The organism is Arthrobacter sp. N1 (assembly GCF_048288285.1).
GTDB lineage: Bacteria > Actinomycetota > Actinomycetes > Actinomycetales > Micrococcaceae > Arthrobacter_D.
In genome coordinates, this window is the sequence record NZ_CP102608.1 from 908,817 (window position 1) to 1,139,502 (window position 230,686).

180 protein-coding genes, 2 tRNA genes and 1 riboswitch (2 of these 183 only partly in view) are annotated in these 230,686 nt (G+C 70.2%); of the genes, 117 read left to right on the top strand and 65 right to left on the bottom strand.

Annotation, left to right across the window (positions count from 1 at the left end; all coding sequences use genetic code 11):
- Positions 1-238: the final stretch of a mycothiol conjugate amidase Mca gene (gene mca / locus NVV32_RS04230; RefSeq protein ID WP_422391492.1), read on the top strand. 686 nt of this gene lie to the left of the window's left edge; only the last 238 of its 924 coding nucleotides appear in the window; its start codon lies off the left edge, out of view; it ends in the stop codon at positions 236-238.
- A gap of 80 nt (positions 239-318) precedes the next feature.
- Positions 319-735: a hypothetical protein gene (locus tag NVV32_RS04235; protein WP_422391493.1), complete on the top strand. Its 417-nt coding sequence runs from the start codon at positions 319-321 to the stop codon at positions 733-735.
- A 6-nt stretch (positions 736-741) separates the two neighbouring features.
- Here NVV32_RS04235 and trhA read toward each other — a convergent pair whose 3' ends face one another.
- Positions 742-1,494 (bottom strand): PAQR family membrane homeostasis protein TrhA, encoded by a 753-nt coding sequence (gene trhA, locus NVV32_RS04240; protein WP_082471416.1) that lies wholly within the window; start codon positions 1,492-1,494, stop codon positions 742-744.
- 193 nt (positions 1,495-1,687) lie between these two features.
- Here trhA and NVV32_RS04245 point away from each other — a divergent pair, with 193 nt between their 5' ends.
- The 4 genes from NVV32_RS04245 to NVV32_RS04260 all read left to right on the top strand — a co-directional run bounded on the left by NVV32_RS04245 (position 1,688) and on the right by NVV32_RS04260 (position 5,126).
- Positions 1,688-2,455, top strand: coding sequence for an isoprenyl transferase (locus NVV32_RS04245; RefSeq protein WP_055770156.1), 768 nt, complete (start codon positions 1,688-1,690; stop codon positions 2,453-2,455).
- Between the two features lie 290 nt (positions 2,456-2,745).
- The gene (locus tag NVV32_RS04250; RefSeq protein WP_422391994.1) at positions 2,746-4,065 is read left to right on the top strand and encodes a PhoH family protein; all 1,320 of its coding nucleotides are present in this window, start codon (positions 2,746-2,748) and stop codon (positions 4,063-4,065) included.
- Between the two features lie 78 nt (positions 4,066-4,143).
- Positions 4,144-4,650 (top strand): prepilin peptidase, encoded by a 507-nt coding sequence (locus tag NVV32_RS04255; protein WP_422391494.1) that lies wholly within the window; start codon positions 4,144-4,146, stop codon positions 4,648-4,650.
- A 5-nt stretch (positions 4,651-4,655) separates the two neighbouring features.
- Entirely contained in the window at positions 4,656-5,126 is a 471-nt protein-coding gene (locus NVV32_RS04260; RefSeq protein WP_055770165.1) for an NUDIX hydrolase, read from the top strand.
- Positions 5,127-5,150: 24 nt separating this feature from the next.
- Here the strand turns inward: NVV32_RS04260 and NVV32_RS04265 are convergent, their stop codons facing one another.
- From NVV32_RS04265 to NVV32_RS04285, 5 genes are all read right to left on the bottom strand, one after another.
- The gene (locus NVV32_RS04265) at positions 5,151-6,851 is read right to left on the bottom strand and encodes an MDR family MFS transporter (protein WP_422391495.1); all 1,701 of its coding nucleotides are present in this window, start codon (positions 6,849-6,851) and stop codon (positions 5,151-5,153) included.
- Complete coding sequence (locus NVV32_RS04270) at positions 6,848-7,507, bottom strand: TetR family transcriptional regulator (protein WP_422391496.1); 660 nt, start codon at positions 7,505-7,507, stop codon at positions 6,848-6,850. The genes NVV32_RS04265 and NVV32_RS04270 overlap by 4 nt, the downstream gene beginning before the upstream one ends.
- A gap of 93 nt (positions 7,508-7,600) precedes the next feature.
- Positions 7,601-8,980: a class II fumarate hydratase gene (locus tag NVV32_RS04275; protein WP_422391995.1), complete on the bottom strand. Its 1,380-nt coding sequence runs from the start codon at positions 8,978-8,980 to the stop codon at positions 7,601-7,603.
- Positions 8,981-9,101: 121 nt separating this feature from the next.
- The gene (locus tag NVV32_RS04280; protein ID WP_055770173.1) at positions 9,102-9,716 is read right to left on the bottom strand and encodes a carbonic anhydrase; all 615 of its coding nucleotides are present in this window, start codon (positions 9,714-9,716) and stop codon (positions 9,102-9,104) included.
- 37 nt (positions 9,717-9,753) lie between these two features.
- Entirely contained in the window at positions 9,754-10,494 is a 741-nt protein-coding gene (locus NVV32_RS04285; protein WP_422391497.1) for a DUF4245 domain-containing protein, read from the bottom strand.
- Positions 10,495-10,647: 153 nt separating this feature from the next.
- Here NVV32_RS04285 and glpX point away from each other — a divergent pair, with 153 nt between their 5' ends.
- The 6 genes from glpX to NVV32_RS04315 all read left to right on the top strand — a co-directional run bounded on the left by glpX (position 10,648) and on the right by NVV32_RS04315 (position 19,052).
- Positions 10,648-11,700, top strand: coding sequence for a class II fructose-bisphosphatase (gene glpX / locus NVV32_RS04290; RefSeq protein WP_055770177.1), 1,053 nt, complete (start codon positions 10,648-10,650; stop codon positions 11,698-11,700).
- A 55-nt stretch (positions 11,701-11,755) separates the two neighbouring features.
- A complete protein-coding gene (locus tag NVV32_RS04295; RefSeq protein ID WP_422391498.1) occupies positions 11,756-12,796 on the top strand; it encodes a lipid II:glycine glycyltransferase FemX in 1,041 nt (346 codons plus the stop codon).
- A gap of 127 nt (positions 12,797-12,923) precedes the next feature.
- On the top strand, positions 12,924-14,186 hold the full coding sequence (locus NVV32_RS04300; RefSeq protein ID WP_422391499.1) for a hypothetical protein: 1,263 nt from the start codon (positions 12,924-12,926) through the stop codon (positions 14,184-14,186).
- A 152-nt stretch (positions 14,187-14,338) separates the two neighbouring features.
- A complete protein-coding gene (locus NVV32_RS04305; RefSeq protein ID WP_422391500.1) occupies positions 14,339-16,981 on the top strand; it encodes a WecB/TagA/CpsF family glycosyltransferase in 2,643 nt (880 codons plus the stop codon).
- The gene (locus NVV32_RS04310) at positions 16,948-18,327 is read left to right on the top strand and encodes an O-antigen ligase family protein (protein WP_422391501.1); all 1,380 of its coding nucleotides are present in this window, start codon (positions 16,948-16,950) and stop codon (positions 18,325-18,327) included. Before NVV32_RS04305 ends, NVV32_RS04310 begins: the two co-directional genes overlap by 34 nt.
- Complete coding sequence (locus tag NVV32_RS04315) at positions 18,315-19,052, top strand: chain-length determining protein (RefSeq protein ID WP_422391502.1); 738 nt, start codon at positions 18,315-18,317, stop codon at positions 19,050-19,052. Before NVV32_RS04310 ends, NVV32_RS04315 begins: the two co-directional genes overlap by 13 nt.
- On the opposite strand, the gene NVV32_RS04320 is transcribed toward NVV32_RS04315, so the two are convergent.
- The 10 genes from NVV32_RS04320 to NVV32_RS04365 all read right to left on the bottom strand — a co-directional run bounded on the left by NVV32_RS04320 (position 19,049) and on the right by NVV32_RS04365 (position 30,107).
- On the bottom strand, positions 19,049-19,966 hold the full coding sequence (locus NVV32_RS04320) for a DUF6492 family protein (RefSeq protein WP_422391503.1): 918 nt from the start codon (positions 19,964-19,966) through the stop codon (positions 19,049-19,051). The genes NVV32_RS04315 and NVV32_RS04320 overlap by 4 nt on opposite strands.
- Complete coding sequence (locus NVV32_RS04325; RefSeq protein WP_422391504.1) at positions 19,950-20,786, bottom strand: glycosyltransferase; 837 nt, start codon at positions 20,784-20,786, stop codon at positions 19,950-19,952. The genes NVV32_RS04320 and NVV32_RS04325 overlap by 17 nt, the downstream gene beginning before the upstream one ends.
- Positions 20,787-21,159: 373 nt before the next feature.
- The gene (locus tag NVV32_RS04330; RefSeq protein WP_422391505.1) at positions 21,160-22,416 is read right to left on the bottom strand and encodes a glycosyltransferase; all 1,257 of its coding nucleotides are present in this window, start codon (positions 22,414-22,416) and stop codon (positions 21,160-21,162) included.
- A complete protein-coding gene (locus tag NVV32_RS04335; RefSeq protein WP_422391506.1) occupies positions 22,413-23,834 on the bottom strand; it encodes an oligosaccharide flippase family protein in 1,422 nt (473 codons plus the stop codon). The genes NVV32_RS04330 and NVV32_RS04335 overlap by 4 nt, the downstream gene beginning before the upstream one ends.
- A gap of 62 nt (positions 23,835-23,896) precedes the next feature.
- A complete protein-coding gene (locus tag NVV32_RS04340) occupies positions 23,897-25,006 on the bottom strand; it encodes a DegT/DnrJ/EryC1/StrS family aminotransferase (protein WP_422391507.1) in 1,110 nt (369 codons plus the stop codon).
- A gap of 26 nt (positions 25,007-25,032) precedes the next feature.
- On the bottom strand, positions 25,033-26,235 hold the full coding sequence (locus NVV32_RS04345; protein ID WP_422391508.1) for a glycosyltransferase: 1,203 nt from the start codon (positions 26,233-26,235) through the stop codon (positions 25,033-25,035).
- Entirely contained in the window at positions 26,232-26,912 is a 681-nt protein-coding gene (locus NVV32_RS04350) for a NeuD/PglB/VioB family sugar acetyltransferase (RefSeq protein WP_422391509.1), read from the bottom strand. The genes NVV32_RS04345 and NVV32_RS04350 overlap by 4 nt, the downstream gene beginning before the upstream one ends.
- A complete protein-coding gene (locus NVV32_RS04355) occupies positions 26,909-28,045 on the bottom strand; it encodes a DegT/DnrJ/EryC1/StrS family aminotransferase (protein WP_422391510.1) in 1,137 nt (378 codons plus the stop codon). Before NVV32_RS04355 ends, NVV32_RS04350 begins: the two co-directional genes overlap by 4 nt.
- A complete protein-coding gene (locus tag NVV32_RS04360; protein ID WP_422391511.1) occupies positions 28,042-29,040 on the bottom strand; it encodes an NAD-dependent epimerase/dehydratase family protein in 999 nt (332 codons plus the stop codon). The genes NVV32_RS04355 and NVV32_RS04360 overlap by 4 nt, the downstream gene beginning before the upstream one ends.
- Positions 29,037-30,107 carry a Gfo/Idh/MocA family protein gene (locus tag NVV32_RS04365; protein ID WP_055770209.1) on the bottom strand — a complete coding sequence of 357 codons (1,071 nt, stop codon included), beginning with the start codon at positions 30,105-30,107 and terminating at the stop codon, positions 29,037-29,039. The genes NVV32_RS04360 and NVV32_RS04365 overlap by 4 nt, the downstream gene beginning before the upstream one ends.
- Positions 30,108-30,501: 394 nt before the next feature.
- Between NVV32_RS04365 and NVV32_RS04370 the strand changes: the two genes are divergently transcribed.
- Positions 30,502-31,125 carry an acyltransferase gene (locus NVV32_RS04370; RefSeq protein ID WP_055770212.1) on the top strand — a complete coding sequence of 208 codons (624 nt, stop codon included), beginning with the start codon at positions 30,502-30,504 and terminating at the stop codon, positions 31,123-31,125.
- A gap of 45 nt (positions 31,126-31,170) precedes the next feature.
- Here the strand turns inward: NVV32_RS04370 and manA are convergent, their stop codons facing one another.
- From manA to NVV32_RS04390, 4 genes are all read right to left on the bottom strand, one after another.
- The gene (gene manA / locus NVV32_RS04375; protein WP_422391512.1) at positions 31,171-32,532 is read right to left on the bottom strand and encodes a mannose-6-phosphate isomerase, class I; all 1,362 of its coding nucleotides are present in this window, start codon (positions 32,530-32,532) and stop codon (positions 31,171-31,173) included.
- Positions 32,533-32,663: 131 nt separating this feature from the next.
- Positions 32,664-34,247 carry an LCP family protein gene (locus NVV32_RS04380; protein WP_422391513.1) on the bottom strand — a complete coding sequence of 528 codons (1,584 nt, stop codon included), beginning with the start codon at positions 34,245-34,247 and terminating at the stop codon, positions 32,664-32,666.
- Positions 34,244-34,747 (bottom strand): 5-(carboxyamino)imidazole ribonucleotide mutase, encoded by a 504-nt coding sequence (purE, locus tag NVV32_RS04385; protein WP_422391996.1) that lies wholly within the window; start codon positions 34,745-34,747, stop codon positions 34,244-34,246. Before purE ends, NVV32_RS04380 begins: the two co-directional genes overlap by 4 nt.
- Positions 34,748-34,788: 41 nt before the next feature.
- A complete protein-coding gene (locus NVV32_RS04390; RefSeq protein ID WP_200914805.1) occupies positions 34,789-35,967 on the bottom strand; it encodes a 5-(carboxyamino)imidazole ribonucleotide synthase in 1,179 nt (392 codons plus the stop codon).
- Between the two features lie 307 nt (positions 35,968-36,274).
- Between NVV32_RS04390 and NVV32_RS04395 the strand changes: the two genes are divergently transcribed.
- Entirely contained in the window at positions 36,275-36,829 is a 555-nt protein-coding gene (locus tag NVV32_RS04395; protein WP_055770219.1) for a GtrA family protein, read from the top strand.
- Here NVV32_RS04395 and NVV32_RS04400 read toward each other — a convergent pair.
- On the bottom strand, positions 36,804-37,577 hold the full coding sequence (locus NVV32_RS04400; RefSeq protein ID WP_055770222.1) for a TIGR03089 family protein: 774 nt from the start codon (positions 37,575-37,577) through the stop codon (positions 36,804-36,806). The two genes, NVV32_RS04395 and NVV32_RS04400, sit on opposite strands and share 26 nt — an antisense overlap.
- A 265-nt stretch (positions 37,578-37,842) precedes the next feature.
- Between NVV32_RS04400 and NVV32_RS04405 the strand changes: the two genes are divergently transcribed.
- From NVV32_RS04405 to NVV32_RS04415, 3 genes are all read left to right on the top strand, one after another.
- Positions 37,843-38,436 carry a WhiB family transcriptional regulator gene (locus tag NVV32_RS04405; protein ID WP_422391514.1) on the top strand — a complete coding sequence of 198 codons (594 nt, stop codon included), beginning with the start codon at positions 37,843-37,845 and terminating at the stop codon, positions 38,434-38,436.
- Between the two features lie 68 nt (positions 38,437-38,504).
- Positions 38,505-41,921 carry a glycosyltransferase family 2 protein gene (locus NVV32_RS04410; protein ID WP_422391997.1) on the top strand — a complete coding sequence of 1,139 codons (3,417 nt, stop codon included), beginning with the start codon at positions 38,505-38,507 and terminating at the stop codon, positions 41,919-41,921.
- Between the two features lie 260 nt (positions 41,922-42,181).
- A complete protein-coding gene (locus NVV32_RS04415; RefSeq protein ID WP_422391515.1) occupies positions 42,182-43,966 on the top strand; it encodes a DUF5719 family protein in 1,785 nt (594 codons plus the stop codon).
- Between the two features lie 96 nt (positions 43,967-44,062).
- Here the strand turns inward: NVV32_RS04415 and NVV32_RS04420 are convergent, their stop codons facing one another.
- Positions 44,063-44,557, bottom strand: a complete 495-nt coding sequence (locus NVV32_RS04420; protein ID WP_422391516.1) for a metallopeptidase family protein — start codon at positions 44,555-44,557, stop codon at positions 44,063-44,065.
- A gap of 110 nt (positions 44,558-44,667) precedes the next feature.
- On the opposite strand from NVV32_RS04420, the gene NVV32_RS04425 reads away from it, so the two are divergent.
- The 4 genes from NVV32_RS04425 to NVV32_RS04440 all read left to right on the top strand — a co-directional run bounded on the left by NVV32_RS04425 (position 44,668) and on the right by NVV32_RS04440 (position 48,413).
- Positions 44,668-45,051, top strand: coding sequence for a DUF3499 domain-containing protein (locus NVV32_RS04425; protein WP_055770817.1), 384 nt, complete (start codon positions 44,668-44,670; stop codon positions 45,049-45,051).
- A 105-nt stretch (positions 45,052-45,156) separates the two neighbouring features.
- A complete protein-coding gene (locus NVV32_RS04430) occupies positions 45,157-45,348 on the top strand; it encodes a hypothetical protein (RefSeq protein ID WP_422391517.1) in 192 nt (63 codons plus the stop codon).
- 68 nt (positions 45,349-45,416) lie between these two features.
- Positions 45,417-46,916: an adenosylhomocysteinase gene (gene ahcY / locus NVV32_RS04435; RefSeq protein ID WP_422391518.1), complete on the top strand. Its 1,500-nt coding sequence runs from the start codon at positions 45,417-45,419 to the stop codon at positions 46,914-46,916.
- A 159-nt stretch (positions 46,917-47,075) separates the two neighbouring features.
- A complete protein-coding gene (locus tag NVV32_RS04440; protein ID WP_422391519.1) occupies positions 47,076-48,413 on the top strand; it encodes an Ig-like domain-containing protein in 1,338 nt (445 codons plus the stop codon).
- On the opposite strand, the gene NVV32_RS04445 is transcribed toward NVV32_RS04440, so the two are convergent.
- Positions 48,410-49,249: an RDD family protein gene (locus tag NVV32_RS04445; protein WP_055770235.1), complete on the bottom strand. Its 840-nt coding sequence runs from the start codon at positions 49,247-49,249 to the stop codon at positions 48,410-48,412. The genes NVV32_RS04440 and NVV32_RS04445 overlap by 4 nt on opposite strands.
- A 127-nt stretch (positions 49,250-49,376) precedes the next feature.
- On the opposite strand from NVV32_RS04445, the gene NVV32_RS04450 reads away from it, so the two are divergent.
- Positions 49,377-50,369, top strand: a complete 993-nt coding sequence (locus NVV32_RS04450; RefSeq protein WP_055770238.1) for a stage II sporulation protein M — start codon at positions 49,377-49,379, stop codon at positions 50,367-50,369.
- A gap of 110 nt (positions 50,370-50,479) precedes the next feature.
- Entirely contained in the window at positions 50,480-52,000 is a 1,521-nt protein-coding gene (locus NVV32_RS04455; RefSeq protein WP_422391520.1) for a TIGR01906 family membrane protein, read from the top strand.
- Positions 52,001-52,105: 105 nt separating this feature from the next.
- Here the strand turns inward: NVV32_RS04455 and NVV32_RS04460 are convergent, their stop codons facing one another.
- Both NVV32_RS04460 and NVV32_RS04465 read right to left on the bottom strand, forming a co-directional pair.
- The gene (locus tag NVV32_RS04460) at positions 52,106-53,977 is read right to left on the bottom strand and encodes an AMP-dependent synthetase/ligase (protein WP_422391521.1); all 1,872 of its coding nucleotides are present in this window, start codon (positions 53,975-53,977) and stop codon (positions 52,106-52,108) included.
- Positions 53,978-54,019: 42 nt separating this feature from the next.
- Positions 54,020-55,492: a dolichyl-phosphate-mannose--protein mannosyltransferase gene (locus tag NVV32_RS04465; protein ID WP_055770244.1), complete on the bottom strand. Its 1,473-nt coding sequence runs from the start codon at positions 55,490-55,492 to the stop codon at positions 54,020-54,022.
- 610 nt (positions 55,493-56,102) lie between these two features.
- Here NVV32_RS04465 and rsmI point away from each other — a divergent pair.
- On the top strand, positions 56,103-56,894 hold the full coding sequence (gene rsmI, locus NVV32_RS04470; protein WP_235498863.1) for a 16S rRNA (cytidine(1402)-2'-O)-methyltransferase: 792 nt from the start codon (positions 56,103-56,105) through the stop codon (positions 56,892-56,894).
- 134 nt (positions 56,895-57,028) lie between these two features.
- On the top strand, positions 57,029-58,510 hold the full coding sequence (locus tag NVV32_RS04475; protein WP_422391522.1) for an NAD-dependent succinate-semialdehyde dehydrogenase: 1,482 nt from the start codon (positions 57,029-57,031) through the stop codon (positions 58,508-58,510).
- Positions 58,511-58,633: 123 nt separating this feature from the next.
- Here the strand turns inward: NVV32_RS04475 and NVV32_RS04480 are convergent, their stop codons facing one another.
- From NVV32_RS04480 to NVV32_RS04490, 3 genes are read right to left on the bottom strand one after another with little or no spacing between them, the layout of a single operon-like run.
- Positions 58,634-61,072 (bottom strand): transglutaminase TgpA family protein, encoded by a 2,439-nt coding sequence (locus NVV32_RS04480; protein WP_422391523.1) that lies wholly within the window; start codon positions 61,070-61,072, stop codon positions 58,634-58,636.
- Complete coding sequence (locus NVV32_RS04485) at positions 61,069-62,589, bottom strand: DUF58 domain-containing protein (protein ID WP_422391524.1); 1,521 nt, start codon at positions 62,587-62,589, stop codon at positions 61,069-61,071. Before NVV32_RS04485 ends, NVV32_RS04480 begins: the two co-directional genes overlap by 4 nt.
- Before the next feature lie 48 nt (positions 62,590-62,637).
- A complete protein-coding gene (locus NVV32_RS04490; protein ID WP_055770257.1) occupies positions 62,638-63,654 on the bottom strand; it encodes an AAA family ATPase in 1,017 nt (338 codons plus the stop codon).
- A gap of 185 nt (positions 63,655-63,839) precedes the next feature.
- Here NVV32_RS04490 and NVV32_RS04495 point away from each other — a divergent pair, with 185 nt between their 5' ends.
- The 10 genes from NVV32_RS04495 (at position 63,840) to NVV32_RS04540 (ending at position 79,242) form a co-directional block, all read left to right on the top strand.
- On the top strand, positions 63,840-64,820 hold the full coding sequence (locus tag NVV32_RS04495) for a TatD family hydrolase (RefSeq protein ID WP_422391525.1): 981 nt from the start codon (positions 63,840-63,842) through the stop codon (positions 64,818-64,820).
- A 482-nt stretch (positions 64,821-65,302) separates the two neighbouring features.
- A complete protein-coding gene (gene rsmA, locus NVV32_RS04500) occupies positions 65,303-66,301 on the top strand; it encodes a 16S rRNA (adenine(1518)-N(6)/adenine(1519)-N(6))-dimethyltransferase RsmA (protein WP_422391526.1) in 999 nt (332 codons plus the stop codon).
- A 23-nt stretch (positions 66,302-66,324) separates the two neighbouring features.
- Entirely contained in the window at positions 66,325-67,305 is a 981-nt protein-coding gene (locus NVV32_RS04505; RefSeq protein WP_422391527.1) for a 4-(cytidine 5'-diphospho)-2-C-methyl-D-erythritol kinase, read from the top strand.
- Between the two features lie 56 nt (positions 67,306-67,361).
- The gene (locus tag NVV32_RS04510) at positions 67,362-69,182 is read left to right on the top strand and encodes an ABC-F family ATP-binding cassette domain-containing protein (protein ID WP_055770260.1); all 1,821 of its coding nucleotides are present in this window, start codon (positions 67,362-67,364) and stop codon (positions 69,180-69,182) included.
- 399 nt (positions 69,183-69,581) lie between these two features.
- Positions 69,582-70,718, top strand: a complete 1,137-nt coding sequence (locus NVV32_RS04515; protein WP_422391528.1) for an acyltransferase family protein — start codon at positions 69,582-69,584, stop codon at positions 70,716-70,718.
- Positions 70,719-70,800: 82 nt separating this feature from the next.
- Positions 70,801-70,872: transfer RNA gene (locus NVV32_RS04520), tRNA-Gln, on the top strand.
- A 75-nt stretch (positions 70,873-70,947) separates the two neighbouring features.
- Positions 70,948-72,480, top strand: a complete 1,533-nt coding sequence (glmU, locus tag NVV32_RS04525; protein ID WP_422391529.1) for a bifunctional UDP-N-acetylglucosamine diphosphorylase/glucosamine-1-phosphate N-acetyltransferase GlmU — start codon at positions 70,948-70,950, stop codon at positions 72,478-72,480.
- The gene (locus NVV32_RS04530) at positions 72,477-73,457 is read left to right on the top strand and encodes a ribose-phosphate diphosphokinase (protein ID WP_055770265.1); all 981 of its coding nucleotides are present in this window, start codon (positions 72,477-72,479) and stop codon (positions 73,455-73,457) included. Before glmU ends, NVV32_RS04530 begins: the two co-directional genes overlap by 4 nt.
- A 383-nt stretch (positions 73,458-73,840) precedes the next feature.
- The gene (locus tag NVV32_RS04535) at positions 73,841-76,489 is read left to right on the top strand and encodes a LuxR C-terminal-related transcriptional regulator (protein ID WP_422391530.1); all 2,649 of its coding nucleotides are present in this window, start codon (positions 73,841-73,843) and stop codon (positions 76,487-76,489) included.
- A complete protein-coding gene (locus NVV32_RS04540) occupies positions 76,489-79,242 on the top strand; it encodes a LuxR C-terminal-related transcriptional regulator (RefSeq protein ID WP_422391531.1) in 2,754 nt (917 codons plus the stop codon). The genes NVV32_RS04535 and NVV32_RS04540 overlap by 1 nt, the downstream gene beginning before the upstream one ends.
- A 795-nt stretch (positions 79,243-80,037) precedes the next feature.
- On the opposite strand, the gene NVV32_RS04545 is transcribed toward NVV32_RS04540, so the two are convergent.
- Complete coding sequence (locus NVV32_RS04545; protein WP_422391532.1) at positions 80,038-81,945, bottom strand: DUF4012 domain-containing protein; 1,908 nt, start codon at positions 81,943-81,945, stop codon at positions 80,038-80,040.
- Between the two features lie 309 nt (positions 81,946-82,254).
- Positions 82,255-82,674 (bottom strand): VanZ family protein, encoded by a 420-nt coding sequence (locus tag NVV32_RS04550; RefSeq protein WP_157365836.1) that lies wholly within the window; start codon positions 82,672-82,674, stop codon positions 82,255-82,257.
- Between the two features lie 416 nt (positions 82,675-83,090).
- Between NVV32_RS04550 and NVV32_RS04555 the strand changes: the two genes are divergently transcribed.
- From NVV32_RS04555 to NVV32_RS04610, 12 genes are all read left to right on the top strand, one after another.
- Entirely contained in the window at positions 83,091-83,741 is a 651-nt protein-coding gene (locus NVV32_RS04555) for a 50S ribosomal protein L25/general stress protein Ctc (protein ID WP_055770280.1), read from the top strand.
- 14 nt (positions 83,742-83,755) lie between these two features.
- Positions 83,756-84,340 carry an aminoacyl-tRNA hydrolase gene (pth, locus tag NVV32_RS04560; RefSeq protein ID WP_055770283.1) on the top strand — a complete coding sequence of 195 codons (585 nt, stop codon included), beginning with the start codon at positions 83,756-83,758 and terminating at the stop codon, positions 84,338-84,340.
- Between the two features lie 205 nt (positions 84,341-84,545).
- Positions 84,546-87,176 carry a LuxR C-terminal-related transcriptional regulator gene (locus NVV32_RS04565; protein ID WP_422391533.1) on the top strand — a complete coding sequence of 877 codons (2,631 nt, stop codon included), beginning with the start codon at positions 84,546-84,548 and terminating at the stop codon, positions 87,174-87,176.
- Between the two features lie 5 nt (positions 87,177-87,181).
- Entirely contained in the window at positions 87,182-89,848 is a 2,667-nt protein-coding gene (locus NVV32_RS04570; protein WP_422391534.1) for an AAA family ATPase, read from the top strand.
- 456 nt (positions 89,849-90,304) lie between these two features.
- Positions 90,305-91,795: a sugar transferase gene (locus NVV32_RS04575; protein WP_055770291.1), complete on the top strand. Its 1,491-nt coding sequence runs from the start codon at positions 90,305-90,307 to the stop codon at positions 91,793-91,795.
- A gap of 80 nt (positions 91,796-91,875) precedes the next feature.
- Positions 91,876-92,322 carry an adenylyltransferase/cytidyltransferase family protein gene (locus NVV32_RS04580; protein WP_152815831.1) on the top strand — a complete coding sequence of 149 codons (447 nt, stop codon included), beginning with the start codon at positions 91,876-91,878 and terminating at the stop codon, positions 92,320-92,322.
- Positions 92,323-92,383: 61 nt separating this feature from the next.
- Positions 92,384-93,583 carry a DUF1972 domain-containing protein gene (locus NVV32_RS04585; RefSeq protein WP_055770294.1) on the top strand — a complete coding sequence of 400 codons (1,200 nt, stop codon included), beginning with the start codon at positions 92,384-92,386 and terminating at the stop codon, positions 93,581-93,583.
- Entirely contained in the window at positions 93,580-94,377 is a 798-nt protein-coding gene (locus tag NVV32_RS04590; RefSeq protein ID WP_055770297.1) for a CDP-alcohol phosphatidyltransferase family protein, read from the top strand. The genes NVV32_RS04585 and NVV32_RS04590 overlap by 4 nt, the downstream gene beginning before the upstream one ends.
- Positions 94,374-95,153 carry a hypothetical protein gene (locus NVV32_RS04595; protein ID WP_422391535.1) on the top strand — a complete coding sequence of 260 codons (780 nt, stop codon included), beginning with the start codon at positions 94,374-94,376 and terminating at the stop codon, positions 95,151-95,153. The genes NVV32_RS04590 and NVV32_RS04595 overlap by 4 nt, the downstream gene beginning before the upstream one ends.
- Positions 95,150-99,946 (top strand): PKD domain-containing protein, encoded by a 4,797-nt coding sequence (locus NVV32_RS04600; protein WP_422391536.1) that lies wholly within the window; start codon positions 95,150-95,152, stop codon positions 99,944-99,946. Before NVV32_RS04595 ends, NVV32_RS04600 begins: the two co-directional genes overlap by 4 nt.
- 212 nt (positions 99,947-100,158) lie before the next feature.
- Positions 100,159-101,250, top strand: coding sequence for a glycosyltransferase family 4 protein (locus NVV32_RS04605; RefSeq protein WP_422391537.1), 1,092 nt, complete (start codon positions 100,159-100,161; stop codon positions 101,248-101,250).
- Complete coding sequence (locus tag NVV32_RS04610; protein WP_055770311.1) at positions 101,247-102,533, top strand: hypothetical protein; 1,287 nt, start codon at positions 101,247-101,249, stop codon at positions 102,531-102,533. The genes NVV32_RS04605 and NVV32_RS04610 overlap by 4 nt, the downstream gene beginning before the upstream one ends.
- 57 nt (positions 102,534-102,590) lie before the next feature.
- Here NVV32_RS04610 and NVV32_RS04615 read toward each other — a convergent pair whose 3' ends face one another.
- Positions 102,591-103,943 (bottom strand): polysaccharide biosynthesis tyrosine autokinase, encoded by a 1,353-nt coding sequence (locus NVV32_RS04615; protein WP_162237533.1) that lies wholly within the window; start codon positions 103,941-103,943, stop codon positions 102,591-102,593.
- Positions 103,944-103,998: 55 nt separating this feature from the next.
- On the opposite strand from NVV32_RS04615, the gene NVV32_RS04620 reads away from it, so the two are divergent.
- Positions 103,999-104,733 (top strand): hypothetical protein, encoded by a 735-nt coding sequence (locus NVV32_RS04620; RefSeq protein WP_162237534.1) that lies wholly within the window; start codon positions 103,999-104,001, stop codon positions 104,731-104,733.
- Between the two features lie 6 nt (positions 104,734-104,739).
- On the opposite strand, the gene NVV32_RS04625 is transcribed toward NVV32_RS04620, so the two are convergent.
- Both NVV32_RS04625 and NVV32_RS04630 read right to left on the bottom strand, forming a co-directional pair.
- On the bottom strand, positions 104,740-105,678 hold the full coding sequence (locus NVV32_RS04625; RefSeq protein WP_422391538.1) for a glycosyltransferase family 2 protein: 939 nt from the start codon (positions 105,676-105,678) through the stop codon (positions 104,740-104,742).
- Between the two features lie 52 nt (positions 105,679-105,730).
- Complete coding sequence (locus NVV32_RS04630) at positions 105,731-107,218, bottom strand: lipopolysaccharide biosynthesis protein (protein WP_422391539.1); 1,488 nt, start codon at positions 107,216-107,218, stop codon at positions 105,731-105,733.
- A 666-nt stretch (positions 107,219-107,884) separates the two neighbouring features.
- Here NVV32_RS04630 and NVV32_RS04635 point away from each other — a divergent pair.
- From NVV32_RS04635 to sufU, 3 genes are all read left to right on the top strand, one after another.
- Positions 107,885-109,417 carry a hypothetical protein gene (locus NVV32_RS04635; RefSeq protein WP_422391540.1) on the top strand — a complete coding sequence of 511 codons (1,533 nt, stop codon included), beginning with the start codon at positions 107,885-107,887 and terminating at the stop codon, positions 109,415-109,417.
- A gap of 179 nt (positions 109,418-109,596) precedes the next feature.
- Positions 109,597-110,913, top strand: coding sequence for a cysteine desulfurase (locus NVV32_RS04640; protein WP_422391541.1), 1,317 nt, complete (start codon positions 109,597-109,599; stop codon positions 110,911-110,913).
- A complete protein-coding gene (gene sufU / locus NVV32_RS04645) occupies positions 110,914-111,366 on the top strand; it encodes a Fe-S cluster assembly sulfur transfer protein SufU (protein WP_422391542.1) in 453 nt (150 codons plus the stop codon).
- Between the two features lie 43 nt (positions 111,367-111,409).
- Here the strand turns inward: sufU and NVV32_RS04650 are convergent, their stop codons facing one another.
- Genes NVV32_RS04650 through NVV32_RS04665 form a run of 4 tightly spaced genes read right to left on the bottom strand, consistent with a single transcriptional unit; the run spans position 111,410 to position 115,249 of the window.
- On the bottom strand, positions 111,410-113,086 hold the full coding sequence (locus NVV32_RS04650) for a sensor histidine kinase (protein WP_422391543.1): 1,677 nt from the start codon (positions 113,084-113,086) through the stop codon (positions 111,410-111,412).
- Between the two features lie 3 nt (positions 113,087-113,089).
- Positions 113,090-114,448: a Na+/H+ antiporter NhaA gene (nhaA, locus tag NVV32_RS04655; RefSeq protein ID WP_422391544.1), complete on the bottom strand. Its 1,359-nt coding sequence runs from the start codon at positions 114,446-114,448 to the stop codon at positions 113,090-113,092.
- A 41-nt stretch (positions 114,449-114,489) separates the two neighbouring features.
- Positions 114,490-114,711, bottom strand: coding sequence for an SCO4848 family membrane protein (locus NVV32_RS04660; RefSeq protein ID WP_055770337.1), 222 nt, complete (start codon positions 114,709-114,711; stop codon positions 114,490-114,492).
- 40 nt (positions 114,712-114,751) lie between these two features.
- Complete coding sequence (locus NVV32_RS04665) at positions 114,752-115,249, bottom strand: DUF2505 domain-containing protein (protein ID WP_055770339.1); 498 nt, start codon at positions 115,247-115,249, stop codon at positions 114,752-114,754.
- Between the two features lie 245 nt (positions 115,250-115,494).
- On the opposite strand from NVV32_RS04665, the gene mfd reads away from it, so the two are divergent.
- Positions 115,495-119,115: a transcription-repair coupling factor gene (gene mfd, locus NVV32_RS04670; protein WP_422391545.1), complete on the top strand. Its 3,621-nt coding sequence runs from the start codon at positions 115,495-115,497 to the stop codon at positions 119,113-119,115.
- Between the two features lie 98 nt (positions 119,116-119,213).
- Here mfd and NVV32_RS04675 read toward each other — a convergent pair whose 3' ends face one another.
- The 4 genes from NVV32_RS04675 to NVV32_RS04690 form a co-directional block, all read right to left on the bottom strand.
- On the bottom strand, positions 119,214-119,501 hold the full coding sequence (locus NVV32_RS04675; RefSeq protein WP_055770343.1) for a hypothetical protein: 288 nt from the start codon (positions 119,499-119,501) through the stop codon (positions 119,214-119,216).
- Positions 119,502-119,557: 56 nt separating this feature from the next.
- Complete coding sequence (gene deoC, locus NVV32_RS04680; protein WP_055770839.1) at positions 119,558-120,238, bottom strand: deoxyribose-phosphate aldolase; 681 nt, start codon at positions 120,236-120,238, stop codon at positions 119,558-119,560.
- A 65-nt stretch (positions 120,239-120,303) separates the two neighbouring features.
- Complete coding sequence (locus NVV32_RS04685) at positions 120,304-122,055, bottom strand: phospho-sugar mutase (protein WP_422391546.1); 1,752 nt, start codon at positions 122,053-122,055, stop codon at positions 120,304-120,306.
- A gap of 109 nt (positions 122,056-122,164) precedes the next feature.
- Positions 122,165-122,977 carry a purine-nucleoside phosphorylase gene (locus tag NVV32_RS04690; RefSeq protein ID WP_422391547.1) on the bottom strand — a complete coding sequence of 271 codons (813 nt, stop codon included), beginning with the start codon at positions 122,975-122,977 and terminating at the stop codon, positions 122,165-122,167.
- A gap of 95 nt (positions 122,978-123,072) precedes the next feature.
- Between NVV32_RS04690 and NVV32_RS04695 the strand changes: the two genes are divergently transcribed.
- From NVV32_RS04695 to NVV32_RS04710, 4 genes are all read left to right on the top strand, one after another.
- The gene (locus NVV32_RS04695) at positions 123,073-124,491 is read left to right on the top strand and encodes an NAD(P)H-quinone dehydrogenase (protein ID WP_422391548.1); all 1,419 of its coding nucleotides are present in this window, start codon (positions 123,073-123,075) and stop codon (positions 124,489-124,491) included.
- Positions 124,492-124,672: 181 nt separating this feature from the next.
- Positions 124,673-126,085: an MFS transporter gene (locus tag NVV32_RS04700; protein WP_055770354.1), complete on the top strand. Its 1,413-nt coding sequence runs from the start codon at positions 124,673-124,675 to the stop codon at positions 126,083-126,085.
- Between the two features lie 216 nt (positions 126,086-126,301).
- Positions 126,302-127,864 (top strand): protein kinase domain-containing protein, encoded by a 1,563-nt coding sequence (locus tag NVV32_RS04705; protein ID WP_422391549.1) that lies wholly within the window; start codon positions 126,302-126,304, stop codon positions 127,862-127,864.
- Positions 127,864-128,562 carry a hypothetical protein gene (locus NVV32_RS04710; RefSeq protein WP_422391550.1) on the top strand — a complete coding sequence of 233 codons (699 nt, stop codon included), beginning with the start codon at positions 127,864-127,866 and terminating at the stop codon, positions 128,560-128,562. The genes NVV32_RS04705 and NVV32_RS04710 overlap by 1 nt, the downstream gene beginning before the upstream one ends.
- 19 nt (positions 128,563-128,581) lie before the next feature.
- On the opposite strand, the gene NVV32_RS04715 is transcribed toward NVV32_RS04710, so the two are convergent.
- The 5 genes from NVV32_RS04715 to NVV32_RS04735 form a co-directional block, all read right to left on the bottom strand.
- Complete coding sequence (locus NVV32_RS04715; RefSeq protein WP_422391998.1) at positions 128,582-130,339, bottom strand: acetyl/propionyl/methylcrotonyl-CoA carboxylase subunit alpha; 1,758 nt, start codon at positions 130,337-130,339, stop codon at positions 128,582-128,584.
- A 195-nt stretch (positions 130,340-130,534) separates the two neighbouring features.
- The gene (locus NVV32_RS04720) at positions 130,535-131,167 is read right to left on the bottom strand and encodes a Maf family protein (protein ID WP_422391551.1); all 633 of its coding nucleotides are present in this window, start codon (positions 131,165-131,167) and stop codon (positions 130,535-130,537) included.
- 94 nt (positions 131,168-131,261) lie between these two features.
- On the bottom strand, positions 131,262-131,822 hold the full coding sequence (locus tag NVV32_RS04725; protein WP_422391552.1) for an AMIN-like domain-containing (lipo)protein: 561 nt from the start codon (positions 131,820-131,822) through the stop codon (positions 131,262-131,264).
- Positions 131,823-131,989: 167 nt separating this feature from the next.
- Positions 131,990-133,408 carry a dicarboxylate/amino acid:cation symporter gene (locus NVV32_RS04730; RefSeq protein ID WP_422391553.1) on the bottom strand — a complete coding sequence of 473 codons (1,419 nt, stop codon included), beginning with the start codon at positions 133,406-133,408 and terminating at the stop codon, positions 131,990-131,992.
- A gap of 155 nt (positions 133,409-133,563) precedes the next feature.
- On the bottom strand, positions 133,564-135,273 hold the full coding sequence (locus tag NVV32_RS04735) for a DUF885 domain-containing protein (RefSeq protein ID WP_422391554.1): 1,710 nt from the start codon (positions 135,271-135,273) through the stop codon (positions 133,564-133,566).
- A 254-nt stretch (positions 135,274-135,527) separates the two neighbouring features.
- Between NVV32_RS04735 and NVV32_RS04740 the strand changes: the two genes are divergently transcribed.
- From NVV32_RS04740 to NVV32_RS04755, 4 genes are read left to right on the top strand one after another with little or no spacing between them, the layout of a single operon-like run.
- A complete protein-coding gene (locus NVV32_RS04740) occupies positions 135,528-136,571 on the top strand; it encodes a glycosyltransferase (RefSeq protein ID WP_055770376.1) in 1,044 nt (347 codons plus the stop codon).
- Positions 136,568-137,551: a glycosyltransferase family 2 protein gene (locus NVV32_RS04745; RefSeq protein ID WP_055770379.1), complete on the top strand. Its 984-nt coding sequence runs from the start codon at positions 136,568-136,570 to the stop codon at positions 137,549-137,551. The genes NVV32_RS04740 and NVV32_RS04745 overlap by 4 nt, the downstream gene beginning before the upstream one ends.
- Entirely contained in the window at positions 137,548-138,285 is a 738-nt protein-coding gene (locus tag NVV32_RS04750; protein ID WP_162237535.1) for a polysaccharide deacetylase family protein, read from the top strand. The genes NVV32_RS04745 and NVV32_RS04750 overlap by 4 nt, the downstream gene beginning before the upstream one ends.
- A complete protein-coding gene (locus tag NVV32_RS04755; RefSeq protein WP_422391555.1) occupies positions 138,272-138,715 on the top strand; it encodes a hotdog fold thioesterase in 444 nt (147 codons plus the stop codon). Before NVV32_RS04750 ends, NVV32_RS04755 begins: the two co-directional genes overlap by 14 nt.
- Before the next feature lie 118 nt (positions 138,716-138,833).
- Here the strand turns inward: NVV32_RS04755 and NVV32_RS04760 are convergent, their stop codons facing one another.
- Together NVV32_RS04760 and NVV32_RS04765 are read right to left on the bottom strand one after the other, a co-directional pair.
- Entirely contained in the window at positions 138,834-139,097 is a 264-nt protein-coding gene (locus NVV32_RS04760; RefSeq protein ID WP_235498785.1) for an acyl-CoA carboxylase subunit epsilon, read from the bottom strand.
- Positions 139,094-140,677, bottom strand: coding sequence for an acyl-CoA carboxylase subunit beta (locus NVV32_RS04765; RefSeq protein WP_157365866.1), 1,584 nt, complete (start codon positions 140,675-140,677; stop codon positions 139,094-139,096). The genes NVV32_RS04760 and NVV32_RS04765 overlap by 4 nt, the downstream gene beginning before the upstream one ends.
- A gap of 236 nt (positions 140,678-140,913) precedes the next feature.
- Here NVV32_RS04765 and NVV32_RS04770 point away from each other — a divergent pair, with 236 nt between their 5' ends.
- The 13 genes from NVV32_RS04770 (at position 140,914) to NVV32_RS04830 (ending at position 162,496) form a co-directional block, all read left to right on the top strand.
- Positions 140,914-141,795, top strand: coding sequence for an SDR family oxidoreductase (locus NVV32_RS04770; protein WP_055770393.1), 882 nt, complete (start codon positions 140,914-140,916; stop codon positions 141,793-141,795).
- A 109-nt stretch (positions 141,796-141,904) separates the two neighbouring features.
- Positions 141,905-142,783, top strand: a complete 879-nt coding sequence (locus NVV32_RS04775) for a biotin--[acetyl-CoA-carboxylase] ligase (protein WP_055770396.1) — start codon at positions 141,905-141,907, stop codon at positions 142,781-142,783.
- Between the two features lie 2 nt (positions 142,784-142,785).
- On the top strand, positions 142,786-143,409 hold the full coding sequence (locus NVV32_RS04780) for a PH domain-containing protein (RefSeq protein ID WP_422391556.1): 624 nt from the start codon (positions 142,786-142,788) through the stop codon (positions 143,407-143,409).
- Positions 143,410-143,657: 248 nt separating this feature from the next.
- The gene (locus NVV32_RS04785) at positions 143,658-144,743 is read left to right on the top strand and encodes an adenylate/guanylate cyclase domain-containing protein (RefSeq protein WP_055770844.1); all 1,086 of its coding nucleotides are present in this window, start codon (positions 143,658-143,660) and stop codon (positions 144,741-144,743) included.
- 274 nt (positions 144,744-145,017) lie between these two features.
- Positions 145,018-151,113, top strand: coding sequence for an Ig-like domain-containing protein (locus NVV32_RS04790; RefSeq protein ID WP_422391557.1), 6,096 nt, complete (start codon positions 145,018-145,020; stop codon positions 151,111-151,113).
- Between the two features lie 86 nt (positions 151,114-151,199).
- On the top strand, positions 151,200-152,171 hold the full coding sequence (locus NVV32_RS04795; RefSeq protein ID WP_422391558.1) for an AAA family ATPase: 972 nt from the start codon (positions 151,200-151,202) through the stop codon (positions 152,169-152,171).
- A 27-nt stretch (positions 152,172-152,198) separates the two neighbouring features.
- Positions 152,199-153,599, top strand: a complete 1,401-nt coding sequence (locus tag NVV32_RS04800; RefSeq protein WP_422391559.1) for a DUF58 domain-containing protein — start codon at positions 152,199-152,201, stop codon at positions 153,597-153,599.
- Positions 153,596-156,094: a transglutaminaseTgpA domain-containing protein gene (locus NVV32_RS04805; RefSeq protein WP_422391560.1), complete on the top strand. Its 2,499-nt coding sequence runs from the start codon at positions 153,596-153,598 to the stop codon at positions 156,092-156,094. Before NVV32_RS04800 ends, NVV32_RS04805 begins: the two co-directional genes overlap by 4 nt.
- Before the next feature lie 66 nt (positions 156,095-156,160).
- Complete coding sequence (locus NVV32_RS04810; protein ID WP_422391561.1) at positions 156,161-157,156, top strand: PP2C family protein-serine/threonine phosphatase; 996 nt, start codon at positions 156,161-156,163, stop codon at positions 157,154-157,156.
- Positions 157,153-158,724: a hypothetical protein gene (locus NVV32_RS04815; protein ID WP_422391562.1), complete on the top strand. Its 1,572-nt coding sequence runs from the start codon at positions 157,153-157,155 to the stop codon at positions 158,722-158,724. Before NVV32_RS04810 ends, NVV32_RS04815 begins: the two co-directional genes overlap by 4 nt.
- Positions 158,721-160,376, top strand: coding sequence for a serine/threonine-protein kinase (locus tag NVV32_RS04820; RefSeq protein ID WP_422391563.1), 1,656 nt, complete (start codon positions 158,721-158,723; stop codon positions 160,374-160,376). The genes NVV32_RS04815 and NVV32_RS04820 overlap by 4 nt, the downstream gene beginning before the upstream one ends.
- A gap of 16 nt (positions 160,377-160,392) precedes the next feature.
- Positions 160,393-161,100 carry a hypothetical protein gene (locus NVV32_RS04825; RefSeq protein WP_422391564.1) on the top strand — a complete coding sequence of 236 codons (708 nt, stop codon included), beginning with the start codon at positions 160,393-160,395 and terminating at the stop codon, positions 161,098-161,100.
- A 118-nt stretch (positions 161,101-161,218) separates the two neighbouring features.
- Positions 161,219-162,496 (top strand): RDD family protein, encoded by a 1,278-nt coding sequence (locus NVV32_RS04830; RefSeq protein ID WP_422391565.1) that lies wholly within the window; start codon positions 161,219-161,221, stop codon positions 162,494-162,496.
- 935 nt (positions 162,497-163,431) lie between these two features.
- On the opposite strand, the gene eccCa is transcribed toward NVV32_RS04830, so the two are convergent.
- The 4 genes from eccCa to NVV32_RS04850 are packed head-to-tail and all read right to left on the bottom strand — an operon-like array spanning position 163,432 to position 170,075.
- Entirely contained in the window at positions 163,432-167,463 is a 4,032-nt protein-coding gene (gene eccCa, locus NVV32_RS04835; protein WP_422391566.1) for a type VII secretion protein EccCa, read from the bottom strand.
- Positions 167,460-168,416, bottom strand: a complete 957-nt coding sequence (locus NVV32_RS04840) for a hypothetical protein (RefSeq protein WP_422391567.1) — start codon at positions 168,414-168,416, stop codon at positions 167,460-167,462. The genes eccCa and NVV32_RS04840 overlap by 4 nt, the downstream gene beginning before the upstream one ends.
- Before the next feature lie 5 nt (positions 168,417-168,421).
- Positions 168,422-169,750, bottom strand: a complete 1,329-nt coding sequence (eccD, locus tag NVV32_RS04845) for a type VII secretion integral membrane protein EccD (protein ID WP_055770427.1) — start codon at positions 169,748-169,750, stop codon at positions 168,422-168,424.
- A gap of 4 nt (positions 169,751-169,754) precedes the next feature.
- Positions 169,755-170,075 (bottom strand): hypothetical protein, encoded by a 321-nt coding sequence (locus tag NVV32_RS04850; RefSeq protein ID WP_422391568.1) that lies wholly within the window; start codon positions 170,073-170,075, stop codon positions 169,755-169,757.
- 262 nt (positions 170,076-170,337) lie between these two features.
- Between NVV32_RS04850 and NVV32_RS04855 the strand changes: the two genes are divergently transcribed.
- The 9 genes from NVV32_RS04855 (at position 170,338) to NVV32_RS04895 (ending at position 178,265) form a co-directional block, all read left to right on the top strand.
- Complete coding sequence (locus tag NVV32_RS04855; protein ID WP_200914819.1) at positions 170,338-170,658, top strand: hypothetical protein; 321 nt, start codon at positions 170,338-170,340, stop codon at positions 170,656-170,658.
- Positions 170,659-170,754: 96 nt separating this feature from the next.
- Entirely contained in the window at positions 170,755-171,060 is a 306-nt protein-coding gene (locus NVV32_RS04860; protein ID WP_055770437.1) for a pore-forming ESAT-6 family protein, read from the top strand.
- A gap of 195 nt (positions 171,061-171,255) precedes the next feature.
- Positions 171,256-171,636, top strand: a complete 381-nt coding sequence (locus NVV32_RS04865; RefSeq protein WP_157365847.1) for a hypothetical protein — start codon at positions 171,256-171,258, stop codon at positions 171,634-171,636.
- Positions 171,596-172,507, top strand: a complete 912-nt coding sequence (locus NVV32_RS04870; protein ID WP_422391569.1) for a hypothetical protein — start codon at positions 171,596-171,598, stop codon at positions 172,505-172,507. Before NVV32_RS04865 ends, NVV32_RS04870 begins: the two co-directional genes overlap by 41 nt.
- A gap of 159 nt (positions 172,508-172,666) precedes the next feature.
- The gene (locus tag NVV32_RS04875; protein WP_422391570.1) at positions 172,667-173,230 is read left to right on the top strand and encodes a hypothetical protein; all 564 of its coding nucleotides are present in this window, start codon (positions 172,667-172,669) and stop codon (positions 173,228-173,230) included.
- Positions 173,231-173,353: 123 nt separating this feature from the next.
- Positions 173,354-174,472 (top strand): SseB family protein, encoded by a 1,119-nt coding sequence (locus NVV32_RS04880; protein ID WP_422391571.1) that lies wholly within the window; start codon positions 173,354-173,356, stop codon positions 174,470-174,472.
- 84 nt (positions 174,473-174,556) lie between these two features.
- Positions 174,557-176,923, top strand: a complete 2,367-nt coding sequence (ligA, locus tag NVV32_RS04885; protein WP_422391572.1) for an NAD-dependent DNA ligase LigA — start codon at positions 174,557-174,559, stop codon at positions 176,921-176,923.
- The gene (locus tag NVV32_RS04890) at positions 176,920-177,801 is read left to right on the top strand and encodes an inositol monophosphatase family protein (protein WP_422391573.1); all 882 of its coding nucleotides are present in this window, start codon (positions 176,920-176,922) and stop codon (positions 177,799-177,801) included. The genes ligA and NVV32_RS04890 overlap by 4 nt, the downstream gene beginning before the upstream one ends.
- The gene (locus NVV32_RS04895) at positions 177,798-178,265 is read left to right on the top strand and encodes a DUF2087 domain-containing protein (protein WP_422391574.1); all 468 of its coding nucleotides are present in this window, start codon (positions 177,798-177,800) and stop codon (positions 178,263-178,265) included. Before NVV32_RS04890 ends, NVV32_RS04895 begins: the two co-directional genes overlap by 4 nt.
- Before the next feature lie 122 nt (positions 178,266-178,387).
- On the opposite strand, the gene NVV32_RS04900 is transcribed toward NVV32_RS04895, so the two are convergent.
- The 3 genes from NVV32_RS04900 to NVV32_RS04910 all read right to left on the bottom strand — a co-directional run bounded on the left by NVV32_RS04900 (position 178,388) and on the right by NVV32_RS04910 (position 180,728).
- The gene (locus NVV32_RS04900; protein ID WP_422391575.1) at positions 178,388-179,101 is read right to left on the bottom strand and encodes a fasciclin domain-containing protein; all 714 of its coding nucleotides are present in this window, start codon (positions 179,099-179,101) and stop codon (positions 178,388-178,390) included.
- A gap of 527 nt (positions 179,102-179,628) precedes the next feature.
- The gene (locus tag NVV32_RS04905) at positions 179,629-180,345 is read right to left on the bottom strand and encodes a hypothetical protein (RefSeq protein ID WP_422391576.1); all 717 of its coding nucleotides are present in this window, start codon (positions 180,343-180,345) and stop codon (positions 179,629-179,631) included.
- Positions 180,342-180,728: a PadR family transcriptional regulator gene (locus NVV32_RS04910; RefSeq protein WP_422391577.1), complete on the bottom strand. Its 387-nt coding sequence runs from the start codon at positions 180,726-180,728 to the stop codon at positions 180,342-180,344. Before NVV32_RS04910 ends, NVV32_RS04905 begins: the two co-directional genes overlap by 4 nt.
- A 99-nt stretch (positions 180,729-180,827) precedes the next feature.
- Between NVV32_RS04910 and NVV32_RS04915 the strand changes: the two genes are divergently transcribed.
- The 11 genes from NVV32_RS04915 (at position 180,828) to NVV32_RS04965 (ending at position 192,215) form a co-directional block, all read left to right on the top strand.
- Positions 180,828-181,472 (top strand): GNAT family N-acetyltransferase, encoded by a 645-nt coding sequence (locus NVV32_RS04915; RefSeq protein WP_422391578.1) that lies wholly within the window; start codon positions 180,828-180,830, stop codon positions 181,470-181,472.
- On the top strand, positions 181,465-181,761 hold the full coding sequence (gene gatC, locus NVV32_RS04920) for an Asp-tRNA(Asn)/Glu-tRNA(Gln) amidotransferase subunit GatC (protein WP_152816623.1): 297 nt from the start codon (positions 181,465-181,467) through the stop codon (positions 181,759-181,761). Before NVV32_RS04915 ends, gatC begins: the two co-directional genes overlap by 8 nt.
- Before the next feature lie 3 nt (positions 181,762-181,764).
- Positions 181,765-183,279: an Asp-tRNA(Asn)/Glu-tRNA(Gln) amidotransferase subunit GatA gene (gatA, locus tag NVV32_RS04925; RefSeq protein ID WP_422391579.1), complete on the top strand. Its 1,515-nt coding sequence runs from the start codon at positions 181,765-181,767 to the stop codon at positions 183,277-183,279.
- Entirely contained in the window at positions 183,279-184,793 is a 1,515-nt protein-coding gene (gene gatB / locus NVV32_RS04930) for an Asp-tRNA(Asn)/Glu-tRNA(Gln) amidotransferase subunit GatB (RefSeq protein WP_422391580.1), read from the top strand. The genes gatA and gatB overlap by 1 nt, the downstream gene beginning before the upstream one ends.
- A gap of 36 nt (positions 184,794-184,829) precedes the next feature.
- Entirely contained in the window at positions 184,830-185,714 is an 885-nt protein-coding gene (locus NVV32_RS04935) for an aminoglycoside phosphotransferase family protein (RefSeq protein WP_422391581.1), read from the top strand.
- Positions 185,715-185,909: 195 nt separating this feature from the next.
- Positions 185,910-186,953 (top strand): L-threonine 3-dehydrogenase, encoded by a 1,044-nt coding sequence (gene tdh / locus NVV32_RS04940; protein ID WP_422391582.1) that lies wholly within the window; start codon positions 185,910-185,912, stop codon positions 186,951-186,953.
- A gap of 15 nt (positions 186,954-186,968) precedes the next feature.
- Complete coding sequence (locus NVV32_RS04945) at positions 186,969-188,219, top strand: glycine C-acetyltransferase (protein WP_422391583.1); 1,251 nt, start codon at positions 186,969-186,971, stop codon at positions 188,217-188,219.
- Positions 188,220-188,282: 63 nt separating this feature from the next.
- A complete protein-coding gene (locus tag NVV32_RS04950) occupies positions 188,283-189,380 on the top strand; it encodes an NAD(P)/FAD-dependent oxidoreductase (protein ID WP_422391584.1) in 1,098 nt (365 codons plus the stop codon).
- 155 nt (positions 189,381-189,535) lie between these two features.
- Entirely contained in the window at positions 189,536-190,525 is a 990-nt protein-coding gene (locus NVV32_RS04955; protein ID WP_422391585.1) for a cation diffusion facilitator family transporter, read from the top strand.
- A gap of 9 nt (positions 190,526-190,534) precedes the next feature.
- Entirely contained in the window at positions 190,535-191,017 is a 483-nt protein-coding gene (locus NVV32_RS04960; RefSeq protein ID WP_055772741.1) for a cation:proton antiporter regulatory subunit, read from the top strand.
- A 7-nt stretch (positions 191,018-191,024) separates the two neighbouring features.
- Entirely contained in the window at positions 191,025-192,215 is a 1,191-nt protein-coding gene (locus tag NVV32_RS04965; RefSeq protein WP_422391586.1) for a cation:proton antiporter, read from the top strand.
- Positions 192,216-192,290: 75 nt separating this feature from the next.
- Here NVV32_RS04965 and NVV32_RS04970 read toward each other — a convergent pair whose 3' ends face one another.
- Complete coding sequence (locus NVV32_RS04970; RefSeq protein ID WP_422391587.1) at positions 192,291-193,193, bottom strand: siderophore-interacting protein; 903 nt, start codon at positions 193,191-193,193, stop codon at positions 192,291-192,293.
- Between the two features lie 47 nt (positions 193,194-193,240).
- Positions 193,241-194,860 (bottom strand): histidine ammonia-lyase, encoded by a 1,620-nt coding sequence (gene hutH / locus NVV32_RS04975; RefSeq protein WP_422391588.1) that lies wholly within the window; start codon positions 194,858-194,860, stop codon positions 193,241-193,243.
- A gap of 98 nt (positions 194,861-194,958) precedes the next feature.
- Between hutH and NVV32_RS04980 the strand changes: the two genes are divergently transcribed.
- From NVV32_RS04980 to NVV32_RS05010, 7 genes are all read left to right on the top strand, one after another.
- Entirely contained in the window at positions 194,959-195,642 is a 684-nt protein-coding gene (locus NVV32_RS04980; protein ID WP_055772732.1) for an IclR family transcriptional regulator, read from the top strand.
- Positions 195,639-197,300 (top strand): urocanate hydratase, encoded by a 1,662-nt coding sequence (gene hutU, locus NVV32_RS04985; protein ID WP_055772730.1) that lies wholly within the window; start codon positions 195,639-195,641, stop codon positions 197,298-197,300. Before NVV32_RS04980 ends, hutU begins: the two co-directional genes overlap by 4 nt.
- 38 nt (positions 197,301-197,338) lie before the next feature.
- The gene (locus NVV32_RS04990; RefSeq protein ID WP_422391589.1) at positions 197,339-198,556 is read left to right on the top strand and encodes an allantoate amidohydrolase; all 1,218 of its coding nucleotides are present in this window, start codon (positions 197,339-197,341) and stop codon (positions 198,554-198,556) included.
- Complete coding sequence (locus NVV32_RS04995) at positions 198,553-200,118, top strand: formimidoylglutamate deiminase (protein ID WP_235499002.1); 1,566 nt, start codon at positions 198,553-198,555, stop codon at positions 200,116-200,118. Before NVV32_RS04990 ends, NVV32_RS04995 begins: the two co-directional genes overlap by 4 nt.
- On the top strand, positions 200,118-201,344 hold the full coding sequence (locus tag NVV32_RS05000) for an amidohydrolase family protein (protein ID WP_055772724.1): 1,227 nt from the start codon (positions 200,118-200,120) through the stop codon (positions 201,342-201,344). Before NVV32_RS04995 ends, NVV32_RS05000 begins: the two co-directional genes overlap by 1 nt.
- A gap of 113 nt (positions 201,345-201,457) precedes the next feature.
- Complete coding sequence (locus tag NVV32_RS05005; protein WP_422391590.1) at positions 201,458-202,321, top strand: CPBP family intramembrane glutamic endopeptidase; 864 nt, start codon at positions 201,458-201,460, stop codon at positions 202,319-202,321.
- A gap of 141 nt (positions 202,322-202,462) precedes the next feature.
- Positions 202,463-202,768, top strand: a complete 306-nt coding sequence (locus NVV32_RS05010; RefSeq protein WP_152816647.1) for a DUF1540 domain-containing protein — start codon at positions 202,463-202,465, stop codon at positions 202,766-202,768.
- A gap of 88 nt (positions 202,769-202,856) precedes the next feature.
- Here NVV32_RS05010 and NVV32_RS05015 read toward each other — a convergent pair whose 3' ends face one another.
- Positions 202,857-203,498, bottom strand: coding sequence for a VOC family protein (locus NVV32_RS05015; RefSeq protein ID WP_055772719.1), 642 nt, complete (start codon positions 203,496-203,498; stop codon positions 202,857-202,859).
- A gap of 241 nt (positions 203,499-203,739) precedes the next feature.
- Positions 203,740-203,856: riboswitch (SAM riboswitch) on the top strand.
- A gap of 81 nt (positions 203,857-203,937) precedes the next feature.
- Here NVV32_RS05015 and NVV32_RS05020 point away from each other — a divergent pair.
- From NVV32_RS05020 to NVV32_RS05030, 3 genes are all read left to right on the top strand, one after another.
- A complete protein-coding gene (locus NVV32_RS05020; RefSeq protein ID WP_055772716.1) occupies positions 203,938-205,254 on the top strand; it encodes a bifunctional o-acetylhomoserine/o-acetylserine sulfhydrylase in 1,317 nt (438 codons plus the stop codon).
- Between the two features lie 6 nt (positions 205,255-205,260).
- On the top strand, positions 205,261-206,400 hold the full coding sequence (gene metX, locus NVV32_RS05025; protein WP_082471602.1) for a homoserine O-acetyltransferase MetX: 1,140 nt from the start codon (positions 205,261-205,263) through the stop codon (positions 206,398-206,400).
- A gap of 138 nt (positions 206,401-206,538) precedes the next feature.
- Positions 206,539-206,781, top strand: coding sequence for a hypothetical protein (locus NVV32_RS05030; protein ID WP_055772713.1), 243 nt, complete (start codon positions 206,539-206,541; stop codon positions 206,779-206,781).
- Positions 206,782-207,010: 229 nt separating this feature from the next.
- Here NVV32_RS05030 and NVV32_RS05035 read toward each other — a convergent pair whose 3' ends face one another.
- Positions 207,011-207,829 carry an SGNH/GDSL hydrolase family protein gene (locus NVV32_RS05035; protein WP_055772850.1) on the bottom strand — a complete coding sequence of 273 codons (819 nt, stop codon included), beginning with the start codon at positions 207,827-207,829 and terminating at the stop codon, positions 207,011-207,013.
- Positions 207,830-207,975: 146 nt separating this feature from the next.
- On the opposite strand from NVV32_RS05035, the gene NVV32_RS05040 reads away from it, so the two are divergent.
- A complete protein-coding gene (locus tag NVV32_RS05040; protein ID WP_055772710.1) occupies positions 207,976-208,656 on the top strand; it encodes an alpha/beta hydrolase in 681 nt (226 codons plus the stop codon).
- Between the two features lie 98 nt (positions 208,657-208,754).
- On the opposite strand, the gene NVV32_RS05045 is transcribed toward NVV32_RS05040, so the two are convergent.
- Positions 208,755-208,982 carry an RNA-binding S4 domain-containing protein gene (locus tag NVV32_RS05045; protein ID WP_055772707.1) on the bottom strand — a complete coding sequence of 76 codons (228 nt, stop codon included), beginning with the start codon at positions 208,980-208,982 and terminating at the stop codon, positions 208,755-208,757.
- Between the two features lie 40 nt (positions 208,983-209,022).
- Here NVV32_RS05045 and NVV32_RS05050 point away from each other — a divergent pair, with 40 nt between their 5' ends.
- Positions 209,023-209,985 carry a DMT family transporter gene (locus tag NVV32_RS05050; protein WP_422391591.1) on the top strand — a complete coding sequence of 321 codons (963 nt, stop codon included), beginning with the start codon at positions 209,023-209,025 and terminating at the stop codon, positions 209,983-209,985.
- Positions 209,986-210,071: 86 nt separating this feature from the next.
- Here NVV32_RS05050 and NVV32_RS05055 read toward each other — a convergent pair whose 3' ends face one another.
- A complete protein-coding gene (locus NVV32_RS05055; protein ID WP_422391592.1) occupies positions 210,072-211,697 on the bottom strand; it encodes a M28 family peptidase in 1,626 nt (541 codons plus the stop codon).
- A 289-nt stretch (positions 211,698-211,986) separates the two neighbouring features.
- On the opposite strand from NVV32_RS05055, the gene NVV32_RS05060 reads away from it, so the two are divergent.
- Together NVV32_RS05060 and NVV32_RS05065 are read left to right on the top strand one after the other, a co-directional pair.
- Complete coding sequence (locus NVV32_RS05060; protein WP_422391593.1) at positions 211,987-213,375, top strand: glycine--tRNA ligase; 1,389 nt, start codon at positions 211,987-211,989, stop codon at positions 213,373-213,375.
- Entirely contained in the window at positions 213,375-214,286 is a 912-nt protein-coding gene (locus NVV32_RS05065; RefSeq protein WP_422391594.1) for a GNAT family N-acetyltransferase, read from the top strand. The genes NVV32_RS05060 and NVV32_RS05065 overlap by 1 nt, the downstream gene beginning before the upstream one ends.
- An 8-nt stretch (positions 214,287-214,294) precedes the next feature.
- Here the strand turns inward: NVV32_RS05065 and NVV32_RS05070 are convergent, their stop codons facing one another.
- From NVV32_RS05070 to NVV32_RS05080, 3 genes are all read right to left on the bottom strand, one after another.
- Positions 214,295-215,080, bottom strand: coding sequence for a lysophospholipid acyltransferase family protein (locus NVV32_RS05070; protein WP_422391595.1), 786 nt, complete (start codon positions 215,078-215,080; stop codon positions 214,295-214,297).
- Positions 215,081-215,112: 32 nt separating this feature from the next.
- A complete protein-coding gene (locus NVV32_RS05075; RefSeq protein WP_055772688.1) occupies positions 215,113-215,922 on the bottom strand; it encodes a DUF1295 domain-containing protein in 810 nt (269 codons plus the stop codon).
- Between the two features lie 152 nt (positions 215,923-216,074).
- Positions 216,075-216,809 carry an alpha/beta hydrolase gene (locus NVV32_RS05080; RefSeq protein ID WP_422391596.1) on the bottom strand — a complete coding sequence of 245 codons (735 nt, stop codon included), beginning with the start codon at positions 216,807-216,809 and terminating at the stop codon, positions 216,075-216,077.
- A gap of 213 nt (positions 216,810-217,022) precedes the next feature.
- On the opposite strand from NVV32_RS05080, the gene NVV32_RS05085 reads away from it, so the two are divergent.
- From NVV32_RS05085 to NVV32_RS05110, 6 genes are all read left to right on the top strand, one after another.
- A complete protein-coding gene (locus NVV32_RS05085; RefSeq protein WP_422391597.1) occupies positions 217,023-218,528 on the top strand; it encodes a YibE/F family protein in 1,506 nt (501 codons plus the stop codon).
- Positions 218,529-218,632: 104 nt separating this feature from the next.
- Positions 218,633-219,874, top strand: a complete 1,242-nt coding sequence (dusB, locus tag NVV32_RS05090; RefSeq protein WP_422391598.1) for a tRNA dihydrouridine synthase DusB — start codon at positions 218,633-218,635, stop codon at positions 219,872-219,874.
- Positions 219,875-219,936: 62 nt separating this feature from the next.
- A complete protein-coding gene (locus tag NVV32_RS05095) occupies positions 219,937-221,220 on the top strand; it encodes a deoxyguanosinetriphosphate triphosphohydrolase (protein ID WP_055772685.1) in 1,284 nt (427 codons plus the stop codon).
- Between the two features lie 43 nt (positions 221,221-221,263).
- Entirely contained in the window at positions 221,264-223,219 is a 1,956-nt protein-coding gene (gene dnaG, locus NVV32_RS05100; RefSeq protein ID WP_422391599.1) for a DNA primase, read from the top strand.
- Between the two features lie 54 nt (positions 223,220-223,273).
- A tRNA-Asn gene (locus NVV32_RS05105) sits at positions 223,274-223,346 on the top strand.
- 140 nt (positions 223,347-223,486) lie between these two features.
- On the top strand, positions 223,487-225,016 hold the full coding sequence (locus NVV32_RS05110) for an SDR family oxidoreductase (RefSeq protein ID WP_055772679.1): 1,530 nt from the start codon (positions 223,487-223,489) through the stop codon (positions 225,014-225,016).
- 171 nt (positions 225,017-225,187) lie between these two features.
- Here NVV32_RS05110 and NVV32_RS05115 read toward each other — a convergent pair whose 3' ends face one another.
- Entirely contained in the window at positions 225,188-226,417 is a 1,230-nt protein-coding gene (locus NVV32_RS05115; RefSeq protein WP_055772676.1) for a multidrug effflux MFS transporter, read from the bottom strand.
- A 308-nt stretch (positions 226,418-226,725) separates the two neighbouring features.
- Here NVV32_RS05115 and NVV32_RS05120 point away from each other — a divergent pair, with 308 nt between their 5' ends.
- The 4 genes from NVV32_RS05120 to NVV32_RS05135 form a co-directional block, all read left to right on the top strand.
- Complete coding sequence (locus NVV32_RS05120) at positions 226,726-228,162, top strand: sugar porter family MFS transporter (RefSeq protein WP_422391600.1); 1,437 nt, start codon at positions 226,726-226,728, stop codon at positions 228,160-228,162.
- Positions 228,163-228,295: 133 nt separating this feature from the next.
- On the top strand, positions 228,296-229,120 hold the full coding sequence (locus NVV32_RS05125; protein ID WP_422391601.1) for a phage holin family protein: 825 nt from the start codon (positions 228,296-228,298) through the stop codon (positions 229,118-229,120).
- Between the two features lie 124 nt (positions 229,121-229,244).
- Positions 229,245-229,868 (top strand): CDP-alcohol phosphatidyltransferase family protein, encoded by a 624-nt coding sequence (locus NVV32_RS05130; protein WP_422391999.1) that lies wholly within the window; start codon positions 229,245-229,247, stop codon positions 229,866-229,868.
- Positions 229,856-230,686, top strand: partial view of a DMT family transporter gene (locus NVV32_RS05135; protein ID WP_422391602.1) — the 5' portion only. 45 nt of this gene lie beyond the right edge of the window; 831 of the gene's 876 nt are visible here — the first part of the coding sequence; its start codon is at positions 229,856-229,858; the stop codon falls past the right edge of the window. The genes NVV32_RS05130 and NVV32_RS05135 overlap by 13 nt, the downstream gene beginning before the upstream one ends.

The window sequence follows — 230,686 nt, forward strand, 5'->3', positions numbered from 1 at the left end:
CCCCGTCCCCGTCCACCCCACCACCACGCAGATCGACTGCGGCGACTACTTCGGTCACCGGGAGCGGGCCCTGCTGGCCCATCGCACGCAGGTGGATCCTGAGGGCTTCTTCTTCGCCGTGTCGGTCGAGATGCAGCAGAAGGTGTGGCCCTGGGAGGACTATTCGCTGATCACCTCGAGGGTGGAGACGCAGCTGCCCGAGGACGACTTCTTCACCGGCATCACCGCCGGCTCCTAGGCCCCGCAGAATTTCTATCGAGCGTAGAATTGCAGGCGGCGGATCACCCCGGCCCGCTGCGAGCTCCGAAAGTGGTACCTGTGTTCCTTGATCTCCGCCTGGCCGCGACGACCACGCCCTCGGGCGACCCGACCCTGCGGCCGGGGCTCGACCCCGCGTCGGTGACCCCGGGTACCCTCGGCTTCCTCGCGACCCTGTTCATCGTGGTGCTGGTGATCTTCCTGATCCGGGACATGGTCAAGCGCATCCGCCGCGTGCGCTATGCCGCAGAGGTGGAGCAGGCGCGCGCGGAGCGCACCGGACGCACCGGACGCACCGGACGCACCGGACGCACCGGTGATCGTCCTGCAGAGCCGGGTCCGTCGTCGACCACCGACGGACCTGGCGACGGGCCCGCCGGTGGAGCTGCGGGACCTGCCGGCGGATCCTCGGAGCGCCGGGACGGGCCGGACCGGCCGATGCCCGGCGGGAAGCACGGCCCCGACCGCCAGGGGTAGTGGCGGTCAGCCCCCGACCGGCTGCAGGACGGCGCGCATGATCGCGATGAAGTGCGCCGCGAAGGCTGCGACGGTGAAGGCGTGGAACAGCTCGTGGAATCCGAAGACCCGCAACGAGAAGTTGGGTCGCTTGATGCCGTAGAACACCGCTCCTGCGATGTAGAGGGCACCGCCCACGCAGATCAGGATCCCGGCCGCGAGGTCGGCGGCGAAGAAATCCGGCATGTAGAAGACCGAGCCGAGCCCCAGTGCCACGTAGATCGGCACGTACAGCCAGCGGGGTGCGTCCACCCACAGATTCCTGAAGAGGACCCCGGCGATCGCCCCGCTCCAGATGATCCACAGCAGCATCTCGGCCTTGCCGCGTTCCAGCAGCGCCCACGCGAGCGGCGTGTAGGACCCGGCGATGACCAGCATGATGTTCGTGTGGTCCAGTCGCTTGAGGACCACCCTCACCCCGGGGCTCCAGTTGCCGCGGTGGTAGACAGCGCTCACGCCGAAGAGCAGGATGCCCGTCAGCGCGTAGATGCCGGATGCCACCTTCAGCCCTGGCGTCGGTGCGAGGGTGATCAGCACGATCCCGGCGGCGATCGCCAGCGGAGTGGCGACGGCGTGGATCCAGCCCCGCCACAGCGGCTTGGTCGCCAGGGCATCGGCGAGCGGACCGGTCACCGAGGCGACGGTGTCCTGCAGGGTCGAGGGACGCGCATCGACGGGTTCCGAGGGGCCTGGGGCAGGGACCGGAGGGCGCGGGGTCATCCCCGGATTCTAGCCCACCGCGCATGATGCCACCCGGCGGTAGCCCTGCCCGCGGCCCCCACGCTCGGCAGGAATGCAGCCCTTTGTCAGCCAACTGCCGGTACGGTAGGGACAGGTGCGCGGGGCGGATTCGTCCTGCGGGATGTGCAGCCTCCGGCCGGACCGGAGCGGGACCAGGGGAGGGCAGCCGGGCGTGACGTGGAACTTCCCCGAGGTCGGCTACAGCTTCTACGAGCGCAGGCTCCAGCGGAACCTCGCTCCCGAGCGGATCCCGCACCACATCGGCGTCATGGTGGACGGCAACCGGCGCTGGGCCAAGCTCGCGGGGGCTCCGACCAGTCACGGGCACCAGGCCGGGGCGGACAAGATCCACGAGTTCCTCGGCTGGTGCGAGGAACTCGGAGTCGACGTGGTGACGCTCTACATGCTGTCCACGGACAACATGGGCCGCCCCCAGGAGGAGATCGACCAGCTCCTGGACATCATCGCCAACACGCTGGACCGCCTCGGCGAGAGCAATCGTGTCCGCGTGCAGCCCGTGGGAGCGCTCGACCTCCTGCCCGAGGACCTCGGCGCGAAGCTGGTGAGCCTGGCGGCCTCCACCGCGACCATCGACGGCCTGCACGTGAACGTCGCCGTCGGCTATGGGGGGCGGCGTGAGATCGTGGATGCCGTCAAGGAACTCATGCGCGACGCCGCGGGCAAGGGGGCCTCGCTCGAGACCCTGGCCGAGGAACTGACCGACCAGCACATCTCCTCCTTCCTCTACACGCGCGGCCAGCAGGATCCGGACCTCGTGATCCGGACGTCGGGCGAGCAGCGCCTGTCCGGATTCCTGATGTGGCAGAGCGCCTACAGCGAGTTCTACTTCTGCGAGGCGCTGTGGCCGGATTTCCGGCGCGTCGACTTCCTCCGGGCCCTGCGGGATTTCGGTCGCCGGCAGCGCCGCTTCGGATCCTAGTGTTCACCGGGTCTTGACCTCCGACACGCTGGACAGGACCTGTGTCACGCGGCTCGACGGCGTAGGGTCGAGCCATCGACGGCAGCCCAGAACCGTCGACGGAAGGCCGCTGATGACGCCGACGATGCTGACAGGCATCTCGTACGAGTCGGGGAGGCCGCGTCCGGCCTCCGGGCCGGAACGCACCTCCTCAACCCTACGAATTCGGGGTGTGCCCACCCCGGAGCGGAGTCCACGTGGCCACACCGATCACCTCCCAGCAGGACCCCACCACCGGTACCGCCGCGCACGTGGCGCATGACACCGGCTCCGCTTCCACCTCACGCCGGAGCTACGTCATCGACACTTCTGTCCTGCTCTCGGATCCCCGCGCGGTCCTGCGGTTCGCCGAGCACGAGGTGATCCTGCCCGTCGTCGTCATCAGTGAGCTCGAGGGCAAGCGGCACGATCCGGAGCTGGGGTACTTCGCGCGGAAGGCGCTGCGCCTGCTCGACGATCTGCGCGTCGCGAACGGCGGTCTCGACCGGGACGTGCCCCTCGGCGACGAGGGCGGCACGCTGCGTGTCGAGCTGAACCATGTCTCGGCGGAGGTCCTGCCCGTGGGGTTCCGCAGCGGGGACAACGATGCCCGGATCCTCGCCGTGGCGAAGAACCTGTCCGTGGAGGGAAGGGCCGTCACCGTCGTCTCCAAGGATCTGCCGATGCGGGTCAAGGCGTCCGCGATGGGTCTGCAGGCCGACGAGTACCGCAACGAGTTCGTGAAGGACTCCGGCTGGACCGGCGTCGCCGATCTCGACGCGACCGTCGAGGAGGTCAATGCCCTGTACGACCACGAGGCCGTCTTCGTGCCGGCCGGCGCCGAGCAGCCGGTCAACACGGGTGTCATCATGCTCTCGCCGCGCGGCTCCGCACTGGGGCGCGTGGGTGCGGACAAGCAGATCCGGCTGGTCCGCGGCGACCGCGACGTCTTCGGGCTGCACGGACGGTCCGCGGAACAGCGCCTGGCGATCGACCTGCTCATGGATCCGGACGTGGGGATCGTCTCCCTCGGTGGCCGCGCGGGAACCGGAAAGTCCGCCCTGGCCCTGTGTGCAGGCCTCGAAGCGGTCCTGGAGCGTCGGGAACACCGCAAGGTGGTGGTCTTCCGGCCGCTCTACGCCGTGGGCGGCCAGGAACTCGGTCACCTGCCCGGGAGCGAGAACGAGAAGATGAACCCCTGGGCGCAGGCGGTCTTCGACACGCTCGGGGCCCTCGTGTCCCAGGAGGTCGTCGAGGAGGTCATGGACCGCGGGATGCTGGAGGTGCTGCCGCTCACGCACATCCGCGGACGCAGCCTGCACGACTCCTTCGTGATCGTCGACGAGGCGCAGTCACTCGAGAAGAACGTGCTGCTCACCGTCATGAGCCGCATCGGGCAGAACTCCAAAATCGTCCTGACGCACGACGTCGCCCAGCGGGACAACCTGCGCGTCGGCCGGCACGACGGCATCGCCGCCGTCGTGGAGACGCTCAAGGGGCACCCGCTCTTCGGCCATGTCACCCTGACGCGATCCGAGCGCTCGCCGATCGCGGCCCTCGTGACGGAACTCCTCGAGGGCGCCGAGATCTAGATGGTGGCGGGGCGGGCCTCTTGTCCACAAGGGTGCGGGCAGGGGGCGACGCCGTCTGGGGTCCCGTAGCGTGGGGGCGTGATCACCGCACTCGCCGCGTATCCGGGGGACGCGCCCGTCGCCTTCGGGCTGCTGGTCGCGGCGCTCACCGCCTTCGTGGTCGTCGGCGTGCGCCTGAGCGTGATCGACGGCCGCACGCACCGGCTCCCGAACGGCATCGTCCTGCCGTCCTACCCCGCGGCGGCCCTCCTGCTCTCAGCGGCCGGTGGGAGCGCGGGTGAGTGGCACCGGGTGCTCGGCATGCTCGGCGGGGCGGCCGTGCTCTGGCTGGCCTTCGGGGCGCTGCACCTGCTGTACCGGCAGGGACTGGGGTTCGGCGACGTCAAGCTGGCCGGGTTGCTCGGTCTCTACCTGGGTTTTGCGGGCTGGGCGGCGGTGTGGTGGGGTCCGTTCCTCGCGCTCCTCCTCGGGGGCGCGTGGAGCCTTGTCCTCGTGGTCACCCGGAGGGCCACGCTGCGCTCCTCGGTGGCCTTCGGTCCGTTCCTCGTCGCGGGTGCGGCGCTCGCGCTGGCTGTACTACCCTGACAGCCGTGCCCACTCCAGACTTCGTCCTCGCCCTCCGCAGCAAGATCGGCCATGATCCGCTCTGGCTCCCCGGCGTGGGCGGCGTGGTGTTCGACGGCGACGGCCGGGTCCTCCTCGGTCAGCGCGCCGACAACCGGGCGTGGACCATCATCACGGGCATGGTGGATCCGGGGGAGGAACCCGCCGTCGCCCTGCGCCGCGAGGTCGAGGAGGAGACGGGGGTCCTCGTGGAGGTGGAGCACCTGCTGGACACCGGCGTCGTCGGGCCCATCACGTTCCCGAACGGGGACGTCTGCACCTTCCTGAACCTCGACTTCCGGTGCCGAGCGATCGGCGGGGAGGCGCGCGTCAACGACGATGAGTCACTCGACGTGCGGTGGTTCCACCTCGACGACCTGCCGGACCTCAATCCGAGGCACAGGGCCCTCGTCCTGGGCGCCGGGGACTTCGATGGCCGAACCCGGTTCGTGTCCTGATGAGGCGGCGCCGCCTCATGCGTGTCAGGGGTCCGAGCGGTGGGGCGGGCCCGCCGGGTCCGTGAGCGGGGCAGGAGCATCCGGTACCTCCGGCCCGTGCGGTGCGGTGGTTCTCGACGCCGCCACCCCCGCCAGTCGCTCACGCTCGAGCCGGACGGCCTCCTCGCCGCCGATGGCCTCGCCGCGGGCCACCATGCCCGAGGTCGCGGACAGCGGGACCTCCCGCAGCAGGAGCGCCAGGACCAGGGCGATCACGAGGAACGGCACGAGGTAGAGGAACACCGGCGCCAGGGACTCCGCGTAGTCGCTGACCACCGCGTTGCGCACCTGGTCGGGCAGGGCGTTCAGGGCCGCGGGATCGAGGGTCGACGTCGCCTGGCCGGCCGCCTCCGGGCTCGCGCCGAACGCTGAGAACGTCCCGTTCAGGCGCTCGGACAGCCTGCTGGTGAAGATCGCGCCGAAGACGGCGACGCCGAGGGACGCGCCGACCTCGCGGAAGTAGTTGTTCGTGCTGGTCGCGACACCCACCATGGTGGGTGCCACCGAGTTCTGCACGACGAGGACGATCACCTGCATGATGAGGCCGAGTCCGGCGCCGAAGAAGAACAGCATGGTGCAGATGATCCAGATCGGTGTGCTCGCGGTCAGCGTGGACATCCAGAGCAGCGTGGCAAGGGTCACGGAGACGCCGATGATGGGGTACTTCCGGTACCGCCCGGAGCGCGAGATGGCGATGCCCGAGTAGATGGACGTGCCCATGAGGCCCACGATCATCGGCACGAGGAGCAGCCCCGAGACGGCGGCCGAGGTGCCGGACGCCATCTGCAGGAAGGTGGGCATGAACGCGAGGGCGGCGAACATCCCGAGACCGAGCGTCAGGCCGATGCCCGTGCTGGTCACGAAGGTACGGTTCCGGAAGAGTTCCAGCGGGATGATCGGGTCCTCGGCGCGGCGCTCCACCAGCACGAAGGCCACGACGGCGATGACCAGGCCGGCACCGAAGGTCCAGGTGAGCGGCGACGTCCAGCCCTCGGCGGCGTCGCCGCCGAAGTCGGTGAAGAAGATGAGGCACGTGGTGGCGAGGGACAGCAGGACGACGCCGGCGATGTCGATGCGCTTGGTGGCCTTCTTCGACGGCAGGCGCAGCGTGAACCAGGCGATCGCGAAGGCCGCGATCCCCACGGGGATGTTGATGTAGAAGGCCCAGTTCCACGTGAGGTGGTCCACGAAGTACCCGCCGAGCAGGGGGCCGGCGATGGCGCTGAGGCCGAAGATGCCGCCGAGGGGGCCCATGTACTTGCCGCGCTCGTTGGCCGGGACGATGTCCGCGATGATCGCCTGAGAGAGGATCATCAGTCCGCCGCCGCCGAGGCCCTGGATGGCGCGGAAGATCACGAAGGCCCAGAAATCGGTGGCGAAGGCGCACGCGATGGAGGCGACCGTGAACAGCGCGATGGCGAAGAGGAAGAGGTTCCGGCGACCGAGGATGTCGCCGAACTTGCCGTAGATGGGCATCACGATCGTGGTGGCGAGGAGATACGCCGTGGTGATCCACACCTGGTGTTCCACGCCGCCGAGCTGGCCGACGATGGTCGGCATGGCGGTGGAGACGATGGTCTGGTCGAGGCTGGAGAGCAGCATTCCGGCGATGAGCGCCGAGAAGATGATCCAGATGCGCTTCTGCGTCAGGAGGAGGGGGCCGTCCGGCGCCGTCGTCGTACTCATGCGGGGTCCTGGTTCTCGATCGGTTGGAGGGGGAAGAGATGGCGCAACGCATCGATGTTCCGGCGGAACACCGTCGCGTAGGTGTGGGTGTTGCCCTCGGCGAAGAACTCGTCGAGGGACCGGCGGGCGAGCCCGCCGAGGACGAAGGTGGCCACGCGGGGCATCGGATGGTCCGCGGGCAGGCCCTCCCGCTCGACGATGACATCGGTCAGGAGCTGGGCCTTGGCCTCGGCCCGGGCGAACATCCTCGCGAGGAGTTGCGGTTCGCGCTGCAGGACGGCGGACAGGGTGCGGTACTCCTCGCGGGAGATGGCCATCCTGTCCCCGAAGTCCGAGAAGAGGAGCGTCAGGGCCTCCAGCAACGGCACGGGCGGTTCGGCGCCGCCCGACGCCAGGAAGGATTCGAGGAGTGCCTCCTCCGGCCGGCCGTCCTCGGAATGACCGAGGACGGCGTCCTCCTTGGCGGGGAAGTAGTTGAAGAATGTGCGGCGCGAGATACCCACCCGCTCGCACAACTGGTCGACGGTGAATCCCGTGAGCCCGTTCTCGAGCGTCAGCGCCCTGGCCTCCGAGACCAGGGCGGACCGGGTCTGGAGGCGCTTGCGTTCACGCAGTCCCGGTTCCGTGGTTGTTGCACTGTCAGGCACGGAGTACATATTTGCACTATGTAGTTCAAGGTGCAAATCATTGCGGGACAGGGAAGGGGTGCACCGCAGCAGCGGCGCACCCCTTCGATGGAAGCTCCGGGATCAGCCCTGGGGCGGGCGGGTCATCGAGAGCACGTCGAGGGCGGAGTCGAGCTGCTCCTCCGTGAGCTCGCCCCGCTCGACGAAGCCGAGGGCGATGACCGCCTCGCGGACGGTCAGGCCCTCGGCCACGGCCTTCTTGGCGATCTTCGCTGCATTCTCGTAGCCGATGTACTTGTTCAGCGGCGTCACGATCGACGGTGAGGCCTCTGCGAGGAACCGGGCCCGTTCGACGTTCGCGGTGATGCCGTCGATCATGCGGTCGGCGGAGACCCGCGTGGAGTTGCTGAGCAGGCGGATCGACTCGAGGACGTTGCGGGCGATCACGGGGATGCCGACGTTGAGCTCGAAGGCGCCGTTGGTCCCCGACCACGCGACGGTGGCGTCGTTGCCGACCACCTGGGCGCAGACCATGATGACCGCTTCGGCGATGACGGGATTGACCTTGCCCGGCATGATCGAGGAACCGGGCTGCAGGTCGGGGAGGGCGATCTCACCGAGGCCCGTGTTCGGACCCGAGCCGAGCCAGCGGAGGTCGTTGTGGATCTTGGTCAGTGAGACCGCGATCGTCCGCAGCATCCCCGAGATCTCGACGAGGGAGTCGCGGTTCGCCTGGGCCTCGAAGTGGTCGCGGGCCTCGGTCAGGGGGAGACCGGTGTCCTCGGCGAGCAGGTCGATCACGCGGGCCGAGAAGCCTGCGGGGGTGTTGATGCCCGTGCCGACGGCTGTCCCGCCGAGCGGCACCTCGGCCACGCGCGCGAGCGAGGCGTGGATGCGCTCGATCCCGTAGCGGACCTGCGCGGCGTAGCCGCCGAACTCTTGCCCGAGCGTCACCGGGGTGGCGTCCATGAGGTGGGTCCGGCCGGACTTCACGACGGTGCTGAACTCGGCGGCCTTTCGCTCGAGCGCCTCGGCGAGATGCGTGAGCGCCGGGACCAGGTCCTTGACGAGTGCGGAGGTGGCGGCCACGTGGACCGAGGTGGGGAAGACGTCGTTGGAGGACTGGGACGCGTTGACGTGGTCGTTCGGGTGGACCGTCGTCGTGCTGCCCGCGGCCTCGAGCGCGCGGGTCGCGAGCGTCGCGATGACCTCGTTGGCGTTCATGTTCGAGGACGTGCCGGAGCCGGTCTGGTAGATGTCCACCGGGAAGTCGCCGTCGTACCGGCCCGACGCCACGTCCTCGGCGGCAGCCTCGATGGCCCTGGCGCGCTCCTCGTCGAGCACACCGAGCTCGGCGTTGGCCGTGGCGGCGGCCTTCTTGATACGGGCCAGCGCCTCGATGTGCGCACGCTCCAGGGTGGTGCCGGAGATGGGGAAGTTCTCGACGGCGCGCTGCGTCTGGGCGCGGTAGAGGGCATTGACCGGGACGCGCACCTCACCCATGGTGTCGTGCTCGATGCGGTACTCCACGGCATCCTCCGTACCCGGCGTCGCGCCGGTCGGGGAGCTGGGATCAGGACTGGCTGCAGGCGTTGGAGTCATGCCGCAATTCTCGCCGTTCGCGTTACGGTGCGCCAAATCCCGACACGAGCACGGCCTTGCCCTCGTCGAGGCGGTAGGAGACGCCGATGACGGCCACCTCTCCCCGCCCCACGGCATCGGCGATCACCCGGGAACTGTCCACGAGACGCTGTGTGGTCTGCTTCGTGTGCTCGATGACCGTCTCGTTGAGGTCCGTCACCCCGTCGCGCCGCGCGGTGAGCACCGAGGGTGTGATCCGCTCCACGAGGTCACGCAGGAACCCGGTGGGCATCTCTCCCGAGTCGACGGCCTGCATGGTGGCCGTCACCGCGCCGCAGCTGTCATGGCCCAGGACCACGATCAGCGGCACGCCGAGCACGCTCACGCTGTACTCGAGCGAGCCGAGGACGGCGTCGTCGATCACCTGGCCCGCGGTCCGCACCACGAAGACGTCACCGAGACCGAGGTCGAAGATGATCTCGGCGGCGAGGCGCGAATCGGAGCAGCCGAAGATCACCGCGAACGGGTTCTGCGTGTTCACCAGGGCCGTGCGGCGGGACGCGTCCTGGTTGGGATGCGAGACGTCCGAGGCGACGAAGCGGTCGTTGCCCGCCTGGAGGCGGGACCAGGCGGCGGCGGGGGTCAGTTGCTGGGTCACGCGCCCACTGTACTGTCCGCCCCTCGAGGCGGTGCGCTCAGGACCCGTCCGAGTCCGAAGATGACAGCCGTTCGGCCTCCTCGACGGCATTCCGCCGCACGTCGTCGATCACGGCCTCGCCCATGGTGTCGAACTCCGTGAGCGACGCCTCGCCGTTGAGGATGACGGTGGACCCGTCGATCTCCGAGGTCAGCACGCTGTCGCCGTTGGGGGCGTCGAGCAGCTCCCAGTCGAGTCCACCGATGGTCCGGGTGCCCGAGACCTGGGCGTCGCCGATCCGCTGGGCGGTCCATGTCGGGTTGGCATCGTCCGTCTGGGTGAGCTGGATGAACCCCGTGTCGGAGGTCAGGAAGCCGACCTCCCAGAAGTCGACGCCGTCGCTCCTGCCGGTGACCCAGCGCGCGTAGTTGGAGGACCAGCCCTCGGGGAGATCAGGAGAGGCCGGCAGATAGCCGGCGTCCCCGGCAGCCTGGCGGGCGATCGTGCTCACATCGATGTCCCGCTTGTAGGTCTCGGCCGTGTACGTCGGGTTGAGGAAGTAGACGGGGAGCACGACGGCGATGGTCGCGCCCGTGGCGATCAGCATCCCGCGCGCGGACGAGCTGGCACGCTTGGCCTGGTTCGGGGTGAGGGTGATGGGCGGTGCGTCGTCGTTCAGCTCCGCCTCGAGGCGCGCCTCGTCGGCCGCCCGCCGCGCACGGTCGGCGGCGCCGTCCTGTCCCTCGACCGGACCGTTCCCGGCCCCGGTGATGTCCCGTTCCCCGCCCTGAGTGCTCACCGATCCATTTTCGCTGATGCGGAGCGCCCCGCCTAACCGGCCGCCGCGTCCCGAGGTGCACGTATCCACCGTCACAGGGTGGGAGGCACGGGGCCCGCCTATGATGGCACCACGGAACAGGCACGCCTGCGCGCTGCCGAGCCACCTTCGACGATGAGGATAGACGTGTCCCAGAACGCGACCAATGCCCAGTATTCGACGCTGTCACCGGCCCTGGCGGTCGGGGACGACGAGCCTGACCGGAACCTCGCCCTCGAACTCGTCCGCGTCACGGAGGCCGCCGCCATCGCCGGTGGGCACTGGGTGGGCTTCGGCGACAAGAACCTGGCCGACGGCGCCGCCGTGGACGCCATGCGCTCCCTCCTGCAGACCGTGCACTTCAACGGGATCGTCGTCATCGGCGAGGGCGAGAAGGACGAGGCGCCGATGCTGTTCAACGGCGAACGCGTCGGGGACGGCAGCGGGCCGGAGTGCGACGTCGCCGTCGACCCGATCGACGGCACCCGCCTGACGGCGCTCGGCATCAACAACGCGCTCGCGGTCCTCGCCGTGGCCGAGCGGGGCTCCATGTTCGATCCCTCGGCGGTCTTCTACATGGAGAAGCTCGTGACGGGTCCGGAGGCGGCCGACATGGTGGACCTGCGCCTGCCGGTCAAGCAGAACCTGCATCTCATCGCGAAGGCGAACAACAAGAAGGTCAGCCAGCTCAACGTCATGATCCTGGACCGCGACCGGCACAAGCCTCTCGTCGAGGAGATCCGCGCTGCGGGGGCGCGGACGAAGTTCATCATGGACGGCGACGTCGCCGGCGCCATCGCTGCGGCCCGGGAGGGCACCGACGTCGACGCCCTGATGGGGATCGGCGGCACGCCCGAGGGTATCGTCGCGGCCTGCGCCATCAAGTCCCTGGGCGGCGTCATCCAGGGCCGGCTCTGGCCCACCAGCGATGACGAGAAGCAGAAGGCGCTCGACGCCGGCCACGACCTGGACCGTGTGCTGTCCACCAACGACCTCGTCACGAGCGACAACTGCTACTTCGCCGCCACGGGTATCACCGACGGCGACCTGCTGCGCGGGGTGCGCTACAGCAAGGACAAGGTGCTGACGCAGTCGATGGTCATGCGCTCGAAGTCCGGGACCATCCGCGTGGTGGACGGCGAGCACCAGGCGCACAAGTGGGAGACCTACGCCCGCGTCAGGGACTGAGGCGCGGCCCCCGGGCCGGGCCGACTACGCCGCCGCGCCGCTATAGGCTGATCGGATGAGCCTTTCCGTCACGCCCTGCTCCGACCCCGATCTCTGGGACGCCACCGTCGACCGCCTCGGGGGACACCCGCAGCAGCTGTGGGGATGGGGCCGGACCAAGGCGGCGCACGGGTGGAGCGCGGACCGCGTGCTCGTCGCCGAGGGCGGCGAGGTGATCGCTGCGGCGCAGCTGGTCCTGAAGAAGCTGCCCGTGCCGCTGCACAGCCTCGCGTACATCCCCCGCGGCCCAGCGACGGCCGAGGGGCGGGGTGTGGAGGTGCTCCAGGCCGTGGCGGGATACGTCCGTGCCGCGCACCGGTCCGTGGCGCTCTCCGTGGAACCGGACTGGGACGCCGACAGCGAGGTGATGCGTGGCCTGGCCGCCGCAGGGTGGAGGAGCAGCACCAACACCATCCTCATCGGGCGCACTCTGATCCTCGACCTGTCGCACACCGAGGACGAGCTGCTGGCCGGGATGTCCAAGAAGCACCGGCAGTACATCCGGAAGTCCGGGCGCGAGGGCCTCGACATCCGGCGGGTCGGCCGCGGCGAGCTCGGTGCCTGCCTCGACGTCTACCGGCTGACCGCACAGCGCGCCGGCTTCGGCATCCACGAGGACTCCTACTATCTGGACATCTTCGACAACCTCGGCGACGCCTCGCCGGTCTACGCCGCGTTCCGGGGCGAGGACGTCGTCGCGTTCCTCTGGATCTCCGCGAGCTCCACGACGAGCTTCGAGCTCTACGGCGGCATGACCGACGAGGGGGAGCGGCTCCGCGCCAACTATGCGCTCAAGTGGTTCGCCATCCAGGCGATGAAGGCCCGCGGCGTGACGCGCTACGACTTCAACGGGCTGCTCAACGACGGCGTATCGCGGTTCAAGATGGGCTGGGCGGGTCACGAGAACCAGCTCGCGGGCACCTGGGACCTGCCGCTCTCGCCCTTCTACCCCGTCTTCAGCCGCGCCCTGCCGCTCGCCAAGCGAGGCATGCAGGTGGGGCGGCGCCAGGCGTCTCGAGCGCTGGAAGCGGTCCGCAAGGTCCGGGCCGGGCGCTAGGAGCAGGGACCTCCGCGCCACCACGCGTGTCATCCATTGACGTCGCGGACACGCAGGAGCAGGATGCACCCAGAGAACTGGGCCTCATCCGGGAGGTGTCGTGCGTCGACGGGCCTGCATCGTGCTGGTGATCCTTCTGGCGTGCGCGGGATGCGGGTTGTTCACGCCGGCACCACCGGTGGTGGAGGGCCCCCGGCTGCGGTCGGTCGACGGGGGGCCGGGCTACTACGCCGGGTTCGCCCCGACCCTGCCGACGTCCCCCGAGTACTTCCCGGTCGCGGTGTGGCTGGAGAGCGTCGTCGAGCCGGGCGATGTGCAGCTCGACCGCCAGATGGGCATCAACACCTATGCAGGGCTCACCACCAACTCCGACCTGGGACAGGTGGAGCGGGAGGGTTCCTTCGCCCTGACCGGCTGGACGGCATCGGGGGCGTCCGGGTTCATGCTCACGGACGAAGCGGACATGTGGGCCGGGGCAGGATCAGCCCCGTGGAGCGGCATGTACCCGGGAGAGGGTGACATCTGCGTGCCTGCATCCTCGTCCTGCGGCTTCACGGTCCAGGAGTCCCTCGCCGGGACGGCGCCGCCCGGCATGCTGGTGTACACGAACTACGGCAAGGGCGTGACCTTCTGGCAGTCGGACAGCGACGCGGGACGGTTCGTCAACGAGTTCCAGGACGTGGTGTCGGCGGACAACTACTGGTTCACGGATCCGTTCATCTGCGGCCCGTCGGAAGGGGGCGCAGCGCTCAACGGTGGCCAGCCCCTTCCCGCCGAGGAGTGCCGCAGCGCAGCCAACTACGGCTGGACGATCGACCGGATGCGCGAGCTGGTGGAACCTGAAGGCAGCCGCCCGGTCTGGGCGCTGGTCGAGGTGGGGCATCCGTTCCAGGAGCCGGCCGGCGGTTCGATCGAGGGGCCGGAGATCAGGGCCGCAGTGTGGAGCAGCATCATCCATGGTGCCCGGGGGATCGTGTACTTCAACCACAGCTTCGGTGGCGACTGCACCACCCAACACGTGCTGAGGGGACCCTGCGGGGACACCGTCCGGCCCTGGGTCGAGGGCATCAACGCCCAGATCGCACTGCTCGCGCCCGTCCTCAACGCCCCGTTCGCCGACGGGGTCGCTGCAAGCAGCCAGGACGTCGACCTCGCGACGAAGCTCCATGACGGCGCCCTCTTCGTCCTGGCGGCCTCCACGGGGGACGGAGCCCAGGAGGTCACGATCGATGTCGCCTGCAGCGGTGCGCTCACCGCCGTGGTCATCGGTGAGGAACGGAGCGTCCCCGTGACGGACGGCGCGATCCGCGACGTCTTCACCGATGCCAACGCGGTACACCTCTACGAGCTCGTGGGCGGAGATACCTGCGGCCTCGGCGACGGATCATGACGACGCCGGGGCACCTAGTCAAGCCCTGCGTTCGGGTCTACATTTGGTTCCACTTCAGGTAGTAGATGACCGGACCGATTCTGGGGGTCTGTCCTCTTCACCAAGGAGCCGGAATGCAGTGTGTGACGTTGGGTGGCGTTCGGATCGACCTGTTGGACACGGAGGACGCCGTCCGGCGCATCGCCTCCCATGCGCACAGCACTCCCGCTGATCTGATCCAGGGGCCCCTGGCGGTCATCTCGGCCAATCTCGACCATATCGCCCATTTCGGGACGGAGGGGCGGTGGTTCGACACCCTCGATCTGTCCCGGGACGACGGACCCTCGAACACCCAGTGGCTGACACTCGTCGACGGCGCACCGCTCGCAGCCGAGGCCGAGCGCCTGACCGGACGGTCGTGGCCCCGCCTCGCCGGGAGTGACCTGATCGGTCCGCTGCTGGACCAGGCCGAGGCCGACGGGACGACCGTCGGTTTCCTCGGAGGGTCGGCACTGATCCAGCGACTCCTGTCCCGGACGCTCACCCGGACACGCCCCGATCTGGTCATCGCCGGCATGTGGTCGCCGGACCGCGCCGTCCTCGCCGACCCGGCCGCGTCACGCGATCTCGCGCAGTCGATCCGGGAGGCGCAGGTGCAGCTGCTCGTCGTCGGGCTGGGCAAGCCGCGCCAGGAACTGTGGATCGCGGAGTACGGACAGCTCACCGGCGCCAACGTCCTGCTGGCCTTCGGTGCCGTCGTGGACTTCCTGGCGGGCGGCATCAAACGGGCGCCGCGCTGGGCGAGCTCGAGGGGCCTGGAATGGGCGTGGAGGCTCGCCCTCGAACCCCGACGCCTCGCGCGTCGGTACCTCATCGACGATCCTCCCAGCTACTTCAGGATGCGCCGCGACAGCTTCGTGCCCGAGCCCACTCCCCATGCGGCAGTTGCCGCTGTCCCCGTGTCCCCGCTGATCGGCGGCACTCCGGACGGCTCCTTCGCGCCTGCCGGGGAGGCGGTCGACGTCGTCGTCCAGGTGGTGACCTACAACAGTGCGGAGCAGATCGAGGGCCTCATGGCGAGCCTTCGCCGCGAAGCGCGGCTCCTCCGGCTGCGGGTCGTGGTCGCCGACAACGACTCGACGGACGGGACCCTGGCCGTGCTCGCCGCGTACCCCGATGTCATCGCGCTCCCGACCGGTGGGAACCTCGGATACGCGACAGGCATCAACGCTGCGATGCGAGTGCCGGGCGACAGTGCGGCGGTCCTCGTCCTGAACCCGGACCTGACGGTGGGACCGGGAGCCATCAGCAGCCTGTATGCGCGGATGGTGCGGTCCGGGGCGGGCATCGTCGCACCCCTGCTGCTCGACGACGACGGAGAGATCTACCCGTCACTCCGCCGTGAACCATCGATCGCCCGCGCGCTGGGTGATGCTCTGTTGGGCAGCCGGGTCCGGGGCAGGCCGGGCCGGACCGCCGAGATCGACGCCGAGCCGGAGAGCTACCGTCACCCGCACCGCATCGACTGGGCGACCGGGGCGGCACTCCTCGTCCGGTCCGACCTGGCCTCGCAGCTCGGCGACTGGGACGATCGCTTCTTCCTCTACTCGGAAGAGGTGGACTACTGCAGGAGGGCCCGAGCCTCGGGAGCCGCAGTGTGGTTCGAACCTGCTGCCCGGATGACGCACTCCCGCGGCGGATCCGGGGCGTCGCCGGAATTGAATGCACTGCTGGCGGTCAACCGGATCAGGTACATCCGCAAGCACCACCCGCCGCTGTACGCGGCGGTGTTCAGGGCGGTGGTGGTGCTCTCGGAGATGGTGCGCGTCACCCTCCCGGCCCACCGCGGCGTCCTCGCGATCGTCATCGACGAACGAGGCTGGGATCTTCTGCCCGGACCGACGGGCTCGAGGCAGGACGCCCGGTCTGCTGACTTCCCCCGGGGGTCGGTCATCATCCCCGCCCACAACGAGGAAGCGGTCCTGGCCCGGACGCTGGCGCCGCTGGCGCCGCTCGCGGCCGCCGGTCGGATCGAGCTCATCGTGTCCTGCAACGGCTGCACGGACGGGACCGTGGGGATCGCGCGCAGCTTCGAGGGTGTGCGGGTGACGGAGGTCCCGGTCGCCTCCAAGACCGCTGCTCTGAATGCTGCCGACGAGGTGGCCGCGGTGTGGCCCCGCGTCTACCTCGACGCGGACATCGAGGTCACTCCGGCCGCTCTGGGCCTGGTCCTCGATCGATTGACGACCGGGGAGGCCCTGGCAGCCCGACCGACCTTCCGCTACGACCCCTCCGGCGCGAGCTTTCCCGTCAGGGCGTATTTCCGGGCCCGCCAGCGGATCCCGGCTTTCAGCAAGGCGCTGTGGGGAGCCGGTGTCTACGGGGTGAGCGAGACAGGTCATGCTCGCTTCGGGACCTTTCCGGCCGTGACGGCCGACGACCTCCTGATCGACAATCTCTTCGGCGCGTACGAGAAAGCAGTCGTCAACGGACCGCCGGTGCGGGTCAGGACGCCACGCACAGCCTCGACCCTGCTCGCCGTCCTGACGAGGGTGCACCGCGGTAACAGTGAACTCGCCCGTCAGGACCTCCACGACCGTGGCAAGCGGGCGGACGACGCCGTGTCCTCGCCAGGGCGCACCCTGTTCGCTCTCGTGACATCGGTCCGCGGACCCGTCAGCGCACTCGACACCGCAGCCTACGTCGCATTCACGACGGTAGCCCGGGCCCAGGTGCTGGCACGGAGCGCGGCCCGACCCGCACGAGGAGGAAGGCAGGGGGCATGGGAGCGGGACGAGAGCAGCAGGCGACGGTAGGACCAGCAACCGGTGACGCTGTCACACGACCGGGCGGTCCCGACCGCCCGGTCCCGCTGCTCCTGCGGATCTTCGCCTTCAGCGTCTTCTTCTTCCCCTCGAGCATGGTGATCGGCCCCCTTGGCGCTGTCGGCACCGTTCCGATGATCCTCGGCGGAGTCCTCCTCGCGCTCTGGTTCGCCTCCGCGGTGTTCGGTCTCCACGACCCCTTGGCCGCCCGACATCCGGCGCGCCTGGCCGTCGGGGTGCTCCTGCTGGCGACCTTCGCCTCCTACGTCGCCCTGTACTCGGGATGGTCCGGCACCAGTACCGTCGCCGGCCGGGCATCCGCCGATCGCTGGCTCATCCTGCTGCTGGTGAGCGCGGGGATCGTGATGGTCGTCGCGGAAACGGTCAGGACCCTCGACCACGCCCTCGTCCTCGTGCGGGCTGTCCTCGCGGGGGCCTACTTCTGCAGCCTGGTGGCGCTCGTGCAGTTCCAGTTCGGGATCGATCCCGTCCAGTGGCTGCAGCAGGCGATGCCGGGCTTCACCTACAACGGTGGTGACACGACCTTCCAGCTCCGAGGCGGGCTCGTCAGAGTTGCTGGAACAACGTTCTCACCGATCGAGCTGTCGGTCGTCTGCGCCGTGCTCCTCCCGCTCTCCATCTGGCGGGCGATCTACGACCACAGAGGGAGGATGTGGCTGCACTGGGTGGGAACCGGACTCCTGGTGTTTGCCATCGCCTCCACCGTGTCACGTTCCGGCATCCTCGGCCTTCTCATCGTGCTCCTGATATTCCTCCCGTTCCTGCCATCAGCAGCGCGCCGCTGGGCTATGATCGCCGTGCCGACAGGTTTGGCCGGTCTCTTCCTCGTGATGCCGGGGCTGGTCGGTACGCTGTTCGCGTCCTTCACGGCCGGTGCTGACGATCCGTCCATCAGCACGAGGACCAACAACTACCCACGTGTGGTTGCTCTCGTGGAGGAGCGTCCGCTCGTCGGTGCCGGGCCAGGGAACTATCTGCCGGACAACGCACTCCACATCCTCGACAACCAGTACCTCAACAGCCTCGTGACTATCGGGATACTCGGGCTGGTCGGCATCTCCTGTTATCTACTGGTCCCTGGCCTCAGTGCGCTCATGGTCGCTCGGACGGTAGGAAACCCTCAGCTGAAGGTACTCGCCGGGGCGGTCTCCGCCGGGACACTTGCTGCAGGTCTTTGCTCGCTGACCTTCGATTCGATGTCCTTTCCGGTCTTCGCGCTGATCTACCCCGTACTCGTCGGTCTCTCGGGAGTCGTCTGGCTCCTGGCAGGATCGACGTCCGCTTCCGATGTCGGAGGAGACGCATGGACCCGATAGCCGTTATCAGGACGTTCTGGCAGTTCAAACTTCTGGTGCTTCCCGTCATCCTGGTCACGCTCGGGGCAGGTGTCTTCGTGTATCAATTCGGTCCTCGCTCCTACGAGGCCACCGCGAGCTACGCCTTGGTGAATCCGGCGATTCCCACGGACGCGGAACTGGTGGCGGATCCCCGGCTTGCGGAACTCAATGACGACAACCCCTACCTGAGGTCAGCGGACCCTAGCCTGGTGACGAACGTCCTCATCACCCGATTGAGTGCCGATTCCGTGAGTGATGCCCTCGAGGACGCGCGACTGGGGACGGAATACCTGGTGGCCCGGGGAGTAGGCGGCAACGGCTTCATCGTCGACATCACGGGGGTCGGAGACAGCCCTCAACAGTCCCTGGACACCACCAACGCTCTGGGCACCATGCTCGAGGACGAGCTCTTCACCCTTCAGACGATCAACGGTGCCGACCAGCGATATCTCTTCACGGCTCTTGCCGTGGCACCACCGGACCGAGCTACCGAACGGTTCTCCAGCAGGTTGCGGGCGGTCATCGTGGTCGCCCTCGGTGGAGCGGTGCTGCTGGTCGGCGCGGTATCCGTCGGCCGGGGGATGGCCAGCGCGGCGATCAGGCGACGGTCCGAGAGGGCGGTCGATCGGACGCCGTACCTCGGCCCGACCGGCTCTGACACCGGTGACGACCAAGGAAGCGTCAAAGCGACGGGACGGCGTTAGCGGTCAGCAACGGAGAAACGCTGAAGGGCGCGGCGTCGGTCTGCCAGGAGGGTGCGAGACTTCGCGGAAATCATCACTGCAACGTCAGTTGGGCGCACGCCGACGAGCAGGTCGTCGAGTGCTGGTGCGTCGAGTGGGACCTCCTCGTAGTGATTGAGGCAACGCATGTCGGCCGTCACGTCGATGCCGTCGAGTCCAAAGACCTCCTCGATGAAGACGCCGTAAAGGATCATCTCCGAGAAGTGCAGTTCGGCGCCGACGGCTGTTGCCCAGTCCGTGCCGGTCTCCCGTTCGATCCGAGTGAGCATCGACCGCACGACGTCCGGTACCCAGACGCACGGACAGCAGATGTAGTCAGGGAGTACCGTCCTGTCGTCCGGCGGCAATCCGAGGAGACGTCTGGCTGTCTGGTGCCACAGGCGGTGTCGTGGAAGTGACCCGTCAATCCCTGCATCCACCCTGAAGAGGGAGGCCGAACCGGAAGGAGTGAAGGTCGAGCCGCTGAATGGTCGGATGAGGACGATGTCGGAGTCGACCAGCAGGACGACGTCCGCCCGCAGGCAAGAAGCCAGGGACAGCTTGATGATCTGCTGGGCGATCCAGCCTCGGACCGGCGGATAGGGGTGGCGGACATTGATCCAGGCATTGATCGGCGGCACGCGGAGCATCGACCGCGGCAAGAAGTGGTCGGCGCAGTGGATCGTCGTCCGGTCACCAGAGAGGGAGCTGAACAGTGCCAGGTCCTGCTTCGGAACGACGATGTGGTGGTGGACGTTCTCCTGCGAGAACTGCAGCACCGATCGAACGAGGTCGCCGCAGAGCTCCCTGTCCGGCGCATAGCTTGGGGTGACGATAGCGAGGCTGGTGCTGTCGGGCCGGTTGCCTGCCGGGTGGTGATCAAGCTTCTGGTCCATCGCGCCGCCCTCCTGTCTTCTTTGGTTGTCCCGAAGGTCTTCGGGGGATGATTCCACTGTCGGTTGCTGGCGCCTCGATCATCTCCATCAGCTCGGATGCCCGTGCTTCCCAGGTGTGTCGAGCGGCGAAGTTGCGTCTGCGCTGCTCCTGATGTCCGTCGTGCCGGTTCGCGACCGCCTTCGTGACGAGATCGGCGAACGTTGATGGATCTCGCCCCACGGCCACCAGATCCGAGGCGAGCCAACGGACGGAGGGCAGGTCGGTGGACACCACACCGAGGCCGGAGGCGAGGTATTCGAGGGTCTTCAGGGGGAAGCTCGCCCGGTTGAAGGGGGTGTCGGCATAGGGCGTGAGTCCGGCGCCGAGCCGATCGAGGTGCCACGCCACCTGTGAGGGTGGGAGGCGCCCGGACCAGGTCACATTCGACGAGCGGAGCAGGGCGTCCAGGCGCACCCGACAAACACGGGTGGCCTCTACTCGTGGCCCGATCAAGGTCATCTCCACGCCCGTGTCCCGCACGGCCTCGAGTGCATCCAGGTCCAGTCTTTCGTTGAGCTGGCCGACGACGCCGGCTGTGGCTGCGCGGTGCGCCGGCGACCCCGTCCGGTCCTGCCGAGGACAGCCGTTGGCGAGGACCCTGGTCCTCGGCGCATCCGGTCGTGCACCGCCTACCATCGCATCGAGGGTCGCTGCGAGAACGGGAGAGACAGCGGCGACGATGTCGGCCATCTGCATGTTGCGCGTCATCGTCGTGCGGACCGCGGTGAAGGAGAAGCCGAGCTGGCGGGAGCCTCCGAGCCAGTCGTCGGTGACGTACAAGACGCGTGTACCTGCGACGCCGCGAGGGAAGATTGCCAAGGGGAACGACGTGAGCACTGCCGTCGACGTTCTTCCGAGATCGATCAATGCACCGCGTACCGCTCGCGCCAGCAGCGCTGCGGTGACCCGTCGGACGCCCTGTCTCGTCAATCCGGGCGGTGCGACGACCACGAGCCGAGCCATGCCTTCCGTGATGCGGGACAGCCGATAGGTCCTCCTCCCATCTGCCGGTCGCCAGGGCCGAGGCGGATCGACCCACAGCACGGGGATCTCCCGAGCCACCTCGGTTGCGAGGCGGCGGTCCGTTCCGGGCACGGGCGCGTCCCAGGAGGTGCCCGCGATCCACACGACAAAGCCCTCGCCCGGCATCGCGTCAGCCCGCCACCGGGGACGGCGCAGCGTCCTCTCGGCCGGCCACGGGATGCGCGTTGAAGTCCTCGTCCGCCGCCCTCCCGACCATGCGGCGGGCATACCGCGCCGCCGTGTGGTGAAGGAAGCGCGCCCCGGCTGCGGCGTCGTCGTACCCTGATTGACCCGCGGGGCGGGCGAGTGCCTCCTCGTAGAAGCGGATCTGCGTGCGTGCCGCCTGCGTGAGGGAGAAGTGCTCCTGCACGGTGGACAGAGCGAAGGTACCCAGCCTCGTCCGGAGGGAGGGATCGATCAGGAGAGGCCCGAGGATCGCCCCCAGGTCATGCCCACGGCCCGGTGCGGACCCGACGCCGTACCAGCCCTGCCAGAGGAATTCCGGTAGTGAATCCTCCGAGAGGAGCTTCCAGTAGCCCTTCTCGCCCTGCACGATCAGCGGGGCGCCGAAGGCCATGGCGCGGAGTGCGGAGCCACCCATCCCCAGAGCGATGTCGGCCACAGCATACGCCGGCCTCGGGTCGTCGAGCGCCCCGGTGAGGATCACCGTCCGGCGGCCCGTGGAGCGGTTGATCAGGCCGGCATGACGGGCTACTTCCTCCTCCGCCGGCCCGTCGCCGACAATCACCAGCTGGAGCGGGACCATGGCGGAGAGCGCGGCGGCTGTGTCCATGGCGTTCAGGATCCCCTCGAGTTTCAGCTCCTGCGCGAGGCGGGTGACGAGGACGACCGTGGGCACCGAGGGCTGGATCGACCATCGGACGCGGAAGGCATCCTGGCCGACCTGCAGTCCGGGCCTGTTCAGGGCCAGGTCGACGGGGGGCTCCATGAGACCGACCGTCGAGCGTCCGAAGGCCGTTTCGGCGGCCGCGATCTGTCGGGTGCCGACGAGCAGAGGCACCTGCCGGGGGATGAAGGGAGCGACGGCCATGGACAGCACGGTGGCGACGGCCCGGGTCGCCGGCCGGAGGCGCGAGGCCAGGACGCACTCGAGGGCAGGGGGCCACTCGTACCCGTGGAGGACATCCATCCCCGCCCGATCGATCCGGTGCAGGAGGGCGTTGACCACGGCGGGTGAGGGACGCCGGCGGGGCTCGGGTGCCGGCAGGACCTCCAGGCCGAGGCTCGCGCATCGGCACACCAGCGGACCGTCCTGAGCGAACACCACCACCTCGTGACCGAGGTCCTGCACGGCCGCCGCGAGTTCCAGGGCGTTGAGCTGGCTTCCGCCCAGCGACATGCTGTGGGGGTAGACGAGGATCCTCATGACGGTCGGGACTCCTTCACATCACCGCGGGAAGCATCGGATCGGCCGATCGCCTGGAGCATCCGCAGGGTGTCCCACCGCCGGAGGAGAAGGGCCGCGGAGAGCGCGGCGGACACCAGTCCGCCGAGGGCGAGGGAGACGAGCGGTGGGAGGCCGGCGCCGACCAGGGCCGTCCCGGAGAGCCATGCAGCGCCGCCGGCCAGCATCGGTTGCCACGTGCAGGACAGGATGCCGAGGAGACTGACCCCGGTGAGCCGCAGACGCCAGAAATAGAGGGGCAGCAGTACCAGGGCGGAGACCGCTGCCTGTGCCCCGGCAAGCCCTGCGATGCCCCCGAACCGGGCTCCGAGCAGGAGAGCCGGCACAAGGGCCAGCAGGGAGGATGCCTGGATCCAGAACACCGTCCCTGACAGCCCGAGCACCACCAGATAGTCGTAGGCCAGCTCGTAGAACACCCTGCACACGGCAGAGGCGACGAGCCAGGACAGGGCGGCGGCGGCAGGGACCCAGGCGGTTCCGTAGACGAGATCCACCAGTGGCACCGCGGCGGCGGCCAGGAAGGCCACGAGGGGGACCGTCACGGCAGCGAGGGCACCGATAATCGCCAGCAGCGCGGCGCGCAGATGCACCGGATCGTCCTGGAGGGTCGCGAAGGCTGCCGGAGCCACCCTGCGGAGCGGCTGCGAGAAGAGACTCACGGGCCACCCGGACAGATTGAAGGCCATCACGTAGAAGGCGAGCGCGCTGGTACCGAGGACGGCACCGGCGGTCAGTTGGTCCGCGTATCCGACGAGGAACACGATGAGGCTGGTACCGGCCAGTGGAAGCCCGAAGCGCAGCAACCCTCCGACCCGCGTCCGGTCGAGACCGAACCGGTAGGGCAGGGGCGAGGCCCGGACGAACATCACCGCGGAGATGAGCGATCCGGCAAGCCGCCCTACCGCCAGGGACATGGCTCCGGCACCGAGCAGGGCAAGTGCCACCGAGATCGCGGCTCCTACCCAGACGTTGGTCTGGTCGATGGCCATGCGGGTGCGTTCACGGAAGTGACGCTGCAGGAGGGCCGCCGGTGTCGCGGCGGCTCCGTTGATGACGACACTGAGGATCAGCAGCCGCACCACACCGGTGGCCTCGGGATCACCCATTACGCGCGTGAAGGCGGGCGCCAGCAGGAAGGCCGCCGCGAAGAACGCCGTGCTGCCCGCAACGGAGATCGTATTCACCGTCGACGCGATGAGCACCGGGTCTCCCCGCCAGCGGACGATCGCGAGGCTCACGCCGAGCTCGTTGAAACTGAGGACCGCGAGGAGCGCCACGAGGGCGACTGCGAAGGTGCCGAAGGCCTCCGGGCCGAGCACGCGTGCGAGCACGATGCCGATGCCGAAGGTGCCGAAGCGGGACACCACGGTGTTGAGCATGCTCCATCCGAGGGCTCCTGAAGCACCTGTCCCGTCCGTGGCCGGTGGTGCCGTCCGGCTCGTCATGCCGAAGCCCGATACCCCTCGGCCAGTGCCGAGCCCAGGACGTGCACCACGTACTCCTGCTGCTCGCGGGTGATGTGGGGATGCATCGGCAGGGAGAGCATACGATCTGCCGAGGATTCCGACTCGGGGAAGGAACCTCGCACGTGATGCAGCTCCCGGTACGCCGCAGTGAGGTGGACCGGGACGGGGTAGTGGATGGCGGCGCCGACCCCCCTCGCCCTGAGACGGCGCGCCACCTCGTCGCGGTGGTTCACCCGGACGACGTAGAGGTGCCAGACGTGAACGTTCCCGGGGCTCGTCCGCGGCAGGACCAGCCCGGGGACATCGTGCAACAGTTCGGTGTAGTAGGCGGCTGCCGCTCCGCGCAGGGCGTTCCAGTACCGTAGGCGTCGCAGTTTGGCATTGAGCACCACGGCCTGGACCGTGTCGAGGCGGGAGTTCATGCCGATGACCTCGTGCACGTACTTCTCCCGGCTGCCATGGCTGGCCAGCAGGCGCACCAGGTCCGCCGTGGCTCTGCTGTCGGTGGTCACGCCTCCGGCATCGCCGGCCGCGCCGAGATTCTTGCCCGGGTAGAAGCTGGTCGCGGCCGCGAACGTGCCCGATCCGACACCCTGGCCGAAGCGCGTGGCACCCTGGGCCTGTGCCGCATCCTCGACGATGACGGCACCCCATCTCTCGGCGACGGGCGTCAGCCGTTCCACGGGTGCCATCTGGCCGAAGAGATGGACCGGGACGATGGCCTGGGTCCTGGTCCCGGCAGCCCGTTCCACGTGCGCCGGGTCCATCAGCTGATGCTGCGGATCGACGTCGACCAGCACCGGGACCGCGCCGATGCGGGACACGGCCTCCGCTGTGGCGATGAAGGTGTTGGCGGGCAGGATCACCTCACCGCCGCGTGTCACCCCGCCGGCTCGCAACGCCAATTCCAGCGCATCGGTCCCGTTGCCCACGCCGACGCAGTAGGCACTGCCCGAGAAAGCGGCATAGGCGGTCTCGAACTGCCTCACCGCGGGCCCGCCGATGAAGGACGTGGTCGCGAAGACCTCCTTCAGGCCGAGCTGGATCTCCTCGTCGACCTCCGCCTGCTGTGCTGCCAGATCCATCAGCGGGACCGGACCCTGGAACACCTTCACAGCTGCACCCCTGCCCTGCTCCACCGTTCACGGCGGACGACGTTCCCGGCCCGCATCACGTGCCGGAAGCGCATCATCTCCACGGCGCTGCGGGTCAGGGACGGCAGGGCGGCGCTCCGCGTCACATGCCGGTCCGCGACCTCCTCGTAGATGGAGGAGAGATTCCGACCCGCATCATCCAGTCCGTACCTGTCCTCCACCAGCATCCTGCCGAAGGATCCGAGCTGCCGTCGCCTGGTCGGGGAGTCGAGCAGGAGGAGCAGCGCGTCCTTCAGATCCCGGGCACCCCGCCCCCCGTCACCGAACCAGCCGTCCTGGACGAACCCGCGGGCGGAGCTCGGTGTCAGAACCTGCCAGAAGCCCGCTGCACCCTGCACGATCAGGGGCTTGCCGAAGGCCATGCCCCTGATCGCCGACCCACCCATCCCGATCACCACGTGGGCGGCGTCATAGACTTGGGCCGGATCCTCCTGGTAGCCGAGGATCTGCACGACCGTCCGCTGGTGATGTGTGTTGACGCGTTCCGCGCGCAGGCGCGCCTGGCGGTACCCCTCGCCGTCGCCGGCAATGAGCAGCCGGACGGGGTAGTGCTCCGCCAGCTGGTCCGCCAGGGCGATCACGGCGAGGACACCCTGCAGCTTCTCCAGCTCCGTGGTGAGCATGGACACCACGGAGATGACGAGCTCGCCCGGAATGACGCCCCACCGCGCACGGGCGGCGACGACATCCGACGACCGGTTGCGTTCCATGTCGACAGGCGGTTCGAGCAGGTGGACGCTGTGCCGTCGTCGCCCCTCCTCGGCGGCGAGGGCCGGTGTGCCGACGGTGATGGGGGTGTGTGTGGGCAGGAACTGCGGGACCTCCATCGACATCACGGACATGAGCACCGGTGTGTTGCGGCGCAGGCCCGCCCCGAAGGCGGCCTCGACGCAGGGCGCCCACTCGAAAGCATGCACCAGATCGATCCCGCGCTGCTTCACCACGTCTGCCAGCCGGGCGACTGCGTCGGAGCTGACGCGATCGGACCGAACGGCGCGGATGCGCTCGAGACCGGCGTCCTCGACGAGCTGCGCCAGGATACCGTCGGGCGCGTAGACGAGGACGTCGTGACCGTAACGACGCACGGCCGCTGCGAGTTCGACGGCGCTGAGCTGGCTCCCGCCCATGCCCAGCTGGTGGGGACACACGAGCACCCTCATGATGCACCGACCGGGAACGACGGAGCGGACTGTGCCACCGGCCGCGCGGTGCGTAGCGGCCTGGCCGGCACCCCCACCCAGGTCTCACCGGCGGGAAGGTCATCGAGGAGTGCGGCGGCCATGCCCAGAGTGCTTCCCGGTCCGACGCATACATGCTGGCGCACCGTCGAGCCCATCCCGAGGTACGCGGCGGCACCGACGTGCACGGCGCCCCCGAGGCGGACGCCCGCAGCAAGCGTCGCGTAGTCGCCGACGACGTCGTCGTGCGTGAGGACCACCTGCGGCATCGCGACCACGTGGTGTCCGACGGTCACCGAAGCCGTGAGAACCACCCCGGCGAGGAGGATGCTTCCGGCGCCGACGACCGAGCCTGAGCCGATTCGCGCGGTCGGATCGATGACGGTGGCGAACCGGTCGCCGGACACCCCCTGGGCGTGCAGACGTTCCACGGCGGATTCCCTGCCGCGACCCGAGCCGATGCAGACGAGGAACTGCACGGCAGGAAAGGAACCGGCGTCGTCGAGCGTGCCGAGGACGGGGACTCCCTGCAGGTGCGCGTGCTGCAGGTGGGGCGCGTCGTCCAGCAGTCCGATGACGGTATGCGAGCCGGTGGCGGTCACCACGGCGAGGACCTCCCGGGCGAGGCCACTCCCTGCGACGAGGACCAGGCGTGTCACCGGGTACTCCGGGATGCTGATCGGACGCAGTCGATGACGCGTGCCTGGTCGGATTCCGTCATCCCGTGGAACAGGGGGAGGATGAGCGTCGAATCGGTCAGGCGGTCCGTCACCGGGAGGTGGGCCCCGGAGCCTTCGAAGGCAGGCTGCCGGTGTGCGGCCATGATCCCGCGACGGGCCGAGATGTCCGCCCGGGCGAGATCCTCGAGGAGTCCGTCCCTGCCCCGAGGGAAACCGTCCAGCAGTTCGATCCAGAAGGACTGGAAATTGCCCGTACCCCAGGCCGGATCGCGGACGGCCCGGATCCCGTCGAGGTCGTCGAAGGCCTTGGTGTAGGTCGCAGCCAGCTCCCGGCGTCGGCGGACGATCTCGGGCAGGCGGCCGAGCTGGACGAGCCCGATGGCGGCCTGCACGTCGGTCATCCGGTAGTTGTAGCCGATCTCCCCGTACCGCTCGGCCGGCGCGAGGATGCTGGCGTGGCGATCAGCGGCCGAGACACTCATCGAGTGTTCCCGGAGTCTTGCCGCCCGCGTCGCCCAGTCCTCGCGGGACGAGGTGAGCATCCCCCCTTCGCCCGTCGTCAGGACCTTCCGGGGGTGGAAGGACCAGACAGCCAGTTCCGCCCCTGACCCGACGGGGCGGCCGCGGTACGTCGCGCCGGCTCCGCAGGCGGCGTCCTCGATGACGGTGATCCCCCGGGGGTCGCACAGTGCACGGATGGGACCGAGGTCGACCGGCACCCCGCCCTGGTCCACCACGATCACCGCCTTCGTGCGCTCCGTGAGGACTGCTTCGAGGGTCTCAGCGGTGACGTTGCCCGTCGTCGGGTCGACGTCGGCGAAGACCGAGCGCGCTCCCGCATACGTGGGGGCATTCGCCGTCGCGATGAAGGAGAAGGAGGGGACCACCACGTCGTCGCCGTCGCTGATCCCGGCGACCACCAGGGCGAGATGGAGTGCCGCCGTGCAGCTCGACGTGGCGACGGCGTGTCCCGCCTGCATCGTTCGCGCGAAGCTGCCCTCGAACGCTGCCACCCTCGGTCCCTGGGCGATCCACCCGGAGTGGAGAACCTCCGTGACGGCGTCTATTTCCTCCTGGCCCAGCCAGGGGGTCATGACGTTGATGCGGCTCATCGTGCCTCCACCAGGTTCCGCCCGGCAGCAATCTCCTCGCGCAGGGGACGCCACCATTCGACGAGTGCCGTGAGACCCTCGACGAGCTGCACCCTGGGGGTGAAGGTCAGGTCCGTCCGGGCTGCGGTCGTATCGGCGAGTCGCCGCGCCACGCCATTCACAGCCCTCTCCGGACCGTGCTCCACCCTCAGGTCCGAGCCCATGACGTGGAGGAGGCACTGTGCGAGTTCCAGGAGGCTGGTCTCGGTCCCGCTCGCGATGTTGTAGACGCCGTCCCGGACCTCTCCGGCGGCGGCGAGGAGGTTCGCCCGCGCGATGTCCGTGGTGAAGACGAAGTCCATGGTCTGATCGCCGCTCCCGAAGATCAACGGCGGCAATCCGTCGTCGATCCGTTCCATCCAGCGCACCAGCACCTCTGTGTACGCGCCGTGCACATCCATGCGCGGGCCGTAGACGTTGAAGTAGCGCAGGACGCAGTAGTCGAGGCCGTACATGGACCGGAAGCTCCGGAGAATCCCCTCGTTGAACGATTTGGCAGCCCCGTAGAACGTGTCGTTGTTGTGGTGGTGGTGCCGTTCCCCGGTGGGGAACTGCTCGGCCAGGCCGTAGACCGAGGCGCTCGAGGCGGCGACGAGCTTTCCGACGCCCGTGGACGCAGCGGCCTCGACGACGTTGAACGTGCCATTGACCAGGACGTCATTGGCCAGGCGGGGATCCTCCGCGCACTGGGTGATGCGCAGCGCCGCCTGATGGAATACCAGATCCTTGGCGGCCGTCAGGGCATGGACGAGATCCCGGTCCCGGATGTCCCCTTCGACCAGGCGGACGCGCCCGGTCGCGAGGGCGCCCTCGAGATTGCTCCGCCGGCCGCGGACGAGGTTGTCCAGGACGTCGACCTGATCCGCACCTGCTTCGAGCAGGTGGTCGACGATCGTGGAACCTATCGTTCCGGCACCCCCGGTCACCAGTGCCCTTGCTCCTTCGATCCTTGTCATGGCCGTCCTTCCACCAGTCCCATGTGCTCCGGGCGCTCGGTGCGACCGGCGTTCGCCAGGCTTCTGCTGGCGGCTTCCAGTACCGACAGGACACGGAGACCGGCGTGGCCGTCCGTGAGTGCCGGTCGGCGTCCCCGGATCGCCGCAGCGAACTCGGAGACCATGTCCGCGAGGGCCTCGCGTTCGGGAAGGGCGGGAGACCACGTGTCGCCGAGCCGGTAGGAGACCTGTGCCGCTACCCGCCGACTGCCACTGCCGGAGGCGTCGCGCCCCAGGTCGACACCGCGGTCGTAGACACTCAGCCGCTGCTGGGGGTTGAGGTCGTCCCACACCAGCGTCCGTTCGGAGCCGCCGATGACCACCTGCCTGATCTTGGTAGGGCTCAGCCAGTTCACCTGCACGTGCGCCATCACGGAGTTCGGGAGCGGCATCATGAGGTGACCGAGGCAGGACCTCCCCGTACCCAGGGGGTCGCCACCGAAGGCTGACACGTCGTCCGGGTGGAGACCTCCGGGGAGGATGAAGTCGAGGATGGAGAGATCGTGCGGAGCGAGATCCCAGAACACGTCGACGTCGGGTTGCACGAGCCCCAGGTTGATGCGGGTCGAGTCGATGAACAGCAGGTCGCCGAGCCGTCCGTCGGCGATGAGGTCCCGGATCTTCGAGACCGCAGGCGTGTAGCAGTACGTATGGTCCGTCATGAGCACGAGGGAGTTCATCGACGCGGCGTCCACCATCTCGCGCGCGCTCCGCACCGTGTCCGCCAGAGGCTTCTCGACCAGGACGTGCTTTCCCGCGAGGAGCGCCGCCATGGCGATCGGGTGATGCGTCCGTGCGGGCGTGGCGATGGCGATGGCATCGACGTCGGACGACAGCAGGTCGGGCAGGGACGAGAGTGCCCGGACCCCACCGAGAGGATCGGCGACGCGGTGGGCACGTGCCAGGTCGAGGTCGCAGACGGCGGCCAGGTCCCAGTCCACGCTCGATGCGAAGTTACGGGCAAGGTTGGGACCCCAGTAGCCTGCGCCGACCACGGCGACCCGCAGGGGCCTCCCGCCCGGGGTCACTGGTCCACCGTCCGGCCGTGGCTCGGCGCGACGCCCCGCGACCGGTCTACCCTGTGACGATCGATCTGCATACGACGATGTATGGCTTGACGCATACCAACCCCTCTTGGTACGGGCGAATGGTGCAGTGGGGCAAGCATATGAATGGGCCGAGGTGCTCACACGAGTAGTAACTACGCAGGGAGCGCCTCGACGGTACTCGACCTGCGGCGGTGCACCTGCGCCGCCCTGTCGATCCCGGGTAGCCGGTGGGAGGCCGGCCGCGCCCGCGGCGGTCCGCTGGTGCGGACGCATCCCGGGGACTAGGGTTCGGCACACCGGGAACCCAGGGGCGCTCCTGCAGGAGACGGGCCTCCTGCCAAGAGGTCCGGCCCGATACCACGAAGGAGTGGCCATGAACCGCATCGAGGACACCGCCGATGTCGCGGGTGACGCCGAGATCGGAGCCGGAAGCACCATCTGGCACCTGGCGCAGATCCGGGAACGCGCTCGACTGGGGGAGGGGTGCAGCGTGGGCAGGGGTGCCTACATAGGGCCGGGCGTGCGGGTGGGCAGGAACTCGAAGATCCAGAATTACGCCCTGGTGTACGAGCCGGCGGTGCTCGGCGACGGTGTCTTCATCGGTCCCGCCGTGGTCCTGACCAATGACACCTTCCCGAGGGCCGTCACCCCCGCAGGCGACCTCAAGGGCGCCGAGGACTGGGTGTCCGTCGGGGTCAGGATCGGAGACGGGGCCTCGATCGGAGCCCGGGCGGTGTGTATCGCCCCGATCTCGATCGGGGCATGGGCCACCGTCGCTGCCGGTGCCGTGGTGACGCGTGACGTCCCGGCACACGCGCTGGTCGCGGGAGTGCCCGCGCGCAGGATCGGGTGGGTCGGGAAGGCCGGGCGTCCGCTGACGACGTCGGACGGAAACCTCTGGACCTGCCCCGAGACAGGAGAGCGGTACACGGAATCCGACGGGGAACTGCATTCGGAGGCCTCCCTGGGCCGGATCCGCTCCGACGAGGGTGGCTGACGCCTCCGGTCCCGGTCGAGCGCCGCGGCCCGCCGCCGGCAGCTCCTACAGGGCCCGGCTGTCCCCGACCGTGACGGCGAAGGCGAGGACCGGGCCGTCCGTCGACCCGTGGGCGTCGGCGGCCGGCCGAACGATCAGGGGGGCCTCGCCGGCGGCAACGAAGGCGCTGGCGCCCCGGGGCACGAGGAGCGTCGCGTTCGGGGTGTCGAGCAGGACCGCCCCGCTGACCGCCAGGACCACCACGGGCCCGTTCTGCACGACCGGGACGTGCGCGGGGGTGAGGCTCTCGCCCGCCGGCAGCGCGCTGGTGGCGGAGCCGTCATCGGCGCCGTCGGCCGAGCGTCCTCCCGGACCTGCCGAGGGATCGGTCAGGAGGATCCGCTGGAGCTGGAACTCGTCGAACGGCGGGCGGTACAGCTCCTGATCGAGCAGCGTGAACTCGGCCACGAGCGACGGCGGCGCGAGCGGTTCGAAGACCACGGTGGCGAGGAGCTCGCCGGTGTCCACGTGCTTGGGGGTGAGCCCGCCGCGCAGGACGTTGTCCGACGACGCCATGACCTCGATCCCCAGGCCGCTGAGATAGGCGTGGATGTTCCCTGCCGGGAGGTAGAGGGCCTCGCCCGGATGGAGGGAGACGCGGTTGAGCAGCAGGGCGACGAGCACGCCCGGGTCACCGGGGTACTGCTCCGAGAGCTCTGCGATCGTCGCGAGGTCGCGGTCCACCGCGCCTGCAGGTTCCGCAGGGGATCCGGTGCCGGCCGCCCGGCGGGCGGATGCAGCGGCGACGTCCCGGACGATCTCCGCGGGCGCTTCGAGGAGTGTGGTGAACACCGAGCGGAGCGACGTCTCGCCGCCCGTGGCGAGGAGCGCCGAGACGGCGTCGAGGAGGTCGTGCGAGCGTGAGCCCGGCGCGACGGCGGCGGCGAGCACGGTGAAGATCCCGACGGACTCGGGCAGGGGCCGGAACCCGCAGAGCGCCTCGAACGGCGAGAGTGCGTAGATCATCTCCGGCTTGTGGTTGCGGTCGCGGTAGTTGCGGTGGGGCGCGTCGGCGGGGATCCCGGCGGCCTCCTCGGCGTCGAACCCTGCGCCTGCCTGCTCGAGGCTCGGGTGGACCTGCAGCGACAGCGCGGAGCCGGCGGCGAGCACCTTGAGCAGGAAGGGCAGCCTGCCGTCGTACCGGTCCGCCACGTCGTCGCCCAGCAGTGCACGGGGATCCTCGCCGATGAGGTGGTCGAGGCCGCGGCGCGAGCCGTCCGCGCCGACGACGGCCGAAGGGGAGTCGGGATGCGCGCCGATCCACAGTTCTGCCTCGGGGCCGCCCGACGGCTCACGGCCGAGCAGATCCGCGATGGCCCGCTCCGAGCCCCAGGCGTAGGGCCGGAGGGTGTTGTCGAGGAGGTGCATCGTCGGGGATCCTTCGGCTGGTGGGTCGGGCGGCGTCGTGCGGCGTCTCGGCGACGACGGCTGAGCTGGCTGGCTGCGGGCTGCGGCGGGTGGTCAGCCGCTCGGAAAGGGCATGCCGCGGTGGGCGGCCGTCATGCCGGGGAACACTGCCCGTTGTCCGAGAGCAGCTCGCCCAGCGTGAGGTCGTCGCCGATCGTCGCGAGTTCCTGCAGATACTCCTCGGTGATGCCGTCGTCGGTGCTCTGCGCGGGCACCTGAGCGGGTACCCGGGAGACGACGACGGCCCGTTCCAAGTGGAGTGGCGCCATGGCCGCGGAGTCGGCCCCCTGCGCGAACATGTCCTGCACGCGGCTGTGGATGGCGTCGAAGTCGGGGTAGGTCACGAAGTTCTCCGCGGGGGTGCCGAAGTCGGGCGGGCCTATGGTGAGGCGCCTCGTCTCCTGGCCCTGTGCTTTGAGTCCGAGGTCCACGAAGCTCGCCAGCTGGTCCTGGGGGATGTCGGTCTCGACGATCTGCGTCCCCGCGGCGGCGATCGACTGGAACCGCGTCAGGACGGTCGCGGGGTCGAGCTGCGCGATCATGGCCTGCTGGACGCACTGCTGGCGGGCGATGCGGTCGTAGTCCGTCACGAACTCCCGCGACCGCGCGTACCAGAGCGCGTGGTAGCCGTCGAGCGTCTGCACACCCGGCTTGATCCAGCCGTCCGGTGGATAGTGGCGGATCGGATCGGTGCCGGGGATCTCGCCCGCGGTGATCGGGACCCACCCGCCGGCATCGATCCGGATGCCGCCCATCGCGTCGACGAGTTGCTCGAAGCCGCCCATGTCGACCAGGAGGTACGCCTGGACGTCGATGCCCAGCACGCCGCTCGCGGCGTCCATCATGGCCTCGGCCCCGGGGTCCGCCGCGTCGGGGTAGAGGTCCGTGTAGTTCTGCGCCACCTCGGTGTAGAGGCTGTTGATGATGCAGGGGTCACCGCAGTTGTACCCGTCCGGGTAGACGTCCCACAGGGGGGAGTCGGCGGAGAACGGGGCGTTCTGGAAGTTGCGCGGGATGCTGAAGGTGACGGTCGATCCGCTCTCAGCGTCGACGCTGATCACGGAGATGCTATCGGGTCTGCGCCCCGTCCGGTCCTCCCCGGCGTCCCCGCCCATCAGCAGGAAGTTGTACCGGCCGTCCACCGGGTCGAAGGCCGGCCCGGACTGGAAGATGGAGCCCACCGTCGACCGGCCGACGGTGAGGACATAGGCGCCGTAGAGGAGTGAGCCGCTGGTCAGCAGCATCAGGAGCGCCAGGGTGGCGGCGACCAGCGGACGGACCCCGCGCTCGAGCAGGGGCAGGCGGATCAGCCGCAGCGTGTTGACGAACACGAGCGCCCAGCCCAGGGCGATGCCGAGCAGGACGACGATGAGGACGAGCGACCACCAGCGGTGGGTCACGATCCCGACGACGAGGGTCCGGTCCGTCACCGCGAGCACCAGTCCGAGGACGAGGAGTGCCCAGGCCGCGAAGGTGGTCCTCAGGGAGCGGCGTCCGAGCCGCCGGTCACCGGCGACGATCTGTGCCGAGCCCGGCAGGACGAGGGTCATGACGAGCAGGACGAACGCCCGCTTGGTGCGGACGGCCGGTGGCGCGGACTGCGGGTACCGCACCGGGTCGGTGAGCCCCCTCGTCCCCGTGCCGGGGGAGCCCTCGACCCGCGTCCCGGCGATCATGCGCCCTCCGCCGTCGAGCCGGCGACCCGGGTCCTGAGCGCGGCACCCTTTTCCTCCGCACTCACGCGCAGGGCGTCCGCGAAATTGACGAGGCGGTCGCGGAGCATCCGCGCCTCGGCGTCGGTCCCGGCCGCGAGCATCCGGACGGCGAGGAGGCCCGCATTGCGGGCCCCCCCGATGGATACCGTCGCCACGGGGACCCCTGCCGGCATCTGCACGATCGAGAGCAGTGAGTCCATGCCGTCGAGGTACCGCAGCGGGACGGGGACGCCGATCACGGGCAGGGGAGTCACGGAGGCGAGCATCCCGGGGAGGTGTGCCGCGCCGCCGGCGCCCGCGATGATGACGCGCAGGCCGCGCTCGTGGGCGGTCCGCCCGTACTCGATCATGGCCGTGGGCATGCGGTGCGCGGATACGACGTCTGCCTCGTAGGGGATGCCGAACTCGGCGAGGGCAGCCGCTGCGGCCTCCATGACCGGCCAGTCCGAGTCCGAGCCCATCACGAGTCCTACCTGGGCGTTCGTCACTGCGTTCCCTTCGGTCAATCCTGGTGGGTCGAGGGCGGCGCCGTGCCGTCGCGGAGGATCGCGGCGACCGTCGTGGCCCTCTGACGGACGGAGGCGAGCGGTTCCCCCGGGCTCGCCAGCGCGTTCACGTGGCCGATCTTGCGGCCCGGACGGACGCCCTTGCCATAGAAGTGCACTTTAGCGGATGGTCCTGAGGAGAGTGCCGAGGCGTAGGCGGCGTAGATGTCCGTGTTCTCCCCGCCCAGGACGTTCTTCATGACGGTGTGCTCCGCCACCGGATCGGTCGATCCGAGGGGGAGGTCGAGGACGGCGCGGAGGTGCTGCTCGAACTGGCCGGTCAGGGAGCCGTCCATGGTCCAGTGGCCCGAGTTGTGCGGACGCATGGCGAGCTCGTTGACCAGGAAACCGGGGTCCGTACCAGGCGTCTCGAACAGCTCGACCGCCATCACCCCGGTGACCCCCAGCTGTTCCGCGAGCTGGAGTGCCGCCCTGGTGACGGCGTCCGCGATGCCCTGGGGGAGGTGCGGCGCCGGGGCGAGCACCTCGTCGCACACGCTGTCCACCTGGATGGACTCGACGACGGGCCAGGTCACGGCCTCGCCGGAGGGTCGGCGGGCCACGAGGACGGACAGTTCACGGCTGAAGGGGACGAACTGCTCGACGAGCAGTTCCCCGCCCGTGAACCACGGCTCCGCCGCCGTCAGGGCTTCCTCGTCGCGGAGGACCAGCACGCCCTTGCCGTCGTAACCGCCCCGTGGGGTCTTGAGGACCACGGGCCAGCCGGACTCGGCGGCGAACGCCGCAAGCTCCGCAGTTCCCGTCACCGCACGCCAGCGCGGGTTCGGCAGCCCGAGCTCCTCGACCGCCCGGCGCATCACGAGCTTGTCCTGCGCGTGCAGGAGCGCGGCAGGCGACGGATGGATCACCACACCCTCCCGGGCGAGCTCCTCGAGGAGCTCGCCCGGGACGTGTTCGTGGTCGAAGGTCACGACGTCCACCCCGGCGGCGAAGGAGCGGAGGGCATCAGGATCCCGGTAGTCGCCGATCTCCGCGCGCGCCACGGCGGCGACGGCGGAGACGTCCGGTCCTTCCGCGAGGACACGGAGTTCGAGGCCGAGTTCTGTGGCGGGGCCTGACATCATGCGAGCGAGTTGGCCGCCGCCCACCACGCCGATCACGGGAAAAGTCACCATCACAGGGTACCCACGCAGCCTTCGGACGCCTTCATCGGGCGTCCGGCGCATGCACTGTCGGAGGGCGGCAGTGCGGGCGGGGGCGGGGCGGCTCCCGGTGAGCTCCCAGCCGGTGTCCGGCCGATTCCTGACGCGGCGATGTCATGATGCCCGTAAAATGGTCCGAAACACGCCATGCAAGGGTCAGCCGGGCGGTCAGCCCAGCCGACCCCCGTGTCGATCGATCCAGGGGAGCGCAGGAGCAGCACGCTTCCCGCGGTGCACGGTGTCCGTCCCCAGACCGCGGAGGTAAGCAGTGGCAGGAATCATGGACAGGATCAGGGGCCTCGCGTCCCTCTTCTGGCGCGAGGTGGCGAAGTTCGGCGCCGTCGGAGGTGTGGCCTTCGTCATCGACAACGGCCTGTACTGGTATCTGATCCACGGGCCGATGAGCGGCAGCGAGGTCAAGGCACGCTTCGTCTCGGCCGGCGTCGCGACGATCTTCGCGTGGGTGGCCAACCGGTACTGGACCTTCCGTCGGCGGCGTCAGCCGAATGCGGCGCGCGAGCTCGTCATGTTCGTCTTCATCAATGTCATCGGTATGGGCATCGCCGCGGGCTGCGTGGCGATCGCGAAGTACGGCTTCTCGGTGTCGGACACCAGGACCATCTTCGTCGTCGGCATCGCCGGCACGGTCCTCGCAACGCTCGTGCGCTTCGTCGCCTACCGCTTCTGGGTCTTCAACGTCGAACTCGACGAGGAACCCGAGTTCAGCCACGACCAGGAGATCCTGCACCCGCACGCCGCACCTGCCCCATCCACCCCGGAGGCGACCCGGCAGGGCGATCACCGCCCGGTCAGGAAGGCCCCAGCCGGTCAGTGACCCGCTCGCCGGCGAGCATGCGGTCGGTGACGGGGACGCCTTCCTCCACCAGCACGAGAGTCCCTTCCTCCTGCCACACCGCGAGGGCGACGGCGAGGGACCGCAGCGGATCGGTGCCGGCTTCGAGGAGCACCGTGGCCGGGCCCGCCGACCGGTCCGCGGTAGGGATGCCGGCCGGCGCCAGCAGTTCCGGAGCCGTGATCGCCCTCCCCGCGTGGACGACCAGGACGGGATCGACGGCGTCGTCATCCTGCGAGGACATCGGATCCCCGAAGAAGACGTCCCCGTGGGAGCGGACCTCCGCGGCGTAGTCGACCGCTCCGCGGGGGAGCGGCCCGTCCCAGCGCAGGGCGAGTGATCCCAGCGCGACGCAGGCCAGCAGCCTCGGCGGATCGAGCGGCGAGCGTTCACGCGAGGTCATGACGATGTCCGCATCGTCCGGGCCACTGCCTGTCGCCGGACCGCCGTCGCGCGCCTCCTCGGCACCGAGGACGACGACCGCCCCGACCTGCCAGCACGCGAAGGCCAGCGCCAGCGTCTTCCAGTGGGGCGGGAGGTCGAGCGCAATCCTGGTGGACGCGGTGGCATCGAGCTCGTCCACCAGCAGGTTGGCGCTCTTGGCCACCCAGTTGTCGAAGACACGGCCGGACAGCTCGATCCGGCCGTCGGTACCGTGCCAGACGAGCCGGGGTGACGAGGTGCTGATGGACCGCATCCTGGTCAGGACGTCGGCGGGTGTGCGTGGCATGAGAGCCTCTTTCGGAAGGGTCGGTCGACGGCGGCGGGCCGGCGCAGGGAGGGGCCGGACCGTTCGTCCGACGCGCCCGCCAGAACAGGTAGTCGGGTCGGCGTGGCGCCCGTGATTCTCCGGATCCGACTCTATAAGATCACCCCCGTCGCTTGACGTGCATCGACTTACACCCGTGTAATTAGACATCGGATTTGTTCCAGCAGCGGGGCGCGAGGGTCGACCCATGCTTGATGTTGGAACGGCAACACCGGGAAGGCTGACCATGGGGCAGGCAGAACGCACACAGGAACGACCAGACATCGCAGCGCAGGCTTCTGCCCGCTACGGCTCCAGGGGTGTTCCTGCCGACTGGTTCCTCGATCCCGCAGATCCGCTCGCCGGCGATCGCTACCGGGCGGGCTCGCTGTCCACGCTGGAGGACCAGGCCACCGCCTTCCTCGCCGCCCACGAGGCGCTCGCCGACCTCCCGGACATCGAGGAGGGTCCCAGCAGCCTGCTCGTCCTGCCGACCCCGGGTCCCGCCACCCCTCCTGTCCTTCCGGGCGTCCGCGAGGACGCCACGCCGTCGGCCGCACCGGCAGCCCGCCCCACCTGGATCGGGCTTCCCCTCGCGCCGGGTAACGTCGACGACGACGGCGAGCTGTCGTGGCAGGCCGACTCACTGTGCGCGCAGACCGATCCCGAGGCGTTCTTCCCCGAGAAGGGCGGCTCCACGCGTGACGCCAAGAAGGTCTGCGGGTCCTGCATGGTGAAGTCCGAGTGCCTGGAGTATGCCCTGGAGAACGACGAGCGCTTCGGCATCTGGGGCGGTCTCTCGGAGCGCGAGCGCCGCAGGTTGCGGAAGCGAGCGGTCTGATCCGGCACAACCTCCGCGTCACCGCCGTTGTCGTAGCCCACAACGGTGCCGAGTACCTTCCGGAGACCCTGGAGGCACTCGAACGCCAAAGCCGCCCGGCCGACTTCTGCGTCGGCGTCGACGCCGGATCAACGGACCGCTCCGCCTCGATCCTGCAGCTCGACCTGCCGGTCGGGAGCCCCGTGGTCGGCGCCCCCGCGCGAGCGGGCTTCGGCACGGCCGTCCGCTCGGCGGTCGCCGAGATCCCCTCCCGCCCGTCCGGTGTGGAAGCCGATGACGACTGGCTCTGGCTGCTGCACGACGACGCGGCCCCGGAACCGGATGCCCTCGCCGAGATGCTGCTCGCCGTCGAGCGCGCGCCGTCCGTGACGGTGGCGGGGGCGAAGCAGGTCGCTTGGGACGATCGACGCGAGCTGGTCGACGTCGGACTGTCCATCAGCAGGTGGGCGGAGCGCCTGACCCTGATCGACGTGGACGAGCATGACCAGGGCCAGTACGACGCCCGCAGCGATGTCTTCGCGGTGAACTCCGCCGGCATGCTGGTCCGCCGCGACGTCTGGGACGAGCTCGGCGGCTTCGATCCCGCACTCCACGGCGTGGGCGACGACGTCGACCTCTGCTGGCGGAACCGCCTCGCCGGTCACCGCGTCGTCGTGGTGCCCTCCGCCACGGTCCGCCACGGGGTCGCGAGGCCCCATCCCGTCTCGACGCCGCACGCCGCACGCTCGGCCGAGGTGTACCTCAGGCTCAAGCACGCACCATTCTGGGCCGTTCCCTTCCTCGCCGCCGGCGCCGTACTCGGCGGCGTGGGACGATTCCTGCTCGGCCTTCTGGCCAAGGACCCGGCGCATGGAGCAGGGCAGCTGCTGGGCAGCCTCGCCGGCGTCTCGCGGCCCGTCCTCCTGTTCCGTTCGAGGCGCTCCGTGGCCCGCACGCGGCGTCGGCCCCGTTCCATCGTCAGGCCCCTGATCACTGCGCGTCGCGACGTCTGGTCCCATCGGAGATCGGTTCTGGACGCCTTCACGTCGCGCGGTGCCGCCGGCGGTCAGCAGGCGCCCCAGCACCTGGAGGAGTACGTCCCGTCGGGCGACAGCAATGACGACTTCGCCGCCCTCGCGGCCCCTGCGAGGCCCTGGGTGGGCCTGGGAGCGTTGGCCGCCGTGGTGCTGCTGCTCGTCACGGCGTTCGTGGGCCTGCACAGCCTGATCGGTGCCCCGGCGCTGGCCGGCGGCGCCCTGCTCCCCGTCGCGGCGACACCGGGTGCCGTCTGGGACAGTGCGACGTCGTGGTGGACGGTCCTCGGCACCGGCATGGCTGCCCACGCGTCCCCGTTCGCGTTCGTGCTGTGGCTGCTGTCCCTGCTCGCGCTCGGTTCGGCCAACACTGCCGTGGTGGTCCTGGTCGTGTGCGCCTTGCCGCTCGCGGGCCTCTCCGCCTGGTTCGCCGCCGGCGGGCTCACGAGGTCACGAGGGCTCCGGCTGTGGGCGGCGCTGCTCTGGGGCGCCGCGCCGACCCTGCAGGTGGCGCTCGGCAGTGGCCGCCTCGGTGCGCTCATCGCGCACATCCTGCTGCCCCTGGCGCTCCTCGGGGCGGTCCGGGCCGTCGGCGCCGCGCTGGGGTCGCGTCCTGTTCCGGAGGGTGTCTCCGCGCCCGGGACCGGCGGGGTCCGCAGCTGGACCGCCGGGGCGGCGACCGGTCTGCTCCTGGCGCTCGCGACGGCGTCCGCCCCTTCACTGATTCCTTTCGTGGCCGTCGGACTGGCCTGTGCGCTGCTGATCGGACGGCGACGGACCCGCACGCTCTGGTGGGCGCTGCTCCCGATGGTCGCGCTGCATCTGCCCTATGTGCTGTCGGCGATCGGTGATCCCCGGGGGCTGCTCGGAGATCCCGGCGTCCCCACGCCCTTCGAGGCGGCAGCGCCCTGGCAGCAGCTCCTCGGGTTCCCCGTGGACTTCGACCCGATGCTGCCGCTCGCCGGAGCGGATCTCCTCGGGCAGGGTCCCTGGGCCCTCGTCGCGGCTGTCCTGATCGGTGCACCGGTGGTGCTCCTGGCCGCGGCCGCCCTCTTCCTCCCGGGGGGACGCGGCACGGCGGTCCGGTGGTTCTGGGTCCTCGCGGTGCTGGCCTTCGCGCTCGCGGTGGCCTCGTCCGCCCTGCCCGTGGCCGCCGGCGAGACCAGCCTGATCGGGATCTTCCCCGGACCGCTGACCTCCGTCCTGGTCCTGTGCCTGCTCGCTGCGGCCCTGTCGGGCCTGCCCGGGCGGCCGGACGACGTCGTTCCTCCGCGCCAGGAGTCTGCACGACGCCGCCGCCTCGCTGCTGTCGCGGGAGGGCTCGCCCTCGCTGTCGGGCCCGCACTCAGCCTCGGGCTGTGGCTCGCCCCGGAGCTCGCGGGTCCACCCGCCGGCGTCGTCGAACCCGTCGTCATCCCGGGCAGCCCCACCGAGGCGGCGCCGCTGCCCGGGCCGGGCACCACCGCCTTCGGCACCGCGCTCGGCCTCGAATCCGCAGCCGAACGTCCGCTGCCCGCCACTGCCGCGGACCGCGGGACCGGGGCCGACCGGACGCGCACGCTGGTCATCACGGTCGACGACGACGACACGGTGGGCGCCTCGCTGATGCGTGGTGCCGGGACGACCCTGGACGCGCTCAACCCGCTGTACGCCGCGAGGGACCTGCAGGGTGGCGGCCCCGTCACCGTGCGCGAGGACAGCGCGTCGGCACGGATCCTCCGCACGAGCGTCGCCATGATCGTCGGCGCCACCGGCGCGGATCCCCGGAACGACCTGCGGGACCTGGGAGTCGGCTTCGTGGTCCTCCAGCAGTCCGACACCGCAGGAGATTTCCTGAGTGCCCGGATCGACTCCGTGCCCGGCCTCACGGCCGTGGGGGACACGGATTCCGGCCGGCTGTGGCGTGTCACGCCCGCCACGCTCGAGGACGGGACCGAGGATGCCGGCGGCAGCACGGCCCGTGTCCGGGTGCTCGACGCCGACGGACTCACCCTTGCCGCGGTACCCTCCGGCCCGCTCCAGGCAGAAGGCGTCATCGATCCCGGGCCCGCGGGCAGGACGCTCGCCATCGCGGAGGAGGCCGATCCGGGGTGGCAGGCGACGCTCGACGGTCGACCGTTGGAGCGCTCGTCCGATGGCTGGCGCCAGTCCTTCGCGCTGCCGGCCGAGGGCGGGGACCTCCGGGTGACCTACGCGAGCCCGTACCAGCCGTGGTCCGAAGCCGTCCAGGCCGTCGTGATCGGCCTGACGCTGCTCCTTGCGATCCCGCTCCCGACGAGGCAACCGGTGACGAAGACCCGGAGCGCGCGCGGCGCCCGGAGGAATTCCGCCCGCCCACCGGTGGACGGACGCCCCGGATCCCGACCCGCGGACCGTGACGCCCGGACATCCGACGGCCAACCCGACGGCGACGGTGCGGGACGCGATGACGACAGGGTCCAGCCGGTGGCCAGTGGAAGTGGGTCCGTGTGATGTGGGGACGCAAGAGGCAGGCCGCGCCGACAGGCGACGCTCGCTCGGGAAGTGATGCGCAGGCTCCTGGCGGAAGGACCGAGGATTCAGCAGCGGACCGCCCGCCAGCGGGCACCGGGGCGACGGCCGCGTCGACGATCCCGTCGTCTGGTGCGGCGGTAGACGGCACCGCCACTGATCCTGCAGCCACCTCCCCTGACCGTGTCGCGTCCGCCGTCGAACCCGTCGCCGAGCCCGTCGCCGAGCCCGTCGCCGGGCCCGTGGGGCGCGTTGATGACGCCGTCGAGCCCGTCGCCGACCGTGACCCTGACGCCCCCGATGCTCCGGAGCTCCCCGTCGTCGAGCCCCGGACCGTTGGAACCCCCTCCCCACCGATCGACTCCGCGGTGGCCGCGCGCGCCGTCGCCCGGGACAGGGCGGCAGGAACCGGCACCGCCGCCGGTCGCCGGGCCCGACTCGGGGTCGCTGCAGGTGCCGCGACCGGCGTCGTCCTGCTGGCCGCGACGGCTGGCATCGCGTCCGGCGCCGTGGGAGACGTGCTTCCGCGTCCCTCGGCGCAGACCCTGGCCGTCCCGGCCGCGGCGGTGCCCGCGGGCGACTACTCGGCCGTCTGCGCGGCGCCGCCCCGTCTCCTCGAGGCGACGGTGGACGGCGGCGATCCGCAGTTCAGTCCGGCGTCCTCGACCGCGAAGACCACGGCGTCGGGCCTGGTGCTCAGCGACCTGAGTGCCACCGTGACCGGAAGCGGACTGGTGCCGGTGGGCGGTGAGGAGCCGCTCGCGCTCATCCAGCCGTTCGCGTCGGAGTCCTCGCAGGTGGGCGACGCGCCCGCCAGCAGCGGTGAGGACGGACTCACGACCCGGATCGCTGGGACGGTGGGCGCGGTGGCGGTCGACGCACCGTCGGTCCTCCGGGCCCAGCCCCAGGGTGGGCTCACGCCCGTCGCGGCGGCGACCACCACCTACTCGGCGAAGGACGGCGACCTGCGCGGCCTCGCAGCCACCGCGTGCCAGGTGCCGTCGAACGATTTCTGGCTCATGGGGGCGTCGACGACGGTGGGGGAGACCTCCGTGCTCACCCTCACCAACCCGACGGTCACCCCCGCGACGGTGACTCTCGAGCTGTTCGGACGGGAGGGCCCCATCGATGCGGCCGGCCTGCGCGGCCAGCTCGTCGCCCCCGGCGAGACACGGCAGGTCGTGCTCGCGGGACTCGCCGGCAACCAGGACCATGTTGCACTGCGCGTCCGCAGCGACGGCGGACGCATCGCCGGCATCATCCAGCAGAGCGTGCTCCGCGGACTCACGCCCGGCGGTATCGAACTGCTGTCACCGACCGCCACCGCCGGGGTCACGCAGGTGGTACCCGGCGTCGTCGTCCAGGATCCGGACACGGCCCGGCGCATCCGCGAGCAGGAGGGCTACGCGACCGCCGCCCCTGAGCTTCAGGTGCTCGTCCCGGGGTCGAGCGACGCGGTGCTCGACATCAAGGTGTACGGCCCGGACGGGGAGGTGCCCCTGCCCGAGGGCGGTGTCGCGACCGCCGCTGCCGGCTCCGTGACAACGGTTCCGCTCGCCGCGTTGCCGGAGGGCAACTACACGATCGCGGTGACCGCGGACGTCTCCATCGTCGCCGGGGCGAGGGTCACGCGCGGCATCGACGACGGCGACCCGGTCGACTTCGCGGGAGCGCGCTCGGCCGTACGGCTCGGTAGCGACCATGCCGTGGCCCTGGCCGAAGGGGTCGACACCGCTCTGGTGCTGGGGGCACCGACGGGCAGGGGAGAGGTGACGCTGACGCCCGTCTCGGCCGACGGCGCGCTCGGTCAGCCGATCGTCATCGGCATCGCCGGGGGTACCTCGATCACGGTGCCCTCGTCCGCGCTCGGTGCGACGGCGGCGGGAGTGGTGATCAACGCGACGGGTGATCCGGTGTACGGTGCGCAGGTCATGACGACGCGGGGCGCCGTGGCAGGGATCTCGGTCGCGAGCGTCGCACCCAGTGCCGGCGGAGCGCTGAGCATTCCCGTGGAGCTGGGCTACTGACCGGGTGATCGCGCACGGAAGCGGTCCGGGTGACGCCCTCCGGGTGCGGCGGGGGACCCGCGTGCCGGCGGGAGCGGTAGCCGGGCGCCGGGGGACTCAGGCCTGCGAGCGCCCGTAGGCCGGGTCCACGGCTTCGGGAGAGAGACCCATGAGTTCCGCGGTCTGCTCCACCACGACATCGTGCACCAGCTCGTTGACCGGCATGAGCGACTTGGCGGCCATGAGGACCGGGTGCCGGTAGATGGTGATGACGGCGGGCCGGCCGGGAGCGGTCGGGGTGCACGAGCCGAGCAGGTCCTTCAGCTCGTCGGCGGTCATCTCCTCGAGGCCGTCCGGGATCTCCTGCACCACGATCTGGAGGTCGTGGATACGCTCGCCCCACAGCCGCTCGAGTCGCTGCGCGGACTCCATCACCCAGTCGTCGAACTGCTCGGACCGGGAGCGTGATCCCGGGAGGTGGGGCGGGAGCAGCGTCCCGCGCATCCCACGGCCCCGTCGGTTGCGGCGGCGTTCGTAGAAGGACCTCGCGGGGCGTCCCTCGGCGGACGACGGATCGGTCAGATTGACCGAAAAAGTGGGCTCATCCTGCATGTAAAGACTCTAAGCCTTCGATCACGGGCCCGCACTCCATCGGTCGGCGGACACCGGGCGGGTGCGCCGGTGGCGGCCGATGATCTCGCAGGCCGGTAGGCTTGCCGATCGTGGGATCACTCCGTCAATGCTCCAGATCAGCCTGCCAGCGGTCGGCGGTTGCCACTCTGACCTATGTCTACGGTGACTCCACCGCCGTCCTCGGCCCGCTGGCCACCTACGCCGAGCCGCACACGTACGACCTCTGCGCCATCCACGCTGAACGACTGACCGTCCCGCGCGGATGGGAGGTCGTCCGACTGACCCTCCCCGATGCCGTGCCCGAGCACAATTCGGACGATCTGCTGGCGCTCGCGGACGCCGTCCGCGAAGCCGCGGCGGAGCCCACCGCCGAGCCGGCCGTACCCCAGCAGCGGGGCAGCAGGGCCCCGATGGAACCGCCCGCGGGCGCCGGTCCCCGCCGCGGCCACCTCAGGATCCTCCGGGAGCCCTGAGGCAGGTCCCGCGGTCGTCGGACCAGGAGTCCGTCGATTGAGGCCGTCGGAAGGCCCCGCGGTAGAATCGACGGAGTGTCTCCATCCCCGAGCGAAAGCTGAACCATGGCGCATCTCCCAGCACGGCTGCTCGACGTCCTCCGGTGTCCCGTGACGGGCGCGAAGCTCATCCAGGACGGTGACGTGCTCAGGCCGGCTTCGCCGGGGCCCGACGGCGAGACCCCTACCTACGGGCTCGACGAAGGCATCCCGGTGCTTCTCCGCGCCGAACTACTGGACGGTGCCGCCCGCTCCTGACGACGGGAAGCATCCCCGTGAGCAGCACGGCCCCGCACACTCCGAACCACAGCTAGGAACCGCAGACCATGACGTTCGACTTCAAAGTTGCCGACCTCTCGCTCGCCGAGGCGGGGCGCCACCAGATCCGCCTGGCGGAACACGAGATGCCGGGCCTGATGGCCCTCCGCGAGGAGTTCGCCGACGCGCAGCCCCTCGCCGGCGCGCGGATCGCTGGTTCGCTGCACATGACCGTGCAGACCGCCGTCCTCATCGAGACGCTGACCTCCCTCGGTGCCGAGGTCCGCTGGGCCTCGTGCAACATCTTCTCGACGCAGGACGAGGCCGCCGCAGCCGTCGTCGTCGGAACGGGCACCGCGGACGAGCCCGCCGGCGTCCCCGTGTTCGCCTGGAAGAACGAGACCCTCGAGGACTACTGGTGGACCGCCACGCAGATCCTCACCTGGCCCGGCCAGGCGCAGGGACTCGGCCCCAACATGATCCTCGACGACGGCGGGGACGCGACCATGCTGGTGCACAAGGGCGCGGAGTTCGAGGCACTCGGGGCGGTTCCGGCCAACCCGCAGGAGGGCGACGCCGACTACTCCCACGAGTACACCGTCTTCCTCGACACCGTCCGCTCGACCTTCGAGTCGGAGCCGCACAAGTGGACGACGATCGCCGCCGGCATCAAGGGCGTGACCGAGGAGACGACGACGGGCGTGCACCGCCTGTACCAGCTCGCGGCCCAGGGCAAGCTCCTGTTCCCGGCCATCAACGTCAACGACTCCGTGACGAAGTCGAAGTTCGACAACAAGTACGGCATCCGCCACTCGCTCCCCGACGGGCTGAACCGGGCGACGGACGTGCTCATCGGTGGCAAGGTCGCCGTCGTCTGCGGCTACGGTGACGTGGGCAAGGGCGCAGCCGAGGCGCTGCGTGGCCAGGGCGCCCGCGTCATCGTCACGGAGATCGACCCGATCTGCGCACTGCAGGCGGCGATGGACGGCTACCAGGTGACCACGCTCGAGAAGGTCCTCGACCAGGGCGACATCTTCATCACCACCACGGGCAACAAGGACGTCATCATGGCGCGCCACATGGCGGGCATGAAGCACCAGGCGATCGTCGGGAACATCGGCCACTTCGACAACGAGATCGACATCGCCGGGCTCGCCCGCATCTCCGGGGTCGAGAAGATCGAGATCAAGCCCCAGGTGCACGAGTGGGTCATCCCGGCGGACGAGGCCGAGGGTGTCGAGCAGCACTCGATCATCATGCTCTCGGAGGGTCGGCTGCTGAACCTCGGCAACGCGACCGGGCACCCCTCGTTCGTGATGAGCAACTCCTTCGCCAACCAGACCATCGCGCAGATCGAGCTGTACACGAAGTTCGAGCAGGATGACGCCGAGGGCAAGCGCGAGTACGAGAACGAGGTGTACGTCCTGCCGAAGATCCTCGACGAGAAGGTCGCCAGGCTCCACCTCGACGCACTCGGGGTCGAGCTGACGGAACTCACCAAGGGCCAGGCCGAGTACCTCGACATCGATGCCGCCGGGCCGTACAAGCCGGAGCAGTACCGCTACTGATCGCCGGATCCGACCGGCGTATCGACGGGTCGGCCGCTGCCGGAGTCCGAGGGCTCTGGCAGCGGCCGAATCGTTGTCGGAAACGGGCCGGTACCTGCGGAGCCCGGAAGCAGCCGTCGCGTAAAATCGCTGGGGGCAGCTACGGTGAGGGGCACACGCATGCGCATGAAACAGGAGTCCGGCAGGGATGCGGCACGCCGTAAGGGCTGGAAGGTCGCGGCGATCGGCGCTGCCGCGGTCGTGGTGATCGGCGGTGGCGTGGGTATCGCCACGGCGTCGCCCTGGGACGACGGGACGCCGTCGTCCTCGTCCGGCCCCTCGTCAGCACCTTCGTCGACATCGCCCACCTCGGCCGGAGCCGGTGCCGATCCCACGGCCGGCACCTCGCCGAAGCCCGCCGACCCTTCGGTGACCACAGCAGCCCCGGCACCGGACGCCGCGCAGCTCATCGTCGGTCTCACCCCGACCGATCAGGCCTACGCCGTGAATCCGGCCACCGTCGCCGCGATCACCGTCACGGGTGGCACCCTGGAGGCGGTCGAGCTCGTCCCGCGAGCGGGCGGAACCGCTGTCGCCGGCGAGATCTCCGCGGAGGGCAGCTCCTGGACGGCGACCGAGCGCCTCGCCTTCAACACCGAGTACGTGTTCTCCTACACGGTCCGCGACTCCGCCGGCCGGTCCCAACGGCAGACCTCGTCCTTCGTGACCGTCGAACCCGCCAATGAAGCGGATGCCGCGATGTTCCCGCGTGACGGCAGCACCGTCGGCACCGGCCAGCCGCTCGAATTCACGTTCAGCGAGCCCGTCGTGAACCGGGCCGAGGTGGAGAAGGCCATCACCGTGACGAGTACGAGCGGCCAGCCGGGCGCCTTCTACTGGATCTCCGACACCAAGGTCCGCTACCGGCCGGAGACCTTCTGGGCCCCGAACAGCACCATCACGGTCACCGCGAACCTCTTCGGCGTCGACCTCGGCAACGGCATGATCGGCAACGGTGACACCGCCATGACGGTGAAGACCCACAACACGCGGCTCGCCGTCGTCGACAACGCCACGAAGACCATGAACGTCTACCTCGACGGGACGCTGGACCGCACCTTCCCCGTGACGCTCGGCACCGAGGACTGGCCGTCCACCGAGGGCTACATGGTGGTCATGGAACACTACGAGTCGACGAGGTTCACGGCCGAGTCGATCGGGTTGAAGCCGGGCGATCCCGCCTACTACCCGCCGACGGTGGTGAACCACGCCAGCAGGCTCAGCCTGGGCGGTGCCTTCGTGCACGAAGCGCTCCCCGCCGCGCAGGTGGCGCTCGGCAGCATCAACGTCTCACACGGCTGCATCGGCATGTCGCCCGAGGGCGCCGAGTACTTCTACAACACCTTCGGCCCGGGCGACGTGGTGCAGATCCTGAACACCGACTACGGACCCATGTACGTGTGGGACGGGTTCGGCGACTGGAACGTCCCGTGGAACGAGTGGGTCAACCAGCCCTAGGACCCGTCCACGGTCCTGCCGGAAGGCTCCGCGCGCTCGCCGAACGGCAGCGTGTGGAGCCTTCTCGCTGTCGCCTCCGCCCGCTCGCGCTGGCGCAGCATCGAGGCGTAGTCCCGGTCCCGACGCGCCGCGATCACGGCGTGCACGAACTCCTCCGGGTGCGTGTCCGACGGCGGTGCCGGGGAGACGTGGTGGCTCGCCTCGGCTGCCAGGTCGAGTGCGAGGGTGTGCCGCGCCTGCGGGGTCAGTTTGGGCGCCTGGGAGAGGAACTGCGACATCCGGCGGGCGAGGGCATCGGGCAGCCGCCCGATGTCCGCGGTCGCCGACCACTCCTGCAACCGCGGCGGCATGACCGCCAGGGCACGTGGCCTCGCGACAACCCGCTCCCGCATGGCGTAGGTCCCGGCCAGGAGGTCACCGAGCCGCTTCGAGCGCTCGTTGAACAGCGAGACGAGGAACGCGAGCGAGCCACCCAGCATGTAGATCTCGAGGATCGCCAGCATGCCCCGGATGAACGCGTGCCGGAACCGGATGGCCCCGCCGTCGTCGCGCACGATCCGCAGCCCCATCACCAGCCGACCCAGCGATTTGCCGCGCGTCAGGGTCTCCACGGTCACCGGCACGACGACGAGGAGCATGACCACGAGGACGAGCAGCAGGGCCGTGGTCAGCGCCTCGTCGAGCACACCCCCGAAGACGTTGCCCACCAGGAGGACCAGGAGGATCGCGACGACGAACTGGGCGATGATGTCGATGAGCACGCTCAGTCCCCGCGCCGCGAATCCTGCCGGCTTCAGTTCGAGGACGACGGCCTCCCCGGTGACGACCGAACTCATGACTACCCCCTGATCACCGGCCGCGGACGCGGCGTGTCCACCCAGCCTAGCGGCGCCGCCGACGGCGCCACCGTGCCCTCGCCGGCGACCCCCTGGCCCGCGCGTCCGCGGGCTATAGGGTGGGCGCATGGACGTTGACGCATTCATCGCCGTGCACCGCAGCGACTGGCAACGCCTGGACGACCTCGTGCGTCGCCGGCGGCTCGACGGGGCCGAGTCGGACGAGTTGCTGGTGCTCTACCAGCGCGTGTCGACGCACCTGTCGATCATCCGGTCCGTCGATCCGGAGAGTGCGCTGTCCGGTGCGCTCTCGACCCGGCTCTCGCGGGCCAGGACCCGCTTCACGGGTGCCCGCTCGAACGTCATGGAGGACGTGGCGCAGTTCTTCGTCATCTCCCTGCCTGCTGCCTTCTACCGCATCCGCTGGCTCACCGCCGCGGTGGGCGTGATCTTCATCGCCGTCACGTGGCTCTACGCCGCCTGGGTGGTGAACACGCCGGGCGTCATCCCCGCGCTCGGGACGGACGAGGACCTCCGACAGTTCGTCGAGGAGGACTTCGTCAACTACTACTCCGAGAACCCGGCGGCCTCGTTCGCCGGGCTGGTCTGGACCAACAACGCCTGGATCGCCCTGCAGGCCGTGGCCTTCGGCGTCACGGGGATCTGGCCTGCCTTCATCCTGTACCAGAACGCCCAGGGCATCGGTCTGGCCGCGGGCATGATGGCCTCCTACGATCGGCTCGACGTCTTCTTCGTCTACATCCTGCCGCACGGCTTCATGGAGCTCACGGCCGTCTTCATCGCCGCCGCCGCGGGCCTCCGGATCTTCTGGGCGTGGGTGGCACCCGGCCGTCGGCCCCGCTCCGCCGCCCTGGCCGAGGAGGGGCGCGCCCTGATCACGGTGGCGCTCGGGCTGGTGCTCGTGCTCCTCGTCTCGGGCCTCGTCGAAGGTTTCGTGACACCGAGCCCCCTGCCTGCCTGGCTCCGCCTCGGCATCGGGTTCCTCGTCTTCGCCGCCTACTGGGCGTACACGCTGATCCTGGGACGACGGGCCGTCGCGGCCGGGCACCGCGGAGACCTCGGCGTCGTCGACCGGGGAGACGCCGTCATCACCGCCTGATCCCACCGCAGTGGAGTGCCGGGGAGTCTCCGGGCCGCGCGCGGGCATGCCCGGTATGGTCGGATGACGCCGACCGAGTGCCGGCGGGCATCGAACGAGGAGACAGCGCAGTGGCAGAGACCGAGAGTACCCGAGCAGCGGCCGGCGAGCGGCGACCGGACCACGACGACGCCGGGGCGGGTCTCGGCACCGACGAGGCCTCGTCCGCGGCCGGCGATGACCGCAGCGCCGGTCCCGGTGCCGACGATGCCTCGTCCACCGGCCCGCGGTCCGGCGCCACCGATGCATCGGTGTCCGACTACGGCGGGATCGCCCAGCGTCACACCCTGCCCATGCGGAGGGCGTCGACCATGCCCGACGTCCCGGGCAGCCACGACGGGGAGGCGGGACGGGAGCGGGCGTCCGGTATCCCCGTTCCGGCTGATGCGTCGGCCATGGACGCGTCCCCGTCGACAGCCGTCACTCCGACCGTCGATCCTGCCGGCGAGGGAACGTCGTCGGGCGACGCCCCACGGGAGGGGCCGCCGGCTGACGACCGCCACACGGCCGGCTTGACCGGCGTCGCTCCGACCGCTGCAGGGGCGGCGGCAGGGTCCATCGCCGGTGCATCGACGGCCGCGGGGTCGCCCGCAACCGGGTCGCCTGCGACCGGGTCCCCGGTCGCCGGGTCGTCTGCTGCAGGGCGGGCCGTGAGCGGCTCGTCCGACACGGGCCGTGCATCGACGGCTGCGGCACAGACTGCACCGGACGATTCGCCGGACAACTCGCCGGACGACTCGCCGGACGGTCGGGAGCGGCCCCGATCCAGGGTCGAGCCCACGACCGACACCGGTGCGCTGTCGGTCCGGCCACCGGACGAGGACGTCGCCCGCCGGGCCGCGGTCCGGGACCAGGCCGTCTCGGCGAAGCCGGCCCTCCCGCGCTTCCTGCAGGTCGTCGTCGCCCTGTTCTTCCCCGTCATCGTCGTCGCTGCCGCCGTCCGCGCCGTCGCGACGTCGTCCTTCCTGTGGCTCGAGTACAACCGGCCGGGGTTCCCCGCCGACCAGTTCGGGTTCTCGCTCGACGATCGGATGACGTACGGCTCCTACGCGCTGGACTACGTCCTGAACTTCGCGCCGCCCCGCTACCTCGGCGGGCTCGTGACGCCCGAGGGGGAACCGCTGTTCCTCGAGTCGGAGGTCGGGCACATGGCCGATGTGAAGGGGGTCCTCGGGCTGTCCTTCTTCATCGCGCTGGTGATGTTCGTCCTGGCCGTGATCGCGTGCGTGTATCTCGCCCGGCGGTACAAGGGCGGCATCAGGCGAGCGCTGTTCTCGGGGGCGGTCCTCACGCTGGTCGGGATCGTCGCGCTCACGGTGCTGGCGGTCATCGGATGGCAGACGTTCTTCACCCAGGTGCACGCCCTGTTCTTCGCTGACGGGACGTGGACGTTCCGGGTCGACGACACGCTCATCCGCCTGTTCCCCGAACAGTTCTGGACCGATTCGGCCGTGACCATCGCGGTCCTCGTCCTCGCGGCGACGATCCTCACGCTCGTGGCGACGTGGCCGACGAAGGCGCGCCGTGATCGCTCGATGCTCGCCCAGGACGCCGCCCAGGCCAGGTACCGCGAGGCGCTGGAGAAGTCCTGACCCGTCGTCCTCGCCGGACGTGGCACGCCGCGTGCCGGACCCGGCCGGACTCCGCCGTGGACAGGGCGCACCCCTCCTTCGGGGCCGCGGGCCCCAAAGGGGGGGTCAGCGCTTCGCGTAGAGCTCGTCGAGTGCTGCTGCGTGTTCGGCGACGACGGCGGCCCGCTTCAGTTTCAGCGTCGGTGTCAGGTGGCCCGACTCGACGGTGAACTCCGCCGCCAGGACCGTGAACCGCCGGATCTGCTCGGCACGTGACACCGTCGCATTCGCGGCGTCGACGGCGGTCTGCAGTTCCGAGCGCACCTCGGCGTCCCGTGCGGCTTCCTCGACGGTCAGTCCCTTCCTGCCGCGGCCCGCGGCCCAGCTGTCCAGTGCTTCCCGATCGAGGCTGACGAGCGCTCCGATGAAGGGTCTGCCCTCGCCCACCACCACGGCCTGTGCGACCAGCTGGTGCTCCCGGAGCCTCTCCTCCAGCGGACCGGGTGCCACGTTCTTGCCGCCGGCGGTCACCAGGAGGTCCTTCTTACGGCCCGTGATGGTGAGGAAGCCGTCCTCGTCGAGCGATCCGAGATCACCGGTGCGGAAGTAGCCGTCCTCGGTGAAGGCCTCCGCCGTCGCCTCGTCGTTCCGGAAGTAGCCGGCGAAGATCCCCGCGCCCCGCACCTGCACCTCGCCGTCGTCGTCGAGCCGGACGCTCGTGCCGGGCATCGGGATGCCGACGGACCCGACGCGCGTGAGCGCCACCGTGTTCACGGTGCACGGCGCCGTACTCTCCGTCAGTCCGTAGCCCTCCTGGATCATGATGCCCGCGCCGCGGAAGAAGTGTGCCAGGTGCTCGCTGAGCGGGCTCGCCCCTGACACGGTGTAGGTGACCTCGCCACCGAACACGGCGCGAAGCCGCGGGTAGAGGATGCGGTCGAACAGTGCGTGGGAGCCGCGCAGGAGGGGGGATGGACCGCGACCGCCCCGACCGCGCGCATCGAGGGCGCGTGAGTAGGCGACGGCGGTGCGCTCGGCCGCAGCAAAGAGCCGGCCCTTGCCGGACTCCTCGGCCCGCTGCGCAGCGGTCGCATGGATCTTCTCGAAGATGCGGGGGACGGCGAGGAGGAACGTCGGCCTGAACGTCGTCAGGTCCTCGAGCAGCTGGGCGGCCGACCCGGAATGGGCCAGCGTGATACCGCCGGTGAAGCAGACCACCTGGACGGCACGGGCCAGCACGTGCGCGAGCGGCAGGAACATGAGCGTCCGGGCGTTCTCCTGCTTGAGGAACTCCGGCAGGAACTCGAGGGTGTTGACGGCGAAGAGGGCGAAGTTGCCGTGCGTGATGACGCAGCCCTTGGGCCGTCCGGTGGTCCCGGAGGTGTAGACGATCGACGCGGCATCGGCCAGACCCCGCGAGGAGCGGGCGTCCTCGAGCCGTCCGTCGGCAACCGACGCACCGTCCGCCATCAGGGTACCGAGCGTCGGGGTGGCAGGATCGACCTGCGCGTCGCCGTCGGCTTCGCCCGGATCGACGGCGCCCAGGGTCAGCCGGACGACGGCCGTCGTCTCCGTGCGGCCGCTGCGCGCCGCGGCGTCGAGGACGACGTCCGCCTTCGCCCGGTCCTCCACGAGCACGACGGCGGGCCGGGCGTCCTCGAGGATCCAGGCCACCTGATGCGCTGACGACGTCTCGTACACGGGGACCGTGACGGCTCCCGCGAACCAGATGGCGACATCGGCGAGCGTCCACTCGTACCGCGTCCTCGACATGACGGCGACGGCGTCACCCGGCTGGACGCCGTGCGCGATCAGGCCCTTCGCCACCGCGGCGACCTGCTGGAGGAAGGACGCGGCGGAGACGTCCGTCCACGTACCACCGGTCCGCCGTGCGTAGAGCGGGCGCTGCGGATCGTCGTCGTGCGTCCGCAGGAGCAGGTCCGTCACGTTGCCGGTCGGGGGGAGGTCGACCAGGAGGTCGGTGATGGCTTCGCGCACCAGGGCTCGCTTTCGTTCCGCAGGCAAGGGGAGGGGTCGGTCCTAGATCCAGCTGGGCAGCCACATGCGTGATCGCCACTGGTCGTAGGGGATGATCTCGGCTGTCCAGATGGGCAGGAAGTAGGCCGACAGCGCGACGGCCGCGACCAGGAAGACCCCCACCAGCACGATACCCCGGCGGCGTCGGGCCGCGTCCGCTCCCGGTCCCCCCAGGACCAGGCCGAGGCAGTACACGAGCGCCAGCACGAGGAACGGCTCGAAGGCGACCGCGTAGAAGTAGAAGGTGGTGCGCTCCGGATACAGGAACCACGGCAGGTACCCTGCAGCGACGCCCGTCAGGATGGCTGCGGCCCGCCAGTCGCGGCGGCCGATCCAGAAGAAGAGCAGGACCACGAGGGAGAGCGCGGCGCTCCACCAGATCAACGGGTTGCCGAGCACGGTGACGGCCTGCGAGCAGGAGTCGGTGCCGCATCCGCCGGGCGTCTCGTAGAAGAACGACGTGGGGCGCCCGACCACGAGCCACGACCAGGCGCTCGCCTCGTAGGGGTGGTCGGAACCGAGGCCCTGATGGAACGTGTAGGCGCTGCGGTGGTACTCGGCGAGGGATCGCAGTCCGTCCGGCACCCAGCCCCAGCCATCGGCGGGGTTCGTCGCGGCCCAGGTGCGGTCGTAGGCGTCCGTGGAGCGGAACCATCCGGTCCAGGTGGCGAGGTAGGTCAGCAGCGCGACCGGCACGAGCGACACGAAGGCGAGCAACCCGTCCTTCAGCGCTCCGCCGAGCACCCAGTGATGCACTCCGGCGATACGCCGGGCGCTCATGTCCCAGGCGACGGTCAGGAGGCCGAAGGCCGCGATGAACGGGATCGCCGACCACTTGGTGCCGAGCGCCAGGCCCAGGCAGATACCGGCGGCAACCCGCCAGGGACGCAGCCCGAGGAACGGTCCGTAGGCGAGGTGCCGCGGGGCGGGGACGCCGTCGTCGCGCTGTCCTGCCAGCGAGGCGAGGCGGCGCGCGAGGCGCCGTCGTCCGTCGTCGCGGTCCAGCAGGAGCGCGGCGAAGGCGAGCAGGAGCCAGAAGCTCAGGAAGATGTCCAGCAGCGAGGTCCGGGACTCGACGAGGTGGTGACCATCCACGGCGAGCAGCAGCCCCGCTGCGCTGCCGAGCAGGGCCGAGCCGAACATGCGCTGCGCGACCAGGGCGAGCACCAGGACCGAGAGGGTCCCCACGAGGGCGGCCGAGAAGCGCCACCCGAAGGCGTTGTCGGAGCCGAACAGGAGCATCCCGAACGCGATCATCCACTTCCCCACCGGCGGATGGACCACGTAGTTGGGGGAGTCGAGCAGGACGTCGGGATTCCCCGCGTTGAAGGAGTCGTTGGCGTCCTCGGGCCACGCGCGCTCGTAGCCGGACTGCAGCATCGAGTAGGCGTCCTTGACGTAGTACGTCTCGTCGAAGACCAGGGTGCCGGGCTCGCCCAGGCGCACGAACCGGAGGACGCCGCCGAGCAGCGCCATGATCAGGGGCAGGATCCATCGGTGCGCCCCGCCGGGCGCCGCGAGGCCGAGGAGCCGGCTGCTCAGCGCGCCGTACCCGAAAGCAAGAGCCGGGGGCCTGACCCACGAGACGCCGCGGTGCGGAGAGTCCTCTCGGGGACGGACGGCGGTAGGGCTCACCCTGTCATGCTACCGGCGGTGCCTGCACGCTCCCGGCAGGCCGGGAGGTGCGGAGGACACCGCGGCATCTCCCGTCGTGGTGCGTCCCGCGGCGGCACCGTCAGGGCCTCTGCGGTGCGGCTAGGCTGGGGCCGTGAACCAGCCATACGACGACTCCGTGTCCGACCCGTCCGACGACGCCACCGAGGGGATCGCCGTCGACACCGCCCGGGACGAGACCGGGCAGGAGTCCGCCGGAGCTGGCGCCGACGCGCAGGAGGACGCGCAGGAGGACGCGCAGGAGGAGCCTCAGGGACAGGACGACCAGGGACAGGACGACGACCAGGACGACGACGCGCGGCCCGACGACGGGACCACCGTGGCCCGCGCGCCCATCACCGCGTACCGCGGTACGGCGGGGGACGGAAGCGGCCGCGGTCGGATCGTGCTCGCCGCGACCCCCATCGGCAACATGGGCGATGCCACGGAGCGCCTGATCGGCCTGCTCCACACTGCCGACGTCGTCGCAGCCGAGGACACGCGCCGTCTCCACCGGCTCGTCCAGGCGCTCGGCGTGACCGTGACCGGGCGGGTCATCAGCTACCACGAGCACAACGAGGCCGAGCGCACCCCGGAGTTGCTGGACCTCGTGCGTGACGGCGCCACCCTCCTCATGGTGACGGACGCGGGCATGCCCTCCGTCTCCGATCCGGGCTACCGGCTCGTCGAGGCCGCCGTCGCGGAAGGGCTGGACCTGACCTCCGTGCCCGGAGCCAGCGCGGTGCTGGCGGCGCTCGCGCTGTCCGGTCTGCCGACGGACCGGTTCTGCTTCGAGGGCTTCCTCCCGCGGAAGCCGGGCGTGCGGGCGGGCCGGCTCGCCGATCTCGCCAGTGAGCGCCGCACCATGGTCTTCTTCGAGGCACCGCACCGGCTCGAACCCATGCTGCGGTCCCTGCAGCAGGCTTTCGGATCGGACCGTCGGGCCGCCGTCGCGAGAGAGCTCACCAAGGTGCACGAGCAGGTGGTGCGTGGTCCGCTCCTGGAACTGCTGCAGTGGGCCCAAGCCGGTGAGGTACGCGGCGAGGTCGCCGTCGTCGTGTCCGGCGCTCCCGAGACGGCGCCCACCAGGCCCGAGGACCATGTGGGCAGTGTGAATGCGCTGATCCAGGGCGGGATGCGGCTGAAGGACGCGGTGGCCGCCGTGGCCGCGAACGGACAGGTGAGCAAGCGGGAGCTGTACGCCGCCGTGATCGCCGCACGCTGAGCTCTGTGCATTCGTCCAAAGGAAGTGCCCCAGCGGGGTGCAGCCTCCACTGGACACCCCTCCGACGCCAGGTCTAGCGTGAGCGGGAATGCCCCTCGTGGCATACCCACCCACCGTCGCGAAGGAGAACCAGCATGGCCGTCACCGCCGACCAGGAGAAGGCAGTACTCGACAAGGTGCCCACGGGGCTCCTCATCGGCGGACAGTGGCGGGACTCCTCGTCCGGGGCCACCTTCGACGTGGAGGACCCCGCGACCGGCAGGACGCTCCTGACACTGGCCGACGCGACGCCGGAGGACGGCATGGCCGCGCTCGACGCCGCCGTCGCAGCACAGGCCGAGTGGGCACGCACGGCACCGCGTGAGCGCGGGGAGATCCTGCGGCGGGCCTTCGACCTCGTGACCGCGAGGGCGGACGAGTTCGCCCTCCTCATGACACTCGAGATGGGCAAGCCGCTGGCCGAGGCACGCGGTGAGGTGACCTACGGCGCGGAGTTCCTGCGCTGGTTCTCCGAGGAGGCCGTGCGCGCCAACGGCCGCTACTCGATGGCACCGGACGGCAGGTCACGACTGCTGGTCAGCAAGAAGCCGGTGGGCCCATGCCTGCTGATCACCCCCTGGAACTTCCCGCTGGCCATGGCCACGCGCAAGATCTCCCCGGCCATCGCCGCCGGCTGCACCATGGTGCTCAAGCCCGCCAACCTCACGCCGCTGACGTCCTCGCTCTTCGCGACGGTGCTGCAGGAAGCCGGGCTCCCGGACGGGGTGCTCAACATCGTGAACACCACCACGGCCGGTGACGTCACCGGGCCGCTCATCGAGGACCCGCGCCTGCGCAAGCTCTCCTTCACGGGGTCCACGCCCGTGGGACGCAGCCTGCTGGCTGCCGCGTCGAAGAACGTGCTCCGGACCTCCATGGAGCTCGGCGGCAACGCCCCGTTCCTGGTGTTCGAGGACGCCGATCTCGATGCCGCGGTGAACGGCGCCATGCTCGCGAAGCTCCGCAACATGGGGGAGGCGTGCACGGCGGCCAACCGCTTCATCGTCCACGAGTCCGTCGCGGACCGCTTCGCCGAGGCGCTGGCCGCGCGCATGGGGGCCGTGACCCCTGCCCGTGGCACCGAGGACGGGTCGACCCTCGGTCCCCTGATCGACCGCAGGAGCCGCGACAAGGTGCACGAGCTCGTGTCCTCCGCCGTCGGCGACGGGGCGACGGCGGTCACCGGTGGCAGCCCGATCACGGGTGACGGCTACTTCTACGAGGCCACCGTCCTCACCAACGTGTCCCGCTCCTCGCGCATCCTGAAGGAGGAGATCTTCGGGCCGGTGGCCCCGATCGTCACCTTCAGCACCGAGGACGAAGCCGTGGACCTGGCGAACGACACCGAGTACGGCCTCGTTGCCTACGTGTTCACGAAGGACCTCAACCGCGGACTGCGCATCGGCGAGCGGCTGGACACCGGCATGATGGGCCTCAACGCCGGGGTCGTCTCCAATGCCGCGGCTCCCTTCGGCGGTGTCAAGCAGTCCGGGCTCGGCCGCGAGGGCGGCGCAGAGGGCATCGAGGAGTACCTGTACACCCAGTACGTGGGTATCGCGGACCCGTACGCGTCCTGATTCCGCGCTCCTTGAGCGTCAGGAGGCCGGCTCCCCGAGAGGGGGTGCCGGCCTCCGTCACCATGGGGCCCGGTTCCACCCGTCCGTCTCTGCGGGCGATGCGTTGCCGGCGGGCCGGCCCGGCTACCCGCGGCGCGAACCGGACCGGAAGCCGTTGAGCAGCGACTGCGGGAACAACCGGGCCTTGACCCTCGTGGACCAGGGGCTTCCACGCCGCAGCGCACGGGTGACGGTATCGACGTCGTCCCACCGCGGTGCGGAGGGACGCGCGAGCCTGGCCGAGCCACCGGTGCCGCCCGCGCCGAACCGCCGGCCCGGCGGGATCGCTCCGTCCGCCGCCGGGATCCGTTCGGCGTACTCCTCGTGCTCGTAGGCATTCCTGAGCCGGGCCAGCGACTCCGCAGGCTCGCCCGCGAGATCCGCCTCGCGGGTCAGGCGGGCTGCGAAGGTGCGCGGGGTGTCGGTCTCGTCGAGCGGGTGTCCGTAGTCGCCGGCGATCTCCGTCGTCTCGGCCCAGGCCGCGGTCGCGGCTCCGTCGACGGCCGACACGTCCGCGACGGCGACGGTCCGGCGGCGTGACCGGGTCCTGGCCGTGCGCAGCAGCAGGGGGACGAGGGCGAGCAGGGCGATCCCGCCGAGAGCGGCCGCGCCGGCGCCGGGCGAGGCCTCGTTCTGCGGTCCGGCACCCGGGCCGCCCGCCGCAGCATCCGAGGGTTCCGCCGACGCTTCGGCCTCCGCTCCGACCCGGGGAAGGCTTCCCGGGTTCAGGGCGTCGGAGTCGTCCGCACGGGGTCCCACCGGCGAGAAGGCCCGCTGCGCGTAGGTCGGCACCACGCCACGGGACGGCGTCGGTTCGAACTGGACCCACCCGATCCCCTCGAAGTACAGCTCGGGCCAGGCGTGGGCATTGCGGGAGTCGACGACGAACTCGTTGAGCTCGGTGCCGTCGGGGCCCTCCTCGGTGTCGCCGGTCGGGCTTCCCGGCGTGTAGCCGACGGCCACCCTGCTGGGGATGCCGGCCGCCCGGGCCATCACGGCCATGGTCCCCGCGTAGTGCACGCAGTATCCCGACTTCGAGTCGAGGAAGCGGGCCATGACATCCATGCCGCTGCCGTCGTACCCGCCCTCCACGGGGGCCTCGACCGAGTACGTGAACTCCGGTCCCCGCAGGTAGTTCTGGATGGCCATCGCCTTGTCGTAGGGGTTCACGTACTCCCCGGTGATCTCGTCGGTCCTGGTGCGGACGATCTCCGGGGTGTCGTCGGGCAGCTCGCTGAAGATCGCGGGAACGGACTCGCTGTCCGACGGCCCGATCGCCCCCAGCCCCTCCCGCGTGAGCGCCGCGGAGCGGGTTTCCACCAGGTACTCCTGCCGGGCCGTCGAGCCGCCATCCGTCGCGAGGATGGACAGATTCGCCGGATCCCAGGCCCAGCTGCCCGCGAGGTTCGAGACACCGACGGGTGCGTACGGAGACAGCAGCCAGGGGCTCGCATAGCTCTGCGTCGTGATGCGCGTGAAGACCTGCTCGGTACCGGCGCCAGCAGCAGGCGCCCCCGTCTCCGTGCCGATCTCCTCGACGCCCGCCTCGCGTTCGCCCCTCCGCTCGTCCGGCTCCCAGCGGCGTCCGCTGAAGTCCTCGAGCGTCACGGCCCGCAGGTAGACCGGGGTGTCCGCGTTGGTGGAGTAGGCGATGCGCCCGAAGCCCGTCGGGTTCCGGAGGTCGTTGCCGAGGGTGACGGCGGGATTCAGCCCCGTGGCATTGCCCCACAGGTTCAGGCGCGCGCCCTGCGGGAAGGCTCCCGAGGTGAAGCCGGGCACGAACATCGGCAGGACCACGGCGACGGCCAGGGCCGCGGCTCCGATCATCGCGCTGCGCCCGGCGAAGCCCGAAGACGCTCGCGCCCCGCCCGACGCGAGCCGATTCCCCCGCCACTGCGCGACGGCGAGGAGGAGCAGGAACGCGAGGACCGTGGTGATGAAGGCGAACATGCCCACACCGGTGGGCTTCACGACGGCCGGCGAGATCATGACCGTGATCAGGGCCAGGCCGCTGGCTGCGGGCATGCGCAGGGTGGTCGAGAAGAGGTCGACGACGATCGCGATGAGCCCGAGCGCGGCGCAGACGATGAGGAAGATCCCTGCACTCGGCAGGACGGGAGCGACCTGGGACACCACCGTCTCCTCGGCCTGGGCGAGCAGGCGCTGCAGTTCCAGCGAGGTGCCCGGACCGGGTACCACCCCGAGGATGCTCTGGCGCGGGAAGAACTGGGCGGTCAGGGACCCGATGAGGGCGAGAACCCCCACGAGAGCGGTGATGATGCTGCCGAGGCGGAGCGCCCGCGTGGCGGCCATCGCCACCAGGACGGGGACGAGGGTGCCGACCACGGGCGCGAGCCACGTCCAGGGTTCGACGACACCGTTGAGGCTCGTCGCCGCCGCGAGCACCGCGAGGAGGCAGGCACCCGTCACGGCCCAGTGCCACGGGTCGGCCGACGGCGACCGTCGGGGAACGGCCGGCGCGGTGCCCGGAGCCGTCGCGGGGCGGGTGAGAGTCGAGGTCATGCTGATCCCCTGGAGATGTCGCGTGCGGGTCGGTGCTGCTCGGACGGGCGCCCGGCGCCCGGGGCGGCGCCTGCTCCGGAAGGAACGGGACCGGCGGGCTGCTCGAGACCGGCCCAGACCGTGGGAAGGGATGCCATGGGTGACGCCGCGGTCGCATGCCAGCCCGCATCGCGCAGGATGTCGATCTGTCTCCGGGAGTCCGCGGGGCGCTCGGTCGCGATGATGGCGTACGACGGGGAACTGCCGTCCGCCGCAGAGGCGAGCGCCTTCGCTTCCTCGGTCGTCAGGACCCCGACGACGGCGATGAGGGGGCCGCGGTGCCGCGTCGCGGCGAGCTTGTCCAGGAGATCGTCGCCGTACGCCGCGTGGTGGGCTGTCTGGGCAGCTTCCGCCGTCGACCGCCGGATGCGTCGTGCCGCCGCCCGCGCGGCCTCGCCGGCCCGGACCGCGCTGCTACCGGTGCCGTCCTCTGCCGAGGACCGCCGCCCGGTTTCCGGCGCGAGTTCCAGGGCGGCCAGGCCCTCGGCGATGCCGGCGACCGCGCCCTGGCCGTGGTGCTCCTCGTCGGACGGGAACGGCGCGGAGGCGGAGTGCAGCAGTGCAGGCGCCCCGTGGTGGTCGAGGAAGCGCAGGGCGTAGTTACGCTCGAGGAGGTGCGCGCTGATGGACATGACAGCGGTGACCGCCCACTCGAACGTCGGCGACGTCGTCAGGCCCGTGCCGTCCCCGCTGCCGAAGGCGGCACTGAACCCCGTGGCGAAACCGTGGTGGCGCTGGTCCATCAGCAGGGTTGCCTGCGGCGTGGTCACGGATTCCTCCTGCCGGACCATCAGTTCGCTGTGGCGGGCGGTGGCGGCCCAGTGCACCCTCCGCATCGAGTCGCCGTGCCGGTATTCACGCGTCATGACGTCGTCGTCGCTGGGGTTGGCCTGCCGCCTGGTCGCCGCCATGCCGTCACTCCCCCGCGAGCCGGACAGCGCGGTGCCGAGCAGGTCCACCGGCGCTGGCGTCACGACCAGCGGATCGCTGCCGCCGAGGACATGGCGCGAGATGCACAGTCCGAACGGGTCCGTGAACTCGGCCGTCACGGGCCCGATCCCGTACACGCCCCGGGAGGCCGATCTGAGCCGGTACTCGTAGAGGGACACGCCGTCGCGCGTGGGGTTGCGTGACGGATAGGTGAATTGGGGGGCCTGCCCGAAGCGGGCCGGGAGTCGCTCCTCCATCGCAACCGTCGCACCGCCGGCCACCGAAGCGGTCAGCGAGAGGGTGACGGTCGTCGTCGCCCCGATCTCCATGGACTGCGGCTGGAAGCGTCGCGCCGCGGTGAAGCGCGGCTTGACGATCCGGAGGACGATCAGCGAGGCCAGGGGCAGGGCGAGCAGCAGCACGCCCACGTACAGGAGGTCACGCCGGCCCAGGATCTGCGCCGCCAGCAGAGAGACGATCGCGGTGAGGACGAAACCCCAGCCGCGCACGGTCAGGATGCGCGAGGGGAGCTTGTCGAGGAGGGCCATCGGAGATCCGCCGGATCTAGGAGGGGACCGAGTCGGGGGTCGGACGCGTCATCGCCGCTGCACCTCGCGGGCCACGGGGACGCGCGCGAGGACGTCCGCGACGATGGTGGATGCGGTGTCTCCGGCACTGGTGGCCTTGCGGTCGAGCAGGAGGCGGTGGGCGAGGACGGCGTCGGCGATCGCGGCGATGTCATCGGGCAGGACGAAGTCGCGCCCCTCGAGGGCTGCGCCCGCCTTCGCGGCGCGGAGGAGCTGGAGCAGGGAGCGGGGGCTCGCGCCGAGCCGCAGCCTGGGGTGCTCGCGCGTGGCGCGGCCGATCGAGACGGTGTAGTCCTTGACCGCGGGCGAGACGTAGACACCGCGCACCTGCCGCATCATGCCCGCGATGTCCGCGACGCTCGCCACCGGCCTGATCGCCTCGAGGGGCGAGACGGACTGGTGGGTCTCCAGCATGTCCGCCTCGGCCCGCGCATCGGGGTAGCCCATCGAGATGCGCGCCATGAAACGGTCCCGCTGGGCCTCGGGCAGGGGATAGGTGCCCTCCATCTCGATGGGGTTCTGCGTGGCGACCACCATGAACGGCGCCCCGAGCGGGTGCGTATGGCCGTCGACGGTCACCTGGTGCTCCTCCATGCACTCGAGCAGCGAGGACTGTGTCTTGGCGGAGGCCCTGTTGATCTCGTCGCCGATGACGATGTTCGCGAACACGGGTCCGCGCCGGAACTCGAAACGCCGCGAGTCCTGGTTGAAGATCGAGACGCCCGTGACGTCGGACGGCAGCAGGTCGGGGGTGAACTGGATCCGGTTCACGGTGCAGTCGATCGTCCGCGCCAGGGTCTTCGCCAGCATGGTCTTGCCCACCCCCGGGACGTCCTCGAGGAGCAGATGGCCCTGTGCCAGCAGAACCGTCAGGGCCAGCCTCGCCGCTTCGGGCTTCCCGTCGATCACGGTGTCGATCGCATCGAGGATGCGGGTGCTGATCTCGTGGAATCCTGCTCCCGGGACGTCCGGGGCCGCCGATCGCGGATCGTCGGCGACCTCGGCGATGTTGTGCTGGACGTCCATGGGTACCTTCCACGCGAGAGCCTGCACCGGGACCGTCGGCCGGGGCGGCCGGGATCGACGACACAGGGGACGGCCGCGACCGATCCGGCGCGGGGCAGGACAGACCGGGCTGCTGGATTCAACAGATTACTAGCTCAACTTGTCCCCGGGGCGATAAGTTCCGCGCGCTGGCTAGGCTTGAAGGTATGTGTGACAGTGCGAACGCGGCCGGCCGCGGCCTGACCGTCGGGGAGACCCCGCCCGCCTATCGGGAGCCCGAGGAGGCCGACGCGTCCGGCTCCGACGCGTCCGGCTCCGGCGAGCCCGCGGGGGAGGTGCGACGGCGACGGAAGGGTGGCTTCCCGCCCCTGCCGGAGCCGCTCGCGGTACCGGTGATCGACAACCACACGCACTTCGACGTCCGGGACGGGGCCGTCATGGTCCCGATCGGCGAGGCCCTCGACGCGGCCGAGGCGGCCGGGGTCCGCGGCGCGGTCCAGGTGGGGACCGATCTGGAGTCCTCGCGGTTCACGGCCGCCGTCGTCGAGCAGGATCCCCGCCTGCTCGGCGCGGTGGCGCTGCACCCCAACGACGCCCCGCTCCTCGCCGAGGGAGGGACGCTCGACGACGCCCTGTCGGAGATCGAGCATCTCGCGGCGGGCGACAGGATCCGGGCCCTCGGTGAGACCGGCCTGGACTACTTCCGGACCGGGGAGGATGGACGCGGGGGCCAGCTGAGGTCCTTCCGAGCCCACATCGACATCGCCAAGCGCCTCGACAAGGCGCTCCAGATCCATGATCGGGAGGCGCACGACGACGTCGTGGCCACCCTGCTGTCCGATGGGGCACCCGACCGCGTGGTGCTGCACTGCTTCTCGGGCGATGCCGACCTGGCCCGTGTCTGCAACGAGCAGGGCTGGTTCATGTCCTTCGCAGGCACCGTCACCTTCAGGAATGCCGCGAACCTGCGGGAGGCCCTGCTCGTCGCGGACCCGGGGCTCGTCCTGGTGGAGACCGATGCCCCGTTCCTGACGCCGCATCCCCACCGCGGCCGTCCGAACGCGAGCTACGTCATGCCGAACACCGTGCGGGCGATGGCGGAGGTCGTCGGCTCCGGCGTGGACGCCCTGTGCTCCCGGCTCACCGCCAACACCGAAGCGGTGTACGGGAGCTGGGACGCTCCGTGACGGCCATGCTGCTCCGAGCCCGTCCGGCGGGTCGCATCACCGGAGGAGTCGGCGGATGATCGACGTAAGTAGCCCGATCCGGCGAACCGAGTAGCACCCCGCAGAAGGCGGGTGGGCGGCACTCGTGCCACGCCGCACACGCGCTCCGTAGCCTCGATGCAGGGACTCCCGCCCGCCTGTGCCAGCACGCCGGCCGGCGGGTATCCCCTCGCCGCCCTTCTTCTGAGACCGGAGGGGCCGGCGCACACGGTGGCCTCCCTTCCCAGCGAGGAGGCCGCTCCCGAGCGGGTCGGCGGCGCCGGGCACCCTCCTGAGACCAGGGTTCCCATCAGGCGTCGCCGACTCCCTCCACCGGATCTCCGCTCACCCGCCCTCGACCGTCCGCTTCGGCACCCGCCGGCTCCGGGTCCGGATACCGGCGGGTGCCGAAGCGGATGACCGCCGTCCGCCGGGCCGTCCGCCGGGCCGGATACGATGGCGGAGTGACTTCGACCCCTGCCGCGGGCCAGCCCGCGCCCCTCCTCGGCGCCGCCGACATCCGCCGACTGGCAGCAGAGGTGGACATCCGCCCCACCAAGACCCTCGGCCAGAACTTCGTCATCGACGGCAACACCATCCGCAGGATCGTCACGGCGGCCCACCTCGCTCCGGACGAGACGGTGCTCGAGGTGGGACCAGGGCTCGGATCCCTGACCCTGGGCCTGCTCGACGCCGCGGAGCGGGTCGTCGCCGTAGAGATCGATCCGGTGCTGGCCGGGAAACTCCCGGGGACGATCGCGCAGTGGCGGCCGGACCGCACGGCGGCCCTCGACGTCGTCCTCGAGGACGCCCTGCGCGTCACGGCACTGCCGCACGCGCCGACCGCCCTGGTCGCCAACCTGCCCTACAACGTGGCCGTCCCCGTGGTCCTCAACCTCCTCGCGCGCTTCCCCACGCTCCGGCACGGTCTCGTGATGGTGCAGGACGAGGTGGCCGACCGGCTGGCAGCCCCGCCGGGGTCGAAGGTGTACGGCGTGCCCTCGGTGAAGGCGGCGTGGTACTCCAGCATGACGAAGGCGGGGGTGATCGGGATGAACGTCTTCTGGCCGGCGCCGAAGATCGCCTCCGGCCTCGTCCGGTTCACGCGGCGCGAGCCCCCGGTCACGACGGCGACCCGGGAGCAGGTCTTCGCGGTCATCGACGCGGCGTTCGCGCAGCGGCGCAAGACGCTCCGGGCTGCGCTCGCCGGCTGGGCAGGGTCCCCGGTGCTGGCCGAGCAGGCCCTCCGCGCCGCGGGCGTCGACCCCACCGCTCGGGGCGAGGTGCTCGACATCACCGCTTTCGCGCGCATCGCCGAGGCCAAGGTCGACGCCACGGTCGACGCCGGAGCCGGAGCCGGAGCCGGAGCCGGAGCCGGACCCGGACCCGACACCGACGCCGCGCCGACCGCGCCGACCGCGCCGACCGTGCCGGGGCCACCCGAGGCGTCCGCTGCGGGCTGACGCCGTCGGCTAGGTTGGTGGACATGGTCTCGGACAGAACTCTCGACATGCGCACGGACTTCGCCCGTGCGCGCTCCGTCCGGGTGAAGGCCCCTGGCAAGATCAACGTCTCGCTCCGGGTGGGCCCTCCCCGGGAGGACGGCTACCACGGCATCGCGAGCGTGTTCCTCGCCGTCTCCCTCTACGAGGAGGTGCTGGCGACCGAGACCCCGGGTCAGGGGATCAGCGTCACCGTGAACGGGCAGGGCACGCTGAACCTGCCCGCGGCGAGCATCCCGCTGGACCGCAGGAACCTTGCCGTGCGCGCGGCCGAGCTGCTGGCCGAGGTGAGCCCCGGTCACACCGGGGTGCAGCTGGACATCACCAAGCGCGTGCCGATCGCGGGCGGAATGGGCGGAGGATCGGCCGATGCCGCCGCGGCCCTCCTCGCGTGCAACGCCCTGTGGGGCAGCGGGTTCTCCCGGGACGAACTCGCGAAGATCGCCGTGGACCTCGGTGCGGACGTGCCGTTCGCGCTGGTCGGTGGCACCGCCGTCGGCCTCGGGGTGGGGGACCAGCTCACGCCGGCCATCTCCAAGACGCCGCTGCACTGGGTCCTCGTCACCTCCGACTACGGGCTGTCCACGCCGGAGGTCTACCGGACTCTCGACGCGATCCGGCTGCGGGACGGTGTGGAGCCCGACCCCCAGCCCGGCATCGATCCCGCGATCCTCGGCGCCATGCGGGCCGGGGACGCGTCGGGCCTGGCGCCCCTGCTGCACAACGACCTCCAGCAGGCCGCGCTCGAACTCGCTCCCGCCCTGGGAGATATCCTTGAGACCGGCAGGACCGCCGGAGCACTGGCCGGGATCGTGTCAGGATCCGGGCCCACCGTCGCCTTCCTCACCCAGAGCTCAGGTCACGCAGCCGAGCTCGAGGTGCTCCTCGCATCGGAGGGGCTGCAGGCGACGTCCGTCCACGGTCCGGCCCACGGGGCCCGCATCTCGCAGGACCCCCAGGGCTGACCCGGGGCCACCCCCGGATCAGCACACCACACCGCTCAACCGAAAGCAGCATCTTCGTGGCACACCTCCTCGGCGCGGAATCCCTCAGCGTCGCCTTCGTCACCCGCACCATCCTCGACACCGTGTCCCTCGGGCTCGAGGACGGCGACCGTATCGGCATGGTGGGGCGCAACGGCGACGGCAAGTCCACGCTCATGCGCCTCCTCGCCCAGCGGAGCGTGCCCGATTCCGGCCGCGTCACCAAGCGGCGGGACGTGTCCGTCGGCTACCTCGACCAGTCGGACGTGCTCGACGGCGACCTCGAGGTGGGTCGCGCGATCGTGGGCGACCAGGCGGACCACGAGTGGGCCTCCAATCCGAAGATCCGCGATGTCATGGGCGGTCTCGTCTCGGAGGTCGACTGGCACGCCCGCGTCTCCTCCCTCTCCGGCGGGCAGAAGCGCCGCGTGGCGCTCGCGAAGCTCCTCATCGGCGACGACGACGTCATCATGCTCGACGAGCCCACCAACCACCTCGACGTCGAGGGCGTGGCCTGGCTCGCGAAGCACCTGAAGCAGCGGTGGCGCCCCACCGAGGGTGGGCTGCTCGTGGTGACCCACGACCGCTGGTTCCTCGACGAGATCTGCAACCACACGTGGGAGGTGCACGATGCCATGGTCGACGACTTCGACGGCGGCTACGCAGCCTACGTCCTCGCCCGGGCCGAACGCGACCGCATGGCGTCCGTCGTCGAGTCCAAGCGCGTGCAGCTGGTCAAGAAGGAACTGGCCTGGCTGCGGCGCGGCGCACCGGCCCGCACGGCGAAGCCGAAGTTCCGGATCGAGGCGGCGAACGAACTGATCGCGGACGTCCCCGAGCCGCGTGACTCCCTGGCGCTCAGCAAGATGGCCATGTCCCGGCTCGGCAAGGACGTGCTGGATCTCGAGGACGTGAGCCTCGCCATCACCGACGGCGAAGGCCGGGACCGGACGCTGTTCGACCGGATCACCCTGCGCCTGGCGCCGGGGCAGCGGCTCGGGCTCGTGGGCGTGAACGGTTCGGGCAAGACCACCCTGCTGCGCCTGCTCAACGGCGAACTGCAGCCGACGGCGGGCAAGGTCAAGAAGGGCAAGACCGTCCAGACCGCGGTCCTGTCGCAGGAGGTCCGTGAGCTCGACGACGTGAACGACCTGCGGGTCATCGAGGTCATCGAGTCGGAGAAGCGCGTGTTCGCCGTCGGGGGCAAGGAGGTCTCGGCGAGCCAGCTCGTGGAGCAGCTCGGCTTCACCAACGAGAAGCAGTGGACGCGGGTGAGCGAGCTGTCCGGCGGCGAGCGCCGTCGCCTGCAGCTGCTGCGCCTGCTCGTCGGCGAACCGAACGTGCTGATGCTCGACGAACCGACCAACGACCTCGACACCGACACGCTCTCCGCCATCGAGGACGTCCTCGACGGCTGGCCGGGGACCCTCGTAGTGGTCTCCCACGACCGCTACCTGCTCGAGCGCGTGACCGACTCCCAGATGGCGCTGCTCGGCGACGGGCGCCTGCGCGACCTCCCCGGCGGCGTCGACCAGTACCTCGACCTGCGGAACGCCGCGGGCCCGATGACCGCCACCGGCAGCGCCGCCTCCCCGGCCGTCAGCGGTGGATCGGCAGGGACGTCGTCCGAAGCGGATCTCCGGCAGGCGCGCAAGGACCTCGCACGGATCGAACGGCAGATCTCCAAGGTCGATGCCCAGAAGGGCAAGCTGCAGGCACAGATGGAGGAGGCCGGGGCGAAGTCCGACGCCGACTTCGGGGTGATCGCGGGGCTCAACACGCGCCTTCAGGAGCTCCAGGCCGAGATCGAGGACCTGGAAGGCCAGTGGATGGAAGCCGCCGAGGTCCTGGGGGAGTAGGCCGGCCTCTCAGGGGAAGCGGTGCCGTTCTGACCGGGGTGGGTACCGTCGAGCGTGGATTTCGCCCTGGGGCCTGCAGGTGCGCAGACCGTGGCGGATGCCCGCAGGCTCTTTCGGTATGTGGTTCTCGTGCCAGGAGTGTGGCTGGAGTGCGGCTGGATTGTGGCTCGAGTGGGGTAGGAGTGAGGTCGGTGACGTCCCGCCAGGTAGCCGGAGGCTGCAGGGACGAGTAGAGGGGGATCGACGGCGCGTGGCGTTCACGCTCCTGCAGGCGCCCGATCACGCCTAGGGTCAGAGGCGACGTGCGGCACCAGTCCGTGTGCCGTTGGATGTACCGGTCCACACAACGCATCTCAGTGCGGTGTACCGGGTACGGGATCGACTCAGGGGACATCGATAGTGACCACCAGTGACAACTCCACCCCTACCGTTCGGCTGCCGTGGGCAGACGCCACGAGGGGAGCCGGCGTGATCGCCGTGGTGGTCTTCCATGTCCTCATCTGGGTCCATGACCCGGTGTTCGGCACCGAGACAGCGGCGGGTCCAGTCCTGTCCCGGGTGAACGCACTCCTCGGGACCCTGCGCATGCCCGTCCTGTTCGCTCTGGCGGGGATCCTGGCATCGCCGTCCCTGATCAGGGGAGGCGATGCGCGCAAGGCCCTGTCGAGGAGTGTCTCGAGCTACTACCTCTATGTCGTCTGGCTCCTCATCTATCTTCTTCTGTTCCTCCTGGTCGGGACTCCCGGCAGCCCGCACTACTTCGACAGCTTGAACGGCTTCCTGACCCAGCTGGTCGTACCGGATACGACACTGTGGTTCATCTTCGCGTTGGCTGTGTACATACCGGTCGTCCTCGCCGCGCGCGCCATCCGTCTTCCCCCACCGGTGTTGCTCGTCCTCGCCGTGGTGGTGTGGTTCGTCCTGCAGTCGGAGGGCGACGGCAGCCTCCTCGAACGGTGTGCGGAGCACTTCGTCTTCTTCGCCTCCGGCGTCTTCGGTGCTGCGGCCCTCAGGAGAGCCGCAGCAGCCCCGCTCTGGCTGGCGGGGCTGTTCTCTGCGGTGTTCCTGGCATTGATGGCCCTGCGGACCACTGATCTCGGAGCGCAGAATGAGGCCCTCGAGTTCATGAGTTCGCTCGCCTCCATCCCGGCCATGGCTGCCGTGGCGCATCAGGTGTGCCGGATCGCGCCGGTGGCGCGCGCTGCAGGGTTCATCGGTGCGCGCACCCTTCCGGTGTACGTGCTCCATCCGGTCGTGATCGTCTGCATCCTCGTTTTCGGGCGCCAGGAAGCGCTGGGGCAGTTCGTCGACTCGTTCGTCGTCGACGCCCTCTACCCCCTCGTCCTCTCGGCAGTGATCATCGTTGTCTGCCTCACCGCCGAGAACCTCCTCGCGCGAATTCCCGGCAATCCGCTGTTCGCCCTGCCCGAGTCCGTTCGACGGAGGATACTGGGCCCTCGCCGGCAGGACACCACGGCGACTCGCCGCCGGGGGAGCGCGCCGCTCGATGCCGGAGCCGGCGCCGCCGGCGGGTGATCGGCTCGCCGAAGGGTGCGGGGCGTGGCAAACTAGATAACCGTGCGCAGGTGCCCCGCGCCGGGGTCCAGCTGCCGCATGGTCCGCCCTGGTGTAATGGCAGCACCCCAGCCTTTGGAGCTGTGGAGTATAGGTTCGAATCCTATGGGCGGAACGGCGCAAGCCCCGGTACCGGTCCCTCGCGGACGGCGGATCCGGCCACCACACCACAGGTAGGAGTGCCCGCTTCGTGAGCCCCCAGAGTGAAGAGACGGTGACGCCGGCGGCGTCCACCGCCCAGAAGCCGGCGGCGGTCATCGTCCTCGCCGCGGGAGCCGGGACCCGCATGAAGTCCCGCACACCGAAGATCCTCCACCCGCTGGGCGGTCGGTCCATGATCGGTCACGCGCTCGCCGCGGCGCGGGGCCTGGACCCCCACCACCTCGCCGTCGTCGTCCGGCACGAGCGCGAGCTCGTCGCCGCGCACGTCGCGGGTGTCGATCCCGAGGCCCTGCTGGTCGACCAGGACGACGTCCCGGGGACCGGCCGCGCGGTGCAGGCGGCCCTCGAGGCCCTGGACGCGAGGGAGGGCACCATCGGGGGCACCGTGGTGGTGACCTACGGCGACGTACCCCTGCTCGAGGCCGCGACCCTGCGGGACCTCGTCGAGGTGCACGTCCGGGACCGGAACGCCGTCACCGTGCTCACTGCCGAGCTCGACGACGCCACCGGCTACGGGCGCATCGTCCGGAGTCCGGACGGCACGGTACTCGGCATCGTGGAGCACAAGGATGCCTCCGAGGAACAGCGGACCATCCGCGAGGTGAACTCGGGGATCTATGCGTTCGACGCCGACGTCCTGCGGAGCGCGCTCGGCCGGATCGACGCCGGCAACGCCCAGGGCGAGCTGTACCTGACCGATGTGCTCGGCATCGCACGGAACGACGGCGGCAGGGTGGCAGGACTGATCGTGCAGGACCGCTGGCAGGTCGAGGGCGCCAACGACCGCGTCCAGCTCGCCCATCTTGCCGCCGAGCTGAACCGCCGCATCCTCGAACGGTGGATGCGCGCGGGCGTGAGTATCGTCGACCCCGGCAGCACCTGGATCGACGTCCACGTGGAGCTGGCCGAGGATGTCACGGTCCTGCCGGGAACGCTGCTGCACGGCACCACCACGATCGCCAGGGACGCCGTCGTGGGTCCCGACACGTCCTTGACGGACGTGTCCGTCGGGCAGGGAGCCCACGTGACCCGGACCCACGGCAGCGGCGCCAGGATCGGCGACGGGGCCAGCGTCGGTCCCTTCACCTACCTCCGGCCGGGAACGGTACTGGGCGAGGACGGCAAGATCGGCGCGTTCTACGAGACCAAGAACGTGGTGGTGGGCCGCGGCTCGAAACTCTCGCACCTCGGCTATGCGGGCGATGCGGAGATCGGTGAATACACCAACATCGGCTGCGGCAACATCACCGCCAACTACGACGGTGTCGACAAGCACCGCACCGTCATCGGGTCCCACGTCCGTACCAGCTCGAACACGGTCTTCGTCGCGCCGGTCACGGTGGGCGACGGCGCCTACACCGGTGCCGGCGCCGTCATCCGCAAGGACGTCCCCGCCGGGGCGCTCGGACTGAGCGTCGTGGCGCAGCGCAACGTCCCGGGCTGGACCTCGGAGAAGCGACCCGGCACAGCTGCGGACGAGGCGGCGCGCGCGAGCATGGCCGGAACCGACACATCAGGCCCACAGGCAACGAAGGAACCACAGGAAAGCGGTCAGTCATGAGCGAGATCACGGCACGCGGCGAGAAGAAACTGGTGCTCGCCTCCGGGCGTGCACACCCCGAACTGGCCGAGGAGATCGCGTCCTGGCTCGGCACCGAACTGCTGCCGGTCTCCGCCTACGACTTCGCCAACGGCGAGATCTACGTACGCTCCGGCGAGAGCGTGCGTGGTACCGACGTCTTCGTCATCCAGGCCCACCCGGCGCCCCTGAACAACTGGCTCATGGAACAGCTCATCATGGTGGATTCGCTCAAGCGGGCCTCGGCCAAGCGGATCACCGTCGTCTCGCCGTTCTACCCCTATGCGCGGCAGGACAAGAAGGGGCGCGGACGTGAACCGATCTCCGCCCGCCTCGTCGCCGACCTGTACAAGACGGCGGGAGCGAACCGCCTGATGTCCGTGGATCTGCACACCTCCCAGATCCAGGGGTTCTTCGACGGCCCCGTGGACCACCTCATGGCCATCCCGCTCCTCGCCGACTACATCCGGACGAGGGTCGACGCCGACAATGTCACGGTCGTCTCGCCCGACACCGGACGGGTGCGCGTCGCCGAGCAGTGGGCCGAGCGGCTCGGGGGGGCACCCCTCGCGTTCGTGCACAAGAGCCGCGATCTCACGGTTCCGAACCAGGCCGTGTCCAAGCAGGTCGTCGGCCAGGTCGAGGGCCGCACCTGCGTGCTCATCGACGACATGATCGATACCGGGGGCACGATCTCCGGGGCCGTGCAGGTGCTGAAGAACGCCGGGGCCAAGGATGTCATCATCGCGGCGACCCATGCGGTGTTCTCCGATCCGGCGGCTCGTCGACTGGCCGAGTCCGGGGCCCGTGAGGTCGTCGTCACCAATACTCTGCCGATACCCTCCGAGAAGCGCTTCCCCCAGCTCACGGTCCTGTCGATCGCACCCCTGATCGCCCGTGCCATCCGCGAGGTGTTCGACGACGGATCGGTGACGAGCCTCTTCGACGGCAACGCCTGAACGGATGCCGTGCCCTGCTGAAGAGCAAGGGCAGGCGTCGAGAGCCCGGATACCCCTACGCACAAGGCCGACAAAGCCGAGTGCGTAGGGAAACGACGGAAGTTGAGTAGTGTTTCGTCGCCATACGTGGAAAAAACAAGTAAGAATACTGATGATTCCGTAGCAGCCACTCGTGCTGCCCCCATCCTCCCTTCCTAGGCTGAGTTTCAGACACCTGTCACAAGCTGGGAAGAAGTAGGTCCTTCATGCGGTCTCACAGTCTCGTACACACCCTTGTCCCTCCACCTGCTGCAGCCAGGCCGACCAGGTGGCACCCGGTGCAGGCGCCACCGGGGCACCCGGTGCAGGTGCCACCAGGGGCCTCGGTGCGCTTCATCGGAAGGATGGCCGAGACGGAATCGGCCCTGCAGGCCGTCCGTGATCCGGATTCGTCGGGTGCTGTGGTCGTGGGCCCCCCTGGCGTCGGCAAGACCGCCCTGCTGCACCAGGTGCTGCGCTCCCTCGACGGCAGCTACGTGGTCCGCGTCCGCGGGATCCGGTCGTCCGCGTCCTTCTCCTACCGGGCGCTCGGTTTCCTGCTCTCCGAGGTACCGGGCACCGTGACGCATCCGGCTCTCGTCCTCTCGGCAGTCTCGGCACACCTGCGTGAGGAGGCGGGAGGTCGCCGCATCGTCTTCGCCATCGACAACGCGGAGCACCTCGACAAGGCATCCTCGACACTGATCGGTCAGCTTCTTTCCGGTGACAGTGCCTCCGCCGTCCTGACCGTGACCGATTTCGCCCAGGCGGACCCGGTGTTCATGGGCCTCTGGCGGGCCAGCTCGCTGCGCCGGATCGACCTGAGGCCGCTCTCCTTCGAGGACACGGTGCTTTTCGTCGCCTCCGAACTCGGAGCTCCCGTCAGTCGCGAGGGCGTGGAGGCGTTGTGGTCCGTAGCCGGTGGGAATGCGCAGGCCACCCGTGTGGCCCTGCAGGGTTTCGTGCAACGCGGCGTGTTGGCGCGGCGCGGTGAGGCGTGGGTCCTGTTGCCGGACCGGAAGGGGATCGGACACGACGTGGTGAGCACTTCACCACTCCTGCGCACCCTCACCCGCAACCAGCGGCGAATCGTCGATCTCGTGTCGCTGGCCGGCGGGCTGCCGTGGCAGGATGCCGCTCGGCTCGCCGATCCGTCAGAGCTCGACGCGCTGCAGGACGCGGGCATCCTCGTGGTGCTGGCGGATCCCGAACCCTGCGTGAGGCTCGCCGCCGATGGCCTGGCGGATGCTGTGGCGGAACAGGTCCCCGAGGAGGAAGCAGCCCGTCTGTACCAGGATCTCCGATCCCGGCCCGGAGCTGCCCGGTATCTTGCCGACGATCCGGCTCGCGAGGTGGGCTGGCTGATTCAGGCCGGTCTGTCCGTCGACGTCCAGCTGGGTGTCACTGCGGTCGAGACCCTGAACCGGAGCGGACAACACCGGCGAGCGGCCGATCTCATCCGCATGATCACCACTCGCCGGCAGTCACCCGAGCTGGCCCTCGAGGCGATGATCGCTGCCCTCGGTCAAGGACATCTCAAGGATGCCACCGTCGCATCCGCGACGCTCTCTGCTGCCGAGGTCGAACTCGACCGGGAGGTCTTGATCAGGTACCTGGTGGAGGAGAGCCGCCTGCGTCGGCTCCACGCCGTCGGCGATCCGGCCCTACCACTGGATCGGGCCGACGAGCGGCTCACATCGTGGGGGCTCGACCGGATCGGGCAGCCCCCTGGAGATGCGCAGGACCGCTCGGAGTCCGTGAGTCTCGGCCGACGCGTGCTCGTCGCCCGTGCCGAACTGGCGTCCTTCGAGGGTCGGTACCGGGACAATCTCGCCGACCTCGAGGGGGTGCGTCAGACGGAGCTGTCCTCGTCCAGCGGCCGCGAGGAGTGCGCGTCGCTGGTGGCCCTCCAGTCCCTGCTCCTCGAGGCCATGGTGCTGCAGGAGCCCACGGAGCCCGCACTGCGACTCGCGGGGGTCCTGGCCCGTAACCTGTCGCATCCCCAGGTGGCGCACCAGGCGGCGGATGCCGCTCTCCTGCGGGTGGAGGTGGCTTTCCTCGTCGCAGGCAACTGGGCCGCGGGGCGGATGATCTTCTCGGGCTCCCGACCCTCCTCCAGTTCGTGGTCGCTCCATCGGGGTTCCCTCGCCGATGTCGCTGTGGCGCTGGATCTCATAGCGCGCGAGCGCGTTCGGGACGCGACCGCGCTGCTCGAACCCGTCGTCGAGCAGCTACGCGTCGCCGATCGCTACGGACTGCTGCCCCTGGCCGAAGCTGTCCTCACCTACTGCGATGCCCTGACCCCAGCACTGGATCGCGGGGTGGCGCACCTTCCGCCGGCTGGTCGTGCGAAGGGCAGCCCCTGGATGGTCCGGCGCGCTACGCGGCACTACCAGTTGCTGTCGCAGGCCTTGACCGGGTCCCGTGCCGAGGTAGCCCTGCAACTTCAGGAGCGGGTCCCGAGCGATCGTCGCCGAGGAGCGACGATGTGGGCCGTCAGCAGCCTCCTCTCCGCCCTGCGACTCGGAAGCAGAGCGGCAGCCGCGGAGCTCGAGGCATTGTCAGAGAATCTCGACGCCCCTCTTGCGGAGGTATGCCTGCTCTACGCCAAGGCCATTCTGCAGGCGGACACGGGTCTGCTCATCCGGGCCGTGGAAGCCGCGGCCGCGTCCGGCGACTATCGTCTGGCAGCAGACATTGCCAGATCAGGGATCGATCAGGCTCTGGCCGATGACGACCGGACGGCGTATCGCCTCATCCACCGCAGGCTGAGGGAGGTGCTTCCCGAACGGCTCAAGGATGGACTCGGTGTCACAGCCCTCGGCCTGCTCACCGCCCGCGAGCGGGAGATCGCCGTGCTTGCAGCCACAGGACGCAGCAATCGAGCCATCGCGCAGCACATGTACGTGTCGGTCCGGACGGTCGAGGGGCACCTCTATCAGGTGTATTCCAAGCTCAGCGTCAACACCCGGGCCGAACTCGCCGAGCTGTTTCCCGCGGAGATCGATTCCTGATGTTCTCAGCGCTGTCCGGTGACGTGCCGCTCGTCGGCCGGAAGGCGCTCATCACGGCGATCGAGCAGGCCGTTCGCGAGGCGGACGTGTACGGCGCTTTCGTGTACGGCGAGATCGGGACCGGCAAGAGTGCGATGGCCCGCCATCTGCACGCTCGGCTTCAGGGTGAGTTCGTGCCGTTCCTCCTGTCGCCCGCCTCGGCGCTGGTCACCATCCCCTACGGAGCGCTCGCCCCCTTCCTCGTCGAGGCATCATCAGCGGACATGGCCTCGCCCCTCGCAGTCCTGCGCCGGGTCATGGCCTTTCTCCGAACCCGGGCGGCGGGTCGTCGCGTCCTCGTCCTCGTCGACGACGCCCACCTGCTGGATGATGACAGCAGTCACCTCCTGGCGCAGCTCGTCACGTCCCGGACCATAGCCCTCGCTGCATTCGCCCGCCCCATCACGCCGGTCTCCGACGAACTGGCATCGCTGTGCCGGGACGGCCTCCTCGAACGATTCGAGGTCGGTCCCCTCGGATCGGCCGACGCCCTGGATCTGTGCCGCCAGGTCCTCGGAGGTCCGATCGTCCGCGGCGCGAGCGAGCGTCTCCGCGACGAGGCGTCCGGCAATCCGCTGTTCCTCAAGGCGATCCTCGACGAGGCCCTGGCCCGGGGGAGCCTCATCCGTCCGGACGGCGTGTGGACGCTCGACGTGGAGGAGGTTGCCCTTCCCGCGTCACTCGTCGATCTGGTCCGCTCGATCGCCCTCGGGCTGAACGAGATCGAACGTAAGGCCTTCGACCTCGTGGCGCTTGCCGGTGTCGTTGCCTTCAACGATCTGGTCCGTCTCACCAGCGAGGGGGCCGTGTCCTCCTTACTGGATGAAGGGCTCATCAGGAGCGTCTGGGAAGATCCTGCCTACGCGACGCAGGCGTACTCGCTCTACGGACGGATCGGGCGGTCTCTCGTGCCCGTCGGTCGCAGCAGCAGTCTCCACGATGAACTTCGCTCCATCGTCGGCCCCGGCGGGAACCTGCCCGCATCGGCCGTGATCCGGGACGTCCTGTGGCGGCTCGACTGCGGTGAGCAGGTGCCCGATGAACACCTCCTGCAGACGGCGGAGTCGGCGCTGGCGGGCCTCGATGCCCGGGCAGCCCTCCGGTGCGTGAGTGCCGTTCGGAACGAGAACCTCCTCGGGCTCGCGGACATTCTCCGTGCTTCAGCGCTGATGGAACTCGGCCGGACCACCGAGTCCCGTAGCGCCGCGGACAGGTGCCCGGAGGCGACGGTCGGACCGAAGCAGGTCGCGGCCGCAGGAATCCTGGCGGTCCGCCAGGTGGTCGCGGACGGGGAGGACCCCGTCGCCCTGACGGACGTGCTCGACTGGTGGTCCTCCTGTATCCGCTCCTGGAAGGAAGGCCCACTGCCCGCGGAAAGGGGCAGTCCGGCAGAGGAGGATCCGGCGCTGACACCTCTTCGGGCGGGGGAGGGACCGCCTTCGGCCGATGCCGTGCGGGAGTGCGAACATCACCTCGTGGTGGCTCGCGCCTTCTCGTGGAACATCCTGGGCGAGTACTCCAGGACGGTCGAGGTTCTCGCCGGCTTCGTGACGGAGGGACACGCGAATCACCGCGTCACAGTCCTCGCCGAGGCCACCCTGGCTGAGGCCCTCGGCGCACTCGGACGCGGAGTGGAGGGGCGACGGCACAGCCTCGCGGCTGTGGCCGCAGCCGGCCGACACCAGCAGCCCATCCCTGACCTGCATCGTGGCGCCTTCCTCCGCCACGTGAGCCTGCTGGTGCACAGCGGTGACTTCCGGGCAGCGGAGGAGGCCCTCGCGACCTACACGCCGGGCGAGAGCCGTGACTACTTCTTCATCGGTGGTGGCCTCGCGGTCGTCGACGCAGTTCTTGATGCGCGGCGCGGCTTCTTCCGCGAGGCACTCGCCAAACTCGGTCCAGCCCTCGCCTCGCTGAGGGTGTCGGACCAGGAAGCCCTCCTGCCGTACGCGCTCGGGGTGACCGCGTGGACGGCGGCCGCCCTCGGTGAGATCAGTGTCTCGACCCAGTGCTCGAGGGAACTCGCAGTCCTGCGACACCGCGGCAGCCGCCAGTACGAGCTCTTGGGCCGCGCCTTCGACGCAGCTGCCCGGGCCTTGCTCCGAGCGGATGACGCGAGCGTCCACACGTTGTCGGGGCTCGCCCTTGCCGCTCGCCGACACGGATGGTCCAGTGCCGAGAAGGACATCCTCGAACTGGCCACTGCGCTCGGCGACGACCAGGCGCCCCACCAGCTCCGCGACGTGACCGTTGCCGTCGAGGGTATGGAGGCGGAGGTCCTGCACCACTACGCATCGGCCCTCGTCCGACGCGATGCGAAATCACTCGTCATCGCCGGCGACCGTGCCGAAGTCCTGCAGAAGTACCTGCTGGCGACCGACGCCTGTCGCAGGGCCATGGATGTCTATGGAATGCAGGGCGACGCCCGGTCGAAGCGGGTTCTGGCAGCAGTTCTTCGACGGCGACAGAGCCATATCGACGGCGGCCTGGCGGAGGAAGCCTACGACTCCGACGGCACCACGCCGCTCACCTCACGGGAGAAAGAGATCGCTCTCCTGGCCATCCGGGGCCTGTCCAATCGGGAGATCGCGCGTGCCCTGACGGTGTCCACCCGGACCGTCGAAGGCCACCTCTATCGCATCTACGTCAAGCTGGGCATCAGTCGGCGGGACGAGCTGACGGCGGAACTCGAGACCGTTCTGCGGGCCACCTAGCCGATGCGGTCTGCGCAGGTAATTCCCAGGACTGATCTGAGTAGTTCGACGATTGATTAGGGTCTGCACTACTCGTGATCACGTTTCTCTACGGACCTAAAGTAGGAGGTGTTGGACAGGATGTGATCGGATCACCCGAGCGTCCTGGACGGCCCACGTTCTGGGTCGGCGGCGTAGGAGTTCTCTTGAGACCAGGACTTCGTCCCCAGCCGCCGCCGACCCTCACTCTCACCCTATCGTCGGCACCACCTCCTCGCGAGGGCTGAAGATAACGAATTGACCCCCTGTTCACGAAGAGGGGGCTTTTCGTTGTCTTCGAGGTCCAGTGCTTCCTGCATCAGCTCGACGCGCTGTCGTCGCCGTCGCTGACCCTGTCGAACGACGAACACGAACCCGGGTCCTTGCCCAGAGCCCTGATCGTCCGGACGGTCGTCCGAGAACCGTCGTGTCAGGCCTCCGAGGGCTTTCCGCCGCGACGGGTGGAGAAGACGGCAAGGGTGCCGACGGTCAGGACGCCGAGGCCGGCAGCTCCCCACAGGGTCGTGAAGGATCCGAGGCCGGTGTTGGCCGGCCCCTACGCCGACGCCGCAGCATGCGTGGTCACCCGGCCGGTCACCGTGACCCTGAACCGGAGAACGTCGGTGCGCCACACGGGCGGGGCGGTGCAGGTGCCAACGCCGCCGCGGGAGGAGGACGGCAGACGAGCACAGCTCCCGGATGCAGGCGTCCTGGTGCTCGAGCATCTCGCGGGTGAGCGCATACGGCAGCGGCCTGCTGTCGACGGAGGCGTGGAGGTCAGGAACACCCGGGGCCCAGGTCCGCCGTCTGCAGGACGTCCTGCAACCGCTGGACTGTGGGCGTGACGGAAACCGCGGGCTCGTCCTCCTGCGACACGTCGACGAAGGGGAGATCGACGATCGTCGTCTGTTGTGGAGCGAGGTGAGTGGTGATCACTCCTACGGGCCGGTCACCGTGGAGGAAGGAGGCCACGGGTACCTCGGCTCCGTCGACTGTCGCCGTGCCGAGCGCGGACCGCTCAGGGCCGTAGCCCACCACGTCGGTCCGGACGGTCCCCGGTTCCACTCCGAACGCTCCCGCTCCGGTGACGTAGGCCGGGAGGCTTTCCGCAGCATCCGCGGGGGCGGTATTGGTCATGGTCACTCGAACGGTGTACCCGCGGCTGCCGTCTGTCGTGCACGATCCGATGAGCTGCACCGTGCGCTCGACGTAGTAGTCCATCTTCGCTCCGGTGCCGTCGTTGAAATACACGCCGAACGCCGCGCCGTCCTTGGACGGTCCAGTGATCCGGCCGCCCAGTGCCGTCGGACCGATGACGTCCTGCTCGGCAGGCACATCCGACCAGACGTAGAGCCGCTGCTCCTGACTACTCCTCCTCAGGGAGTCGACGATTCCGGCGCTGTCGCCCTGGCCCTCGGCGAGGGCGGTGAAGACCTGCCCGGCGACCGACGCGAAGTATTCGTCCTGGACGGCCGGGTCCTCGATGCGGGCGTACACATCGGAGAGCAGGGTCGGAACCACGTTCTCCGACGTCAGCGAGGTCGGTAGCCCGGAGGGGACGATGAGGTCGACGAGTCCCCCTTCTCCCGACGCCGCGAGCTCGACGGGACCGGTGGACGCCAGGATGTCAGCAAGGACGACGGCGTCGAGCGCTATCACCCCGTCGATCGTGGATCCCGGATTCCGACGTTCCCACATGGCCTGTGCGGTTGTCGCGACGGTCGGGAAGTCAGGTGTGAGATTGGTGCTCTGGAAGAAGGTGCCCATCTGGCTGGAGTAGATGCGCTCCTGCTCGGCATCGACCTCGATGGGCGGATCGAAGCGGCCCAGGTCAGCACCACTGCCCTGCCCGATCAGCTCGATCGAGCCTGCGTCCGTCCGGATCAGGGCATAGGCGCCGGAGATCCCGCCGGTCGCCCGGATCTCCGCACTGTTCTGGATGAGGACGAGATACGTCCTCGGTCCGTCGGCCCCCAGCATGGGCGGGAGCACCTCGGCTGCGGCCGCGGCACTGTTGAGGGCCCGGCGTGCACCGTCCATGGTGTCGATCGCCTGCAGAAGAGGGTTGGCAACCTCCGGGAACAACTGCTCGCGATCGATGTCCTCCAGCCGCTCGTAGCTCAGCTGCGTGGTTCGAGCAGCCCCTGCCAGGGTGGGGGACACCTCCTGCAAGGGCGCCACGTCGATTCTTCCCTGGTCCGGGGTGAGGCTGTCCCAGTCGAGGGAGTCGAATCTCCCGAGCATGGGAGCGACCGCCTGCTGCACGATATCGTCGGCCGAGACGGTGACTTCGGTGATGGCCGAGAGGTTCGGGCCGAGGATGGGCATGATCGACGCCGCTCTCCAGAGCGGGTCAGTTCCTGCGCGGCGCGCCTCTGTCGTGTGTGACTGCAGCTGGTCGAGTGACCGCTGGGCTGCCGCACCATCTCCGGAGACGAGTTCCGTCTGCAATCGCGGCAGGACATCCGCCGCGGCCTCGAGGTTCGATTTCACCTGGTCCGCGCGGAAGGCGACCCAGGCGATGATCATCAGGGCCAGGAGGAGGAGGGTGAACAGAACGGCGGCGATCCGCACGAGGCGGTGCCTGGTCAGATGGGTGGACGCGAGCTTCGACCGGTTGTCCTCACCGAAGTAATAGGCACTTCCCTCGGCGTACTTCCCCGTGTTCCTGGTGTTGCGTACCACTCGGTAACCCCTTGTCTCGCCTGACGGACGTGCTGCCGAGAGGTGGTTGAGACAGGACCAGTCCCGGCATGGACAGCTCGGTCGATCCTGGCGGAGACAGTCCTTCGACAGGGGCGACCTCCTCACATAGTAGGTCCCAGCGGATGCCGCAGATCGCCGGCCATCCTCGAGAGGGTCCGATGAGGCGAGGGCCGCCCGATTCCCTTAGGGTCGACCGTCGGCGCGCCAGGCGGCCGGGTCGAGCACGTTCCGGCCGTCGACAACGATGCGTCAGCGCCCCGGCCGTCAAAGGAACGGGAGGCAGGTGGTCTATGGGTGAGAAGGCGCCGGCGGTTGGCCGGACGGATGATGACCGTCGCGGCTCGCGCTCCTGCGGCGCCGCCGCCCCCGCATCCGGAGCATGATCCAGGCGAAGAGGGCGCCCACCCCGGAGCCGGCCGTATTCGCAGCGACGTCGTAGGGGCTGGCGACCCGCTCGGGCAGGGCTGCGAGCTGTGTGAACTCTATTCCCGCTGACAGGGCCAGCCCCACCACGGGGCCGAGCCGGCGCCAGCCCTGCGGTGCCAGGATGAAGAAGAACAGTCCGAGCGGGACGAACATGATGACGTTCGCCACCGTCTCGACGAATCGGTAGTCGAACCAGGACGGCCACCCGGCTCGCTGCAGATCGGCGAGGGCTGCACGCAGGACCGTCCCGCCATCCCGGTCCACGGGTCGTGGTGAGAGCACGACCAGCCCGAGCGTGACCAGCCAGAGGATGCACAGTGCCAGCGTGATGCGTCGGTAGCGCGTCGAGGGCAGGGGTGCGGAGGACAGTGTGGTGATCCTTCGGACGGGGGCTGACGACGACGGTCGCGGCGCCCTGGGACATCGACCAGTATCGCAGGACCGCGGCCGGCGCGGCGCCGCGCACGGCGTGCGGTAGGATGATTGGCGATGCCTAGGCGAGGGAGCGGCCTGCTGATCCCGGTCTGTCCGGAGATCATGCGGCGAACTCCGTGATCGACGGTGGCTAGCGACGTCTCCCGGACTGCAGTGCGCAGCCCGAGCGGTGTCCTGGACCAGCCCGAAGCGCGTTCCTCCCGCCGTGGCTTGAGTCCCGACGGCGGTCCACCGGACTGCCGCCCACGTCACCAGGAGAATCCATGACCGATCAGAAGCTCGCAGCGCACGTCCGTACCGAATTCGGCAAGGGCGCTGCCCGCCAGGCCCGCCGCGCCAACATGATCCCCGCGGTCATCTACGGCCACGGCGCGGACCCCATCCACGTCCTCCTTCCCGCCAAGGCGACGACCCTCGCGGTGCGCACCGCCAACGCCCTCCTCACGCTCGACGTCGCCGGTGAGGACCACCTCGCGCTCGTCAAGGACATCCAGCGCAACCCGATCAAGCAGATCGTGGAGCACCTCGACCTCCTGACCGTGCGTCGCGGCGAGAAGGTCGAGGTCGATGTCGCCATCCACATCGAGGGCGAGCCTGCAGCGGACGTCGTCTCCAACCTCGAGGCCAGCACGGTCCTCGTCGAGGCCGAGGCGACCCACCTGCCCGAGACGCTCACCGTGAGCATCGAGGGCCGCGAGGTCGGACAGCACGTCCTCGCCTCGGACATCGTCCTGCCGCAGGGCGTCACCCTGCTCACCGACCCCGAGACGCTGATCGTCAACCTCATGCCCCCCGTGGTCCAGGACCTCGGCGAGACCCCTGAGACGGACGACGACGTCGAGGGCACGTCCGAGGGTGCAACCGCGGCCGACGCCGACGCCGACGCCGTCATCACCGACGCCGACGAGCAGTAGGCAGGATCCGCACGGTGTCCACTGACACCTGGCTGGTAGCCGGGCTCGGGAATCCCGGGCCCGGCTATGCCGGCAACCGGCACAATGTCGGGCAGATGGTCCTCGATGTGCTCGCCGGACGCCTCCGTGGCAGATTCACGACGTCGAAGGTCCAGGCCGTCACCCTCGAGGGCAGGCTCGGTCTCGGCGGACCGCGCGTCGTCCTCGCGAAACCGTCGACCTACATGAACCTCACGGGCGGACCCGTCTCCGGGCTCGCCCGCTTCCACGGCATCGAGCCGGACCACGTGATCGCCGTCCACGACGAGATCGACATCCCGTTCAACACGATCAAGGTGAAGCTGGGTGGGGGAGAGGGCGGGCACAACGGCCTCCGTGACATCAGCAAGGCGCTCGGAACCAAGGACTACTACAGGGTGCGGGTCGGCGTAGGCCGGCCGCCCGGCCGCCAGGACGCCGCCGACTTCGTGCTGAAGGACTTCGGCACCGTGGAGAAGAAAGACCTCCCATTCCTCGTCGATGACGCCGCAGATGCCGTCGAACAGGTCATCACGGACGGTCTCCTCGCTGCTCAGCAACGCTTCCACCCTCAGAAGTAGGAGCGGGAGCAGCGCAGAACCTGCGCAGACCCTGCGCGCCGACCCAGCCCGTACGAGCCTCCCCACGCAGCGGCTGCCTGTAAAGTGAGCCCCTTGGGACGAGCGCTGTGGGGCGAGACTTCATGCTGAGGTGGAAACGGGGAGCCGGTCGAGGACCGATGACGTCGGTGGCTGGGCCGGCGTCGGCCGCACCGGAGCCTGCCCTGTGACGGTCATCGACGGCCGCTGGCCCTTCGCCGGACGAGAGGGTGATGTCCGGGATGCCATGACGGTCCTCGCGGCGGAGGCCGGTCACGGAGTAGTGCTCGTCGGACCGTCCGGCGTGGGCAAGACGATCATCGCGCAGCAGGTGCTCGCCGCCCTGTCCCGGCACTTCGATCACATCTACCTCCGCGGCTCCGCTGCCCACTCCACGACACCCTACGGAGCCCTCAACGTCCTGCTCGCAGAGCTCGACGAGGACACCGCGCGCAGTCCGCTCCTCGTCCTCAGCGCCCTGCAGCGCAAGTTCGCCGGCGCGACGGCCAAGCGCCCCACCCTGATGCACATCGACGGCGTCGAAGACATCGACGAGCTCTCCGCGACGGTGATCGCGCATCTCGCGCGGGTCGGCGCCGTGCGACTCCTGGTCACCTGCGAGGACCTCCTACGGGCGCCGGGGGAATTCTTCGACCTCTGGAAGGACGGCGTCCTCGAGCGCTTCGACATCCACCCGCTCACGCTCGCCGCGGCCACGGAACTGCTCACGGCAGCCTTCGGCGCCCCGGTGTCGCGCTCCGCCGCGCAGGAACTCTGGTCAGCCAGTGGCGGCAACCCCAAGTACCTGCAGATGGCGACGAAGGCCGACGTCGTCTCCGGCCACCTGTTCTCACGCGACGGGGTATGGGTGACGCAGGATGCGCCGCGTCCCGACTTCGGGCGGTCGGTCACCGACGGGACCGCCACAACACTTGCGGCGCTGCCCCCTGACGACCGCGCCGCGGTCGAGGTGCTCGCCGTCTCGGGCAGCCTCCCGGTCGTCGTCCTGCTGAAGGCGGTGCCCGCGGCCACTGTCGACGCCCTCCAGTCCGACGGTGTCATCACGGTCGACGTCGGCGCCGCACCCCTCGTCCGTCTCACCTACGGGGTGTTCGCCGATGTCGTTCGCGCGCAGCTGCTGTCCGGCGCCGGCAGGGAAGCGCTCAGGACCGTCGCGGGACTCCGCGACGAGCCAGAGGTCCCGGTGCAGGGCCGCATGACGCTCGCGCTCTGGGCCCTCGACAACGCCGACGCCCCCACGGCGGCGGAACTCGTGGGGCTGGCACACCTCGCCAATGACCACCGCATCGAGGGAGCCGCCCGTCGACTGCTCGATGCAGTCCCCGCCGACGACTTCGGCAGCACCGCCGTCGTCGAGCGGACGCGGCAGCTCTGGATCGAGGGACACCTGGCCGAGGCCCTCGGAACCGTGGAGGCGCTGCTGGCGGATGACGAACTGTCCCTCGGGGACTGGGTCGATGCTCGCCTGCTGGCTGCACGGTTGCGGGTCCGCACGCACGGACGGGAGCGCGGGACCGAGGACCTCCTGCACGACGTCACCTCGCGGCTCGACGGCGAGGCCGAGGATGACGTCGTGCTCGAACTCCGCGGCAGGACCGATGTGGTACGGCTCGAGCTGGATGTGTTCGAGGGTAGGTTCGAGAAGGTCGCCGCGCGCGTTCCGGAGCTCCTCGCCACGTGGGCCGAGGACACGCGCTGGAACATCCGGATCCGGAGCCTCGTCAGTGTCGTCGATGCAACCCTCGGATCCCAGGAGCAGGGGGTCGCCGTCGCCCGCACGGTCACGTCGAGGCTCGTCAACTCCCCGTCCGACCCCCTGGACAGGGAGGCGGCGATCGCGCGTCTCTACGAATGCCTCTTCCTCGCGGGGCACTGGAACGAGTGTTTCGACCTCGCGACCGACGAGGGAAGCCGGTTCGATGGTCGACTCTTCGGCGGATCCCCCTGTGAGTTCGCGGAGGGCGTGCTGCTGGCCTACCTGGGCCGGAGCGGCCAAGCGCTCGAGAAGCTGCTGCCCGCCATCAGCCAGTTCCGCATCCGCGACCGGCACGGGTTCCTCCCCCTGGCCGAGGCCGCAGCCGCTTATGCCGAGGTGCTCGAGAGCGATCCCGAGGCCGCCGAGGACCACCTGCAAGCCATCGACCTGAACGGCCGACGCTACTCGTGGCACCTGCGCGAGGCCGTGCGGTATTTCAGCCTCCTCGCAGAGGCCTGGCTCGACACCCCTGGAAGAATCGCCACCGAATTCATGGAGCACGCCCTGGAGCTCGGCGCCAGGGGCTATCGCGGCGCGGAACTGTTCTTCCTCAGCCAGTCCGTGCAGCTCGGGCGGCACGAGGCCGCCGAGCTTCTCGCCGCCACGGCCGCGGCGGCCGACGGGCCACTCGCTGACCTGGCGGCGGGCTTCGCCGAAGGCCTGGCAACGCGGGATCCCGGCGCGCTGAAAGCGGTGGCACTCCTCGCCGTCGACGCCGGCAACCACAATCTCGCCGGAGACATCGCCGCCCTCAGCATCGAGCACCTCTCCGACAACGACGACCCCATGATCCGTGTGCACGCCGAGCAGATCCTCCGGAAGACCTCCACTCCGGCCCGACGCAATGTGCGGCGGAAGCTCCTCAGTGAGCGTGAACGGGCGATCGCCCGTATGGTCGCCCGCGGCGTTCCCAACAAGGAGATCGCCCAGCAGGAACACATCTCTCCGCGGACCGTCGAGGGGCACGTGCACCAGATCATGTCGAAGCTCGGACTCTCGAGCCGCAAGCAGCTCTCCCTCGTCTTCGGACAGCAGCAGTGACCGGCATGGGCGCTGCGATCGGCCTCGTGGGGAGGGAACGGCACGTCAGGGAGATCGTCGCCGCACTGGACGATGCGTCCGGTTTCGGTGCGATGATCATCGGCGAGGCGGGAGTGGGCAAGACGGCGGTGGCACGCGCCGTCGTCGAGCACCTGCGCTGGTCCGCCCCGGTGCTCCGGGTTACCGGCGGCTCGTCGCTGCGCAACATCCCGTTCGGTGCGCTCGCTCCTTACCTGCACACCCTCTCGGTCGCCGACGCCGACTCGCCGGTGGCGATCCTCCGTGCCGTGATGAGTCACCTGTCAGCAGAGCGGGCGCGCTCGCAGCGACCTCCGCTGATCATGGTCGACGACGCGCACGAGCTGGACGCCGGCTCGAGTGCCCTCCTCGCCCAGCTGGTCAGTGCGCGTCGGGCCAAGATCCTCGTGCTCACCCGTGCCAGCCCCACGCTTCCGCCCGAGTTCGTCGCCTTCAGCACCGACGGGCTGCTCGCTCGGTCCGAGCTGCACCCTCTCGGCGTCGAAGCCGTCGCCGAGCTCTGCGCCACGGTGTTGAACGGTCCCGTCCTCACCGGCACCAGCCACACCCTCGCCCTCATGACCGGCGGCAACCCCATGTTCCTCCTCACCGTTCTCGAGCAGGGCAGGACGGAGGGCTATCTCGAACAGCGCAACGGCTTCTGGCGTCTGTCCGACGAACAGCCCGTGGTGCACGTGCGGCTCGGCGACCTGATCCGCTCGCAGCTCCGGGCCCGCAGCAAGGACGAGGTCGAGGCCCTCGAGGTCGTGGCCTTAGCGGAGCCGATAGCTCTCGACGCGTTGGTGCACTGCGTCGATGCTGTCGCGCTCAAGAGCCTCCGGGACGATCGGCTCGTCACCGTCGGACCAGCGCCCGATCAGCCGGTGTCCCTCGAGCACCCGCTCTACGGGGAGGTTCTTCGCAGCCAGGTGCCTGTGGCGCGCAGCCTCGAGATCCGGCGTCGTGTCCTCGCCGCACTGGAACCCGGGACGCCATCGCTCAACGCCTTCCTGAGGACGGTGTCCTGGGGCCTCGACTGTGGCGTCCCGGCCGACGACCGCACGCTGCTGCGCGCAGCCGCCGTCGCCAACGCGCTGCGTGACCACGGCCTCGCCCTCAGGGCCGCCCGCGCCGTCTCGGCACCCGGTCTGCACGGGCACGCGCTCACGGAGATCGCACGGGTACAAGCCGGGCGCGGCAATGTCGGCTACGCCCAGGAGCTCGTCGGCGAGGCGCTGCGCGGCTGCACCGACCTGCGCGTCGCGAAGGACGCGACCTTGCTCTCCTTCGAACTCAAGCTCAGGACCGGGGCCCCGTACGCGGACCTGCGTGACGACGTCGACCGCTGGCGGTCCCTCATCGCCACCCTGGATCTGCGCGACGGCCTCCGGGTCACCGAGGACGCCCTCTTCCGTGCACGGCTCGGCATCCGCCTCCTCGAGACCCACGTCCTGATCCTCGAGGGTCACCTGGAGGGCGTGGAGGAGGAGCTTCGGGACATCATCGCCGAGCCACGGGGCTCGGCGGAGACCCGCCTGGGGGGTCTGGTCCTGCTCGCGGAGGTCCTCGGCAGCATGGGGCGATCAGTCGAGGGGAGTACCTGCTCGGGCGAGGCCCTCGCGATCATCGAGGCGGAGGGTGCCACCCTGCTCGGCTACCGCGAGTTCGCGGCCGCGCGGCACGTTCTCCTGCTCGCCACCAGTGGGCGCGCCGCCGAGGCGAAAGCCGTGCTGCAGACCTGCTCCCGCGCGCACCCCCGCAGTATCGTCTACTTCGCGGGATGGGGAGACGTCGTCGACGGCATCGGAGCGCTTCGGGCCGGCCGCAACAGGCAGGCGCGCGACCACTTCCTGTTGGCGCTCGAGGCCCTGCAGGAATCGGATGTGATCCAGGTCATGACGTTGCTGCTCGGGCTGGCCGCCTATGCCTGTGCCCTCGCCGGCGACACGCCCCGAGCCGAGGCGCTGATGGTCGAGTTCGAGCGGACTCCCGGGCGTGGCTCACGATCCATGCGGCTCGGGGGTCGTGTCTTCCTCACGGCGACTGCGGTGCTGCTCGGTGAGACACCCGGAGCACGCGCCGACCTCCTCTCCATCGCGGCGACGGCCGAGAAGGAGGGGCTCAAGGAGCTGGCGGGAACGGCCCTCCACGTCTCCCTGCTGCTCGGCGACCTCGGCGCGGTATCCCCCATCATCCGGGTGCTCGAAAGCGTCGAGGGCTCCGGCGCGTCGGACCTGCTCGATCTCGCCCTCGCCGCCCGGGCGAAGAACGCCGAGGCGATGGTCTCCGCAGCCACCATCGCCGGCGAGCACGGCAATACGGCCTTCGAGTTCGTCGGTCTCTCGCTCGCGCTGCAGCTGATGGGTGAACAGGGAGCAACCCGGCAGGCACGCAGCATCCAGCGGCGTGTCGTGACGCTCGGTGAGCAGCGCGAGGGGCCGGTCCCGACGCCCCTCGCCTCGGTCTCACCCGCCGCCAGCACCCCCCGGCTCACCCCGACGGAACGCAGGATCGTCGACCTCGTCCGGGAGGGCTATTCCAACCGTGAGATCGCTGACGCCAAGAGCGTCTCGGTACGAACCGTCGAGGGGCACCTCTACCGGATCTTCGCCAAGCTCGGTGTCAACCGGCGTGAGGACCTGAGGGACTCCTGAACGCCTGTTCCGCGTAGGTGGACGTGCTGCCGCGCAGTAGTGCCGAGTAGTGCACAGGTAGTCCACGCGTAAGCCGTCCAGGACAAACACGTAGGGCGTACTCGTGTGCGCTCCGATACCGATCCATAGAGTTTCCGCAAGAGCTTTGCAGGCAAAGCTGGGGAAATTTTTGAAGAATCGGGTCTCACTCATGGGTTGTCCATCCTGCGGAACCAGCCACTCCACTCAGGTAGGCGCTCTCCACCACTTCCTCCCGGAATCGGGGGACGCCCGTCGCTCGGTCGCGTCCCGCCGGTTCACCTGCGGGGCCGCCGCTACAGCGGTCGCCTCGCACCCACGAACGGAGCCGGCGATGTCAGGACCTTCTGAGACCAAGGTCCGTCCCCAGTCGTCGTCGGCTCCCCGGATCCATCCGCTGCGCCGTCAGGTCGCTCCCGTCGACTCAGGGGTATCGCGATGACGCAGATGCACAGCGCAGTCGGAAGCTTCACAGCGGTTCCCGGCCTGTCCACCGTCCAGGAACCACTGCCGATGTCGGGCGCCGCCTGGCGCCGCCGCTACCAGATCTCCCTGCTCGCGACCGACTCCGTCCTGATCCTCGGAATCCTCCTGCTCACCGTCAACGTGCTGACGCTCGACGCGAGCGGTGCCCGCATGGCCGATGTCCTCGGGCTCGGCGGTGCGATCGCCGCCGGCTGGATGACCATGATGGCATTGTTCCGCACCAGGGATTCCCGCCTGGTGGGAACGGGTGCGGGGGAGTACAAGAAAGTCATCCGTGCCAGCCTTGCCACGTTCGCTGCGACGGCTGTCGTCGCCGTGCTGCTGGACCTCGAGCACTACCGTAGCCTCCTCGTGCTGGCGCTTCCGGCCGGCACCGTCCTGCTCCTGTCCAGCCGTTGGCTGTGGCGCCAGTGGCTGCTCCATCAGAGCCGCCTCGGCCACCACCTCTCGAAGGTGGTCGTCGTGGGCCGGCCGAAGGACGTCCGGTACGTCGCAGCGCAGCTCGCCAAGAAGTCAGGTGCCGCCTACGCCGTCGTCGGTGCTGTCTACGAGGGCAAGTCGAACCCGGCGGCCCTCCACACGGGAAACCGTCTCGTCCCCGTGGTCAGCGGCCTCCGCAAGGTGGAGGACTTCGTGGCCCACACGGGCGCTGACGCCGTGATCGTGGCCGGGCACCTCCGGAAGGGCAGCTCCTACATCCGCGAGCTCGGCTGGAGGCTCGAGGCTTCCTCGACCGAACTGGTCCTGGCTTCGGCGCTCACCAATGTCGCCGGCCCGCGTATCACCATGCGCCCCGTCGAGGGGCTCCCGCTCATGCACGTGGAGCTGCCGCAGTTCGCGGGCGGCCGCCACCTGATGAAGCGGGCGCTCGACGTCGCCGTATCAGCCACTGCCCTCCTCATCCTCGCGCCCCTCTTCCTGGCACTCAGCATCGCGATCCGCCGGGACAGTCCGGGTGGGGCGTTCTTCAAGCAGGAGAGAGCGGGCAAGGACTCGGCCGTCTTCACCATGTACAAGTTCCGCTCCATGGTGACCACGGCCGAGGACGAACTCGAACTGCTCAAGGACCAGAACCAGGGCAGCGGTGTGCTGTTCAAACTGCGGGACGATCCCAGGGTCACGAGGATCGGGGCCGTCATCCGGAAGTACTCGCTCGACGAGCTGCCCCAGTTCTGGAACGTCCTGCGGGGTGACATGTCGCTCGTCGGTCCGCGGCCGCCCCTGTTCAGCGAGGTGTCCGGCTACGAGGAGCACACGCGCCGCCGCCTCCTGATCAAGCCCGGGCTGACCGGGCTGTGGCAGGTCAGCGGCCGCTCGGACCTCGACTGGGACGAGAGCGTTCGCCTCGACCTGTACTACGTGGAGAACTGGTCGGTCGCCGGAGACCTGATCATCATGTGGCGCACCTTCAAAGTGATGCTCAAGCCCGTCGGCGCCTACTGATGACCGTCGACCCGACCCCGTCCGGCCTCACCACGCCGACGGGCGCCACCCTGGCGCCCGTCCGCACCAAAGGAACCTCCATGGGAATACGCATCGGTTACGCCGCCGGCGCCTTCGACCTCTTCCACGTCGGCCACCTCAATCTGCTTCGCCATGCGAAGAGCGAGTGCGACTTCCTCATCGCCGGTGTCGTCTCGGACGAGCTCCTCGAGAAGAACAAGGGCAAGCGCCCGGTGATCCCGCTCATCGAGCGCCTGGAGATCGTCCAGAGCGTCCAGTTCGTCGACCGCGCTGTCGCTGAGACCGAGCCGACCAAGTACGACATGTGGAAGCAGCTCGGCTTCAACGTCTTCTTCAAGGGGGACGACTGGAAGGGCACTCCGAAGGGTCTCGCCCTCGAGGAGACCTTCGGCCGGGTCGGTGTGGAGGTCGTCTACTTCCCCTACACAGTCCACACCTCCAGCACCTTCCTGCGGCGGACGCTGGAGCTCCTCAACGCTCCGGCCGTCCACGAAGCCGCTCTCTGACGCTTCACCGTAGTCCCGGCTCCAACGCGGAGTCGTCACCGACCTGACTGGGAGTCAAACCATGTACCTGCTGTCCTCTCGATCGAAACCGCTGCGCATAGCCCTCGTCGGGACGCGCGGCGTCCCCGCCCGCTACGGCGGATTCGAGACCTGCGTCGAGGAAGTCGGCCAGCGCCTCGCCGCCCGCGGTCACGAGGTGGTCGTCTACTGCCGCACGACGGCGGAGACCAACCACGCCGAGACGGAATACAAGGGCATGACCCTGGTCTACCTGCCCGCTCTGAAGAAGCGTTCGCTCGAGACCCTGAGCCACACGGGCCTGTCCGCCGGACACCTCTTCTTCAAGCGCGCCGACGTCGCCGTCGTCTTCAACTCGGCGAACTCACCCTGGTTGCCCGTCCTCCGCGCAGCCGGTATCCCGGTGGCAACGCACGTCGACGGGCTCGAGTGGAAGCGCGCGAAGTGGGGCACGCTCGGGAAGCGCTACTACCGGGCGGCCGAGTCGCTCGCCGTCCGATGGTCGGACGCCCTTATCGCCGATGCTGCCGGGATCCAGGACTACTACCACCAGGAGTTCGGCGTCGAGAGCACCTACCTCGCCTACGGTGCACCCATCCTCGAGTCCGGTGCCTCGGATCGCCTGGCCGAACTCGACCTGGTCGTCGGGGGCTATCACCTAGTGGTGGCCCGGTTCGAACCGGAGAACCACGTCCACGTCATCGTCGACGGATACGTCCGGAGCAACGCCGAGCTGCCACTGGTCGTCGTCGGGTCCGCACCGTACTCCGACGACTACACGCGCCTCGTCGAATCCCTGGGTGACGAGCGGGTGCGCTTCATCGGCGGCGTGTGGGACCAGGAACTCCTCGATCAGCTGTACGCCAATGCCCGGATCTACTGGCACGGTCACTCGGTGGGAGGCACCAATCCGTCGCTGCTGCGCGCGATGGGCGCAGGGGTGGCCACCAATGCGTTCGACGTCAACTTCAACCGCGAGGTGCTGGGCGTCAACGGCGAGTACTTCGCCGATGCCGCCGCCATCCCGGCGCTCGTCCACGCAGCCGAGGAGGACGAATCGGAGGCGCTGCTCCGGGGCAAGAAGTCACAGTCCGATGCCCTCGCCTACGACTGGGACCGGGTGGCCGAGGGCTACGAACAGCTCTGCCTGTCGCTCGTCGGACGTCGGGGCGCCCGCGGCCGCCGTTCCGGTGCCTTCCCCCTCGACGCCGAGGTCACCGAGCACGAGTCGGTGCGGGCATGACGGCCACTGCTCCGGTCCGGGATCTCGCGGACGAGACCTATTGGGGCACGGTCGCACGCCTGGCGTCGGCGCAGAAGGGTGCGTCACGGACCGCTCCGGCGTACTCGCGCTTCGTCAACCGGAAGCTCGGCCGGCTCCTCGCTGCCTGGGCCTACCGGGCCGGCCTCACCCCCAATGCGGTCACCGGGATCAGCGCGACCTTCACCGCCGTGGCGATCCTCCTGCTTCTGGTCCTCCCTCCGTCGCTGCCACTGGGCCTGGCCGTCGCCGGCGCGCTCGTCCTCGGCTACGCCTTCGACTCCGCCGACGGTCAGGTCGCCCGACTCCGCGGCGGTGGAACACCGGCAGGGGAGTGGCTCGACCACATCGTCGACGCGATCAAGACCACGGCGCTGCCGATTGCCGTGTTCGTGTGCCTCCAGCGCACCGATCTTCCTCGGGCCTGGCTCGCAGTACCGCTCGTCTACGCCGTCGTGGCGAGCGCGACGTTCTTCGGGATGATCCTCACGGAACAATTGCGCAGGCAGAACGGACATGCGGGGATCACCGCAGCGTCCGGCGGCATCAAAGACCTCATCACCGGCCTCCTCGTCCTTCCCATGGATTATGGCGTCCTCTGCATCTCGTTCGTCCTGCTCGGCGCGCCGGGGCTGTTCCTCGCCCTGTTCTCACTTCTCACAGTGGGCAGTTTCCTCTTCCTCTGTCTTGCCCTGCGCAAATGGTTCCGCGAGATCAGCGGATTCAGGGGTGCGGGTCCCGTCCTTTCTCCCTCCGTCATCAGAGAGCAATCATGAACACCGAACCCAGCAAGCCCTCCACCAGGCGGACCAGGGTAGTGGCCCTAGGGGCCATCGCCGCCGGTGTGGCCCTCACCGGGTCCCTGGCACTCACGGGCGTGACACCGTCGTCCGCCTACGAGGCCGTCTTCGCAGCGCAGAACCAGCCGGCGAAGGTCGTTGCGGCAGAGACGCCGTCACCCGCACGAACACCGAGCCCGGCTGCTTCCAGGAATCCGGACAGTCCGGCGGACGCGGGCGCAGGGTCGGCTTCGTCCGACGCCGCCAAGAAGAAGGCCTCCGCGATGAACGAGGGCGTGGGCGTCGTCCCGCCGAAGCCGAAAGCGGATGACGCGGAGCTGGGAAGGACCCCCCAGAAGAAGAACAAGCCGGTCAAGATGACGGACAAGGTCCAGGTGCTCGACGGCTTGACCGTCTCGGTGGCCGGTCTTGCCGCCGTGCAGGGCGTAGCGGACGAGCCGGGCGAAGTGGCCGGCGACGCCGTGAAGGTCTCCGTCACCCTCTCCAACACGAGCGCGGAGGCAGTAGATACCTCCGGCGTCCTCGTGGACATGGAGGCGGGACCGGATGCCGTGCCGGGCCTCGCCCTCAGGGGCTCGGGGGCCACCACGCTTCCCGCCTCGATCGAACCGGGAGCATCCGCAACAGCGGACTACGTGTTCGTCGTCGAATCGAACAAGCGGGCCCGCGTGTCCGTGCTCGTCAACTACAGCGTCTCCGCGCCCGTCGCCGTCTTCGAAGGCACCGCGCCTCCAGCCAAGGGAAAGAAATGACACTCTTCGACCGCTCCAGGGTCGCATCATCGGCCGTCGTGCCCGCGCGCCGCTCGGTCCGCCTGATGTCCGGCATCGTCGCCGCACTGATGGGCGTGTCGTTCGTCGGTCTGTCCACGCTCCCGGCGGCGGCCGACAGTCGGCCGGCCGAGCCGACCAGTCCGAGCTCGCCGGTCACGGCGTCGCCCGACGTCCTGCCCACGGTCCAGGTGGACGGTGTCGTCTGGCAGCAGACCGTCATCGGGAACACCGTGTACGCGGTCGGGCAGTTCACGACGGCCCGGCCCGCAGGCTCCGCAGCCGGCGTCAACACGACTCCGCGAGCGAACATCCTCGCCTTCGACATCCGGACCGGAGCGCTGATCACGAGCTTCAACGCCTCGCTGAATGCGCAGGCGCGCAGCGTCACCGCCTCGCCCGATGGCAAGCGGATCTACGTCGGTGGCGCCTTCACCCAGGTCAACGGCACCGACCGTCGGTACGTCGCGGCGCTCGATGCGAGCACCGGTGCCTTGATCACGAGCTTCGCACCGCTGGTCGCCTCGAGGGTCAATGCCATCGTGGCCACGCCGGACGCGGTCTATCTCGGTGGATGGTTCACCGGCGTCGGTTCCGCACGGCGGGACAAGGTTGCCGCTGTGTCGCCGACCAACGCCGCGCTGCTTCCCTGGAACCCGACGGTCACCGGTGGCGACGTGACGTCGATGGTCGTCTCACCCGATCGCACGAAGGTCGTCGTCGGCGGAAACTTCACGACGGTCAACGGGGCCACCAATGCAGGGTGGGCCTCGATCAACGCCTCGACGTCCGCCGTCGAGCCCTGGGCCGTCAACAGCTTCATCAACAACTCCGGTACGGGTGCTGCCATCACCGGACTGACCTCCGATGCCGACTACGTCTACGCGTCCGGCTACGACTTCAACGGAGTCGGCACGGCTTTCGAGGGTGTCGTGGCAGCACGCTGGTCCGACGGCGCCGTGAACTGGCTCGAGGACTGCCATGGCGACACCTACTCGGTCTGGAGCACCCAGGACGTGGTCTACTCGGCCGGCCATGCGCACTACTGCGGTAACGTCCAAGGCTTCCCCGAGACGAATCCCCGGAGCTACAACCACGCGCTCGCCTTCGGGAAGACGCCGGTGGCCACCATCACCCGCGACACCCAGGGGTACCGGAACTTCGAAGGCAACCAGCATTCAGCCCTGCTGAACTGGTGGCCCACCTTCACCGTCGGGTCCTTCACGGGCCAGTACCAGGCGACCTGGTCCGTCACGGGAAATTCCGAGTACGTCGTCATGGGTGGCGAGTTCCCGACGGTCAGCGGAGTCCGCCAGCAGGGCCTGGTGCGCTTCGGCATCGGGACGAAGTCGACCAACAACAAGGCACCGGAAAAGGCAGGAAAGGCGGCCAACCCGGCAGTCATCTCCGTCAAAGACGGGGAAGCCCGCATCACCTGGGCCTCGAACTGGGACCGTGACAACAAGAAGCTGACCTACCGTGTCTACCGCGACGGCAACCTCACAGCGCCCATTCACGAGACGACGGGCGAGTCCACCTTCTGGCAGATGCCGACGCTGAGCTACATCGACAAGGGCCTGGCTCCGGGGTCGAAGCACACCTACCGGATCTTCGCTCTCGACGCGTACGGGAACGAGGCACGCTCGGAGAGCGTCGAAGTGACGATCGCCGCCGCAGGCTCGGTCAGTCCGTACGCGACCTCGGTCCTCGACGACGGAGCCTCGTCCTACTGGCGCCTCGGTGAGGCAAGTGGGACGAACGTCGTCGACTGGGCCGGCTTCAACGACCTGACGGCCGCCGCCGGTGTGACCCGCGGTGAGGCCGGGGCCATCGCCCAGGACGCCGACAAAGCGAGCACGTTCAACGGCACGGACACCGGCGCCGCAGCGGGACGCACACCACAGGAGGCACCGAACACCTACACGTCGGAGGCCTGGGTCAAGACGACCACGACGTCCGGTGGCAAGATCCTCGGCTACGGCGGATCCCTGACCGGGAACTCCGGCTCCTACGATCGTCAGACATACATGGACAACGAGGGGCGCATCTGGTTCGGCGTCTACCCGAACACCGTCCGTACCCTCAACTCGTCAAAGAGCTACAACGACGGACAGTGGCATCACGTGGTGTCGTCGCTCGGTCCGGCCGGAATGGCGCTGTACATCGACGGAGTCCTCATCGGCAAGCGCGCGGACACCACGAGGGGCCAGGGCTTCCAGGGGGTGTGGCGCGTCGGAGGTGACAACCTCGGCGGCTGGCCCAACCAGCCGGCGAGCTACTACTTCAACGGCGTGATCGACGATGTCGCGATCTACCCGACCGAGCTCACCCGCGCGCAGATCCAGGCACACTATTCGAACAGCGGTCGCGAGGTCGCTGGACCGAAGAAGCCTGCCGACGCTTACGGTGCTGCCGTCTACTCGGCTGAACCGGAGCTCTACTGGCGACTGAACGAGGCCGATGGTTCCACCGCCGCCGATGCTTCTCAGGCAGGCGTTCCCGGGACCTACGTCTCCGGCATCACTCTGGGGAAGGCCGGTGCCCTGAAGGACGTCTCCGACGGTGCCGCGGAATTCAACGGATCGTCAGGTCTGCTGTCGAGCACCAAGCGCTATGACAACCCCAGCGTGTACAGCCAGGAGCTGTGGTTCAACACCACGACGGCCAACGGCGGCAAGCTCATCGGTTTCGGTGACAACCCGAACGGCCTGTCGGGCAATTACGACCGACACGTCTACATGGAGAATGACGGACGCCTCACCTTCGGTGTGTGGACCGGCCGGACGAATCTCGCGCAGTCGACGGACGCGTACAACGACGGCAAGTGGCACCACATGGTGGCGACACAGTCCGGCGACGGGATGGTTCTGTACGTGGACGGCAAAGCCGTCGGGACGAACCCTCAGACAAGCGCCCAGGGCTACAGCGGGCACTGGAAGATCGGTAGCGACAACACCTGGGGGCCGCAACCGTTCTTCGCCGGGACGATCGACGAGGTAGCCGTCTACTCACGGGCCCTCGGGGCCACTGAGGTCGCGGACCACTACCGCCTCGGCGGAGGGACCACCACCGTTCCGAACAAGGCTCCTGTGGCTGCTGCGTCGGTGACGGCGACGGATCTGACGGTTGCTGCTGACGGGTCGGCGTCCTCGGATGCTGATGGGACGGTCGCGTCGTACAGCTGGAACTTCGGGGACGGGTCTGCTGCGAAGACGGGTGCGACGGCGTCGCACACGTATGGTGCGGCGGGGACGTACTCGGTGGTGCTGACGGTGACTGATGACAAGGGTGCGACGGACACTGTGACGAAGTCCGTCACGGTCACGGCGCCTCCTGTTCCGAACAAGGCTCCTGTGGCTGCTGCGTCGGTGACGGCGACGGATCTGACGGTTGCTGCTGACGGGTCGGCGTCCTCGGATGCTGATGGGACGGTCGCGTCGTACAGCTGGAACTTCGGGGACGGGTCTGCTGCGAAGACGGGTGCGACGGCGTCGCACACGTATGGTGCGGCGGGGACGTACTCGGTGGTGCTGACGGTGACTGATGACAAGGGTGCGACGAACGCTGTGACGAAGTCCGTCACGGTCACGGCGCCTCCTGTTCCGAACAAGGCTCCTGTGGCTGCTGCGTCGGTGACGGCGACGGATCTGACGGTTGCTGCTGACGGGTCGGCGTCCTCGGATGCTGATGGGACGGTCGCGTCGTACAGCTGGAACTTCGGGGACGGGTCTGCTGCGAAGACGGGTGCGACGGCGTCGCACACGTATGGTGCGGCGGGGACGTACTCGGTGGTGCTGACGGTGACTGATGACAAGGGTGCGACGGACACTGTGACGAAGTCCGTCACGGTCACGGCGCCTCCTGTTCCGAACAAGGCTCCTGTGGCTGCTGCGTCGGTGACGGCGACGGATCTGACGGTTGCTGCTGACGGGTCGGCGTCCTCGGATGCTGATGGGACGGTCGCGTCGTACAGCTGGAACTTCGGGGACGGGTCTGCTGCGAAGACGGGTGCGACGGCGTCGCACACGTATGGTGCGGCGGGGACGTACTCGGTGGTGCTGACGGTGACTGATGACAAGGGTGCGACGAACGCTGTGACGAAGTCCGTCACGGTCACGGCGCCTCCCGCCCAGATGGTTGCAGCCAAGGACCTGTTCGACAGGAGCACCGCGAATGCCTGGGGCACCGCGGAGGTCGGCGGCGTCTGGACCATCTCCTCGTGGGCGGCCGCCAAGTATTCGGTCGCTGCAGGATCCGGAATCATGGCGACGTCGGCCGGGGCCACCCTCGCCGCACAGCTCAATGCCGTATCGGTCCTCAATTCCACCACGACGAGCGTGTTCTCCGTCGACAAGGTGGCGGACGGCGGCGGTCTTCAGGTGAGCGTCATCCCCCGCAGGGTCCCGAATGCCGGCGAGTACAGGGCGAAGGCACTGCTGCAGAAGAACGGGGCAGTGACGATCGAGTTGAAGAAGAAGGTCGGCACGACGGAGACGCTCATGCTGGCTCGTGCAGTCTCCGGTCTGACCTATGCGGCAGGTGACGTCCTCACCATGAAGGTGGACACGTCGGGCGCCGGCAGCACGACGGTCGCCGCGAAGATCTGGAAGGCCGGGACACCTGAGCCCGCTGCCTGGCAGATCGTGTCGAGCGACTCCACCGCAGCCCTCCAGGCACGTGGAAGCGTGGGTGTCGAAACCTATCTGTCGGCTTCGTCGACGAACGGCCCGGTCGCGTTCCGGCTGCAGGATCTGGTGACAGTTCCTTCGCCATAACCGCACGATGACGACAGGGACCTCATCCCGGATCTCCGGGGTGGGGTCCCTGCCCTATGACCTGGGGACCCTTCCCCTATATTTGAAGAGCCCGGACCATCGCTGGCCGGCTGGAGCCGATGGGGTGGAATGTGATCCGCAGGGACGACGTAGGCCGGACGAGAACTGTACTCATCGCTCATCCGAGTGCAGATCTCTACGGCTCCGATCGAGTGCTTCTCGAGACGATCGCAGGATTGACCGCCGCCGGCCTGCACGTCGTGCTCACCGTTCCGGACCATGGCCCCCTCGTTCCGGAGGCGGAGCAGAGGGGCGCTACCGTGCGGCTCTGTCCCACCCCGGTGCTGCGGAAGGCTTTTCTCAGCCCGTCCGGGCTTCTCAGGCTCACCGGGGAATCGCTGGCGTCGCTTCTCGCCGGCGTCCGCCTCGTCCGCGAGACGCGTCCGGTCGGGGTGTACGTGAACACGATCACCATCCCGCTCTGGTCCGTCGTCGCTTCCCTGACGCGTGCGCCGCTCCTGGTGCACATCCACGAGGCGGAGAGCACTGCATCCTCCGTCGTGCGGAAGCTCCTGGCCTCTCCGCTGTTCCTGGCCGACTCCCTCATCACGAACAGTCGTTTCAGCGTCGACGTTCTCGCCTCCTCCTTCCCCCGCCTGGCGCGGAAGTGCAGAGTCGTTGCGAACGGCGTGGCCGGCCCGCCCTCCGTCGACGCCGCCCGACCAGGCATTTCGGGACCCGTCCGCCTCGTCTACGTGGGACGGCTGTCCCACCGCAAGGGCCCGGACCTCGTGATCGAATCGCTGGCCCACCTCCGGAGTCGGGACATCGAGGCGGACCTGCAGGTGGTGGGCGCCGTCTTTCCCGGGAACGAAGCCTATGAAGCCGACCTGCGTCGGCGGATCGATGAGCTCGGGGTGGGCGACCGTGTTCACCTGCGCGGCTTCCAACCGTCCGTGTGGCCGTTCATCGCGCGATCAGACATCGTGGTGGTGCCCTCCCGTGTCGACGAACCCTTCGGTAATACGGCTGTCGAGGCGATGCTGGCCGCACGCCCTGCCGTCGTGAGTGATACGTCGGGTCTGCGCGAAGCGTCGGCAGGGTTCGGTTCGGTGCTGCGGGTCGCTCCCGACTCGGCAGCGGGCATCGCCGATGCGGTGGCGGACATGGTGGCGTCCTGGCCGACCTACCGCGAGGCCGCCGTCGCCGATTCGGTGGCGGCCGAGAGTCGGAACGGCATCGCCGCCTACCGGACCGAGATCGTCCGCGAGGTGGAGGCCTTGAGCCGAGGGAGGAAGCCTTGACGAACTGGGCCGGGACCAGGGCCATCACGCCCTCCCACCTCAGGGACCTGACCACGCACGACGACGTCGCGCGCGGACAGGCCTGGAAATTCCTCGAGCGTCTCGTGGCAGCCGCGGTGCTCATCCTTCTCGGCTACCGCTTCAACCTGCCCTACGGACTCACCATCGGGTACGTCGCCGCACTCGCACTCCTGCCGGTGTGGATCCGCGTCGCCACAGCGCAGCGGGCCGGCGCGCTGGTCTACTTCCTCGGCGCGGTCACCGCGATCAGCGGCGTACTCCTGGGCGTCTACTCGTCCCAGGACCACGTCATCAGTCCGAACGCCGGCATGATCTCCCTCATGCTGCTCGTGGGGATCCTGGCCGGCGCAGGTGCACTGCTGTGGGCCAGGACCCTCATGCGAACCGGCTGGGCCGTGACGTTCTTCGGGCTCGGCATGCTGTTGCACGTCACCCCTGGAAGCGAGAGCTTCGCCCTCAATCCCTGGAAGTTCGGCTTCGGTCTTCCCGCCATGGTGATCGCGCTCGGACTCGCATCGCTCACCGGCAGGCGCTGGGCGGAGGCGCTCGCGTTGATCGCCCTGTGCGCGACCTCAGCCCTCAACGATTCACGGTCGGCGTTCGCCATCCTGATGCTCACTCTGCTGGCGGTCCTGTGGCAGGGCCGTCCCCGTTCAGCGACCGGCAAGACCTCGTCTGTGGCGACGGTCATCGCGGTGGGAGCGATGGGTTACGTCGTCTACGCCTTCGGGCAGGCCCTGATCCTCGACGGCTACCTCGGTGAGGACACCCAGGAGCGATCCCTCCGCCAGGTCGAGACCTCGGGGTCCATCCTGCTCGGTTCGCGTCCGGAACTCGGTGCCACAGCCGGCCTGATGGGGGATCGTGTCCTGGGCTTCGGGCTCGGCGCCGTACCGACGCCCGGGGACATCCTCGCCGCGAAGGAGGGGATGACCCGTCTGGGGTACGACCCGAACAACGGTTACGTGGAGAGATACATGTTCGGCAGCAGGTTCGAACTGCATTCCGTCGTGGGCGATCTCTGGGCCGATTTCGGCATTCCCGGGCTGATCTTCGCCGCGGTGCTCATCGGCGTCATCATCGTCATGTTCAGTCGCCTGCTGACCGACGGCCGCGCCAGCGCACTCCTCGTCTTCGTCGTCGTGCAGTCCGCCTGGAACCTGTTCTTCGCCCCGCTGTACAGCGCCGTCCCGACGCTCATGCTCCTGCTGGGGCTGCTTCTGGCACGCGAGGACACAGTGCGCCGTGACAGGACCTCCTGATCCGGTCACAGCTCCGGTAGGGAGGTGCGACACCGCCTCGGTGCAGCGCCGTGCCTCCTAGCGTGTGGGGCCTGGCTGCTCCTTGCTGCCGTAGTAGGCCGTCCGACTCGCGGCTTTCCCGCCGGTCAGGATGACTCCGAGCGCATCCGACCCCACGCCTTCGAGGGATTGCAGGGTCTTGGCCAACTGACCTCTCCTGGTGCGATGCTGACGCGTGACGATGACCGCGCCATCGGTCAGCCGTGCGAGCGGGAGGGCGTCCGCGACGAGAAGGATCGGGGGTGAGTCGATGACGATGAAGTCGTACACGTCCGACAGTTCCTTCACCAGATGAGCCATGCTGTCGGAGCTGAGGAGTTGATTGGGATTGGGGGGCACGACGCCGCAGGGCAGGACATCGATCGATTCCCAGGGCTCGATGACGCTGGACAGGCTCGCTCGGCTCGACAGGACCGTCGTCAGGCCCACACCGCCCTCGATGCTGCAGAATTCAGCCACGGAGGGACGGCGGAGGTCCGCGTCGATCAGCAGGACCTTGTGGTTCCGCTCCGCAGCAGCGAGAGCGAGATTGATCGCCGTCGTACTCTTGCCCTCACCGGGAAGCGGTGACGAGACGACGATCGACCGGAGTGACTTGTCCGGGTTCAGGAACTCGAGGTTCGTCGCCAGCAGCCGGTACGCCTCGGCCACATTTCCGTTCGGGTCGGACGTCAGCACGATCGACCCGGAGTCCGCCCCACGTGTGCGCGGGATCGTACCGAGGATAGGGAGATCCGTGAGTCGGGCGACGTCCCCTGCATCGTGGATCCTGGTGTCGAGGAGCTGTCGGGCGAGGGCCACGACGATACCGGCCACCAGGCCGACCAGTGCTCCGGCGGCGATGAGGAGACGGGTGTTCGGAGCGAAGGCGAAGGTCGGTGCCTGGGCGGTCGCAACGGTGCTGATGCTGATGGTGGGGCTACCCGACTCCGTCTTCGGGCTCATGTCCGTCACCACCCGGGCAAGCGAATCAGCGACGCCGTTGGCGATGTTCGCGGCCCCGGCCGGCGACTCACTGACGGCCGTGATGTTGATGAGAACCGTGTTGAGGGGTGTCTCCGCGCTGACGGCGTCCTCCAGCTGAGCAGCGGAGGAGTCGAGGTCGAGGTCCTCGATGACAGGGTCGAGGACGACCGGCTTGGTGGCCAGTTCGGTGAACGAGGCCACCAGATTCTGCGTATAGGTCGATCCCTGGACGAGTTCGCCCGTGGTCTCACCACGATTCGAACTCACGAAGACGCTGCTGACCGCGCGGTATTGCGGTGCCGAGAGGCTCGCGTAGGCGAACGCCGCAAGGGCGCCGAGCAGGCAGAGCGCCACGATCGTCACCCAGCGTTTCCTGAGGGCTGCAACGTAATCCCTGAGCTCCATGTATGTCGTCTCCCCTTCAACACCCCGATCCGCGGGTGCACACATGCTCCCTACGGTGTACAACGTCCGATTCAGCTTGTCATACTTACCTAGCCTGCGGCCGAGACGCGTCCGTCATCACCCCGAAAGGAGTGATCCCGGCGTCCTGTCGCCGCCCATCGCCACCACGAGGAAGCCCTTGTTCACGATCCTTGTCGCCTGCACGGCGAACATCTGCCGCTCCCCCCTCGCCGCTTTCTCACTCGGGCAGCGGCTTGGGCAGGCGGGGCCGGACGGGCTCTTCGCGGTCACGAGTGCCGGGACACGAGCGCGCACAGGAGACAGGATCTGTCCCTGCGTCGGCGAGGAATTGGCCTCCGATCATCCAGGACGTCGGTATGCGGAGGGCCACACCTCCCGGCGTGTCACCGAAGCGGCGATCTCGGCGGCTGATTTGATCCTCCTGCCGGATTTCGAGAACAGGACCCGGATAGCCCTGCTTGACCCGGTTGCTCGCCACCGGTCCTTCACGTTCCGTGAGGCCGACAGGCTGCTCGCGTCGCTGGCAGTGGAGGGGATTCCACCCCTGCGCGATGTGGTGCCGGTGATGCACGCGATCAGGAGCAGGGCCGCGATGTCCGCGGGCAGTCGCCGGTGGCCTCAGCTCCGGAGGCCGTCCGACGGCCTCGACATCCTGGACGGCCACAATCTCGGTTCCCGTCGGCACCGGCGGACCGTTCGGGATGTCGGCCTGACGTCGTCCTCGATCGCTGCACGACTGGAGGAGTCAGCGCTGGTCGATCAGGTCTGATCGTCGCTACCGTCGTCGGGCCGTCCGTTCCCGCGCGTGCAGCGCGAGGCCCGCGTACGTCCCGGTGACAGCCGCCCGCATCGGAGCGGCAGATCGGAGGAGTTGTCTGCGCCCGCCCTGCAGCAGGACGTCCCACGCCGCGAGGGGACTGTTCAGGACCCACCGTCGGCGGTCCTTCGCCTCGAGGTGCTGTGCCGCGAAGAGCAGACGGTTGCGGATGTTGTAGAAGTAGTAGACGGAGGACTTGCCCCTCGCCGATCCTTGGTGTTCCTCCCCATGGGTGCCGCCCTCGTCGTGCACGGCGCGCGCCTCCTCGAGCAGGGTCAGCCTCCCGCCGTTCCGCACGACCCGCATCGACAGGTCGATGTCCTCCCAGTAGAGGAAGTAGCGTTCGTCGAAGCCGCCGACACGACTCCAGAGGTCGAGGGTGACCAGAAGGCAGGCGCCACTCAACCAGGGCTCGAAGCGTTCCCGGGGGTAGCCGGCCCTGTGCCGTGTTGCCCTGCTCCGGCCGAACCCGAGATGGAGGTCCGCGCCCGCGAACCACACCGCGCCGGACGATGTGAGGATCGTCGGAGCGACCAGGGCGAGCGGGTCCGCATCCACTGCCGACACCATCAGCCCGACGCTCCGACGATCGATCGTCGCGTCGGGGTTGAGAAGGAGGAATCGTGTGTTGCCCCGCCGGGTGGCTTCCTCGACGCCGAGGTTCATCCCCGCCCCGAAACCCGCGTTCACGGGGCTGGCGACCAGGGTCCATGTGTGGTCCGCGCAGAGGGCGGAGACCGCCGCCTGTTCCGTCGCTGACGTGTAGTTGTCGACGACGACGACGTCGGCTTCGGGAACGGACCGCGAGACCTGCACGAGGTTCGACGCGAGCAGGAGGTGCGACCCGTAGTTCACGACGACGATGGCCAGCGCCCCGCGCTCGGCTGGAGATGTCATGGCCCAACCCTATAGCGGACCACGATCGCCGCCGATGTCCCCGGACCCTGCGCTAACGCGACGAACGCCGCGCCATCCGACGCGCGACGTCGAGGATCGCGAGTGCATCGCGTCGGAAGGGCGGGAGCGCCGCGCAGACGACGGCGCACGCACTGCCGGCAGTGAGCAGGGCGGCCAGGATGGACACGATGGCCGCCGCGTCCTGGAGCCACAGGGTGGTCAGCCACGATGCGGCGACGGCCACCCCGGACAGGGCGACGATCCGGAGCGCGCCCAGGTACAGCCCCCTGGTGGGGATGGTGGTGAAGCGCGACAGCCACCAGAAGGTGGCGGGCCAAGTCAGGGCCGGGGCGAGCGCGTAACCCACAGCGACACCGATCACGCCCCACTGGCTGCCGACGAGGATGAGTGCGAGCCGGACCGACGACGAGAAGATGGAGTCCTGCAGGAGCCGGAACGTGAGGGCCCGTGTCACGTACACCCAGTAGCCCACGAACGCGAGGATCTGGAAGACGCCGGCCACGGCCAGGAGAGCGAGCAGGGGTGCGACGCCGCTCCACTCCTCGCCGCCCAGGAAGAGGACTGTGATCGGCGCCGCCGCTCCTGCTGCGACGCCGAGCACGAATCCGAGGCTGTGCCCCATCGCCACCTGTCCGCGGAGCAGAAAGGCCCCGTAGGCGGCGTCGTCGTCCTGGATCTTGGCGAGCACAGGTATCGCGACGCGGGTGATGGGCGAGCGGACCTGGTTCAGAGGATTCATCAGCAGCTGGAATGCACGGCTGTAATTGCCGAGAGCGACGGCGCCGGAGCGGAGACCGATGATGAAATAGTCGGCATTGTTGCTCACATAGTTGATGAGCTGTGTGACCACGATGTTCCAGCCGAACCGGAGCATGCCGTCCATCGGCACGGAGGTCCGGGGGAGTCCGGGCAACCACCGGGCACCCCACGCGACGATGACCAGCATGACGCTGTACTGGATGAGCTGCTGGCCGACGAGCGCCCACAGGCCGGCGCCGCTCAGGGCGAGCCAGACGGCTCCGCCGAGTGCGACGATCGGGCTGGCCACGTCTGCGACGGCGAGAGTGGAGAAGGCGAGTTTCCGGTTCAGATCCGCCCGGTACTGGGTGGCGACCCCATTCAGCACGAACGTGGCGGACAGTACCTGCGCGATGTCGGTGAGGGCCGGCTGCCCGTAGATCGAGGCGATGACAGGGGCCAGGGCGAAGACGGCGACGGCCAGGATCAGCCCGATCCCGGAATTGATCCAGAACAGGTTGGTGCGTTGTGCTCGGGACAGGGTCTTCGCCTGGATGGCGGCGGTGGAGAGACCGAAGTCGCGGAAGATGTCTGCTACCCCGATGACTGCTGCGACCATGGCCAGCAGTCCGTAGTCGGTCGGGGACAGCAACCTGGCGAGAATCGCCACCGACAGGACCTGGACGGCGATACGCAGGACCTGCCCGGTCATGGTGACGAGGATGCCGCTCGCTGCGCTCTGTGCCAGCGACTTGCCCTGACCTTCTTCTCTGTCGGACACGTCTAGTGGAATCCCCTCAGACCTGGAACAACCGACGGACAGCTCGTAGCGGGCAGGCTCGGCGACATGGGCGCTGGAGATCCCTTCCTGGCTTCGGGCACCCCCAAGCCGCGCTCGAAGGGTTCTTGGTGCGTGCAGGCGAAGGACGTGCTGGGCCGGGGTCCAGGCTTGCCTGTGCTCCGATCAGACTAGCCGACCGGCCGAGCGGGACAGGCTCGAGCGGCCGGGTCGGACGAAGGACGGCGTCCGTCGATGGACGAGATGCCGTCGTCGCCCCGTCCTTCTGGCGCACGACACTCTGGTAGGGTTCTGTCCGATCACTGGCTCTTCATGCGGTAGGAGGAGCAGTTAGCGAGTCTCCAGGTCCGTCCGGGCGCGTCAGCCGGATTGGCCGCAGTCAGTGACAGTCCGTCGCGGGGAACGATCGGGCACACAGTCCTCCACAGCACCGCACCACGTCATCATCGTCGTAACTAAGAACTGGGCTTAGTTGCTGCACGCGCGCCCGTACTCCGATCAGGAGGCCGGGCGCGCGATCGCATCTACTAAAGGGTTCTTATGCACAAGACAGCCACTGGCTTCATCAGTACGGTGTCCGCTCTTCTCCTGTTACCTCTCGGCGTCCCCACTGCCTCAGCGGCCACGTCGGCCGACGTGTGTTCGGCCATGACGCAGGCGACCTACCGGAGCATCAACCCGACGTCGGGTGTCACCCTGCTCACGACGTCCCCTCGCGAGATCACCAACGCCGCCGAGCGGTACGGCTTCACGGAGGATCAGCAGGTCGAATTCGAGGCAGCCACCCGCGGGGGTGACGGCCTCGTGCCCGTCTACCGCCTCTACCGGGACGGGGCGTTCAGCTGGATGGCGGACCGCGAGGGCGAAGGTGAGTTCGAGAGCGCCCAGAGCAAGTATGGCTACACGAGCCAGCAGATCGACTTCTATGCCTCTCCGACGGCGCTCGACTGCACCGTTCCCGTTCATCGTCTGCTCAAGGGTGACATCCACCGTTTCGTCGCCGATGACGCTGAACGGGCGGCACTGACGGCGAACGGCTGGACGGACGAGGGCGCGAAATTCTGGGTGGCCGACGCCGATGCTGCCCCGGCACCCGCTCCGGCACCTGCACCCGCTCCGGCACCTGCTCCTGCTCCTGCACCTGCGCCGGCTCCTGCACCCGCTCCGCTTCCGTCCGGCCAGATCGCCTGGGCCAGTGTGGCGCGGGCCGGGGACGACATCAACGACGTCCTCGCCAAGCCCGAACTGACCGGCAAGGTGCTCAAGCTGCCCGCCGGTGTCTTCGAGGTGTCGAACTTCCTCAACGGGTCAGAGGCGGTCGTCGTCCCTTCGAGGGTCAAGGGCATCATCGGTGAGGGCCGTGACACGATCATTCGCATCAGAGCCAACAGCTCGACCTACGGATGGACCGTTCCGGCGCAGGGGACCGGGCTGACCAATCAGCTGTACATCATGAGGATGTCGGACGGCCAGAACCAGATCCTGTCCGACTTCTGGCTGCAGGGTACGGAGCAGGGCCACCTGTACAACGGGCTGATGGTGGGCCGGTCCGGTCCGGGAACCAGGGTCGAGGACGTCCTCATCACCGGGATCCCGGGGAACAGCGGAGCGCCCCCCGGAGAGACCTTCGGCCTCAACTGGTGGAGGGGGTCCGATTCGGTCACGCGCAATGTCGAGATCGACGGATTCCGCTGGACAGGGAACTCGTTCGCCGCCCGGGCGAAGGGCGCCAAGGTCGGCGCCTCGCCGATCGGCTACAACAGCCACGACAATGCGCGCCTCTACGATGTGAACACCCATGACGCCGAGTACGGCATGCCCACGTTCTGGCTCTCGAACAATGCGGAGACCTGGAACCTCCAGTCCATCCGCAACGTGATCGGCATCAATCACGAGGAGAGCTTCGGGATCGTCCATCACCAGCCGGTCATGTACGGATCGAAGACGCGGCGCCATGTGAACTTCATGTCCAACAGGTCCGACGGTCGTCTGACGATCATCGGCTCCACGAACGACGAATGGATCAACCCGAGTGTCTCCGGCCCGGTCGGCAAGGGGAAGAAGATGCTCATCCAGACGCCGACGAACTACACCGGCTCGAACACGAACCGCATCTTCACTCCGCCGAAGATCGTGCTCGACGACGGCGTGACCTCGCACCCCTACCTCTGGGCACACTAGCTCCGGCTCGGATGATCGACCGAAGGGCTCCGACCGCACGGCGGTCGGAGCCCTTCTGCAGTCCCGGGGCGCTTCTTAGGCTCCACTGGGATGCCCCGCTCCACCCCCGAGTGGCAGGATTAACGCAGACAATCCTTGCGTAATTGCCGCGAGGGTGCAGACGCATCCGAGGAGTATCCGTGCCCGTGATCGAAACCCCCGTCACGCTCACCCCGTCCGACGCCGGGCTGACGGACGCCGAGGTGCATCGCATCCGCAACGACTTCCCGATCCTCGGCACGGAGGTCAACGGCAGGCCGCTCGTCTACCTCGACTCGGGCGCCACGTCGCAGAATCCTGTGAGCGTCATGGAGGCGGAGCAGGAGTTCTACGAGCAGCGCAACGCCGCCGTGCACCGCGGCGCCCACTCCCTCGCCGTCGACGCCACCGACGCGTACGAGGACGCGCGCGCCGCCGTCGCCCGGTTCATCGGAGCGCGGACGAACGAGCTGGTGTGGACCTCGAACGCCACGGAGGGGATCAACCTGGTCGCCTACGCGATGTCCAACGCCTCGCTCGGCCGCGGAGGGGACACCGCGCGCCGGTTCGCCGTCGGGCCCGGGGACAGCATCGTGGTGACGGAGCTGGAGCACCACGCCAACCTGATCCCGTGGCAGGAACTCGCCGCGCGCACCGGCGCCGAGCTCCGCTTCATCCCGGTCGACGACGACGGTGCGCTGCGCCTCGACGAGGCCCGGCAGGTCATCACCTCCTCGACGAGGATGGTCGCCTTCTCGCACGCCTCGAACGTCCTGGGGACCATCAGCCCGGTGGCGGAGATCGTGGGGCTCGCCCGCGAGGTCGGCGCCCTGACGCTCCTCGACGCCTGCCAGTCGGTGCCGCACCTGCCGGTGGACGTCAAGGCCCTCGACGTCGATTTCCTGGTGTTCTCCGGCCACAAGATGCTGGGACCCACCGGCATCGGCGCACTCTACGGACGCGCCGAACTGCTGAACGCGATGCCGCCCTTCCTCACGGGCGGCTCCATGATCACCACCGTCACCATGCAGGGCGCCGAGTACCTGCCCTCGCCGAACCGGTTCGAGGCCGGGACGCAGCGCATCTCGCAGGCGGTCGCCCTCGGTGCCGCGGCCAACTACCTGGCGGAGACCGGCATGGAGCGGATCGAGGCCTGGGAAGCCACGCTGGGGAGGCGTCTCGTCGCGGGTCTCGAGGCGATCGACGGCGTGCGGGTCCTCGGGCCACGGGCCGATCAGCCACGGATCGGACTGGCGGCGTTCGACGTCGACGGCGTGCACGCCCACGACGTGGGCCAGTTCCTCGACGACCAGGGCATCGCCGTCCGCGTGGGCCACCACTGCGCGCAGCCGCTGCACCGCAGGTTGGGGCTCACCGCCACCACCCGCGCCAGCACGTACCTCTATACGACGACGGACGAGGTGGACGCCTTCCTGGCGGCCGTCGCCCAGGTCCGCCCCTTCTTCGGAGCAGAGTAGATGAGCACAGGACTCGAACAGCTGTACCAGCAGATCATCCTCGACCACGCGAAGGCGCGGCACGGCTCGCCCCTGGCAGCGTACGACGGCGACGGCAGGGTGGGGGAGTCCCACCAGCTGAACCCTGTGTGCGGGGACGAGATCACCCTCCGCGCCGCCGTGCTGGACGGCAGCGTCGCGGCGGTGACATGGGACGGTGCCGGATGCGCCATCTCGATGGCCTCGGCGTCGGTGCTCACGGACCTCGTGCAGGGCCTGCCGCGTGACGAGGCCATCACGCTCGTCGATGCGTTCCGCGAGGTCATGCGGTCCCGCGGCCGGATCGAGGCCGACGAGGAGGTTCTCGGGGACGCTGCGGCCTTCTCGGGTGTGTCCCGGTTCCCTGCGCGCGTGAAGTGCGCCATGCTCGCCTGGGTCGCGCTCGAGGAGTCCCTGCTCGCCGCCAACGGCTAGGTCCCGACGAGCCGGCCCACGGTGGTGCGGGCAGGACCCCCGCTCACCGCGTGGGCTGCGGGATCACGACGGTGAAGCACGACCCACGGCCCGGCTCGCTGGCCACCGAGATGGAGCCGCCGTGCTCGCTGACGATGCTCTTGGTGATCAGCAGGCCCAGCCCGACGCCCGGCACCGCCGAGGTACGCACCGACGGGGAGCGGAAGAAGCGGTCGAAGACCTGGTGCAGTTCCTCGGCCTCGATGCCGATCCCCGTGTCCTCGACCTCGATGACGAGGCCGTCGTCCCCGAGGGAGGCGTTCAGCGTGATGCTTCCGCCGCGCCTGTTGTACTTCACGGCATTGGTCAGCAGGTTGTCGACCGCCTGGGCGAGGCGGGCCGGGTCCGCGACCGCCTGCAGGGACGAGGGCGCCCGGTTCTCGAGATGGACCCCGGCCCGCACGGCCCGCAGATGGCCGGAGGATGCCGCATCGGCGAGGATACGGCCGACGTCCGTGGCGATCGGGATGACCTCGAAGGTGCCGGCGTTGATCGCGAGCAGGTCCTCGACCAGCTGTTCGAGCCGTAGGGCATTCCGCCGGGCGATTTCGAGGTAGCCCTCCACGCCCTCGGGCAGCACGTCCCCCAGCTCCAGCGTCAGGTCGAGATAGCCGAGGATCGACGTGAGCGGGGTGCGGAACTCGTGCGAGACGTTCGACAGGAAGTCGTCCTTGGCCTGCAGGGCGAGGAGCAGTTCGGTGACGTCGTTGAAGGACACGACCGTTCCCGCGAAGGCGCCGTCGTCGTCGTACATGGACTGCGAGAAGATGCTGAGCGCACGCTGGGACCGTCCGGCGCCCACCCACACCTGTTCGCCCTGCAGGTCCTCGCCCATGATGGCCCGGCGCACCGGTCGGATCTCTGGCGGGATCGGGGTGGTCCTGTCCGCACCGAAGATGAGCAGCTCGCTCTCCTGCGGATCGGGCGTGTCCGGGGGCGCGGCTGCCGCATGGCCCTCGCGCTGGCGGGCGTTCATCAGGATGTCGTTGCCGTCACGGTCCACGGCGAGAAGTCCCACGCTCACGGTGTCCAGCACGGTCCCGAGGAGCCGTTCGCGGTCGCGGCCGGCCTCGATGCTCTCCCGCAGTGCTGCCTGGGATGCCCGGAGTGCGTCCTGTCGTCGCCGGTTGTCCTTCGCCAGCGCGCTCACGAACCCGGCCAGACCCGTGAGCATGATGGGCAGGAGGATGGGATCGATGAGGCCGCGGAGTGTCAGCACCTCGGTGCGGAGGAGGAACGGCAGCCAGATGACGAGGAGGGAGGCGACGACGGCGATCGTCACGGCGGTCGCGGTGCGGACCCTCGACGCGGCGATCCAGACCGTGGGCAAGGCGGCGAGGAGCCCGACGCCCGTGAGGCTGTCTCCAGCGGCCGCCCGGGTGAGCGCGATGGCGACGAAATCGACGAGCGGGACGATGATGACCCAGCGGCTGGGGATGCGCGACCACGGCAGCGTGCAGCACAGTGCGAAGACGGCCAGGTTCAGGATCCACCCTGCGACGAAGACGGGGACGGAGCGGAGCTCCTCGCTCTGCAGCAGCCCGAGCACGACCGTCATGGAGAAGGTGCTGGTGAGGGCCAGTTCGCTCAGGATGATCCGGCGCCTGTTACGCGCCCGGCGGGGACCCCGCACGGCCTCGACCGGACCATGCCCTGCCTGCACCACCCCCGGTTCGGTCATGGATCAGTCCGCGCGGTTCTCGAACACGTCGGGGACGCCGTCCGCATCGGTGTCGACCTTCTCCTCCTCCTCGATGCGGCGGTAGTGCTTGTTGCGCAGGCGCAGCACCACGCTCGCCAGGAGCGCCGCCAGGAGGGATGCCGTGAGGATGGCGACCTTCGCGTGGTCGTCGTGCTCGCTGCCCGCCCCGAAGCTGAGGTCGTTGACGAGCAGGGACACGGTGAACCCGACCCCGGCGAGGATCCCGACGCCCAGCAGGTCCCACCAGCTCAGTCCCGGATCGAGGTCGGCCTTCGTGGTCCTCGTGACGACGAACGTGGTCAGGAGCACGCCGATCGGCTTGCCGAGGACGAGCCCGAGCACGACCCCGATCAGGACGGGATCCGTGAGCGCGGACGCGAAGCCCTCCGCGCCCCCGATCGCCACACCCGCGGAGAAGAAGGCGAAGACGGGTACGGCGAAGCCCGTCGAGAGCGGGCGGAAGCGATGCTCGAGGACCTCGGCCAGTCCCGGCTTGTTGGGGCGGGGCAGCAGGGGCCTGCCCTCGGACCTCCGCAGGACGGGCACGCAGAACCCGAGCAGCACCCCGGCGACCGTCGCGTGCACCCCCGACGCGTGCATGAGCGCCCAGGTGGCGACACCCAGCGGCAGGAGGACGAGCCACGGGCCCCGCGTGGTGCTCCCGAAGAACTTCGGCCGCCGCTGGGCGAGCAGGGCGAAGAGGCCCAGGGGGAGCAGCATCCAGAGGAGGAAGACGAGGCTGACGTCCTCCGAGTAGAAGAACGCGATGATCGCGATGGCGATGAGGTCGTCCACGACGGCGAGCGTCAGGAGGAAGACGCGCAGGGCACCGGGCAGGTGCGAGCTGATGACCGCGAGCACGGCCAGGGCGAAGGCGATGTCCGTGGCGGTGGGGATGGCCCAGCCGCGGAGCGTCTCGGGGGAGGACAGGTTCACGGCCGTGTAGATGAGCGCGGGCACGAGGACACCGCCGAAGGCGGCCGCGACGGGGACGATCGCGCGGCTGAGCCGCCGCAGGTCCCCGGCCACGAACTCACGCTTGAGTTCGAGGCCCGTGAGGAAGAAGAAGACCGCGAGGAGACCGTCGGAGGCCCAGGTACCCACCGACAGCTTCAGGTGCCATGGTTCGTAGCCGAACTCGAAGTCCCGGATCGCGAAGTAGGACGCGGAGAACGGCGAGTTGGCCCAGAGGATGGCAAGGGCGGCCGCGACGAGGAGCAGGATGCCCCCCACCGTCTCCTTGCGCAGGATCTCCGTGATGCGGAGGTGCTCCGCATAGCTCGATCGCTGGAGGATCACCGGGTGGGCGCCTGCCGGCTTCGCTCGATCGTCCTGGGTCATCGGGTCTCCTCGGGGATGCAGCGTGCAGGCATGGTCCGGTCTCAGGCGATGAGGGCTCGCACCCCGATGACGGCAGTCGCCGCGCCGAGGATCATCGAGGTGGAGATCAGCATGAGGTGGACCGTGAGGAACCTGGTCGCCGCGCCCTTCTCGTCGCGGGCGCGCGGGTCCTTGAGGATGCGGCGCAGGAACGGCGGCCAGACGATCAGGGTCCAGACGCCGGAGAGGATGAGGATCAGGGCAAGGGGTGTGGGCAGCTGCATGGTGGTCGCGGAACTCTCGGGTGGGGTGGCTACGGTCTTGTCAGCGGTTCTCGAGCCAGGTGCGGGCTTCGGTCGCCTGCACGTTGAGGGCCTTGCCGATCATCGGCTCGGCGGCACCGGCGATCTTCCCGCCGAGGAACGGGATGGTGGAGGAGACGGTGCCCTGGAGATCGACGACGGTCCCGCCGCCCTGCGCCGTGAGGCGCTGCACCGCTGCCACGGAGAGGGGGACGCCCGCGACGGTCATCTGCAGTGTCGCCTCGCGGGAGCCGTCGGCGGTCGGCGCCGCCCACTGCTCGGTCTGGGTGACGGACAGGGTTTCGCCGACGAACTTGCGGGCCATGTCGGGGAGGCGATCGGTCGGCATGGTGCGGACCGCCGTCAGCGTGAACGCGCCGGCGGTGTCCCCGTCCACCGTGAGCGACTCCAGGGTGCCGCCGACATGCTCGCTCATGTGGCGGACGAAGCCCTCGTCGGTGAACACCCCGAGGACCGTCGCCGGGTCGTAGGGGAGCGTGGTCGATGCGTTCAGGGCCATGGGTTCTCCTGGGGTCGTCGAGATGCCGGGCGGGCAGGGTCTGCCAGCAATCCTACGGCCTGCCGGTCAGGGGGCGCCGGGCGGGCCCCGAAAGCGTCAGGCCCCCTTGGTAGTCTGGGGGCATCCCCGGGAACGATTCGTCTTCCCGGGCTTTCGTGCTGTCCCAGCCCCTCGGCAGCCGCGTCGAGCCGGCGCGGACCATGGGCCGGTGGCGGAGGAGACCACGCCTGAGGAGCCCCAGACAGATGAGCCTGAACGGATTGCGCGCGGCGCTCGCCGAGGACGCGTCCTATGCGCGCGTACGCACCAACGCCTCGCGCCCGGTCGACCAGCGCAGCGCCGACCTGCAGATCGGTGCGCCCGCGGGACTGCGCGCGCCCCTGATCGCGGAGATGGTCGACGGCCTGGCGGGCCTGTCGGCACCCCACGTCGGCGCTGCCACAACCCCCGATGCCGGCGCAGCGGTGCCCGTGGTGCTCGCGATCACGGCGACCGGCCGGGAGGCGGAGGACCTGGCCCAGGCGCTCCGCAGCTACCTGCCCGAGAGTGCCATCGAGGAGTTCCCCAGCTGGGAGACCCTGCCGCACGAACGCCTGTCTCCGCGCTCGGACACGGTGGGCCGCCGGCTCTCGGTCCTCCGGCGGCTCGCCCACCCGGGCGGGTCGCCGATCAGGGTCATCACCGCGCCCATCCGCGCGGTCGTGCAGCCACTCGTCGCCGGTCTCGGCGACCTCGAGCCCGTCGCGCTCAAGGTGGGCGACGAGATCGCCTTCTCCGAGGTGGTCACGGCGCTGGCCGATGCGGCGTACGCGAGGGTCGACATGGTCACGCACCGGGGCGAGTTCGCCGTGCGCGGGGGGATCATCGACGTCTTCCCACCGACCGAGGACCACCCGGTCCGCGTCGACTTCTTCGGCGACGAGGTGGACCAGATGCGCTGGTTCGCCGTCGCCGACCAGCGCTCCCTGACCACGGGGGAACCTCCGGTGGCGCTGTATGCGCCGCCCTGCCGCGAGATCCTCATCACGCCGTCGGTCATGTCCCGTGCGGCGAAACTGCAGTCCGAGCTCCCGGCCGCGGCGGCGATGCTGGAGAAGATCGCCGGAGGCATCGCCGTCGAGGGCATGGAGTCCCTCGCCCCGGTGCTGGTGGACGCCATGGTGCCCTTCGTGGGCGAGCTGCCCGCGGGGTCCATCGCCGTCGTGATCGAGCCGGAGAAGGTCCGCGCCCGCGCGCACGACCTCGCCGCCACGAACGAGGAGTTCCTCGCCGCCGCGTGGTCCACGGCCTCCGACGGCGGCGCCGCCCCGCTCGACCTCGGCGGCGGTCTCGGCACCGACCTGCAGGAGGCGAGCTTCCGCTCGCTGACGGAGACGCGGTCGACGGCGCTCGCCCACGAGGTGGCCTGGTGGGGGATCACCTCCTTCGGCGCGGACGAGGAGCTCGCCGACGTCGACAGCTTCACGCTGCACGCACGCGAGCCGCGCGGATACCAGGGCGACGTCGCCGAGATGATGGACTTCATCGGCGGACGTGTCCGGGACCAGTGGCGCGTCGTGGTCGCGACCGAGGGACCCGGGCCCGCCCAGCGCCTCGCGGAGCTGTTCCACGACAACGACATCCCCGCGAGCCGCGTCGACTCCCTGGACGCTCCTCCCCAGCCCGGGATCATCGAGATCACGACGGCGTGCGCCGGGCGCGGGTTCGTGGTGGACGGACTGAAGATCGGGCTGCTCACGGAAGCGGACCTGCTGGGACGCACCAGTGCCTCGGGTACGCGCGACATGCGGAAGATGCCCTCGCGGCGCAGGAACGCCGTCGACCCCCTGCAGCTGAAGGAGGGCGACTTCGTGGTGCACGAGCAGCACGGTGTGGCCCGCTTCGTCGAGCTGATGCAGCGCTCCACCGGTGCCGGCCCCACGCGGACCACCCGCGAGTACCTGGTCCTCGAGTACGCGCCGTCGAAGCGCGGTGCCCCGGGGGACCGCCTCTTCGTCCCGACGGACCAGCTCGACCAGGTGACGCGCTACGTCGGCGGGGACGCCCCGGCGCTGAGCAAGATGGGCGGCTCGGACTGGAGCAAGACCAAGAACCAGGCACGGAAGGCCGTCAAGGAGATCGCGGGCGAGCTGATCCGCCTGTACTCGGCGCGCATGGCCTCCCGCGGTCATGCCTTCGGTGCCGATACGCCCTGGCAGCGCGAGCTCGAGGAGGCCTTCCCCTACGTCGAGACGCCGGACCAGCTGACCACCATCAACGAGGTCAAGGCGGACATGGAGCGTGAGGTGCCGATGGACCGGCTCGTCTCGGGGGACGTCGGCTACGGCAAGACCGAGATCGCCGTCCGTGCCGCGTTCAAGGCCGTGCAGGACGGCAAGCAGGTGGCCGTGCTCGTGCCGACCACCCTCCTGGTGCAGCAGCACTTCGAGACGTTCTCCGAGCGGTTCTCCGGCTTCCCGGTCCGGGTCCGCGCCCTGTCGCGCTTCCAGACGGCGAAGGAGTCGCGGGAGACCGCCGAGGGACTCACCTCGGGTGCCGTCGACGTCGTCATCGGCACGCACCGCCTGCTGTCCAAGGAGATCACCTTCAAGGACCTCGGGCTCGTGATCGTCGACGAGGAGCAGCGCTTCGGCGTGGAGCACAAGGAGGCGCTCAAGAAGATGCGCACCAATGTGGACGTCCTCGCCATGAGTGCGACGCCGATCCCCCGGACGCTGGAGATGTCCCTCACGGGCATCCGGGAGACCTCGACGCTCGCGACCCCACCGGAGGAGCGCCACCCGGTGCTCACGTACGTCGGCCCGTACACGGACAAGCAGGCCTCCGCCGCGATCCGGCGTGAACTCATGCGCGAGGGCCAGGTGTTCTTCGTGCACAACCGGGTCTCGTCGATCGACCGGACCGCGGCGCACCTCAAGGAACTCGTGCCCGAGGCGCGGGTCGCCGTCGCGCACGGGCAGATGACGGAGTCCCGCCTGGAGCAGATCATCGTGGACTTCTGGGAGAAGCGGTTCGACGTCCTCGTGTGCACCACGATCATCGAGACGGGTCTCGACATCTCCAATGCCAACACGCTGATCGTGGACCGTGCGGACTCCTACGGGCTCTCCCAGCTGCACCAGCTGCGCGGCCGCGTGGGGCGGGGCAGGGAGCGGGCCTACGCCTACTTCCTGTACCCGTCGGAGAAACCGCTCGGGGAGGTGGCGCTCGAGCGGCTGAAGGCCGTGGCGTCCCACAACGAACTCGGTGCCGGCATGCAGCTGGCCATGAAGGACCTCGAGATCCGCGGCGCCGGGAACCTGCTCGGCGGTGAGCAGTCGGGCCACATCCAGGGGGTTGGATTCGATCTGTACATCCGCCTGGTCGGCGAGGCGGTGGCGTCCTTCCGCGGCGAGGCCGAGGAGAAGGCGGCGGAGATGAAGATCGAGCTGCCCGTCAACGCCCACCTACCGCACGAATACGTCCCGGGGGAGAGGCTCCGCCTGGAGGCCTACCGGAAGCTGGCCGCCGCCGTCACCGAGGAGGCGATCGACGCGGTGGTCGCCGAACTCGAGGACCGCTACGGGGAGCCGCCCGCTGCGGTCGTGAACCTGATCTCGGTGGCCCGCTTCCGGGTCGCGGCACGGGCCCTTGGGCTCACCGACGTGGCGCTGCAGGGCAATTTCATCAAGTTCGCCCCGGCCGAGCTGCCGGAGTCCAAGCAGATGCGGCTCACCCGCATGTATCCGGGCGCCACGGTGAAGCCCGCCATGAACGCGGTGCTGGTACCCAAGCCGAAGACGGCGCGGATCGGCGGTCGGGACCTCGTGGATGCCGAGATCCTCGACTGGGCGAAGAACGTGCTGGAAGCGGTCTTCACTCCCTAGGTCCCCGGACCGACGCGAAGAGGCCGTCCCCCTCGGGGGACGGCCTCTTCGCGTCGTTCAGGTCAGTCAGGCCGGTGTCGGCGCGGTGTGCCCGGAGATCAGGAGCCGACGCCCGCCGACGTCTCCTTCTCGTCGGTCCGGTTGCCCTCGGCGAGGTTGTAGCCGGTGTCCGCGCGGCCGAGGATGCCCTGCGGGATGAAGAAGACGAGGAACGCGACGACGACGATCACGGCCATGGGCCAGATGTCCTGCGGCGTGAACCAGGTCAGCAGGTAGATGCTCAGCAGGAATGCACCGAAGATGACCACGAACCATACGATGTTGCTGACGAGGTGCCCCTTGCCGGCGTGGGCTGGCTGGCTCTCGGCATTGACCTGGTGTGACATGTGTTCTCCTAGCGTGCTGTGACGGCCGGTTCCGCGCTGTCCTGGCTGGTTCGCCGTCAGTAGCCTGCGGCGCCCTGTTCTCCCTTAACGATAGCGACTCCCGAGCTCGCTCCGATACGGGTTGCGCCGGCGCCGATCATCGCGCGGGCGTCCTCGAGCGAGCGGACCCCGCCCGAGGCCTTGACGCCGAGGTCCGGGCCGACCGTCCTCCGCATGAGGGCGATGTCCTCGACGGTCGCCCCGCCGCCGTTGAACCCGGTGGAGGTCTTCACGAAATCCGCTCCTGCCTCGACGGCCGCCTCGCAGGCCAGCACCTTCTGCTCGTCCGACAGCAGGGCGGTCTCGATGATGACCTTGAGGATGGCACCGTTCTCGTGCACGGCGTCCGCCACGGCCCGGATGTCCTGGACCAGGACGTCGCGTTCACCGGCCCGTGCAGCGGCGATGTCGATGACCATGTCGATCTCGTCGGCGCCGTCGGCCACGGCGCCTCGCGCCTCGACGACCTTGACCTCGGTGGTGCTGGCCCCGAGGGGGAACCCGATGACCGAACAGGTGAGGACGCCGGTGTCCTTCACCGCGGTGCGGACGGTACTGACCCAGAGCGGATTGACGCAGACGGACTTGAAGGAGTACTCGACCGCTTCCCGGCAGACGGTGAGGATTTGCTCACGGCTGGCTTCGGGCTTGAGCAGGGTGTGGTCGATGAAGGACGCGAGGGAGGCATCGGTAGACATGGCGTCCATCCTTCCATGCCGCCGCCCGTACCGCAGACGGCTGCCGCCCCCGCGTCAGGAGGGGTTCAGAGCCCGAGCGCCTCGCCGACGTCCCGGCGTACGGCCTGCAGCCGGAGGCGGGCCGCCTCCTTGGCGGCGGAGAGCTCGGCCGCAGAGCCGACCGGCTCGACGACCTCGAGGTAGCACTTGAGTTTCGGTTCGGTGCCGCTCGGCCGGATGATCACGCGCGTCTCGTCCTGCGTGACGTAGAGCAGCCCGTCGGTGGGAGGCAGGTGGGCCGAGCCCTGCGCGAGATCCTCGGCCGTGGTCACCGGCGAGTCGGCGAAGGACGACGGCGGGTTCTCGCGCAGCCGGTTCATCATGGCCCCCAGCAGTCCGAGGCTGCCGACGCGGACGGACAGCTGGTCCGAGGCATGCAGGCCGTGCACCAGGAAGGCGTCGTCGAGCAGGTCGAAGAGCGTGCGGCCGTCGGCCTTGGTGGCCGCGGCGAGTTCGGCGAGGAGGAGGCCGGCGGAGATGCCGTCCTTGTCCCGGACGAGCTCGGGAGCCACGCAGTAGCCCAGCGCTTCCTCGTAGCCGAAGGAGAGCCCGTGCACGCGCGCGATCCACTTGAAGCCGGTCAGCGTCTGGACATGATCGATCCCCGAGACGGCGGCGATCCGCCCGAGCAGGCGGGAGGACACGATCGAGTTCGCGAAGACCCCGCGTGCGCCGGCTCCTGCCGACGGGGTGTCCCGTCCACCCGAGCCGAGGCGGGCGGCGAGATGCAGGCCGAGCAGGGAGCCCACCTCGTCACCGCGGAGCATGCGCCAGACACCGGTGGACGGTTCCCGGGCGGCGAGGGCCACGCGGTCGGCATCGGGGTCGTTGGCGATCACGAGGTCCGCTCCGGTCTCCTGGGCCAAGGCGAGGGCGAGATCAAGTGCGCCCGGCTCCTCGGGGTTCGGAAAGGCGACGGTGGGGAAGTCCGGGTCCGGCTCGGCCTGGCGCCGGACGACGGTGACGTCGTCGAAGCCGGCTTCCGACAGGACGGCCTGCGCCGTGCGTCCACCCACGCCGTGCAGCGGCGTGAGGACGATCCTGAGCCCGCGCGCCGTCGACGCCGGATCGGCGAGGGCCGCGACGGCGGAGACGTAGTCGGCCTCGATGCTTCCGGGCAGGACGGTCCAGCCCTCCGGGGCCAGGACGATGTCCGAGAGCGCGCCGGCGGCGTCGATGTGCGCGGCGATACCCGAGTCGTGCGGTGCCACGATCTGGACGCCCCGGGCGTCCTCCTCCACGGCGCGTCCGCCGAGGTACACCTTGTAGCCGTTGTCCTGCGGCGGGTTGTGGCTCGCTGTGACCATGATGCCGACCTCGCAGGCCAGCGTGCGGATCGCGTACGCGAGCACCGGTGTCGGCAGCTCGGTCGGCATGAGGAAGGTCTCGATCCCGGCGGCGGTGAGGATCGCCGCCGATTCCTCGGCGAACACCCTGGAGTTGTGCCGGGCGTCGAAGCCGACGACGGCGCGCGGGACGTAGGCGCCGGCGGCGAGGTCGAGGACGTGGGCGGCGACACCCGCGGCTGCACGGCGCACCACGACCCGGTTCATCCGGTTCGGACCCGCGCCGAGTGCTGCGCGCAGTCCGGCCGTGCCGAAGGCGAGCGGACCGGAGAAGCGGTCACGCAGATCCTGTTCCGCGGCTGCCGCCGGCGCTCCACCGTCCCGAACCCGCCCCACGAGGGTCCGAAGTTCGTCAGCCGTCCTCGGATCGGGGTCGGCGGCGGCCCAGTCGTCGGCCGTGCTGAGGAGGGTGTCCAGTTCCGGGGTGGTCATGCGGGTCCCTAACGGTGGATCGTCGACGGCGGCCGGACGGGCACCGGTCGTGCTGCGGTGGTCCGGCCGCCGAGCCCTCCAGTGGGGCGGGCGGGCGGACGGAAAGCGGTCAGATGGTCGCGACGATGTCGGCGAGCAGGCGCGAGATCCGCGGGCCGGCCGCCTGGCCCGCTTCGAGGACCTCGGTGTGGCTGAGGGGGACGGGGCTGATGCCGGCGGCGAGGTTCGTGACCAGCGAGATGCCGAAGACCTCCATGCCGGCATGACGTGCTGCGATGGCCTCGAGGGCCGTGGACATGCCCACGAGATCGGCGCCGATGCGCTTGGCGTACTGCACCTCGGCCGGGGTCTCGTAGTGCGGTCCGGTGAACTGTGCGTAGACCCCCTCGTCCAGCGTCGGGTCCACGGTGCGGGCGAGGGCGCGCAGCCGGGTCGAGTAGAGGTCCGTGAGGTCCACGAAGGTGGCTCCCTCGAGGGGCGACGACGCCGTGAGGTTGATGTGGTCGCTGATCAGGACGGGGGTGCCGGGCTGCCACTGCTCCTGCAGCCCGCCGCAGCCGTTCGTCAGGATCATCGTCGTCGCACCCGTCGCCGCTGCCGTCCGCACGCCGTGGACGACGGCGCGGACGCCCTTGCCCTCGTAGTAGTGGGTGCGCGCGCCCAGGACCAGGGCCCGCTTGCCGTTGGGGGTCAGGATGGAGCGGATGGTGCCGGTGTGGCCCACCACGGCGGGGGCGGAGAAGCCGGGGATGTCCGCGGCGTCCAGCGTGTGGGTTGTCTCGCCGATGAGCTCGGCCGCCTCGCCCCAGCCGGAGCCGAGGACGAGGGCCGTGTCATGCCGGTCGATGCCGGTTGCTCGGGCGATGTGGCCGGCAGCGTCGCGGGCCAGGTCGAAAGGGTCGGGGGAGGAGTCGGAAGTCACCGCTACAACTTACCCTCTGCCCATCCGCCGCACCCACAGGCACAGGGTGTCGCGGCCGGGTGGCACACGGTTCGCTGTTCCGACGTGTCGGTGGCATGCGCGATGATGGACGCGTGACCAATCAACTCGATCTCAGCTCACTGCGCCTGGCGATCCTGGGCGGCGGACCCGGCGGTTACGAAGCCGCGATGGTGGCGTCCTCGCTCGGCGCCCAGGTGACCATCGTCGAGAGCCAGGGACTCGGTGGTTCCGCTGTCCTGACGGACGTGGTCCCGTCGAAGACGCTCATCGCGACGGCCGACACCATGACGCGTTTCACGGACGCGAGCGGGCTCGGTGTGCGCTTCTCCGCCGACAGCGCGGTCTCGGCGGACCTCGACAAGGTCAACCAGCGCCTGCTCAAGCTCGCGGTCGAGCAGTCCTCGGACATCCGCGCGACGCTCGAGCGCCTCGGCGTGCGCGTCATCATCGGCACAGGGAAGCTGCTGGACAACCACCGCCTCGAGGTGGAGTCGGAGGGAGACACCCTGATCGTCGAGGCCGACGCCGTCCTCCTCGCGGTCGGCGCGACGCCCCGTGAGCTCCCCAGCGCCATGCCCGACGGCGAGCGCATCTTCAACTGGACCCAGCTCTACAACCTCCGCGAGATCCCCGAGCACCTCATCGTCGTGGGTTCGGGCGTCACCGGGGCCGAGTTCGCCAGCGCCTACAACGGCCTCGGGTCGAAGGTCACCCTCATCTCGAGCCGAGACCGCGTGCTTCCCGGCGAGGACGCGGACGCCGCGGAGGTCCTCGAGGGGGTCTTCAAGGACCGCGGAATGACCGTCCTCTCGCAGTCGCGGGCCGACGCCGTCGACAGGACGGAGAACGGCGTGGTGGTCCACCTCGCGGACGGCCGGACGGTCGAGGGGAGCCACTGCCTCGTGGCGGTCGGGGCCGTGCCGCGGACGGCCGGGATCGGGCTCGAGGAGGCGGGTGTGGCCGTCAGCGAGTCCGGACACATCCAGGTGGACGGCGTCTCGCGCACCACGGCACCCAACGTCTATGCGGCAGGGGACTGCACGGGCGTGTTCGCCCTGGCGTCGGTCGCAGCGATGCAGGGCCGGATCGCCATCGCCCACCTCATGGGTGATTCGGTCAGTCCGATCAAGCTGAAGCAGGTCGCGTCGAACATCTTCACGTCACCCGAGATCGCCACGGTCGGCGTGACGGAGGAGGACATCGCCTCGGGCCGGTACCAGGGTGACGTCGTGAAGCTGTCCCTGCACACCAACGCCCGGGCGAAGATGATGAACGTCAAGGACGGGTTCGTGAAGGTGATCTCCCGCAAGGGCTCGGGAACGGTGATCGGCGGTGTCGTCGTCGGGCCCCGTGCATCGGAGCTGATCTTCCCGCTGGCGCTCGCCGTGACGAAGAAGCTGCATGTGGACGACGTCGCCAATACCTTCACGGTCTACCCGTCGCTCACGGGGTCGATCTCGGAGGCCGCGCGCAGGCTGCACGTCCGCATCTAGGGCGGGCGGCGGCGGGATCGGAGCGCCTGGAAGAGTTCCCATGGTCCAGAGTGTGGACACGCTTATCCAGCACGTGGACACTGGTGGTCTGATGTCCGGGTACTCCTGAAGCACGGGCTCCGGGCTGCGCCGCTCCTCGGGGTGCCTGCGGTCCGGTGTCCAGCCCGAGAAAGCCGACTCCATGACCTCCTCCACAGCCGCTGACCGAAGCGGAACCACGAAGCCCCTGAACTCCCGGGGGCGGGTGATCTTCGCCAGCCTCATCGGCACCACCATCGAGTTCTACGACTTCTACATCTATGCGACGGCCGCCGTCCTGGTGTTCCCGGCCCTGTTCTTCCCGAACCAGACGTCGGCGAACCAGCTGCTCAGCTCCTTCGCCGTCTTCGGCGTCGCGTTCGTCGCCCGGCCCCTCGGCTCCATCCTCTTCGGGCACTTCGGTGACAAGATCGGCAGGAAGGCGACGCTGGTCGCCTCGCTGCTGACCATGGGCATAGCGACCTTCCTCATCGGTGTGCTGCCGACCGCCGAGGGCGCGGGCTGGATCTTCTGGGCGCCGTTCCTGCTCGTGGTGCTCCGCTTCCTCCAGGGTCTGGCGCTCGGTGGCGAGTGGAGCGGTGCCGCCCTCCTGGCCACGGAGAACGCACCCGAGGGCAAGCGGGCCATCTTCGGGACCTTCCCGCAGCTGGGTGCACCGATCGGCTTCATCCTCGCCAACCTGCTGTTCGTGCTGCTGAGCACCACGCTCTCGGCGGAGGACTTCATGGCCTGGGGCTGGCGCGTGCCGTTCCTGCTGAGTGCTGTCATGGTGATCATCGGCCTGTACGTCCGGTTGAAGCTCATCGAGAGCGCCTCGTTCCAGAAGGTCCAGACCGAGGGCAAGGTGGTCAAGCTCCCGCTCGGCACCGTGTTCCGCTCCCACTGGCGTCCGCTCCTGCTCGGCACCTTCATCATGTTCGCCACCTACGTGCTCTTCTACTTCATGACTGCCTTCACGCTGACCTACGGGACGGCGCCGTCCTCGCTCGAGCAGGCGCAGGCCCGCGCCGAGGCCGCCGGCAAGACACTGACGCAGGCGCAGATCGACTCCTTCGTGCCCGGCCTCGGTATGAGCCGGCCGGACTTCCTGTGGATGCTGATCATCGGCGTGGTGTTCTTCGGGATCTTCACCATCATCTCCGGCCCCCTGGCCGAGCGCTTCGGCCGCCGAAAGATGCTGCTCGCCACCACCGTGGGCATCGGGGTCTTCGGACTGCTCTGGGCGCCGCTGTTCGCCGCGGGCACCGCGGGAGCCATGGTGCTGCTGATCGTCGGCTTCACCCTCATGGGCCTCACCTTCGGGCCGATGGCCGCCGTCCTTCCCGAGCTGTTCCCTGCCAACGTCCGCTACACGGGCTCCGCCGTCGCCTACAACGTCTCGAGCATGATCGGTGCAGCACCCGCCTCGTTCATCGCCGTGGCACTCTGGCAGGCCGCGGGCGGCAGCACCGTACTCGTCGGCGCCTACCTCAGCGTGGCCGCCGTGGCCACGTTCATCGCCCTCTTCGTCTCCCGCGAGACCCGCGACCACGACTACGAGAACAACGTCGCCTAGCTCCCACCGCATCACCCGACGGCGCCGCACCCACCAGGGTGCGGCGCCGTCGTCGTTCCGGGCTCGTGAGCCGACGGGTCGGCTTGCCCGTGGCGGCTGTGCTTGCGCGCCGCCGCCACGGCCCCCCTACACTGGAAGCACAGCAGGCTTAGCACCTGCCCGGACGCAGCCGCTGCTCGCCCGGAGGCGGAAGACGGGGTAGTAGGAACGGGCGACATGGAACAGCAGGCTCTGGCCGGGAGGTACGCGCTGGGTAAGCGCGTCGGCACCGGCGGCATGGCGGACGTCTTCACGGCCCGGGACACCCGCCTCGGGCGGGACGTGGCCGTCAAACTGTTCAGGCCCGGCACCGCCGACGGCCTGGAACGCGGATCAGCGGAGGCGCGCATGCTGGCGCGACTCGATCACCCCGGGCTGGTGCGGGTCCTCGACATGGACAACGGTGAGGACGCGCAGGATGGCGCCTACCTCGTGATGGAACTCGTGGACGGCCCGGATCTCGGCGTCCGGCTCCGGACCTCCGGACCGCTCGGCCGAGAGGAGGTCCGGACAATGGCCCTCGATCTCGCGCGGACGCTGCAGTACATCCACGGCCAGGGCATCGTGCACCGCGACCTGAAACCCTCCAACATCCTGACGCGCGAGGCGGATCCCCACAGCGGGCTCTTCGGCTATCTGCTCACGGATTTCGGGATCGCCCGGTTCTTCGACGGAGGCCGTATGACGGCGACCGGGCAGGTCATCGGCAGCGCCGCCTACTTCAGCCCGGAACAGGCACGGGGCGACGGCGTGGGCCGGCCCTCGGACATCTACTCGCTGGGGCTCGTGCTGATCGAGGCCCTCACGGGTGAACGTGCCTTTCCCGGCACCGGTATCGAGAGCGCTCTGGCCAGGCTCCACCGGAGCCCGTCCATCCCGCACGCCGCAGGGCCCGCCCTCTCGGCCCTCCTCGTCTCGATGACCCTGGACGACCCCGACGATCGACCGGACGCCGCAGGCGTCGTCCGTGCCCTCACCGTCATGGGCCCGCAGCGCGGACCCGAGGCGACCGGCGCGTCGAGGGAGCCCGCCGGCACGCCGTCGACCGAGGTGCCGGCGGCTGCCTGGACGGCGCCCGGTCCCCGGGGCGCGGCCTCGCCGGAGCCGCGCACCGCGGCGGTGCCCGTTGCCGCCGGGCCGTCCGCGTCGCTCGACCCGCACACTGCGGTCCTCCCTCCCGCCGCCGAGCGCGCGCCGTCACCCGATCCACGCACGGCGGCCGTGCCCGCGGCCGTCGAGTCCCCGTCGTCGACCGATCCACGCACGGCGGTCCTACCTGCCGCCGAGCCTCCGCCGCCGCCCCTGCCGTCGACGGCGGTCCCGGCACGGCCTGCACCTGCGGTGACAGCATTACCGGCGCCGTCGGACCGCGTCACGGACAGCATCTCGGGCCTGCGTCGCGTCGGCGCTGCGGAGCGCCCCTGGAGTGACCGCGCCCCGGACACTGCCCAGCAGGCGCAGGGGGTTGCCCTGACCAGGGTGTCGGACGCCGTGGACCAGGACCACCCCGACGGCGCGGGCGAGACCCGGGATCCGCGTCCATCGTCCCGTCCCGTCCGCCGTCGCTCCGCCCTGCCGTGGGTCCTGGCTCTCCTCGCCGTGCTGGCCCTGGCGGCCGCAGGCCTCTGGATCATGATGACGATGACCGCGGACGGCTCCCCGCCCGGGATCGAGCCCCTGCCGGCGGTGCCGGGCGAACCGGGCGAGCGGCTCCAGGAACTCTACGAAAGCGTGCAGTGATGACCCGGTACAGGATCGGCGTCCTTCCGGTGCTCGCCGCTGCGGCACTGCTCCTCGGCGGGTGCGGCGCCGAGCCGATCGATCCCGCGACGGCGGGGGACCTCCAGGCGGAGGTGCGCACCATCGCTGCCACCGCAGCCGGAGGCGACAGCACCGGGGCGATCGCCCTGGCCGAACGCCTCCGGGCGGAAGTGGACGGCGCCCGCGACGCGGGAACGGTGAACGAGGACCGTGCCTCGCTCATCGGCATGCACATCGATGCCGTGATCGCCTCCCTCCAGGCCGAGGAGGAGCCGGCCGACGGTGCTCCCGCGGGGACCCCGGCGCCCGAGCCGGCCCCGGCAGGGACCTCGGGCCCTCCGGCGCCGGCAGGGACGACTCCGGCCCCGGCGGACCCGGCACCGGAGTCGCCGGTCCCGGCTCCGGTCTCGGAGGCACCGGCGGCACCGGCGGCACCTACACCCGGCGAGACGGACGAGAACGAAGCCGATGAGAACGAACCGGACGAGGACGCGGGGGACGGGGGAGCGGTTGATCAGGGGGCAGTGACGCCGGGTGACGGCGGGCAGGGGGCTGACAAGGCCGCCGAGCAGCAGCGGAAGGCCGCGGAGAAGGCCGCCGAGCAGGCCAGGAAGGAGGCCGAGAGGGCCGCCGACAAAGCTGCGGACGAAGCCCGGGGCAAGGGTAACGGCGGCTGACGGTCCGGGACGGACCGACTCAATCGCCGATGGTGGCGATCACCGATCCCGCCGAGACGGTGTCCCCGGGTGCCGCGGAGAGACCGGACAGGGTTCCGGACTTGTGGGCGGTCAGGGGTTGCTCCATCTTCATGGCCTCGAGCACGACGATCAGGTCACCCTCACGCACCGCATCGCCGTCGCTGGCGGCGACCTTCACGATCGTCCCCTGCATGGGCGAGGTCAGCTCGTCCCCGCTGACGGCCGTCTTCCCGGCCCGGGCACGGGCGGACTTCTTCGACTTGGCCGGCGTGCCGGTCCGGCCGTTCGGGGATGCCCCGAGGCCGGCAGGAAGGACCACGTCGAGGCGGCGGCCGCCGACCTCGACGGTGACGCGCTGGCGGGTGTCCTCCTCCGGCGTCGGCTCCGCAGGGCCGGTCCACGGCTCGATGGTGTTGGCGAAGCCGGTCTCGATCCAGCGGGTGTGGACGGAGAACGGCCCGCTCTCCGGGGCGAAGGCCGGATCGGCGACGACGGCGGCGTGGAAGGGGAGCACAGTCGGCATGCCCTCGATCACCATCTCACCGATGGCCCGCCGCGCGCGCTGGAGCGCCTGCTCGCGGGTGGCGCCGGTGACGATCAGCTTGGCCAGCATGGAGTCGAAGTTGCCGCCGATGAGCTCTCCGGCCTCGATCCCGGAATCCACGCGGACACCCGGTCCGCTCGGGAGCGTGAACGTCTGGACCGTGCCCGGAGCGGGCATGAAGCCACGGCCGGCGTCCTCCCCGTTGATCCGGAACTCGAAGGAGTGGCCGCGGACAGCCGGATCCCCGTAGCCGAGTTCCTCGCCGCGGGCGATCCTGAACTGTTCCCGCACGAGGTCGAGCCCGGTGACCTCCTCCGAGACGGGGTGCTCCACCTGCAGGCGGGTGTTGACCTCGAGGAAGGAGATGGTGCCGTCCTGTCCCACGAGGAACTCGCAGGTGCCGGCACCCTGGTAGCCCGCCGCACGGAGGATGGCCTTGGACGCCTCGTACAGCCGGGTGTTCTGCTCAGCAGACAGGAACGGAGCCGGCGCCTCCTCGACGAGCTTCTGGTTGCGGCGCTGGAGTGAGCAGTCACGCGTCGAGACGACGACGACCGAGCCGTACGCGTCGGCGAGGCACTGCGTCTCGACGTGCCGGGGTGCGTCGAGGAAACGCTCCACGAAGCACTCGCCGCGGCCGAAGGCCGCCGTCGCCTCGCGGACCGCGGACTCGAACAGTTCGGGGATCTCCTCGTGGCTGCGCACCACCTTGATGCCACGTCCGCCGCCGCCGAAGGCCGCCTTGATGGCCAGGGGCAGCCCGAACTCCTGCGCGAAGTCGACGACCTCCTGCACGGATTCGACCGGGTCCTTGGTCCCCGGGACCAGGGGGGCGCCCACACGCTCGGCGATGTGCCGGGCCTGCACCTTGTCGCCGAGCTGCGAGATGGACTCGGGCGACGGCCCGATCCAGGTGATCCCGGCGTCGATCACGCGCTGCGCGAACTCGGCGTTCTCGGAGAGGAAGCCGTACCCGGGATGGATGGCGTCGGCCCCGCTGCGCCGCGCGGCGTCGAGGATGCTGTCCATGACGAGGTACGACTCCGCCGCGGTCTCGCCGCCCAGAGCGAAGGCCTCGTCGGCCATCCGGACGTGGAGGGCGTCCCGATCCGGATCGGCGTAGACGGCGACCGAGGCGAGGCCCTCGTCCCGTGCCGCCCGGATCACGCGCACGGCGATCTCCCCGCGGTTTGCCACCAGCACCTTCGTCATGGGCCTGAGTTCCCGCGAGCGACCGGCGGGGCTGCTCGGGGTACCGGTGTCGGACGACTCGGACGGGGCTGCGGGGGACTGGCTCATGGGGGATTGAACTCCTTCTTCTCAGATCGGAGCCTAGCCCGCCTTTGTCGCTTCTGCCCATGGATCGTGGTCCGAGGGAGTGTTGTGTGCCGATCCTTTGTAGGGAACCTACAACGCCGGCGCGTCGCCCCACAGGGCGGTGATGGGCACCCCGGCAGAGTGGAGCAACGCTCGCAGGGTGGAGATGCTGAGCCCGACGACGGCGTGCGGGTCCCCGTCGATGCGGTCGATGAACGCACCGCCGAGGCCGTCGAGGGTGAAGGATCCCGCGCACTGCAGCGGTTCCCCGCTGGCCACGTACCGCCGCACCTCGTCGTCGGTCATGGCCCCGAAGTACACCGTTGCCGAGGACACTGCGCCGATGGTCGCACCCGAACCGCCGTCACGCGTGTCCACGAGCCAGTGGCCCGTGTGGAGGACGCCCGACCGTCCGCGCATGCGGCTGATGCGCTCGATGGCCACGGCGGACTCGTAGGGCTTGCCGTGGGCCTCGCCGTCGAACTCGAAGACGGAATCGCAGCCGATCACCAGTGAGCCATCGGCGTCGGGCAGTGACGCGACCGCCTCCGCCTTGGCGCGAGCGAGGAGCAGTGATGCGTCGTGGGGGTCGAGCTCGCCGTAGGCGGCGACGACAGCGGGTTCGTCGACGTCCGAGACGAGGACGCGGTGCTCGATGCCCGCCTCGGCGAGGAGCTTGGTGCGGGCAGGCGATCTGGAGGCGAGGATCAGGCGTGCTGTCATGCCCCAAGCCTAGGGCCGGGGACGCCGGGGCCGGTCGCCGTCCAGGCCGGGGCCCGGTCCCGGAGCGACGGCGCGCCGGGACCGGTAGAAATCCTCACCACTGGTGTGCGACGTCGACCACCACCCTCGAACCGGTGCCCGGGCCGGGCAGGACCATGACACGGACGGGAAGGCGCGCCCGCACACCGAGGCCGAGCGTCGTCCGGCCCTCGTAGCTGCCGGCGAGGGCCACCTGGCGGAACGTGGAGTAGCCCGCCACGTCCGTGAGCTCCGTCCGGTTCGCCGGTGAGTAGGTGGCCCGTCCTGCGGCGTCGTAGGCCGGCGCGAGGACCGTGAGGGAGATGCGTGCACCACCCCTGAGGGGGACGGTGGCGCCCGAGCCCGGCTGGGTCACCTGGTCCACGTAGGCCACGCGGTACCCGGAGACGGGGCCGCGGGCATCGATGACGAGCCGGTCGAAGCACGTGTGCCGGCCGGAGCGCACATCGGTGATGGGAGCGGAGGAGGAGGTGGGGGCGGTCTTGGCCGTCGAGCCCCACGTGATGCCGCAGTATGCGGCGGATGCCGGCGGCGCCCCCGCGAGGCCGAGGCCTGCGGTCAGGGCGAGGACGGCGAGTGCGGCGGGGATCTTCCCCGTCGTGCGCGATCGGTTCATGGCGCACCACCTTGTCGAGCTGGATAGGTGAGTCCATGGTCCGCCTACCGGGACGGGAAAGCGCCGCTGTGCCGTCGAACGGCGCCGAATCGTTAGCGGGGAACGACTGCGGCCCGCCCCGGTGGTCGGGGCGGGCCGCAGTCAGCGACCGGAGGGGGTATCCGCGGTCAGCGCGCCACCGAGATGCCGTCGTTCGTGGCGGAGGCGGCGGTCTCAGTGTCGACCTCGTCGATCGTGCTGTCATCGGCGAATGGATCACCGTTGCGCTGCGCGTCGTAGAGACGGGTGTCCAGGATGCCCTCCCGCTTGGCGACGATCGTGGGGATGAGGGCCTGGCCCGCGACGTTGACCGCGGTACGCCCCATGTCGAGGATCGGGTCGACGGCGAGGAGCAGGCCGACGCCGGCGAGGGGGAGTCCCAGGGTGGAGAGCGTGAGGGTCAGCATGACGACGGCGCCCGTGGTCCCGGCGGTCGCGGCCGAGCCGAGGACCGACACGAGCGCGATCAGCAGGTACTGCGTGAGCGTCAGGTCGATGCCGAAGAACTGGGCCACGAAGATCGCCGAGATGGCGGGGTAGATGGCCGCGCAGCCGTCCATCTTCGTCGTCGCACCGAGGGGGACGGCGAAGGACGCATAGGCGCGGGGAACGCCCAGGTTCCGCTCCGCCACACGCTGGGTCAGCGGGAGGGTGCCCACCGAGGAGCGCGACACGAAGGCGAGCTGGATCGCCGGCCACGCGCCGGAGAAGTACTGGCGGACGGACAGCCCGTGGGTCTTGACCAGCACCGGGTACACGGCGAACAGCACGAGAACTAGGCCCACGTAGATGGCGAGGGTGAACTTGCCGAGCGAGCCGATGGTGTCCCAGCCGTAGACCGCGACCGCGTTGCCGATGAGCCCCACCGTGCCGAGCGGTGCGATGCGGATGATCCACCAGAGCACCTTCTGGATGACGGCGAGGGCGGACGCGTTGAAGGTCAGGAAGGGCTCGGCCTGCTTGCCGACCTTGAGCGCGGCGATACCGACGGCGACGGCGACCACCAGCACCTGCAGGACGTTGAAGTTCAGCGCCGTGGTGACCGAGCCCGATTCGGCGACACTGGAGGATGCCTGCAGTCCGAGGAAGTTCGCCGGGATGAGCCCGGTGAGGAACGCCCACCAGCTGCCGGTGGTCCCCGTGTACTCGTCCGGCTGGGTGGCGCCCGTGCCGGCTCCCGGCTGGAAGACGACTCCCAGCGCGATCCCGATGGCCACGGAGATGAGGGCCGTGATGGCGAACCACAGCAGGGTCTGGCCGGCGAGGCGCGCGGCGTTGTTCACCGCACGCAGGTTGGCGATCGAGCTGACCACGGCGGTGAAGATGAGGGGGACGACGGCGGCGCGCAGCAGGGCCACGTAGCTCGAGCCGAGGGTGGCGAGGGTGGTGCCGAGTCCGTTGGGCGTCTCGGCCGTGTGGCCGGTGTTCTTCGCGAGGAGGCCGAGGGCCAGGCCGACGACGAGGGCGGCGATGATCTGCGGACCGAACGAGGTCACCCAGCGGGGCAGCGGTCGCCGCGTGGGCACGGAGGTGGTTTCAGTAGACACGCCGGAAACACTAGGGGTCGGCGTATACCGGGACGAAGTGCAGGTTGCGAAATGTTACGCACCGTCTATCCGCAGCGGGACGAGGCCGGACCGCCGGCCGCCGCCATCACGGGCGGGCAGGCCTGCAGGCCCGCCCGCGTGTGACGAAGCTCGCGCTACGCGACCAGCGCTCGCCGCAGGGTGTCGAGTCCCACCGAGCCCAGGTTGAGGGCCCGGGTGTGGAAGGCGCGGAGATCGAAGGAGTCGCCTTCGGCGTCGCGCACCTCGTCCCGGACCTGCTCCCAGAGGCGCTGGCCGATCTTGTAGGCGGGGGCCTGGCCTGGCCAGCCGAGGTAGCGGGTGAACTCGAAGGCCAGCTGTCCCTCGCTGATGGCGATGTTCTCCTTCAGGAAGGCGTACCCCTTGTCCGGCGTCCAGGTGCCCTCGCCCCATCGCTCCGGCATCTCGAGTTCGAGGTGCACGCCGATGTCGAACACGACCCGCGCCGCCCGCATGCGCTGCGCGTCGAGCATGCCGAGGCGGTCACCGGGATCGGACAGGAAGCCGAGCTCCTGCATGAGGCGCTCCGCGTACAGCGCCCAGCCCTCGCCCTGGCCCGAGACCCAGATGGCGTTGCGGCGCCACGGGTTGAGCAGGGCCCGCTGGTAGGTGGCGGTCGCGATCTGGAGGTGGTGGCCCGGGACCCCCTCGTGGTAGACGGTGGTGGTCTCCTTCCAGGTCGTGAAGGAGTCCTCGCCCTCGGGTACCGACCACCACATCCGGCCCGGTCGCGAGAAGTCGTCGCTCGGGCCGGTGTAGTAGATGCCGCCCTCCTTCGTGGGTGCGATCCTGCATTCGAGGCGCCGCATGACGTCCGGGATGTCGAAGTGCACGCCGGCCATCGCGTCCACGGCTCTGTCCGAGAGGGTCTGCATCCAGGCCTGCAGGGCGTCGGTGCCCTGGAGCTGCCGGGCCGGATCGGCGTCGAGGAGGCCCATCGCCTCGCGGATGGTCGCGCCCGCACTGATCTCCTCGGCCACCGCCTCCTGTTCGGCGATGACGCGATCGAGCTCCTCGACACCCCATCGGTAGGTCTCCTCGAGGTCCACGGCCGAGCCGAGGAAGCGCCGGGACATCAGGGCGTAGTGTTCGCGGCCGACGGCGTCCTTCTCGGGGGCATCCGGGAGCAGGTCGTCCTGCAGGAAGGCGGCGAGGGTGCGGTAGGCGCCGCGGGCTGCACCGGCACCCGTTCGGAGCTGCTCCCGGAGGGACTCCGGCAGCGGGCCGTCGTCGGCCCGGTCCGTCGCGCCGAGGGCGTCGAAGAAGCCGCCGTCCTCCGCGTACTTCGTGGACTGCTCGATCACGATCTCGACCTGGCGGCGGGCGGCGACGAGCCCGCGCTCGCGGCCCGTGCGCAGCGACGAGACGTAGCCGTCGATGGCGGCAGGGACGGCGGACATCCGGCCCGCGATGTGGCCCCACTGCTCCGCGGTCGCGGTGGGCATGAGGTCGAAGATGGCGCGGATGCCCTGGGCCGGGCAGGCGATGTTGTTCAGCTCGGAGTAGTCCAGCCCGGCCTCGTGGATCTCGAGGTCGAGGCCGAGGCGTTCGCGCATGGCGTCGAGGGTCACGGCGTCCACGTCGTCCGACGGTGCGAGGTCCTCGAGCAGGCGGAGCGTGGTTCCGGCGGCCTCGGTGAGTGCCTCGATGCCGGCCGGTGAGTAGTCGCGGTACTCCGTCTCGCGACCCGGGAGTCCCAGTTCGGTGGCGAAGTCGGGCATGAGCTCCAGGAGGGTCTCGTAGTACGAGGTGGCCACGGCGTCGATGGCGGTGGACGGGCGGTCGGGCTGCTCGCCCGGGGCGGGGGCTGGGGTGGTGTGGGTCACGTTCCGAGCCTACTGCCGACCGGTTGCCGGAGGCCACCAAGCCCGGCGCGAATCACCGCACGCGGGTCCGAGGGGCGCGACCGACCGGCTCGGTGGGTCGGGGGCAGGTGGAGCGGCAGGGCCACCCACCTGTAGGTTTGCCTTGAGCAGCTGTCGGACCGCGCCGACGACAGCGAAGCCTTGGTCTGTGCGCGGTGGAGATCGTCGACGGCGTGTACGGGTTCACTCGCTGCCGGAACGGGGGAAGGTCCTGAATGAGCGGCACGTTGAGGGTACTGCAGGTGTTCCCTGCAGGCAGAAGCACCACGAACCCCTATCTGGTGATGCTGGCGGACGCGCTGCGGGGCCATGACGGCGTAGCGGTGAGCAACTTCACGTGGCGCTCCTCGCTGCTGTCCTCCTACGACGTCGTCCACCTGCACTGGCCCGAGAACCTGGGCTCGGGGCACAGTCCCCTGAAGCGGGTGGTGCGCCAGGTCCTCACCCTCCTCCTCGTCGCGAAGTGGCGCCTCAGCCGGACCGCCGTCGTGAGGACCCTGCACAATGTGCACCCGCCCACCGGCATCTCGCGGCGGGAGAGGGGCCTGCTCCGCCTGATCGATCGCGTGACCGACCATTTCATCATCCTGAACGTCCACACCCCGGTGACACGCGGCCGTCCGGCGACGCTCGTCCCGCACGGCCATTACCGCGAGTGGTTCGATCGTCATACCCGGTCAGAACTGGTGCCGGGGCAGTTCGGCTTCGCCGGGCTCATCCGCGGGTACAAGGGCGTCGAACAGCTTGTCACGGCGTTCCGGTCGGTGGGGCAACCGGGTACGTCGCTGCTGGTGGCAGGCAATCCCAGCTCGCCCGACCTTGCGAGAGATCTGCGGGAACTGGCGGGAGACGCCCGGAATATCCATTTCGACCTGCGATTCCTCCCGGACGAGGACCTCGTACGGGTGATCGGGACGTCCGAACTGGTGGTCCTGCCGTACCGGTTCATGCACAACTCGGGCGGTCTCCTCGCGGCCCTGTCCCTGGAGCGGCCGGTCCTGGTACCGCGCAACGAGGTGACCGCGGACATAGCCGTCGAGGTCGGCCCCGGGTGGGTGCACCACTTCGACGGCGACCTCAGTGCCCACGACCTCGAGTCGGCGCTGCGCAGCGTCCGGGACACACCGCCGACCGCTGCTCCGGACCTCGGCGCGCGCGAATGGCCCGAAGCGGGTTCGCTGCACGTCCAGGCCTATCGATCCGCGCTCGCGCTCGTCCGAGGACGCCGGGCGAGCGCGCGCGGGACCGGTACGCGATGAGGACGCGCCTCGACGTCGTCGTCGGAGTCCTGACCTTCAAGCGGCCCGCAGCGCTCGATCTCACGCTCGAACGGATCCTCGCCCAGGTGACGGAGCTCGATCAGGTCGGCGGTGTGGACGTCGGTGTCCGGGTCGTCGTCGTCGACAACGACCCCCAGGCCTCCGCTCGGGGCGTGGCCGAGAAGTACCCGTCCATCACCTACGTCGTCGAACCGGTCCCCGGTATCTCCGCCGGCCGCAACCGTGCGCTGGACGAGGCCGCCGACGGTGACGTGCTCGTCTTCATCGACGACGACGAGACACCGCTCGAGAAGTGGCTGTCGTCGCTGATCGAGACCTGGCAGTCGACCGGCGCTACCGCCGTCATGGGGCGCGTGGTCTCCGTCTTCGAGACGACGCTCGACCCCTGGATCGCAGCGGGAGGCTTCTTCGTGCGGCGCAGCATGCCGTCGGGAACGCCGATCACCGTTGCGGCAGCAGGCAACCTCCTGCTGGACCTGCACCAGATGAGCCGCATCGGTGCCCGGTTCGACCCTGCCATGGGGCTCACAGGAGGCGAGGACACCCTGCTGAGCCGGCACATCATCGAGGGTGGCGGAACGATCGTCTGGTGTGACGAGTCGGCCGCCCTCGACCACGTGCCCGCGTCGCGGACCACCAGGAAGTGGGTGCTGACCCGGGCCTGGAGCCATGGCAACACGGCGACCCTGGTGGACCTGAAGATGAGCGCAACCCCCGGCTCCCGTTCACGGGTGCGGGCGAAGGCCCTGGTGAAGGGGAGCACCCGGATTGCCGGCGGTACGGCTCGCTGCGCGTGGGGGGCGCTTCGCGGGAACCTGCGCGATCGCGCGCGCGGCCGTCGGGCGATCTACCGCGGTGCAGGCCTCATGTCAGGAGCCCTCGGCATCGCCTACCTCGAATACGCGCGGGGTTCGCGCTGGAAATGGCGGCGGGACGTGGAAAGCGGGTCCGGGTCGTGACCGCACTCGGTGCGGTGCGCGGGTCACTGCTGGCGACCGCCAAGCGGCACTCGGGAGTCATCGGATCCACGGTGGCCGTCTCCACAGTGGCCCCGGAGATCGTCCTCACGTTCGACGACGGGCCGGCGCCACCTGTCACCGAGCAGTTGTCCGCGGTCCTCGCCCACGCCGGAGCGACGGCGACGTTCTTCGTCCTCATGACGAGGGTCGCCGCGCACGCGTCCGTGCTGCAGGAGCTCGTGAAGCAGGGCCATGAGGTGGCCCTGCACGGAGTCGATCACCGGCGGATCACCGGTCGCCCGTACCGGGAGCTGACGGAGGAGTTCCGCCGCAGCAAGGGTGACCTCGAGGACATCACCGGGGTTGCCGTCCACTGGTTCAGGCCGCCCTACGGCGCCCAGGGATCGCGCGCCTGGCTTGCTGCGCGCAGGAGCGGACTCGAGCCCGTGATGTGGAACCGCAGTACTCGCGATTCGGCGCACGTCGATGATGCGGAACGCTTCAGGGCCGCGACGGCCGGAGCGCGCGCGGGCGACATCCTTCTGGCTCATGACGGATTCGCCGCGCTCCAGGACGGGGTGGACGACGGTCCCGAACCCCACCTCGACCGGTCCGATCTGCTGGCTCGGGTGCTCGGCGAGTACCAGCGCCTCGGTCTCGCGGGCCGCTCGATGAGCGATGCCCTCCTGCAGGGCACCCCCGTACGTCGAGCATGGTTCAGTGCAGCTCTCTGACCCGGACTCCACACCTGAAAGGCCGCTCATGCCCGTCACCCATCCGCTCCTCGAGAACGACCACATGTCCGCCTGGCTCGGGATCTCCGTCGAGGCGGCGGAGTCCGGCAGCGCGCGCATCTCGATGGTGCTCCGCCGGGACATGGTGAACGGCTTCGGGATCGTGCACGGCGGCGTGCTCTTCGCCTTCGCCGATACGTGCTTCGCCCTGGCGTGCAACGACCCGGCGGGCACACCGGGGGTCATCACCGTCGCGTCCGGGGCCGACGTCACGTTCCTCGCGCCGGCCTACGAGGGCCAGACCCTCACCGCCGTCGGGTCGGTCCTGTCGAGCACCGGGCGGAGCGGCCTGTACGACGTCCACGTCACCTCGGCGGACGGGGCGGTCGCGGAGTTCCGCGGCCGGAGCCGCACCATCCCGGCGCGGTGACCTGATCCGGCCCGCGCTATCCCCGGCGCGGCCCGGAACGGGGCGCAGCCAGGGCCGCTGCCCCGACGCCGCGCACGCCCTCGGACGGGCTGCTCGGCGGACGGACGGACGGACGCCGTCAGCGGACGCTGCGCCGCCATGAGCCGGGGCCGGGGGTCGGCCCGAGCCGCAGCAGGGCACGGCGCAACCAGGACCGCCCCTGGTCCGGGGCCTCCTCCACCTCGCCGGTATCCCGGAGGGCGAGGACGACGGCGGTGAGCGCCGCCAGCTCCTCGTCCGTCGGCGCACCCGAGACCACGGAGAGCACGGCGCCCTCGGCGTCGTCGACGGGATCGGCCGAGGCCGCAGCATCGCCGTCGTGCCCGTCCCGGTGGCCGCTCACAGCGGGATGTTCCCGTGCTTCTTGGCGGGGTTGGATGCCCGCTTGTCACGGAGCGCCCGCAGGCCGCGGACGATGTGGAGCCGGGTGTCCGACGGCGCGATGACGGCGTCCACGTACCCGAGCTCCGCTGCCTGGTACGGGTTGAGCAACTCCTCCTCGTACTGCTGGACGGCGTCGGCGCGCGCCGCCTCGACATCACCCCCTGCGTCGGCCACGGCCTTCAGCCGGCCGCGGTACAGGATGTTCACCGCGCCCTGCGCGCCCATCACACCGATCTGCGCGGTGGGCCACGCGAGGTTCAGGTCCGCCCCGAGCTTCTTGGAGCCCATGACGATGTACGCGCCGCCGTAGGCCTTGCGCGTGATCACCGTCAGCTTCGGCACTGTGGCTTCCGCATAGGCGTAGAGCAGCTTGGCGCCGCGGCGGATGATGCCCTGGAACTCCTGGTCCTTGCCCGGGAGGAATCCGGGCACGTCCACCAGGGTCAGGATGGGAATGTTGAAGGCGTCGCAGTGGCGGACGAAGCGGGCCGCCTTCTCGGAGGCGTTGATGTCGAGCGTGCCGGCGAACTGCAGCGGCTGGTTGGCGACGATCCCGATGGTGTGGCCCTCCACCCGGGCGTACCCGGTGACGACGTTCGGTGCATAGAGGGCCTGCAGCTCGAGGAAGTGGCCGTCGTCCACCACCGCGGCGATGACGGCGTGCATGTCGTACGGCTGGTTGGCGGCGTCGGGGATGAGCGCATCGAGGGCGAGGTCCTCCTCGGTGGTGTCCGGCTCCTCGACGAACTCCGTCAGCGGGGCCTCTGCGAGGTTGTTCGAGGGCAGGAAGTCGAGGAGCTCGCGGACGAAGCCGATGGCGTCGGCCTCGTCGGTGGCGAGGTAGGCGGAGGTCCCCGTCGTCGTGTTGTGCTGCCGGGCGCCGCCGAGGGTCTCCATGTCGACGTCCTCGCCGGTGACGGTCTTGATGACATCGGGACCGGTGATGAACATGTGCGAGGTCTTGTCCACCATGACCACGAAATCGGTGAGCGCGGGGGAGTAGGCCGCACCGCCGGCGCAGGGACCCATGATGAGGGAGATCTGCGGGACGACGCCCGAGGCGTGCACGTTGTTGCGGAAGATGTCCGCGAACATCGCCAGCGAGGCCACGCCCTCCTGGATGCGTGCCCCACCGCCGTCGTTGATGCCGATGACCGGGCAGCCGTTGCGGAGCGCGAACTCCTGCACCTTGACGATCTTCTCGCCGTTGACCTGGCTGAGGGATCCGCCGTAGACGGTGAAGTCCTGGCTGTAGACGGCGATCAGCCGTCCGTCCACCGTCGCGTAGCCGGAGACCACGCCGTCGCCCAGTGGCTTCTTCCGCTCCATGCCGAAGGCCGTCGAGCGGTGGACGGCGAGGGCGTCGAATTCGACGAAGGAGCCTTCGTCGACCAGCAGGTCGATGCGCTCGCGCGCCGTGTTCTTGCCGCGCGCGTGCTGCTTCTCGATGGCCTCGGGACCTGAGGGCTGCTCCGAGAGCGCGGTGCGCCTCCGGAAGTCGGCGAGCTTCCCGGCCGTCGTGGTGAGGTCGGGCTGCAGGTCCTGGTGCATTGGTACTCCGGTCGGCGGGTGGCGGGGGGTATGCGCTGCGTCACTGGAGGTTTCCGACAACGTCCGGCGCAATTCACCCAGTCTAGTGACGCCCACGGCGCCCGCTGTTGTAGGAGCCCTACAGTTTCCCTCCCCATCGATTAGCCGGCCGAGCGATGTTACCCGCCGGTAACATCGGTGCGTCGCACGCCGCTCCCGCTGGGGGGAGTGCTTAGGCTGGTGCCATGACTGCACGCGACGAAGCTCAGGAATCACCCGCCACGGATGCCGGGGCGGACCGTCTCCCGACCCTCGCCGGACGCACCATCATCATGTCGGGCGGGAGCCGCGGCATCGGCCTCGCCATCGCCCTGAGGGCGGCCCGCGACGGCGCGAATGTCGCCATCATGGCCAAGACCGGCGAGCCGCACCCCAAGCTCGAGGGCACCGTGTACACCGCCGCGGAGCAGATCGAGGCGGCCGGCGGGGCCGCGCTGCCGTTCGTCGGCGACGTCCGGAACGACGACGACGTCCGCGCCGCCGTGGACGCCACCGTCGGTCGCTTCGGCGGGATCGACATCGTGGTCAACAACGCCTCGGCGATCGATCTCTCGAAGACCCCCGACGTCGACATGAAGCGCTACGACCTCATGGCGGACATCAACGTGCGCGGCACCTTCATGCTGAGCAAGTTCGCCCTCGACGCCCTGAAACGGTCGGCCAACCCCCACATCCTGACCCTCTCGCCCCCGCTGAACCTCGCCCCGAGGTGGGCGGGCCTGCACCTCGCCTACACCATGGCCAAGTACGGCATGAGCCTGACCACCCTGGGGCTCGCGGAGGAACTGAAGGACGACGGCGTCGCCGTGAACTCCCTCTGGCCCGCGACGTTGATCGACACGGCAGCCATCCGCAACATGCCCGGCGGGACCCGCATGGTGCAGGCCGCCCGCAGCGCCGACATCGTCGCCGACGCCGCGCACGCCGTGCTCGTGCGGGCCGCACGCGACTGCACCGGCAACTTCTACACGGACGAGCAGGTCCTCCGCGACGAGGGGGTCACGGACCTCACCGGGTACAGCCTGGGAGCGACCGAGGACCGGCTGGTGCCGGACATCTTCCTCTGATCCCTCTGATCCCTCTGATCCCTCTGATCCCTCTGATCCCCCTGATCCCCCCGACGCCCCGACGCCCCGCTCCGGTGGGGAGGGCGCCCGGCCGGATAGGATCGAAGGCATGTCCTCCCGCTACTCCAATCTCGAGCGCCCCGGCCTCGACCCCGGTGCGCTGAGGACAGCCCTGTGCATGCCTGCCGGTCCGTTCCCGCGCCTCGACATCGTCGAGCGGACCGGGTCCACCAACACGGACCTCGTGGACCATGCCCAGCGGGAGACCGCTGGATGGCCGGATCTCAGCGTCCTGTGCGCGGAGGTACAGACCGCCGGCCGCGGGCGGCTCGACCGCAGCTGGACCGCGCCCGAGCGTTCCTCGCTCTTCGTCAGCATCCTGCTGCGTCCGTTCAACCGGCACGGGCGCCCCGTGCCGACCGCCGCCTACGCGTGGCTCTCCCTGTTGGCCGCGCTCGCCCTCGCCGAGAGTGTGGAGGACCGGACGGAGATCGCACCACAGCTGAAGTGGCCCAACGACGTGACGGTCGACGGCCGCAAGCTCGCCGGTGTCCTCGCGCAGTTCGTCCCGGGCGCGGGTGCCGAACCCCCCGCCGTCGTCGTCGGGGTGGGCCTCAACGTGAGCCTCACCGATGACGAGCTGCCCGTCCCGACCGCCACGAGCCTCCTGCTCGAGTACGCCGGCACCACCGACCGCAACATCCTGCTGAAGTCCTTCCTCCGCACGTTCGCCGACCGGTACCGGGCCTTCTGCGATGTCGACGGCGACGCCGACGCGGACTGGGACGGCGGACCCTCCCTGCAGGCCCGGGTCGCCGCCCGCATGGCGACGCTCGGCCAGGACGTCCGCGCGGACCTGCCCGGCGGGTCCCTGACGGGCCGCGCCCTGCGCCTCGACGGACACGGCGCCCTGGTGATCCGGGACGACGACGGCGAGCGGCACACCGTCTCGGCGGGCGACGTCGTGCACCTCCGCCCGCAGGTGTAGCGGTGCGCATCAAGCTGCTGCCGGGGGAACGGGTCCTCGTCCGGACCCGGCCCTCGCCCCTACCGCTCGTGGGGCCGGTGATCCTCGGCTTCGTGCTCCTCGCGCTCGGCGGGTTCGGCCTCGGCTTCCTCATGCGCCGCGACGTCGCGGATCTCGGGGACTGGCAGCCCGTGCTCCTGCTGGTGCTCCTTGCGGTCGTGGTCCTGCTGCTGCTCCGGGTGCTCGTCCGTCCGCTGCTCCGGTGGTCCAGCAACCGGTTCGTGCTCACGAGTATGCGCCTGATCCACCGCAGGGGTGCGGCCCGGCGGTCGGAGCACCAGATCAACCTCTCCGCCATCTCGCAGCTGCAGACCGAGCAGGGTTTCATCCGGCGCATGGTGGGCAGCGGGACCCTGATCGCCGACCTCGGGTTCGACAGGGCGCACGCCTACCGGGACGTACCGCAGATAGCCCGCTTCAAGCAGTTCGTGGTGCAGGCGATCAGCGACCTGCCCTTGACCCGCATGTTCGATGGTGTAGACATGGAAATCGATCCGCAGTACGCCCGGGGCGGGGTGGGGCGGAACCAGGACGGTCGGGCGCGCCAGGAATGGCCGCACCACGAGGGCAGGAGCGAGCGAGCGTGACAGTCGAGAACCGCCACGGCCCGGGCGCCGCCCCCGGCGCATCGGACCGCGCGCCGGTGAGGGCAGCGGACAGCGCCCCGGCTCCGGCCACCCCGCCGGGGGATACGCGCGACAGCGCCCCGGCTCCTGATCCGGCCACCGCACCTGCCATCCCGACGGAGGCGCGGACGGACACGAGCCGCCTCGACGACGCGCCTGAGGCCGCGGCCTCGACGGCGTCGAAGGCGGTCTGGCAGCTGCAGCCGGACATGGCGACCGCCGGTCCGGAGGAGGCGGCGCCGGCCGGGCCCATCGAGCTCGACCGCGAGACCATCCGCCGGCTGGAGCGTGAACTGCTGGGAGCCGAGCGCACGCTGAAACGCCGTGACATCGCGGCGGGCGCAGGGGTCTCGCTGCTCTCGGCGCGGAAGCTGTGGCGCGCCATGGGCTTCCCGAACATCGGCGACGACGACATCGCCTTCACGGAGAAGGACCTCGGGGCCCTGACCACCATCATCGACATGGTGCGCCAGGAGCAGCTCACCGAGGACGCGGCGATCTCCATCACGCGAGCGGTCGGCCAGATGACGGACCGCATGGTCGTCTGGCAGATCGAGGCGATCGTCGAGGAGATGGTGGCCCAGCGCGGCCTCACCGACGCCGACGCGCGCAAGACCCTCGTCTCGGAGCTCCCGGACCTGATCGACCCGCTGGAGCGGACCCTCGTCTACGCATGGCGCCGGCAGATGAACGCCGCCGTGCAGCGGCTGGCCCTGCGCGCGGAGTCGGGGCTCGCGTCCAGCGAGGCGGGCCGTGACGGCGACGAGCAGGACGCCCCGCTGCCCCTGGCCCGCGCCGTCGGCTTCGCGGACCTCGTGTCCTACACGAGCCTGTCCCGCCAGATGAACGAGCGCACCCTGGCCCAGCTGGTGCAGCGCTTCGAGAACAAGAGTGCAGAGATCATCTCCGTGGGCGGTGGCCGCCTCGTGAAGACCATCGGTGACGAGGTCCTCTACATCGCCGAGTCACCCGAGGCGGGTGCGGAGATCTCACTGGCGCTCGCCAAGGCGTTCACGGAGGACGAGTTCCTGCCCTCCGCGCGCTGCTCCCTCGTCTGGGGTCGGGTGCTCTCCCGGCTCGGTGACATCTACGGGCCGACGGTCAATCTCGCAGCGCGCCTCACGGCGCTCGCGGAACCCGGGGAGGTCCTCGTGGACGGGTCCACCGCCGCCACGCTCGACACCAACGAGAAGTTCGTCCTCACGCCCCACGCGCCCCGCCAGGTGCGCGGCTTCGGGGAGGTGCGTCCGGTCACCCTGGCGCGCGGGACCGGCAGCGGACTCGTCCTCGACTGAGCACCGGGCGCCTCCCCGGCCGAGCGTCAGCATGCAGCCGCCCGGCCGCCCGGAGCGGGAGCCGGTGTAGCGGCGACCGGACGCCACGCCTCCGCCCCTGGCGTTCCCGCCGGACGCCCCGCGTTGGCACAACCGGCACGCCGTGCGACACTGCTAGCGACCACCCATGCGCCCGTCGCCCGTCCTCCGGGGCGTGCTCGCCGCGCGTCGGTGGCCCGCAGTACCGATCAAGTGGGGCACAAGAGTGAAGTTCGTAGGTCTCAGACGCGCGCAGGTGAAGCATCGCCGCGCCCTCTCGACGGCGGTCGCCACTGCCGTGACGGGTGGCGTCGTCGCCGGTGCGCTCCTCTATCCGGGCTTCGCGACCGCCGATGTCGACCTGAACGACGGCGGCGTATGGGTCACCAACGAGAACCTCGGCATGGTGGGCCACCTCAACTACCAGTCACGCCTCCTCGACGGCGGGTACGCGGCCAACAGCGACGCCTTCGACCTCCGCCAGGAGGCGTCGACGGTCTTCAACATCAACACCGACCAGTCGAAGGTCAGCCCCGTCGACATCGCCAACGTGGTGCGCGGCACGGAGGTGCAGCTGCCCGGAGCGGCCGAGGTGGCCATGGGCGGCACCACGGTGGCCGTCACCGACCAGACATCCGGGACCGTCTGGATCACCACCGCGGCCGACCTCGCAGGCTTCGACGACCAGGAAGAGGAACCCGTGTCCTCCGGGCCGGGCTCGGTGGCCGCCGTCTCCCCGACCGGTCGCGTGGTGGTCGCGAACCCCGAGGACGCCACCGTCACCACCTACGATGTCCGCCAGGACGGTACGTGGGAGGAGCCCGACGTCCGCGAGGTCCCTGAGCTCGCCGACTCCGGTGACCTGCAGGTCGCCGTGATCGGGCAGGACGCGGTGGTCTTCGACCCGGCGTCCGGGCAGGTCCTCCTCCCCGACGGGACGCTGGTGGCTTTCGACGACACCGAGCGGGCGGAGCTGCAGCAGAGCGGGCCCGCGGCGGACGCCGTCGCGATCGCGACCGAGACCTCGCTCATCCAGCAGCCGCTCGACGGCGCCGACGCCGTGGTGACGGACATCGGCAACGGCCGGCCCGCAGTGCCCGTGGTGCAGGGGGCGTGCCTGCACGCCGCGTGGGCCGGAGCCGCCACCTACCTCCGCGACTGCCGCGACGACGCCGACGACCAGCGCCAGGACATCCCGAACATCGGGGCGGAGTCCGAGCTGGTCTTCCGTGTCAACCGCGAGGTGGTGGTGCTCAACGACACCGCGGCCGGGGACGTCTGGCTCGTCCAGCAGAACCTCGAGCTGGTGGACAACTGGGGTGACATCATCCCGCCGAAGGACGAGTCCGACGAGCAGGACGAGGAGTCCGCGAGCGAGAACCCCGTCAACACGCTGCCCGACCGCTCGGGCGAGAACCGCCCGCCCGTCGCCACCGACGACAGCTTCGGGGCGCGGGCCGGCCGGACCACCATCCTCAACGTCCTCGACAACGACACCGATCCCGACGGGGACCTGCTGACGGCCACCCTGGCGGGCGAGCAGCCGGCGTCGGGCACGGTGCAGAGCATCTACGACGGCGCCGGCATGCAGATCGTGGTGCCCGAGGACGCGCCGCAGGGTAGGAGCACCTACCGGTACGAGATCGAGGACGGACGCGGTGGGACGGCCGGCGCGTCGGTCACGGTGGACGTCCGCGGTCCCGACACCAATGAGGCGCCGCGCGCGAAGCGGCCCACGACCATCCTCGTGGAGCAGGGCCGGAGCGTCAGCCAGAACATCCTGAACACGTGGGAGGACCCCGACGGCGATGACCTGTTCCTGGTCAGCGCCGCGCCCACGCCCGACGGCGACCAGGTCCGGACCCGCTCCGACGGGCTCCTGACCTTCCGCGACGTCGGCAAGAGCCAGGGCGTCAAGGAGGTCGCCGTCGTGGTCTCGGACGGTGCCGAGCAGGTCGAGGGCACGATCGTCTTCGACGTCCGTGCCAACGGCGTCCTGCCCCCGGTCGCGAACTTCGACCACTTCACCGCCGTCGTGGGCCAGGAGGTGCAGCTCTCACCGCTGCAGAACGACCTCGACCCGGCCGGCGGGCAACTGAGCCTCGCGCGGGCGGAGGCCACGGGTGGGGACGCCCCGATCGCCCCCGACTACGAGACCGGGACGATCGCGTTCACACCGTCGGCCGCGGGCACCGCCTACGTCGAGTACCTGGTGACGAACGGCCCGCAGACCGCTACCGGTCTCATCCGGGTGGATGCCCGGACCAGCGGGATCGAGGGAGCGCCGGTGGCCGTCCGCGACGTCGCGCTCCTGCCCCGCAACGGCGACGTCCTGGTGGACGTCCTGGCCAACGACACCGACCCGACCGGCGGCGTGATGGTGGTGCAGTCCGTGAGCACCCCGGACGGATCACCGCTGGACGTCGCCCTGCTGGACCACGACATCCTCCGTATCCACGACGTCCGCAGCCTCAACCAGCAGACCACCCTGACGTACACGGTCTCCAACGGCACCGCCTCCGCGACGGGCGAGGTCAGCGTGCTGTCCGTGGCGGGACCGGAGACCCTGCTCCCGCCGCAGGCCACGCCGGATGCCGCCACGGTACGCGTGGGCGACGTCGTGAACATCCCGGTGCTCGACAACGACACGCACCCCAACGGGGACGCCCTCACCCTCGATCCGGTGCTGGCCCAGTCCGTGGACCCCGCCGACGGCCGCATCTTCGCGTCGGAGAACGTGCTCCGCTTCGTCGCCGGTGAAACCGCCAAGACCGTCTACGCGATCTACGACGTCAAGGACAGCACCGGGCAGGTGGACTCCGCGGAGGTGCGGATCACCATCAAGGCGCGCGACGACGCGAAGAACGCCCAGCCGGTCCCGCGGAACCTGGAGGGCCGCGTGATCGCGGGGTCCACCATCCGCATCCCCGTGCCGCTGGACGGCATCGACGCCGACGGCGACTCGGTGTTCCTCACCGGGATCGACAGCGCGCCGCGCCAGGGGGCCGCCGTCCCCGGTACCAACTACATCGACTTCACCGCTTCCGCGACGGGCGCCGGGACCGACTCCTTCACCTACCGCGTGCGGGACCGCTTCGGCCTGGAGAACACCGGGACGGTGCAGGTGGGCATCGCGCCTGCGGCGGAGTCCAACCAGCAGCCGGTCGCGGTCGACGACGGCGTCCTGCTGCGGCCCGGGCGGGCCATCGCCGTCGAGGCCCTGCGCAACGACTCCGACCCCGACGGAGATCCCCTGCGCCTGGTCCCGGAGGCGCTCTCCGCGGAGCCTGCCGGGATGGCGCCGGAGATCCGCGACGGCCGCATCCTGTTCACGGCGCCGGAGGAGCAGGGCACCTTCACGGTGCGGTACCGGGTCACGGACGGCCGGGGCGGGAGCGCCGACGCGGCGATCACCGTCACGGTCGACCAGAATGCCGAGCTGCTCCTGCCGATCGCCCGTGACGACCGCGTGGAGCCGTCCGAGACCAGGGGGGAGACCGCCGTCGTCGTCCCCGTCCTCGACAACGACGAGGATCCCGACGGTGTCCGCGAGGACCTCGAGGTGACCGTCGACCCCGCCTACGAGGGCGTCACGGTCGGCCGGGACGACGTGGTGACGGTCGATCTCACCGCCGAGGACCAGCTCATCCCGTACGAGGTCGAGGACATCGACGGGGGAGTCGCCCGCGCCGTGATCTGGGTTCCCCGCCTGGGTGAGCAGTACCCCACGCTGCTCTCCGACGCACCCCTCGACGTGACGGCCGGCGAGGACCTCGTCCTCGACCTCGGTGCCCTCGTCGAGGTACGCGAGGGGCGCACCCCGCGCGTCACCGTCGCCGAGAAGGTCGTGGCCATCGGGGTCGACAACCAGGCCGAGCTGATCCGGGACCCGGGCACGCTCGTGTACGGCGCCGACCTCGACTACGCGGGCCGCGGGTCGATCACGTTCGAGGTGACGGACGGCAGCGGACCGGACGACCCCGAGGGGCTCAGCAGCACGCTGACCGTCCTGACGAACGTCATCCCCGCCGCGGAACGGAACATCCCCCCGACGCTGACCTCCGGGTCGCTCGAACCCGCGATCGCGGAGCCGGCGGCATCCCTCGACCTCCGGCAGCTGGCCGGCGACGCCAACCCCGAGGACGTCGACGCGCTCGCGTTCGCGGTCGAGGGCGAGGTCCCGCCGGGGTTCGACGCCACGCTCGACGGGTCCGTGCTCGAGGTCCGCGCGACGGATGCTGCGCGCCCCGGGACGGTCGGCCGCCTCGGCATCTCCGTCACCGACGGCCAGGAGACGGCCATCAACGTCGTGGAACTCACCGTCCTCGCGTCCAGCCGCCCGCTCGCCGTCGCGAACACCGACGTGGTCCCCAAGGCCATCCAGGGTGAGCCCGTCACGGTGCCGGTCCTCGAGAACGACGCCAACCCGTTCGAGGACACGCCGCTGACCGTCGTGGACGCCACCGCCGACGGGAACGGCACCGCCACCCTGCAGGGCGACGCCGTCGTCGTGACTCCCGCAGCGGACTTCGTGGGCAGCATGACGGTCCAGTACACCGTGGGGGACAAGACCGGGGACAGCAACCGGTACGCGACCGGGCAGATCCGCCTCACCGTCGAGGGCACGCCGGGTGCGCCGGGCACGCCCACCGTCGAGTCCGTGCGCAGCAGGACCGCCGTGATGTCCTGGGATCCGCCGGCCAGCAACGGCTCACCGATCACCGGCTACACCGTGACGGGCACCAGCGGCGTGACCCAGGAATGCCCCACGACCACCTGCACCATCACGGGGCTGACCAACAACGTCGAGTACGTCTTCCAGGTCACGGCCACCAACGCGAACGGTACCTCCGACCCCTCGCCCGCGAGCGCCCCGGCCCGGCCCGACACCAAACCGGACCAGCCGGCCCCACCCACGCTGGTGTTCGGGGACCGATCGCTGACGGTCGACTTCACGCCGCCCACCAACGAAGGGTCCCCGATCGAGGGCTACGAGCTGCAGATCTCACCCGCCCCGCCCCGCGGAGCGACCCAGCGCTCCGTTGCGGGCAGCCCCGTGGTCTGGGAGGGCCTCGAGAACGGGACGGCCTACCGGGTCCGCGTCCAGGCGCGCAACGCCGCCCCCGACCCGTCCGACTGGAGCGACTACTCCGCCGCCGAGACGCCCGCCGGGCTGCCCGGGGTGCCGCAGGCGCCGACCACGACGCGCGCCCAGTCCGTCGGTGCACAGAGCCAGCTGTCCGTCGACTGGAACGACGCCGACCCCAACGGCGCCCCGGTGACGAAGTACCAGGTGCAGGAGTTCCGCGGGGGCGCCCTCGTCCGGACGCTCCCCGAGGCTCCCGCATCCCAGCAGACCATCACCGTGGACAACGCGGAAGCCGACTACTCCTACGCGGTGCGCTCCTTCAACCGGGCCGGCTGGTCGGAGTACGGTGCGCAGTCCGCGCCTCGGCGCGCGGTCGGCAATCCGGCACCACCGGCCCCGCCGCAACTGGTCGAGGCGGAGACCGGTGGAGCGGGCCGCGCCGTGACCATCACCTTCACCCCGCTCTCCGCCGCCCAGCGCAACGGCGCCCGCGCGGGCGAGGTCTCCTACGAGGCGAGCTTCAACGGTGGGGGCTGGCGGCCCCTGAGCCAGAACCAGACCGTGGGCGGCTTCGCCAACGGGGAGAACGTGACCGCGACCGTCCGGGCGCTCGTCGCCAGCGACGGTTCGAGCTACACGAGCGACCCGGGCGCGCCCTCCGCCGCCGTGCGGCCGTACGGCTCACCCGGTGCGGCCACGGCGTCCGGGCGGGACGGCCGGGCCGAGCAGAAGAGCCTCGAGCTCAGCTGGGGTGCTCCGAGCACCTCCGCGCACGACGTCCGCCAGATCCAGATCAGCATCGACGGCGGAAGCTGGGAGGACGTGGGCAACTCGGGCAGCAGGACCGTCAACACCAGCGGCTATGGCGAGCGCCATTCGATCAGGGTGCGCTCGCTCAACTCCCGCGACCAGCCGGGGCCGGTTGCCGAGGCCGCCGCACGGAGTGGCGAAGCCCCTCCACCGCCGCCCCCACCGAAGACCGAATGGACCATCACGGCCGGCGGTCCGGACCTGAGCTCGCGCAGCTGCATGGACCCGGCCAACGGCACGAACTTCAACGACGCGACCCGCGACTGTGCCGGGGAGCACTGGATGTACAACAACACCTCCATGACCTCCAACTGCTACATCAACCGGGCAAGCGGGCCCTGGTACCGGCAGAAGTCCGGTCCGAACCGTGACGCCAACAACGACGGCCTCTTCCTGAAGGGCATCCACACCACGGCGGGCAACAACCCGCCGGACGGGATGCGTCCGTGCTGACCGCGCCGTCGACGCCGCTCCCGTGAGCATCTGAGCTCCACCGACCGCCCCACCCACCCCACCCACCCCATTCGAGGACGCACCACATGACCATGACCGCAGAACAGGCCACCTGGTTCGCCGGCACCTTCGACAAGCTCGTGGAGAACGTGGGCGAGGCCGTGCTCGGCAAGACGTACGTGGTCCGCCTCGTCCTCACGGCGCTGTTGACCGAGGGTCATGTGCTCCTCGAGGACGCCCCGGGCACCGGCAAGACCATGCTCGCCCGGTCCCTGGCCGCGACGGTGCGGGGCAGCCACTCCCGCATCCAGTTCACCCCCGACCTCCTGCCCTCGGACGTCACCGGCGTGACGATCTACGACCAGAAGACGCAGAACTTCGAGTACCACCGGGGCCCCGTCTTCGCGAACATCGTCCTCGCCGACGAGATCAACCGGGCCTCGCCCAAGACGCAGTCCGCGCTCCTGGAGGTCATGGAGGAGTCCCGGGTGACGGTCGACGGCGTCAGCTACACCAACGAGCGGCCCTTCATGGTCATCGCCACCCAGAACCCGATCGAGCAGGCCGGGACCTACCGGCTGCCGGAGGCGCAGCTGGACCGCTTCCTCATCAAGACCGAGATCGGCTACCCCGACCACGCCTCCACCGTGAAGCTGCTGGGCGGCGCCGCCACACGGGACCGTTCGCTGGCGCTCACGCCGATCATCACCACGTCCGCCGTCGTGGAGATGGCGGACCTCGCCGCCGACACCCACGTGGACCCCGCCGTGCTCGACTACATCTCACGACTGACCGAGCAGACCCGCAGCGCGCCCGAGACACGGCTCGGCGTGAGCGTGCGCGGAGCCCTCGCGATGGTGCGCGCGGCGAAGGTCTGGGCCGCGGGGCAGGGCAGGCACTACGTGCTGCCGGACGACGTCAAGGAGCTGGCCCCCTTCGTGTGGACGCACCGCTTCGTCATGGACCCCGAGGCGGAGTTCGCTGGGGCGACGGCGGAAGCCGTCCTCCGCCGCGTCCTCGACGACGTCCCCGCGCCCCAGCAGCGCCTGTCCGCCTGACGGCTGCACCGACCGGATGAGGACAGCATGAGCTCCACCACGGCCCGCCGACCCCGCCGGTCCCGTGCGGCAGCGGACGGGACGACCGCGCAGCGGGCAGCGGCCGACCGCCCGCCGGCCGGCCGAGGGCAGGACCGGGCGGCACCTGGACGGCCGGCTGCCGGTCGAGGCGCGGTACGGGCGCCAGCCGGACGGACCACCGCCGGTCGCGTCGCGGCCTCCCGCATCGCTGCACTCCTGCGCCGAGCCCGAGAGCGCATCCGGCACGCCTCGGCACCGGTGACCGACGTCGTCGGGCCGCTCGGATGGTTGCTGCTCGGACTCGTCATGCTCCTCGCCACGCTCGGGACGGCCCTCGGCTGGGACGAGGCCGTCATCGCGGCGGTGCTGGGAGCCGTGCTGCTGCTCCTCGCCGTGGCCTTCATCCTGGGCCGCTCCGCCTACGAGGTGGAGCTGGACCTCGCCCGCACCCGCGTGGCGGTCGGCGACCGTGCCGTCGGTGGCGTCACCGTCGCGAACGCCTCGGACCGCACCCTGCTCCCGGCGTCGCTCGAGCTGCCTGTGGGGGCCTCCACCGCTCTGTTCCACCTGCCCCGGCTGCGGCCGGGGCAGGACCACGAGGACCTCTTCAGCATCCCGACCCAGCGACGCGCGGTGATCGTCGTCGGGCCCGTCCGCTCGGTGCGACAGGACCCGCTCGGACTGCTCCGCCGGCAGGTGACCTGGACGGACCCGACGGACCTCTACGTCCACCCGCGCACCGCCCCGCTCACCGGCTCGGCGGCCGGTTTCATCAAGGACCTCGAAGGGCTCCCCACCAGGGAGCTCTCGAATGCCGACGTCTCCTTCCACGCGCTGCGCGAGTACGTGCCGGGCGACGACCGCCGTCACATCCACTGGAAGACCACCGCGCGCACCAACACCCTCATGGTCCGCCAGTTCGAGGAGACCCGGCGCTCGCACCTGGCCGTCGCCCTGTCGGTCACCACTGCCGAATACGACGGCGAGGCGGCCTTCGAACTCGCGGTCTCGGTCGCCGCGTCGATCGGGCTGCAGGCGCTGCGCGAGCAGCGGAACCTGAGTGTCCTGACGCAGGACGGCCCGCTGCGCTCCGAGACCGGCCGTGCCCTGCTGGATGCCGTGACGCGTATCGAGGGCAGGGTCCTCCGCGCCACCGCCGTCGACCTCGCACGCACCACGGCCGACTCCGTCCCCAACGCCTCCGTGGTGTTCCTGGTGGTCGGCGAGTCGGTCACCCCGTCGCAGCTGCGCTCTGCCGCGGCCTCGATCCCGCCCGGCATCCGCTGCCTGGCGATCCGGTGTATCGACGGAGCACCCGCCGCACGGTCGTCCATCGGCGACCTGACGGTGCTGACCCTCGGGGACCTCGATGATCTGGCCCTCGTCCTGCGGAAGGCCGCGGCGTGAGTACCGTGCGGCCTGCCGGCCGCGCGGGGACGGACCTGCCCACCGACGTCAGGATCGAGGCCGGACGCGGCATCCTGGGGGAACATCCGGCCGACTGGCGATCCCCTGTCCCGCCCCTGCAGGGGATCATCGACGCCCTCGTGCTCCTCGTGCTCCTGGGTCTCGGTGTCCTCGCCCTCGGGCCCACCTTCGGCGACGACCCGCGCTACCTGGTCGCCGGCGTCGGGGGCGTGGTGCTCGGCCTCGCACTGGCGTGGGAAGGCGCCCGCCGGGGCTGGCGCGCCTGGCGCATGGCCAACGGTGCCGCGCTGACCTACCTCGTGGCAGGCAGCGCGCTGGCCGCACCCCAGGAAGCGCTGGGGGGTGTCCTGCCGACCCTGCAGTCGCTCCGCGTGATCGTGCTCGGCGTCGTCCTGTCCTGGAAGGACCTGCTCACCGTCGCACCGCCGGTCGGGACGGCGGGCGGCACGCTCGTGGTGCCCTTCCTGGCGGCGCTCGTGTGTGCGGTCGTGGCGGGGACACTGGCGTGGCGAGGTCGCGGGGCGGGCTGGACCCTCGTCCCGGTCCTCGTAGTGTTCGGCGGGTGCATCGCCCTCGGGACGGACCGGGTGTCCCTGCCGGCCGTCCGCGGCACGCTGCTCCTCCTGGTGGCCCTCGTCTGGCTGGCCTACCGGCGGGACCTCCAGCGGGTCGGTGCCACGCGCTCCCTCGTGCCGGCGGATCCGGTGGACCCGACCGGAACGACCGTGGGGCGGAACAGGCGCCTCGCCCTCGGCGCAGGCATGCTCGCCGTGGGGACGCTGCTGACCCTCGCCGTCACACCGCTCGTGACGGGCGGCTCCGATCGCCAGGTCCTCCGGGACGTCGTCGAGCCTCCTGTGGACCTCTACGCCTACCCGAGCCCGCTGACGAGTTTCCGCACCTATGTGAAGGACAGCACCAACGACGTCCTCTTCACCGTCGAGGGGCTCCCCGAGGGCGAACGCCTCCGCCTGGCCGCCCTCGACACCTACGACGGCGTGGTCTACAACGTGGACCCGCAGGCCGCCGGGAGCTTCTCGCGCGTGGGTGACGCGGCCCGGCTGAGCGGGGCCGGCGGTGACCCGGTGAGCGGCACGCGTGCGCGGCTGTCCATCACGGTGGGCGACTACTCCGGTGTCTGGTTGCCGGCCGCCGGCGACGTCGAGGGCGTGCGTCTCGGGGGACCGCGCGGAGAGGACCTGGGCCGCGCGCTGTACTACAACGACGACGCGCGGACCGCGCTGTCCACCATCGGCGTCCAGGAGGGGGATGCCTACGAGGTCGACGCCGTCTTCCCCGAGAAGCTGAGCGACGAACAGCTCGCCCAGTACGACTTCGCCCAGCTCTCCCTGCCGCGCGTCGTGAACGATCCGCCGGTGATCGCGACGAAGTCCGCCGAGTACATCGGATCGGCCGCGGAACCCCTCGAGCGCGCCCGCAGCCTCGAGCAGGTGCTCAGCGCCCAGGGATACTTCAGCAACGGGAAGGACGACGAGGCGCGGTCCCTGCCCGGTCACGGGGCGGCGCGCATGCTGTCCCTGCTCGACGCCGACGAGATGGTGGGCGACGACGAGCAGTACGCCGTCGCCATGGCCCTGATGGCGCGCAAGGCGGACATCCCGGCCCGCGTGGTCATGGGCTTCTACCCGGACTGGGACGAGGTCCAGGACCCCTCTGCCCCCCTGCAGATCACCGGTGAGGACGTGCACGCGTGGGTGGAGATCGCGTTCGACGGCGCCGGGTGGGTCCCCTTCGACCCCACGCCCCCGGAGGACAACGAACCGGTACCGCCGCAGCAGCAGCCGAAATCCTCGCCGAAGCCGCAGGTCCTGCAGCCCCCGCCGCCACCGCAGGAACCGGCCGAGCTGCCGCCGGACGCCGCCCCCGAGGCCCAGGACGCGGAGGACCGCGAGAAGGACCTCCTCGACGAGCTGGCCCCGGTGCTGACACTGATCGGCCTCGCCGCGATCCCCCTCGTCCTGCTGGTGCTGCCCCTCGTGGTCGTCGCAGGGCTCAAGGCACGACGCCGTAGGCGGCGCCGGTTCACGGGCGAGCCCGCCCAGCGGGTCGGCGGCGGCTGGAGCGAGGTCCTGAGTCTCGCGACGGACCTCGGTGCCGAGCCGGATCCACGGGCGACCCGACGCGAGAGCGCCGCCGCCCTCGGCGCCGCCTTCCCGTCCGGCCGGGCCGGCACGGCGGTCCTCGCCCGGCGGGCCGACGCGGGGATCTTCGCGTCCGGGCAGCCCTCCGAGGAGGAGGTCGAGGACTACTGGCGATCGGTCGACGCCTCCCTCGGCGACCTCAGAGGATCCGTCGGGTACTGGAAGCGGCAGCGCGCCCGCTACTCGCCCCGATCGCTGCGCCGGGAGCGGCGACTGCGCGCCGACGCGCGCCGGCGTGACGCGAAGGGTGCTGACGGCCCGCCGACGTCCTCCGCCCCGGGCCGACGGGCAGAGGGCAGAATGGGGTCATGACCGACCATCGAGCCCGCCCTGCCGCGACACCCCCTCCGCTTCGCCGGCCCGCTCCCGGGAACCACCATGAGTGAGCCGCAGGCCCACGGCTCGCACGCCGTCGACCTCGGAGCTGCGTCGGGCAGTGGTGCGTCGAGCGCGCACGGTACCGCGGACCAGGGCGGAACGGGGTACGGCGCAGGCGGCGGCCCCGCTGTCCCGGCCGACGTCGACCCCGAGCGCGACGACGCCCGCCGCTCCTCACCGAGCCTCGGCATCCGCCTGACGTATGGGTTCGGTACGGATCGGGGTCTCCGCCGCGAGCTGAACGAGGACTCCTTCATCGCCGTGGAGCCCGTCTTCGCCGTGGCCGACGGCATGGGCGGCCATGAGGCCGGCGAGGTGGCCAGCAGCATCTGCGTACGGACGCTGGGCGCCAGCAGCATCATCGGCAGCAGGGCGCCGCAGTTCACCGCGAACGATCTCGAGGACCTCATCCGGGACGCGGACCAGCGCATCCGCAGCGAGGCGGGCGGCCACGCGGGCACCACGCTGACCGGCGCCGTGCTCGTCGAGGAATCCGGCGCGCCCTACTGGCTCTTCTTCAACGTGGGCGATTCCCGGACGTACCGCCTCAGCGGCGGAACCTTCGGCCAGATCTCCGTGGACCATTCCGAGGTCCAGGAACTGGTGGACATCGGCCGCATCACGGAGGAGGAGGCGCGCACGCACCCGCGCCGGCACGTCGTCACGCGGGCGCTCGGGACGGGTGACGACGCCGAGGCGGACTTCTGGCTCATGCCCGTCGAGGAGGGCGACCGCATCCTCCTGTGCTCCGACGGGCTGAGCGGGGAGGTCACGGACGACGGTATCTGCACCATCCTCAGCACCGTGGAGGACCCGCAGGAGGCCTGCGACGAGCTGATCGCCGCGACCCTCCGGTCCGGCGCGCGGGACAACGTCACCGTGATCGTGATCGACGCGAGCGATCTCGGCGGCCACGACGCGGACGCCATCACGGTGCCGCGGGGCGGCCTCTTCGCCGCGGACGGGGACGCCCGGCTTCCCGGTGCGCCGGCGTGAACCCTGCACCGCTCGGGTACAGCCCGGGGGAGTGGCTCTGCCTCGTCCGGCACGGGCTCGTCGCCGTCGTCCCGCGATCGACGCCCGTCGAGGACCTGGAGCGACTGTGGCAGGCGTTGCTTCCGGGCGTCTCGCTCGGACACCTGCTGCCGGTCGCCGCACGCGGGCTGGGTGCCGGACTCGACGCGGTGCCGCCCTTCGCGCTCCTGGCCGTCGGTGAGGACCTGCACGTGATGCTGCGGGGTCCGTTCGCTCTGACGACGGGGGAGCAGGGGGCGGAGACGGCGCGGGTGGCCGGGGGCGGACGCATCACCACGTGGACGGAGAGCGTCATCGAGGGTGGTGGCCGCGGGGCCTTCGAGCTCGCCTGCGGTGAAGCCGTGCCGCCGGGCCCGCTGTATCCGATGGAGTCGGGCATGGTGCTGGCCTCGGTCATCCGTGGCGGTACGCGCGTCCCGGGCACGCCCGACGTCGTCCGGGTCTCCGGTGCCGACGGGGTGTCCGGCAGCCCCGCGCGGGAGGCCGTGGTGCCCGTGACCCGCCCACCGGCTGCGGACCCACCCCGGCCGACCGACCCGGTGCCCGTTCGGCCCGCCCGTCCGGTGAAGACCCTGATCGACTCCATCCCCTGGCTGCGCGCCGATGCGGAGGGCGCGGGCTCCGGAGCGAGCGACGCCCGGACCACCGACGACGGGACCGCCGCGGCCGCGAGGCCCGCCGATGCCGGCGTCCGGACCACCGACGACGGGACCGCCGTGGCCGCGAGGCCCGCCGATGCCGATACCGACGCCGATGCCGACGCCGATGGGCCACGCTCCGCACCGATCCCCGCAGGCATGAGCGATCACGACGGTGACACGATCATGGGTCCGCCCTCGCCCGATGTGGATTCCGACCAAGCGGACGAGCGGATACCGGAAGTACCAGCACCTGCGGTGCCGGTATCTGCAGCGCCGGTACCGGAGGCTCCGGGTGAGGCGGAGGGCCGGAGGCCGACCGCCCCGCAGGCCGTGGGTGACGCCGACTCCGCGGACACGATCGTCCGGCCCGGCGCCGCTGGTCCCGATGCCCAGGAGCGCTCGCTCCGGTCGCCGTCGAGCCCGGGTACGGGTCCGCTGGTCGTGGCACGCCTGTGCCGTCAGGGGCACGCCAACGCGCCCACCCGTACCGTGTGCAGCCACTGCGGGTCCGGACTGAACGACGAGACGGAACAGGTGCGGCGCCCGAGCCTCGGACAGGTGCGGCTGAGCACAGGAGAGGTGTTCGAGCTCGACCGGTCGCTGGTGTTCGGGCGGCAGCCCTCCGTCTCGCGCGTCGCCGGCCGGGAGATGCCGCGGCTCGTGCAGGTGCCGAGCGGCGGTGGTGACATCTCACGCTCGCACGTCGAGGTGCGCCTGGACGGCTGGCACGTCCTGCTCTGCGACCTGCGGGCCACCAACGGCACGCTGCTGCTCCGAGCAGGCCAGCCACCGCGCCGGCTCGGCGAGGGCGAGACGGCCTTCCTGCTCGACGGCGACGTCGCCCAGCTGGCCGACGACGTCTCCCTGCGCTTCGAGGGACTGCCGTGAGCCCGAAGCGACTGCCGGCGCCGCCTCCCGCCCTTCCCGGGTACCGCTACGTCAGCCTCCTGGGCTCCGGCGGTTTCGCCGACGTCTACCTGTACGAGCAGGACCGCCCGCGTCGACGGGTCGCCGTCAAGGTGCTCCTCTCGGACCTGCGCACCGACGGCGCACGCCGGGCCTTCGAGGCGGAGGCGAATCTGATGGCGCAGCTGTCCTCCCACCCGTACATCGTCACCATCTTCGAGGCGGACACCACGGCGGACGGGCACTCCTACCTCGCCATGGAGTACTGCTCCCGGCCCAGCCTCGACGTCCGCTACCGCAGCGGCCCGCTCTCGGTCGCGGAGGCACTGACGGTGGGCGTCCAGGTGGCGTCGGCGGTCGAGTCGGCGCACCGCGCGGGGATCGTCCACCGCGACATCAAGCCGGCCAACATCCTCGTCACGGACTACAACCGTCCCGCCCTCACCGACTTCGGGATCTCGGGCACCATCGGCGGGACGGGCGATGTGCAGGACCACGGCATGTCCGTCCCGTGGTCACCGCCCGAGGTGTTCGGGGACGAGGCGGTGGACGGCGTGCTCGCGGACGTGTGGTCCCTGGGTGCCACCGTCTACACCCTGCTCGCCGGTCACTCACCCTTCGTGCAGCCGGGGGCGGACAACGGGCAACTCGCACTGATGGACCGGATCGGATCTGCACCGTTGCGCCGGACGCACCGCGAGGACGTCCCGGACTCCCTCGAACTGGCGCTCGCCACGGCGATGTCCAAGCAGCCGTCGTCGCGCTTCCCCTCGGCCTACTCGTTCGGACTGACGCTGCAGCGCATCCAGACCGAGCTCGGATTCTCGGTCACGCCCTTCGAGGTCCTCGACGAGACCGGGGACACGGTCGGCGAGGACGACGGCGAGGAGGCGACGCGCGTACGGCGCGTCCTGTCGATCGACCCCGGCGCCGGCTCGCCCAGGCCGACCTTCGCCGACGCGCCGACCACCCGCCCCGCGACCCCCCGGTTCCTGCCCGTTCGGACGGGGCAGGACGCAGCGCAGGGGGATCCGGACGGGGGACGGACGGTTCTCCGCGGATCCTCCGCCGTTCGCGGTACCGGCACGTCATCCGGTCGGACGGGAGCGGATACGGGCACCACGGGTCGCACGACGTCGTCGACCCTCCCGTCCGGGGCGGAAGCCACGCCGCCCGACGCTCCGGGACGCGGGGCACGGCCCGCACGCAGTACATCCGCTCTGCTCGCGGCGGGCGCCGCCGTCGTGGGCGGGATCGTGATCGCCGCGATCGCCCTGGGCGGGACGGACGAGGACACCGGGCCGCCGCCGGGCTTCACGCAACCCCCCGCCGACCCGCTCGCGGGCGTGGAGGGCAACGTGCCCCCGCCCGAAGCGGTGCAGGGCAGCGCGGACGGAGACTCGGTCACCTTCAGCTGGACCAATCCCGACCCGCGGGACGGGGACGTCTACCGATTCCGCACCGTCACGGTGCGGGAGACGTCCGACTGGACCCGGACGCTGCAGACCACCGCCTCGGTGCCGGCGGACCCGTCCGGTACCACGTGCATCGACGTCCAGACAGCGCGCGGCAACGGCCAGGGGTCGGAGCCTGCGGCCGCGTGCTGGCCCGAACAGCCCGAACAGCCCGAATGACGCGGAGAGGATGACCATGGGGGAGCTCGCGCTCGACTACTGCGGGGAGTGGCACGAGCCGCCCGACGACGCCGTGTTCAGCATCGGCAGGGAGGGTGACCTGGCGGTGGACGAGAACCCGTACCTCCACCGGCAGTTCCTGGAGATCGCCCGGCAGAACGGCATCTGGTGGCTGTCGAACGTGGGCAGCATGATCTCGGCGACCGTCGCGGACACCACCGGCGGCATGCAGGCCTGGGTCGCGCCGGGTGCGCGCATCCCCATCGTCTTCGGCCAGACGCGGGTCGTCTTCACCGCCGGACCGACCACCTACGAGTTCGACATCCACCTGCGGACCCCTGCCTTCCGGCAGCAGGCGAGGGCTGAGGACAGCGGCGGAGCGGCCACGATCGGACCCGTGCGGTTCACCGATGCCCAGAAGGCGGTGATTGTCGCGCTCGCGGAACCCCTGCTGCGGCGTGAAGGCACCGGCTACAGCGCCATCCCCTCGTCCGCCCAGGCTGCCGAGACGCTCGGGTGGGCGCTGACCCGCTTCAACCGCAAGCTGGACAACGTGTGCGACAAGCTGGATCGGGTGGGTGTGGCGGGACTTCGCGGCGGAGCGGGCAGGCTGGCGACCAACAGGCGTGCACGGCTCGTCGAGCACGCGATCACCTCCCACCTCGTCACCGCCGAGGATCTCGGCCTGCTCGACACCCAGCAGGGCCGCGCCGAGGACGAATGATCCCCCGGAGGGGTGGCGGAGGAACCGGCACCGCGCCCACCTAGAATCAGGACGGTCGGTGTCGCACGGTGAGGGGGACGTCCCTGCACGGCACCCCCAGGAAGACAGGACCCATCCCATGGCCCCGAAGCTCGTCAACGCCCTCGCCCGACAGCGTGTCATCGCCAAGGTCCTGGACGCCGTCCTGCCCGCGCTGGCAGTCGCGGTCGCCCTCCTGGTCGGTGGCGGGACCACGGCGGTGCTGACGGCCTCGGGTCTGGCGCTGCTGTACTGGATCGGCGTGCTCGTCTGGGAGTCGGTGTCGGGACGGACGCCGGGAAACGTGGTGGTGGGCCTCAGGACCGTCGGTCCCGCCGGTGGGCCCCCGGGATTCGGTCCCGTCCTCGTCAGGGCGCTGGCCCTGGCCGCTGCCTCGATCGTCCCGCTGGTCGGTCCCGTCGTGGTGCTCGTCTCCAACCTCTGGGACCGTGACGGGCAGCGGAGGGGCTGGCACGACAAGCTGGTGGGGACCTATGTGGTGGATGTCCGCGCAGGCCGCGATCCGCTGGTCACCGGAGGCATCGACGGACCCCCTGCGCGCGACGTCGCGCACGGCGAGGATGCAGGCATCGGACCGGTACCGGTCCGAGCGGACGCGGCTGTCAGCGGCCGGTCCGGCGACGGGGTGGAGAACCTGGTGCTCGCCGGACGCAGGCTGCCGGGGCAACAGGTCGGGGGCCCGACGGACCGTTTCGCGCCGTCGAATCCGCCACCGGGATCGGGTACGGCGGGAGAAGACCCGACCGGGACGACCGCCGCGGAGGCTGCAGCGGGACCGGCAACGACTCCGTCGGAAGACTCAGCAGCCGATCTCGCGGCCGGGGTCGTTCCGCGGGCACCCGCCGCGGAGGCTGCAGCGGGACCTGCCGATGGCGCTGACCGGGCCTTCGCCGGCGTCACCGCATCCGCACCCGCCGGCAGTGCTGCTGCGCCCGACGTCGCCGTCGGCACGACCTGGGCACCCGATGAGGGGCACGCGGGCGGTCGCTCCGCGCCCGGTCCTGACGTGTCGGCGGGCGACCCGGCCGTCCCCGTGCTGCGTGTGCTCGTCTTCGACGACGGCACGGAGGTCGAGATCGCCGGGCAGGCCCTGATCGGCCGTAATCCGGAACCGCGGGCCGGGGAGTCGGTCAACTACCTCATCAATTTCGCCGATCTCAACCGGTCCGTCTCGAAGACCCACGTGCATGTGGGCGTGGACGACGGTGCGGTCTGGGTGACCGACCGCGGTTCCACCAACGGCAGCTTCCTCCTGGACCAGACCGGGGTGGAGCAGCCGCTCCACCCCGAGGTGCCGATGCTGCTGCCCTCGGGGTGCGGCGTCCGCTTCGGCGACAGACGGTTCACCGTCCGCTAGCTCTGCCCGGCCGGTCAACCAGTCAGCCGGTCATCCTGCCGCCGCGCCCGCCAGCCCGTCAGCCGGTCAGCCCGGCAACACGAGGGCCAGCGCCCCCACCAGGGAGGCATAGGCCTCGAGGGGGTGCTGCCGTCCCGGGATCTCCTCCTGCGCATACTGCACGGCGAGGGACTGGGCGGGAGCAGCCCCGAGGGGCCGCGCATCCCCGCCGGACCCCGATGCGAGGCGCGCAGCGGGTGCGGCGCCGGTCGCAGCGAGTGCCTCCGGACCGAAGAGGGGACGGCGGGAACTGTGGAGCCGGTGAAGCGCGCCGGCCGGGTCAGGCCCGTGTAGCCCACCCCGTGCCCGACGAGCGCCGTGCGTGCCCGTGCCGCGTACAGCGCCCCGGCGAATCCGGCCAGGTCCGCGGAGGAGAGGGGGTCGTCGCTCTCTGCCAGGATCTCGACCGATTCGACCACGGCGTCGGAGGTGCGCTCGACAGTCAGCACCCCGATCGCCGGGACGGGGCTGCTGCTGCCGGTGCGACCACGACCCCGCGGCACCGACGGGCGACGGCGTGCGCCAGGGCTTCCGCCAGCGGGTCGGTGCGGGGCACGTTGGCTGATGTATGCAGGTCCTGCCACCACACCGGCGTCCGACCGGCGACGAACCGTCGGCGGCGACCGGGGAGGTGAAGAGGTCCGGGATGCCGACGGATCCCTCCGGTGCCGAGACGTCGGCGCCGGGGTGCAGCCTCGCGAGCTCCGCCGGCGTGTGGACGAGCTTCGCCCGCTCGACGACGAGGAGCGTCACCGACCGGTCGTCGAGCAGTTCCAGACAGTGCCCGTCCTAGGACGGACGTATGTCGACGGCGTCGACCACGTGATGCAGGGCCTCGATGACGACTTCTCCGGTCGGCTCGTCGACGGACAGCACGGTCCAGTCACTGCTCATGCCTACCCCTCCTGTGCGCCCGGTGACACGGAGACCGCTGCCGGCTCGTTCCACAAGAGCTGCACCGTCTGGACCGGCCGCCCGGCCTGGACCAGTTGACCGCGCCCGGGCGGGAGCGCGCGAGCCCTGACCCCGCTGACCAGGGGGCCTTCGCCGCGGTCGCCGGAGAGGACGAGGGCCGCCGTCCCCGAGTCGCGGAGGGAGCTGGAGAAGGTCTCGTACAGGCCTCGCGACGAGCCCCGCACGCGTCGGGTGAGGACGGCATGGAGGCCGATCTCGCCGGCGAGGGGGAGATAGGGTGCCAGCCGCGCGAGGGGAGCCGAACCACCGGCGGTCAGGATGTCGTAGTCGTCGATGACCAGGACGATGCGCGGCATCGGCTGCACGGCGGCCCGGCCTGCTCCGGTGCGCTTGTCCAGCTCGGTGGCGACGGCGGCCGCGAGCTGCTCGGCCAGGGCGGCGCTGGTCGCATAGCCGCCGAGGTAGGAATCCGGGACCTGGTCGGCCAGGGTGCGGCGGGGGTCGAAGACCGCGAGGACCACGTCGTCCGCCGTGTGCTGTGCCACCATGCTGCGGATGACGGAGCGGAGGACGTTGGTCTTGCCCGACCCCTCGTCGCCCAGGACCATCAGGTGCCGCTCGCGCAGCTCGAGGTCGAGGTACTCGACGTCGAGGTCCGCCTCGCGGAGGCCGAGGGGGACCAGCGCCTGCCGCTCGGGGACGGCGACCGTGGACGCGGGCACGGTCTCGGGCAGGACCCTGACACGCATGGCCCGCTGGTCCGTCGAGGACGCGACCGCGGCCACGAGATCGCGCATGCCCTGGACCGCCGTGTCCTCGTCGGAGACACCGTCGATGCGGGGGAGCGCGAAGTGCCCCTGGAGCCCGTTCGCCGCCAGGCCGCGCCCGGGACGTCCCAGGCTGACGGCGTCGGCGGTCTTCCGGCCGTGGGCGGACTCGCCCGGATCCGCGAGCCTGAGTTCGATCCGGTTACCGAAGAAGCTCTGCTGCGAGATGCGGATCTCGTTCATGCGCGAGGACGTCGTCACCACGTGCAGGCCGTATCCGCCGCCACGGGCGATGAGCGAGTGCACCTGCTTCTCGATGTCCTCGAACTCGTCCGTCAGCTGGCCGTAGCCGTCCAGGACCAGGACGACGTCGGCACTGGTCACCTCGGGGACCTGGCCCTGCGCACACATGCGGCGCAGGGTCGGCAGGGAGTCGATCTGGTACCGCTCGAAGAGCCGCTCACGCTCGGTCAGCATGGCGAGGAGCTCGTCGATGGTGCGGCGGATCACCTCGCGATTGCTGCGCACGGCCACCCCGCCCACGTGGGGCAGACCCTCGAGGGCCATCAGCGAGCTGCCGAGCAGGTCGATGCCGTAGACACCCACCTCGGCCGGGCTGTGGGTCAGTGCGAGGCCGGCCACGATGGTGCGGAGCGCCGTGCTCTTGCCCGTCTGCGGACCGCCTACGATCGCGAGGTTCCCGCCGTTGGCGGACAGGTCGAGCTCCCACACGCCCTGCCACTGGTGTGCCGGGTCGTCGAGGAGCCCGACGCCGATCCGGAGGGGGGCGGTCCGGGTCATGGCGTGGCCGAGACGGAGCCCCTGGCTCGTCGTCTGGATCCCCCCGGCCGCGGCGTCGAGCGAGATGCCGGCCGGCAGCGGAGGAAGCCAGATGGGGTCGACGGCGCGCGGGAAGGTGGACAGCGTCTCCATCAGGGTCGAGAGCACGGTGGGGCCCGTGGTCCGCTTCGATCCGCTGGTCGACTGCGGTGCCGGCGCCTCCCTGGCCGCCGGGTTCGAGGAGAGGAGGGTGGCGGCGTACCGCGGGACCTCGAGCACCTCGTCCAGCTCCCCGCCGTCGTCCTCGTGCTCCTGTTCCTCGAGCAGCGCGTCGAGCGGGCCCGAGACGTAGCCCGCCTTGAATCTCGTGTAGGTGGTGGTGTCCACCTTGAGGTAGCCGAACCCCGGCACAGGGGGCAGGTGGAAGGCATCGGGAGTCTCGAGCACGGTCCTGCTCTCGGCCTCGGACAGCGTACGGAGGCCGATGCGGTAGGACAGGTACGTATCGAGTCCCCGGAGCTTGCCGGCCTCGATGCGCTGGCTGGAGAGGAGGAGATGCACGCCGATGGACCGTCCGATCCGTCCGATGGACAGGAAGAGGTCGATGAAGTCGGGGCGGGCGGTGAGCAGCTCGCCGAACTCGTCGATGATGACGACGAGGTGCGGCAGGGGCGGCAGGTCCTCCCCGTGCGCCTTCCGCTCCTGCCGATGCAGCTGGTAGTCGGTGATGTTCGCGAGGTTCCCCGCGGACTTCAGGACTTCCTGGCGGCGCTGGATCTCGCCGGCGAGGCTGGCGTACACCCGCTCGATCAGGCTGAGGTCGTCGGAGAGGTTGGTGATCACACCGGTGACCTGCGGTGCCCGTTCGAAGGGTGCGAAGGTGGCGCCGCCCTTGTAGTCGACGAGCACCATGGCGAGCGTCTCGGGAGGGTGGGTGGCCAGGAGCCCGACGACGAGGCTCCGCAGCATCTCGCTCTTGCCCGATCCCGTGGCGCCGATGCACAGGCCGTGCGGGCCCTGGCCGAACTGGGCCGCCTCCTTGAGGTCGAGCAGCGTCGGTCGTCCGCGGTCGTCCGCGCCGAGGGGCACACGGAGGAAGTCGACCTCGCTGCGCGGCTGCCAGAGCCGGCGGATGTCCTCGGTCCCGAGTTCAGGGGTCAGTCCCAGCATCTCGAGGAACCCCACCGAGCTCTCGGACGCGTCGTGTTCGAGGGAGTCGGGGGACAGCCGCAACGGTGCCAGATCGCGGGCCACCGCCTCTGCCGTGGGAACCGGGAGGTCGTCGAGGATGCCGCGCTCGACGAGGGGGTCGACGCTGTCCACCCGGTAGTTCTCGACCATGAAGCCGTCCGGGGTCTCACTGATGCGCAGCGCCACCTCACCCGGCTCCTGCAGCCTGTCGGCCACCAGATGCACGGTGGTGATGCCGAGCTGACCCGGCGCGGCGTGGGTGTCGGGCAGGTGCAGTTCCACCGGTAGGCGTCCGTAGGCGTCCACCACCACGAGGAGGCGGGGCAGCGCAGCGCCGACACCGCCGCGGAGGAAGTTCTTGCGGGACTCGGCAGCGAGGCTCGACCGTTCGAGGAGATCCTCGCGGAGGAGGTCGGAGAGGTGCTCGACCGTCGGTGCGAGCCGGCGCACCGGTCCTGTCCGGTGGGTCTTCTGCTGGTCGGCGAGGTGCGGGAGCCAGGTCGCCCACTCCCAGTCGGGGCGCTCCTGTTCGTCGCAGGCGATCGCGAGGAGCAGGTCCTCGGGGGAGTGGAAGGACGCGGTCTCGGCGACGAGCAGCCGCCCGACCTGCAGCACGAACGCGCGGGAACCGATCACGCTGACGTTTCCGGCACAGTCGAGGGGCAGCGTGATGGGCAGGTCCGGGCTCGACTCGTAGCGCTGCCTGAGCAGCTCCAGCTCCGTCGTCATGAACGTGTCGGCCTGCTGCAGGGCGGACCCCGCGTTGGCGACGTGGATCTCGCGGTTGCGCCTCGGGCCCGTGCCGAGGCGCACACGCAGGAAGTCCTCGTTGGCACGCCGGCGTTCCCACAACCGCTGGGGGTTGCGGATGATGTCGAAGAGGGCGTCCGGCGGGGGACTGCCGACCCTGGCGACGCGCTCGGCGAGCTGCTCCTCGGCGCGTAGCTGGGTCCTCGCGCGCTCCAGGTACTCGAGGTAGTTCTCCCGCTGCTCCCGCCGCTGCCGGCCCTGCTTGCCCCGCTGGCTCACCATCATGACCACCGAGGCGAGCACGGTGACGATCATCATGAGTGCGCCGACGGCGGCCAGGGAGGATCCCCTGAAGAGCATCATCACGGTCATCGACAGGCCCGCGCCGAGCAGCGGGACGAGGGACATCATGTTCATCCCGCCCCCGCCGGATTCGACAGGTGGTGGGGCGTCCAGGCTGAAGGGCGGAAGCTGGCGGGCCGGTGGCGTGGTGCGGGCCGGCCGGTGCACGATCCGCACGCTCATCGGACGCCTCCGTCGATCGCCAGGTGCAGCGCGCGGGACGCGAGTTCGCTCACCTGCAGCCGCGTCCTCCGCGCGAGCAGCGCCAGGGCCAGTTCCACTCCGGCCGCGAGGTGCCGGTCGTAGTCGAGGTGGACCGCGGGGATGCCCGCCCCGCTCAGCCGCGCGGCCTGTCGTGCGGGGTCCAGGGCGGCGCGGTCATCCACGCGGACGACGACGACGAGCAGCGGCACGTACCCGGGCTCGCCCGGTTGCGGCCACCGGTAGGTGACGGCGAGGGCGTCCTCGATCCCTGCGACGGACGCCGGGGTCACGAGGAGGGCGGCGTGAGCCTGGTCGACGGCCCAGACGGTCGTGGGGAGCTCCATCCCCGCGCCGCAGTCGTAGACGGTGACGGGACAGAACCGGGAGACGGTGCGGGCCAGGCCCGTCGCGTCCTCCGTGCGCGTCCCGGCGAAGGGCGGCACCGTGAGGCGGGCGGCCCCGCTCCCCGCGACCAGGAGGTTCTCCTGTGCCCTGCCCATGACCCCTGCGAGCCCGTCGACGGTGACCACGGGTCCCGAGGCGATGAGCTCGGCGGCGGACGGCGCGGATTCGAGGCCCAGCCTGAGGCTGAGGGTGCCGAGACCGGTACCGGCGTCGATCGCCGCGATGGTGTCCGAGCGCATGGCCGCGAACACGCGTGCGAGGAGCGCGGCCGTCGTCGTCCTCCCGGCTCCGCCGCGCGATCCGATGACGGCGATACGCCGCCCGGTGGTCACGGGGGCCTGGGTGCCCGCCGCCGCCCGGGTGAGCTCCTCGCCATAGGCGTCGCTGCGGAAGAGGTCGGTGACGTTCTGCACCAGGGTCCGCAGCGGACCGTCCGCGGGACGCGTCCTGAGGACCCTCCGGAGGCGTTCCTCCGGCGTCTCGAAGGAGCCGGTGCCACGAGGGACGGGGTTGGAAGAGGTCGTCACGGCGTTCATCCGAAGCTTTCGAGGAGTTGGGCGAAGACGCCGAACATCCCCACGGTGAGGGGGACGGAGACGAGGATCGCCAGGGTCTCGAGGCGTTTGGCCTGCTGCCGGCCCCGCGCGGCGACATGGTCGGCCGGGGCGACAGCCAGCGAGACGGCACTGACCACACCGATCAGCAGCACGACGACGCCGACGAGCCAGGGCTGGTGGGGGAGGAACCGGAGGGCGCCGAGCGCGAGTGCGGCGAGACCGACGGCAGACGCGGCATACAGGGCGATCCGCTCGGCCGCGAGCGGGAAGGCACGGGCACGCAGGGCGGTCGCCACGATCAGCGCGGCCAGGAGCGGCAGGGTCCATGCCTGCGTGCTCGCATCGGTGCCGATGATCCAGAGGCCGGTTCCGATGGAGACGGCGGTGACGACCGATCCGAGGCTGAGTGTCGCGTGTGCGGCAGCGATCGCGTCGATCGCGTCGGTCCGTGCGATCGTGTCCCCTTTCGCCCGCTGGTCGTCGAGCGTCGCGAGCCCGGAGGAGGTCAGTGCGATCTTCGGCAGCAGCCCGAGCACCAGGACGCCGGCGAGGGCCGCGAGGGCGGCCGCCTTCGGCGGGTCGGGGGCGAGGACCGTCGCCGTTACCCAGACGAGGGACACGGTGGCAAGGGTGAGTGCCGCGCTGGTCATCGCCCGGCGCCTGTCCGCCACGATCCCGATGGCGAGGAACAGGACGATGGTCAGGACCGCGGTGAGGAGCGCGGCCACGGGTAGTCCGTCGTCCCGGTGGACGAACCCGGCGAAGGCGCAGATCCAGCCGGTGGCGAGCAGGGCGATTCCCACGGTCCGGAGGCGGGGGGCGGCACCGGCGAGCGTCCCTGCGCCGAGGAGGACGACCCCGAGGGCGCCCATGATCCACCAGGCGCTGTCCGCGGCGTAGGCCTCGAGCAGCAGCTCCGCGCCGGCCCACAGCCCGAGCGCCGTGAGGACGACAGCCGTCACCGATGCCAGTCCGGCGGTCCAGCGACCACGGACCTCCGGGCCGCCGTCCACCACGAGGTCGGTCACGTCGTAGACGACGGCGGCGGGCGGAGCCTCGGCCGCGTCGCACAGGAGGAGGGAGGACCCGTCGGTGACACCCGCGTCGTCGAGCGTGCCGGCGGCGTCGAGCGGTGCACCATCGGGGCGGACGAGCAGCTTGGCGGCGACGTCCTCGCTCGGCTCGTCCTGCAGGAGGTCGAGGACCTGTGGCATCAGGCCCCCCACGGGCCGGTCGGAGGGGAGGAGGAGGTCGAGGTGGCGCCTGGTGCCGATGAGGGTCACCCGGGTGAAGGCGTGGGCCATCCGGTCAGTCTCCAAGGGGTCGGTGGGGGAACCAGGGCGAGGCCTGGTTGCGGGGGTCGCCCGCGGGCTGGTGGACGATGCCGACGGCGCTGTTCTGCTGTTGCTGCTGGCGCTCGCGCTGCTCCTCGAGGAGGTTGCTGACGAAGGAGATGCCGACACACACCGAGGCGACGACGGCGGCGAGGGCGACGCTGAAGAGGAAGAGCCGCACGGAATCCATCCACCGTCGCTGGTGCGGATTCGCACCGAAGAGGACCGCGTTGGTGAGGCGGTTCCTGCGGACGGTGACGGACTCGATGAGCTGGCTGTCGTAGTCGTTCGCCACAAGACCCCCCCGGATTGTTCCTGAAACCGTTCATATACTCGCATCCTTTGACCCGCACGCCGTCCTCCGCGGGCCGGGATGGGGAGAACTACCCATCCTCCGACCTTGACCATCGGCCCCCAGGCCGGTTCGATGAGTACAGCAGGGCCCGCAGGCGTGATGTCGCCCGGGTCCGCGGTCCGCCGGGGCCGGCCCGCTCAGGGTGCAGCAGAGGCATCGAGAAGCGCCGGAAGGCGCCAAGGGGGTAATCGTGAAGTTCGACATGGGTTCACAGACACTGTCCACGCTGACACAGCAGACCGGTACGTCGAACGAGGACCTGGGCCAGCTGGTCCGCAGCCTCGTGGAGGCCGTCGCCCCGCTCGAAGGCAAGTTCAACGGTCAGGGCCGCGTCCGCTTCGACGAGTTCAAGCACCGTACGGACGTCGTCGCCAACGAACTGAACGCCTCGCTCGGCATCATCCTGCAGGGTCAGTCGGAGATGGACACCGCCTTCCAGACCGGCGACCAGGAATCGGCGGACAACGCGACCCAGCAGCAGGGGTCGGCCGCCTTCGACGCCGCGCGCTTCGGCGGGCGCTAGCCCAGCCGGTCAGGCCGCGCCTCGCGGCTCCGCCCTGCGGGGCACCTCCACTTCTCCCGAGTACGGCGCCGGACCACCGGTGCGGAAGGACACACCATGTCACAGGATCGCGTCAGCTTCGATACAGATATCTCCGCCTCCGTCCAGGGCGACATCCAGTCGATCGTCGGGCGTCTCGAGGCCCTCATCGCCGACCGCGAGAAGGCCGTCAGCACGGCGATGTCGGATTTCCAGGCCGACGGCGTCTCGGAGGAGTACCAGGCGGTCGAGGTGCGCTTCAAGAATGCCGCCAACGAGACCCGCAACATCATCTCGCTGGTCAAGGAGACGCTGGGCCTGAACGACCAGACCGCCACGGGTGCTGGTTCCCGGGCGCGTTCCGCCGTGCAGAACATCGGCTGATGTGCCCCGGCACCACCGGGACACCTGCGTCGGCGGAGGGCCGGACGGGGGAGTCGACTGTCCTGTGACGTAGCGACCGGCGAGGTCGTCGCCGTCCTGAACAGCGTGAACGACGAGATGCAGGCCTAGGAGGCCCTCTTCACGACCCTCGGTGAGAACCTCTCGGCGCCGGCCACCGCGTGCCTGGCCGAGCCCGTGTCGGCGGAACCGGAGTCGCTGAGCACCGAGGTGGTGCAGCCGGCCCTGCAGAACGTGGCGGGACGGTCCGGAGCGGCCGTCGGCGCGGTGAACGAGGTGGCGACGATCCTGACGACGGCGGACATCGACAGGACGACCGCCGCGAACCAGGCACTCGTCCGCACCGAGCAGGCGAAGGTCGACGACCTGCCGGACGGCGGCGGGTCCGCCGCACCGGCCTCGCGCACCATCCCCCGCTGGGGGCGGCGCCCACCACGCGTGGGTCCGCAGCGGCCGCGGCCCTTCTCCGTCCGCGTCGATCCCGATGGGTCGCCCACACCTCCCGGACAGGTCTCCCATGACGATCGACATCGCCGGGTTCGACGCGGTGCTTCCTGATGCGGAAGACATCAGGACGGCCGCCGGAGCGTTCAAGGACACCGTCGGCTCGATCACCACCACCGCCACGGTCACCGGGCTGTCGACGGTGTTCCCCCATCATCCGGAGGGAGCCTTCGTCAGCCTGGGGTGGGGTGGGCGGCTGGAATCCCCGGCGGAGCTTGCTCCATGCTATGAAGCGATGTTCGCCCTGATCCAGCAGCTGGCAGGTGACTCCTTCCGCTTGTACGGGGGACGCCCGACCCCGGAGGCGGAGGTCGGGGAAGTACCGATGAACGGTGCTCCCCTGATCGAGTGGATCGCGTCATACGGTCGCGAGCCCGGAGCCGAGCGCGTGCCGTGGAGCACGACGTCCGCGTCACTGAGAGCAGACCCGGAGGCCACAGGACATCGGACGGCCTCCATCTCTGTGGCTGCCGGGGCTCCTACGCGGACGGCGAACACTGTCCTGCTTCGTCTGGCGCCGGACTTCCCGATCGGGACCGCCCAGGAATCGGTGGAACTCCTGCTGGCCCTGGTCCGCATCTGGCAGCCCGATATCGCGGTCCTCCTGACGTCCGACGCTGTTGCGTCGATGTCCCCGTCCACGCATGCGGCGTATGCGTCGTGGACGTCGACCCTGGCTCGGGGGGAGGAACCGACTGGCAGGGGGGAGACCGCCGTTCGCTACGGGGACGGGACGGTGCGGATCGCCGAGGAATGGTCGGTCGAGGCTCTGACAGCGCTCAACGGTGAACTGGTCGCGGCCGGTGCGCCTCGCCTGTCGAAAGGTCGCGCACTGCAGCTCCCGCCGACCCTTCCCCATGACGTGCCCGAGCATCTGATGGACATCTGCCGGCACATCCGCGTCCCGAACCCACGTGGGAGGTAACGGATGGACCCAGGACTGCGGGCGTGCACATCCATCGTTCCCGACCGACCGAAGCCCTGCGGTGGCGTTCCGGTCGACGTCGGACCTCCGCCGATCCCACCCGGCGGTGACGGACCCGTGGACGCCGCGGCTGCGGGCGGACCTCGGCCGAGGAAACACGTGAGGACGCTGCGGGAATCGATCGATCCTGAGGTGCTGGCGATCGTGGCGGAGTGGTTCGGGGGCAGTGCGCCGGTGTGGCAGGACGACGAGTGGGCCTGCTACGACGCCGAGACGGACGGGATCCTGATCACGGGTGAGCCGGGCGCCGTGTCGGTGTTCTTCACCCTTCATCAGGGCGACCGCGGTGGTGGCCCCGATGTGGTGTGCACGGATCCGGCCGACGCACTGCGGTATGCCCTGTTCACAGCGGGTGTCAGGTTTCGTCAACGGCATCTGTACGGGCGCCTGCTGGTTCCGTTCTCGCCGGCGCTCGCGCGTGCAGGGTTCATCGCCGCACCCCTCAACGGATTCGGGGCGACGCTGACGGTGGACGGCGGGGAGGATCCGGCGTCGGAGCGGCGATTGTCCTTCAGGATGGGAGGGGAGGCGACGGAGGCGACGTTCTACCTGGGTGCCGGCTTCCCGGACCTGAAGGACTCGATGCGCGCGCCGGGCGGACAGCCCCTGTTCGGGGACGTGCGCCAGGTCCCGGCAACGAGCCTTGAGCGGGCCCGGCCCTGATCGGTGTCGTCGTCCCTGGTCCTTGTCCTTCGTCGCGGCGCTGTTCGGTGCCGGCAGTGAGAGTGCTGTGATGGTGCGGGTGAGTGGTGGAAGTCCCGGTTCGTCCGGCCTGTCGGTTCGGATGTGGTGCGTCAGTGGTTCGACGCCGATGAGGGCGTGTCGGTGGCGAGCTTCCTCGAGCAGTGTGACCTGCCCCTGCAGTTCGTGGACGGCCAGGGCCTGTGGGCTGTGACGATCGGCGAGGCGGGTCGGGTGGAGGCGGTGGTTCGTCAGGCATCGGCGCCGGGCGCGCGGGGTGCCGTCCCGGACGTGCTGTACGCGACGGACCGTACGCTGGGCGAGTTCGCCTCCGACGACGGGGCGGTGTACGTGGTGTTCACGTCGGCCCCGGGGCCGCTGGCCGAGGTGGTGGAGCGCGCGAAGGACGGTCGGGTCTGGACGGCGTCGTCCCCGGGCGGCGAGGTCCGCAACGGTCGGGTGGCCGACGCCGTCGTGCAGTTCGCGACGAGTCCTGACCAGCGGTCGATGATCGAGGTGCTGCGTGGCTGCCTCGCCGGTGAGTTGCTGGTGGATGTGACCGGCTCCGACGCGGCGTCGCCAGCCCTGCGCGGTTTCCTGGGGGCCCGCGATGTCCCGGCGATCGGCGTGTTCACGGACCAGGGCGAACTCGCCCGGTTCCTGGCGGGCCAGGGCGACGGATCAGATGCGCCGCAGTCGCTCGCTCTGCCGGGTGGCCTCGCCCTGCAGACGGCTCTGGAGGATTCGAGGGTGGGCTGGGTGTACGTGAATCCGGGGGGTCCCACGTGTGCTCTGGCCCGTCCGGACCTCGAGTTCGCCCTGCAGGGGCCGCCGAACCAGGCGCTGCGCGAGGTGGTGGTGCGGCAGGGCTCGCAGCAGGAACTGTTCACGGCGATGCTGGGGGACACGAGGGTGTTCCTGGGTGAGATCGAGAGGGACGGCAGGAAGCAGCCCCTCACCGTACCGGTCGACAAGGACGGATCCGCCGAGGTCCACCTCGCTGTGTTCACCTCTGCTGCCGAGGTCGCGGCATTCGACGCCACGGCGGCGGTGCGGGCGTTCACGCCCGAGTGGGTGATGCAGCTGGTGTTCGGGCAGCGGCTCGCCGGGGTGCTGATCGACCCCGCCGGCCCGTCGGCCTCGATCGGGTCGTTCCAGATCTGGCACCTGCTCGACAACCCTCCGCTCGACGGCCCAGCCACGAGGGTCCAGGGCGCGTCGTAGCCGCCGACGCCCTGCGCCGCTCGACGGGGGCTCGGGGGGTCCTCGCCAGTGGCCCGTGTCGGAGCCGTAGGGCAGGATGGGCGAGTGACTTCCCCAGCAGACGATGCATCACCGGACAACCCGCGGACGGGTTCGGGCGGACCTCCCGACGGCGATCTCCGGGAGGAGTATGCGCTGCTCGCGGAGGAGATCCGGAAACACCGGATCGCCTACTACCAGGAGGCGGCTCCCACGGTGTCGGACGCCGAGTTCGACGCCCTGTTCCGGCGCCTGGAGGAACTCGAGGCCCTTCACCCGGAACTCGTCTCGAATGACTCGCCCACCCAGGAGGTCGGCGGTGAGGTCTCCTCCGCCTTCACGCCGGTCGACCATCTGGCCCGCATGTACAGCCTCGAGGACGTCTTCTCCCTCGAGGAACTGAAGGTCTGGCTGGACCGGGCCACGGCAGGCGTCGAGCAGCGCAGCCCCGGCGCGGGCATCCAATGGCTCACGGAACTCAAGATCGACGGTCTGGCCGTCAATCTCCTGTACCGCGACGGCGAGCTCGTCCGGGCCGCCACCAGGGGGGACGGTGTCACCGGCGAGGACATCACGCACAATGTCCTCACCATCGCGTCGATCCCGAAGCGACTCGCCGGCACCGATCACCCCGAGGAGGTGGAGATCCGGGGCGAGGTGTTCTTCCCCACCAAGGAGTTCGGCCAGCTCAACGAACGCATGGTCGCCGCGGGCAAGGCGCCCTTCGCCAACCCGCGCAACGCCGCGGCAGGCTCGCTCCGCCAGAAGGACCCGGCCATGACGGCCGAGCGTCCGCTGGACATGTACGTGCACGGGATCGGCGCGAGGACCGGCCTGTCCGCCGAGACCCAGTCCGGCACCTACGAGCTCCTGAAGGCCTGGGGACTGCCCACGTCGCCGTACTACAGGGTGCTGCAGGACCAGGCCGACGTCGTCGCGTTCATCGAGCACTACGGCGACCATCGCCACGACCTGCTGCACGAGATCGACGGCATCGTGGTGAAGGTGGACAGCTTCGCCCTGCAGCGCGCGCTCGGTCACACCTCCCGGGTGCCCCGGTGGTCCGTGGCCTACAAGTACCCGCCCGAAGAGGTGAACACCAAACTGCTGGACATCCTCGTCAACGTGGGACGCACCGGGCGCGTGACCCCTTTCGGCCTCATGGAACCGGTGAAGGTCGCCGGGTCCACGGTCGGCATGGCCACTTTGCACAACCAGGAGGTCGTGAAGGCCAAGGGCGTCATGATCGGCGACATCGTGGTGCTGCGGAAGGCAGGGGACGTGATCCCCGAGATCGTGGGGCCGGTCATCGCGCTCCGGGACCAGCAGGACCCGCCCGTGCGGGAGTTCGTCATGCCCACCGAGTGCCCGTCCTGCGGGACGGCGCTCCAGCCGGCCAAGGAGGGCGACGTCGACATCCGCTGCCCGAATGCGCGGTCCTGCCCTTCCCAGCTCCGGGAGCGTGTCTTCCACCTGGCCGGCCGTGGTGCCTTCGACATCGAGGCCCTCGGGTGGGAAGCGGCCATTGCGCTGACGCAGCCTGCCGAACCCGAGGTACCGCCCATCACCACCGAAGCGGACATCTTCGACCTCACGCCCGAGAAGCTCGCCGATGTGAGGATCGAGCGGGACAAGAAGGTCAAGGGCGTGGTGACCGGCCGTGAGCTGGTGCCGTACTTCTACTCGAAGGGCACGGCCAAGAAGCCGTCCGAACCGAGCGCTACCACCCGCAAGCTCTTCACCGAGCTGGAGAAGGCGAAGCGGCAGCCGCTCTGGCGTGTCCTCGTCGCGCTCTCCATCCGCCACGTCGGTCCGACAGCCTCCCGGGCCCTGGCGACGGCGTTCGGATCGATGGAACGCATCCGCGCGGCCACCGAGGAGGAACTCGCCGACGTCGACGGCGTCGGTCCGACGATCGCGGTGGCCCTGACCGAGTGGTTCGCCGAGGACTGGCACCGGGAGATCGTGGACCGGTGGACCGCGGCGGGTGTCCGCATGGAGGACGAGGTGGACGAGAGCACCCCCCGTACGCTCGAAGGCCTCACCGTGGTGGTCACCGGATCGCTCGAGCGGTACAACCGCGACGAGGCGAAGGAGGCCATCATCACCCGGGGCGGCAAGGCAGCGGGCTCGGTGTCGAAGAACACGAGTTACGTGGTGGCGGGTGAGAACGCGGGCACCAAGCTGGAGAAGGCGGAAGCACTCGGTGTCGCCGTGCTGGACGAGGAGGGGTTCATCGCGCTGCTGGAGCACGGGCCCGCCGCGCCGGCGGGCACCGCCGACGGGAGCGGCTCGGCCGCCGACCCGGCCGGGGAGTCCGGCCAGGGCCACGCTGCCGGGGAGCCGGATCCCAGCGAGGACGAGGACGTCGCAGGGGATCTCGACGCCGGCGCCGGCACCGATGCGACGACGGCGGCAAGGCCCGAGGGATGACCGCGGTACCCGGCCCGGTGGGAGCGGCGTCGGCATCCGTCCCCGCGCTGCTCCACCTCGCGCGCCAGGCAGCCGCTGCCGGGGCCGCCGTCCTCGCGCGCCGTGATCCCTCGGCCTTCGAGGCCGGCAGCAAGAGCTCGGACAGCGACTGGGTGACGGCGTTCGACGTCGCTGCGGAGCGGGACGTGCGGGGCGTCATCACCGATTCCCGGCCGCACGACATCATCACGGGAGAGGAACTGGGCACCACCGTTCCACCGGGCCCGGCGGCCGCGTCCGACCGCATGCGGTGGTCCATCGACCCGCTCGACGGCACCACGAACTTCATCCGCGGGATCGTCTACTACGGAACCTCCGTGGCCGTCGCCGACGCGAACGGTGAGTGGCTCGCGGGCGTCGTCCATGCGCCCGCCCTGCGCCGGGTCTACTGGGCGTCCCGGGGTGGGGGAGCCTGGCGGAACGACGACGGCGCCGTCCGACGGCTCTCGGGTCCGATCGCCGGACGCGGCGGCCTCCTCGCGACGGGCTTCTCCTACGACCCCTCGACGCGCAGCGACCAGGTGCGCGAGCTCGCGGACCTGCTCGACGGGTTCGGGGACCTGCGGCGGCTCGGCTCGGCGGCGCTGGACCTCTGTCTGGTGGCCGACGGCACGCTCGACGCGTTCGTCGAGCGTGGGCTCAACGAACACGACTATGCCGCGGGCGCCCTGATCGCGGCGGAGGCCGGTGTCGCGGTGCGCCGCCCCGACCTCACCCCCATGCTCGACGGCGGACCGGGCGACGCCGAGCGCCTCGGCGCCGTCACCGTTGCCGGACCGGAGGACTTCGTCCACGCCGTCACCGGAGCTATAGCCCGCTCGACCGAGAGGCCGCGATGACCACGCCGTCCTGGCAGAAGGTGTTCTCCACGCTGGCCGGAGACCGATCGCGCGAGCTGTACGCCAGGGCCGTCCTCGGACAGCCGCTCGAGGCGACGCCGAAGGAGCTGCAGCGTCTGGGTGACGCGGGGCTCGTCCTGCCGGACGGCACTGTCGACGAGCACCTCTTCAAGGCTGTCCTGGCGGCCGCGGCACCGGGAACACCGAAGGGCGTGGACAGGTTCTTCCACGAGGGCCGGATCCACGGGCTGCCGCGCGCCGGCCAGGACCGTGCGGACCTGCTCTCGCACCTCGCGGAGCGGCTCCTGCCGGCTGATCAGGAGATCAGTGAGCCCGAGGTCAACCGGCTGCTCGCCACGGTGACGCGCGATGTCCCGACGCTCCGCCGCGCGCTGGTGGATCACGGCCTGATGGAGCGCTACCCGGACGGCACCGGATACCGACGTGTGAGCGCGGCGGCCTGATCCGACGGTCCGGTGGGCCGACCACCTGCAGGTGCGTGGAGGCAGTTCCGGGACGATGCGACAGACAGAAGGACTCCCGCACGGGTGCGGGAGTCCTTCTGTCCGAATGGATCCGAGCGTCCTCAGCCGGCGGCGGGGGGCGTGAGGACGGCGTCGATGAGGTAGACGACGGCGTTGGCGGTCTGGACGCCGCCGCAGATGACGTTGGCGTCGTTGACCTTCAGTTCCTGGCCGGATCCGGTGATCTCGAGGTCGGCGCCTTGGACGGTGGTCTGGGTGGTGCCTTCGAGCTCGGTGGGCTGGATCTTGCCGGGGACGACGTGGTAGGTGAGGATGCTGGTGAGGCCCTCGGTGTCGGTCTTGAGGCCTTCGACGGTCTCGGCGGGGAGGGCTGCGAAGGCGTCGTCGACGGGTGCGAAGACGGTGAATTCGTCGCCGTTGAGGGTGTCGACGAGGTTGACGTCGGGGTTGATGCCGCCGGAGACGGCTGCGGTGAGCTGGGTGAGGATGGGGTTGGCGCCTGCGGCGTCGGCGACGGGGAGCAGGGACATGCCTTCGACGGAGCCGTCGCCGGAGGGGACCTGTTCGGCGTAGCCGGCGCAGCCGGGGCCGACGAGGTTCGCGGCGGGGTCCATCATGGCGTCGGCCGAGGCGGAGGGGGCCATGCTGGCCTCTGCCGACGGCGATGCGCTCTCGGGGCCCGCCGTGCTGCTCTCACTCGCCATGCTGCCCGAGGTCGTCTCGGTCTCGTCGGTGCCGCCGCAGGCCGCGAGGCCGAGCATCGAGACTGCTGCGATCCCGAGGATCGAGAGGTTCCTGCGCTTCGTGAGTTCCATGCTTCTCCTTCGTAGGTGAGCGGTCCACCGCCCACTGCGTCCGACGTTCCCGACGCTGGACTTCCCGCGCCGATGTCTTACTGGTCCTTCGGTGGCACGTCGCGGGCAGATGGGTGCCGGGACCATGTGAGGAGCGCCACAGGTACTGCCGACGAACCTGCTCAGGGTCGCCGGCCAGGACCTGCTGTCAGGCCGCCGGTGTGATGTGCGCGTGGAGGGCGGCAGAGTGGTGGGCCGGTGGTGCCCTGAATATCGCGCTGCACTCGTCGAGGACGCACCCGCGCTGGCGAAGCAGGAGCGGGACCGCATCACCGAGGGCATCGCCGACCTCGAGAAGGCACGCGCACAGCTCGACCGCGTCATCGGGATCTCCCTGAACCCCGACCCGGAGCACTGCGCCGCCCTCCGTACCGGACAGCCCCGCACCCGGTCTGGGTCCACGGTGCGGTCCGGTGTCACCCGATGCCGGGATCACCGACAGGAGACCGTCCCTCCCGGTCGGGCTCCGGCCGGCCGCGCTGCCCGATTCAGCGGAGCGCCAGCGCGAGGCCCAGCATGGCGAGGGCGAGGACGGGAAACAGCCAGTTGGTGACGTGGACCAGGATCCTCGCCCCTGCCCCGGTGCCGGCCGTGGTGCCCGACAGCGGGTCGATGATCTCGTCGTCGTCCGCAGCGCGGGAGGACCGGACGGTATTGCGTACCGACAGCACCACCATGACGAGGGCGGTCCCGATGAGCCCGGGAGAAGGATCGATGGCCAGCCACGCGTCGGAGGGCTGCGTCGGTGCGACGACGGCCGAGAGGACACCTGCGACGGCGCAGATCGCAGCGATCGCGATGCCTACCCAGAGCCGTCGGACGACGGCGTCGAGATAGAGCGGCAGGAGGGCCACGAGCACCACCGGTGTCGCGAGAAGCGCCAACTGGGCGGGGGACACCAGGAGTAGCTCCTGCTGGGTCCACGCCGTGACCGCCTGGTTGAAGAGCAGGAAGGCCAGGAGCCCCAGCAGGGACGGCCAGAGTGCCTGTCGGACCCAGTCGTGTCCGGGTGCGGCGGGGAGCTCGAGGGCAGCGGCGTAGTCGCGGGCGGGTCCGAAGGCTTCCTCCGCCGGTTGGCCGGTGTCGCGGAGAAGCTCCCGGGCGCTTGCCACGGTGTCGCCGATGGCGCTCCCATGGACCTGCCGTAGCCGGAGCTCCACGACGAGCTCGTCGAACCACTTCTTGTCGCTGGTCTGCTGCATCATGGGGAGATCTCCTTCTCGGGTCGTTCGGGATCGAGGTAGTGCACGCTGGACGCGACGAAACGCCTCCAGTCGGCGCTGAGCCGGGTGAGCTCTGCCCTGCCCTGCTCGGTGAGGGCGAAGTACTTGCGGCCGGGACCGCCGTCGCCGGCGCGCCACTCGGTGGTCAGGAGCCCGGCGGCCTCGTAGCGGGTGAGCAGCGGATACAGGGTCCCGCCCTTGATGGCACCGAGACCGTGCCGCTCGAGTTCGCTGATGATCGCGTACCCGTAGGAGGGTCCGCCCGACAACGCTCGCAGGGCGAGGAATCCGAGGGTCGCCCGGAGCCAGTCGCTGGGCCAGTCCACGCCATCCGTGGCGCGCACATCGGGGGTGGAGGTGCTCATAACTAGATTGTCTCTCTAAGTAGTTAGCCTGTAAAGCCCCCGCCCCGGCATCCTGCCCGGCCTCGTTGCCGGCGCCGGTCCCCGTGACAAGATGAACCGGTGACTTCCGCTCCGTCCGGCCACGCAGTGTCCGACCCCCGCCTCACCATCCGGCCCGTCCGCACCGAGGACTACGACGCCGTCCGCCGCATCACGCGCGACGCCTACCTCGAAGCCGGGTACTTCGCCGACGACGCCCACCCCTACATGGCGGTCCTGTCCGATATCGAGCACCGCGCACAGCACGCCGAGGTCTGGGTCGCCGAGCGGCACGGCACCGTGGTCGGGTCGGTCGCACTGACCTTCGCGGGCCAGCGGTACACGGACATCGCCGTCGAGGGCGAACTGGAGTTCCGCATGCTCGCCGTCGATCCCTCGGTGCAGCGGGGCGGGGTCGGCCGCGCGATGGTGGAGCGCATCGTCGAGCATGCGCGCACCCTGACCGGCATCGAGGCCGTCAGCCTGACCAGCGGCTCCGAGATGGTGCGCGCCCACCGCCTCTACGCGTCGATGGGTTTCGTCCGGGTGCCGGAGCGGGACTGGGAGGTCCCCAACGAGGACATCCTGCTGTGGGTCTTCCGGCTGCCGCTCCAGCCTCCGCATCCCGTCGTCGAGCCGCCCGCCGCCATGCCGGACGCGCCACGCGACCGCACTAGACTGGACGGAGAAACCCACCTCCGACTTCCAGGGGAGATCCATGGCTGAGATCAACCGGGACGACGTCGCGCACCTCGCGCGTCTCGCCCACATCGACATGACCGACGAGGAGCTCGACCGCATGGCCGGAGAGCTCGCCGTGATCGTCGATTCCATCAAGACCGTGAGCGAGGTGGCGGGCGACGACGTCCCGGCGACCAGCCACCCGATCCCGCTGAGCAACGTGTTCCGCGAGGACGTCGTGGGGGAGACCCTCAGCAACGAGGAAGCGCTGCTCGGCGCGCCCGACAACGCCGACGGACGCTTCAAGGTCCCCGCGATCCTGGACGGGGAGTAACCCATGACCGATCTGATCCATCTCTCCGCCGATGTCCTGGCCCGGAAGCTCGCGGCGAAGGAGGTCTCCGCCGTCGAGGTGACGCAGGCCCACCTGGACCGTATCGGCGCCGTCGACGGTGCCATCCACGCCTTCCTGCACGTGAACACGGACGAGGCACTGCTCGTCGCCGCGGAGGTCGACAAGGCCCGCGCCGACGGCGATGCCCTGCACCCGCTGGCCGGCGTCCCTATCGCGGTCAAGGACCTGATCGTGACGAAGGGCCAGCCGACCACGGCCGGTTCGAGGATCCTCGAGGGCTGGCAGAGCCCCTACGACGCGACCGTGGTGAAGAAGCTCCGTGCGGCGAGGATGCCGATCCTCGGCAAGACGAACCTCGACGAGTTCGCCATGGGGTCCTCGACCGAGCACTCCGCGTTCGGCCCCACCCGCAACCCGTGGGACCTGGACCGCATCCCCGGCGGATCCGGCGGTGGTTCCGCTGCCGCGGTCGCCGCCTTCGAGGCGCCGCTGGCCCTCGGCACCGACACCGGCGGCTCGATCCGCCAGCCCGGCGCCGTCACCGGCACGGTCGGCGTGAAGCCGACCTACGGCGGCGTCTCCCGCTACGGTGCCATCGCCATGGCGTCCTCCCTGGACCAGATCGGTCCCGTGTCCCGCACCGTCCTCGACAGTGCGCTGCTGCACGAAGTCATCGGCGGGCACGACCCGCACGATTCGACGTCGCTCACCGACCCCGTCGGCGCGCTCGTCGAGGCCGCTCGGATGGGCCAGGTCGAGGGCATGCGCATCGGCGTCATCGAGGAGCTGCAGGGCGAGGGCTACCAGGCCGGCGTCCTCACCCGGTTCCACGAGTCGCTCGACCTGCTGCGTTCGGCGGGCGCCGAGATCGTCGAGGTGTCCTGCCCCAACTTCCGCTACGCACTCGAGGCCTACTACCTCATCATGCCGTCGGAGGCCTCCAGCAACCTCGCCAAGTACGACGGCGTGCGGTTCGGCCTGCGGGTGGTGCCCGACGGCGCCCCCACCATCGAGCGCGTCATGGGCGCCACCCGCGCCGCGGGCTTCGGCGACGAGGTCAAGCGCCGGATCATCCTCGGTACCTACGCGCTGAGCGCCGGATACTACGACGCCTACTACGGCTCGGCGCAGAAGGTCCGCACGCTCATCCAGCGGGACTTCGCCGCCGCCTTCGAGCAGGCCGACGTGCTCATCTCGCCGACGGCGCCGACCACGGCCTTCAAGCTGGGGGAGAAGCTCGACGATCCGCTGGCCATGTACCTGAACGACGTCGCCACCATCCCGGCGAACATGGCCGGCGTCCCCGGGCTGTCCCTGCCCGGCGGTCTCGCCGACGAGGACGGGCTCCCCGTCGGAATCCAGCTCCTCGCCCCGGCGCGCCAGGACGCGCGCCTCTACCGCGTGGGTGCGGTCCTCGAAGCGCTGCTCGAGGAGACGTGGGGTGGCCCGCTGCTGGCCAAGGCTCCGGCCATCACAGAGAGTGCAGGTGGAAAGTAATGACTGCTGGAACCGACGAGGTCCTCTCCTTCGAGGAGGCCATGGAGAAGTACGATCCCGTGCTCGGGTTCGAGGTCCACGTGGAGCTCAACACGCGGACCAAGATGTTCTCCTCCGCGCCCAACGCCTTCGGTGACATCCCCAACACCAACGTCACGCCGGTGGATCTCGGCCTGCCCGGGGTGCTGCCCGTGGTCAACGGTGTCGCGGTGGAATCCGCGATCAAGATCGGCCTCGCGCTGAACTGCAGCATCGCCGAGAAGTGCTACTTCGCGCGGAAGAACTACTTCTATCCGGACACCCCGAAGAACTTCCAGACCTCCCAGTTCGAGGATCCCATCGCCCACGACGGCTTCCTCGACATCGAGCTGGCCGACGGCACGATGTTCCGGGTCGAGATCGAGCGCGCGCACATGGAGGAGGACGCCGGCAAGCTCACCCACATGGGTGGCTCCACGGGCCGCATCCAGGGCGCCGAGTTCTCCCTCGTGGACTACAACCGTGCCGGCGTCCCGCTGATCGAGATCGTCACCAAGCCGATCGAGGGCGCAGGATCGCGGGCCCCGGAGCTGGCGAAGGCCTATGTCGCCGCGATCCGCGAGATCGTCAAGAACCTCGGTGTCTCCGATGCGCGCATGGAGCGCGGCAACGTGCGCTGCGACGCGAACGTCTCCCTGCGCCCGCACGGCCGGGAGAGGTTCGGCACCCGCACCGAGACGAAGAACGTCAACTCGCTGCGCGCCGTCGAGCACGCCGTCCGCTACGAGATCCAGCGGCACGCCGCCGTCCTCGACACCGGGACGGCGATCCTGCAGGAGACGCGGCACTGGCACGAGGACACACGCTCGACGACGTCGGGCCGTCCCAAGTCCGACGCCGACGACTACCGCTACTTCCCCGAGCCGGACCTGGTGCCGGTCGTCACGAACGAGGCGTGGATCGAGAAGCTCCGCGCCGAACTGCCCGAGCCGCCCGCCGAGCGCCGCAAGCGCCTGCAGGCCGATTGGGGCTACTCCGACGCCGAGTTCCGGGACGTCGTCAACGCCGGCGTCATGTCATCGATCGAGGACACCGTCGCCGCCGGCGTCAGCGCCGCCGTCGCCCGCAAGTGGTGGATGGGCGAGATCTCCCGCCGTGCGAAGCTCGCCGATGTCGAGCCCGCCGAGCTGGGGGTGACGCCCGGGCTGATCGTCGAACTGAACGCGCTCATCGAGTCGGGCAAGATCAACGACAAGCTCTCCCGCGACGTCCTCGACGGGGTCCTCGCGGGCGAGGGGACACCCTCGGAGGTCGTCGAGAAGCGCGGCCTCGCGGTCGTGTCCGACGACGGACCGCTGCTCGAGGCGATCGACGGAGCCCTCGCGGCGCAGCCCGACGTCGCGGACAAGATCCGCGGCGGGAAGGTCCAGGCCGTCGGGGCGATCGTGGGCGGTGTCATGAAGGCGACGCGCGGCCAGGCCGACGCCGGCCGCGTACGGGAGCTCATCCTCCAGCGCCTCGGCGTCGAAGGCTAGCCCCGCACCCGAAGGACTCGGACGAGGGAGGGCACGATGGCGCTCATGCCGGTGGCAGAGATCGACGTCGTGCCCTCCCTCGTCGTCTCGCTCCTCGAGCAGCAGCACCCCGACCTCGCGGACCTGCCGCTGCGCTTCGCGGGCAACGGCTGGGACAACGCGATCTTCCGGCTCGGCGCGGACCTCCTGGTGCGGCTCCCGCGCCGCGCGGTCGCCGACCCCCTCATGGTCGAGGAACAGCGGTGGCTCCCGGGACTGACTGCAGGCCTCGACGTGCAGACGTCGTCGCCCGTGCGGCTGGGCGGGCCGGGCGAGAGGTATCCGTGGCACTGGTCGGTGAGCCGCTGGATCGCGGGCGGGAGCGGACTCACGGTCCCCCGGGCGCGCCGGGGACCGGCGGCCGCTCCACTCGCGCGGTTCCTCGTCGCCTTCCAGCGTCCTGCCCCGGCGGACGCCCCGGCGAGTCCCGTGGGGCGGGGCGGTCCGCTCACGGCGCGCAACGAGGTCGTGCGGGAGCGGCTGGCATCCCTCGCCGGTGATCCGGACCTGTCCGCTGCATGGGATCGGGCGGTGGCTGCTCCCGCGTGGGCAGGCGTGCCGCTCTGGCTGCACGGCGACCTGCATCCCGCGAACGCGGTCCTCACGCCCGAGGGCGGGCTGGCCGGCGTCGTCGACTTCGGGGATCTCTGCTCGGGGGACCCGGCCACCGACCTCGCGGCGGGATGGCTGTTCTTCGACGCAGCCGGTCGCTCCGCGTTCCGTTCGGAGGTGGAACGGCTGCGTCCGACGGACGAGGCCACGTGGGACCGGGCGCGCGGCTGGGCCGTGAGCATCGGCAGTGCGGTGGCGGCGTCGTCCGACGATGCGCCGGATCTGCACACGCTCGGCCGGGAGGCCCTGGCGGAGGCCTGCGCCGACTGACCCGGTGCCGGTGTTGGTGCCGGCCCGGCTCGGCGCCGGACCCGCGGAGTTCCACGGCGGGCTCGGCAATCCGCCGAGGTCTGCCTCCGCAGAGCGCTGATAGTGTTGCTGCGGGCATATCCCGCCCGTCACTCGTCCCGCTCGGACGCCCGGCCCACTCCGCCGGAACCGCAGCGGCATGGAAGGAACTGTCCAGTGAAGGCGCTGTACAAGTCCGGGGCACACCCCGGTTTCGAACTGGTCGACCGGCCCGAACCCGACGCAGGGTTCGGCGAGGTCAAGATCCGCGTGATGACCACCGGCATCTGTGGCACCGACCTCCATATCGAGAGCTGGGACTCCTGGGCGCAGGGCATGATCTCGGCGCCGCTCATCCCCGGACACGAGTTCTACGGCGAGGTCGTGGCGCTCGGCGACGGCATCCGGGACGTCCGCATCGGTGACCGTGTCTCCGGTGAGGGCCACATCGTCTGCGGGACCTGCCGCAACTGCCGCGCCGGCCGCCGCCAGATGTGCATCCGCACCTCGAGCGTCGGGGTGCAGCGCGACGGCGCGTTCGCCGAGTTCGTCGTCGTCCCCGAGACCAACGTCTGGGTCCACGACGCGACCATCACGCCCGATCTCGGTGCGGTCTTCGATCCGTTCGGCAACGCCGTCCACACCGCGCTCAGCTTCCCCCTCGTCGGCGAGGACGTCCTGATCACCGGCGCCGGGCCGATCGGCCTCATGGCCGTCGCCGTCGCCCGCCACGCCGGAGCGCGGAAGATCGCGATCACGGACGTCTCGGCGCCGCGACTGGAGCTCGCCCGCGGCGTCGGTGCGGACATCGCCATCGACGTGAGCCGCATGCGGGTCGCCGACGCGCAGCGCGAGCTCGGCATGAAGGAGGGCTTCGACGTCGGGATGGAGATGTCCGGCCACGCCACGGCCCTGCCGGAGATGATCGACAACATGAACCACGGCGGGCGCATCGCGATGCTCGGCCTGCCCTCGGGCCCCATCTCGATCGACTGGGGCAAGGTGGTCACGCACATGCTCACCCTCAAGGGCATCTACGGCCGCGAGATGTTCGAGACCTGGTACGCGATGAGCGCCATGCTGCAGTCCAACCGGACGCTGCGCGACGCCGTCTCGTCGGTCGTCACCGACTGCCTGCCCGCCGGCGAATGGAAGCAGGGCTTCACGACAGCGCGCGACGGCGCGAGCGGCAAAGTGGTCCTCGACTGGACCACCTTCTAGGGAAACGGGAACACCATGTACTCAGCAGTCCGCGACCAGCTCGCCGGCGAACTCGACGACATCCGCACCGCCGGCCTCTTCAAGCACGAGCGCCGCATCTCGTCCCCGCAATCGAGCCACATCACGGCCGGGGCGCTCGACGCCGGGGACGCGGACGTCCTCAACTTCTGCGCGAACAACTACCTCGGCCTCGCCGACCACCCCGACATCATCGCGTCGGCGAAGAACGCACTCGACGAACGCGGATTCGGCATGGCCTCGGTCCGTTTCATCTGCGGCACCCAGGACCTCCACCTCGAGCTCGAGCACCGGGTCTCGCAGTTCCTCGGCACCGAGGACACCATCCTCTTCTCCTCCTGCTTCGACGCGAACGGCGGCGTCTTCGAATCGCTGCTCGGCGCTGAGGACGCCGTCATCTCGGACTCCCTGAACCACGCGTCCATCATCGACGGCATCCGGCTCTCGAAGGCGCAGCGCTTCCGCTACGCCAACCGCGACATGGCCGACCTCGAGGCGAAGCTCCAGGAGGCCGCCGGGGCGCGGCGCCGTCTCGTCGTGACGGACGGCGTCTTCTCCATGGACGGCTACCTCGCGCCGGTCGAGGCGATCTGCGACCTCGCCGAGCGCTACGACGCGATGGTCATGGTGGACGACTCGCACGCGGTCGGCTTCATGGGCTCCACCGGGGCGGGGACACCGGAGCACGCGGGCGTGGCGAGCCGTGTCGACATCTTCACCGGGACCTTCGGCAAGGCGCTCGGTGGCGCATCCGGCGGGTACGTGGCGGCCAGGGCCGAGATCGTCGCCCTGCTGCGGCAGCGCGCCCGCCCGTATCTCTTCTCGAACTCCCTCGCGCCGTCGATCGTCGCCGCGACCCTCACGGCGCTCGACCTCGTGCAGAACAGCGGGGAGCTCCGCGGAACACTCACCGCCAACGCGGCGCTGTTCCGGCGTCGGATGACGGAGGAGGGGTTCGACCTGCTCGAGGGCGAACACGCCATCATCCCGGTGATGTTCGGTGACGCCGTCCTGGCGGCGCGCACCGCCGACGCGATGCTCGCGCACGGCGTCTTCGTGACGGCGTTCAGCTACCCCGTGGTGCCCAAGGGTGCAGCGCGCATCCGCGTGCAGCTCTCCGCCGCCCACACCGACGAGGACATCGAGGCCTGCGTGCAGGCCTTCGTCGCGGCGCGCGACGACGTCGCGGGGGACGGCGCGGGGGCCGAGGCCGCCGGTGCTCCGGGCGCACACGTCGGCGGCGCCTAGTCCTCCTCCACACTCCGGGAGCCCCGGCGGCCGTTCGGGGGAGCGCCCACCTAGGATGACGGCATGAGCTCCCTCGAGTGTGACGTCCTGATCGTCGGCGGCGGGATCGCCGGCCTCTCCCTGGCCTCGGCCCTCGCCCCGTTCTCCAGCGTGGTGCTGGTCGAGGCGGAGGGCACGCTCGGCTACCACACGTCGTCGCGCTCGGCCCGTCAGCTCATCCCCAGCTACGGACCCGGACCCGTCCAGGACCTGACGCGCCGCACGCTCGACCTGCTGGACGGCGTGCAGTCCTCCACCGGCCTGCCACTGACGGTGCCGCGAGCCTTCCTCCTGATCGGTACCGAGGACGAGGTCGACGCCGCCATGAACGGGTCGATGCGGCGCGTCCCGCACGCCGAGGCCCTGGCGCTGTGCCCACAGCTCCGCCCGGACGCCTTCACCGCAGCCGCCATCGACACGGACTGCGTCGGCACCGACACCGATCTGCTCCTCGACTACCACCGCCGCCGTGCGGGCGACGACGGCGTCATCATCCTCACCGGTGCCGAGGTCACCTCGGCGCACTACGACGGCGCCGGCTGGAGCGTCCGGGCGGGCTACCGTCCCATCAGCGCGGAGGTCGTCGTGAACGCCGCAGGCGCCTGGGCCGACGGTCTCGCCGATGTCTGCGGTGTCGCGCCGCAGGGCCTCGTTCCCCTCCGGCGGACCGCCGCGATCGTGGCGGCCACCCATGCGCCACCCGTCGGGACACCCATGGTGGCGGCAGCCGATGACGCCTTCTACTACCGGCCCGACGCCGAGGGGATCCTGATCTCCCCGTGCGAGGCGGAGCCTGCCGAGCCGGGTGACGCGCAACCCCACCCGGGCGACATCGAGCGTCTCATCGACCACCTGGCAACCGTCACCGATCTCGGCATCACCGGTGTCGTACGGGCCTGGACCGGGTTGCGGACGCAGCGCGCGTCCGGCCTGCCGGTCGTCGGGTTCGACGCAGCACATCCCGGCTTCTTCTGGCTCGCCGGCCAGGGCGGCTACGGTTTCCAGACCTCCTCCGGCATCGCCGAGCTCGCGACCATCCTGCTCACCGGGGCGGACCCCGAGGATCTCGGCGCCGATCCGGTCCGGATCAGGGCTGCGGCGGAGGCACTCCGCCCGGCATGACCCCCAGCTGATGTCCGCGCCCCGCGCAAGGGACGGGCACCGCCGGGCCCGGGGATCCGGAAGCGGCGTCCGTTCCGTAGTGTGGGTCCTCGACACCGGCATGATGCCGGGAACACAGGCGCCGCCGCGGGCGGCACGGAGAACGGACGTGCAGCATGTCGGCAGGCGGAGGCAACAAGGCGATCATCGCGGCCCTCACGGCGAATCTCACCATCGCCGCCCTCAAGTTCCTCGCGTTCGCCCTCACGCGATCGTCGTCGATGCTCGCCGAGGGCATCCACTCGGTGGCGGACTCCGGCAACCAGGTGCTGCTGCTCGTGGGCGGCAAGCGGTCGAAGCGCCAGGCGAGTGCCGAGCATCCGTTCGGATTCGGACGCGAACGCTACATCTACGCCTTCATCGTCTCGATCGTGCTGTTCAGCGTCGGCGGGCTGTTCGCGCTCTACGAGGCCTACCACAAGTACCAGGACCCGCACCCGATCGAGGGCTCCTTCTGGTGGGTGCCGATCGCGGTGCTCATCGGGGCGATCGTCGCGGAGTCGTTCTCCCTCCGCACCGCCATCCGGGAGTCCAACCACACCCGGGGGGACATGGGCTGGGTGCGCTTCGTCCGGACGGCCAAGGCTCCCGAGCTGCCCGTCATCCTGCTGGAGGACTTCGGCGCGCTCATCGGACTGCTGTTCGCGCTGTTCGGCGTCTCCATGACCCTCCTCACGGACAACGGCCTCTGGGATGCCGCGGGTACGGCGATGATCGGCCTCCTGCTCGTGGCCATCGCCGCCGTCCTCGCCGTCGAGACCAAGAGCCTGCTGCTCGGCGAGTCCGCGTCGGCGTCGGACGTCGCGAAGATCGAGGAGGCCATCGGCAACGATGGAGCCACGCACATCATCCACCTGAAGACCCTCCACCTGGGCCCCGACGAGCTGCTCGTCGCCGCGAAGATCACGGTTGGGAGCCAGGAGAGCGGAGCGCAGATCGCCGCCGAGATCAACGACGCCGAGCGGCGCATCCGGGCGGCGGTGCCGATCGCCACGGCCATCTATCTCGAACCGGATCTCTACGTCCCCGAGGCCGGGGTGACGCCGTCGGCGAACGGCGGCTCCGCCCGCACCCCGGCGTCCGGCGACGGGGGTGGGCAGGTCTAGGATGGGCGCATGAACGTCATCGAAACACGTCTTCCCGGCATCGGAGTGCGGCGCGAGATCGTCACCGGCTCCGGGCGCAGGGTGGGCATCGTCGCCCAGCGCGACGGCGATCTCGACCTCATCATCTCCAAGGCCAACGACCCCGACGCCTGCGTCGCCTCGATCCCGCTGACGCCGGACGAGGCCGCCACCATCGGCAACCTCCTGGGTTCGCGGCAGCTCGTCGCGCAACTGACGGAGGAGCACCGGGACCTGCCGGGCGTCTCCACCCGGCAGTTCCTCATCGAGCGCGGTTCGCCCTTCGACGGACATCCGCTCGCGGATACCCGGATGCGCTCGCGCTCCGGAGCGTCCCTCGTGGCGGTGCTGCGCTCGGGGCAGGTCCAGGCATCCCCCACGCCCGACTTCACCCTGGCCGCCGGCGATCTGCTGGTGGTGGTGGGAACCTCCGAGGGCCTCGACGCCGCGGCGGACATCCTGCGCAACGGCTGAGCGGCCCGTGCACACCACCGCCCTGACCCTGATCGAACTCGGCGCCATTCTCCTGTTCCTCGGTATCCTCGGGCGGCTCGCCGGCCGGATCGGACTCTCGCCCATCCCGCTGTACCTGATCGGCGGCCTCTTCTTCGGGCAGGGTGGGTTCATCGAGCTCGAGGGCGTCATCGAGTTCAGCGAGGTCGCCAGCGAGATCGGCGTGGTCCTGCTCCTGCTGATGCTCGGGCTCGAGTACACCGCGAAGGAGCTGGTCACCGGCCTCCGGCAGTCCTGGCTCGCCGGGATCGTCGACTTCCTGCTGAACTTCACGCCCGGTGCGCTCGTCGCGGTGATCCTCGGGTGGGGTCCGGTCGCCGCCCTGGTGATGGGCGGCGTCACCTACATCTCCTCGTCCGGCATCGCGGCGAAGGTCATCAGCGACCTCGGCCGGCTCGGCAACCGCGAGACCCCCACCGTGCTGGCGATCCTCGTCTTCGAGGACCTCGCGATGGCCATCTACCTGCCGGTCCTCACCGCCGTGTTGGCGGGACTCAGCTTCGCGGGCGGACTCGGCACGGTCGGTATCTCGCTCCTCGTCGTCACGCTGGTGCTCGTGATCGCCCTGCGCTGGGGCAACGTGGTCTCCGCAGTGGTGGACAGCACGGACCGCGAGGTGTTCCTCCTGACGCTGATCGGTGCCGCGCTCCTGGTCGCCGGCCTGGCCTCGGCGCTGCAGGTCTCGGCCGCCGTCGGCGCGTTCCTCCTCGGCATCGCCATCTCGGGGGCGACGGCGGAGAACGCCGCCCGGATCCTCGAACCCCTGCGCGATCTCTTCGCCGCGATCTTCTTCGTGGTGTTCGGCCTGAACACCGATCCGGCCTCGATCCCGCCCGTCCTCGGCTTCGCCCTGGGTCTGGCGCTGGTCACCTCGGCCACCAAGATCGCCACCGGGTGGTGGGCTGCCAAGCGGCAGGGGATCGGGCGGCTCGGCCGTGCGCGCGCGGGGACGGCGCTGGTGGCGCGGGGCGAGTTCTCGATCGTCATCGCCGGGCTCGCCGTCGCGTCGGGGGCCGTGATCCCCGAACTGGCGGCTCTCGCCACCACCTACGTCCTGCTGATGGCCGTCCTCGGCCCGGTGCTGGCCCGCCTCGCCGAGCCGGCGATGGAACTCCTCGACCGGGCACCGAAGCGCAGGCCGAGGCACGTGACGGTCTGACGCCCGCGGACATCCGCCCCGGCGTCAGGCCGAGGCCCGTCACCTCCCGACGGCCGCGGTTGTCCGCCCCCGGCGTCAGTCCTCCAGGATGCGGCCGATCGGCTCGAGCTTCTCCGCCTGGAAGGTGTCCTCCTCGCGCCCGTACGCCCAGTAGCCGGAGAGGGACACCTGCTTCTTCTCGAGCCCCCGACCCTTGAACAGCACGTCCCGCAGGGCCTTCATGGCACCGCGCTCGCCGTGGACGAAGGCGTCGACCCGGCCCTCGGGCCACGGACCGGCGGCGACGGCGTCCGCGAGGAGCGTCGTCGTCCCGGCGGCCCTGCCGGCGCGCAGCAGCCAGTGCACGGCGAGTCCGTCCGGCGCGTCGAGCGGGATGATCTCCGCGTCGCTGTCCACTTCGAGGTAGGCGTGCCCGACGGCGGTGTCCGGCAGGGCGTCGATGCCCGCCGCGATCGCGGGGAGGGCGGAGTCGTCGCCGACGAAGAGGTGCCAGTCCGCAGTCGGGTCCGGAGACCACTTCCCGGACGGCCCCATGAGCACGAGCGTGTCGCCGGGGACGGCCGCTGCCGCCCAGGGGCCGGCGATGCCGGCGTCACCGTGCACCACGAAGTCGATCGCGAGCCGCTGCGTGCCGTGGTCGAGCCAGCGGATCGTGTAGGTGCGCTTCACCGGCCGGTCGCCGGAGGGGAGCTCCTGCTTCAGTGCCGCGAGGTCGTACGGCGGGACGAGTCCCAGCTCGGGCCTCGCGAACAGCAGCTTGGCGTACTTGTCCGTCGCGTCGCACTCCTGGAGGTCCGCGAAGCCCGGTCCGCCCGCCACCACCCGCACCAGATGGGGGCTCAGCCACTGCGTCCCGACCACGGTGAGGACGGCTTGCGGCCTCGGGGGCTTGTGGGGCGCCAGGTCCTGCGGTGCGGGATCGGTGGGACCGGCAGGGTCGGGAGACGCCGAGGTGGGAGCGGGGGAGGACGAGGACATGGGGCGGGACTTCTTTCTCAATGGGAGTTAGCCCACCCTAACAAGCCTTACCCGGCGGACGCTGGGAGTTCCGCCTGCGCTGCAGCGAGGAGCGAGCCGTCCGCGACGAGGAGCCGTGCCGCCTCGATCTCGGGGGCGAGATAGCGATCGGTCCCCGGCCCCGCGACGTCCTGCCGGAGCCGTGACCGCACGGCGCTGATGGGAGCCGAACTGCGGAGGGTGGGGGAGCTTCCCGGAGCGTCGGCGCCGGTGGACGGATCCTTCCAGCCCTGCAGTCCGCCGTCCCGCATGTCCAGTCCGCGCGCCGCCGTGAGGATCTCGATGGCGAGCACGCGGGTGAGGCCGTCGATCGCCCGGCGGAGCTTCAGCCCGGCCGCCCAGCCCATGGACACGTGGTCCTCCTGCATGGCCGAGGAGGGGATGGAGTCGACGGAGGCTGGCTGGCCGAGGCGCTTGAGCTCGGACACGATGCCGGCCTGGGTGTACTGGGCGATCATGTGCCCGGAATCGACGCCGGGATCGTGGGCGAGGAAGGGGTTCAGCCCGTGGCTGCGGGCCCGGTCGAGGAAGCGGTCCGTGCGCCGTTCGCTCATCGAGGCGACGTCGGCGACGGCGATCGCGAGGAAGTCCAGCACGTACCCCACGGGAGCGCCGTGGAAGTTGCCGTTCGACTCGATCCGGCCGTCGGGCGTGATCACCGGGTTGTCGATGGCCGAGCCGAGCTCGATCGCGGCGACCGATTCCGCGTGCGCCAGCGTGGCCCGCGCGGCGCCGTGCACCTGGGGTGCGCACCGCAGCGAGTAGGCGTCCTGGACGCGCGTGAAGCGGTGCCGCCCCGTCGCCGACGTGAGCTGCTCGGCGATGAGCGGTGAGCCGTCCAGGAGGGCGCGGATGCCGGCGGCCGAGGCCACCTGGCCCGGGTGTGGGCGCAGGGCGTGGAGGTCCTCGGCGAAGACGGCGTCCGTCCCGAGCAGTCCCTCGACGCTCATCGCGGCGGCGAGGTCCGCCGTCGCCAGCAGCAGGTGCAGGTCGGACGCCGCGAGGACCAGCATCCCCAGCATCCCGTCCGTGCCGTTGATGAGGGCCAGTCCCTCCTTCTCGCGTAGTTCGACGGGCGTGATGCCCGCGGTGGCGAGGGCCTCGGCGGCGGGGACGAGCCGTCCCCGCGCATCCCGCACGTCGCCTTCGCCCATGAGCGCGAGAGCCACGTGCGAGAGCGGCGCGAGGTCGCCGGAGCAGCCCAGTGAGCCGTACTCGCCGATGACGGGGGTGATGCCGGCGTTGAGGAGGGCCGCATAGGTGGTGGCGACGACGGGACGCACACCGGTGCGGCCGGTCGCGAGGGTCGAGAGCCGGTTGAGCATGAGCCCGCGCACCACTTCGCGGTCCACCTCCGTGCCGGAGGATGCCGCGTGGCTCCGGATGAGGCTGCGCTGCAGCTGGGTGCGCTGCTCGAGCGGGATGTGCTTCGTGGCGAGGGCGCCGAAGCCGGTGGAGACGCCGTAGTGGGGGGTCCCGTCGTCGACCAGGGCGTCGACGACGGCACGGGAGGCGGCCATGGCGGCCGACGCGTCGGGATGGAGCTCGACGGTCGCGCCGGAACGGGCCACCGCGACGACGTCGGCGGGCGAGAGGGGGCCGGTCCCCACGATCACGGGATGCTGCACGGGAACCTCGGTTCTGCGGTCGGACCGCTATTGCCATCTGGTGAAAAGGACGTTTCAATAAGTGAAATACAGGACCGGTTCGAAAGCAAGGAGGCGGCATGGCGGAATCGTCCACCCGCACGGTGGAGCGGGCACTGGTGCTGCTCGGCGCTGTCTGCGAGGCGGGATCGATCACGCTCGCCGACGCCGCGCGCGGGACCGGGCTCTCGGCGTCGACCGCCCTGCGGCTCCTGCGCACCCTCGAGAGCACGGGTTTCGTCCGGCGGGACGGCGACGGCTCCTACCGCCCCGGGCTCCGCGTGGTCCAGCTCGGGGCTCAGGCGCTCGGGCAGGAATCCCTCGTCTCCCTCGCCGAGCCCGCCCTCGAACGGCTGGTGGGGCAGACGGGGGAGTCCGCCTACCTGAGCGTCCCGTCGCACGACGGGCAGGGCGTGTACCTCGCCATGCGCGAGGGGACGCATTCGGTGCGCCACGCCAGCTGGGTGGGGCGCAGCATCCCGCTGGACGGCACGGCTGTCGGCGCGGTCCTGGCGGGCGCAGCCGGGCCGGACGGCTTCGTCGTCGTGCGCGACGGCGTGGAGGCCGATGTGACGGCCGTCGCCGCGCCGGTGTCCCCGGGCGGACGCGTGGTCGCGGCGATCAGCGTCGTCGTCCCCAGCTACCGCATCACCGCCACGGAGGCTCGCCGCCTCGGCGCACTCGTCGCCCGTGAGGCCGAGGACCTGCTCGCCCACATCCCGGCCGGCCCGCTCGGGCACGACCTGACAGGAGAACCCGCATGACCACCCACGATCCCGCCCGCTCCATCCGTGCGGCACGCGGAACGCAGCTCACCGCGAAGAGCTGGCAGACCGAGGCACCGCTCCGCATGCTCATGAACAACCTCGACCCCGAGGTCGCCGAGCGCCCCGAGGACCTGGTCGTCTACGGCGGCACGGGCAGGGCTGCGCGCAGCTGGGAGGCGTACGACGCGATCGTGCGCACCCTCGAGACGCTCGACGACGACGAGACGCTCCTCGTGCAGTCCGGCAAGCCCGTCGGCGTCTTCCGCACGAACCCCTGGGCTCCGCGCGTCCTGCTCGCCAACTCGAACCTCGTGGGGGACTGGGCCACCTGGCCGGAGTTCCGCCGCCTGGAGGCCGAGGGCCTCATGATGTACGGGCAGATGACGGCCGGCTCCTGGATCTACATCGGCACGCAGGGCATCCTGCAGGGCACGTACGAGACCTTCGCCGCGATCGCCCGCAAGCGCTTCGGCGGCACCCTCGCCGGCACCCTGACGCTCACGGGCGGGTGCGGCGGCATGGGTGGTGCGCAGCCGCTCGCCGTCACCCTGAACGGCGGGGCAGTCCTGATCGTCGACGTCAGCGAGGCGCGCCTCCGCCGCCGCGTCGCCAAGCGCTACCTGGACACCGTGGTGGACACGCTCGACGACGCCGTCGCGCAGGTCCTCGCCGCGAAGCGTGAGAAGCGCGCTCTGTCGGTCGGTGTCGTGGGGAATGCGGCCGCCGTGTTCCCCGAACTGCTCCGGCGCGGGTTCGACGTCGACATCGTCACGGACCAGACCTCCGCGCACGATCCGCTCAGCTACCTGCCGGAAGGCATCGCCCCCGACGAGTGGGAGCGTGAATCCGCGGCGGACCCCGACGGCTTCACGAAGAAGGCCCAGGTGTCCATGGCCCTGCAGGTCGAGGCGATGGTGGGCTTCCAGGACGCCGGCGCCGAAGTATTCGACTACGGCAACTCCATCCGCGACGAGGCCCGGAAGGGCGGCTACGGCCGCGCCTTCGCCTTCCCCGGCTTCGTGCCCGCCTACATCAGGCCGCTGTTCTGCGAAGGGCTCGGTCCGTTCCGCTGGGTGGCCCTCTCCGGGGACCCGGCGGACATCGCGGTCACCGATGCCGCCCTGAAGGAGCTGTTCCCCGACAACGTGCACCTGCACCGCTGGCTCGACGCCGCCGCCGAGCACGTCGAGTTCGAGGGCCTGCCCGCCCGGATCTGCTGGCTCGGGTACGGGGACCGCGCGAAGGCCGGGCTGCTCTTCAACCGCCTGGTCGCGGAGGGCAGGGTGTCCGCGCCGATCGTCATCGGCCGCGACCACCTCGATTCCGGCTCCGTCGCCTCCCCCTACCGCGAGACGGAGGCCATGGCGGACGGGTCGGACGCCGTCGCCGACTGGCCCCTGCTCAACGCCCTGCTCACCACGTCCTCCGGAGCCACCTGGGTGTCCATCCACCACGGCGGCGGCGTCGGGATCGGCCGGTCCATCCATGCGGGCCAGGTGTCCGTGGCCGACGGCACCGAGCTCGCCGCCCAGAAGCTCGAGCGCCTGCTCACCAACGATCCCGGCATGGGCGTCATCCGCCACGTCGATGCGGGATACGAGAGGGCACGCGAGATCGCCTCCCAGCGTGGCGTGCGCATCCCCATGGAATCCTGAGCAGGACACCACCCGCCCCACCGCAGGAAGGCACCCTCGTGCAGACCGTCTCCACCGTCCTCGACTCCATCAGCGACGTCGGCCGCGACACGTCCCGCGGCGGCTACTCCCGCGGGGTCTTCACCTCCGCCGAGCTGTCGCTGCGCGAATGGTTCGCCGCTGAGGCGACGGCCCGCGGGCTCGCGGTGGAGACGGACCGCAACGGCATCCTGTGGGGTTGGTGGGATGTCACGGGCAGCCGCGACGGCGCGCTGGTCACCGGCAGCCACCTCGACTCCGTACCCGGCGGTGGTGCGTTCGACGGGCCGCTCGGTGTCGCCTCGGCCCTCGCTGCCGTGGACCTCCTGCGCGAGCGCGGGGTGCAGACGCACCGGTCGCTGGCCGTGACGGTGTTCCCCGAGGAGGAGGGGTCCCGCTTCGGGGTGTCCTGCCTCGGCTCCCGGCTGCTCACCGGCTCCCTCGACCCGGACCACGTGCGCTCGCTCACCGACACCGACGGCACCACCTTCGCCGACGCCGCGCGTTCCGCCGGGATCGACGTCGCACACCTCGGCCGCGACGAGGAGGCCGCCCGCCGGATCGGCGACTTCGTGGAGCTGCACGTGGAGCAGGGCCGCGGGCTGATCGACCTCGACTCCGCCGTCGCCATCGGCTCCACGATGCTGGGCCACGGTCGCTGGCGCCTCTCAATCACCGGGCAGGGGAACCACGCCGGCACCACCCTCATGGCGGACCGTGCCGACCCGATGGTCGCCGCCGCGCAGGTGGTCCTCGCGGCCAGGAGGATCGCGGCCGAGCAGGAGGGGGCGCGGGCCACCGTCGGCCGGCTGCAGCCCGTCCCCGGCGGAACGAACGTCATCGCGTCCCGCGTGGACCTCTGGCTCGACGTCCGCCACGAGGAGGACGCCGTCACCGCACAGCTCATCGAGAAGATCCACGGCCAGGCCCAGAAGATCTGCGCCTTCGAGGGCTGCCGTGCCACGCTCACGGAGGAGTCGCGCAGCAGCACCGTCCACTTCGACGGCGCCCTGCAGCGGACACTGCACAACGCACTCGGGCGTTCCTTCCCGGGCACGCCGACCCTGCCCACGGGCGCGGGGCACGACGCCGGGATCCTCGGCAGCATCGCGCCGACGGCCATGCTCTTCGTCCGCAATCCCACGGGCATCAGCCACTCGCCGGAGGAGTTCGTGGAGCGCGACGACGCCGACGCCGGCGCCACCGCGCTCGCGGACGTGCTCGAAGACCTGCTGTGATCCGAGCCGCACACCGCATCGGGCGCGCCGTCCCTGCTCGCCCGGCGGGCCCCGCCCTCGTTCGCCCGGCAGGACCCGGCGGCCTCGCAGTCCCGGCGGGTCCCGCCGGTCACGCACTGACCGGCGGCCCGGCCGATCCTGCGTCCCGTGCCGTCCGGGCGGTCTGGTGTGAGTCCGCGTGGCTCGGCACGGAGGGCGTGGTCGAGGCCGTGCGGATCGAGGTCGACGCCGACGGGTACGTGGCCGGCGTCCGCCCGGGCCACCCCGCGCAGGAGGGCGACGTCGTCCTCCACGGCGTGGCCTTCCCCGCCGCCGCGAACGGACACTCCCACGCCTTCCACCGGGCGCTGCGCGGTCGGACGCACGACCGCGGCGGGACGTTCTGGACGTGGCGGGAGACGATGTACCGGGTAGCACGGGCCCTCACGCCGGCACTGTACGAGGACCTCGCCACCGCCGCCTACGCCGAGATGGTCGCCGCGGGCTGGACGAGCGTCGCCGAGTTCCACTACATCCACCACCTTCCCGACGGGACGCCGTACGGCCACGCGACCGGCGAACCCCACGCGATGGAACTCGCCCTCGCCCGAGCCGCCGTGCGCGCCGGCATCCGGCTGACCCTGCTCGACACGTGCTACCTCGCCGGCGGTTTCGGGCAGCCGCTCGAGGACGGGCAGCGCCGGTTCTCGGACGGGAGCGCAGAGCGGTGGCTCGAGCGGCTGGACGCGCTGCGGGCCACCGTCGCCGGGCTGTACCCGGACCACCACGTGTCGGTCGGGGCGGCCCTGCACTCGGTGCGGGCCGTGCCGGAGCGGGACCTCGCGGTGATCGCGGACCGGCTGCCGGCCGATCTGCCCCTCCACGTGCATCTCTCCGAGCAGCCCGCAGAGAACGAGGACTGCCTCCGCGCGACCGGACTGACGCCCGCCGGTCTGCTGCAGCGGCACGGACTCGTGGACCGGCGCCTCTCGGTGGTCCACGCCACCCATCTCGGCGAGGAGGACATCGCCCTGCTCGGCGGTGCGGGCGCCGGTGTCGTGCTCTGTCCCACCACCGAGGCGGACCTCGCCGACGGGCTCGGGCCGGCGGGTCCGCTCCGCGCGGCGGGAGCGGTCCTGGCGCTCGGCACCGACCAGCACGCCGTCGTCGACCCCTGGCTGGAGATGCGCGCGCTCGAATACGGCGAGCGGCTCCGCACCGGGCGGCGCGGCCACTTCGACCCGGAGACCCTGCACGGCATCGCCTCGTCGGGCGGCGCCCGGGCGCAGGGTCGCCGGAGCGCCGGCATCGGTGCCGGGTCCGTCGCCGACCTCATGGCCATCGATCCGCACACCGCCCGTACCGCCGGGTCCTCGTGGGACCAGCTCGCCTACACGGCGACGGCGCAGGACGTGACGGGCGTCGTCGTCGGCGGGGTGCTCACCGCCCGGAACGGTACCCACGTCACCCTCGGGGATCCCGCCGGGTCGCTCGTCGCAGCGATCGACCGGCTGGACGCCGCGGTGGCCGCCGACGGTCAGACCTCCGCATCCAGCTACATCCACCCCCGGGAGCGGCACTGATGTCCATCCTCATCACGCACATCGGCGAGCTGACGACGCAGGACGCCGGGCACGCCGTCCTGCAAGATGCCGCCGTGGTCCTCGAGGGGGAGCGGATCAGCTGGATCGGCCCGGCCTCGGCAGCACCCGCGGCGGACACGGCCTACGACGCCGGTGGCCGCGCGGGCCTGCCCGGCTGGGTGGACAGTCATACGCACCTCGTCTTCGCCGGCGATCGCACCGCCGAGTTCGAGGCCCGGATGGCGGGGGAGTCCTATGCCGCGGGCGGCATCGCCGTCACGGTCGAGGCGACGCGCGCCGCGGGGGACTACGACCTCACGCGCCTCCTGCTGGCCCGGGTCGCCGAGGCCGCCTCGGGCGGGACCACCTACGTCGAGACGAAGACGGGGTACGGGCTCGATGTCGGGCACGAGGCCCGCAGCGCGCGCATCGCCGCCGGCGTCGTCGACGAGGTCACCTTCCTCGGCGCGCACCTCGTCCCGCGCGGGTGGGACGCGGACGCGTACACGGACCTCGTCTGCGGACCGATGCTCGACGCCGTCCGCCCCTTCGTCCGCTGGGCGGACGTCTTCTGCGAGACCGGTGCCTTCACGGCCGACCAGTCCCGCCGCGTCCTCGCCGCCTGCGCCGCGGCCGGACTCGGCCTGCGCGTGCACGGCAACCAGCTGGGCCCCGGCCACGGGGTGGCCCTGGCCGTCGAGTTCGGCGCCGCCAGCGTGGACCACGTCAACCACCTGGCCGACGGCGATGTCGACGCGCTCGCCGGCACCTGGGACGCCGGCACCTCGAACGCCGGCCCCTGGAACGCCGGGCATGGACGACCCGGCACCGTCGCGACGTGCCTGCCCGCCTGCGACCTCTCGACCCGGCAACCCTTCCCGCCCGCGCGCCGGCTCCTCGACGCCGGAGTCCAGATCGCGCTCGCGAGCAACTGCAACCCCGGGACGTCCTACACCAGCTCCATGGGCTTCTGCGTCGCCACGGCCGTCCTGCAGATGGGCCTCACCGTCCACGAGGCCGTGCGCGCCGCGACCTACGGCGGAGCCCTCGCCCTGCGCCGGCACGCGGGCGACGACGCCGACGGACGCCGGGCGGTCGGCTCTCTCGCGGTGGGACACAGGGCCGACCTGCAACTGCTGAACGCGCCGTCGGCGGCTCACCTGGCCTACCGGCCGGGGATGCCGCTCGTGCATGCGGTGTGGAAGGCGGGCACGCGCGTCCGCTAGCCCGTCCGGGCCGTCCGGACCGTCCGGACCGTCCGGACCGTCCGGACCGTCCGGCACGCAGAGTGCTCGACGGCGGGTTGGGAATCCCCAGCCGGCGCTGGGAGGATGACGCCATGCATCCGGATCCTCCCTCCTCCGCACACCTGCAGCCCGGTTCCCCGTCCACGTCCCGGTCCGGACCACGTGCATCCGGGACCGGCGGCACGCCCGAGCCCACGTCGGGGCCGGCCTCCGCTCCTCGGCGCCGCATCAGGGTGGAGCTGCTCATCGTCCTCGGACTCTCGCTCGGGCAGTCCGGCGTCTACGCGATCGTCAACCTCGCGGAGAAGCTCACCCGCGGACCGCTCGCCGCCCAGACCACCACACTGAATCCGGTGCTCAACGAGCGCCAGTACTTCGATCTCACGTACCAGCTCCTGAACATCGCCTTCGCGCTGGTCCCGGTGGCCCTGGTCCTCTACCTCCTCGGCGGTCACGGGGTCTCCGCCTTCCGCCGGCTCGGGTTCACGTTCGAGAAACCGCTCCGGACGGTGGGTTTCGGCGTCGGGCTCGCGGGCATCATCGGCGTCGGGACGCTCGGCGTCTACGCCGGGGGGAGGGCGCTCGGCATCACCACCGCGCTCGTCCCGGCGGCGCTGGACGCCTACTGGTGGACCATCCCGGTGCTCGTCCTGTCCGCGGTGCGGCACGCCGTGCTGGAGGAGGTGATCGTGGTGGGGTATCTGTTCATCCGGTTGCGTGAGCTCGGATGGTCGACGCCCGCCATCGTCGTCAGCAGTGCCCTCCTGCGCGGCAGCTATCACCTGTACCAGGGTTTCGGCCCGTTCATCGGCAACGTCCTGATGGGTCTGCTGTTCGGCTGGTTCTACACGCGCACGCGCCGTGTCATGCCGCTGGTGATCGCGCACGCGCTCATCGACATCACCGGTTTCGTCGGATTCGCGCTCATCGGACCGGCCATCGGAATTGGCGGTTGAATAAAGAAAGGCTTCCCTTTGTTCATTTGCGCGCACGAATCATGACTAAATTATCCGCTAATTACGGGTTTATGCTCACTTCATCCGGCACAGACAACGGCGGCTCCGACAGGGACCCCACCGGACCAGCCAGGAGGAATCATGAGCAGCGCCCCCAGTGCCCCCAGTGTCACCAGTGTCTCCGAGTGCAGTGTCCACAACTGCTCCTTCAACCACGACGGCTGCACCGCCGTCGCCATCACGGTGTCGGGCAGCGAGGAGCACGCCTCGTGTGCCACGTTCATCGACACGTCCATCAGCGGCGGGCTGCCGAAGATGCTCGCGCACGTCGGCGCCTGCCAGCGCTCCGAGTGCAGCTTCAACCACGATCTCCTCTGCAGCGCGCCGGCCGTGAAAGTGGGTCCGGGTGCCGAGGCCGCTGACTGCCTCACCTACACGCACGCCTGACCGGCTGAGGCGGTCGACAACGGCCGCCACACGGAGAAGGACCGGACGACAGTCCGGTCCTTCTCCGTGTTCGCCTCGTCGCGAGCTCTCAGATCTCGACGCGTCCCTCGCCGGTCTCGAAGGTCACGGACATGATGCCGGGGGTGCCGTTCGGAGCGATCCACTGCACCTGGACGCCGTCGAGCGTCTCCTCGACCGCAGTGCCGAGCCACTCGGTGACGCGCTCGGAGGACCCCGCGATGGTCAGGCAGTCGAGCTTGACCGACGCCGGGCGTGCCTTGGACGGGTGGAGTTCCTCGGTGCCCTCGTCCCAGCGGAGGAGGTAGGGGACCTGCGGGTCCGCGATGAGGCCCTTGATGCCGATCTGCTGCCAGGTCAGTTCCTGGCCGTCCGGGAACTTGCGGTTCCCTGGGACGGCGCTGCGGCCGAGGCGTTCCTCGAACGGGCCCAGGTCGTCGACAGCGACGCACCAGCCCATCCAGCCTCCGCCGGCCTCGGAGCGGGCGCGGACGGCCTGGCCGAAGGGCGCCTTGTCCGACGCAGGGTGGTTCAGCACCTCCACGACCTCGAGGTACTGGCTGTTGGCCAGCGGGAAGATCATGTTGCGGGTGCCGAAACGCGGGTGCACACCGCCCTTCACGGGCTCCATGCCGAGCCGGGCCGAGATCCGGTCGGCGGTCGCGGCAAGTCCATCGGGTTCACAGGCATAAGAGACGTGGTCCAGGCGCATGCGGTTATTTTGGCACTAAGTGATGCACCTCTCGACTTAGGGCCGCCTTACCCGTGGACAGCGCCCACCGGCCCTGCCGGAGCGCCGTCCGAGGCGGCGGCGGAGCACAGAGCCGGTGGGTCGGATGCCGGCGCGAGGCACCGCCGGGAACCGGAGGGGCACCTGGGGCGACGTTCCGTGCCGGCTTCACGGAGGGTCACACGGGTTGCCGGACACGCTCCCATACGTTTTCATGGGTGCAGGTCATGAGTGCCAGCACGAAGCCCCGGCTTGCTGGCCGGCAACCCTCCAACCGCGGTGGGGTGCCCCGGGTGAGGACCAGGTCCGGCGCCGGTTCGGCGTCGTTCAAGCGCGGGCTCCTGCGGGGCCCGGTCTCCCGGAGCCGGAACTGTCGGCGGGAGCATCGGAGATCGCAGGGCCCCTACCGACAGGGAGCACCATGTCCAACGATTGGTCTTTCGAGACACGCCAGATCCACGCCGGCCAGGTGCCGGACGCAGCCACGGGGTCCCGGGCCCTCCCCATCTACCAGACCTCCTCGTTCGTGTTCCCGAGCGCCGAGAGTGCGGCGAACCGGTTCTCGCTGACCGAGCTCGCGCCCATCTACACCCGGATCGGCAATCCGACGCAGGAGGCCGTGGAGACCCGGATCGCGAGCCTGGAGGGTGGCGTCGGTGCGCTGCTCCTCGCCTCGGGCCAGGCCGCCGGGACCTTCGCGGTGCTGAACATCGCCGAGGCGGGGGACCACATCGTCGCCAGCCCGAGCCTCTACGGGGGTACGTACAACCTGTTCAGGCACACACTGAAGAAATTCGGGATCGAGACCACGTTCGTGGAGGACCCGGACGATCTCGAGCAGTGGCGTGCGGCGGTCCGCCCGAACACCAAGCTCTTCTTCGGCGAAGTGGTCTCCAATCCCCGCCAGGACGTCCTCGATCTGGAGGGCATCAGCGGTGTCGCCCACGAGCACGGGCTCCCGCTGATCGTGGACAACACGCTCTCCACCCCGTATCTCATCCGGCCCATCGAGTGGGGCGCGGATATCGTGGTCCACTCGGCCACGAAATACCTGGGCGGGCACGGCACCGCGATCGCGGGCGTGATCGTGGACTCCGGGAACTTCGACTTCGCCCGGTACCCGGAGCGGTTCCCCGGCTTCAACACGCCGGACGAGAGCTACCACGGACTCGTCTACGCGCGTGACCTCGGTGTCGGAAGCCCGCTCGGCGCCAACCTCGCCTACATCCTCAAGGCACGGGTGCAGCTCCTGCGCGATCTCGGCGCCGCGGTCTCTCCGTTCAACGCCTTCCTGATCGCGCAGGGCCTCGAGACGCTCAGCCTCAGGGTGGAGCGGCATGTGCAGAACGCCCAGGCCGTCGCCGAGTGGCTGGAGGCGCACGACGACGTCGAGCGGGTCTCCTACGCGGGCCTGCCGTCCAGCCCCTGGTACGAGCGCGGCCGGAAGTACGGGCGCATCGGCACGGGGGCGATCGTGAGCTTCGACATCGCCGGGGGGCTCGAGGCGGGCAAGCGCTTCGTCGACGGTCTCGAACTGCACTCGCACGTGGCGAACGTGGGGGATGTGCGGTCGCTCGTCATCCACCCCGCATCCACCACCCACAGCCAGCTCGGCGCGGAGGCGCAGCTCACGGCGGGCGTCCGGCCGGGCCTCGTCCGCCTGTCCGTGGGACTCGAGAACATCACCGACATCCTCGCCGACCTCGACGCCGGCTTCCGAGCGGCCAAAGGAGCCTGACCCTTCGTGACCACCTACCCTCCCGCTCCGCTGCACCAGGGGAACGACGCCGGCCCCTCGGGGGACGGGTTCCTGCGCGTCGCCCCGATCGGCCCCCTGGCCCTCGAGACCGGGGGCGCGCTGCCGGACGTGCAGCTCGCCTTCGAGACGTGGGGGGAGCTGGATGCGGAGGCATCGAACGCGGTGCTGGTGCAGCACGCCCTCACGGGCAGCTCGCACGTCGCACGCGGTGCGTCGGAGGAGGAGGGCTGGTGGGACGCGCTCGTGGGCCCCGGGCGGACGGTGGACACGGACCGCTTCTTCGTGGTGTCGATCAACATGGTGGGCGGCTGCTACGGCTCGACGGGGCCGGCCAGCCTGGCGCCCGACGGTGCCCCCTGGGGCTCCCGTTTCCCGTTCGTCACCATCCGGGACGGGGTTCGGGCGGAGGCGTTGCTCGCCGACCAGCTCGGCATCCACCGCTGGCACTCGGTCCTCGGCGGATCCATGGGAGGCGCGCGTGCCCTCGAGTGGGCCCTGATGTACCCGGACCGCGTGGAGCGATGCGCCGTCATCGCCTGCACAGCCGCCAGTTCGGCCGAACAGATAGCGTTCGCCCAGGCGCAGCTGCAGGCGATCCGCCTGGATCCCGCCTACCGCGGCGGCGACTACTACGACGGTCCGCATCCGGATGCGGGCCTCGGGCTGGCGCGCCGCATCGCCCACATCACCTACCGCTCGGAAGGGGAGTTCGAGACACGCTTCGGCCGGAGCGAGCAGGATGCCGAGCAACCCCTCGGTGCGGTGGTGCCCGCCGACCGTGGGCGGTACCAGGTGGAGAGTTACCTCGACCACCAGGCCGAGAAGCTGGTGGACCGGTTCGATGCCAACAGCTACGTGATCCTGACGGAGGCGCTCATGAGCCACGACGCCGGCCGCGCCCGGGGGAGCCTCGACGCCGCCCTCGCTGCCGCGCCGGCACAGTTCTTCGTCGCGGCGGTCGGCTCCGACCGGCTGTACGTCCCCGGGCAGTCCCATCGCCTGGCGGCGGGGCTGCCCGGGGAGGTGCCCGTCCACACGATCACCTCACCGGTGGGCCACGATGCCTTCCTCACGGAGATCCACCAGCTCGACGCGCAGTTGCGCGATGCCTTCTACGCGAAGTAGAAGTTTCGCGGCGGCTGCTGTTGGGTTTCTCCGGGCCTGCCCCTAGGCTGGGAGCTAAGCCTGCTTATCGATTGCCGGCAGGCAAGCCCGGGACCCTGTCCCGCGCGCACCACACCGACGGATGAAGAGGAGCTGTTCATGGAACTGAGCACCATTGGCTGGAACCAGGAAGCACGCGACAAGATCCTGCTCGACGCCGACCGGGCGCTGCAGGGCGCGGTGAAGGAGGCGGCGGAGACCATGGACGGCAAGTCCCGCGACGAGGTCTACGAGTTCCTCTTCGAGAAGCTCAAGCCGCAGTTCGTCGACTTCAAGCCGGGGCCCGATCTCAGCGCCTGCGCGGACGCGGTCGCCAACGGCGAGGTCGCGCTCGAGAGCTGACTCCAGGGCGTCGCCCTCGGCGCCCTCAAGACACCGGTGATGACCGGTCGGCTGCCCGCCGACCGGTCATCGTCGTCTCCGGGACGCCGGGAAGGGTCGTCCCTGGGACGCGGTGAAGGGTCGCGTCCGGGACGCGGGACGGCTCGCCTCCGGGACGCCGGGAACACTGGTCCCCGGGCCGACGAGCGAGGGGCGGCGGACGGCCCCGCGTGCCGCGGCGGACGGCGAGCTAGTCCGCGGCGCCCGGTGGCATGCCCGGTCCGAAGATCGGTGCCGGTTCGAGCCGCTTGGCGGTGACGCCGTCTCCCGAGGACTGGTGCCGCAGGCGGCGCAGGACCCACGGCACGAAGTACTCGCGTGCCCACACGAGGTCCTCCGCGCGTGCGGCCCGCCAGGTGCGAGCCGGCAGCTCCTTGGGCTGCAGCGGCTCGAGGGTGTGCCTCACCGCGAGGGTGTCGAGGACCATCGCGGCGATGGTGTGGTGGCCGAGCGGCGAGAAGTGCAGCCTGTCCGTGGACCACATCTGCGGATCGAGCAGCTGCCGGAGCGCCCACATGTCCGCGATGACCGCCTCGTGCCGCGTCGCGATGGTGCGCAGGTTCTCGTTGTAGATCGCGGTCTTGGAGCGGATGCTCCCGAGGACGGTCTCGCGCACGTCCGGTCCCGTGAACAGCACCACGGTCGTCCCCGAACCGGCGAGGGTCCCGACGACGTCGTCGAGCTTGGCCGCGAGCAGATCGGGATCGCCGCCCGGACGCAGCAGGTCGTTGCCGCCTGCCGAGATGGTGACGAGGTCGGGACGCAGGGTGATCGCGGCGTCGACCTGCTGGTCGACGATCTGCTGGAGGAGGCGCCCGCGCACGGCGAGGTTCGCGTAGGCGAAGTTCGACTGGCCGCGCGCCAGTTCCTCGGCGACGCGGTCCGCCCAGCCGCGATTACCGCCGACGCTGGCCGGGTTCGGATCGCCGATCCCCTCGGTGAAGGAGTCACCGAGTGCCACGTAGCGATGCCACGGGTGCGGCTCGGAGTTGAGGGTGGGGTCGATCATCGGGCCGTTCGGGATGGGCTGGGCGTTGCTCTGCGGGGGACCCCCGGTGTTCGCTGCACTCACCGCACCATTGTGACCGCTGCCGGCCGCCGGACACCAGCCATCCGGAGTGCAGGGAGTCATCGCCCCGTGACAGGATGGACGGCATGACTGAATCCGCCTCCGGCACCGCCGCGCCCGAGCCACGCTCTTGGGAGCCGGTGGTCCTCTGGTCCAGGCCCGAGTCCGAGCGCGCAGGTACGCCCCTGCTCGTCCTGTTCCACGGCTACATGGCCGACGAGGAGGACCTCATGGGCCTGACGGACCACCTGCCCGGTGAGTTCACCGTGGCCTCCGTCCGGGCGCCGCTGGCCGTGGGCCCCGGCTACTCGTGGTTCCCCCTGGCCCGTGATGCCGACTACTCCGTGGAGCGCGTTGTCGCTGGTGTCGGTGCTGTCTCGGAGTGGCTCGACACCGTACGCGACGTGCATACCAGCGTCAGCATCCTCGGGTTCTCGCAGGGGATGGCGGTGGCGACCTCGCTCCTGCGGCACCGACCCGCGGACTTCACCTGCGTCGTCGGGCTCTCCGGCTTCACCGTCCCCTCGGAGGGTCATGCGTTCTTCCGGGACGAGGACGCCGCTGCGACCCCCACGCCGTTCTTCTGGGGGCGGGACCAGGAGGACCAGGTCATCACTGCGGAGATGATCGAGGTCACCCACGCCTGGCTGACCACCCACACGAAACTGACGAAGATCCTCTACTCGAACATGTTCCACAGCATCAACGTGCAGGAGCTGGCCCATGTCCGCGAGTTCCTCGCGATGACGGTGCTCGGGAAGCGCTGACGCCGGATCCGGACGCGGCGGGAGGACCACCGTGGACGACCCGGCGGCGACGGATGCGCCGAAGCCGCGCGGTGCGGACCACCCGCGTCGGGGAACCGTCAGCCGCGGGTGAGCCGCACCGTCTCGCCGTTGACGCTGATGGTGTCACCCGGGTGGAGCTGGCGTCCGCGCCGTTCCTCGATCTCCCCGTTCACGTGCACCAGCCCGTTGTCGATGAGGGTCTTCGCCTCCACGCCGTCCTCCGCGAGGGAGGCGAGCTTCAGCAGCTGCCCCAGGCGGATCATGTCATCCCGGATGGGCAGTTCTGTGCTGGAGTCGTCGGTCATGCGTCCATCATGCCGGATGCCGCCGGACTAGGCTGTACGGGTGTCCGACGCGCCTCTGCTCCCTCCCTCCGTCAGCTTTCCGCTCGCCCTCGCCGCGGGACTCGCGGTACCCGTCCAGGGCCGGATCAACGGTGCGCTCGGTACCGCCCTGGGGGACGGTATCGCCGCCGCCCTGATCAGTTTCGGCACGGGCCTGGTGGTGATGATCGTCATCACCCTGGCGCTGCCGTCCGCACGCGCCGGTGCGCTGCAGATCCTCCCCTCGGTGCGTGAGCGCCGGTTCCCGCCCTTCTACATCGCCGCCGGTGCGATCGGTGCGTTCTTCGTCTTCACGCAGTCCCTGACCATCGGCTTGATCGGCGTCGCCCTGTTCACCGTGGCCGCCGTGATGGGCCAGTCGCTGAGCGGACTCCTGGTGGACCGGGCCGGGATCGGGCCGGGTGGGAAGCGGGCCGTCACCGCTATGCGCGTCATCGGCGTCGTCCTGACCGTCCTCTCCGTCGTCTGGGCCGTCTCGCCGCGGTTCGGGGGAGCCGGCGAGGTCTCCAGCTGGCTCCTGCCCGTCCTGCTGCCCGTCGCCGGAGGCGTGCTGCTCAGCTTCCAGCAGGCCATGAACGGCACGGCGTCCCTGCACTACGGCACGCCCCTCGCCGCGACCCTCATGAACTTCATCGCCGGGACGGCGGTCCTGCTGGCGGCCTGGCTGGTCAAGCTCGTGATCGCCGGACCGGGGAACCCCCTGCCCTCCGAGTGGTGGTACTACCTCGGCGGACCCATGGGGTGCATTTTCATCGCCCTCGGCGCACTGCTGGTGCGGAGCCTCGGCGTCCTCCTCACCGGTCTGTGCATGATCGGCGGGCAGCTCGTCGGCTCGCTCCTGCTCGACCTCGTGGTCCCGGCGCCCGGGACCATCGTGGCCTTCGCGACCGTGGCCGGGACGCTGCTGACGCTCGGCGCCATCATCCTGACCACGCTGCCCTGGCCGCGCCGCGTCAGTCCCTGAGCCCGGTCCCCTGACCCCGCCGCACGCAGCAGGGGCTGCCCCGTCGGGAGCCGCCCCTGCTGGTCGTGCTGGTCGTGCTGGTCGTGCTAGCGGTCCGCGACCTCGTGGTCGTGGTCGTGCTCCGGGTGGAGCCCGCCGCCACTCTCCGTGCCGCCGCCGAGGGGGTTGCCGTCGAAGCGGTCCTTCTTGCCCTTGCCCTTCACGGGAGTGCCGGCACCATTCACGGCGAACGTGCTCGACGCGTAGGTCACGGTCAGGTGAGCGATGGCGTCGCTCAGCTGGTCGAGGGCCTCGATGCTGAGGTTGTTCGTGTCGTCGCAGGCCGCGTGGTAGCAGGCGTCGTAGGGCGCGCCGGCCACTCCACCGAACAGGGCGGCCTGCTCGGGGGTCTTGATGCCCTCGGCTCCGGTGAAGAGGCCACCCGCAGGGACGCCCTCCGCGATGAAGGGTCCGTAGTCGCTCCTGCCGCTGAACGCGGTCTCACCCGAGGCCAGGCCCACCGATGCGAAGTAGTCGTGGAAGTCCTGCTCGATCCGGCCCGATCCCTCAGGACCGGCCGCCGCGTCGGGACCCACCGGGAAAGCGGAGTTGTCGCCGTCGTACACGAAACGGCCGAAGTTCGGCGAGCCGATCATGTCGAAGTTCAGGTAGAGGCCCACGCGATCGAGCTCATCCTTCTCCACGAGGTCGGCCACGTAGTACTCGGCGCCCAGCAGGCCCTCCTCCTCGGCACCCCACCACGCGAAGCGGACCTTGTTGGCCGTCTTGACCTTGGCCATGCCCTCTGCCACGGCGAGGATCCCGGCGCTGCCCGTCCCGTTGTCGTTGATCCCGGGTCCGGCGAGCACGCTGTCGAGGTGCGCTCCGACCATGACCACGTTGTCAGGATCCCCGGTGCCGGTCTCGGCGATGACGTTGTAGGTCTCCCGGTTCTCGGAGATGGTGTCGACGGCGACACGGCCGGTGACGCCCTCGCCCAGGAGGTCGTTGCCGGCGGCGAAACTGGCTCCGACGACGGGGATGCCCACGAGGTCGGGTGCCCCCAGCGTGCCGGCGACCGCGGCGGTGTTGCCGCCCACGCCGGTGTTGAAGATGATGACCGCCGTCGCGCCCGCGGCCTCGGCGTTGGCGGCCTTGATGGCGAAGGTGCAGCCGCCGCGCTGCACCAGTGCGATCGAGCCGGCCGTGAAGCCGGCGAAGTCCGTGGTCTCGCAGCCACTGGTGCCGGCCGCGCTCGCGGTTCCCGTGGTGTCCACCGTGCGGATCTCGCCGGAGACGTCCCCGGCACCTGAGAACGTCATCGTGGCCACGTCCTCGGCGCCGTAGGTGACGTCGTCGGGCGTGGACTGCTCCAGCACGGCGGGGCTCAACTCGGCGAAGAACGGGAAGAGGAAGGACTGGACAGTCGGCGAGTAGCCCGCTGCCGTGAGCGTGCCCACGATGTAGTCGACGGACGCCGAATAGCCCTCGGTGCCCGAGGCGCGGGTGTTGCCGTTGGCCTCGGCGATGGCGTCGAGGGCCGTGAGGTGCCCCACCACCTTCTCGACCGTCACCGCCGCCCGGAGCTTCTTGGAGGAGTTGTTGGTGCTGTTGTCGAACGTCGGCGCGGCGTTGGCCGCGAAGCTGCCGCTCGCCACGAGGGCGAGGCTGCCGGCGAGGGCCAGCGCCGAGCGTCCGATGCGGGCGCGCGGGCGTACGAAGGAACGGGGCATGGGGGTCCTTTGGGTGCGAGCGGTCCGGACTGTCCGGACGCGGGAGTGACGTGGATCACACGTCGGAGTGTGCTCAACCTAGGAAGCTTCCGCCGTCACGTCAAGGGGGTTCCCCCTGCCCCTCCACGACCGGGTGCAGAGCCTGCCACCACCGCCGACGCCACGGCCCGACCCGGTAGGCTTGCCGGGTAGCTCTGGCGCCCCTGCGACGGGAGCGGACCAGCCTGCACCACGCGCCCCCCACCCGCGGACCGCACCCAGCGGCCTGCAGAGAACCGGAGAAGATCCCATGGCAGCAGCCAAGTCAGCACTCGACCCCATCATCTCGCTCGCCAAGCGGCGCGGCTTCGTCTTCCAGTCGGGTGAGATCTACGGCGGTTCCCGCTCGGCCTGGGACTACGGACCCCTCGGGGCCGAGTTCAAGGAGAACATCAAGCGGCAGTGGTGGCAGACGATGGTGCGCGGCCGGGAGGACGTCGTCGGCCTCGATTCCGCGGTGATCCTGCCCCGGCAGGTCTGGGAGGCCTCCGGCCACGTGGACGTCTTCAGCGATCCCCTCGTGGAGTGCCTCTCCTGCCACAAGCGCTACCGGGCGGACCACCTCGAGGAGGAGTACGAGGAGAAGAAGGGCCGCGCGCCCGAGAACGGCCTCAAGGACGTCACCTGCGCCAACTGCGGGACCAAGGGCCAGTGGACCGAACCGCAGGAGTTCTCCGGACTGCTGAAGACCTTCCTCGGACCGGTCGCGTCGGAGGAGGGCATGCACTACCTGCGCCCCGAGACCGCCCAGGGCATCTTCGTGAACTTCAACAATGTCCTCACGACGGCGCGCAAGAAGCCGCCCTTCGGCATCGGCCAGATCGGCAAGAGCTTCCGTAACGAGATCACGCCGGGCAACTTCATCTTCCGCACCCGGGAGTTCGAGCAGATGGAGATGGAGTTCTTCGTCGAGCCCGGGACGGACGAGGAGTGGCACCGGTACTGGATCGACCAGCGCTTCGCCTGGTACACCGACCTCGGCATCAGGGCGGACAACCTGCGCCTCTTCGAACACCCCCTCGAGAAGCTGAGCCACTACTCCAAGGGCACTACGGACATCGAGTACCGCTTCGGTTTCCAGGGCTCCGAATGGGGAGAACTCGAGGGCATCGCGAACCGCACCGACTTCGACCTCTCGACGCACTCGAAGCACTCGGGTACCGACCTCGGCTACTTCAACCAGGCCACCAACGAGCGCTACACGCCGTTCGTGATCGAGCCCGCGGCCGGCCTCACCCGCTCCTTCATGGCATTCCTCGTGGACGCCTACACGGAGGACGAGGCGCCCAACGCCAAGGGCGGGGTGGACAAGCGCACCGTCCTGAAGCTCGACCCCCGCCTCGCGCCGGTCAAGGCGGCCGTGCTGCCGCTCAGCCGCAACGAGGACCTGTCCCCGAAGGCGAAGGACCTGGCCGCGCAGCTCCGCAAGGGCTGGAACATCGACTTCGACGACGCCGGGGCCATCGGTCGCCGCTACCGGCGCCAGGACGAGATCGGGACCCCGTTCTGCATCACCGTGGACTTCGACACGCTCGAGGACCAGGCCGTCACCATCCGCGAGCGGGACAGCATGGCGCAGGAGCGCGTGTCCCTCGACCAGGTGCAGGGATACCTCGCCGCACGACTGATCGGAGCCTGATGGCCCTCGAGTACCGCGCCTGGCAGGAGGGCGACGACCTCGAGCTCATCCAGCTCTGGGGTGGGCCCGAATCCGCGACGTCGGAGCAGTTCCGGGGGTCCTTCAGGCCGCCGGCGGAGGAGCCCTGGAACCGTTGCATCACCGTGGTGGACCAGGGCGTGCCCGTCGCGGCCGGCTGCGTCTACGGTGCGGCACTGCACCCCGACAGGCTCTGGTGCTACATCGAGGTCGCGGCGGACCACCGGCGCGCGGGCGTCGGCTCCACGCTCCTCACGATGCTCCAGCACGAGGCCGCGGCGTCGCCGTCGGGCATCACGGCACTCCGGTCGAAGGTGACGCCGGGGACGACCGGGTCCGCGTTCGCGCAGGCCACCGGGTTCGGCGCGCTGCAGCGCTCGCGGCTCGTCGTCATCGGACCCGGTGCCCTCGCCGCCCCAGCGCTCGACGACGCCGCGGGTCCCCAACTGGAGGAGGCGGCGACCGGATCGGTGGAACTCACGCGGGCGCTCGCGGCCTTCTACGAGTCCGTCCACGTCTGGGACCGTGCCGAGCTCAGCCTTGGCAGGGCCCAGCTGCTCTTCCTCGGTGATGCCAGCGGCGCCGGCGGGGCGATCGTGCTCCGGGACCGGCCGAAGGCCGACGGCGGCGCGATCGCGACCTTCGCGGTCAGCTACACGCAGGCGCGCACGGACGACCCCGCGGACGTGCTGCTCGGCTACGACACCTCGCTCCCGCCCGCGGAGCAGCAGGCTGCGGTGGCCACGATGATCGCGATGCTGGTGCACCAGTACCCCATCCAGCTGGAGGTCGACGACGCCATGGAGGCCCTCGTCGCCGTCGTCGAGCCCCTGCTCGCCACAGGCGCAGCGCAGCTCGCCGGACCCGAGACGCTGGTCGTCGCGACCGCCTGACCGGGGCGTCAGCCCCGGCTGTGCCTCCCGGCCTTCTTGTCGGCGACATCGGCGGCGTCGCGCTCGGCCTCGGTCATCGCGCCGCCACCGAGGTGCGCGGGCATCCACCAGGCGCCCGCTGCGGGCGTGACCGGGAAGTCGGCGATGCAGGTCTCGATGCCGGCCTGCAGTTCCCGCCGCAGCCGCTCGGTCTCCTCGGCCACGTCGACGTCGGGCGAATGGTGGATGGCGGGGCCGATGTGCAGGCGGATCGGCGACCGCCAGGCACGTTTCAGGGAGAAGCCGTGCCCGCGGGTCAGCAGTCGGTGCGCGCCCCAGACACTGATCGGGATCACGGGTACGCCCGCCTCCGCGGCGAGCCGCACAGGGCCGGTCTTCAGGGCCCGGACGGTGTAGCTCCGGGAGACGCCGGCCTCCGGCAGGATCGCGACGTACTCACCGGCGCGCAGCTTCACCAGGGCGTCGTCGTACGCCTCCGCCCCGGCCGTGCGGTCGGTGACGACGTGCCCGAGCCCGTGGACGACGGGGCTGACGAACCAGTGCTCGGCGGCGCGCCTGGAGATCATGTACCGCGCCTGTATGCGTTCATGGTTCCAGAGGACCAGCTCGGCGAACGCGAAGTCGAGGTAGCCGAAGTGCGTGATGGCGACGACGGCGCCGTGACCCGGGACCGCGCGGCGCGAACGCCCGTTCAGCGGGTCCGAGGCGGGCAGATTCTCGGTTCCCGTGACCCTGACGGGCAGGCGGAGCGCCGTGAAGACGGACTTGCCCGCGTACACCACTGCCCGGTACATGCGGTCACTCTGCCGCGGCTTCCATCCCATGCTCAGATCCCTCTTCCGGCCTTCGGCGGGAGCGGGAAGAACCCGCTCGTGCTCTCGATGTACTCTTTGTACCCCGGCCGGGCGGACATGCGCTTCTCCGTCAGCGGTTTCCCGGTCTTGTTGGCGAGGGCCCAGTACATCAGGGCGGGGGACAGGACGGTCAGGACCCCCGGCCAGGAGTCGGCCGTGACGAGGAACAGGCCGGTCCACACCATGGCGTCGCCGAAATAGTTGGGATGGCGTGTGTAGCGCCAGAGCCCGGTGTCGAGCACCGTCCCCCGGCGGGCAGGATCGTTCTTGAAGGACGCGAGCTGCTGGTCGCCGACGCTCTCGAAGAACAGTCCCACCGCCCAGACGGCCGCTCCGATCCATGCCAGCGGCCCGAGGGCGCCGGTGCTGACCATGGCGACCTGGATGGGCAGCGAGACGAAGAGCATGACCCCGGCCTGGGGCAGGTAGACCTTCCGCAGCGCGAGGACGGCTGCCGAGCCGGGGGGATCTGCAAGCATCTCCTCGTAGCGCGGATCCTCCTCGCCGCCGCGGGCCCGCCAGGCGATGAACCCGGCCAGCCGGAGGCCCCAGGCGGCGACGAGGACGAGCATGAGGACGCGCCGGCCGTCGTCGCCCTCGCCGGCAGAGGCCAGGAAGGTGATGACCGCCACGACCACGAAGCCGAGGCCCCAGGTCACGTCGATGACCGAGTGCCGCCTCTGCACCGTGGCCACGGCGAAGGTCAGGGCCATCAGCACGGCGACCCCGGCGATCGAGAGCAGCAGGCCGACAAGGAACGCGGACAGGGGGAAGACGGTCATGGGCACCTTCGATGGGTCGTGGCGGGGTTGTCGCGGGGTTGTCGCGGGGTTGTCGCGGGGTTGTTGCGGGGGTGGTCGCGGGGTGGCAGGGGCAGCCGGGGAAGCGAAGCCGTTGTCACGCGGTCAGGCGGTCCTACCGGGGGGTCGGGCGGTCACGCCGTCACGCCGAGGGGGTCGGAGGATCGGTACAGCAGGTCCGAGCGCCCGAGGACGGCGGGGGCGACGGCTGCTCCCGTGTCCCCGGCGAAGCGCCGGAGGAGGAAGGAGGTGCTGAGGCCGTGCCAGACGGGCACGGTCCGGAACATGAAGTGGCCGGCGCCGAGCATCCGCACGTAGTGGACGTCCTCGGCGACGCCCACCGCGCGCCGAGCGAAGGAGAGCGAGGACGTCGGGCTGGTCCACCGGTCCGTGTCCCCGTGCATGATGAGGACGTCCCGACCCCGCACCGGTTCCACCGGACTGGCGGGTTCGAGCCAGGGAGCCAGGGCTGCGACGGCGCGCACCTGTGGATGGTCCGCGGCGTAGAGCGCGGTGAGGCCGCCCATGGAGTGGCCGAGGAGGTAGACCGGCAGCGAGGGATACTCGGCCGCGATGCGCGCGAGGGCCCAGCGTGCGTCCTGCAGGGCGGACCGGTCGGCGCCGTTCCAGCCGCGTACCCGGTTGCGGAGGGTCCATACCGCGAGTCCGTGCCTCCCGCCGTCGGCGGCGAGGCGCGCCGCGAAGGGGCGCATCCGCAGCGGACTGAGGTGCTGGGGCTGCACCGCGTCGAAGCTGCTGGCCCTGCCCCCGTGGAGGACCAGCGCAACCCCGCGCACGTCGGAGTCCGCGCCGCCGGTGGAGACCACGGGGTCCCTGTCCCTCGCGGGGAGTGATGCCTGCGCTGCCACGTTCCGTCCTCTCAGACCCCGGAGGGTTGTCCTCGTGCCGTCGGTCCTGCGGTGGTATCCGGGACAGCCCTGCACCGTCCCGGGGCTCCCCGGCGCTGCCGTCCCAGCCTCGCACGTTCTCCTGCGTAGAATCCGTACGGGCCGCAGCGCGACGCCGTCGTGCCTCAGGAACCCTCGCACCGCCCAGCCGTACCAACCAGCCGGAGGAGTTCCGTGGGCCACAGCCACCCGCACGCCACGAGCGCCACGGGGAGTTCGGAGCCGTCCGCATCCGCGATTGCCACCCGTCGCCGCGCAACCCTCCTGCTCGCGGCCATCCTCGTGCCCATCGGCGTGCTGACCCTCGTCGCGATGGTGCTGCTCTGGCCGAGCGGAGACCGCGGCTCCCTGACCGTCTCCGATCCGTACGCCACGGCCGACGGCGTCAGCTTCGACCGCGGCACCGTCCGCGAGGTCGCCGAGGCGGACTGCCCGTCCTCCCAGCCGACCGTCGACGCCGGCGGGACGGCCCTCACCTGCACCGTCGCCTACACGCAACCCGCCCGCGGCGGTGACCTGATCCCGGTCGAGGTCACACCGGAACTGGCGAGGACGGACGCCGTCGAAGCCGGTGACGAGATCCGGTACCTGGACCTGTCCGAGGTCATGCAGGGCGGTGCCGCGCCCTACGTCTTCGTGGACTTCGTCCGGTCGGTCCCCATCGTCGCGCTCGCGGTGCTCTACGCCGTCGTCGTGATCGCGGTCGCCCGCTGGCGGGGGCTGCGGGCCATCGTCGGCCTGGTGGGAGCCCTCGTGATCCTCGCGCAGTTCATCCTGCCCGGCCTCCTCGAGGGGGCGCCCCCGCTGCTGCTCGGGCTCGTGGGCTCGGTGGCGATCATGTACGGCGTCCTGTACTTCGCGCACGGGTTCTCGGCGCGGACCTCCACCGCGCTCCTCGGGACCGTCTTCGGGCTGGCGGTGACGGCGCTGCTCGCCGCATGGGCCACGGATGCCGCACACCTCACGGGGGTCGGGGACGAGAACGCCTACACGCTGGTCAACGCCTCGGCGGACCTGTCCATCTCGTCGATCATCCTGTGCGGCCTCATCATCTCCGGCCTCGGTGTACTCAACGACGTCACGATCACGCAGTCGTCCTCGGTCTGGGAACTGCACGAGCTGGCGCCGGACACCTCCGGCCGCCTCCTCTTCGCCTCCGCGATGCGGATCGGCCGTGACCACATCGCCTCGACCGTCTACACGATCGCCTTCGCCTATGCCGGGGCAGCCCTGCCCATCCTGATCCTCGTCTCCCTCTACGACCGCCCGCTCCTCGACACCCTCACGAGCGGCGAGCTCGCCGAGGAGGTGGTGCGGACCCTCGTCGGGTCCATCGGGCTCGTGCTCGCCATCCCACTCACCACCCTGATCGCGGTGCTCGTGGTCAAGGCTGTCGGGCCCAGGGCAGCCCGCGGGCGCGGCGAAGGGCGTGACGGCGGAGGGCTCGACGACGACCCGACCGGCCGCACTCCCGACGGCGTCCGGCACGAAGGCGCCCGCCCCGCTGGCGACTCCGACCACGACACCCGGCATCACGGCGGGGTGACGCCTGCCGCCCCCGCCGCCGAGGGAGCGGGGACCCTCGCGCCCGGCCAACGGCTCGTGGCGCTCGGCGAACGCCGCGCCCGCGGCACGCGTCAGGCGGACGAACCGGACCAGGCGAGAGAGGGAGCGGAATGACGCGGGGCTGGCGCAAGGCTTCGGCCGCGAAGCGGGGGTCCGCGCTCCTGGCGGTCCGGCCGGTGCCGGATCCCGGATTTGCGGGCCCTTGCGACAATGGAGGGGTGACTGCAGTTTCCACCCGCCCCGCCCCCTCCGGTGCCCGCTCCTCGGATGAGCCGGCCGCCGCGCCGCACGAGCCGGCAGACGCCGCCCTGAGACTCGACCTCCCGCCCCTGACCCTCGGGAACATCACGGTGGACACACCCGTGATCCTCGCCCCCATGGCCGGCATCACCAACAAGGCGTTCCGCCGGCTATGCCGCGAGTACGGCGGCGGTCTCTACGTCTCCGAGATGGTGACCTCCCGGGCGCTCGTCGAGCGCAGCCCCGAGTCGATGCGCATCATCTCCCACGACGACGACGAGAAGGTGCGGTCGGTGCAGCTGTACGGCGTCGACCCGAAGACCGTCGGGGCGGCCGTGCGCCTCCTCGTCGAGGAGGACCGCGCCGACCACATCGACCTCAACTTCGGCTGCCCGGTCCCGAAGGTCACCCGCAAGGGCGGGGGAGCGGCGCTTCCCTGGAAGCTCGATCTCTTCACCGGGATCGTGCAGACCGCGGTCCGCGAGGCGTCGAAGGGTGACGTGCCCTTGACCATCAAGATGCGCAAGGGCATCGACGAGGACCACCTGACGTTCCGCGAGGCGGGGAAGATCGCCCGTGACAGCGGCGTGGCCGCCGTCGCCCTGCACGGACGCACCGCGTCCCAGTTCTACTCGGGGCAGGCGGACTGGAACGCCATCGCCGAACTGCGGGAGGCCCTTCCGGACATCCCCGTCCTCGGGAACGGCGACATCTGGAGCGCCGAGGACGCCGTGCGCATGGTGCGGCAGACCGGTGTCGACGGCGTCGTCATCGGTCGCGGGTGCCAGGGCAGGCCCTGGCTGTTCGGAGACCTCATGAACGCCTTCGAGGGCAGTCCCACCCGGCACCGTCCCGGCCTCGGTCAGGTCGCGGAGACGGTGTACCGGCACGCCGAACTCCTCGTCGAGACGTTCGGCAGCGAGATGATGGGCCTGCGGGACATCCGCAAGCACATGGCCTGGTACTTCAAGGGGTACGTGGTCGGCGGGGACCTGCGGGCCAGGCTCGCCACCGTGCCCACCCTCGAGGTGCTGCGCGGCCTCCTCGCCGAACTGGACCACGACTCGCCCTATCCGGGCCAGGACGCGGAGGGACCGCGCGGCCGTGCCGGATCGCCGAAGAGGACCGCCCTGCCCGAGCACTGGCTCGAGGGCCGCGTGCTCAACGCGGCGCAGCAGGCTGACATCGCGGCCGCCGAGCTCGACGTCTCCGGCGGCTGACCGATCCTCCCCATGCGCCGATCCCGCGGGCGTCCTCCGAGTCATTGCGCTAGAAAGGCATCATGAGCTTCACCGAACCGGCCTCCACCACCGGCTACACCGCCGCGGACACCGCGCGGTGGGTCGAGGAGCCGCCGAAGAGCTCCCACCGCACCGACTTCGAACGTGACCGGGCCCGCGTGCTGCACTCCTCCGCGCTCCGCCGGCTGGGTGCGAAGACGCAGGTCGTCGCGCCCGACACGGACGACTTCGTCCGCACACGCCTCACCCACTCCCTCGAGGTCGCTCAGGTGGGCAGGGAACTGGGGCGGACCCTCGGCTGCGACCCGGACATCGTGGACACCGCCTGCCTCGCGCACGATCTCGGCCACCCGCCCTTCGGCCACAACGGCGAGTCGGCGCTGAACGACATCGCACACGGCATCGGCGGCTTCGAGGGCAACGCCCAGACGCTGCGCCTGCTCACCCGGCTCGAGCCCAAGGTCCTGCAGGCCGACGGCGGTCCCGCCGGCCTGAACCTCACCCGCGCCAGCCTCGACGCGGCGTGCAAGTACCCCTGGACCGTGGCCTCCGCCCCCGTCATCGACGGCCGGCGCACCACCAAGTTCGGCGCGTACGACGACGACCTCCCGGTCTTCGACTGGCTCCGGGCGGGTGCCCCCGAGGGGCGCTCGTGCGTCGAGGCGCAGGTGATGGATCTCGCGGACGACATCTCCTACTCGGTGCACGACGTCGAGGACGCGATCGTCGCCGGGCACCTGCAGCTGAGGTGGATGGACAGCGCGGACGCCCGGGCCCGCGTGGTCGGCTACACGCAGCAGTGGTACCTGCCCGGCAGTGATCCTGCCGCCGTCGACGCCGCGCTCTCCCGCCTCGAGCGGACCCCCGTGTGGGTGCGTGAGGCCGACGGCACGCGGCGCTCCATGGCCGCGCTGAAGAACATGACGAGCCAGCTGATCGGCCGCTTCTGCCTCAGCGCCATGCAGTCCACTCGCTCCATCTACGGACCTGACCCGCTGACGCGCTACAACGCGGAGATGGTGGTGCCCGAGGAGACCATCATGGAGATCGCGGTCATGAAGGGCCTCGCCACCACCTACGTCATGACCACGGATCATCGCCAGCCGCTGTACGAGCGGCAGCGGGAGATCCTCGCGTCCCTGGTCGCGCAGATCCACGCCGACGGCGACCGCTACCTCGAGCCCATGTTCGCCGCGGACTGGCGCGAGGCCCCTGATGATGAGGCCCGTCTCCGCGTCGTCATCGACCAGGTGGCATCGCTCACCGATGCCTCCGCCCTCGGGCTCCACGAGCGGATCGTCGGTCCCGTCCCCGCCCTCTGGTAGGAGCCGGTCCGAGTGTCGGTGGGGCAGGCATAAACTGAATGCCATGGCCGGACTCATCAAGCGTGAAGACATCGATGAGGTACGCCAGCGCACCGACATCAAGGAAGTCGTCGAGGCGTACGTGACCCTCAAATCGGCGGGGATCGGCTCGTGGAAGGGGCTCTGTCCGTTCCATGACGAGCGGTCGCCCTCGTTCCACGTCCGGCCGCAGATGGGGTCCTACCACTGCTTCGGCTGCGGCGAGGGTGGTGACGTCATCTCCTTCGTGCAGAAGCAGGACCACACCTCGTTCAGCGAGACGGTCGAGAAGCTCGCCGCCCGGATCGGCTACGAGCTGCACTACGAGGACGGCGGGACGGGACCGCGCCGCGAGGACGTCGGCAAGCGCCGGCGTCTCCTCGACGCCCACAAGGTCGCCGCCGAGTTCTACCGTGAGCAGCTGCTCACCCAGGGTGCGGCGACGGCCCGCCAGTTCCTGCAGGAACGCGGCTTCGACCGCGAGGCCGCCGCCCACTTCGGTGTCGGCTACGCACCCCAGGGCTGGGACTCGCTGCTGAACCACCTGACGGGCCGCGGCTTCACCCTCGACGAACTCAAGCTCACCGGCATGTTCAGCGCGTCGTCGAGCAACGCCGGGCGCTTCTACGACCGTTTCCGCGGCCGGCTCATCTGGCCCATCCGGGACATCACCGGGGACACCGTCGGCTTCGGGGCACGGAAGCTCTACGAGGACGACCAGGGGCCCAAGTACCTCAACACCCCCGAGACCTCCCTCTACAAGAAGTCGCAGGTGCTCTACGGCATCGACCTCGCCAAGAAGGAGATCGCGAAGAACCGGCAGCTCGTCGTCGTCGAGGGGTACACCGACGTGATGGCCTGCCACCTCGCAGGTGTCGGGACCGCCGTCGCGACCTGCGGCACCGCCTTCGGCACGGACCACATCAAGATCGCCCGCAGGCTGCTGTCCGACGACGGCACGGGCGGTGAGGTGGTGTTCACCTTCGACGGGGACGCCGCCGGCCAGAAGGCGGCCCTCCGCGCCTTCGAGGAGGACCAGCGGTTCACCGCCCAGACCTACGTGGCCGTGGAGGCCTCCGGCGCGGATCCCTGCGAGCTGCGGCAGACCCGGGGTGACGACGCCGTGCGCGCGTTGATCGCGGATCGCCGTCCGCTGTTCGAGTTCGCGATCAAGGCCTCCTTCGATGCGTTCGACCTGTCCTCCGGCGAGGGGCAGGTGAAGGCTCTGCGGCACGCCGCGCCGATCGTCGCGCAGATCCGCGACGTCTCCCTCAGGTCGACCTACACCCGCGAGCTGTCCCGCTGGCTCGGCATGCAGTACGTGGGAGAGGACCAGGTGGCCCGGGCGGTCTCGTCCGCTGCGCGGCGCGAGACGGGTGGCCCCGGTGCCCCCGCGTCCGGCGACCGGCAGGGACGGTTCGGACAGCAACCGGGCGAGCAGGCTCGCCCGGGGAACACCCCGGCCGGTCAGGGCTCGCAGGCCGGCACAGATGTGGAGGAGCCCTACTACGAGCGACCGGATCCCCGCGACCCCATCGCGCGGATGGAACGCGAGGCGCTCGAGGTGGTCCTGCAGCAGCCCACCCTCCTCACCGCGACCCAGTGGGAGAGCTTCTCCACGTCCCGCTTCAGCGTTCCCGTCTACGAGGCACTGCACACGGCCGTGATCGCGGCCGGAGCGGCGGGCACGGAACTGTCCCGATGGGTGGAGTCGGTGCGGGAGGGTGTACCCGATGTCCTCCGTCCGCTGGTCAGCGAGCTCGCCGTCCGGCCGCTGCCGGCGAAGGACGCCGAGGCGATGGTGCTGTACTGCCGGGACATCCTCAACCGGCTGACCGAGTTGCGCATCACGCAGCAGAAGGCCGACAAGCTCGGGCAGCTCCAGCGCATGGATCCGGCGGCGGATCCCACGCTCTACAACCAGCTCCAGCGCGACCTGATGGAGCTCGAGATGCAGCGCAGACTCCTCCGCGAGGAGTGAGCGCGGGCCGATTTCACATCCCCCCGGCAGGTATGTAGAGTTGTACCTGCGCATTCCTCCGTAGCTCAATTGGCAGAGCATTCGACTGTTAATCGAAGGGTTACTGGTTCAAGTCCAGTCGGAGGAGCAACAGGGCCCCTGACCAGTGGGAACACCGGTCGGGGGCCTTTTCCATGCCCTGCCGCAGCGGCTTCGGGGGCCGCGCTCATCCCACGGGAGAGGTGTCCCGGGGGAAGAGCTGTCAGGGGCCGGGCGTAGTCTGTGCGCATGGACACTGACGGCACGCAGGGCACAGACGGCAAGCTCATCCTGGTCACCGGAGCCACGGGGTACATCGGCGGCCGGCTGGTCACCAAACTCGTGGCCGACGGTCGCAGGGTGCGGGTCATCGTCCGGTCCCCGCAGAAGCTGAAGGACGTCCCCTGGGCAGGCTCCGTGGACATCGTGCAGGGTGACCTGCAGGACGAGAAGACCATGCGCACCGTGACGCAGGGTGTCGACACGCTGTACTACCTCGTCCACTCGATGGGTTCGGGCAGGGACTTCGACAAGCGGGAGTCCGCCATCGCCGCGACGGTCTCCGAGGCCGCCACGGCCGCGGGCGTCCGTCGGATCGTGTACCTCGGCGGGCTGCACCCCGAAGGGGTGGAGCTCTCCACCCACATGCGGTCGCGCACGCAGGTGGGGAAGATCCTCCTCGACTCCGGAACGCCCACCATCGCCTTCCAGGCCGGCGTCGTCATCGGCTCCGGCTCGGCCTCCTTCGAGATGATCCGGCACCTGTCGGACGTCCTTCCGGTCATGCCCGCCCCGAAGTGGGTCCTGAACCACATCGAACCCATCGCGGTGCGGGACGTCATCCACTACCTCGTCGGCGCACTCGATCTGCCGGACGCGCTCAACAGGACCTTCGACATCGGGTCGAGGGAGGTCCTCACCTATGCCGAGATGATGAACCAGTACGCGGAGGCGGCGGGCCTGCCCCGCCGGAAGATCCTGGCCCTGCCGGTCCTCACACCGCGCCTCGCCGGCCACTGGGTCAACCTGGTCACGCCGATCCCGCGCGCCATGGCCATGCCGCTCATCGAATCGCTGCAGCACGACGCCGTCACCGCCGAGCACGGGATCGACGAGTTCATCCCCGCTCCGGAGGGCGGCCTCACAGGCTACCGCCGCTCCGTGGACCTCGCCCTCGGGAAGATGCGCGGGGGAGAGGTGGAGACCAGCTGGGCCGGGGCGTCCCAGATCGACACCGAGGCCGATCCGCTGCCGTCGGACCCGCAGTGGGCGGGCCACACCGTCTTCACCGACGTCCAGACCTACAGCTCCACGGCATCCCCGCAGAAGCTGTGGAGCGTCGTCGAGGGCATCGGTGGCGAGAACGGCTGGTACTCCTGGCCCGTCGGCTGGGCAGCGCGCGGCTGGATGGACAAACTGGCCGGTGGAGTGGGCCTGCGCCGCGGGCGTCGCGATGCGAAGGAATTGCTCACCGGCGAGGCCCTGGACTTCTGGCGTGTCGAGGAGCTCGTGCGGGGCGAGCGGCTCAGGCTGCGCGCCGAGATGAAGGTGCCGGGTCGTGCCTGGCTCGAGTTCAGGGTGGAGCCGGACGGCTCCGGCAGTGCCTATTACCAGCGGGCCGTGTTCTTCCCGCAGGGCCTCTCCGGCCGGCTGTACTGGCTCGCGGTTCTGCCCTTCCACGGCTTCATCTTCACGTCCATGGCCCGCAACATCGCGAAGACCGCGGAGGCGCTACCCAGCGAGGCGGAGCCCACGGCATCGGAGCAGGCCGCCGCCTGAGTCGGCGCCGGTTCCCCGGTGCCTATGCCCAGGGCACGGGTGCCAGGCACGGGTGCCGGGCGCCGGTGCAGGGCGCCAGATACCCGGTGCCCTGTGTCGTTCTCCGTTACCGGCACCGGGTCCGGTCCGGTCCGGTCCGGCACCGGTCCGGTATCGATGCCGGTTCTGGTCCTAGTGCAGCGCGGGCACCGTCCGCGGGCGGACGACCGACCAGAGGAACACCATCGCCGTGGCGATGCACGAGGCCATGACCAGCGCCATCGGTGTCGCGGACTCGATGCCCTCCCCGAGGAGCCCGACGAGCGGCGACACGATTCCCGCCAACCCGAACGTGACGGCCCCGAGGAGTGACGCCGCCGTCCCGGCCTGGGCGCCGTTGTTGATCAGCGCGAGGACCTGCACGCAGGGGAAGATGAAGCCCGTTGCCATGATGTAGAACCACAGCGGCAGTGCGGTGCCCCAGAAGCCGAGTCCCAGCTGGTCGAACGCGATCATGAGCAGCCCCATGCTGAGCTGCACGACCGTCGCCCCGGCGATCACCCACTGCGGGCCGACGCGCCTCAGCATGCGGGAGCTGATCTGCACCCCCGCGACGATGCCCAGCGAATTGATGGCGAAGAGCAGGCCGTACTGCTGCTCGTTCAGCCCGTAGGGACCCTGGAAGAGGAAGGGGGAGGCGGACAGGTAGGAGAACAGACCGGAGAAGTTCATGCCACCCACGAGCAGGATGCCGATGAAGATCCTGTCCCTCAGGACGACCCTGTAGCGCTCGACCACCGTCAGTCCGGAGCGCCGCCGGCTCTCCTTCGGAAGGGTCTCGATGATGAACAGCGAGACGGCGACGATCACGAGCACGCCGTAGGCCGCGAGGAACCAGAAAATCCCCGGCCACGGGAACAGCAGGAGCAGCTGGGAGCCGATGACCGGCGCGAAGATCGGCGCCATGCCGTTGACCAGCGCCATGTAGGAGAGCATCCGCACGAGGGTGTAGCCGCCGAAGAGGTCACGCACCATCGCCATGGCCACCACGCCGCCGCCCGCAGCGCCGACACCCTGCAGCACGCGGAAGAGCATGAGCATCGTGATGTCCTCGGAGGACGCCGCTCCGATCGAGGCGCCGACGTGCAGTGCGGTGGCCAGGATGAGGGGCAGGCGGCGGCCGATCTTGTCGCTGAGCGGCCCGACGAGCAGCTGTCCGCCCGCGAAGCCGAGGATCGTTCCCGTCAGGGTCAGCTGCACCGCGGCCTCCGGCACGCCGAAGTCCGACTGCAGCGCGGGGAACGCCGGGAGGTAGAGGTCGATCGTGAAGGGACCGAGTGCCGTCAACGTGCCGAGGATGAAGACGTAGATGATCTTCTCGCGCCGGGACAGGGTGTCGCCGGGATGGGTGGTGGTGCTCACAGTGCTGCCTAACGGGAGGGTCGGTACCGGCGGGGGGACGCGGGACGTGACGGTGACGGGTCGGGTGGAGCGCGGACGGATCGACGACTGCGGCGGCCCGGCGACGACGGCGGAGCGGCTCGAGCCCCAGGACCGACGACCCGGACGACGGGAAGATGGTTGCTGGGGCGAATCAATACCCCTCCATCCTAGGACCGTCGTCATCCTGGTGGGGAGTGCTGCACCACCGGCGCGTTGTACCCGTTCGCTAAGCATGCTTGTGGTTGACGTAGGGTGATCAGACACCGAACGAGCAGGGAGATACGACCATGAGCGAGAACGATGCGGGAGTGCAGGCGGAGCAGTCACCGAAGCACATGGCGAGGGTCATCGGCATCACTGTCGCCGCTGCCGTGGGAGGACTCCTGTTCGGCTTCGACACCGCGGTCATCAACGGAGCGGTCGACTCCATCCAGGCCGACTTCGGCTTGAGCGCGAGCGTCCTCGGCTTCACGGTCGCCATCACGCTCCTCGGCTGCGCGGCGGGCGCCTGGTTCGCCGGAGGGCTCGCCGACCGCTGGGGCCGCAAGAAGGTCATGGTCGCCGCGGCCCTCCTGTTCGCGGTCAATTCGGTGGGGTCGGCGTATGCCTTCTCCGAATGGGACCTGATGGCGTGGCGCCTGGTCGGCGGCCTCGCCATCGGCATCGCCTCGGTGATCGTCCCCGGCTACATCGCCGAGATAGCGCCGTCGAAGTGGCGCGGGGGACTCGCCTCCGTGCAGCAGCTCGCGATCACGGTCGGCATCTTCGCCGCACTGCTGTCCGATGCCTCACTCGCGAGCGCCGCCGGTGGCGCGGGGGAGGAATTCTGGTGGGGGCTGTCGGCATGGCGCTGGATGCTGCTGGTCGGCGTCGTCCCGGCGGTCGTCTACGGGGTCCTGGCACTGATCATCCCCGAGTCCCCGCAGTTCCTCATCCGGGCCGGACGCGACGACGAGGCCGCCCGGGTGCTCTCCCGCGTCGCCGGGGTCCGGGACACTGCGGGCAAGATCACCTCCATCCGGGAGAGCTTCCAGCGCGAGGACCGCGCGAGCTACCGCGACCTGCGCGGGCCGGCCCTCGGACTGCAACCCATTCTCTGGGTCGGCATGACCATCGCAGCGCTCCAGCAACTGGTCGGCATCAACGCGATCTTCTACTACTCCACGACGCTCTGGAAGTCCGTGGGCTTCAGTGAGAGCGATTCCTTCACGACGTCGGTCATCACCTCCGTCATCAACGTCGCCATGACCTTCGTCGCCATCTTCTTCGTCGACCGTATCGGGCGCAGGAAGCTCCTGCTCATCGGGTCGGTCGGCATGGCGATCGGCCTGCTCGCAGCAACCCTCGCCTTCTTCCAGGCAGAGGGGACCGGGGAGGACATCGCGCTGCCGGGCGCCTGGGGGCCGATCGCCCTCGTCGGGGCGAACCTCTTCGTGATCTTCTTCGCCGCCACCTGGGGTCCGGTGATGTGGGTGACGCTCGGTGAGATGTTCCCGAACCGGATCCGGTCCATCGCGCTCGGAGTCGCCACGATGGTCAACTGGGTCTTCAACTTCATCGTCACCCTGACCTTCCCGTGGGTGAGCGAGAATCTCGGACTGTGGACCATGTACGCGGCGTTCACCGTCTTCGCCGTGCTGTCCTTCGTCTTCGTCCGCACCCGTCTTCCCGAGTTCGCGGGCAAGGACCTCGAGGACAACGCGGAGCTCGCGTCCACCTCGTGACGCACTACCTCATCGGGGCGGCACGGGGTCCCCTTGCCCGCGCGTCCGTCGAAGCGGAACCATGGCAACGGCCCGATGGTAATTTTGATTCAGCCAATGTCCAGAACACAACCTACGAATGGAGGCAGGGCCTATGAACAGCTCGGCCAGTACGCGCGGCAAGCGGTCCACGGGCTCGCTCTCGCTCTTCGGTCTCATCAAGCTCCTGGCACGCCTGACACCGCGGCAGGTCAGTGACGAGGTCTCGATCGCCCTGCAGCAGATGAAGCAGAAGGGCATCAAGGCAGGGATCGCCGCCGCTTTCCTGGTCGTCGCGCTCGTCTTCGTGCTGTTCTTCGCCGTCGCGCTCGTGGTGGCCGCCATCATGGGCCTCGCCGAGGTCATGCCCGCCTGGTTGGCCGCTCTCCTGGTCGCCGCCCTCTTCCTGGTGATCGGGGGCGTCCTGGCCCTGATCGGCGTCTCCCGGCTCAAGAAGCAGCTTCCGCTGATCCCCGAGGACGCGATCCGCGGGATCCGCCACGACCTCGGCGTCCTCAAGGAGGGCCGGAGCTTCGATCCCGCCACGCTGGACGTCAAGAAGCCGAAGGAGGACAAGCCCGAGAAGGACCGCAAGGACGAGGCGAAGGACGCCAAGCCCAAGGAGCCGGCGCCGTCCTACGAGGAACTGCGCGGCCGCTCGGGTGAACGCCGGACGCACATCGCCGACGCGAGGGACTCACTCGGCGCCCGCGTCGACGTCAAGGCACGCCTGAACGGGGCGAAGCACCGCTCGGACAAGGGTGGATCGACCACCGGCGCCGCATCCGGCGGGTCCGGTAGCGGGCGCGTCGCCGCCGTCGCCGTGCGCCGCGACGTCCCGCACAACACGACGCTCGCGGATCGCTGGAAGCCGCTGAGCGTCCTCGTGGGTTCCGTCGCCGCGATGCTCGTCCTGTTGCGCCGGCTGCTCAGCAGGTAGCGAGAGCCCACCAGCGCTCCGGCTCCACCCCGGCGGCCCCTCACCCCCGACGACCCGCTGCAGTCCGCGGACGTCACGGGGGAGGGGCCGCTTCCTGTGCATAATGGGAGGGGAGGCACGGGTGATGAGATTGATCGGCGCGGGCGCACAGCCCGGCAGCGAGGGCGTGGCGCTGTCGACGGCGTGGACCCTGCCGAACCTCATCACGGTGGTGCGGTTCCTCGGAGTCCCCCTGTTCGTCTGGTTCATCGCGGAGCAGCGTTTCGGAGCCGCGGTGATCACCCTGGTGGTCATGGGTGGCACGGACTGGGTGGACGGCTACGTGGCCCGGCGACTGAACCAGGTGTCGGTGATCGGCACCTGGCTCGATCCCGTGGCGGATCGCACAGCGCTCATCGTCGTCGCGGTGACCTTCGTGATCGCCGGCATCGCGCCGGCCTGGCTCGTCTGGACCATCGTGATCCCGGACGTCATCATCATCGTCAACGCGCTGATCCTCTTCCGCGGTCCCCTGCACCTGCCGGTCCTCACCGTCGGGAAGATCCGGACGGCACTGCTGCTGGTGGGTGCGCCGCTACTGCTGCTCCACCACGTCGAGGGTTTCGGTCAGGAGTGGCTCCTCGTGGTCGCGCAGGGGCTGCTCGCCGCAGGCTGCGTCCTGCACCTGATCGCGTTCTACGCCTACTTCACGGCGGCGCACCGCAAGTACCGGCTGGAGCAGGCCGAGCAGCAGTCGTGCCCCTCCTAGCCATCGGGCTCGCCCTGCTGGGCGCTGTCTTCCTCGCGTTCGGAGCGCAGCGACAGGGCAGCGCCGTCCGTGCGAACACGGGCGGGCTATCACTGAGCAGTTCCGGGCTCATGCGGCTGCTCACCAACCGGCGCTGGATCTTCGGGCTCCTCCTGCTCGGTGCCGGCACGTCCCTCAATGTCGTCGCGCTGACGCTCGCGAGCCTGACGGTCGTGCAGCCCATCGGGGCGATCGCGCTCGTGATCACCACCGTCGTCAACTCGCGGGACCAGGGCATCCGCATCAACCGGCCGACCGTCGCAGCCATCACGGCCTGCGTCACCGGCAGCGCCCTGTTCGTGATCCTCGCCGTGAACGTGACGCGCGAGAACCACTCCGTCGATCCGGCGCAGGAACTCTCCGTCGTGCTCCTGCTGGGGGCGGCGGTCGCGGTGTTCGGGTCGCTCGCCGTCGTCGGACGGCACCGGCTCAACGCCTTCGCCTACATCCTCGGCGCCGGGGTGCTGTTCGGTTTCGTCGCGGTCCTCACCAAGCTGGTCGCCGGGCATCTGCTCGATCCGAACGGGCGCTTCCTGCTCAACGTCCCGCCGCTGAGCCTGGTGGCGCTCATCGCGGCCGCAGCGCTGGGAGCCTGGTTCGTGCAGAGCGCCTACGCCACCGGACCCCCGGATCTCGTCATCGCCGGACTCACCGTGATCGACCCCATCGTCGGCATCGCCGTGGGCATCACGATCCTCGAGGAACTGCAGCCGGACGTGCGCACCGTCACCGCCCTGGGCATGGGTGCGGCGGCCCTCGTTGCTATTGTTGGGGTCGTC

Bases quoted from the DNA above. Each gene is read 5' to 3' on its own strand.
- NVV32_RS04595 (WP_422391535.1), top strand. From the start codon at position 94,374: ATGAACACCGAACCCAGCAAGCCCTCCACCAGGCGGACCAGGGTAGTG.
- NVV32_RS04870 (WP_422391569.1), top strand. From the start codon at position 171,596: ATGACGATCGACATCGCCGGGTTCGACGCGGTGCTTCCTGATGCGGAA.
- eccCa (WP_422391566.1), bottom strand. From the start codon at position 167,463: ATGAGCGTGCGGATCGTGCACCGGCCGGCCCGCACCACGCCACCGGCC.
- NVV32_RS05110 (WP_055772679.1), top strand. From the start codon at position 223,487: ATGGACACTGACGGCACGCAGGGCACAGACGGCAAGCTCATCCTGGTC.
- NVV32_RS04485 (WP_422391524.1), bottom strand. From the start codon at position 62,589: ATGGCCCTCCTCGACAAGCTCCCCTCGCGCATCCTGACCGTGCGCGGC.
- NVV32_RS04720 (WP_422391551.1), bottom strand. From the start codon at position 131,167: ATGACAGCACGCCTGATCCTCGCCTCCAGATCGCCTGCCCGCACCAAG.
- NVV32_RS04465 (WP_055770244.1), bottom strand. From the start codon at position 55,492: ATGGCGCTGCTCGGCGGCGTCCTCCGGTTCGTGCGCCTGGGCGAGCCC.
- NVV32_RS05045 (WP_055772707.1), bottom strand. From the start codon at position 208,982: ATGACCGACGACTCCAGCACAGAACTGCCCATCCGGGATGACATGATC.
- NVV32_RS04675 (WP_055770343.1), bottom strand. From the start codon at position 119,501: ATGTCACACCAGGTCAATGCCGAGAGCCAGCCAGCCCACGCCGGCAAG.
- NVV32_RS05055 (WP_422391592.1), bottom strand. From the start codon at position 211,697: ATGCCCCGTTCCTTCGTACGCCCGCGCGCCCGCATCGGACGCTCGGCG.
- NVV32_RS04855 (WP_200914819.1), top strand. From the start codon at position 170,338: ATGGGTTCACAGACACTGTCCACGCTGACACAGCAGACCGGTACGTCG.
- NVV32_RS04495 (WP_422391525.1), top strand. From the start codon at position 63,840: ATGTGTGACAGTGCGAACGCGGCCGGCCGCGGCCTGACCGTCGGGGAG.
- NVV32_RS04310 (WP_422391501.1), top strand. From the start codon at position 16,948: ATGGGAGCGGGACGAGAGCAGCAGGCGACGGTAGGACCAGCAACCGGT.
- rsmI (WP_235498863.1), top strand. From the start codon at position 56,103: ATGGGCGATGCCACGGAGCGCCTGATCGGCCTGCTCCACACTGCCGAC.
- gatC (WP_152816623.1), top strand. From the start codon at position 181,465: ATGGCTGAGATCAACCGGGACGACGTCGCGCACCTCGCGCGTCTCGCC.
- NVV32_RS04555 (WP_055770280.1), top strand. From the start codon at position 83,091: ATGACCGATCAGAAGCTCGCAGCGCACGTCCGTACCGAATTCGGCAAG.
- NVV32_RS05095 (WP_055772685.1), top strand. From the start codon at position 219,937: ATGAGCTTCACCGAACCGGCCTCCACCACCGGCTACACCGCCGCGGAC.
- NVV32_RS04625 (WP_422391538.1), bottom strand. From the start codon at position 105,678: ATGACATCTCCAGCCGAGCGCGGGGCGCTGGCCATCGTCGTCGTGAAC.
- NVV32_RS04910 (WP_422391577.1), bottom strand. From the start codon at position 180,728: ATGAGCACCTCCACCCCCGATGTGCGCGCCACGGATGGCGTGGACTGG.
- NVV32_RS04355 (WP_422391510.1), bottom strand. From the start codon at position 28,045: ATGAGCCGCATCAACGTCATGACCCCCTGGCTGGGCCAGGAGGAAATA.
- NVV32_RS04270 (WP_422391496.1), bottom strand. From the start codon at position 7,507: ATGTACTCCGTGCCTGACAGTGCAACAACCACGGAACCGGGACTGCGT.
- hutU (WP_055772730.1), top strand. From the start codon at position 195,639: ATGACCACCCACGATCCCGCCCGCTCCATCCGTGCGGCACGCGGAACG.
- NVV32_RS04395 (WP_055770219.1), top strand. From the start codon at position 36,275: ATGGACAGGATCAGGGGCCTCGCGTCCCTCTTCTGGCGCGAGGTGGCG.
- NVV32_RS04370 (WP_055770212.1), top strand. From the start codon at position 30,502: ATGAACCGCATCGAGGACACCGCCGATGTCGCGGGTGACGCCGAGATC.
- NVV32_RS04810 (WP_422391561.1), top strand. From the start codon at position 156,161: ATGAGTGAGCCGCAGGCCCACGGCTCGCACGCCGTCGACCTCGGAGCT.
- NVV32_RS05030 (WP_055772713.1), top strand. From the start codon at position 206,539: ATGGAACTGAGCACCATTGGCTGGAACCAGGAAGCACGCGACAAGATC.
- NVV32_RS04315 (WP_422391502.1), top strand. From the start codon at position 18,315: ATGGACCCGATAGCCGTTATCAGGACGTTCTGGCAGTTCAAACTTCTG.
- NVV32_RS04335 (WP_422391506.1), bottom strand. From the start codon at position 23,834: ATGCTCAACACCGTGGTGTCCCGCTTCGGCACCTTCGGCATCGGCATC.
- NVV32_RS04980 (WP_055772732.1), top strand. From the start codon at position 194,959: ATGGCGGAATCGTCCACCCGCACGGTGGAGCGGGCACTGGTGCTGCTC.
- NVV32_RS05005 (WP_422391590.1), top strand. From the start codon at position 201,458: ATGCATCCGGATCCTCCCTCCTCCGCACACCTGCAGCCCGGTTCCCCG.
- NVV32_RS04890 (WP_422391573.1), top strand. From the start codon at position 176,920: ATGACCGCGGTACCCGGCCCGGTGGGAGCGGCGTCGGCATCCGTCCCC.
- NVV32_RS04345 (WP_422391508.1), bottom strand. From the start codon at position 26,235: ATGAGGGTGCTCGTGTGTCCCCACCAGCTGGGCATGGGCGGGAGCCAG.
- NVV32_RS04895 (WP_422391574.1), top strand. From the start codon at position 177,798: ATGACCACGCCGTCCTGGCAGAAGGTGTTCTCCACGCTGGCCGGAGAC.
- ahcY (WP_422391518.1), top strand. From the start codon at position 45,417: ATGACGTTCGACTTCAAAGTTGCCGACCTCTCGCTCGCCGAGGCGGGG.
- NVV32_RS04715 (WP_422391998.1), bottom strand. From the start codon at position 130,339: ATGACGAAGGTGCTGGTGGCAAACCGCGGGGAGATCGCCGTGCGCGTG.
- NVV32_RS04900 (WP_422391575.1), bottom strand. From the start codon at position 179,101: ATGGAACTCACGAAGCGCAGGAACCTCTCGATCCTCGGGATCGCAGCA.
- NVV32_RS04635 (WP_422391540.1), top strand. From the start codon at position 107,885: ATGACGCAGGCGACCTACCGGAGCATCAACCCGACGTCGGGTGTCACC.
- NVV32_RS04480 (WP_422391523.1), bottom strand. From the start codon at position 61,072: ATGACCTCGACTCTCACCCGCCCCGCGACGGCTCCGGGCACCGCGCCG.
- NVV32_RS04340 (WP_422391507.1), bottom strand. From the start codon at position 25,006: ATGGATCTGGCAGCACAGCAGGCGGAGGTCGACGAGGAGATCCAGCTC.
- NVV32_RS05065 (WP_422391594.1), top strand. From the start codon at position 213,375: ATGGCCCTCGAGTACCGCGCCTGGCAGGAGGGCGACGACCTCGAGCTC.
- NVV32_RS04380 (WP_422391513.1), bottom strand. From the start codon at position 34,247: ATGATCGCCGGGACGCGGGTCGAGGGCTCCCCCGGCACGGGGACGAGG.
- NVV32_RS04450 (WP_055770238.1), top strand. From the start codon at position 49,377: ATGGACGTTGACGCATTCATCGCCGTGCACCGCAGCGACTGGCAACGC.
- NVV32_RS04775 (WP_055770396.1), top strand. From the start codon at position 141,905: ATGTCCTCCCGCTACTCCAATCTCGAGCGCCCCGGCCTCGACCCCGGT.
- NVV32_RS04275 (WP_422391995.1), bottom strand. From the start codon at position 8,980: ATGGGTGAGGTGCGCGTCCCGGTCAATGCCCTCTACCGCGCCCAGACG.
- purE (WP_422391996.1), bottom strand. From the start codon at position 34,747: ATGGGCTCGGACTCGGACTGGCCGGTCATGGAGGCCGCAGCGGCTGCC.
- NVV32_RS05060 (WP_422391593.1), top strand. From the start codon at position 211,987: ATGGCAGCAGCCAAGTCAGCACTCGACCCCATCATCTCGCTCGCCAAG.
- NVV32_RS04440 (WP_422391519.1), top strand. From the start codon at position 47,076: ATGCGCATGAAACAGGAGTCCGGCAGGGATGCGGCACGCCGTAAGGGC.
- NVV32_RS04745 (WP_055770379.1), top strand. From the start codon at position 136,568: ATGAGGACGCGCCTCGACGTCGTCGTCGGAGTCCTGACCTTCAAGCGG.
- NVV32_RS04570 (WP_422391534.1), top strand. From the start codon at position 87,182: ATGGGCGCTGCGATCGGCCTCGTGGGGAGGGAACGGCACGTCAGGGAG.
- NVV32_RS04505 (WP_422391527.1), top strand. From the start codon at position 66,325: ATGGTCTCGGACAGAACTCTCGACATGCGCACGGACTTCGCCCGTGCG.
- NVV32_RS04830 (WP_422391565.1), top strand. From the start codon at position 161,219: ATGGCCCCGAAGCTCGTCAACGCCCTCGCCCGACAGCGTGTCATCGCC.
- NVV32_RS04600 (WP_422391536.1), top strand. From the start codon at position 95,150: ATGACACTCTTCGACCGCTCCAGGGTCGCATCATCGGCCGTCGTGCCC.
- NVV32_RS04580 (WP_152815831.1), top strand. From the start codon at position 91,876: ATGGGAATACGCATCGGTTACGCCGCCGGCGCCTTCGACCTCTTCCAC.
- NVV32_RS04800 (WP_422391559.1), top strand. From the start codon at position 152,199: ATGAGCTCCACCACGGCCCGCCGACCCCGCCGGTCCCGTGCGGCAGCG.
- gatA (WP_422391579.1), top strand. From the start codon at position 181,765: ATGACCGATCTGATCCATCTCTCCGCCGATGTCCTGGCCCGGAAGCTC.
- NVV32_RS04590 (WP_055770297.1), top strand. From the start codon at position 93,580: ATGACGGCCACTGCTCCGGTCCGGGATCTCGCGGACGAGACCTATTGG.
- NVV32_RS04390 (WP_200914805.1), bottom strand. From the start codon at position 35,967: ATGGTGACTTTTCCCGTGATCGGCGTGGTGGGCGGCGGCCAACTCGCT.
- NVV32_RS04475 (WP_422391522.1), top strand. From the start codon at position 57,029: ATGGCCGTCACCGCCGACCAGGAGAAGGCAGTACTCGACAAGGTGCCC.
- NVV32_RS04725 (WP_422391552.1), bottom strand. From the start codon at position 131,822: ATGAACCGATCGCGCACGACGGGGAAGATCCCCGCCGCACTCGCCGTC.
- NVV32_RS04490 (WP_055770257.1), bottom strand. From the start codon at position 63,654: ATGGACGTCCAGCACAACATCGCCGAGGTCGCCGACGATCCGCGATCG.
- NVV32_RS04945 (WP_422391583.1), top strand. From the start codon at position 186,969: ATGTACTCAGCAGTCCGCGACCAGCTCGCCGGCGAACTCGACGACATC.
- NVV32_RS05075 (WP_055772688.1), bottom strand. From the start codon at position 215,922: ATGACCGTCTTCCCCCTGTCCGCGTTCCTTGTCGGCCTGCTGCTCTCG.
- NVV32_RS04935 (WP_422391581.1), top strand. From the start codon at position 184,830: ATGGCGCTCATGCCGGTGGCAGAGATCGACGTCGTGCCCTCCCTCGTC.
- NVV32_RS04530 (WP_055770265.1), top strand. From the start codon at position 72,477: ATGAGCGAGATCACGGCACGCGGCGAGAAGAAACTGGTGCTCGCCTCC.
- glpX (WP_055770177.1), top strand. From the start codon at position 10,648: ATGAGGATAGACGTGTCCCAGAACGCGACCAATGCCCAGTATTCGACG.
- manA (WP_422391512.1), bottom strand. From the start codon at position 32,532: ATGCACCTCCTCGACAACACCCTCCGGCCCTACGCCTGGGGCTCGGAG.
- NVV32_RS05120 (WP_422391600.1), top strand. From the start codon at position 226,726: ATGAGCGAGAACGATGCGGGAGTGCAGGCGGAGCAGTCACCGAAGCAC.
- NVV32_RS04535 (WP_422391530.1), top strand. From the start codon at position 73,841: ATGGCCGAGACGGAATCGGCCCTGCAGGCCGTCCGTGATCCGGATTCG.
- NVV32_RS05040 (WP_055772710.1), top strand. From the start codon at position 207,976: ATGACTGAATCCGCCTCCGGCACCGCCGCGCCCGAGCCACGCTCTTGG.
- NVV32_RS04660 (WP_055770337.1), bottom strand. From the start codon at position 114,711: ATGCAGCTGCCCACACCCCTTGCCCTGATCCTCATCCTCTCCGGCGTC.
- NVV32_RS04320 (WP_422391503.1), bottom strand. From the start codon at position 19,966: ATGGACCAGAAGCTTGATCACCACCCGGCAGGCAACCGGCCCGACAGC.
- mfd (WP_422391545.1), top strand. From the start codon at position 115,495: ATGAGCCTGAACGGATTGCGCGCGGCGCTCGCCGAGGACGCGTCCTAT.
- NVV32_RS04615 (WP_162237533.1), bottom strand. From the start codon at position 103,943: ATGGAGCTCAGGGATTACGTTGCAGCCCTCAGGAAACGCTGGGTGACG.
- NVV32_RS04405 (WP_422391514.1), top strand. From the start codon at position 37,843: ATGGGGCAGGCAGAACGCACACAGGAACGACCAGACATCGCAGCGCAG.
- NVV32_RS04825 (WP_422391564.1), top strand. From the start codon at position 160,393: ATGGGGGAGCTCGCGCTCGACTACTGCGGGGAGTGGCACGAGCCGCCC.
- NVV32_RS04650 (WP_422391543.1), bottom strand. From the start codon at position 113,086: ATGACCGAACCGGGGGTGGTGCAGGCAGGGCATGGTCCGGTCGAGGCC.
- NVV32_RS04585 (WP_055770294.1), top strand. From the start codon at position 92,384: ATGTACCTGCTGTCCTCTCGATCGAAACCGCTGCGCATAGCCCTCGTC.
- NVV32_RS05125 (WP_422391601.1), top strand. From the start codon at position 228,296: ATGAACAGCTCGGCCAGTACGCGCGGCAAGCGGTCCACGGGCTCGCTC.
- NVV32_RS04360 (WP_422391511.1), bottom strand. From the start codon at position 29,040: ATGACAAGGATCGAAGGAGCAAGGGCACTGGTGACCGGGGGTGCCGGA.
- NVV32_RS04740 (WP_055770376.1), top strand. From the start codon at position 135,528: ATGAGCGGCACGTTGAGGGTACTGCAGGTGTTCCCTGCAGGCAGAAGC.
- NVV32_RS04295 (WP_422391498.1), top strand. From the start codon at position 11,756: ATGAGCCTTTCCGTCACGCCCTGCTCCGACCCCGATCTCTGGGACGCC.
- NVV32_RS04705 (WP_422391549.1), top strand. From the start codon at position 126,302: ATGGAACAGCAGGCTCTGGCCGGGAGGTACGCGCTGGGTAAGCGCGTC.
- NVV32_RS04860 (WP_055770437.1), top strand. From the start codon at position 170,755: ATGTCACAGGATCGCGTCAGCTTCGATACAGATATCTCCGCCTCCGTC.
- NVV32_RS04685 (WP_422391546.1), bottom strand. From the start codon at position 122,055: ATGACCACCCCGGAACTGGACACCCTCCTCAGCACGGCCGACGACTGG.
- NVV32_RS04710 (WP_422391550.1), top strand. From the start codon at position 127,864: ATGACCCGGTACAGGATCGGCGTCCTTCCGGTGCTCGCCGCTGCGGCA.
- NVV32_RS04330 (WP_422391505.1), bottom strand. From the start codon at position 22,416: ATGAGGATCCTCGTCTACCCCCACAGCATGTCGCTGGGCGGAAGCCAG.
- NVV32_RS05020 (WP_055772716.1), top strand. From the start codon at position 203,938: ATGTCCAACGATTGGTCTTTCGAGACACGCCAGATCCACGCCGGCCAG.
- NVV32_RS05015 (WP_055772719.1), bottom strand. From the start codon at position 203,498: ATGCGCCTGGACCACGTCTCTTATGCCTGTGAACCCGATGGACTTGCC.
- NVV32_RS04785 (WP_055770844.1), top strand. From the start codon at position 143,658: ATGGCGACCGCCGGTCCGGAGGAGGCGGCGCCGGCCGGGCCCATCGAG.
- NVV32_RS04795 (WP_422391558.1), top strand. From the start codon at position 151,200: ATGACCATGACCGCAGAACAGGCCACCTGGTTCGCCGGCACCTTCGAC.
- NVV32_RS04445 (WP_055770235.1), bottom strand. From the start codon at position 49,249: ATGAGTTCGGTCGTCACCGGGGAGGCCGTCGTCCTCGAACTGAAGCCG.
- NVV32_RS05035 (WP_055772850.1), bottom strand. From the start codon at position 207,829: ATGATCGACCCCACCCTCAACTCCGAGCCGCACCCGTGGCATCGCTAC.
- NVV32_RS04950 (WP_422391584.1), top strand. From the start codon at position 188,283: ATGAGCTCCCTCGAGTGTGACGTCCTGATCGTCGGCGGCGGGATCGCC.
- gatB (WP_422391580.1), top strand. From the start codon at position 183,279: ATGACTGCTGGAACCGACGAGGTCCTCTCCTTCGAGGAGGCCATGGAG.
- nhaA (WP_422391544.1), bottom strand. From the start codon at position 114,448: ATGACCCAGGACGATCGAGCGAAGCCGGCAGGCGCCCACCCGGTGATC.
- NVV32_RS04575 (WP_055770291.1), top strand. From the start codon at position 90,305: ATGACGCAGATGCACAGCGCAGTCGGAAGCTTCACAGCGGTTCCCGGC.
- dnaG (WP_422391599.1), top strand. From the start codon at position 221,264: ATGGCCGGACTCATCAAGCGTGAAGACATCGATGAGGTACGCCAGCGC.
- NVV32_RS05010 (WP_152816647.1), top strand. From the start codon at position 202,463: ATGAGCAGCGCCCCCAGTGCCCCCAGTGTCACCAGTGTCTCCGAGTGC.
- NVV32_RS04905 (WP_422391576.1), bottom strand. From the start codon at position 180,345: ATGATGCAGCAGACCAGCGACAAGAAGTGGTTCGACGAGCTCGTCGTG.
- NVV32_RS05130 (WP_422391999.1), top strand. From the start codon at position 229,245: ATGAGATTGATCGGCGCGGGCGCACAGCCCGGCAGCGAGGGCGTGGCG.
- NVV32_RS05000 (WP_055772724.1), top strand. From the start codon at position 200,118: ATGTCCATCCTCATCACGCACATCGGCGAGCTGACGACGCAGGACGCC.
- deoC (WP_055770839.1), bottom strand. From the start codon at position 120,238: ATGTCTACCGATGCCTCCCTCGCGTCCTTCATCGACCACACCCTGCTC.
- NVV32_RS04430 (WP_422391517.1), top strand. From the start codon at position 45,157: ATGGCGCATCTCCCAGCACGGCTGCTCGACGTCCTCCGGTGTCCCGTG.
- NVV32_RS04960 (WP_055772741.1), top strand. From the start codon at position 190,535: ATGAACGTCATCGAAACACGTCTTCCCGGCATCGGAGTGCGGCGCGAG.
- NVV32_RS04700 (WP_055770354.1), top strand. From the start codon at position 124,673: ATGACCTCCTCCACAGCCGCTGACCGAAGCGGAACCACGAAGCCCCTG.
- NVV32_RS04695 (WP_422391548.1), top strand. From the start codon at position 123,073: ATGCGCGATGATGGACGCGTGACCAATCAACTCGATCTCAGCTCACTG.
- eccD (WP_055770427.1), bottom strand. From the start codon at position 169,750: ATGGCCCACGCCTTCACCCGGGTGACCCTCATCGGCACCAGGCGCCAC.
- NVV32_RS05070 (WP_422391595.1), bottom strand. From the start codon at position 215,080: ATGTACCGGGCAGTGGTGTACGCGGGCAAGTCCGTCTTCACGGCGCTC.
- NVV32_RS04770 (WP_055770393.1), top strand. From the start codon at position 140,914: ATGACTGCACGCGACGAAGCTCAGGAATCACCCGCCACGGATGCCGGG.
- trhA (WP_082471416.1), bottom strand. From the start codon at position 1,494: ATGACCCCGCGCCCTCCGGTCCCTGCCCCAGGCCCCTCGGAACCCGTC.
- NVV32_RS04540 (WP_422391531.1), top strand. From the start codon at position 76,489: ATGTTCTCAGCGCTGTCCGGTGACGTGCCGCTCGTCGGCCGGAAGGCG.
- NVV32_RS04665 (WP_055770339.1), bottom strand. From the start codon at position 115,249: ATGGCCCTGAACGCATCGACCACGCTCCCCTACGACCCGGCGACGGTC.
- NVV32_RS04265 (WP_422391495.1), bottom strand. From the start codon at position 6,851: ATGAGTACGACGACGGCGCCGGACGGCCCCCTCCTCCTGACGCAGAAG.
- NVV32_RS04955 (WP_422391585.1), top strand. From the start codon at position 189,536: ATGTCGGCAGGCGGAGGCAACAAGGCGATCATCGCGGCCCTCACGGCG.
- NVV32_RS04970 (WP_422391587.1), bottom strand. From the start codon at position 193,193: ATGTCCTCGTCCTCCCCCGCTCCCACCTCGGCGTCTCCCGACCCTGCC.
- sufU (WP_422391542.1), top strand. From the start codon at position 110,914: ATGAGCACAGGACTCGAACAGCTGTACCAGCAGATCATCCTCGACCAC.
- NVV32_RS04420 (WP_422391516.1), bottom strand. From the start codon at position 44,557: ATGCAGGATGAGCCCACTTTTTCGGTCAATCTGACCGATCCGTCGTCC.
- NVV32_RS04400 (WP_055770222.1), bottom strand. From the start codon at position 37,577: ATGCCACGCACACCCGCCGACGTCCTGACCAGGATGCGGTCCATCAGC.